Below are 230,686 nucleotides of genomic sequence, written 5' to 3'. Positions count from 1 at the left end.
TTTTCCCCGTACTGATTTCGACGCTGAAGAACACCAGGGCCATCACGCTGACGCTCTACCAGACGTTCAAGGCGATGATCGACCAGATGGAGGCGATGAGCAACACCGCGATCGTCATGGGCCAGAGCTTCGATGCGTCGAAGAACGACGACTTCTTCTATCTGCCGCCGGAGGCCTTCGACAACCCCGACTTCCAGACCGGCCTGCGGATGTTCCTGTCGCCGGACGGGAAATCGGCGCGGTTCTTCATCACCCACCAGGGCGATCCGATGACACCGGAAGGCATTTCGCGAGTCGACGCCGAGCGCACGGCCGCGCAGGAGGCCCTCAAGCAGTCCTCCCTGTCCGACGCGAGGGTCTATCTCGGGGGCACCGCCGCCACCTTCCGGGACATGGCCGACGGCGAGAAATACGACCTCATGATCGCCGTGGTGTCGGCCCTGACGCTGATCTTCATGATCATGTTGCTGCTGACCCGCAGCGTGGTCGCCGCGCTGGTGATCGTGGGCACTGCGGCGAGCTCGATCGCGGCGTCGTTCGGGCTGTCCGTGCTGATTTGGCAGGACCTGTTCGGCATCAAGATCCACTGGATCGTGGCCGCGCTGTCGGTCATCATTTTGCTGGCGGTCGGCTCCGACTACAACCTGCTGCTGGTGTCCCGGTTCCGGGAAGAGATCCACGCCGGGCTCAAGACGGGCATCATCCGGTCGATGGCCGGCACCGGCGGGGTGGTGACGGCGGCGGGCTTGGTGTTCGCGTTCACGATGGCGTCCATGCTCGGCAGCGACCTGCGCGTGCTCGGCCAGTTCGGGTCGACCGTGTGCATCGGTCTGCTGCTCGACACCCTGATCGTGCGAACGTTGTTGATGCCGTCCATCGCCGTCCTGCTGGGCCGCTGGTTCTGGTGGCCGCAGGTGGTGCACCCGCGCGGCGACAACGCTCTGCCGGCGCGGCGCGCCGCGGCGGCGTCAGGGTAGCTGCAGGCACACCGCGACGGCTCCGGGCCCGACGTGCAGCGCGAGCACGGGTCCCAGCTCCGTGACGATCGCCGGCTCGCAGGCCGGTAACCGCCGCGCGAGGGCGGCGGCCACGTCCTTCGCGCCGTCGGGGTTGGCGACGTGGTGCACCGCCAACGCCGCCGGCCCCTCCCCGACGACCTCGCAGACGCGGTCGACCATCGTCTCGGTCGCGTGGGTCGCGGTCCGGACCCGTTGCGCCAGAACGAGTTTGCCGTCGTCGATGCGCAGCAGCGGCTTGAGCGACAGCGCCGTGCCCAGCCAGGCCTTGGCGCCGCCGATCCGCCCGCTGCGCCGCAGGTTCTCCAGGCGATGCACCACCACGAACGCGTGGGTGCGGGGCACGGCGGACCGCGCGGCATCCGCGACGGCCTCGAGGTCGCCGCCGCCGGCGGCGTCCCGCGCGGCGGCGAGCGCTACGAACCCGATGCCCATCGCGGCCGACCTGGAGTCGACCACGCGGATGTGCGGGTCGAGGTCCGCGGCGGTGCGTTCCGCCGCCCCGCAGGTGCCCGACAACGCCGAGGAGATGTGCACCGCCACCACACCGTCGCCGCCGCTCTCGGCCAGCGCCTGCTGATAGACGTTGGCCAGCTCGGCGGGAGTGGCCGCCGCGGTGGTGGCGTGCTGGGAGTAGATGTCCTCGGGGATGTCGTCGACGCCGTCGCGCAGGTCGCGGCCGTCGAGCAGGATGTGCAGCGGAACGACTCGTATCGCCCACTTTTCGAGGAGGTCGGCGGGTAGGCGCGCGGACGCATCGGTCACGACGACGACGGGCATGATCAGCCGCGCGGTTTCTCGTTGCCCACTTCGGCCTTCTGTAAGGCCTCGGCCAGCGCCTTGAGCATCAGCTCGGCGACCGCGCGGTGGGCCTCGAAGTTCCAGTGGATGCCGTCGGGATTGCCTCGCCCGCTCAGGATCTCGTCGGCCACGGCGGCTTCGAGGTCGACCAGCGGAACGTCGTGGCGCTCGGCCCATTCCGCGATCGCGGCCGCGGTGCCCGGGCGGCCGTGGTGCGCTTTGCCATAGGTCTCGGCGACGTGCACCGACGGCAGTGACGCCACGATGGGGATCCCGGGGCGGTTGAAATCGATTGCTCCCCTTGTCTGTTCCAGGTATTCGGCACTCAGGTGCGGCGGCAGGGCGGAACGGGCCACCGGGGACAGCCGCGGCTGCAGCCAGCCGTAGCCGTCGCGGATCCAGCGGCGCAGCCAGGGTGGCCGCACGTAGCGGATCAGCTCACGCACTGCAGTCGGCAGCACCGAGGGCAGCGAGTCCATCCCGCCCGTCGCGAAGATCACCGCACCCGCCCGGGGCAGCGCTGCCCAGGCCCGCGGGTCCTGCGTCGCCGCCCACCAGATGTCCCGGCACGTCCAGCCGATGCGCCCGATCAACTCGACATCCCAGCCAAGTTGTGCCGCAACGAGATTCGGCCAGATCCGCGGATCGTCGGCGGGCAACCCGCCCTCGGGCCCGTAATAGGCCAGCGAGTCGGCGAACACGAGCAGGGTCGGGCGGCCGTCAGAGGACATCGCCGGACACCTGCGCCGAGGCGTTCCACACGTCGAGGCGCCACCGGATGCCCTCGAAATCGCCGCCGCCCTCGTGGGAATGGCCGGACAGCTGGACCCAGCTGGCGTTGCCCAGGCCGCCCAGCACCGGCCAGTTGTCGACGGGCAGCTTCAACAGGGCGGCCGACAGCGCCGCGATGAGGCCGCCGTGGGCCACCAGCACCACCGGCCGATCGGGATGGTTGGGGTGGCCCCACTCGGCGTCGCGGGAAACCAGCTCGGAGATCAGGGGCAGGCTGCGGGCGGCGACGTCGACCCGGCTCTCCCCGCCGTGGGGCGCCCACCTCGCGTCGTCCCGCCAGGCGAGGCGCGCGCCGGGCGCCTCGCCGTCGATGTCCGCGTGGGTCAGGCCTTGCCAGTCGCCGAGGTGCGTTTCGCGCAGCCGGTCGTCCACCCAGACCTTCAGGCCGGTCCGCTCCCCCAGCTTGATCGCCGTGTCGTAGGCCCGCCGCAGGTCCGACGACACGATCAACAACGGCTGCAGCTTGCCCAGCGCCTCGGCCGCGGCGACTGCCTGGGCGCGGCCTAGCTCGCTGAGCTCCGTGTCGAGCTGGCCCTGCATGCGGCTGCCGAGGTTGAAGTCGGTCTGCCCATGCCGCAGCATGACCAGCCGGCGCACCCTCACGGCGCGGCCCGGGTGTCGTCGCTGTCGTCGCTGTCGCCGCTGAGGTCCACCGGCACCACCGGGCAGTCGCTCCACAGCCGGTCCAGCGCGTAGAAGTTGCGGTCGTCCTGGTGCTGAACGTGCACGACGATGTCGCGGTAGTCCAGGAGGGTCCAGCGGCCCTCCCGGGCGCCCTCGCGGCGGGCCGGCTTGTAGCCCGCCTTGCGCATCTTCTCCTCGACCTCGTCGACGATCGCGTTGACCTGGCGCTCGTTGGACGCCGAGGCGATGACGAAGCAGTCGGTGATCACCAGCTGGCCCGACACGTCGATGACGACGACGTCGTCGGCCAGCTTGGCGGCGGCCGCGTTCGCGGCCACGGTGGCCATGTCGATGGCCTCCTGGGTGGCCGTCATGGCGTGTTCCCGCTGGCCAGCTTCGGGTGGGTGATGTCCCGCGCGGATTCGCCGCCGGGGCGGTACAACCGGCGCTTGGAGACGTACTGCACGACGCCGTCGGGCATCAGGTACCACAGCGGCCGGTCCTCCTCGGCGCGGCGGCGGCAATCGGTGGACGAGATCGCCAGCGCGGGGATCTCGACCAGCGTGAGCACGTCGTCGGGCAGCTCTCCCAGCACGCCGGTGATGTGCTCGCGCCGCAGCTCGTAGCCGGGGCGGCTCACGCCGACGAAGTGCGCCAGTGAGAACAGCTCCTCCCAGCCCTGCCACGACAGGATGGAGGCCAGCGCGTCGGCGCCGGTGATGAAGTACAGCTGCGACCCGGGATTCAGCGCGTGCAGGTCGCGCAGCGTGTCACGGGTATAGGTGGGTCCGGCGCGGTCGATGTCCACGCGGCTCACCGAGAACCGCGGATTGGACGCGGTGGCGATCACCGTCATCAGGTACCGGTCCTCGGCGGCCGACACGCGCCGCGCCTTCTGCCAGGGCTGACCGCTGGGCACGAACACCACCTCGTCCAGGTCGAACAGGTCGGCGACCTCGCTGCCGGCGACCAGGTGGCCGTAATGGATGGGATCGAACGTCCCACCCATCACTCCGAGCCTGCGCAGGTGCTTTTGCACGATTTGCCAGCTTACTTGAGCGGATCGGCACGCCCGATTCCCCAGCGTGCGCGTGGGCGAGCGTGCACGTTTGTACGGTGATCGCGGCGTGTCGGCGTGCAGACACGCACGCTCGCCGGACTCAGACCGGCAACAGTTGGTCGATCACCGCCGCCAGCTGCTTGGCGGACCGGCATTCGTGCATCGTGATGACTTCGGAGTAGCGCGGCACCGCCGAGTCGCCGCTGCCCCACAGATGCTTCGGCTCGGGATTCAGCCAGTGCGCGTGCCGGCTCGCGGTAACCATGTGGGTGAGCAGCTCGGTCTCGGGGTTGCGGTAGTTGGTGCGCCCGTCGCCGAGCACCAGCAGCGAGCTGCGCGGCGACAGCACGTTCGGGAAGTTCTGCACGAAGGACGCGAACGCGTTGCCGTAGTCCGAGTGCCCGTCGCGGCTGTACACCCCGGCCTCCCGCGTGATCCGCTGGATGGCCACGGCCAGGTCGGCCTCCGGCCCGAACATGTGGGTGACCTCGTCGGTGGTGTCGATGAAGGCGAACACCCGCACGCGCGAAAACTGTTGGCGCAGCGCGTGCACCAGCAACAGGGTGAAGTGGCTGAACCCGGCGACCGACCCCGACACGTCGCACAGCACCACCAGTTCGGGGCGCGCCGGGCGGGGCTTGGCCAGCACCACGTCGATCGGCACGCCGCCGGTGGACATCGACTTGCGAAGCGTCTTGCGCAGGTCGATGGTCCCGGCCCGGGCGCGCCGCCGGCGGCCGCCCAGCCGGGTCGCCAGCGTGCGGGCCAGCGGGGCCACGACCCGGCGCATCTGGCGCAGCTGGTCGCCGGACGCGCGCAGGAACTCGACGTTCTCCGACAGTTGCGGGATGCCGTACATCTGGACGTGGTCGCGGCCCAGCTGCTCGGCGGTGCGCCGCTTGGTCTCGGAGTCGACGAGCTTGCGCAGCTGCGAGATGCGCTGCGCGGCAAGGGCCTTGGCGATCTGCTCCTGGCTCGGCGTGGGTTCGTCGCCGTACGGCGCGAGCAGGCCGGCCAACAGCTTGCCCTCCAGCTCGTCCAGCGCCATCGCCTTGAGCGCCTGGTACGACGAGAACGACGGGCCCCGGCTGGAGCTGTACTTGCCGTAGGCCTCCACGATCCGCGCGATCATGGCGACCAGGCGCTCGTCCATCTCCGCGAGGTCGGGGTTCTCGGTGAGCAGGTCCAGCAGCATCTGGCGCATCGCCTCGATGTCCTCGGGCGGCAGCGAGCCGTCACCCTCCTCGTCCCCGGCCTCCTCGTCGAGCACCACCGCACGGGCGCCCAGCGCGGCGGGGAACCACAGGTCGAACATGGCGTCGTAGGTCTCGCGGTGGTCGGCACGGCGCAGCACGGCGCACGCGATGCCCTCGCGCAGCACCTCGCGGTCGCCCAGCCCCAGGGTGGCCATCACCCGGCCGGCGTCCACGGTCTCCGACGGGCCCACCGAAATGCCCGCGCCGCGAAGCGCTTCCACGAACCCCACCAGGTGGCCGGGCAGCCCGTGCGGGGCCAGGGGGCGGCTGGGTCGGATGCGGCGGGCGGCCATGGCGAGCCCTAGTTCAGCCGGAGCTCGCCGATGGCGCGCTGCTGGTCGGATTGGTGTTTGAGGACCACGCCGAGAGTGGCGGCGACGACCGCGTCGTCGATCGTGTCCATGCCCAGCGCGAGCAGGGTGCGGCCCCAGTCGATCGTCTCGGCGACCGACGGGAGTTTCTTGAGCTGCATCCCGCGCAGCACGCCGATGATCCGCACGAGCTCCTCGGCCAGGTGGCCGGGCAGCTCGGGCACGCGGGACAACAGGATGCGGCGCTCGAGGTCCGGGCTCGGGAAGTCGATGTGCAGGAACAGGCAGCGACGCTTGAGCGCCTCGGACAGCTCGCGGGTGGCGTTGGAGGTCAGCACGACGAACGGCGGCCGCTCGGCGGTGAGCGTACCGAGCTCGGGAACGGTCACTGCGAAGTCGGACAGCACCTCGAGCAGCAGGCCCTCGATCTCGATGTCCGCCTTGTCCGTTTCGTCGATCAACAGGACCGTGGGCTCGGTGCGCCGGATGGCGGTGAGCAGTGGGCGCTGCAGCAGGAACTCCTCGCTGAAGACGTCCATCTTGGTGGCGTCCCAGTCGCCGGATCCCGCCTGGATGCGCAAGATCTGCTTGGCGTGGTTCCACTCGTACAGGGCGCGCGCCTCGTCGACGCCCTCGTAGCACTGCAGCCGGACCAGGCCGGAGTCCGTGGCCTGGGCGACGGCCCGGGCGAGCTCGGTCTTGCCGACCCCGGCGGGGCCCTCGACCAGCAGCGGCTTGCCCAGCCGGTCGGCCAGGAACACCGCGGTCGCGGTCGCGGTGTCCGGCAGGTAGCCGGTTTCGGCCAGCCGCCGCGACACGTCGTCGATGTCGGCGAACAACGGCCTGGGCTTTGCGGGCACGCTCACGATTTCAGTTTCTCCTCAGAGCTCTTCTCATGCCGGGCGGATCTGCCCGTCTCCCCACGCGATCCATTTGGTAGAGGTCAGTTCCGGCAGCCCCATCGGGCCGCGGGCGTGCAGCTTCTGGGTGGAGATGCCGATTTCGGCGCCGAACCCGAACTGCTCGCCGTCGGTGAACGCCGTCGAGGCGTTGATCATCACCGCCGCGGAGTCGACACCGTCCGAGAACCGTTGCGCCGCAGCCATGTTCGTGGTCACGATGGCCTCGGTGTGCCCGGTGCCGTACTCGTTGACATGGGCGATCGCGGCGTCGACACCGTCGACCACCGCCAGCGCGATGTCCAGGGACAGATATTCGCGGCGCAGGTCGTCCTCGCCCGGGTCGAGGTGCACGGTCACGCCGGCGTCCTGCAGGGCGGCCACCAGGCGGGGCACCGCCTCGTCGGCGATCGCCGCGTCGACCAGCAGGGTCTCGGCGGCGTTGCAGACGCTGGGCCGGCGCGTCTTGGAGTTCAGCACGATGCGTTCGGCCATGTCGAGGTCGGCGCCCTCGTGGACATAGACGTGGCAGTTGCCGACGCCGGTCTCGATGGTGGGCACCTGGGCGTCGCGGACCACCGCGTTGATCAGGCTGGCGCCGCCGCGCGGGATCACCACGTCGACCAGGCCGCGGGCCTGGATGAGGTGCGTCACCGTGGAGCGGTCGGCCGAGGAGAGCAGTTGGACGGAGTCGGCGGGCAGGTCCTCGCTGACCAGTGCGGCGCGCAGCACCTGCACCAGCGCCGAGTTGGACCGCGCCGCCGACGAGCTGCCCCGCAGGAGCACGGCATTGCCGGACTTGAGCGACAGCCCGAAGGCGTCGACGGTGACGTTGGGCCGGCCCTCGTAGATCATGCCGATCACGCCGAGCGGCACCCGCTGCTGACGCAGCTGCAGGCCGTTGGGCAGGGTGTAGCCGCGCAGCACCTCGCCGACCGGGTCGGGCAGCCCGGCGACCTGCCGCAGGCCGGCGGCGATGTCGTCGACGCGCTTGGCGTCCAGCGCGAGCCGGTCGAGCATGGCCACCGGCGTGCCGGCTGCCCGGGCGGCGTCCAGGTCCTCGGCGTTGGCGGCGAGGATCAGCGCGACGTTGCCGGCTACCGCGTCCGCGGCGGAGCGCAGCGCCTGATCCTTCGCGACCGTCGGCAGCAGGGCCAGCGCGCGCGACGCGACGCGGGCGCGGCGCGCGGCGTCGTGGACCTCGCGGCGCAGATCGGACTCGGGCTGATGGGTCGCGCCGCTGCGAGACGGTGCTTGCACACTCATTTATCCAGGGTAACGGGCGTTATCCGGCCCGGTCAGGCTGCCCCTCGCACCCGCGGCTCAGCCGACCCGCTCACCGCGCCCGAGCCGACGCACCATGGTGCGGCGCTCCTCGAGGATGCGGCCAAAGTTCTGCAGCAGCAACGGCTCCCGCATGACCAGGGGCTCCAGGTGCTCCCGGTCGATCACCAGGGCCGTCACCTCCTCCAGCGCGTAGGCGCTCGCCAGGTTCGGCTGCCGGGTCAACGCGGTCAGGCCCAGGAAGGAGCCCTCGGCCAGGGTGCTGATGGGCACGACGGACCCGTCGTCGTCAGTGGCCGCCAGCTGCACCCGGCCGCGGACCAGGAACGTCATGCCGGGAGGCACCTGACCGGAGTACTCGACCACCTCGTCGGCGCCGTACCGGACCAGCTTCGCGCGCGAATACAGCGACCGCTCCTCGTCGGCGCTGAGCCGCAGGGCGGGCGCCACGACGGTGCGCAGCGCCTGCTCCACCCGCTCGGGCGTCGTGTAATCGTCGTCGATGCCGTCGAGGTGCAGTTCTTCGCGGCGGGCGGCGTACCAGACCCAGCGCAGAAAGGTCGATCGCGCGGCCCCGTCGTCGGCGGGCGAGTTGAGCCCGATGCTGGTGCGGTATTCGCCGCCGCCGACGGGAACCGATCGCGGCACGCTGTCGAACCTGAGCTGGGGGAGGCCGGCGGCGACGCGCGAGAGCATCGCGCACACCCGGTCGGGCGGGTCGGAGGGGGAAAAGGTGGTCGTCATGCCCAGCTTGTAGACGCCGGGCGGACGGCTGAGATTGGTGAACGCCGTCGTGGCCAGCATCGAGTTCGGCATGACCCGCATCCCGCTGCCGGTGTCGATGTGCACGGAGCGCCAGTTCACCTCGACGACGCGGCCCCGGGCCGTCGAGGTGTCCAGCCAGTCGTCGATCCGGAACGGCTGCTCGAACAGCATGAACAGGCCCGAGACGATCTGGCCGACCGAGTTCTGCAGCATCAGGCCGATGACGACCGACGTGATGCCCAGCGCGGTGAACACGCCCCCCACGCGAACGCCCCAGATGTAGGACAGCATGATGGCCAGCCCCACGCCGATCAGGGCGAAGCGGCCGACGTCGAGGAAGATGGTGGGCAGCCGCTTGCGCCAGCTGTCCTCGGGCGCGGATTCGAACACCGTGGCATTGAGACCCGAGAGCAGCGCAAACAGCACCAGGACGCCGAACACCGTGGTGAGCATCCGCACGGGCACGTCGCGGGCCGGTACCTGCGAGGCCTTGACGAGCAGGAGCAGGAGCGCACCCAGCGGTAGCAGGTAGTTGCGCAGCAGGCCCACCTGCCGGGCCAGCCGGCTGCCCCTGCGAACGAGCACGCTGTGCAGTTCGGTGAGCAGGATCAGGCTGAGGGGGAATCCGACCGCCACCCCGATCGCCCAGTAGAACCAGGGGGCGTCCCACGCGTGGGTCACCGCTCCACCAGCCGGTAGATCGCCTGTTCGCTGCCGCCCACCGAAATCGTTCCCGCCCGCGCGAACTGGCGCACGTCGCGCAGCGCCTCGTACACCTGCGCGCTGACGTAGATGCCGGGTTGCGCCGCGCCGCTTTGCATCTGGAAGGCCAGGCTCACCGCGCCACCCCACATGTCGTAGGCCAGGCCCGATCGGCCCACCAGCCCGCTGACGACGTTGCCGGTGTTCACCCCGACCCGCAGACCGAGCTGGTGACCGGTCTGGCGGTTCACCCGGTCGATGATGTGGCGCATCTCGAGGGCGAAGTCGACGCTTCGGTGGGTGCTGTCGAGCCTCGGCGTGACGACCCCGCAGCTGGCGAGGTAGGCGTTGTGGAAGGTGCGGATCCGTTCGACGCCAAGCGATTCCGCAGCCGAGTCGAACTGCCGGAAGATGTCGTCGACCATTCCCACCAACTCGTCGCCCGGCAGCTCGTTGGAGATCTCGTCGAGGCCGACGATGTCGGCGAAGATGATCGTGACGTCCTGGTGCTTCTGCGCGATGGTCTCCTCGCCGCCGCGGTACCGCTGCACCACCGACTCGGGCATCAACGCCAACAGCAGCCGCTCGTTCTCCCGGCGCTGCTCGTTGAGCAGCTCGTCCTTGATCGCCAGGTTGCGGCTCATCTCATTGAATGCCGCTGTCAGGTCGCCGATCTCGTCACGCGAGCGCACCGGGATGTTGACCTCGTAATCACCCGAGCTGATCTTGCGCGTGCCGGCCTCGAGGCGCCGGATCGGCCGCATCGCCAACTGCGCGACGATCATCGACACCACGCAGATCGCAAAGATCATGGCCGTCACCGCGATCGCGAGCGTCTTGCTGAAGCGACTCAGCCGGGCGAAGGCATCCGAGTCGTCGCGCGTCGCGAGGATCGACCAGTGCAGGTCCGAATTAGCCACGTTCAGTGGCGCATACGCTTCGAGCTCCCTGTTGCCCGTGTAGTCCGTGCCGGTGACGACCCCCGTCTCGCCTCGCTGGGCCGCACGCAGACCGGCGCTCGGGACCGGCTGCACCAGCGTCGTGCCGCCCAGCCGGATCGCGCGGTCGACGATGTCGGGCGGGGTGCCGGCGTCGATCGCCTCGCGCCGGTATTCCTGCGGGTTCTCGATGAATTCCCGTGAATCCGACCGCATCAGGGTGTCCGAACCCGCCAGGTAGGTCTCGGTCGCGGCGCCCATGCCCGCGGCTTTCCAGTGTTTGTCGGCGGTCATGATCTTGTTGATCTTCGCGGCCGGCACGGGCAGGGCCATGACGCCGTCGATCTTGCCGTTCTGTCCGACCGGGGAGACCACCCACGCGGTCGGGGCGTTGAGGTGTGGCTGATAGAACTGGAAGTCGGTAATCCAGACGAAGTCAGTGTCGTTGGAGCGCAGGGCTTTCTGATACGCGTCCCGCAGATTCGACTCGCGGTACGGCCCGGTGAGGATGTTGGTACCGAAGTCGACGCCCCGCTTCACGCTGTAGACGACGTTGCCCTGCAGGTCGAGCAGCAGCGCGTCCTGGTAGTTGAACCGGGTGACGATGTCGCGAAGGACGAAGTCGTAGCGGGCATTCGCCGCCGACCATGCGCCGCCGGCGGCATCCTGGGGAGTGAACTCGGTTGGCGGAGAAGAAGTGACGGTGTAGTTGGCCTGGAGATATTTCTGCGCATTGGAGGTCGGCAGAACAGCGTTGAGGTCGACCGCATCACCTGTCGCCTGTTTGATCGGCTTGATCATGTTGTTCTCGTAGTAGTCCACGAGCGCCTGCTGCTGTGCCGGAGTGATCGTCGCGTTGTTCAGTTGAGTGAAGCTCGCCGAGAGCGCCGCGGTGGCCTCGACGACGGTGTACGACTCGCTGTAGATGATCAGCGAATTCGTCACCTCCCGAAACAGCGCCTCCACCGCCCGCTTCTGTGACTCCCGCAGTTCGATGAGCCGCTCGGACTCGACCTCACGCAGCGCGGTGCGCCCGGACAGGGCGCCGATGAGGCCGATCACCGCGACACCGAGGATGCTCGACAGCAGCAGCGCGACCATGATCTTGGATTGGATGCCGAATCGGATGCGGGGCCAGGACAGCACGCGCCGCCGGCCTTTCTTCGCCGTCGGCGCCGGGGCGGCTTCCGGTGATCGTTCGGCGGCGGTTTCCGCGGGCCTTTCGGGGGCCGGTTCGGCGGCTTTGACGTCGGTCGCTGTCAATCGCCTTCCCGCCTTTCTTCGCAAAAGAATCGGCATCGCTAACGGAGCACACTAGCGCGCCGACCTCACAAAAAGGGGGATTGCCGCAAAGCGGCCGGACCGAGGGTGGTACCGCGTTGCGGCGGGCGCGGTTAACGTTGGCCCGAAGGCGCGGGTCTGCGTGGTCGGCAGCGTGAACATGGACATGACCTTCGCCGTCGATGCCATTCCGCGCCCCGGTCAGACCGTGCTGGCCTCCTCGTTGAGCTACGCGCCCGGCGGCAAGGGCGGCAACCAGGCGGTGGCGGCGGCCCGCGCGGGGGCGCACGTCGAATTCGCCGGCGCGGTCGGTGACGACGTCGTCGCCGAACGGCTGCGAGCCCACCTGCGGGCCAACGGCGTTGGGCTGCGCGGGACCGTGTCGGTGTCCGGACCGAGCGGAGCGGCGGTGATCGTGGTGGACGCCCGCGGCGAGAACACCATCGTGGTGTCGCCGGGAGCCAACGGGCGGTTCTCGGCGGAATCGGCCGCCGTGCGCGCGGCCGTGACCGACTGCGACGTGTTGTTGACGCAGTTGGAGATTCCGGTGGCGACGGCGTTGGCGGCGGCGCGGGCCGCGCGGTCGGCCGGAGCGGTCGTCATGACGAACGCCTCACCGGCGAGTCGGGACGACTCGCTGGCCGATTTGGCGGCGCTGTCCGACGTGGTGATCGCGAACGAGGCCGAGGCCGACGAATGGCCCTGGAGGCCAGCCCATTTCGTGGTGACCCGAGGCGCGCGGGGCGCCCGCTACGCCGGGCCCGACGGCGAGTTCACCGTGCCCGCTCCGTCGGTCGACGCGGTCGACACGACCGGCGCCGGTGACGTGTTCGCGGGCGTGCTCGCGGCGAATTGGCCGGCCGACCCCGGGTCGCCCGGGGAGCGGCTGCGGGCACTGCGGCGGGCATGCGCCGCGGGCGCGCTCGCAACGCGGGTGCGTGGCGCGGGTGACTGTGCGCCCGACGCGCAGGCGATCGAGGCGGCGGCGGCGACGCTCGGCGGGTGACGCACCCGCGGTTTCGAGCGCCGCCAAGCCGGATTGCCGTATGATGCGTCCACTGCCTTGACGGCAGCGGGGGTGTGCCGGTCTCGCATGGAGGTGCCATGGACGCCCAGCTCGTCACACGAGCGCCCGCGCCCTCCCCTGCGTTCACCCCCGCCGATTACCTGCATGGCATGGAGCGCCTGGTGCAGGCCGTCCAGGAGCTGTCCCTGGCCCGCAGTCTCCGGGACATCCAGCGCATCGTCCGCACGGCGGCGCGCGAGCTCACCGGGTGCGACGGCGCCACGCTGGTGCTCCGCGACAAGGACGAGTGCTATTACGCCGACGAAGACGCGATCGCCCCGCTGTGGAAGGGCAGCCGATTCCCCATCGAGGCGTGCATCAGCGGCTGGGCGATGCTCAACCGTGAGGCGGCGGTGATCCCGGACATCTACCGAGACCCGCGCATCCCACACGCGATCTACCGCCCCACGTTCGTCAAGAGCCTGGTGATGGTCCCGATCCGCAGGCTGGAGCCCGTCGGAGCGATCGGCAACTACTGGGCATCCGCGCATCAACCGTCCGAGCGCGAGGTCTCGCTGCTACAGGCGCTGGCCGATTCCACGTCGGTCGCCATCGAGCACGTTCGCGTGTACGCCGAACTCGAGCAGCGGGTGCGCGATCGGACCGCCGCCCTCGAGAAGGCCAACGACGAAATCCGCCAGCTCTCCGTCACCGACGAACTGACCGGACTCAACAACCGCCGCGGCTTCTACCTGCACGCCGGGCAAGCGCTGCGGGCCGCGCGCAGGCAGGGCGGCGACCTGGTACTCGCCTACCTCGACGTCGACGGCCTCAAACACGTCAACGACGAGCACGGGCACGACGTCGGCGACCTGCTGCTCGCCGACGTCGCCGCGGTACTGAGGGGGACCCTGCGCGACTCCGACATCCTCGCCCGCATCGGGGGTGACGAGTTCTGCGTGCTGGTCATCGGCAACGATCCGGTGTCGCTGAAAAGGCGGCTCGTCGAGGCGTTCCGGTGTGTCAATGCGGCGGGCGACCGGCCGTACCGGCTTTCCGCCAGCATTGGCATCGTGCAGGCGCATTCCACGGACTCCACCACGGTCGACGAATTGCTCGCCCGCGCGGACGCGCAGATGTACCAGGAGAAGAAGGCCCGGCCGACTGCCCGGCCGACGGATTGATCTTTTTCAGTAGTCGTCAGACGGTGTATCCGCCGTCGACGTTCCAGTTCGCTCCCGTCACGAACCCCGACTCGGGCCCGGCCAGGAAACTCACCACGGCGGCGGTGTCATTGGTGTTTCCGTAGTGGTCCAGCGCCATGACTTCCCGCATGGCGTCGGCAAACTCGCCCGAGGCGGGATTCATGTCGGTGTCGATCGGGCCGGGCTGCACATTATTCACGGTGATCCCGCGCGGCCCGAGCTCGCGGGCCAGACCACGGGTCAGCGATGCGACCGCGCCCTTCGTCATCGCGTATACGGCCAAGCCGGCCACCGGGACGCGGTCGGCGTTGATGCTGCCGATGTTGATGATCCGCGAGCCCTCGCCGAGGTGACCGACCGCGCTGCGGATCGCCGAGTAGACGCCGCCGATGTTGATCGCTATCAATCGGTCGAACTGCTCCCGCGGGAATTCGTCGATCGGCGCGATGTACGCGGTCCCGGCGTTGTTGACCAAGATGTCCAAGCCGCCGAGTGCGGCGACGGCCCGCTCCACCGCGGCACTCACCTGTTCCGGATCGGCGCTATCGGCCTGGATGGCGACCGCCTTGCCCGACCCGGCGGTCACCTCGGCGACCAGTTTGTCGGCGTCGGCGGCCGATGACGCGTAGGTGAATGCCACCGCGGCGCCGTCGGCGGCGAGGCGGCGCACGATTCCCGCACCGATTCCTCGCGAACCTCCGGTGACCAGCGCTCGGCGTCCGGCTAGGGGTGCTGGGCTCATGTCGACTGCCTCCCGACGTGGTTCAGATCCGATTGGTGTGACCACGACAAGGCCGTTGCCGAACGGGAGATTCCCGATGTGACCGCAATCACGAAGCCCAACCGCGCGCCCAGGGGCTCTACGCCCAAACGGCTAGCCCTCGGGAATCTCGCGCTCGATCTCGTCGAGCCAGATGCGCGCGGACATGTCCGAGGGGGCCCGCCAGTCCCCGCGCGGGGACAGCGCGCCGCCGTGCGACACCTTGGGGCCGTTGGGCAGTGCGGAGCGCTTGAACTGGCTGAACGAGTAGAAGCGCTGGGCGAACACGCCGAGCCAGTGCCGAATCTCCTTCAGCGAGTACGAAGGCCGCTTGTCCTCGGGGAAGCCCGGCGGCCAGTTGCCCTGCTCTGGGTCGCTCCACGCGTGCCAGGCCAAGAAGGCGATCTTCGACGGCCGGAACCCGAAGCGCAGCACGTGGAAGAGCGAGAAGTCTTGCAGCGCATAGGGTCCGACCTTGTCCTCGCTGCTCTGCAGCTCCTCCTCCTCGCCGCTGGGGACGAGCTCCGGGGAGATCTCGGTGTCCACCACGGACTGCAGCACGTCGGTGACGTCCGACTCGAACTGCCCGGAACCGATGACCCAGCGGATCAGGTGCTGGATCAGCGTCTTGGGCACACCGCCGTTGACGTTGTAGTGCGACATCTGGTCGCCCACCCCGTATGTCGACCAGCCGAGCCCGATCTCGGAGAGATCCCCCGTGCCCAGCACGATGCCGCCGCGCTGGTTGGCGAGCCGGAAGAGGTAGTCGGTGCGCAGCCCGGCCTGGACGTTCTCGAAGGTGACGTCGTAGACCTTCTCGCCCCGCGCGAACGGATGACCGATCTCGGCGAACATCAGCTTCGCGCTCTCGGTGATGTCGATCTCTTCGAACGTGACACCCAGCGCGCGGCAGAGTTCGATCGCGTTGCGCTTGGTGCGGTCCCCCGTCGCGAACCCCGGCAGCGTGAACGCGAGGATGTCGCTGCGCGGCCGCTTTTCGCGGTCCATCGCGAGCGCCGCGACGATCAGCGCGTGGGTCGAGTCGAGCCCGCCGGAAATCCCGATGACGATCTTCGGGAAGTCCAGTGCGCGCAGCCGCTGCTCGAGCCCGGCGACCTGGATGTTGTAGGCCTCGTAGCAATCCTGTTCCAGCCGTTCGACGTTGGCCGGGACGAACGGGAAGCGCTCGACCTCGCGGCGCAAACCGATGTCGCCGCCGGGCGGGTCGAGCCGAAACTCGATGCGGCGGAACGACTCCGACGTGCCGTGGTGGCGCCGGTTGTCGTCGAAGGTGCCCATGCGCATTCGTTCGGACCGAATCAGGTCGGTGTCGACGTCGGCGACGCTGCGGCGCTCCTCTTTGGGAAAGCGCTCGGACTGGGCGAGCATCACGCCGTTCTCGTAGACCATGGTCTGCCCGTCCCAGGCCAGGTCGGTGGTGGACTCGCCCGCCCCCGCGGCGGCGTAGACGTAAGCGGCCAGGCAACGCGCGGACGCCGAGCGGGCCAGCAGGCAACGGTCCTCGGCGCGCCCGATCGTGATCGGGCTGCCGGACAGGTTGGCCAGCACCGTCGCTCCCGCCAGGGCGGCCTCGGCGCTGGGCGGAATCGGCACGAACATGTCCTCGCAGATCTCGACGTGCAGGACGAATCCCGGCAGGTCGGAGGCGGCGAACAGCAGGTCCGGACCGAACGGCGCCTCGAAAGAGTCGCCGATGCGGATGACGCCGCGCTCGTCGTCTCCCGGCGCGATCTGGCGGCGCTCGTAGAACTCGCGGTAGGTCGGCAGGTAGGACTTGGGCGCGACGCCCAGGACCGTGCCGCGGTGGATGATGACGGCGGTGTTGTAGATGCGGTGCCGGTAGCGGAGGGGGGCGCCGACCACCAGCACCGGCAGGAGATCCGCGGAGGCCGCGACGATGTCGGCGACGGCGCGTTCGACGTCGTCGAGCAGCACGTCCTGCAGCAGGATGTCCTCGATCGAGTACCCGGAGAGCGTCAGCTCGGGGAACACGGCCACCGCGACGGCCTCGTCGTGGCAGTCGCGGGCGATCCGCAGAACGGCCTCGGCGTTGGCCGCCGGATCACCGATCGCCGTGTGATGGGTGCACGCGGCGACTCGGACAAACCCCTGGCTGTAGGCGTTGTAAAAGTCCTTCACGGAATCCATGGCCCTCCCATTCTCGCCCCCCGGGTGTCAACCAGTGCCCGCCGGGTATCCCGGAAGACATGAGCGACACGGCAGTCCTGGTGGTCGACATGATGAACACCTATCAGCATCCGGACGCTGAGGAACTAGTACCCAATGTCGCCGCCATCATCGACCCCCTCGCCGACCTCGTCCGGCGCGCACGGGAATCCGGGGACGTCGACCTGGTCTACGTCAACGACAACTACGGCGACTTCAGCGCCCAGTTCTCCGACATCGTTGCCGCCGCGCTCGACGGCGCCCGGCCCGACCTGGTGAAGCCGATCGTCCCGTCCGACGAGTTCCGGGTGATGACCAAGGTGCGCCACAGCGCGTTCTACGCGACGGCGCTGGCCTATCTGCTCAACCGCCTGGAGACCAAGCGGTTGATCATCACCGGCCAGGTCACCGAGCAGTGCATCCTCTACACCGCCCTGGACGCCTACGTCCGCCACTTCCCGGTCGTCATACCCACCGACGCGGTTGCCCACATCGATGCCGAACTGGGCCAGGCGGCGCTGAAGATGATGGAGCAGAACATGTCCGCCGAACTCACGACGGCCGCGGACTGCCTCGGTTAGTCGCGCGAGCGTGCGCAGAGTGACGGCGTCAACGGCGTGTCGGCGCGCAGACACGCACGCTCGCGCACAGCGGTTACCCTCGATGAGGTGACCGCGCGCCACCCCGAAGCCCCGGAACTGGTGGCGCTATTGACCGGCCGACGGGTCGCCGTGCTCACCGGCGCCGGGCTCTCCACCGACTCGGGCATCCCGGACTACCGGGGACCGGACTCGCCGCCGAGCAACCCGATGACCATCCGACAGTTCACCTCCGATCCGGCGTTCCGCCGGCGGTACTGGGCCCGCAACCACGTGGGATGGCGGCACATGGCCGATACCCGGCCCAACGCCGGGCACCGCGCCCTGGCCGCGCTCGAGCGCGCCGGCGTGGTGACCGGGGTGATCACCCAGAACGTCGACCTGCTGCACACCAAGGCAGGCAGCCGCAACGTCGTCAACCTGCACGGCACCTACGCGCGGGTGGTCTGCCTGGGGTGCGGCGACACGATGAGCCGCGCCGCGCTGGCCGAACGGCTCGAGGCCCTGAACCCGGGCTTCACCGAGCGGGCCGCCGAACAAGCGCGAGCGGTAGGCGGCCTGGCCGTGGCGCCCGACGCGGACGCCGTCGTCGGCGACACGACGTCCTTCGAGTACCTCGACTGCGCCCGCTGCGGCGGCATGCTCAAGCCCGACATCGTGTATTTCGGCGAGAGCGTCCCCAAAGACGTTGTGACGCGGGCATATTCGCTGATCGAGGAGGCGGACGCGCTGTTGGCCGCGGGCTCGTCGCTGACCGTCTTCTCCGGTTACCGGTTCGTGCGCCACGCCGCCGCCCGGGGCATCCCGATCGGGATCGTCAACCGGGGCCGCACCCGCGGTGACGACCTCGCCACCATCAAGGTCGACGGCGGGTGTTCGGAGCTGCTGGTGCTGTTGTCCACCGAACTGGGGGCGCTGGCGCGGGTGGCCCCGCGCTAGTTGATCACGACGAGGTCGTCGGCGTGGACGGCCGGCCGGCGCAGCTCCGCCGGCAGCTCGGAGGTCGATCGGCCCATCATGGTGGCGAGTTCGGCTGCGTCGTAGGCGACCACGCCGCGCGCGACCATGGTCGTGTCCGGTGCGCGCAGCTCGACGACGTCGCCGGCGTAGAACCGGCCCGAAACCGCGGTGATGCCCGCCGGCAGCAGGGAGCGCCGCTGGTGCGACACCGCGCGCACCGCGCCGTCGTCGAGGGTCAACGAACCGGCCGATTCGGCGGCGTAGCGCACCCAGAATCGGCGCGCCGACATCCGGTCGGGCCGCGCGGCGAACACCGTCCCGGACGACGCGTCGGTGAGCGCGGTCGCCGCGTCGGCCGCGGCCGCCAGCAGGACCGGCACCCCGGCGTCGGCGGCCAGCAGCGCCGACGACATCTTCGACGCCATCCCGCCGGTCCCCAGCGCGCTGCCCGGCCCCGCGACCACACCGTCGAGGTCGGCCGCCCCGGACACCTCCGCAATGAACCTCGCGCCCTTGAACTTTCGGGGATCGGCGTCGTAGAGACCGTCGATGTCGGAGAGCAGGACCAGCGCCTCGGCGCCCACCAGGTGGGCCACCAGCGCCGACAGCCGGTCGTTGTCGCCGAACCGAATCTCGTTAGTGGCCACCGTGTCGTTCTCGTTGACGATCGCCACCGCATGCAGCGCCCGCAGCCGGTCCAGCGTGCGCTGGGCGTTGGTGTGCTGGGCACGCATGGAGATGTCGTGCGCGGTCAGCAGGACCTGCCCGACCGTGCGCCCGTACCGGGCGAACGCCGCGCTCCAGGAGTTCACCAACGCCACCTGCCCGACGCTGGCGGCGGCCTGCTTGGTCGCCAAATCCTTTGGCCGGCGGGTCAATCCGAGCGGCTCGATGCCGGCGGCGATGGCGCCGGACGAGACGATGACCACGTCGGTGCCCGCCTTCATCCGCGCCTCGATCGCGTCGGCCAGCCCGGCCAGCCGGCCCGCGTCGAACACACCCGACGGGGTGGTCAGCGCGTTGGTGCCGACCTTGACGACCAGGCTGCGGGCGGTACGGATCGCGTCGCGATGCTCACTCAACGGCGCCGCTCCTCCTCATCGCTTCGCTCTGCATCGTCGCCGGCGCGCTCACGACTGCTCACCCGGTTCCTCACCTCGTTCCCGGCGCTGACGCCGGGCGGCCTTGCGCTCGGCGGCCCCGACCCGCTCGCTCTGTTCCAGCCGCGCATCGGTGCCCCGGCCCGACATCGCGACGTGGTGTCCCGCGGGCGTTTGCGGCTCCCAGTCGAACGTCATGTCGCCGATGGTGACCGCGCAGCCAGGTTCGGCGCCCAGCCGCAGCAGCTCGTCCTCCACGCCGAGGCGGGCGAGCCGGTCGGCCAGATAGCCGACCGCCTCGTCGTTGTCGAAATTGGTCTGCCGGACCCAACGCTCGGGGCGCGCGCCGCTGACCACGAACCCGCCGTGCCCGTCGGCCTCGACCGAGAACCCGCTGTCGTCGACCGGCACGGGGCGGATCACCGGCCGTCGCGGCACGACCGGCGGCTGGGCGGCCCGATAGTCCGACACCATTCGCCACAGCCCGAAGATCAAGGGCTGCAACCCTTCCCGGGAGACCGTCGACACCAGGTACACCGGCCACCCGCGCTCGGCGATCTCGTCGCGGACGAACTCCGCGAGCTCGCGCGCCTCGGGCACGTCAATCTTGTTGAGCACCACCGCCCGCGGCCGCTCGGCGAGGTCGCCCAGCGTCGTGTCCCCTTGCAGGGTGGGCGTGTACGCGGCGAGCTCGGCCTCCAGCGCGTCGATATCCGAGATCGGGTCGCGGCCCGGGTCGTTCGTCGCGCAGTCGACGACGTGCGCGAGCACGGCGCAGCGCTCGATGTGCCGCAGGAAGTCCAGGCCCAGGCCGCGGCCTTGGGACGCACCGGGGATCAGCCCGGGGACGTCGGCGACGGTGAACGTCTGCTCGCCCGCGGAGACCACGCCGAGGTTCGGGACCAGCGTCGTGAACGGGTAGTCGGCGATCTTGGGCTTGGCGGCCGAGATCGCCGACACCAGCGACGACTTGCCGGCGGACGGGAACCCGATCAGCCCGACGTCGGCCACGGTCTTGAGTTCGAGCGTCAGGTCGCGGGATTCGCCCTCCTCGCCGAGGAGCGCGAATCCGGGCGCCTTGCGGGCCCGGGACGCCAGCGCGGCGTTGCCCAGGCCGCCGCGGCCGCCGGCGGCGGCCTCGAAGCGGGTGCCGACGCCCACCAGGTCGGCCAGCAGCCGACCGTTGGAGTCCAGGACGACGGTGCCGTCGGGAACCTTCACCTCCAGGTCCGCGCCGGCGGCGCCGTCGCGGTTGTTGCCCATCCCCTGCTTGCCCGACGGCGCGGTGATGTGCGGACGGAAGTGGAAGTCCAGCAGCGTGTGGACCTGGGGGTCCACGACCAGGACGACGCTGCCGCCGCGGCCGCCGTTGCCGCCGTCGGGGCCGCCGAGCGGCTTGAACTTCTCGCGGTGGACCGAGGCGCAGCCGTTACCGCCGGAACCCGCCCGCGCGTGAATGACGACTCGATCGACGAACCGGGGCATCGTGGGTCCTTCCCCACGCCGAACGTGCGACTACTGGTGCACGCTCGCGATGGTCAGTCGGTGGTCTGGCCGGCCGCGACGATGTTGACGGTCTTGCGGCCGCGCTTGATGCCGAACTCGACGGCCCCGGACGCCTTGGCGAACAGGGTGTCGTCGCCGCCGCGCCCGACGTTGACACCGGGATGGAACTTGGTGCCGCGCTGCCGCACGATGATCTCGCCGGCCTGGACGACCTGGCCGCCGAACCGCTTGACGCCCAGCCGCTGCGCGGCTGAATCGCGGCCGTTGCGCGAGCTGGACGCGCCCTTCTTGTGTGCCATGTCTGTCGCCTTCTACTTGATCCCGGTGACCTTCAGGACCGTCAGCTGCTGACGGTGCCCTTGGCGCTTGTGGTAGCCGGTCTTGTTGCGGAACTTGTGGATGCGGATCTTGGGGCCCTTGGTGTGCTCGAGGACCTCGCCGGTGACCGCGACGTTCGCCAGCGCGGAGGCGTCGCTGGTGACGTTCGCGCCGTCCACGACCAGCGCGACGGGCAGGGAGACGCTCGCACCGGGCTCGGAGTCGATCTTCTCGACCTTGACGACGTCCCCGACGGCGACCTTGTACTGCTTGCCGCCGGTCTTGACGATTGCGTAGGTCGCCATCGGTGCTCCTGCTCCTCTTCGCCGCTCGCTCGGCGCTTCGCGCGCCAACCACCGGCGATGGTCTTGGTGGGTCTTCGTGCGGGTCGTGCCGGTGTCCGGGAGGCCCCGCCCGTCGCCGGCCGTGTTGCTATCCGGCCTGGCGACAACTGTCCAAGGGTACTTGACCAGCGGCTAGAGGGTCAAACCGCCGGGTCAGTCCCGGTCAGTCCGCATGGATCGGCGGCCCGGCCGGGCGGCCCGCCGCGCGGCGCCGGCGCGGACGGCCGAACGTCGAGCCCAGCTCGACGCCTCCGGAGGGCTCGCCATCGTCGTCGCCGTTGTCGTCGTCGTCGTCCGAGTCGTCGCCGTCATCGCTGTCGTCGTCGTCGGAGTCGAGCTCGTCGTCGTCGAGCTCGAGGTCCTCGTCGTCGTCGCCGAGGTCTTCCTCGTCGTCCAGGTCCTCGTCGTCGTCGAGCTCGTCCTCGTCGGTGTCCTCGAAGTCCTCCCGGTCGGTGGAGTCGCCGACCGCGGTGCTCACCGGTTCCTCGGGGCGCTCGTCGGTTTCGGCGGCCTCGCCGGCCTCGCCGGATTCCTCGTCGTCACGAGCGGAACCGGCGGCCATCGCCTTGAACATGGGGTGTTCGCCGGGGGCGTGGGCGGGCACCTTGGCCACGGTGGGCTGATCGGCGGGCTCGTCGGCCTTGCCCTTCTTCGACCGCCGGCCGCGGCGGCCGCCGGACTCGGACTTGCGGCCGTTGGTGGGGGCCGAGTCGACCGGGTCGGCGTGCAGCAGGATCCCGCGGCCGCCGCAGTTCGGGCAGGACGTCGAGAACGCCTCGATCAGCCCGGTGCCCAGGCGCTTGCGGGTCAGCTGCACGAGCCCGAGCGACGTCACCTCCGACACCTGGTGGCGGGTGCGGTCGCGGGCCAGCGCCTCGGTGAGGCGGCGCAACACCAGGTCGCGGTTGGACTCCAGCACCATGTCGATGAAGTCGATGACGACGATGCCGCCGATGTCCCGCAGCCGCAGCTGACGGACGATCTCCTCGGCGGCCTCGAGGTTGTTCTTCGTGACCGTCTGCTCGAGGTTGCCCCCGGAGCCGGTGAACTTGCCGGTGTTGACGTCGATGACGGTCATCGCCTCGGTCCGGTCGATCACCAGCGTGCCGCCCGAGGGCAGCCACACCTTGCGGTCCATCGCTTTGGCCAGTTGCTCGTCGATGCGGTGCACCGCGAACACGTCGGGAGGCGCCACCCCGTCGGTGGACTCGGCCTTGTCGTACTTCGTCAGCTTCGGAACGAGTTCGGGCGCAACGGAACTGACGTACTCGTTGATCGTGTTCCAGGCGTCGTCGCCGGAGACGATCAGGCCGGCGAAGTCCTCGTTGAACAAGTCGCGGATGACCTTGACCAGGACGTCGGGCTCCTCGTAGAGCGCCACGGCGGCGCCGGCGGCCTTCTGCTTCACCTCGGCGGCCTTGGCCTCGATCTGCTTCCAGCGCTCCTGCAGGCGGGTGACGTCGTCGCGGATGCCCTCCTCTTTGACGCCCTCGGAGGCGGTGCGGATGATCACCCCGGCGTCGGAGGGGACGACCTCGCGCAGGATCTCCTTCAGGCGCTGGCGCTCGGTGTCGGGCAGCTTGCGGCTGATCCCCGTCGACGATGCCCCCGGCACGTAGACCAGGTAGCGGCCCGCCAGCGACACCTGCGTGGTGAGCCGCGCGCCCTTGTGTCCGACCGGGTCCTTGCTGACCTGGACCACCACGTAGTCGCCGGGCTTGAGCGCCTGCTCGATCTTGCGGTCGGAGCCGCCCAGGCCGGCCGCCTCCCAGTTCACTTCGCCGGCATAGAGGACGCCGTTGCGGCCGCGGCCGATGTCGACGAACGCCGCCTCCATCGACGGCAGCACGTTCTGCACGATGCCCAGGTAGATGTTGCCGACCAGCGACGCGGACGCCGCGGACGTCACGAAATGCTCGACGATGATGCCGTCTTCGAGCACCGCGATCTGGGTGTAGCGCGCGCCCGGGTGCGGCGGTTCGGTGCGGACGCGGTCGCGGACCACCATCACGCGCTCGACGGCCTCGCGGCGCGCCAGGAACTCCGCCTCGGTGAGGACGGGCGGGCGGCGCCGTCCGGCGTCGCGTCCGTCGCGCCGCCTCTGCCGCTTGGCCTCGAGCCGGGTGGACCCGTCGATGCCCTTGATCTCCGAGGTGGACGTGCCACCGCCGGAGTCGCCGCCCTTGCCCGAGCGCGAGGGTCGCTCGTGCACCACCGTGTTCGGCGGGTCGTCGGTTGAACCGTTCTCGTCGCTGTCGTCGCCCGACCCGGACTTGCGCCGCCGGCGGCGACGGCGCCGGCGATTGCCCGCCTCGGAGCCGCCGCCCTCGTCATCGCCGTCGTCAGTGTCGGAGTCCTCGCCGTCGTCGTCCTCGGAGTCCCGATCCTCGTCCTCGTCACCCGAGTCGGGGCCGCCCTGTTCACCGCGCCCGCGGCCGCGGCCCCGGCGGCCCCGGCGGCGGCGCTTGCCGGCCGGCCGGTCGCCCTGGTCTTCGTCGTCGGTGTCCGGCTCGTCGCCGTCGTCGGAGTCCTCGGCGGCGTCGTCGTCGCTGTACTGGGGCCGCGCCGTCTCGACCGGCTGCGGCGCGACGAACAGCGGCATGTCCTGCGGATCGGTCGCGCTCCCCGACGATTGCGGCCGCGGCTGTGCGGGCCGCGAGACCGGAACCGGAGCATGGCTGAATCCGGGGATGTTCTCTAAAGGCTTGGCGAACAACAAGTCTCGGACCCGCAGCGCATCCTCGCGGCTCACCCCGGAGTGCACGCTGCGCGTCTGTCCGTCGAGCGTGGTGAGCGCATCGAGCACCTCGGTGTTGGTGCTGCCGAGCGCCCGCGCCAGCTGGTGAACCCTCAGGCGGTCGGGCAGGTCCTCGTGCTGGGCCCGGTCCTCTGCTGGCTCTCTGGGTGGTGCACCGTCTACCACGTATTCTCCTTTAGCCCCCGGGCGCGTCGTGTCGACGCGGCCACGCGAGGGCTTCGTTATGGGCCCGGGTCACTTCTCCCGGGCTTGTGATGGTCTCGCCCCGGGCGGCTCGGAAGAGCTCACTCGGCGCCTGTGCTGAATGTCGGCCTGACATGCCGCGCAACACCGCGGGTGGCAATGGTCGCGCTTGTCGAAGTCTTCATTCGGGTGTCCGAAGCCGGTCCGGCGACGTTCACCCGCAGTCAGTATCCCATATCACTTCGCGGACCCTCTCGCACCTCGGCCGGGAGGGTCGCTCGAGGCGGCTACGCGCCGGGGAACCAGAGCGCGATTTCGCGTTTCGCGGAGTCGGCCGAATCGGAGCCGTGAACCAGGTTGAACTGGGTTTCCAGGCCGTAGTCGCCCCGAATGGTACCGGGAACGGCCTTCTCGACGGGGTCGGTACCCCCGGCGAGCTGCCGAAACGCCGCGATCGCCCGCGGGCCCTCGACAATGGCGGCCACCACCGGCGCCGAGGTGATGAATTCCAGTAACGAACCGAAGAAGGGCTTCCCTTCATGCTCCGCGTAGTGCTGGGCGGCCAGGTCCTCGGTGACGTGGCGCAACTCCAGCGCCGCGATCGTCAGGCCCTTTTGCTCGATGCGGCTGATGATCTCCCCGATCAGGCGCCGTTGCACGCCGTCCGGCTTGATGAGTACCAGGGTCCGTTCGGTCACGGCGCACAGCGTACAGAAATACGAGGGGGTCGCCACCGGTGCGACTAGTCGGGATCGCGAGCGCGGCATCGCCGGGCGAAGCGGGTCGCGACCATCGGGCTAGTCGGGCGGCCGCGTATTGCCGAGTTCGCCCTGGTCACGTCGCCGCACCTCGGCGCGGAAGTAGGCGATCAACGCCCACAGGCCGGCGAACAGCACACCCACGAATCCCACGCCCGGGTACACAGCGAACCCCGCCAGCAGCAGAGCCTGGACGCCCAGGTTGACCCAGATCGCCCACGGCCTGCGCTGCACCCCGGCGAGCAGGACCAGCAGCACGGCCAGGCCGATCAGGTAGGTCAGCGAGACCGACGTGAGGCCGCCGCCGACCGCGGAGACCACCGGTATCGCCAACAACACCACGATCGCCTCGAGGATCAGGGTCAGGGCCATCACGGCGGCGAAGCTCTTCCAGGGATCCGGCCGCTGTTCGTCGATGGGCTCGCTCATTGCGGGTCACGACCGAACAGCGTCCGCGCCGCCCCCGCGGTGACGACCGAACCGGTGATGACGATCCCGGTGCCGGAGAACGCGTCGGCTTCACCGTCCGCGCCCGCGTCCCGGATGGAGTCGTCAACGAGGGCCGTCGCGACGTCGATCGCGTCGCGCAGGGTCTCGGCGGTCGTCACCCGGTCGGGCCCGAACCGCTCCCGCGCGGCGGCGGCGAGCGCATCGACGTCCAGCGCCCGCGGCGACCCGTTGTGGGTCACGACGAGCTGGTCGAACACCGGCTCCAGCGCGGCCAGGATGCCGTCGGCGTCCTTGTCCGCCAGCACGCCCACGACGCCGACCAGGAAGCGGAAGTCGAACTCGCCGTCGAGGGTCTGGGCGAGCGCGGCCGCGCCGGCCGGGTTGTGCGCGGCGTCGATGAACACCGTTGGCGCGCTGCGCATGCGCTCGAGCCGCCCCGGGCTCGTCACGGCGGCGAAGCCGGCTCGCACGGCGTCCACGTCGAGCTGCCGCTGCGCGCCGGCGCCGAAGAAGGCCTCGACCGCCGCCAGCGCCACCGCGGCGTTGTGTGCCTGGTGTTCACCGTGCAGCGGCAGGTAGACGTCGGAGTACACGCCGCCCAGGCCCTGCAGTTGCAGCACCTGCCCACCGATCGCGACCTGGCGGCCGAGGACCGCGAACTCGGAATCCTCGCGTGCCACCGCGGCGTCGGCCCGAACCGTCTGCGCGAGAAGCACTTCCATCGCCTCCGGCGCCTGCCGGCCGATCACCGCGACGGTGTCCGGGGCGCCCTCGGGAGCCCGGGTGATGATGCCGGCCTTCTCCCCCGCGATCGTGGCGATGTCGTCGCCGAGGTAGTCGACGTGGTCGACGGCGATCGGCGTGACGACGGCGACCGGCGCGTCGATGACATTGGTGGCATCCCAGCGCCCGCCCATCCCCACCTCGACGACGGCGACGTCGACGGGCGCGTCGGCGAACGCGGCGAACGCCATCGCGGTGAGCACCTCGAACTTGCTCATCGCCGGACCCCCGGCGGCGCGGGACTGTTCGTCGACCATGAGCACGAACGGTTCGATCTCGCGGTAGGTCTCGACGTACCGGGCGGGGCTGATCGGGCGGCCGTCGATCGCGATGCGCTCCACGGCCGACTGCAGGTGCGGGCTGGTGGTTCGACCGGTGCGCCGGCCCAGCGCGGTCACCAGCGCGTCGACCATCCGGGCCACCGAGGTCTTCCCGTTGGTGCCGGCGATGTGGATCGACGGGTACCCGAGTTGCGGCGAGCCCAGCAGGTCCATCAACGCGCTGATCCGGGTGAGGCTGGGCTCGATCTTGGTTTCGGGCCAGCGCTGGTCCAGCAGGTGCTCGACCTGCCACAGGGACGCGATCTCGTCGGGGGTGGGGGCGGTGTCGGTGCCCGACCCGAACTCGGGCGGCTCTGAAGTCATTGCAGCGCAGCCAGCTTGGCCGTGATGCGGTCGGTTTCCTCCTGGGCGAGCCGCTGCCGGTCGCGGATCTTGGCGACGACCTGTTCGGGGGCCTTGGCGAGGAATTCCGCGTTACCCAGCTTGGCGGCCGTCGACGCCAGCTCCTTCTGCGCTGCGGCCAAGTCCTTTTCGAGGCGGCGGCGTTCGGCGGCGACGTCGATGGTGCCCGAGGTGTCGAGTTCGACGACGACGGTGCCGCCGCTCAGCCGGACCTCCAAGGAGGCCGACGGCCGGAATCCCTCACCCGGCGCGGTGAGCCACGCCAGCGACGTGACGGCGGAGACCTGGCCGCTCAGGTCCGCGTCCTCCACGCCGACCAGCCGGGCCGGCACCTTCTGCCGGTCGGCCAGGCCCTGATCGCTGCGGAACCGGCGGACCTCGGTGACCAGCCGCTGCATGTCACCGATGCGTTGCGCCGCAACGGGATCCAGCGCGAAACCCGACGGCGCCGGCCACTCGGCGATCACCAGCGACTCCTGATCGGTCAACCCCAGCCACAGCGCCTCGGTGATGAAGGGGATGACCGGATGCAGCAGGCGCAGGAGCGTGTCCAGCACCGCGGCCAGCACGGCGGTGGTGTGGGTGATGCCCTCGGCGAGCTGCGTCTTGGCCAATTCCACGTACCAGTCGCAGAATTCGTCCCAGGCGAAGTGGTAGAGCGCCTCGCAGGCCCGGCCGAACTCGTAACCGTCGAACGCCGAATCCGCTTCGGCGCGGACCTCTTCCAAACGTCCGAGGATCCAGCGGTCGGCGTCGGTGAGATCGCCGGGCGGCGGCAACGGTTGGAGCGCGGCGCCGTTGAGGAGCGCGTACCGGGTGGCGTTGAACAGCTTGGTGCAGAAGTTGCGCGACGCGCGGACGTGGTCCTCCCCGATGGCCAGGTCGCCACCGGGACTGGCGCCGCGGGCCAGCGTGAACCGCAGGGCGTCGGCCCCGAACTCCTCCACCCAGTCCAGCGGGTCGATGACGTTGCCCTTGGACTTGCTCATCTTGCGGCCGGACTCGTCACGGATCAGCCCGTGCAGGAAGACGTCGGTGAACGGCACCTGGGGGCCACGGCGTCCGCCGAGCGTGATCGCGTCGTCGCCGCCGACGAAGGTGCCGAACATCATCATCCGCGCCACCCAGAAGAACAGGATGTCGTATCCGGTGACCAGAACGCTTGTCGGATAAAACTTTTCGAGCTCCGGGGTGCTGTCCGGCCAGCCCAGCGTGGAGAACGGCCACAGGGCCGACGAGAACCAGGTGTCCAGCACGTCGGGGTCCTGCTCCCAACCCTCCGGCGGCGCCTCGTCGGGCCCCGGGCACACCTGTTGGCCGTCGGGTCCGTACCAGATCGGGATGCGGTGACCCCACCACAACTGCCGCGAGATGCACCAGTCGTGCATGTCGTCGACCCAGGCGAACCAGCGCGGCTCCATGCTGGCCGGGTGAATCACGGTGTCGCCGTTGCGAACCGCGTCGCCGGCGGCCTTGGCGAGCGACTCCACGCGGACCCACCACTGTAGCGAGAGCCGCGGCTCGATCGGCTCGCCGCTACGCTCGGAATGCCCGACGCTGTGCAGGTAGGGGCGCTTCTCGTCGACGACCCGCCCTTGCGCGGCAAGCGCTTCGCGCACCGCGACCCGGGCCTCGATGCGGTCCATGCCGTCGAACGGCGTTCCGGTGCCGGTGATCCGGGCCTTGGTGTCCAGGATCGAGATCATCGGCAGGCCGTGCCGCAGCCCGATCTCGAAGTCGTTGGGGTCGTGGGCGGGCGTGACTTTGACCGCGCCCGTGCCGAATTCGGGGTCGACGTGCTCGTCGGCGACGATGACGAGCCGCCGGTCGAGGAACGGGTGCGGCAGCGTCGTGCCCACGAGGTGGCGGTAGCGCTCGTCATCGGGGTGAACCGCCACGGCGGTGTCACCGAGCATCGTCTCGATACGGGTGGTGGCTACCACGATGTGCGGTTGGGCGTCGTCCAGCGAGCCGTACCGGAAGGAGACGAGCTCGCCCTCGACCTCTTCGTAGTTGACTTCGATGTCCGAGAGCGCGGTTTCGAGCACGGGCGACCAGTTGACCAGCCGCTCGGCGCGGTAGATCAGCCCGGCGTCGTAGAGCCGCTTGAAGATGGTGCGGACCGCGCGCGACAGGCCCTCGTCCATGGTGAACCGGTCGCGGCTCCAGTCGACGCCGTCGCCGAGCCGTCGCATCTGGCCGCTGATCGCCCCGCCGGATTCACGCTTCCAGTCCCAGACCTTGTCGACGAACAGCTCGCGACCGAAGTCCTCCTTGGTCTTGCCGTCCACCGCGAGCTGCTTTTCCACCACGCTCTGCGTCGCGATGCCGGCATGGTCCATGCCGGGCTGCCAGAGCACCTCGTACCCCTGCATGCGCTTGCGGCGGGTCAGGGCGTCCATCATGGTGTGCTCCAGCGCGTGACCCATGTGCAGGCTGCCCGTGACGTTCGGCGGCGGCAGGACGATCGAGTAGGCGGGCTTGGGGCTGTGCGGGTCCGCCGCGAAGTAGCCCGCGTCGACCCACCTCTGGTAGATCGCGCCCTCCATGGCGCCGGGGTCCCACGACTTGGGCAGGTCGGCGGCGGGTCGGCTGACGGTCACCGGTCAATTCTAGGGAGCGGCGACCGCAGGCCGGAAAGCGCCACCCGGGCCCACAACGCGTGTCGGGCCGCGGCGTTTCGCCGCCGGGTTCAGGGAATGGTGAGCACTTGGCCCGGCTGGATCAGGTCCGGGTTGGAGACGCCGCTGGCGTCGGCGATCACCTGGTACTTGCTGCCGTCGCCGTAGAAACGCTCCGCGATGGCCCACAGCGTGTCGCCCGACTCGACGGTATAGGTCCTCGCGGCCGGTTCCGGTTCCGGTGCGGCAACCGGTTCCGCCGCCGGCTCCGGTTGCGGTTCCGGGCTCGATTCCACGGCCGGCTCCGGCACCGACTCCGCCTCGGGTGCGGCCTCGGGGGCCGGCGGCGGGGGCTCGCTGGTCTCGGTTTTGGTCGACCATGCCGCTCCCCCGTCGGCATACAGCACCAGGTTGCGGTCGTCCTGGAGCACCAGTTTGGGGTTCTTGCTGCCCTGAGTGTTGCTGTGCCACACCGGTTTATCGGCGGTGTAGACGACGAAGTTGCCGTCGGCCTGCACCTCGGCGCGCACCACACCCTGGCCGTCGGTTCCGGTGGCCCAGATGGCCTGGCCGCGGGACGCCAGCACCATGTTGCCGTCCTCCTGCAGCGTCAGGGTGTAGGCCCCGTTGTTGGAGACGAGCGATTCGCCCCGCTCGAGCTTCTCTCCTTGGTTGAGCGTGTCTGACATCACATTCCTCTCGTGAGTGTCCGGCCCATGGGACCGGGGTCGTGGTTCGCTTGCGCGGGCCCAGGGTGTGTCTCGGATGAGCGAGGGTTACCCGCCGGGCGGGATTACTACTTCTTCTTCTTCCCGCAGAGCAGGCCGCCGAGGATGTCGCCCAGCGGTCCCTCCATCGGGATGTCGCGGTGCGCGTTTGACGCAGTTGGACAGTAGTGCAATAGCACCGCGGGCGCGGGCCGTGAATGGTCCGATTAGTTCAACGACTGAACTTCCAGCGACACCCCGGCGGCCGGCAACCGCTCCAACAACGCGTCGCCCATGGCGGCCGCGGGCGTCAGCACGCCACGCAGCTCGGACAGCTTGTCGCGGTCGAGCGCGAGGGTCAGACCCGACTCGCCGAGCAGCACCGACGTGGCCTTGTAACCCGGGTCACCGCGCTGATCCATCCGCGCGACATAGCGGGCGCCGGTGGTCGTGGTGGTGTAGGTCTCGACGCGGTAGTAGCCGCGCTCGCGGGTCCGCTCACCGGGGCCGGTGCCGGGTTTGGGCAGCGCCCGCTCCACCAGGCGGCGCGGCAGCAACCGGAAGAAGCGGCTTCCCAACTCGAACATCGCGTTGCCGACGCCGGTGCCGACGGCCGCCGCCACGGGGGCGACGGCCGACGAGCCCACACTCATGGTCTCGTCGTACCGGAACTGCCGGCCGTAGGCCCAGCCCAGCAAGGCGTTGCTGCGCCGCACGATTCGCGTGTTCGCTGGCGCCATCAGGAACCCCGCGGTCCATATCCCGGCCAGCTCGGGCGCGATCCGGCTTCCGCGCCGCCACGCCAGGTCCGGCTGCGAGCCGAGTTCGGGTTCGGCGCCGCGGTCGGTGCTCAGTGAGTACGGATCGGCGAGCAGTTCGCGTACCTCGGATTCCTTCGAGGCGGCGTCCATGATCTCCACCAACGAAGCGACCGTGCCGCCCGACATCCCGCCGCGCATGGACCGCACCACGAAGTGGGTGTCCCCCAACTCGCCGGCGCCGTCGCGCAGCGCCGCCCGATACAGCGCGTACACCGTCAGATCGGAGGGTATCGAGTCGAACCCGCAGGCGTGCACGATCCGCGCGCCGGTGTCGGCGGCCTGCTTGTGATAGGTGTCGATGCTTTCCCGCATGAACGGCGGCTCACCGGTCAGGTCCGCGTAGTCGGTGCCCGCCGCGGCGCACGCGGCCACGAGCGGCAGCCCGTAGCGGGCATAAGGGCCGACGGTGGTGACGACGACCCGGGTGCGGGCGGCCATCTCGTCGAGGGTCGTCGGTGACGCCGCGTCCGCGGCGATGAGCGGCCAGGACTGCGCCGCCTCGCCCAGGCCGTCACGGATGGCGCGTAGGCGTTCGGTGGACCTGCCGGCCAGCGCGATCCGCGCGTCGCCGGCGGACCTGGCCAGGTACTCGGCGGTGAGCTTGCCGACGAAGCCGGTCGCCCCGTAGAGCACGATGTCGAATTCACGCGGGGTTTCGGTCACCGGCCCGACGCTACAGACAAGTAGTGCCGGGCCAGAGCCCGGCACTACTTGTCACTGCTTCGAAGATCGCGGATCAGCCGCGGCGTCCGCAGACCGGCCACGCGCCGATGCCCTGGGAGTGCAGGACGTTCTCGGCCACGCGGATCTGCTCCTCGCGGCTGGCGCTGGCCGGCGAGCCGGAGCCGCCATTGGCGTGCCACGTGCTCGACGTGAACTGCAGGCCGCCGGAGAAGCCGTTACCGGTGCTGATGCCCCAGTTTCCGCCCGACTCGCACTGCGCGATGGCGTCCCAGTTGACGCTGTACGCCTTGTGCGCCGGAGGCGGCGGCGGGGCGTCCGGCGCCGGGGGCGGCGGCACGTTCGGGTCGAACCCAGCGGGAGCCGGCGGCATGTCGACCGGCGCCAGGGCCTCGGAGACCGCGGGCGGCGGGGGGACGTTGGGGTCGAAGCCCACCGGCGCCGGTGCCGGTGCGTCCGGAGCGGGCGGTGCCGGCGCGTCCGGAGCGGGAGGCGCGGGGGCGTCCGGTGCCCCGGCGGGGGGAACGTTCGGGTCAAGGCCCATCGGCTGCGCGTTCGCGCCGGCGGACGGCACCGTCACCAGCGCGCCCGTGATCGCGGCGAGGATGAGCGTCTTACGGACGTTCTTCAAATCATTTCCTTTCGCGGTGCGCGCGCCAAAGCAAGCCCACGAAAGTGGGCCTTGAGTTCGTGGATGATGCGGAATAGGTGCTTTGGGACGTGCCGTCTCGTTCGGGCACGACAGCGGGGCTTGATCTGCCCGGCGGGGTTCTCCCCGACCGGCCGCGGACGGGTTCGTCGCCGTCCGCAGCGCCGCTCACACGCGGGTCCGTGGATTCAATTTTTTCAACTGTGGGTAACCCGTTGCGGGCTAACAGGGACCGTACGAGACGGGGCAGCGTTCGTCATCTTCGGAATTCGGATGTCTCGGTTCGGTCACGGGCGGATCACGGAGCGGCACAGGAATCGTTCCCGCAGGTCAGTTGCGGGTTTCCGGCGCGAACCCGAAGGCGGCCATCCCAATCGGATCGTGAGCCGAATCACGCCCATTTTGTGAGCTGGCACACGGCTTTTGGAATAGCGGGCGGCCAATATTTCTTCGCTTCCCGCGAGGGTGGCGCGGGGCCAACGGGTTTGGCCCGCGACCAGCTCAGCGGGTGATAACCCGGCCTGTGGCGCAACGTGTCTCGATGTCGGCGATCCGACAACTCGGCGGAGTGCCATGCGGCGCAAGCATGTTGGGGCTGTCCGCCTCGACGGTCACATCGGCCACACGAGCACCAGCGGGGGAAACCACCTCACAGCGACAGCGCCTTGCGACGTGACGCCATGTGGGCGCAACTTTGTGAGCTGCCGACTGGCGCACATCGTCGACGACGTAATGGCGATCCTGCCCGTGCGTCACATGCTCTGTATTGCAACCTCTTTCGCAGATCCGCCGGAAGGATGAAGCCTCGGTGAAATCGAATCGTCAGTGTTGACAACAAATTCGATGAAGAAGCATTGCAGAGCGACAGCTTTGGAACTCAAAGCAGCGAAAACAGTTGTAGGATAACCAGATTCGCAAATAGAGAAGCAGGATTACGCGAGCGCCCGCAGGTCCGCGTCGCTGTTGACGTTGGTGAGGAACCTGGAATCCGAGATCACGATGCGCTGGGCGTCCGAACTGTCGGCCAGCGCGCGCATGCTGCGCTGGCCGGCAGCCACCAGGGCGTCGGCGCGGTCGGCCAGGTCGGTCCGGTAGATCCCCGCCAGGTAGTGGTCCTGCCCGTCCCACGGCAGCACCACCTCGGCGCCCGTTTCCAGGGCCATCCGCATCAGTTCGTCGATGAGCTCGGGCGCCAGGAACGGCATGTCGACCGCGGAGATGAACGCGAAGCGCGCACCGGCCTCACCGGCCGCCCGCAAACCGCGTGCGGTCGCCGGCAGCGGGCCGAGCCCGCGCGACTCGTCACGCACGATCTGAGCCTGCACCGCGGGAAGCGGCTGCCCCTGGGCGGCCATGACCAGAACCGGGTCGCAGCGCTCGGCGAGAACGCCGACCACATGCTCGAGCATGGTGCGGCCATCGGCGGAGCCGGGCACCGGCATGCTTGCCTTGTCGCGACCCATGCGCCGGGAGGCGCCGCCTGCGAGGACGATTCCGGCCAGCGACCCGGCCTCCACTGTGTCGGGCATCAGCTCAGCAACCTCTTAGTCGACGGTCCAGGTATCGCGGCCACGCAACAATGATTGCAGGGCGGCGGTGTCGAAGGCACTCGAGGCCTGCGCGGCGCGGACCTGCGAGCGGGCCGCATCGTCGTAGGTCGGGCGGCTGACGTTGCGGAAGATGCCCAGCACGGTGTGGTCGAGGTTCTGATCGGACAGCCGCGACAGTGCGAAGGCATAGGCGGAGTCGTCGGCGTGCGCGTCGTGGACCACGATCTCGTCGACGGCCACGTCGGCGGTCTTGGCCACGTCCAGGCCGAACCCGGACCGCACCACGCAGTATTCGCCGTTGGCGCCGAAGACGATCGGCTCGCCGTGCCGGACGTTGATCACCCGCTCCTCGGCGCCCTCCTTGCGCAGCGCGTCGAATGACCCGTCGTTGAAAATCGGGCAGTCCTGCAGGATTTCGACGACCGCGGCGCCGCGGTGCTCGGCGGCGGCGCGCAACACCTCGGACAGCCCGTTGCGGTCGGAGTCCAGCGCGCGGCCGACGAACGTCGCCTCCGCGCCCAGCGCCAGGGAGACGGGGTTGAACGGCTGGTCGAGCGAACCCATCGGCGTCGACTTGGTGACCTTGCCGACCTCCGAGGTGGGCGAGTACTGGCCCTTGGTGAGGCCGTAGATCCGGTTGTTGAACAGCAGGATCGTGATGTTGACGTTGCGGCGCAGCGCGTGGATCAGGTGGTTGCCGCCGATCGACAGCGCGTCGCCGTCACCCGTGACCACCCACACCGACAGGTCCTCGCGGGCGAGCGCCAGGCCCGTCGCGATGGCCGGCGCGCGACCGTGGATGGAGTGGAACCCGTAGGTTTCCAAGTAGTACGGGAACCGGCTCGAGCATCCGATGCCGCTGATGAACACGATGTTCTCGCGGCGCAGCCCAAGCTCGGGCAGGAAGTTGCGAATGGTGTTGAGGATGACGTAGTCACCGCAGCCCGGGCACCATCGCACCTCCTGGTCGCTGGTGAAGTCCTTGGCCTTCTGCGGCTGGTCGGTCGTGGGCACACCGTCGTTCTTGTGCAGTTTCGGTGTCAGCCCGAGGTCCGTTCCCGGCAGGCTGCCGATCAGGTCCGTCATTCGATAGCTCCCGCTCCAACCGTTGCCGCCGACATCCGGGCGACCATTGTCTTGTCTTGTTCGATCTCGGCCAGGGTCCCGGCAAGGGCCGCCCGGATGACGCGTCCGATCTCGTCGGCCAGGAACGCAACGCCCTGAACCTTGCTCACCGATTGCACGTCGACCAGGTACTTGCCCCGAAGCAGCAACGCGAGCTGACCCAGATTCATTTCCGGGCAGACCACCTTCGGGTAGCGCCGCAACACGTCGCCCAGGTTCGCCGGGAAGGGGCTCAGGTGGCGCAGGTGGGCGTGCGCCACCTTGATGCCCTTGCGCCGCGCGCGCCGGCAGGCCTCACCGATCGGCCCGTACGAACTCCCCCACCCGATGATGAGCAGCTCGGCGTCACCGGTCGGGTCGTCGACTTCCAGGTCGGGGACGTCGATGCCCTCGATCTTGGCCTGGCGCAACCGCACCATCAGGTCGTGGTTGACCGGCTCGTAGGAGATGTTGCCCGACCCGTTCGCCGCCTCCAGGCCGCCGATGCGGTGTTCGAGGCCGGGCGTGCCCGGAACCGCGAACTGGCGGGCCAGCGTCTCCGGGTCCCGGTTGTACGGCTGGAACGGCTCGTCGGGCCGCGCGAAGTTGTGCTTGATCGGCGGGAGCGTGCTGATGTCCGGAATGCGCCACGGCTCAGAGCCGTTCGCGATCGCGCCGTCGGACAACAGGATCACCGGCGTGTGGTACGACACCGCGATGCGCACGGCTTCGATCGCGGTCTCGAAGCAGTCCGACGGCGACCGCGGCGCCAGCACCGCCACCGGCGACTCGCCGTTGCGGCCGTAGAGCGCCTGCAGCAGGTCGGCCTGCTCGGTCTTGGTGGGCAGGCCCGTCGAGGGGCCGCCCCGCTGCACGTCGATCACCAGCAGCGGCAGCTCGGTCATCACGGCGAGTCCCATCGCTTCGGACTTGAGCGAGACGCCCGGCCCGGACGTGCTGGTGACCCCGAGCGCGCCGCCGTAGGAGGCGCCGATGGCCGCGCAGATGCCGCCGATCTCGTCCTCGGCCTGGAAGGTGATGACGTTGAACTTCTTGTGTTTGGACAGCTCGTGCAGGATGTCCGACGCCGGGGTGATCGGGTAGCTGCCGAGCACCACCTGGATGCCGGCCAGCTGACCCGCGGCCACGATCCCGTAGGCGAGCGCGGTGTTGCCCGAGACCTGCCGGTACTCGCCGGCCGGCAGGCTGGCCCGCGACACCTCGAAGGTGGTGCCGAAGGCCTCGGTCGTCTCGCCGTAGTTCCAGCCCGCCTTGAGCGCCAGCACGTTGGCCTCGGCGACGTCGGGCTTGCGGGCGAACTTCTCCCGGATGAACCGCTCGCTCATCTCGATCGGCCGCCCGTACATCCACGACAGAAGGCCAAGGGCGAACATGTTTTTCGCGCGCTGACCGTCCTTTTTCGATGCGCCGATGGCCTCGACGGCGCCCAGTGTCAGCGTGGTCATCGCGACCGAGTGCACGACGTATTCCTCGAGTTCGTCGGACTCGAGCGGGTTGGTGACGTAGCCGACCTTGGTCAGGTTGCGCTTGGTGAACTCGTCGGAGTTGACGATGACCATCCCGCCGCGCGGCAAATCGCCGATGTTGGCCTTGAGCGCGGCCGGGTTCATCGCGACGAGGACGTCGGGCCGGTCGCCCGCGGTCAGAATGTCGTAGTCGGCGATCTGAATCTGGAAGGACGAGACGCCGGGCAGTGTGCCTGCGGGCGCCCGGATTTCGGCCGGGTAGTTCGGTTGGGTGGCCAGGTCGTTGCCGAAAAGTGCTGCCTCGGAGGTGAACCGGTCGCCCGTGAGCTGCATGCCGTCACCGGAGTCGCCGGCGAAGCGGATGACGACTTGTTCCAGGCGCCGGCGCTCGGACCCGTTGGAAGGAGCGCCGTTACGAGACTTCGACTCGTGAGATTTCGCCCCGGCGCCACTGCCGTTCGGATCCACGTCTTCAGCCCTCCACTGGTTTAACCGGACAGGCACTCCGCGTAGCTCCAGGTTACGCGCCGGCGAAGTAACTTCCCGGGCATCACGATTGATGTCACTGGCGGTATCGAGTATGGCACTGATTGTTAGCGTGCATAGGCATCTCCACGGCCCCGGCCGTGGTGTTGTTGCCCACAAATGCCGACGTCAGCGATGGGCTACTGACGAGTACCCACAAAAACTGTGGCGTTGGTCACGTTCGCGGGCGTGAAGCCGTCCCCGCCGTTTCGGGCATGGCGAACAGATAGAGCAGGAGGCCGGCGGCGGCGATCGCGCCGAGCGACGCGAAGGCCGCGTTGTACCCGGCCGCGACGACGATCCGGCCCGCCACCAGGTTCGACACCGCCGCCCCGATGCCGGTGGCGGCCGTCACCGCGCCGAGGCTGACGTTGAAACGGCCGGTCCCGTGCGTGACGTCCTGGACGACGAGGGGGAACAGCGCACCGACCACGCCCGCGCCGACACCGTCCAGCAACTGGACGCCGACCAGCCAGTAGGAGTTGCCGGACACCGTGTAGAGGAAGCCGCGGGCGGCCAGCACGGCGAACGCGGCCAGAAAGATCGGCTTGCGGCCCCACGTGTCCGCCTTGGCCCCGGCGAGGTAGGCCACGGGAACCATCACCACCTGCGCGGCGACGATGCAGCCGGACATCAGCGCCGTCCCGACGTCCTTGTTGTGCAGCGCCAGGAGCTGGCCGACCAGCGGCAGCATCGCGGCGTTGGCGACGTGGAACGCGACGACGGTGGCGGCGAAGATCATCAGTCGCCGGTTGTGCAGCAGCACCGCCAGCCGCGACGGCTGCTGGTGCGGTTCCCCCCGCTCGTGATCCATGCCGCAGGCGACGTCGTGGTCGATCGCGCCGCCCGGAATTCGGAGCGTCGCAATCACGCTGCCGGCGGCCATGACCGCCAGCACCCAGAACACCACCGCGGGCCCGCAGAAGTAGGCCAGCCCGCCGGTGAGGGCCGCGGCCGACGCGTTGCCGGCGTGGTTGAACGACTCGTTGCGCCCGATGCGGCGGGAGAACAGGCGGGGGCCGACGACCCCCAGCGTGATCGCGGCCAGCGCCGGCGCGAACAGTGAACCCGCGATCCCGGTGAGCGCCTGCAACACCGAGATCGCACGAAAGCCTGGGAACAACGGCATGGCCAAGGAACCGGCCGTGACGGTCAGGGCGGCGACCACAACGAGCGCCCGCTTGGCCGTCGTCCTGTCCACCAGCGCGCCGGCCGGGGCCTGGGCGACGATCGCCCCGATCCCGCCGACCGCCATGACGAAGCCGATCGAGGCCTGGTCCCAGTGATGCGACAGCAGGAGGTAGATGGACAGGTACGGGCCGAGCCCGTCGCGGACGTCGGCGAGCAGAAAGTTGACCGCGTCCAGCGCGCGCGTCAGTCGGGGTGAGACCGCGGTTGGGCGGTCGACGGTCCCGGTCACGCGGGGTCTATACCCTCACGCGACTGGTGAGTAAAAGTGGAGCGCTAGGCGGTCTTGTCGCGCCGCTCGGCGCGCGACGGCTTGCGCGGCACGATCGTCGGAAGCACGTTGTCCTGCACGGTCTCCTTGGTGACGACAACCTTGGCGACGTCGTCGCGGCTCGGGATGTCGTACATGACCGGAAGCAGCACTTCTTCCATGATTGCGCGCAGCCCGCGGGCGCCCGTGCCGCGGTGGATCGCCTGGTCGGCGATTGCCTCGAGGGCGTCGTCGCTGAACTCGAGCTCGACGCCGTCCATCTCGAAGAGGCGGGTGTACTGCTTGACCAGGGCGTTCTTGGGCTCGGACAGGATCTTGACCAGCGACTCCTTGTCCAGGTTGGTCACCGAGGCGACCACCGGGAGCCGGCCGATGAACTCGGGGATCAGCCCGAACTTGATCAGGTCCTCGGGCATGACCTCGGCGAAGTGGTCGGTGGTGTCGATCTCGGCCTTGGACCGCACCTCGGCGCCGAAGCCCAGGCCGCGCTTGCCGACCCGCTCGTAGATGATCTTCTCGAGGCCGGCGAACGCACCCGCGACGATGAACAGCACGTTGGTGGTGTCGATCTGGATGAATTCCTGATGCGGGTGCTTACGGCCGCCCTGCGGGGGAACCGACGCCTGGGTGCCCTCGAGGATCTTCAGCAGGGCCTGCTGGACGCCCTCACCGGAGACGTCGCGCGTGATCGACGGGTTCTCGCTCTTGCGGGCGATCTTGTCGACCTCGTCGATGTAGATAATGCCGGTCTCGGCGCGCTTGACGTCGTAATCGGCGGCCTGGATCAGCTTGAGCAGAATGTTCTCGACGTCCTCGCCGACGTAGCCCGCCTCGGTGAGCGCGGTGGCGTCGGCGATGGCGAACGGCACGTTGAGCATCTTGGCCAGCGTCTGGGCCAGGTAGGTCTTGCCGCAGCCGGTCGGCCCGAGCATCAGGATGTTGGACTTGGTCAGCTCGACCGGCTCGTGCCGGGAGTCGCGGCTCTTCTCGCCGGCCTGAATTCGCTTGTAGTGGTTGTAGACCGCGACTGCCAGCGTCCGCTTGGCGGTGTCCTGCCCGATGACGTAGCCCTCGAGGAACTCCCGGATCTCGACGGGCTTGGGCAGCTCGTCGAGCTTGACGTCGTCGGCGTCGGCCAGCTCCTCTTCGATGATCTCGTTGCAGAGGTCGATGCACTCATCGCAGATGTACACACCGGGGCCAGCAATGAGTTTCTTGACCTGCTTCTGGCTCTTCCCGCAGAACGAGCATTTCAGCAGGTCACCGCCGTCTCCGATGCGCGCCATGGTGCGTAGGGCCTACTTCCTGTTCGCCGTTCGTCGTGCTGATCCCCGCATGTATCCCCCGACGCTACCCGCTGGATCGGGCCGGACGCGACCATTAACACCGAATCGCGCCGTTGATATTCACTGCTGGTCGCGGGACTTCATGCCTCTTCCGTGTGAAACATATAGCCATACGGCGCCCGGCACTCGCGTTCGACGCGCATTGCGTGTCTCTGGCGTGTCGCGGTCGTTACCCGACCGAGGCCGGTGCGCCCCTCGAATCCCGGCCGCAAGGCCCCGGGCCGGCACCCTCAATCACCCTACAGTGGCGGCATGAGGTCGGCTTTCCCCGAAGATTCGGTGGTCGTCAGCGACGGCGGGCTGGCCAGCGAGCTGGAGGCCCGCGGCCACGACCTTTCCGACCCGCTGTGGTCGGCGAGGCTCCTCGTGGACGCGCCGCGGGAGATCGTCGCGGTGCATGCCGCGTACTTCCGCGCGGGGGCCGCGATCGCCACGACGGCGAGCTACCAGGCCTCGTTCGACGGTTTCGCCGCCCGCGGAATCGACCGGACCGGAGCCGCCACGCTGCTGCGCCGCAGCGTCGAGCTGGCGAAGACGGCGCGCGAGGAGGTGGGTGGGGCGGGCCTGAGCGTCGCCGCGTCGGTCGGACCGTACGGCGCGGCGCTGGCCGACGGGTCGGAGTACCGCGGGCGCTACGGCCTGTCCGTCGCCGCCCTGGAGTGCTGGCACCGGCCCCGTCTCGAGATCCTGGCCGACGCCGGCGCCGACGTCCTCGCCATCGAGACGGTCCCCGACGTCAACGAGGCCGAGGCGCTCGTCGGCGTGGTCCGCTCGGTGGGCGTGCCGGCGTGGCTGAGCTACACGATCGAGGGAGGCCGTACACGCACCGGGCACGCGCTCGCCGACGCGTTCGCCGTGGCGGCCGGGGTGCCCGAGATCGTCGCCGTCGGGGTCAACTGCTGCGCCCCCGAGGACGTGCTGCCCGCCATCGAGCTCGCAGCGGCCGCCGGGAAGCCGGTGATCGTCTATCCGAACAGCGGTGAGCGCTGGGCTGGGGGCGGCTGGGTCGGCCCGCGGCGGTTCTCCCCCGACCTCGCCGTGCAGTGGGCGGCGGCGGGGGCCCGGATCATCGGCGGGTGCTGCCGGGTGGGACCGGCCGACATCGCGGCGATTCGCCGAGTGTGTAGTGACGGCGAGAAATCAACCGAAAACTCGCACTGAGTGCACTCTCGGCGACGGGGTCACACCGTCTGCGCGGACAGCTTCCGGTATTCGAGGACGGTGTCGATGATCCCGTAGTCCTTGGCGTCCTCGGCGGTCAGGATCTTGTCGCGGTCGGTGTCCTTGCGGATCGTCGCCGCGTCCTTGCCGGTGTGGCGGGCCAGCGTGGTCTCCATCAGCGTGCGCATGCGCTCGATCTCGGCGGCCTGGATCTCCAGGTCGGAGAACTGGCCCTGGATGACGCCCGACAGCGACGGCTGGTGAATGAGCACGCGCGCGTTGGGCAGCGCCATCCGCTTGCCCGGCGTGCCGGCGGCCAGCAGCACGGCCGCCGCCGAGGCGGCCTGGCCGAGGCAGACGGTCTGGATGTCGGCGCGCACGTATTGCATGGTGTCGTAGATCGCCATCAGCGAGGTGAACCCGCCGCCCGGGGAGTTGATGTACATGGTGATGTCGCGGTCGGGGTCCAGCGACTCCAGCACCAGCAGCTGGGCCATGATGTCGTTCGCCGACGCGTCGTCCACCTGCACGCCGAGGAAGATGATGCGCTCCTCGAACAGCTTGTTGTAGGGGTTGGATTCCTTGACGCCGAAGCTGGAGTGCTCGATGAACGACGGCAGGATGTAGCGCGCCTGGGGCTGGAGTCGGGGGTCGAGAGGGTTCACTGTGCTTCTCCGTTGGTGATGGTGGCGGCGCGGGTGATGATGTGGTCGACGAACCCGTATTCCAGGGCCTCCTGGGCGGTGAACCAGCGGTCGCGGTCGGAGTCGGCCTCGATGCGCTCGATCGATTGCCCGGTGAACTCGGCGTTGAGCCGGAACATCTCCTTCTTGATGACGTGGAACTGCTCGGCCTGGATCGCGATGTCGGCCGCGCTGCCGGTGACCCCGCCCAGCGGCTGGTGCATCAGGATGCGGGCGTGCGGCAGCGCGTAGCGCTTCCCCTTGGTGCCCGCCGCCAGGAGGAACTCGCCCATCGAGGCGGCCATGCCCATCGCGTAGGTGGCGATGTCGCACGGCGCCAGCACCATGGTGTCGTAGATCGCCATGCCGGCGCTGATCGAGCCACCCGGCGAATTGATGTAGAGCGAGATGTCCTTATCGGCGTCCTCGGCGGCCAGCAGCAGAATCTGCGCGCACAGCCGATTGGCGACGTCGTCGTTGACCTCCGAACCCAGGAAGATGATGCGCTCGGAGAGCAAGCGCTCATAGACCGAGTCCGTGAGGGTGAGACCCTGCGAGGGCGAACGCATGTCAGTCACGACTGGGTTACCTGCTTTCTCGAGTTCCTATGGTCCGACCCTAGCCAACGGCCGGGGGTTTGGCGGTCCGCGCTCCCCCCGAAACGGCCCCGTTCGCTGAGAGCGTTAGCTGGCCGTCACTCGGCCGCGCCCGATGCCTCTGTCTCTGCGGGAGCCTCTTCGGAGGCGTCCTCGGCCGCTTCGTCCTCGTCTTCGGCGGCCTCGTCATCGGTCTCCTGGGCGGCCTCCTCGTCGATGCCGCCGCGCCTGCCGAAGAACTCGCTCGTGTCGACGGTGTTGCCCTCGGCGTCGGTGACCGTCGCCGATTCGACGGCCGCGGCGATGGCCAGGCCGCGCCGCACGTCGGCGACCATGGCCGGCAACTGGTTGTTCTCCTGCAGATAGCCGAACAGCTGTTGCGGCTCGATCCCGTACTGCCGCGACGTCATCAGCAACCGCTCGGTCAGGTCCTCCTGGCCCACCTGGACCTGCAGCTCGTCGGCCAGCGCGTCGAGAAGCAGCTGCCTGCGGACGTCGGTCTCCGCCGCCTCGCGGGTCTCGGTCTCGAACTCCTCGCGCGACTTGCCCTGCCCGGCGAGCGCCTCTTCCAGCTTGGCCTCGTCGTGGTTCACGCTGTGCAGCGCGTTGTGCAGGGCGCTGTCGACCTGGGCGTCGACGATGGCCTCCGGCAGCGGCACCTCGACCCGCTCGAGCAGGGCATCGATGGTGGCGTCGCGAATCTGCTCGGCCTGCTGGCCGCGCTTGACGCGCGCCACCTGCTCGCGCAGGTTCGACCGCAGCTCGTCGATCGTGTCGAATTCGCTTGCCAGTTGCGCGAACTCGTCGTCGGCTTCCGGCAGTTCGCGCTCCTTGACCGATCGGACCGTGACGGTCACCTGGGCGTCGCGCCCGGCGTGCTCACCGGTCGCCAGCTTCGCGGTGAACTCGCGCGACTCGTCGACGGAGAGCCCGATCAGCGCCTCGTCGAGGCCCTCGATGAGCCGCCCGGAGCCGACCTCGTGGGACAGTCCCTGCGCGGCCGCGCCCGGCACCTCCTCGCCGTCGACGGTGGCCGACAGGTCGATCGAGACGAAGTCGCCGTCGGCCACCGCCCGGTCGACTCCGGTGAGGGTCCCGAACCGCTCGCGCAGGGAGCGCAGCTCGGCCTCGACGTCGTCGTCGCCGACCTCGATCGGGTCGACGGTGACCTTCAGCTCGCTCAGCGGCGGGAAGACGATCTTGGGGCGGACGTCGACCTCGGCGGTGAAGGCCAGTTCCTGCCCGTACTCCTTCTTGGTGACCTCGATGTCGGGCTGGCCGATCGGATGGACCGCCGTTTGGGCCACCGCCTGCCCGTACCGGGCGGGCAGGGCCTCGTTGACGACCTGGTCGAGCATCGCCTCCTTGCCGATGCGGGCCTCCAGCAACTTCGCCGGCGCCTTGCCGGGCCGGAACCCGGGCAGCCGCACCTGCTTGGCCAGCTCCTTGTAGGCGCGCTGGAAATCGGGTTCGAGTTCGGTGAACGGCACCTCCACGTTGATCCGCACCCGGGTGGGGCTCAACTGCTCGACGCTGCTCTTCACGGGTGGCTCCTCGATCGTCGGTTCTCGTGTCTGCGGCGCGGGCCGCGCTGTCCTGGTCGGGGTGACAGGATTTGAACCTGCGGCCTTCCGCTCCCAAAGCGGATGCGCTACCAAGCTGCGCTACACCCCGCACTGACCTCGCGATCCTACGGCGCGCGATCATCGCGTCGGCCACCGGCTTGGCGCCGACGCCGGCCGCTCGTGCCCGCTCACGGGGCGATCACAGGACCGCGTCGATTAGATTTGATCTGAGTCGCCAGCTACAGTCACGCTCGACTAATACATGCGGGCGTAGCTCAATGGTAGAGCCCTAGTCTTCCAAACTAGCTACGCGGGTTCGATTCCCGTCGCCCGCTCGCGCTACGTGTCTGCTCGATAGAAAGGCGCCATGAGCGACGTCCCGATACACGGCTCATGCGCGTCCGACTTCGCCGGGGTGCGCGAGGCTTTCGCCCGCAATTTCGAGCTGCGCCGCGAGGTCGGCGCCGCCGTGGCGGTGTGGGTGGACGGGTCCCTGGTGGTCAATCTGTGGGGCGGCTCGGCCGACGCGGCCGGGCGGCGGCCGTGGCGCCAGGACACGCTCACCACCGTCCTGTCGGGCAGCAAGGCCCTGACGGCCACCTGCATCCACCAACTGGCCGACCGCGGCGAGCTCGACCTGCACGCGCCGGTGGCCCGCTACTGGCCCGAGTTCGGTCAGGCGGGCAAGGACGCGATCACGCTGGCCATGGTGATGGGCCACCGCTCGGGCGTGATCGGGCCGCGAACGCGGCTGCGCTGGGAGGACGTCGCCGACTGGGACTTCGTCTGCGAACGGCTGGCCGCCGCCGAACCGTGGTGGGAGCCCGGCACCGCCCAGGGCTATCACATGACGACGTTCGGGTTCATCCTCGGCGAGGTGTTCCGCCGCGTCACGGGCCGGACGATCGGCCACTACCTGCGCACCGAGATCGCCGAACCGATCGGCGCCGACGTTCACATCGGGCTGTCCGCCGCCGAACAGCGCCGCTGCGCCGACCGGGTCAACAAGCCGCACGCGCGCGACCTCCTCGCCGAAGCGCAGGCGCCCGACTACCCGACCAGCCTGGCCGAACACCCCAAGGCGGCGCTGTCGATCTCGATGGGCTTCGCCGGCGACGACGAGCTCAGCTCGCACGACCTGGAGCTGTGGCGCCGGCTCGAGTTCCCCGGCACCAACGCCCAGGTCTCCGCGCTCGGACTGGCGACGTTCTACAACGCCCTGGCGCAGGAGAAGCTGCTCAGCCGCGAGCACATGGACCTGGTCCGCGTTTCCCAGGGCGGATTCGAACCCGACCTGGTCCTGGGTCCCCGGGTCGCCGACCACGGCTGGGGCCTCGGCTACATGCTCAACCAGCGCTGCGTCAACGGCCCGAACCCGCGGATCTTCGGCCACGGCGGCCTGGGCGGCTCGTTCGGGTTCGTCGACCTCGAGCACCGCATCGCCTACGCCTACGTGATGAACCGCTTCGACGCCACCAAGGCCAACGCCGACCCGCGCAGCGTCGCGCTCAGCAGCGAGGTGTACGCGGCGCTCGGCGTGCCCCTCGACTCCCAGAACTGATCCGCGCCCTGCCGTGAGGCCGGCAGGGCGCGGTTGTTCGGATGGATAGCGACGACGGGCGGGGCCTACCTGGGTCCTGGTCCCCCCGGGCCGGGACCCCCTGGTCCGCCGGGTCCGGGTCCGGGTCCGCCCGGTCCGGGGCCACCCGGTCCGCCCGGTCCCCCGGGACCCCCGGGCCCACCGGGGCCTCCCGGTCCACCGTGGCAATGGAACATGTCCCAGTTGTTGCCCCAACCGGGCTCCCAGAAGTCACCGGGACACCACCTGGGGAAGGGTCCCGGCTGCGCCTGCGCCTGCGCTGCGGCACCCAGGCCGGCCGTTCCCAGACCGATCATCATTGCGAAACCCGTTGCAATCATTCGCTTTTTCACGGACCAAGTTCTAGCCGGGGAATCTGAAGCGAGGCTGAAGCGTGAGGCGGCTCACGTCTGGCAGGTCGGGCACCAGAACACGTTGCGGCCCTCCAGCACCGCCGTGCGGATCGGCGTCCCGCACACCCGGCACGGCTCGCCGGCGCGCCGGTACACGTACGTTCGGGGCCGCCCCGGCCGGTACGAGGGCGGACCGTGGTCGTGCTCGGGTCGCACCACGATGATCTTGCCGCGGCGCAGGCCCACCTTCATCAACGCCACCAGGTCGTCCCACGCCGCGTCGAACTCCGCCCCGGTCACGCTCAGTCCGGGGCGGTACGGGTCGATGCCGTGGCGGAAGAGCAACTCGCTGCGGTAGACGTTGCCGACGCCGGCCATGACCGTCTGGTCCATCAGAAGGGCACCAATGGGCCTGCGCGACTTCGCAATCCGCTTCCACGCCCAGGCCGGATCAGCGTCGGCGCGCAGCGGGTCGGGACCCAGCCGGGCCAGGACGTCACTGACGCCGCCCTCGTCGATCACCTCGCACACCGTCGGGCCGCGCAGGTCGGCGCCGTACTCGGCGCCCACCAGCCGCATCCGGACCTGCCCGACCGGCTCCGGTATCAGGCCGTAGTCCGGGAGCTTCCACTCCGTGAAGGCGCCGTAGAGGCCGAGATGCACGTGGACGATCGGACCGCCCCGAAAAGGCTCGTAGTGGTGGAACAGGTGCTTACCCCAGGCGCTGGTGCGCAGCAGCACCCGGCCGTCCACCGCGGAACTGCTGAACCGGCCCTGCGGGCTGGACACTGCGACCGGGGCGCCAGCGAACCGGCGTCGGTGCAGCCGGGCCAGCCGGTGCAGCGTGTGCCCTTCGGGCATCCCCTAGGCCGGGGCGCCGGGCACCGGCGGCGCCTGGTGCGTGCGTTCGTATTCGGCGAGGATGTCGATACGCCGTTGGTGGCGTTCGGCTTTCGACCACGGCGTGGAAAGGAACGCGTCGACGAACGACAGCGCCTCCTCGACGGTGTGCATGCGACCGCCGATGCCGATCAACTGCGCGTTGTTGTGCTCGCGGGCCAGCGTCGCCGTCTCGACGCTCCACGCCAAGGCGCAGCGGGCGCCCGGAACCTTGTTCGCCGCGATCTGCTCGCCGTTGCCCGATCCGCCCAGCACGATGCCCAGGCTGTCCGGGTCCGCCACCGTGCGCGTCGCGGCGGCGATGCAGAACGCCGGGTAGTCGTCCTCGGCGTCGTACGCGAACGCGCCGCAATCGATGGGCTCGTGCCCGGTCCGCTTCAGGTGCTCGATGATCTGCTGCTTGAGCTCGAATCCGGCGTGGTCGGAACCCAGGTAGACGCGCATGCCCGACATCTTTGCATGCGGGCGTGGAGTGACGGCGCCGAGCGTGAAACGGTGGACGCGACACGCCGGGTGCGGCCGCCGCCAGTTCACATTGAAAGCCGTGATTTCACACTGAATTCGCCCGCGGGGCCGTTCGGCGTTTACGAGATGCACCGCGCCCGAGGAGTCAGTCGAACTGCGGCGGCTCCGTGCGGGTGCGCTTGAGCTCGAAGAAGTGCGGGTAGGAGGCGAATGCCACCGACGCGTCCCACAGCTTGCCCGCGTCCTCGCCCCGCGGGATCTTCGAGAGCACGGGCCCGAAGAACGCCACCCCGTTGACGTGGATGGTCGGGGTGCCGACGTCGTCGCCGACCGCGTCCATCCCGGCGTGGTGGCTCTTGCGCAGCGCGTCGTCGTAGGCCTCGCTCTTCGCCGCCTCGGCCAGCTCGGCGGGCAGGCCGGCGTCGGCGAGCGACAGCTTGATGACCTCCTCGAGGTTCTTGTTGTCCTCGTTGTGGATCCGGGTGCCCATCGCGGTGTACAGCGGGTCCAGGACCTTCTCGCCGTGCGCCTGCTCGGCAGCGATCGCCACCCGCACCGGGCCCCAGGCGTGCTTCATCATCTCGCGGTACTTGTCGGGCAGGCCCTCGCGGTTCTCGTTGAGGATCGCCAGGCTCATCACGTGAAAGTGCACCTCGATGTCGCGCACCTTCTCGACCTCGAGAATCCAGCGCGAGGTGATCCAGCACCACGGACACAGCGGGTCGAACCAGAAGTCGGCTCGGTTTTTCTCGGCGGTCTGCTCGGGCATAGCGCGATCCTCTCGTCGGTCGGGACACCGTCCAACACAACCGTAGGCGCCGCGCCGGTGTTCCCGCCGCGACGTAAGTTGGACGCGTGGCTCTTCCAAACCTCACGCGGGACCAGGCCGTCGAACGCGCCGCCCTGATCACCGTCGCCGGCTACCGGATCGACCTCGACGTCACCGACGGTGCCGGCGCCCCCGGCGAGCGCACATTCCGCTCGAAGACCACGGTCACGTTTGAGGCGCTCCCCGGCGCCGGCGCGGTCATCGACATCGCCGCCGACCGAATTCGCGGCGCGTCGCTGAACGGTCGCGAACTCGACGTGTCCGGCTACGACGAGTCGGTCGGCATCCCACTGGCCGGCCTCGAGGCGCACAACGTCGTCGTCGTCGACGCCGACTGCCTCTACTCCAACACCGGCGAGGGCTTGCACCGGTTCGTCGACCCCGTGGACGGCGAGACCTACCTGTACTCGCAGTTCGAAACCGCGGACGCCAAGCGGATGTTCGCCTGCTTCGACCAGCCCGACCTCAAGGCCACGTTCGACGTCACGGTGACCGCGCCCGCGCACTGGAAGGTGGTGTCGAACGGCGCGACGAGTGACGTCGACGACGTCGGAAAAAGCAGGGTGCACACGTTCGCCACCACCCCGCGGATGAGCACCTACCTGGTGGCCCTGATCGCCGGCCCGTACGCCGAGTGGACCGACACCTATGCCGACGAACACGGCGAGATCCCGCTCGGCATCTACTGCCGGGCGTCGCTGGCGCCGTTCATGGACGCCGACCGCTTGTTCACCCAGACCAAGCAGGGATTTGCGTTCTACCACAAGAACTTTGGGATGCCCTACGCGTTCGGCAAGTACGACCAGCTGTTCGTGCCCGAGTTCAACGCCGGCGCAATGGAGAACGCCGGCGCCGTGACGTTCCTCGAGGACTACGTGTTCCGCAGCAAAGTCACCCGCGCGTCCTACGAGCGGCGCGCCGAGACGGTGCTGCACGAGATGGCGCACATGTGGTTCGGCGACCTGGTCACCATGCGGTGGTGGGACGACCTGTGGCTCAACGAGTCGTTCGCGACGTTCGCCTCCGTGCTCTGTCAGGCCGAGGCCACCGAATTCACCGAGGCGTGGACGACGTTCGCGACGGTCGAGAAGTCGTGGGCCTACCGCCAGGACCAGCTGCCGTCGACGCACCCGATCGCGGCCGACATCCCGGACCTGGCCGCGGTCGAGGTCAACTTCGACGGCATCACCTACGCCAAGGGCGCATCGGTGCTCAAGCAGCTGGTGGCCTACGTCGGGCTCGAGCACTTCCTGGCGGGGTTGCGCGACTACTTCCGCGCCCACGCCTTCGACAACGCCACGTTCGCCGACCTGGTCGCCGCATTGGAGAAGGCGTCCGGCCGGGACCTGTCCGATTGGGGACGGCAGTGGCTGAAGACGACCGGGCTGAACACGCTGCGGGCAGATTTCGACGTCGACTCCGACGGCCGGTTCACGCGGTTCGCCGTGACGCAGGGCGGGGCCGCGCCGGGGGCGGGCGAGACGCGCGTGCACCGGCTGGCGGTCGGCATCTACGACGACTCCGACGGCTCGGGGAAGCTGGTGCGGGTGCACCGCCAGGAGCTCGACGTCGAAGGCCCCGTCACGGAAGTGCCTGAGCTGGTGGGGGTTTCGCGCGGTCAGCTGGTGCTGGTCAACGACGACGACCTCACCTACTGCTCGCTGCGGCTGGACGAGGAGTCACTGCAGACGGCGCTGCGGCGCATCGCCGACATCGCCGAGCCGCTGCCGCGGTCGCTGGTGTGGTCGGCGGCCTGGGAGATGACCCGCGAGGCCGAACTGCGGGCCCGTGACTTCGTGGCGCTGGTGTCGGGTGGGGTGCACGCCGAGACCGAGGTGGGCGTGCTGCAGCGGCTGCTGCTGCAGGCGCAGACCGCGCTCGGCTCCTACGCCGAGCCGGGCTGGGCGCGCGCGCACGGCTGGCCGCAATTTGCTGACCGTGTGCTCGAACTCGCGCGCGGCGGGCAACCCGGGTCCGATCACCAGCTGGCGTTCGTCAACACGCTGTGCTCGTCGGTGCTGTCGACCCGCCACGTCGTGACGCTGGCGGACCTGCTCGATCACGACCCGGCCGACCTCGGCCTGGCCGGGCTCGAGGTCGACACGGACCTGCGCTGGCGGATCGTCACCGCGCTGGCCACCGCCGGCGAGATCGACGCCGACGGGACCGCGACGCCGTTCATCGACGCCGAGGTACAGCGCGACCCCACCGCGGCCGGTAAGCGACACGGCGCCCAGGCCGCGGCGGCCCGGCCGCAGCCGCGGGTGAAGGAGGAGGCCTGGACCACGGTGGTCGAGGACGACACTCTGGCCAACATCACCGCCCGATCGATCATCGCGGGCATCGCGCCTCCCGGCCAGGCCGAACTGCTGCGGCCGTTCACCGCCCGCTACTTCCAGGCGATTCTGGGCGTGTGGGCCCGGCGGTCCAGTGAGGTCGCCCAGACGGTGGTGATCGGCCTGTACCCGCACTGGGACATCACCGAGGAGGGCGTCGCGGCAGCCGACAAGTTCCTGTCGGATCCGGAGATCCCGCCGGCTTTGCGGAGGCTGGTGCTGGAGGGGCAGGCCGGGGTGAAGCGGTCGCTGCGGGCCCGCACGTTCGACGCCGGCTGATCGAGTCTGCAATGGGTGCGGCGAGCCTGCGGTGAGCGCGAGGAATCGCGGAAAAAGGCGCCGTCACCGCGGGCTCGACGCCGAGCGCCCGCTACGAAAACCTACGCCGGTGAGATCGCGGCGCTCATCACGCGCACCGCGCTGACCAGTCCGTCGACCAGGTCACCGCGCTCGAACGACGACTTGGCGGCGGCCACCCCGAGGGGCGCGGCCGACTCGGCGCCGCGGCCCCGGACGGCCGACCCGTAGACCACCTCGATGGCGCGCTGGTTGGGCGAGACGGCGAGCAGGACCGCGTCGTCGGGCGTCGGCACCCTGGCCAGCAGCTCGCGTGCCCGCGCGGCCGTGTCGGCGCCCAGGTCGCCGAGGTAGATCGCGAACCGCGCGCCCGACGCCCGCGAGCCGTACTTCAGCGCGTCGTCGATGGCCACCAGGTCCTTTGTCGGGAACGGGTAGTGCACCGACAGCTCGCCGGGCTCGGTGACCGCCGAGATCCGCCCGCTGCTCGTGATCGCCGCGCCGTATGGCAGTTCGCCGGGCTCGACCGTCGCTACCTCACCACTTGCCACTGGCGCCACCTCCCACAGTGAACCCGTGCCCGCCGTGCGCGTGGCCGACGTGCTCGTCGGTCGCGGCCCACAGGATCGGCGGATGCGTCCATTCCTCGCCCAGCTTGTAGGTCGCGGGGTGCGGCCCCTTGCGGGACCAGATCAGCACCGAAAGCACGACCACCAGCAGCAACGGTATGCCGATGAAGTACAGGTGGATCTCCAGCATGCTCACGACGCAAACCGTATCCCACGGCGTCGGCTACCGACACACGTGGCGCGCGAACCGGGTTACGCCGCGCCCTCTCCCAGGTACCGGGCCCAGGCGGGATCCAGCTCCTTGACCGTGGAGAGCAGCCGCCAGTGCTGCCCCGTCGGCGGCAGCGGCGCCCGGCGCAACGACCACCCGAGTTCGGCGAGCAGTTTGTCACCCTTGCGGTGGTTGCAGGTCGAGCAGCAGGCGACGCAGTTCTCCCAGGAGTGGTCGCCGCCGCGGCTGCGGGGCACCACGTGGTCGACCGTGTCGGCCTTCGCGCCGCAGTACGCGCAGCAGAACCGGTCGCGGTGCATCAGCGCGGCGCGGGTCATCGGGACGCGGGCCCGGTACGGGACCCGCACGTAGGTGCGCAGCTGGATCACCGACGGCACCGCGATCGACCGGGTGGCCGAATGGATCACCGGCCCGGTCGGGTCGTCGTGCACCACGTCGGCCTTGCCGCAGATCACCATCACGATCGCCCGCCGCATCGGCAACGCGGTCAGCGGCTCGTAGGTCGAGTTGAGCAGCAGCACCCGACGGCGGCTCCAGATCGACGCTGTGTCGTGACGGTTGGGGGGATGGGTCTCGAGGCTGTGCAGGGACGACGCGGTCGGGGGCCCGGTTAACCCTGCCGCGGCACCGGAACTGCGGTGGTTGCGGCGTCTCTTGCCCTGCGCCATAGATCCTCCGCGGATAGTCCACCATGATTCGCCGTCAAACGCACCCTCATTGCAGCTGCGTGCCGTGTCCTGAGGGTGAACAGACGGGTACGGGCGCGGCCGGCCACCGCGCCGATGCACCACAATGGAGGGGATGGATCAGCAGACCTTTTACGACGCCGTCGGCGGCGCCGAGACCTTCACCGCGATCGTGGCGCGGTTCTACGCGCAGGTCGCCGAGGACGAGATCCTGCGTCCGCTGTACCCCGAGGAGGACCTCTCGGGCGCCGAGGAACGGCTGCGCATGTTCCTCGAGCAGTACTGGGGCGGGCCGCGGACGTATTCCGAGCGGCGCGGACACCCGCGGCTGCGGATGCGGCACATGCCGTTTCGGATCACCCCGCTCGAGCGGGACGCCTGGCTGCGGTGCATGCACACCGCCGTCGCCTGCATCGACTCGGACACCCTCGACGACGCGCACCGCCGCGAGTTGCTCGATTACCTTGAGATGGCCGCACATTCACTGGTCAATGCGTCCTTGTAGCGCCAATCAACCGAACGGAGCAGCATGAGCCCCGAGCCGAGTGAGATGGGCCCCGGCTCTCCTCGCGCAAGCGCTCGTCGACCGGAGCCATGGTGGTCGAGCGCGGTCTTCTACCAGGTCTATCCGCGGTCGTTCGCCGACAGCAACGGCGACGGGGTCGGTGACATAGACGGGCTGACGGCGCATCTCGATCACCTCGTGAACCTCGGCGTCGACGCGATCTGGCTCAGTCCGGTCACCGTCTCGCCGATGGCGGACCACGGCTACGACGTCGCCGACCCGCGTGACATCGACCCGCTGTTCGGCGGGATGGCCGCGATCGAACGGCTGATCGCGGCCGCGCACGAGCGGGGAATCAAGATCACCATGGACGTGGTGCCCAACCACACCAGTTCGGCGCATCCGTGGTTCCAGGCGGCGCTGGCCGCGGGCCCGGGCAGCGACGCCCGCGGGCGTTACCACTTCCGCGACGGCCGCGGCCCCGACGGGGCGCTGCCGCCGAACAACTGGACGTCGGTGTTCGGCGGGTCCGCCTGGACCCGGGTGCTCGAGCCGGACGGCAACCCCGGCCAGTGGTACCTCCACCTCTTCGACGCCGAGCAGCCGGATCTGAACTGGGATAACCCAGAAGTGTTCGACGACTTCGAGAAGACGCTGCGCTTCTGGCTGGAGCGCGGCGTCGACGGCTTCCGCATCGACGTGGCGCACGGCATGGCCAAGCCGCCCGGGCTCCCCGACGCGAAGGACGACGTCAAGGTGTTGTCCCACAGCGACGACGATCCGCGGTTCAACAATCCGAGCGTGCATGACATCCACCGCGGCATCCGCACGGTCGTCGACGAATACGCCGGGGCGGTGACGATCGGCGAGGTGTGGGTCCTAGATAACCGCCTCTGGGCGGAATATCTGCGGCCCGACGAGCTGCACCTCGGGTTCAACTTCCGGCTGACCAAGATCGACTTCGACGCCACCCAGATTCACGACGCGATCCAGAACTCCCTCGCGGCCACCGCGCTCGAGAACGCCACGCCGACGTGGACGCTGTCCAACCACGACGTCGGCCGGGAGGTCACCCGCTACGGCGGCGGCGAGATCGGGCTGCGCCGGGCGCACGCGATGGCGATGGTGATGCTCGCCCTGCCCGGCGCGGTGTTCATCTACAACGGGGAGGAGCTGGGCCTGCCCGACGTCGACCTGCCCGACGAGGTCCTGCAGGACCCCACGTGGGAACGCTCGGGACACACCGAACGCGGCCGCGACAGGTGCCGGGTGCCGATCCCGTGGTCGGGCGAGAAGCCGCCGTTCGGGTTCTCCGACAACCCCGACACGTGGCTGCCCATGCCGGCCGAATGGGCGGCGCTGACCGTCGAGAAGCAGCGCGCCGACGCCGACTCGACGCTGTCGTTCTTCCGGCGCATCATCGAAACCCGGGAGATGCGAAGCGAATTCGCGGGTGACGTCGAGTGGTTGGCGACGCCGCCCGACGCGCTGGCGTTCCGCAGGCGCGGCGGTGGCCTGGTGTGCGCACTGAACGCCGGGACCGAGCCCATCGCGCTGCCGCCGGGGCAGCCGATCCTGGCCAGCGCGCCGCTCGTCGACGGCGAATTGCCGCCCGATGCGGCCGCGTGGCTGGTGTAGCCCTCAGCGCAGCACCAGCGCCGGGTCGCCGCGCCGGCGGTATACCGAGCCGAACCGCGCGTCCAGGCGCAACCACGTCGGCAGCACCCGGACCCGGATCAGGTCGCCGGTGCCGTCGGCCGGGAGGAAACCCATTGCCGTCAGGGCGAATACGCACCGCATCGGCAGCCCCACCGTCTCGCCGGCGGAGCTCACCCGAATGACCTCCTGATCCAGCAGCGAGGCGGGCGGGCCGTGAGAGCTGCTGTGCTCCTTGGCAAGTCGGGTACCCCGCTGCGCCAGGTCGGCCATCACCTCGGCGGGCACGTCGTCCAGGTGAACGAAACCCGATTCCGGGGGCAGCACGCCGCGCCACGCGGAATCCATCGCAAACCCCAGATCGACGTAGCCGGCCTCGTCCATCGCGGCCAGGCCGCGCCCCAGCGCGTCGGCGGCCACCGACGTGTCGCCGGGCCGCAACGAACCGGCGACCACCCGGCTGGCCAGCGCGTCGAATCCCGTTGCCACCCAGGCGGTGACGAGCTCGTCGGAGCGGGCACGGAGGCGGACCACGGCGGCGTCGTCGAGCCGCAGCGCGCGGTCGACGAACGCCGCGAGGTCGGCGCGGTGGGCGGCCCGCGATTCCGGGCCCAGCCACAACCCGCGCTCGCCTACCGGAGCCACCGTTGCAGATATTCCCGGTGGACGGGCGAAAGCCGCACCAGCCGTTGCTCTTCGATGTGGACGGCGGCCAGTTGTGACTCCGCGATGACGGCGGGCTTCGATTGCGGATCGGCGTTGATCGAACGCACCTCGTAGCCCAGGGTGAAGTCGACCGCGCGCAGCCGCTTGGTCCAGATGGTCACCTGCAGCGGCGAATCGGCAAGGCGCAGTTGGTCTTTGTACGTGACGCGGACGTCGGCGATCAGCAGGCCGATGGTGGTGATGTCGGCGGCGAACGGTTCGGAGAGGAACGGCACCCGCGCCTCTTCGAGGATGGTGACCATGGTGGCGTGGTTGACGTGCTGGTACATGTCGATGTCCGACCAGCGCACGGGCACGGACGCGACGAAGCCGGTGCTCAACTCGACGATCCCCGTCCGCTGGTGCGGGTCATGCGGCGGATCTGCCGGGCGGCCACCGACAGCGTCGCGAGGTCCTTCTCGCCGCTCTCCTGGATCTCCATCAGGGTGCGGCGGGCGCGTTCCACCCGGGAGGCCGACAGGTGCTCCCACTCGGCGATCTTCTCCTCGCCGCTCTCGTCGGGCTCCCCCACCGCGAGCACGTCGAAGCACAGCGACCGCAGCGAGGCGTAGATGTCGTCACGAATCGCTAACCGCGCCAACGAATGCCAGCGATCGTTGCGCGGGAGCTCGGAGACCGCCGTCAGCAGGCTGTCGGTGCCGAGCCGGTCCATCAGCGCGAAATAGGTGTCCGCCACCTCGGCCGCGTCGATCTCGGTGATGTCGCCGACGTCGATGATGTCGAGCAGGCTGAAGCGGTACAGGCCCGCGGCGACCCGGTAGGCCAGGTCCGCGGGCGCCCCCTGCTCGACGAACTCGGCGGCCTCCTTCTCGACGATGGCCTTGTCGTCGCCGCGCAGCCACTCCGACATGCGGGGCGTCAGGTGCCTGACCTTGGCGGCGAACCGGTTGATCTCGGCGCCGACGGCCAGCGGCTGCGGGCGGTAGTTCAGCAGCCAGCGCCCGGCGCGGTCGATCAGCCGCCGGGTGTCCAGCGTGAGCCGGTCCGACAGCGCGACCGGGAGGTTCGCCGCGCGGATGCGCCGCCAGATGTGGCCCACCCCGAAGATCGCATCGGTGGCGACGTAGGTGCGCACCGCGTCGACGGGGTTCACGCCGACGTCCTCGGCGACGCGGAACGCGTAGCTGATGCCCGCGGTGTCCACGAGGTCGTTGATCAGCATCGTGGTGACGATCTCGCGGCGCAGTTGGTGCGTGCGGATCTCGGGGGTGAACCGCTCCCGCAGCGGTGTCGGGAAGTACAGGGGCAGCCGGGAGGCGAACACGTCCTGTTCGGGCAGCTCGGTGCGCAGCATCTCCTCCTTGAGGCCGAGCTTGACGTGCGCCATCAGCGTCGAGAGCTCGGGCGAGGTGAGGCCGATGCCCGCCTCGGAGCGCCGGTGGATCTCCTTCTCCGACGGCAACGCCTCGAGTTCGCGGTTCAGCCCGCGCTCGTCGACCAGGTACTGGATCTGGCGGGCGTGCACCGGAAGCATGCTGGCGGCGTTGGCGCGGCTGGTGCCGATCAGGTCGTTCTGGTCCTCGTTGTCGGTGAGCACCAGCGTGGCGACCTCGTCGGTCATCGACTCGAGCAGGTCCTTGCGCTCCTCGGGCCGGACCTTGCCGGCGCTGACCAGCCTGTCGATGAGGATCTTGATGTTCACCTCGTGGTCGGAACAGTCGACGCCGGCCGAGTTGTCCATCGCGTCGGTGTTGATCCGCCCGCCCGACAGGTCGAACTCGACGCGGCCCAGGGCCGTCACGCCGAGGTTGCCGCCCTCGCCGATCACCTTGGCGCGCACCTGGTGTGCGTTGACGCGCACGGGGTCGTTGGCGCGGTCGCCGACGTCGGCGTCGGATTCCGATTCGGCCTTGATGTAGGTGCCGATGCCGCCGTTGAACAGCAGGTCGACGGGCGCCTGCAGGATCGCCTTGATCAGGGCGGGCGGCGACATGTCGCCGACGTCCGCGTCGATGCCCAGGGCGTCGCGCACCTGCGGGCTGATCGGGATGGCCTTGTGTTCGCGGCTGTAGACGCCGCCACCCTCGCTGATCAGCGACTTGTCGTAGTCGTCCCAGCTGGACCGCGGCAGGTCGAACATGCGCCGGCGTTCCGCCCACGACGTGGCCGCGTCGGGGTCGGGGTCGAGGAAGATGTGCCGGTGGTCGAAGGCGGCGATCAGCCGGATGTGTTTGGAGAGCAGCATGCCGTTGCCGAACACGTCCCCGCTCATGTCGCCGACGCCCACGACGGTGAAGTCCTCGGTCTGGGTGTCGACGCCCATCTCCTTGAAGTGGCGCTTGACGGCCTCCCACGCGCCCTTGGCCGTGATCCCCATCGCCTTGTGGTCGTAACCCACCGAACCGCCGGACGCGAACGCGTCGCCCAGCCAGAACCCGTAGGACTTGGCGACGTCGTTGGCGATGTCGGAGAACGTGGCGGTGCCCTTGTCGGCGGCCACGACCAGGTACGCGTCGTCGCCGTCGCGCCGCACCACCTCGGGCGGGGGGCTGACCTTCCCGGTCACGTGGTCGACGTTGTCGGTGACGTCGAGCAATCCGGAAATGAAGAGCTGGTAGCAGGCGACGCCCTCGGTGCGGATGGCGTCGCGGTCGGCGGCGGCGTCGCCGGTGGCCATGGGCGGCCGCTTCACGACGAATCCGCCCTTGGCGCCGACGGGCACGATGACGGCGTTCTTCACCGCCTGCGCCTTGACCAGTCCCAGGATTTCGGTGCGGAAGTCGTCGCGGCGGTCCGACCAGCGCAGGCCGCCGCGCGCGACCGGGCCGAACCGCAGGTGCACGCCCTCCACCCGCGGGGAGTAGACGAAGATCTCGAACTTGGGCCGCGGCAGCGGAAGCTCGTCGATCAGCTGGGCGTCCAGCTTGATCGCCAGCACGTCGCGGCTGCGCGCCGAACCCTCGCGCGTCACAAAGTAATTCGTGCGCAGCGTGGCCTGCACCAGGGAGGCGAACGCGCGCAGGATGCGGTCGGTGTCGAGGCTTACCAACGCGTCGATGTCGGCCGCGACCCGCGCGGCGGCCGCCTGGGCGTTCCGGCTGGCCTGCGAGCGGTCGGGCCCGGGATCAAAGAGCGCCTCGAACAGCGTGACCAGTGACCGTGCGGTCGAGGGGTGTTCGTTGAGCACCGACTCGATGTAGGACTGGCTGTACGGAAAGCCGGCTTGCCGAAGGTATTTCGCGTAGGCGCGCAGCAGGACCACCTGCTGCCAGGTCAGCCGCGCGCGCATGACCAGCTCGTTGAACCGGTCGACCTCGACGCGGCCCTGCCAGATCGCAGTCACCGCCTCGGCGAATCGCTGCGCGGTGGCCTCGCGCTCGTCGGTCGTCGCCGCGGCCGGAATGGTCGGGTGCGGTTGGATCTTGAACTGGTAGATCCACACCGGCAGCCCGTCGGGCCGCGTCACCGTGAACGGTCGCTCCTCGAGCACCACGACGCCCATGCTCTGCAGCATGGGCAGCAGCTGGCTCAGCGAGGCGGTTCGCCCGCCGAGGAACCAGGTCAGCTGCGCGGCGCCCTCACCACCGCGGTCGGCGAACACCAGCTTGACCGAATCGTCTTGCAGCCCTTCGATGATCGCGATGTGGTCGATGGCCTCGTCGGGGGTGACGGCCTGCTTGTAGACCTCGGAGAAGGCGCCGGCGTAGTGCTCGGCCTCGGCGTGGGACACCGCGCCTTTCGAAAGGTGGGCGGCGGCGCTGATGAGCCGGTCGGTCCAGGTGCGCGCGGCCTCGGTCAGCAGCCCCTGGATGCGGGCGCGGTTCTCCTCCGAGACGTCGACGGGCGCCGCGTCTTCCGGCAGCCGGACCATGAAATGCATGAGGGCCCAGGGCGATTCGGTGACGCGGGCGGTGAATTCCAGCCGGGTGCCGCCGAATTCGCGGACGAGGATGTCCTCGATCTGCAGCCGCACCTGGGTGGTGTAGCGGTCGCGGGGCAGGTAGACGAGGCAGGACACGAAGTACTGCAGCCGGTCGGCGCGCAGGAATAGCAGCGCGCGCCGCTGGGACCCCAGGTCCACGACGGCCTTGGCCATCGCCAGGAGCCGTTCGGCGCTGAGCGTGAACAGCTCCGAGCGCGGAACGGTCTGGATGACGTCGAGCAGCAGCTGGCCGGGGTGAATGGGGTCGCTGTCGGCCATCGCGAGCGCCTCGCGCACCCGCCGCGAGATCATCGGGATCTCGAGGACGTCGGCGTTCATCGCCGCGACCGTGAACAGGCCGACGAACCGGTGCTCGACCACGCCGCCGTCACCCTCGTTCTCCCGGACGGCGATCGCGTACGGGTAGGCGCCGTAGCGCAGGTAGCTGCCCACCACCGACTGGGCCAGCACCAACAGCCGGTCGTCGTCGGTCAACCGGGGACGCGAGCCGGTGCGGGTGCGCAGCACCCCCAGGCCGGGGGAACCGTCACCGGACACGACGCCGCCGTGCACAACGCACCGCTGGTAGCCCAGCAGCAGGAAGTTTCCGTCGGCCAGCCAGCGCAGCAGCGCGGCGACGTCGTCACGGTCGGGCGCCGCGAAGCGATCGCCGTCGTTCGCGTCGACCTCGGTGGCGAGGTCGCAGAGGGAGGAGATCAGCGCCGAGGCGTCGCTGGCGACCTGTTGCACGTCGGCCAGCACCTTGGGCAGCAGGCGTTCGATTTCCGTCAGCCCTTTGCCGTCGACCGAGGGCGACAGCTGCACGTGGATCCACGCCTCGCCCGCGTACTGCGACGCGCCCGACGGCTTGGGCTCGACGCTGACCAGCTCACCGGTCTCGCCGCGGTGCACCTCGAACACCGGGGTCATGATGGCCGTGTAGGGGACGCCGAGCCGGTGCAGCAGCACGGTGACCGAGTCCATCAGCATGCCGCCGTGCTCGGTGACGACCTGCAGGGCCGGCCCGAAGCCGGCGGGATCGTCAGCGGGATAGACGGCGACGCGGCTCTCGCCTCCCGGCCGGTGCTCGCCGAGCAGGTAGTGGGCGCTCAGCATGCCGGGGCTGACGATCGCGGTGGGGACGGTCAGGTCGATCGGCCCGGTGGCAGCCCCGGGTTCGTTGGTGTGCGGGCCGCGGTAGCTCTCGACGTAGGCGTTGACGATCCAGTCGGGAATGTCCTGCTGCCGGATGAAGGCGGTCCACGGCTTGAGATCCTGTCTAGCCCCCGGATCGATCGTCATGCCGATGCTCCCAACTCACGACGGTGCCACGCTGCTCAGTCGGCCACTCCCTTCGCCGGGCGCGGCACAGCTGACCTTAGTCGCGCGTCAGCTTGCGGTGGGTCACTCGGTGCGGACGGGCGGCTTCCGCTCCGAGCCGTTCGACCTTGTTCTCCTCGTACGCCCCGAAGTTGCCCTCGAACCAGAACCACTTGGCCTCGTTGTCCTCGTCGCCCTCCCACGCCAGGATGTGCGTGCACGTGCGGTCGAGGAACCAGCGGTCGTGCGAGATGACCACCGCGCAGCCCGGGAAGTTCACCAGCGCGTTCTCCAGCGAGCTCAGGGTTTCGACGTCGAGGTCGTTGGTCGGCTCGTCGAGCAGGATGAGGTTTCCGCCCTGCTTGAGGGTGAGCGCCAGGTTCAGCCGGTTGCGCTCGCCACCCGACAGCACGCCCGCCGGCTTCTGCTGGTCGGGGCCCTTGAACCCGAACGCCGAGACGTAGGCGCGGGACGGCACCTCGGTGTGGCCCACCTCGATGTAGTCCAGCCCGTCCGAGACGACCTCCCACACGGTCTTCTTGGGGTCGATGCCGGCACGGGCCTGGTCGACGTAGCTGAGCTTCACGGTCTCCCCGACCTTGACCGTGCCGCTGTCCGGCTGCTCGAGCCCGACGATCGTCTTGAACAGCGTCGTCTTGCCGACCCCGTTGGGGCCGATGACACCGACGATGCCGTTGCGCGGCAGGGTGAACGACAGGTCCTTGATCAGGGTGCGCCCGCCGAACCCCTTGTCCAGGTGTTCGACCTCGACCACCACGTTGCCCAGCCGCGGGCCGACCGGGATCTGGATCTCCTCAAAGTCGAGCTTGCGCGTCTTCTCCGCCTCGGCGACCATCTCCTCGTAGCGCTGCAGGCGCGCCTTGCTCTTGGCCTGGCGCGCCTTGGCCCCCGACCGGACCCAGGCCAATTCCTCGGTCAGCCGCTTCTGCAGCTTGGCGTCCTTGCGGCCCTGCACCGACAGCCGCTCGGCCTTCTTCTCCAGATAGGTCGAGTAGTTGCCCTCGTAGGGATACGCCCGGCCGCGGTCCAGTTCGAGGATCCACTGGGCGACGTTGTCCAGGAAGTACCGGTCGTGGGTGACCGCCAGCACCGCGCCCGCGTAGGCGGCCAGGTGCTGCTCGAGCCACTGCACGCTCTCGGCATCCAGGTGGTTGGTCGGCTCGTCGAGCAGCAGAAGGTCGGGCTTGGAGAGCAGCAGCTTGCACAGCGCGACGCGGCGGCGCTCACCACCGGACAGGTTCTTCACGGGCTCGTCCGGCGGCGGGCAGCGCAGCGCGTCCATGGCCTGCTCGAGCTGCGAGTCGAGGTCCCACGCGTCGGCGTGGTCGAGGTCCTCCTGGAGCCGGCCCATCTCCTCCATCAGCTCGTCGGAGTAGTCGGTGGCCATCAGCTCGGCGACCTCGTTGAACCGGTCGAGCTTGACCTTGATCTCGCCCAGCCCCTCTTCGACGTTGCCGCGGACGGTCTTCTCCTCGTTGAGCGGGGGCTCCTGCTGGAGGATGCCGACCGTCGCGCCCGTCGCCAGGAACGCCTCGCCGTTGTTCGGCTTGTCCAGACCGGCCATGATCCGCAAGACGCTCGACTTGCCGGCGCCGTTGGGGCCGACGACACCGATCTTGGCTCCCGGATAGAAACTCAACGTGACGTCGTCCAGGATCACCTTGTCGCCGTGCGCCTTGCGGACCTTCTTCATCGTGTAGATGAACTCAGCCATGCCGCGGTATCGCCTTTCTGGTCAGGTGATCTCGTTTAGTGATCTCGCGAACCATCCTAGGCACCGCCGCGAAGCGGCTAGGCCGACAGTGGCAGCCGGTCGCCCTGAGCAGGGTCGGCATCGGCGGCCGGCTCGTCGTCGGTAGCGGCCTGAGGCGTGTCGGCGGCCGGCGGCGCGGGGGTCTCGTCCGGACCCGTGTATCCGGGCTTTTCTATCCTCACGATCGCGCGCGACACGTCCGGTCCCACCGCTGTCGCCCGCATCTCCAGCGACGAGCGGCGGTTCCCGTCGCGGTCCTCGTACTCGCTGGTGTAGACGTGGCCCACCACGATCACCGGGGCGCCCTTGCCCATCGCGGCGCCGACTCCGGTGACGAGCTTTCCCCAGCAGTTCACGTTGATGAACAGCGAGTTGCCCGGCTCCCAGCCGCCGTCGGCGGTGCGCCGCCGGGAGTTGCTGGCCACCCGGAACTTCATGACCTGCTGGCTGCCGACCTGACGGCGCTCTGGGTTGTTGACGATGTGGCCGACCACGGTAAGCGGTGTTTCGAACATGGGCTGATCCCTCTTTTCTCTTTTTCTCTGTCATGGCTCGGTGAACACGTCACCGCCCTGTCGACCGCCATTCAGCTCCCCACCACCGACGGAATGCGGATGAAGCCGAGACCGGGCGCTAAGCCTGTGGACGAAGCGGTGACTGTGGATCGGGCCCGCTTTCCATGCGCACTTTCAAGCAGCCCAAAGCCTTGGGCTTACGCCTCGGGCCGGGCCAAGTGGTACCGTATCTTGTACCACTAGCAAGGAGGTCCTCGGTGGCGATCACGGCAAGCGAGGCGCGCAGGAACCTGTTCCCCCTGATCGAGAAGGTGAACGCCGACCGGACGCCCGTCGAGATCACCTCAAAGGCCGGCCGCGCAGTGCTGATGGCCGCCGAGGACTGGGAAGCCTGGCAGGAGACGGCGTACCTGTTCAGCTCCCCGGCGAACGCCCGCCGGCTCCTCGACGCCGCCGAGGCCTTGGACAAGGGCCACGGAATCCGGGCCGAACTCGCCGAGTGAACATCGTCTTCTCGCCTCAGGCGTGGGAGGACTACCAGCACTGGCAAACCGCTGACCGCGCGGTGCTCAAGCGGATCAACAGGCTCATCGCGGACGCATGCCGGTCGCCGCAGGAGGGCATCGGCAAGCCGGAGCCGTTGAAGTACGGGCTGGTCGGCGCCTGGTCTCGGCGGATCACCCAGGAGCACCGACTCGTCTACCGCGTCGTCGGAAATGACCTGCAGATCCTCCAGGCCAGGTATCACTACACCTAACCGGACGCGGTCTGCTCGTCCTGTTCACGCCGCGCTTCGCCCCGCGCCAGGTGGGCCAGCATCGCGTTGTACGCGGCCAGTTCGGCGTCGTCGTCGCGGTCGGCGGCGCGGTCCAGCCGCCGGGCGGTCCGATTGTCGCTGCGGGCCCACTGCACCAGCAGCGCGAGCATGACGATGACCAGCGGCACCTCGCCCGCCGCCCACGCGATCCCCCCGCCCAGGCGCTGGTCGCCGAGCAGGTCGGTGTGCCAGCTCAGGCCAAGCGATCGGTAATAGGCCGCCCCGAGCACCGTCCGGGTGCCCATCAGGACCACCCCGAAGAACGCGTGCAGGGGCAGCGACGCGAACACGACGCCCACCTTGGCCAGCGGCGGGATCGGACGCGGCGTGGGGTCGACGCCGATGACGATCCAATAGAACACGTACCCGCTGAGCAGGAAGTGGATGTTCATCGCCAGGTGCCCGGCGTGGCTGCTGACCGCGGTGTCGAACAGGTTCGACAGGTAGAGCCCGTAGAAGCCGGCGATGAACAGCACGGTGGCGACCACCGGGTTGGTGATGAACCGCGAGTAGCGGCTGTGCAGCGCGGCCAGCAGCCACTCCCGCATGCCGGGCGGATCGTCGCGACCCGCCGCGGGCAGTGCCCGCAGCGCCAGGCTGACCGGGGCGCCGAGCACCAACAGGATCGGGGCCAGCATCGACAGCCCCATGTGGGCGATCATGTGCACGCTGAACATCGCCGGCATGTAGCGCCCGACGCCCGACGACGTCACGAACAGCAGCGTCAGGCAGCCGAGCAGCCAGGCCGCGGTCCGGCCGGGCGGCCAGCTGTCGCCGCGGCGGCGCAGCCGCACCACGCCGGCCACGTAGAGCGCGGCGAGCACGATGGCGGCCGTCCCGAAGATGAGGTCGAAGCGCCAGTCGAACAGGATGCGCGCGACGGTCGGCGGTCCGTCGAAGTCGTAGCCGATCTCGGCCTCCGGGATGGACGGCAGCCGGTTCGGCGGCGGCGGCGGCGGGGTGCGGCCGAGGCCGACCGCGACGCCGAAGGTGATCCCGAAGATCGCCGCCTCGACCGCGGCGAGCCGGATCAGGACCCGGCGGCCGCCGGCCCCGTCCGATCCCAGGGCGGCGACCGCCGAGCGCCGCTGGCGCCAGCCGAGGACGCCCAGCGCGGACAGCGCGACGATCTTGGCCACCACCAGGCGCCCGTAGGCGGTGGTCAGCAGGTCGGACGGGAAGACGCGCACCAGCGCGTTCACCACGCCGCTGAGCGCCATCGCGACCCAGCACCACAGCGCGAGGGCGGAGAAGCGCCGCGTCGCCAGGCCGAGGTGGTCGCCGGCCCGCAGCGCGTGGGCGAGCAGCGCGAGCAGCCCGCCGGCCCACAGGCTCGCGGCGACGAGGTGGATCAGCAGGGCGTTGGTGCCCAGGTCGTGGGAGCCGCCGGCCGACGAGTGGCCGGTCAGCCCGAGCGGAACCAGCGTGACGATCGACCCGAGCAGCAGCAGGGGCGTCCAGGACCAGCGCAGCACCGGCCTGCTGGCGACCGCGACGACCGCGGCAAGCGCGGCGGTCCAGCGCCACGCCGAGGCCGTGTTGACCAGGCCGGCGAGCGACCAGAGCTGCGCCGGATTGAGGTGGTCGACCAGTCGCTGACCGGAGACGTCGGAGATGGTCAGGGGGACCAGCAGGGCGGCGCACACGGCCCACGCCCCCGACGCCACCGTGCCCAGCCGCAGCGCGCGGTAGCCGCCCGCGTCGAGGATTCCGTTGCGTTGCGGGGGCACCAGGAAGGCCGCGAAGAGGAACGACCCCACCGCCAGCACCGCGGCGATCTCCCCGGCGGCGCGGACGAACGGCAGCCCCAGCGTGGTGACCGGCCCCGGGTTGGGCAGGCCGGTGGCGGTCAGCGCGTCGGCCAGGGACAGCGAACCCAGGCCGGCCGCGGTGCAGCCGGCCAGCACGGCGACGCCGGTGAGCAGCGGCCACACGGGCGCGCGGCGCGCGGCCGGCGCGGTTCGCGCGGCCTCGCCGACATCCGCGGGGCGGGCAACGGTCATGTACCCAGGGTATTGATGGTGGCCGGCGGCTACCGCGCCTGGCCGTCGAGGCGGCGCTGACGTGCCTGCATGTCGCGGCTGACGAACTGCTTGCGGGCGATCCGGCCGATGTAGTCGCAGTCGCGAAGGACGTCCCGCAGCTCCCGCTTGAAGGCGTCCCGCCGTTCGGCGAGGTCGTCGGCGGGCGCGATCAGGTCCTGGTCGGCGACCACCTGGTAGGCGGTGGCGAACAGCAGCGTGGAGACCGACTCGCTGCTGCGGACCCGGGTCTGCGCCACGTACTGGCGGCCGACCCCGAGCGCCGACTTCGTCAGCTCCTTCTGGCCGACGTCCGGCGGGGCGTCGCGCAGCACGTCGGCGACGATCTCGTACGCCTCGAAGAACACGCGCAGCATGGCGTCGGACATCAGCGGGCGCTTGGCGAACAGCAACTCGTCGATCTCGGCGCCACCGGCGGCCACGTGGGTTTCCCAGTCGTCGTGCCACGCCATCTCCTCGGCGATGTTCTCGCGGAACGAGGCCGAGTCGGCGAAGTAGAAGTCGAACTTGAGCAGGTCGCGCAGGCGCATGGCCTGGGCCCAGAACGCCTCCATGCGGTCGCCCTCGGCGTCCCGGGCGTGCGCGAGCGCCAGTTCGACGATCGAGGTCTCCAGGAACGCGTGGATCACCGAATTGCGGTAGAAGGCCGCCGCGTGCTGCTCCTCCGGGGCGATGAGCCACACCGGTTCGCGGCCGCCGTCCACCCGGGTGATCGGGTGGCCGTTGGACAGCGCGTCGACCGCGGCGCGCACGCCGTCGCGCGTGCGCAGCCGCAGCGCGCTCGTCGACATCGGGATCTGCTTGCGCTCGAGGTAGTCCAGCGAGTCCTGCAGGGTGTGGTGCAGCTGGTCGAGCGTCAGCGCCGCACCCCGCGTCGTCAGCAACAGCGCGCACACCAGACCCGTCGCCGTCACCGGCGTCGACTGCAGGATGCGCCACGCGACCTCGAACGACATCTTCTGCAGCGCAAGACGTTTCGCGTCCGGGTCCTGGGCGAGCGATCCGTGCGGCGGGCCGAGGTACTGGCGCATCGACACGGCCTCGGGGAAGCGGACGTAGATCTTGCCGTAGTTGCGCTCCCCCTGCGCCCTGATGAAGTTGTACAGCCAACCCAGGCCCTCGGGCGTCTTCTCGCCGCCGCGGGCGTAGGCGGCGTACTCGGCGGTCTCGTGCAGCTGGTCGAAGCTGATCGACACCGGCTGCAGCAGGATGTCCTCGCTGCGCGCGTCCAGGTAGGCGTCCGCCACGTAGGCCAGCAGACCGAGCTTGGGCGGCAGCATCTTTCCGGTGCGCGACCGCGTCCCCTCGATGGACCAGCTGAGGTTGAACCGCTTCTCGACGATGTAGCCGACGTATTCGCGCAGCACGTACTTGTAGAGCGCGTTGTCGCCGATGTTGCGGCGGATGAAGATGGTGCCGGCACGGCGCAGCAGCGGTCCCATCACACCGAACGACAGGTTGATGCCGGCGAAGACGTGCACGGGGGGCAGGCGGTTCTCCTGCATCGCGACCGGCACCACCGCGCCGTCGATGTAGGAGCGGTGCGAGAACAGCAGCACGGCCGGGTGGGATTCGAGGGCGGCCCGCAACGCCGCGACCTGGTACTCGTCGTAGTCGATCTCCGGGTCGAAGCCGCGGCTGAGCGCCCGGCCGAGCACGCCGACCAGGTCGACGGACACGCGGCTCCAGCCGGTGGAGAGCTCGTCGAGCATCTTGCCGGCTTCCTCGACCGTGGCGCCGGGGATCTTCCTCAGGCCGGCCCGAAACCGCGCGGACGCCAGGATCTCCGGCTTGACCAGCCGCGGCGACTTGTACTGCGGCCCGAGGATGCGGTACTCCACCCGCTCCATCGCGAGGATGGCGCGCCGGATGACGAACTGCGCGAAGTCGCTCTTGTCCTGGCCGACGGTAAGGTCGCGCCACTGCTGGCGCAGTTCGGACACCTTGGCCGGCTCCCCGGCGACCACGCGGGCGCGCTCGGGGGCGCTGCGCACGATCTGCCGCTGCTGCCGCTCGTTGGGGTTGTAGGGATCGCGGCCGGGCAGCAGGCCGGCGACCTTGGCGACCCGGCCGCGGTCCGGGGCCGGCAGCCAGAACACCCGGACGGGGACGATCGAGCGGTCCTCCCCGTGTTCGGCGTCGCACACCAGCCGCGCCGCGAGGGCGGTCAGCGCCTCCGGCGGCGCGTCGGGCGGCGGGAGCTCGAGCACCTCGAACGTCGCGTCCGGGTGGGCGACGCGCTGCCGGTCCAGCCACGCCAGGACGAGCTCCCTTTCGACCGGCGAGGTCATCGACGCCAGCACCAGCGAGTCCTGCGCGGTGAGGACTGCGCTGGCGTCCGCGGCGAGCGTCACGGCCGCCCTTGGGGGCCGGCCCCGTCGGTGTCCGGCTTCGGCTTGGCCGGCGCCTTCTTGGCCGCCGTCTTCTTGGCGGGCGCCTTCTTGGCCGCCGTCTTCTTGGCGGGGGCCTTCTTGGCGGCGGCCTTGGCCGGCGCCTTCCGCGCGGCCGCCTTGGCGCTGCCCGCCGCCTTCTTCTCGGCGTACAGGTCCACCTCGGGCAGCTCGTCGACCGGCCAGTTGGCCAGCGTGTCCAGGTAGAGCTGGCGGATCTCGGCGATGCGGTCCGACAGCGTGTCCAGCGTCCAGTCCCGCACCGAGATGGGCGGGAACACGGCGACGTCGACGGTGCCCGGGTTGATCGTGCTGGAGTTGCGGGCGGCGACGATCTCCGCGTTGCGGATGACGATCGGCACGATGGGGATGCCCACGGCCATCGCGATCCGGAACGCGCCCTTCTTGAACGGCCCGACCTCGGTGGTGTCCACCCGGGTGCCCTCGGGGGCGATCACGATGGAAAGCCCCTTGCGGGCGAGCTCCTCCACCTGGTGCAGCGACTCCACGGCGGAGGCCGGGTCGTCGCGGTCGATGAACGCGGCGTCCATCGCCCTGCCGATGGTCCCCATGATCGGGTCCTTGGCGAGTTCCTTCTTGCCGACGGCGGTCCAGTTGTCGCGCACCAGGGCGCCGGTGATGATCGGGTCGACCTGGTTGCGGTGGTTGAAGATGAACACCGCCGGGCGCTGCGCCGTCAGGTTCTCCTCGCCGATGACGTTCAGCTGCACGCCGGTGATCGCCAGCGACAGCTGGGAGAACGTCGAGGTGAAGAAGTTGACGCCGCGCCGCCGGCTGCGCGTCAGCACGCCGATGCCCAGCGCGCCGGCCGCGACCGGGAACATCGAGCCCAGGCCGGCCACTGTCCGGATCTGCCGGCGCAGGCCGACCGGGCCGCGGCTGTTGAACCGCAGGATCGGCCAGCCGCGGCGCTTGGCTACGGCGGCCATCTTGCCCTCGGGGTTCGTCGGGCGCGGGTTCCCGACCAGGTACATCAGGGCGACGTCCTCGTCGCCGTCGGCGTAGAAGTAGCTGTCCTTGAGGTCGATGTCGTGCTCGGCCGCAAACCGTTGCACCGCAGCCGCTTTCCCGGGCCCCCACAGGATCGGCTTCTCCACGCCGCCGGTCAGCAGGCCGTCCTCGGTGGTCTCGAACTTGTTGGTGAGCATGTTGGAGATGCCGAGGAAGCGCGCCACCGGGTTGACCTGGATCGTCAGCGCCGACGAGCTGAGCACGACGGTGTGGCCCCGCGCGACGTGGGCGCGCACCAGCTCGCGCATCTCCGGATAGATGCGCGACTCGATGCGCTGCACGAACAGCCGCTCCCCGATCTCCTCCAGGTCGTCGATCAACCGCCCGGCCAGCGCCGCGGCGGCCTTGCCGATCAGGTCCTCGAACTCGATGCGCCCCAGGGTGTGGCTGAGGCCGGCCTGGATCATGCTGAGCAGCTCGCCGACGCCCATGTCGCGGCGCCGCAGGCGCTCCTGGGTGAGGATGACGGCGGTGAAGCCGGCCACCAGCGTCCCGTCGAGGTCGAAGAACGCGCCGATCTTGGGTCCCGGCGGGCTGGCCATGATCTCGGCGACCGAGCCCGGCAGCCGCATGTCGGTGGGCTGCGGTTCGCCGGAGGCGGTCATGAGCTTGCCGCCGACCGTGCAGAGGGGGCCGGTTCGGCGAACGACGCGGGCACCGCGCGGGGCGGCGGGTCGCCGGCGAGCGCCAGGATTTCGTTGAAGCCGTCCAGCAGGCACTGGGCGAACAGCGGTTCGTTGCGCACCGACGCCCGGTCGTAGCGAACCGTGATGGTGCACCAGCCGCCGCGGGAGATCAGCACCACCATCATCGCCACCCCCGGCAGCGGGCCGATGCCGTACTGCCGCAGCACTTTGGCGCCGGCGATGTACGTGTCGCCCGGGTAGACGGGGACGTTGCTGGCCTGCACGTCCGAACCGATCACCGACCCGGTGATCCCTTCCAGGATCGCGGTCGGCAACACGCTGAGCACCGGTGCGATCGATCCGATGATGTTCATCGCCGGCTCGTCGCGGCGCTGCGTCATCTGGGCCCGGATCTTCTTCATCCGGGAGACCGGGTCGTTCGTGCCGATCGGCGCCGCCAGGTTGACGCCGGTGAACCTGTTGCCGCCGGCCGTGTCGGCGTCGGCGCGCAGGTTGACCGGGACGGCCATCGGCAGCGTGCTGATCGGCACGCCCAGCGCGTCGTGGTAGCGGCGCAGCGCACCGCACAGGCCCGCGAGGTAGGCGTCGTTGATCGATCCGCCGCCGGCTTTCGCGGCCTTGTGCAGGTCGGAAAGCTTGATGTCGATCGCCTCGGTCCGGGTCGCGAGGCTGCGCCGGCGCAGCAGCGGGGACGGCTCGGCCGCCCGGTTCATGACCCGCATCCCCGACATGGCGTAGCCGACGATCCCCGACACCGTCGACGCCGGTTCGAGGACAGCGCGCCCGGCCACGGACACCGCTCCCGCCAACGCGCCGGCGGCGGTGTTGACGACGGCGATGGGAAGGCGGTTGATGCCCTGCCGCATCAGGTCGTTGGGCGTCAGGTCCTGCGGGATCGGCAGGGGCGGCGCCGGTTTGGCGGGCGGATCGCGCTCCAAGTCGTAGATCTCGGCGAACATCTCGACACCGCCGACGCCGTCGGTCACCGCATGGCTGACGTGGAGCAGCGTGGCGGCCTTGCCGTCGGCAAGACCTTCGACGAGAGTGGCCGTCCACAGCGGCCGGGAGATGTCCATCGGCGACTGCAGGATCACCTCGGCGAGGTCGAACACCTCGCGCAAGGTGCCGGGTTCGGCGACGCGCACGCGGCGCACGTGGAAGTCCAGGTTGAAGTCGGGGTCGACCACCCAGCGGGGCGACGCCGTGGGCAGCGTCGGAACGACGACCTTCTGCCGCAGCCGCAGCACCTTGCGGCTGGCGTTCTCGAACCGGGCCCGGAAGCGGTCCCAGTCCGGCGTGGTGTCGAGCACCTCGAGCGCCATGATCCCCGAGCGAGTGCGCGGGTTCGCCTCGCCGCGGTGCATCAGGTAGTCGACGGGTCCGAGTTCGTCGGACAACGTGATGGCGTCCTCAGTCATGGTGGTCGTTTCGACGCGCCAACCTTGTCACCGTCGCTCACGCCTCCTGCCTCCGGGCCGCCCAATCCAGTCGCCTCCACAACGCTAGTCGGGATGCCGCGTCGGTGAAAGCAGTGGTCGGCTGGGGACCCCCGGCTCAGCTGGCCGAGGTCGCCGGCATCGGCAGCGCGTCCATCAACGAGTAAGTGCGGCGCCCGTAGACGACCCCCAGGAAGTCGGAGACGGCATCGGCGGCCAGGCGGGAACGGACCGTCGGCGTGATGTCGAAAGCGTGGTGAGCGTTGGCCAACTCGGCGTACCCGACCGTGGCGGCGCCGGCCGCGCTCAGCGCCACGCAGAAGGCCCGGCCCTGGCCGCTGGGCACCAATTCGTCCTTGTCACCGTGCAGGACGAAAAACGGCGGGGCATCGCGGTGGACGTAGGTGATGGGCGACGCGGCCCGGAACCGCTCGGGGTGGCGGGCGTAGCGGGCCTTCAGCACGAAGTGCTCGAGGAACGGCAGCATCAGCTCGTGCATGTTGTCGAAGTCGGTGAAGTCGTAGACGCCGTAGTAGGGCACGGCGGCCTGCACCGTCGTGTCGGACCGCTCGAATCCCGGCTGGAACTGCGGGTCGTTCGGGGTGAGCGCGGCCAGCGCGGCCAGGTGCCCGCCCGCGGACCCGCCGGTGATCGCGATGAAGTCCGGGTCGCCGCCGTAGTCGGCGATGTTCTCGCGGACCCATGCGATGGCCCGCTTGACGTCGATGAGATGGGCGGGGAACGCGCATTTCGGGCTCTTGCTGTAGTTGATCGAGACGCAGATCCAGCCGAGCTCGACCATCCGGCTCATCAGCGTGTAGCCTTGGGGCCGTTTGTCGTTGACGGCCCACGCGCCGCCGGGAACCTGGATCAGCACGGGCGCGCGCCGGCCCGGGGCGAGATCGTGGCGCCGCCAGATGTCGAGCAGGTGCTCACGCCCGCCGGGGCCGTAGGAGATGTCCGACGTCTGCGCCGCGTAGCGGCGCCGCGGCCCGGGCCGGTTGAGCAGCCCGCTGCGCGGGGCGCAACCGGACGGGGCGCAGGCCGGGTGGCGCACCTGCTCCCGGAACTCCGGCCCGAGCGACTCCTCGAGGGCGGCGGTGAGCGCGCGGTCCGCCCGCTGGGCGGCCCAGGTCGAGGCGATCCGCCCGATGGACGGGTGCGACACCCGCGCCAGCGCGTGTCCCGTGATGACGTGCGGGGGGAACTCGGTGAGCAGCCAGCCGGCCACCCAGCCGGCGGCGAACGGCGAGCCGCGCAGCAGCAGCGCGCCGGCCCGGTAGGTAGCTCTCGCATCCGAGAGCAAGCGCTGTGCCTCGGTACCCGCTCGCGAGCAGCGCGAAGTCAGGTCAATGGCCACGCTCATAGGTACGCCACCCCTCGACGTCAGGCACACGCTTCGTTGCGGTTAACGGCTAACGTACAGCCGGTGTTCTTGTACGTGTGTCGAGGCTCACACCATAGCCGATAATTGCGGCGGGGGAACACTTTTCGCGCGTGTCGTGTCCGTCGACCCTGAGCACGAGACGGCGTTGGATAGACTGACCAGCGCATTGCCTCCGTAGCTCAGGTGGATAGAGCAAGGGCCTTCTAATCCCTAGGTCGCACGTTCGAGTCGTGCCGGGGGCACTGACCGCATGTGTGACTTCGGCTGATCCGTGACACTCCAGGATGAGGGAGTCGAGCTGTCGGCCACCGCCAGCGTCGGCTTGTCACCGCCGGCGCGCACATGTCAATCGACCCGCAGGCCACCCCGGGGCTAAAGGGCGTTTGGGGCCGTATCGCCCCGCCTGGGTAGACCGCCGTTCCGGCATCCCTCTAGTTTTCGTAATTGAAGCGTGTCAACAGGTCTGCTGCGGAAAGATGCTGACTGAAAAAACGGGCCATCCCGGCCTCGGCTCCCGATCAAGCGTGACGGTACGAGTGATGCAGACGAGCGATGAGACCCCGGCCCAAGAGCGGAGCCTGGGCGGCGGTGATCGGTGGCGCTGGGCGATACCGCTGTGCCTGGCAGCCTTGCTCGGTTTGCTCGTGCTGCTCTGGCTACGCGCACAGCCGCTCAGCAGCCGCGTGGTCGACCTACCGACCGCGCTCAGCGCGCTGGGCTCGCTGGCCGGACTCGCCGGCACGGTACTGCTCGCAGCCGCGATCGTCTTATCCGCCCGCCTGCGCCTGATCGAATCGGCCGCCGGAGGCCTAGACCGGGCCTACCGCCTGCACCACCGCATCGGCAGCCTTGCGTTCGCGCTTGTTGCGCTCCATCCCACGCTGCTGGCGTGGGGCTATGCCCAGTTCTCGTGGAAGCGGGCCGCCCGACTGTGGTCGCCCTTCAACGTCCCCGCGACGCTGATCGCCGGGCAGGTCGCGCTGACCCTCCTGACGGTGGCGATCGTGATCACCCTGTACGTCCGAGTGCGCCATCAGGTGCTGATCTGGCTGCAACGGCTGCTCGGGCTGGCCTTTCTGCCCGCGGCCTACCACGCGCTCTACGTCGGCGGGGATGTGTCCACCAACCCGGCGCTGTGCCGCTTCATGCAGCTGGTCATCGGCGTGGGACTGGCCGCGCTGGTTGTGCACTCCCTGCTCGGGCGTTGGCTGGCCCGGCACTACACCTTCGAAGTCAGCCAGATCACCATGCTGACCGGCAACATCACCGAGGTGCTGCTGCGCCCCGTCCGACGGCCGATGCCGTTTGTTCCGGGCCAGTTTGGCTACCTGCGATTCACGCACCAACCGATCGGCGGCGAGCCCCACCCGTTTTCGATCGCCTCGGCCCCGACGGCGCCGCAGCTCCGGTTCGTGATCAAGGACGTCGGCGACTACACGCACCAGATCGGGGGCGAGGTTCGGCTTGGCGCCCGGGCCGTGGTCGAAGGCGCCTACGGACGCTTCTCGCACCGATTCGTGCGCGGACATCGGCAAGTTTGGATCGCCGGCGGTATCGGCGTCGCGCCGTTTCTGTCCATGGCCGCCTCGCTGCGCGGTGGCGGCTATGACGTCGACCTGTTCTACTGCTACCCCACCCAGGGGCAAGCCCCCTTCCTGGACGAGTTGCTCGCCCGGGCGGCAACGACCCCCGGACTGCGGGTGCATGCCGTCGAAGAGGACCGTGAAGGCTTGCTGACGGCCAAGCAGATCGCCGCCCGCATCGGCTCCTTGCAGGGGCGGGAGTTCTTGCTGTGCGGGCCGGTGGCAATGATGGAAGCCCTGCGCCAGCAGCTGCACCACGAAGGTGTAACGCATGCCCGGATCCATGTGGAGGAGCTGGCCTACCGATGAAATGGCTCGTCGGACTGGTCCTGGGCGCGTTGCTGGCCACGATTGCGGTGACCACAGTGGGCAACACGCGCAATCCTGGGGAGTTTTCGGCGGCCGAGATCGCCACGCATTCCTCGACGACCAGCTGCTGGCTGCTGATCAGCAATCGGGTCTATGACGTCACGACGTATCTGAGACGCCACCCGGGCGGCATCGCGACCGTCACGCCCTGGTGCGGCAAGGAGGCGAGCCAGGCCTTTGCCACTGAGGCGGGCCGCGGCGAGCACTCACCGGCGGCTCATGACCTGTTGCGGGCCTACTGGATCGGAGTACTGGCCAGCCGGTGAGAAGCAACGGTGCGCCGGATGGAGCCGCCGCGAACCGGTGCGGCGCCGCGCCGACGCCGACCCGCTGAAATGCGACCGTTTGGATGCGTCCGCGGCGGGCTACCTATGGCATGACAACTATCGGCAGCCCCTCGCGTCCGGCCGGCGCGGCGGGTGAGCATTGCGGGAGCCAGACGAAGCGATGACTGCCACCCAACCGCTCTCTCCTGACATGCCGACGACCAACCTGCCGCGGTACTGGGCAGAACCGCACGCCCCGAGCGAGGAAAGAACTCCGCTGGTCGCCGGGTCGACGCTCGCCGGCGGCCGGATCCGGCTGATGGTGTTCCATGGCGACGCCCCGCATCTCGAGTTCTGGCAGGCGCTGGACACGGTGACGGGCCAGCACTTGGCCGTCACGGTGGTGGACGCCGCGAACGCCCTCCCGCCCGCAACCGTCAACGTGATTCATTCGCGCACCGCAAGCCTGCGGGGCATCAACTCCCCCGGCCTGGCGCGAGTGCTCGACGTGGGGCGCGACCAATGCGGCCTCGTCGTCGTCGCCGACTGGACCCGTGGCGCCTCGCTGAAAGAAGTGGCCGATACGGCGCCGTCACCCCTCGGGGTCGCGGACGCCGTGTTGCCGCTGGCCGAGACGGCTGACGTGGTGCACGGGGCGGGGTTGGCGTTGTCGATCGACCATCCGAACCGCATCCGGGTCAGTGCCGACGGACGCGTGGTGCTTGCGTTCCCGGCGACGATGCCGAATACGGCACCGCGGGACGACCTTCGAGGCATCGGCGCGGTCATGTACGCGTTGCTGGTCAACCGCTGGCCCGGCAGAGGCGCGACGACGGAGTGGAGGCCGGTCGAGGTTGACGCCGAGGGCCGGATCCGGGAACCGGCGGCCCTCAACCCCCGGGTCCCGTTCCTCATTTCCTCGACGGCGGCAGGCCTGGTGCGCGACGGCGACGGAATCCGCAGCGCCAAGACGGTTTCGACGCTGCTGCGCGAGGCCGCCGACGATGCCAAGAACCAGGCGGGACCCTCGACCACGCGCAGATTGCTGGCACCTGTACCGCCCGGGTCCTACGCCGGCTTCCGGGATTTCGGCCCGGCGGAAAAAGCCCAGCTCGCGCGGCGCGCCCTGTTGAAGACATTCCTCGGGGCCTCGGCGGTGGTCGTCCTCGTGATGCTGCTGACCTTCGTCGACACCATCGGCCGCATCATGGGCACCGTGGACAACCACGCCACCATGAACCCGAACAAGCTTGGCCTGCATACGGAGTCGACGAAACCCGTTCCGTCGCCGACGCTCGTGGCGGCGCCACCGGCCACCGGCAACGGCACGATCAAGCCGCTCAGCGCGTCGGTCTTTTCGCCGGGTGGCTCACCGGACAGCCCGAAGTCGGCGGGGTTGGCAATCGACGGCGACCCGGCAACCGCGTGGTCGACCGACAATTACTTTGACGCTCAACCCTTCCCGAAGTTGAAGGAAGGGGTGGGCCTGTTGCTGCAACTTCCCGGACCCACCGTGCTGAGCGCCGTCACGGTCGACCTGGACAGCACCGGCACCGTCGCGCAGATTCGCTCAGCTCCGAACGCGACGCCCGCCAAGCTCGCTGACACCGCCGAGTTGAGCCCGCCCACGCCGATGCAGCCCGGGCACAACGTCATCCCGGTGAAGGCGGCCGCACCGGCCACCTTCGTCGTGGTGTGGATCAGCACCCTCGGCACCACCCACGGCAAGAACCATTCCGACATTTCCGAGATCACGCTGCAGGGCACCGTCGGGCGATGAGCGTGGCGGCTGGAAACGCCGCCCGAAAAACTGTCCGTATTCGCCCCCTCTGACGCTCCTACCTGGTGAGCGCGGCCGCCCAGGTCCCGCGCCACGAGGAAACGGAGCACAGCATGGACACCAATCCCTGCCTCGACGTGATTGCCGCGGGGCCGGCCAAGCGCAGGGCGACCGGACGGTGGGCGCTGGCTGAGCACCTGCGCCGGGCGCACGAGAACGCCGACCTCTTCGTGCGCTTGGCGCGAGAGGCGGGCATCGGCACCGACGACGGCGCGCACGCCCCGATGATCCCCTGCGTCATCGGCAGCGCGCAGAAGGCGCGGCAATTGTCCGACTCCTTGGCGCGGCGCGGCGTCATCGCCGACGCGATCGTCTTTCCCGCCGCCCCGGAAGACCAAGCGCGCCTGCGCTTCTTCGTCACCAGTTGCCATTCCCCGGCAGCGGTCCGGTTCATGGTCGCGGCGCTGGCCGAAGAACTGAACCGGCTGGGCATCTAGGGCGGCACGGACACGAAAGGCGGCCGAAGCAATGCGGTTGTTCTGCTTCCACCACGCCGGGGGCGGCGGGCTGGCGTTCAATGCCTGGGACAAGGCCCTGAGGCCGGCCGTCGAGGTGATCCCGGTCGAGGTCGCGAACCGGGAGCGCTTCGGCACGCTGCGGCAGCTCGTCGACGAGGTGAACGATCAGCTGCGACCAGCCCTCGACGAGCCCCACATGTTCTTCGGCCACAGTTTCGGCGCCCTGCTGGCATACCGGGTGGCGTGTGCGCGCGCCGCACAGGGCGCCGCCCTGCCGCGGGCGGTGTTCCTCTCGGCCTATGGCCCGCCGCACCTTCGTCCCCCGCTGCATGCCGTCGACCTGCTCGACGACGGCCAGCTGGCGGCTCTGCTGTCCGATCTGGGCGGACTGCCGTCGCAACTCACCCGATGGCCCACCCTGCATGCCCGGGCGATCGCCGTCACCCGCCACGATTTGAGGCTGTGCACGACCGACGAGGAGGAGGACACCGCGGAACTGCCGAGCCCAATCCACGTCTTCGGCGGCAGCGAGGACCCGCTCGTCAGCGAATCCGACTTGCGCGAATGGCGCTGGCGCACAACGGCCGAATTCTCCGTCCAGATCCTTCGGGGCGGCCACTTCTATCTGCGTGACCGGCCGCGCCTGTTCAACACGCTGCGGCCCCTGATGGCGACGGCCGCGGCGGCGTGACGGGCCGGTAGCGGCCGTGCTCGGTGACGACGGCGGTGATCAGCTCGGCCGGCGTCACGTCGAAGGCGGGGTTGAACACGTCGGCGCCCGGCGGGGCGATCGTGGCGCCCGCGAAGGTCCTGACCTCGTCGGGCGCGCGTTCCTCGATGGCGATCTCGGTGCCGGTGGCCAGGGACTCGTCGACGGTCGATGACGGCGCGACCACGATCAGCGGCACGTCGTGATGCCGGGCGGCGATCGCCAGGCCGTAGGTGCCGATCTTGTTGGCGACGTCGCCGTTCGCCGCGATCCGGTCGGCGCCGACCAGCACGCAGTCGACGAGGCCCCGCGCCATCGCCGCGGCGGCGGCGCCGTCCGGCTGCACCCGGTAGGGCACTTTCGCCTGCGCCAGCTCCCAGGCGGTGAGCCGGGCGCCCTGCAGCAGTGGACGCGTCTCGTCGACGAGCACCTCCTCGACCAGTCCGCGCTCGTGCAGGTGCCAGACGACGCCCAGCGCACTCCCCCAGGCCACGGTGGCGAGATGTCCGGCGTTGCAATGACTCAGCAGCCGCAGCGGGCGGCGACCGCAGAGCCCGAGGACGATGTCGGCGGCGTGGGCGGACGCGGCGCGGTTGAGCCGTTCGTCCTCGTCGAGAATCTCGAGCGCTTCGGCGAGCACGGCTTCGGCGCCCTCGTCGAGCCGCGCGAGCGCACGCGCGACTCCCCAACCGAGGTTGACGGCGGTCGGTCGCGCGGTCGCGACCCGCGCCGCCGCGGCACGGGCGTCGCCGTTTTCGCGGGCGGCCAGCACGACGCCCAGGGCGCCCGCGGCCCCGAGCGCCGGGGCACCGCGCACGGCGAGCCGGCGGATCGCGTCGATCAGCTCGTCAACGGTTCGCAGACGCAAGATCCGGTACTCGCCGGGCAGCGCCGTCTGGTCGATGATCGTGACCGCGTCGCCGTCCCAATCGATGGTCCTGCGCACCGGGCCGACCCTAGCCGGTCAGATCTTGCCGGCGGCGAAGCCGGCAGCCTGATCGACCAGTCCGGACCCGATGTACGAAGGCTGCAGGTGCGACGGCCAATTCGTGCCCCTGCCGCAGATGGGATCGCCGGGCGCGCACTGGTCGATGGTTCGGGCGGCGAACGTGGGGGCGAACCCCCGCGTGCCGTTGCCGAACAGCACCACGGCCGCGACGTGCTGATCCGCATCCCGGGGCAGTCCGCCGACGAGGGCGCGGTCGACCACCTCGGCGCCGAGCGAATAGCCGCCGAGCACGATCCGGGCGTTCGGGCAGCTCTTGGCCATCGATTGAATGTGGTCGGTGATGTCGCTCGCGCCACTGCCGGTGGTGATGTTGGCGGGGTAGTTGACCCCGTACACCCCGACCGACTTCGGCGTCTGCGCGCGCAGGGCATTGACGAACGCGTCGCCGACCGCGCCGACGCCGGGTGGCTCCTCCCGGCCGCGCGCGAACACCACTTCGGCGTCGGGGCACGCCGCCGACGCGACGGGTGCGGGCGTGACCGCCGAGCCAAACGCGAGTGCGGAGGCGAGGAAGGCGATGAGCCTCATGACGCGATGTTACGGCGTTTCGTCGACGCCGAGATTGCCGTTGATCACTTCGCTCAGGTGACGGCCGACGTCGTCGAGCGGGGCGATGGACTGCGTCGCGAGCGCGAGGATGACGGCGCCCTCGATGGCCGCGACGATCAGCGTCGCCAGCGACGACGCGCGGTCCCGGTCGATGCCATGCGCGGCGAGTCGATCGGCGAGGACGGCCCGCCACTCGACGAACGCGTCGGCGGCCGCCCGCGCGGCGTCCGGCGCTTCCGAGCGACCAAGGACCGCGGCGACGATCGGGCAGCCGGCCTCCATCTCGGTCGCGCTCAGTTGGCCCTTCCATTCGTCGATGAAGGTTTGGACCGCGACGGCGGGATCGCCGTCCCCGGCCGACCGGATGACCGCGGTCAACGACTCACCGGCAAGGCGGGTGGCCTCGGCGACGAGTTCGGCCTTGCCGCCGGGGAAGTTCAGGTAGACCGTCCTGCGGGCGACGCCGCTGTCCTCCAGCAGCGCGTTGAGGCCGGTGCCGGCGACACCGTGCCGTCGGACCAGTCCCGTCGCGCTCGCGATCAAGGCGTCTCGCGCTGACATATTCGGCATCCTTCCGTGAAAACTTCTTGCAGTATACCGATCGGTCTACTAGCCTCAATCGCATCGGGCTACTTTTCGACCCAGGAGGCGCCATGACCACCGTCGGCCACGACAAGACGCTGCGAAAGTTCCGCCGGGAACGCGCGCTCGGACGCTACGTGCTCAACCCGACGGTGAAGGCGCTGAGCAGGATCGGCGTGCGCACCAGCCTGGCCACCGAACTGGAAACCATCGGTCGCAAGACCGGCCAGATCCGCCGCGTGCCCGTGTCGGTCCAATTCGACGACCGTGGGGCCTGGCTGATCTGCCAGCACGGGGCCCGCTCCGGTTGGGGCAGGAACATCGCCGACAACCCGAACGTGCGTGTCCGACAGGGAAATCGGTGGCGCACCGGTGTAGCGACATTCAGGCCCGACGACGATGTGGTCGCGCGCGGCCGCAAGTTCGGCCGGTTAGGCGCCAAGGTGGTCAAGGCTTTGGAGACGACTCCCGTATCGGTGCGGATCGACTTCACCGACTAAACACGATCGAGGAGCAGGCGCCCCAAGCCTCGCCGGGGTTGCCGGCACGCCGCGGCAATGTCGGCGCGCAACCGCTAGCTGTCGATCTCCGCGTCCAGGGCGAATTCGGTAAACGTATGGAACACCATGTCGCGCAACTCTTCCCGGGTGTTCGGCTGGCCGGGGAGGTACGCGGAGATCCTGAGCGACATCTTGCCGCTTCCCCGCCCGGAACCCAGGAACAATTGGCCACCCATCGCCTCGAGCGTGCTCTTGCGGGCGTCGGGTTCGATCAGCCTCAGGTAGGCGCGGTCGGCGTCCGTGCCGTCGGGCCGGTTCGCCGCCGGGGACAGGTCACCGACGTTCGAGCAGGTGACCGGCAGCGCGGAACCGCCCACCGCCATGCCCGCGACTTTCCTGGCCACCCACGCCGGTGTCAGCGCCGCCAGCGGCAGCGGGGCCGACCACTCGTTGTCGGGATCCTCCATCGTCGCGAGGATCTCCCGCGTGATGGTGGCCTGGATTGCCCTGAGGTCCGTGGTGGCGTGGGCCGGATCGACGGGGACGTCGACGCTCGTGAGCGCGTTGCCACGGGTGTCGCCTTCGGTGCGCAGCGACACCATGAACCGCAGGGTGACCGTTCCGTCGTCCTGTACGCGGCCCATCCGCACCGCGAGCCGGCACGCGATCCCCGCGACTAGCGAGTTACTGCTTGCGCCAAGGCTTTTCGCGCGGGCGTCCCATGCCCCGAGGTCGACGTACGCGGTGACGCCGGGGACCTCCACCACCGGGTCGCCGCCGGAGCGTGCCGGGGCGGACGGCGCCGCTTTGACCGACGACCTGAGTTCGGCGCGTTCGTGCCGGGCCCGCCGCGCCACGGCGGCCAGCGCGTGCCCGATGTCGGGCAGGTCCCTGACGGTCTGCCGGAGGTCTTCACGCAGCGCCCGCCCGAGGGGGCGCGACCCGGCCGGGGGGTAGCCCAGATCGAGGGTCCTGCCCTCGGCGGCATCGGAGATCGCCTGACCGAACGCGATCGCGTCGACGATCGTGTGCGACGCCACGAGGCTGACCGCGGTCCCGCCGTCCGCGAGCGGGAGCACGCCGAGATGCCAGGCGGGTCCCCGCTCCGGATCGATGGGCAGGCGCGCCCGCTCGTCGGCCCACGCGCTCACCGCGTCGCGCGGCCGCGGCGTCGCGGCGATGTCGATGTCCTTCGACTCCGGGGCAGCGACCCAGCGGTCGCGCGCGAACGGCAACGCCGCCCGCTCGATCCTGCGCCCCAGCAGCCCCCGGCCGAGGTTGCGGTGGAAGCGCCGCAACCCGTCGAGGTCGACGGCCCGGTCGTAGATCCAGGTGACCTGGATCAGCGCACCGTGCACCGCGCGGGTCGCGAGGAAGGCCGCCTGATCGAGGTAGGCGAGCCGGTTGTCCACCGGCTCGGCGCCGGGCTCGCCGCCGCGTACTACCGGGACGGCGGGCGCCACGGCGTCGCTCAACCGGTCGGCCAGGTAGCCGGCCAGCGCCGACGGCGTCGGGTGGTCGAGGGCCACGGTCGCGGGCAGGGCCAGGCCGGTGGACTGATTGAGCGTGTTCCGCAGTTCCAGGGCCGTCAGCGAGTCGATGCCGAGGTCCTTGAAGGGACGGTGGGCATCGAGGGCGGCCGGATCGGGGTGGGCCAGCACCGCGGCCGTGGTCGCGGCGACCATCGCGGTGAGGGTGTCGAGCCGTTGCTGGGGTGTCTGGGCCGCCAACTGTGCGGACAGCGTGCGCGGGCTGGCCGAGGCGGCCTGGGGCCGGCTGGTGGTCAGCGCGGACAGAATCGGGTTCAGCGTGCCGCGACGGGCCTGCCGGCTCAGCGCGCCGGTATTGACCGGGCTGGCAAGCACATTGGAGCGCTGACTGGCGAGCACCGCGTCGAAGAGGGCCAGCCCGTGCTCGCTCGTGATCGGGGTCAGCCCGGTGCTCGTCAGCCGGGTCAGGTCGGCGGTCGTCAGGTGGCCGGTCATCCCCGAGGGGGTTTGCCAGTAGCCCCACGCCACGCTGGTCGCCTGACGTTGGCCGTGTTCGCGGTGGCGCGCCAGGGCGTCGAGGAAGGCGTTGGCGGCCGCGTAATTGGCCTGCCCGGGGCTGCCCAGAATGCCTGCGGCCGAAGAGAACAGGACGAAGGCGGCCAGGTCGCGACCGGCGGTGAGGCGATGCAGATGCCAGGCCGCGTCGGCCTTGGCGGTCACGACCGCGTCGAGTTGCTGAGGGCTGAGTTCGGTGACCACCGCGTCGTCCAGGAGGCCGGCGGCGTGGATGACCGCGGTCAGCGGGTGCTCGGCGTCGATGGTGTCCAGGGCCGCGGACAGGGCGGCCGGGTCGCTGGAGTCGCAGGCGGTGATGGCGACGTCGGCGCCCAGCCCCATCAAGCGCGTCCGCAGTTCCTCGGCGCCGGGAGCGTCGGGCCCGCTGCGCGACAGCAGCAGCAGGTGCTTGACGCCGTGCCGGGTGACGAGGTGCTCGGCGAAGATGCCGCCCAGCATCCCGGTGCCGCCGGTGATCAGCACCGTCCCCGCGGGGTCGAGCAGCGCGGGCGGGACGAGCACGATTTTTCCGGTGTGGCGGGCCTGGCTCATGTCGCGGAAGGCCTGCGGGGCGTTCAGCAGGCCGTAGCTCGTGGTGGGCAGCGGCTTAAGGACACCGGCGGCGAACATCTCGGTCAGCGCCGCCCATGCCGGACGCAGCGTTTGCGCCGGCGCGCTGGACAGGTCGTAGACCCGGTAGTCGACCCCCGGATGGGACGCGGCGACGTCGCCGGGCCGCCGGATGTCCGTCTTGCCGATTTCGACGAAGCTGCCCCCGCGCGGCAACAGCCGAAGCGACGCGTCGACGAAGTCTCCGGCGAGGCTGTTGAGCACGACGTCCATGCCCTGCCCGCCGGTGGCCTGCCGGAAGGCGTCGACGAAGTCCAGCGTGCGCGACGAGGCGATGTGGCCGGGATCGACGCCGAGCCCGGTGAGCACGTGCTGCTTGTCGGGGTGGGCGGTGGCGAAGACCTCGGCACCGATGTGGCGCGCGATCTGGATGGCGGCCTGACCGACGCCTCCCGCGCCGGCGTGGATGAGGACCCGCTGCCCGGCCGAGAGCCCGGCGATCTCGACCAGCGCCACGTAGGCGGTCAGGAACACGATCGGCGCCGACGCGGCCTGGGTGAACGACCAGCCCTCGGGAACGGGCACGACCATCTGCTCGTCGGTGATGGCGGTGGGCGCGAACGCGTTGTGCGGGAAGAGCCCCATCACCGCGTCGCCGGGCCGCACCGATGACCCGTCGGCGGCGTCGAGGACCACCCCGGCGCCCTCGCTTCCCAGGCCGTCGTCCGCGATGGCGCCCAGCGCCACGACCACGTCGCGGAAGTTCAGCCCGGCGGCGCGCACCTGAACGCGGATCTGCCCCGGGGCCAGCGTCGCGGACGGGTCGCTGGGCAGCAGCGCGAGGTGGGACAGGTCGCCCTTGCCGGTGGTGCCCAGCTGCCAGGATGGCGCGTCCGGCGGCGTCAGGGTCGGGACGCGGGCCAGCCGCGGGTGGTGGGCGACGCCGTGGCGCAGCGCCAGCTCGGGCTCGCCTGGCGGGGCCGCGGCGGCGAGGGCCGCGATCGCGTCGCCGCTCGCGGGGGTGTCATCGGTGTCGAGCAGGACGATGCGGTCGGGGTTTTCGTTCTGGGCGGTGTGGATCAGCGCCCAGGCGGCGGCGTGCGCCAGGTCGGGGACCCGGTCGTAGGCGCCGACGCTGACGGCCCGGTGGGTGACGACCATCAGCTGGGACTTGGCGGCCTCGGGCCGGGCCAGCCAGCCCTGCAGCTGGGCCAGGACGTCGCGGGTCAGGCCGTGCACGCGCCGCAGCGGATCGGACTCCTCCTCGCTTCGCGGCAGGTACCAGACCAGCACGTCCGGGACGGGGTTCACCGCGGCCGGATCGGCGTGGACGGTGCCGGCCGCGAGGGCGGGCGGAAGGATTTCGGGCTCCTCGGTGCGCACCGCCCACGCCGCCGGGGTCGCCGGCGAGTCGGGCAGGTCGGGCACCGGCGGCCACGTCAGCTCGAACAGGCTGTCAGCTACACCGGCCACCGACGGGCGCCCGATGTCGCCGGAGACGGCGCGCAGGGTCAGCGCGCCGATGGTGATCACCGGCGCCCCGGCGGGGTCGGTCGCGTGCAGCGCGAACGTGTCGTCGCCGGTGCGGGTGAGATGCACGTGCAGCTGGGTGGCCGCGGTGGCGTACAGGGCCACATCGCTCAGCGCGTACGGGAGCCGCAGGGACGCCGCGTCCGACACCGCGGCCAGGGGGTGCAGGGCGGCGTCGAGGAGCGCGGGGTGGATGCCGTAGCCGGCGACCTCGGCGCCTGACGGCAGCGCGACCTCGGCGTAGACGGCCTCGGGCCGAGCGGGATCGGTGCCGACGGCCCGTAGCGAGCGGAACAGCCCGTCGTAGCGGTAACCGCGCTGCGCCAGCTCGTCGTAGAAGTCGTCCGGGTCGACGGCCCGGGCGCCCGGCGCCGGCATCGGCGGTGGGCCGGCGGCGGGTTGGTGGGCGCTCAGCGTGCCGGAGGCGTGCAGCGTCCACGCGGCCTGCTGGTGGTCGCCGGAACGCGAGTGCACCGTGAACGGGCGCCGCCCGTGCGGGTCGAGCGGTTGCACCATGATCTGCAGATCGGTCGGCGCCTGCTCCGACAGGGGCAGGGCGTGGTGCAGGACCAGCTCGTCGATCGCCGGGCAGCCGGTCAGCTCGCCGGCCCGCAGCAACACCTCGACGAAGCCAGTCGCCGGGAACACCACCGTGTCGTTGACCCGGTGCCCGGCCAGCCAACCCTGGGTGCCTGGCGAGAGCCGCCCGGTGATCATCACCTGGTCCTCGTCGGCAAGTTCGGCGACGGCGCCCAGCAGCGGATGCTCGGCACGCTCCAGGCCGAGCCCGTCCGCGTCGCCGGTCGAGGACGGCACCAGCCAGTAGCGGCGGTGCTCGAAGGGGTAGGTGGGCAGGTCCACGGCGCGGGCGTGGGGGTACAGGGCCGACCACGACGGGCTGTGGCCGTGGTTGTGCAGCTGGGCGAACGCGGTGGCCAGGCTGTCGTGGTCGGGCCGGTCGCGGTGCAACGTGATGACCACCGACGACTGGGTGCGCCCCGCGGCCTGGGCCAGGGTGTCGGTGAGCGCCGGCGCCAGCACCGGATGCGGCGACAACTCCACGAACGTGTGCTCACCGGCGGCCAGGCGCTCGACGACGCGGTCATAGAAGCGGACCGGCTCGCGCAGGTTGCGGTACCAGTAGTCGGCGTCCATGGTGGTCGTGTCCAGCGGCTCGGCCGAAACCGCTTCTCCCACCGTCGAATACAGCGGGATGCGCGCGTGCGCCGGCTTGAGGTCGGCCAGCTCGGCGAGCAGGTTCTCCCGGACGGCTTCGACCTGGGCGGAGTGCGACGCGTAGTCGACGGCGATGGTCCGGATGTGCAATCCGTCGCGGTCGCAGGCCGCGGTGAACTGCTCCAGCGCGGTGGGGTCGCCGCTGATGATCGTGTGCGAGGGGCCGTTGACCGCGGCGATGCTCAACGCGTCGCCCCACGGTTGCAGGCGGGGCTGCAGTTCGTCGGCCGCCAGCAGCACCGACGCCATGCCCCCGGTGCCGCGCAGGGCGCTCAGCGCCTGGCTGCGACGGGCCACCACCTTGGCGGCCTCGGGCAGGGAGAGCACGCCGGCGATGTAGGCCGCGGCGATCTCCCCCTGGGAGTGGCCGATGACGGCGTCGGGTTCAATTCCGTAGTAGCTCAACACTTCTGCCAGCGAGACCATCATGGTGAACAGCACCGGCTGGATCACGTCGACGCGATCCAAAGAGGGTGCCGCCGGGTCCTCACGAAGGACTTCGCGCACCGACCAGCCCGTGAACGGGCGCAGCGCCTCGTCGCAGTCCTCGACGATGTCGGCGAAGATGCGGTTGTGGTCCAAGAGGTTTCGGCCCATGCCCGGGTATTGGGCGCCCTGACCGGGTAGGACGAAGACGGTCTTGCCGCCCAGGTGCGGCAGGTGGTGATGGCCGGTCAGCTGCGGGTGGGCCTCGCCCGTGCGCAGGGCGTGCAGCGCGTCCAGGAAAGCGTCACGCTGATCGGTCGCGGCGACCGACCCGGTGATGACCGCCCGATAGGGGTGGTGGGTGCGGGTGGCGCCCAGGCTGTAGGCCACATCGGTGAGGTCCAGGCCGGGATGGCCGACCAGGTGTTCATGCAGGCGGTCGGCCTGGGCGCACAGCGCCGCGGGGGTGCGCGCCGACACGGCCCACAACGGCAGGCCGAATTCGACGCCGTGCTGGGTGTCCGCGGGTTGCCCGTCGGCGTGCGGGGCCTGCTGCAGGATGACGTGCGCGTTGGTGCCGCTGATCCCGAACGAGGACACCGCCGCGGTGCGTGGATGGTCGGTCACCGGCCACGGCACCGGCTCGGTCAGGAGGCGCACGGTGCCCGCCGACCAGTCGATGTGCGGGCTGGGGTGCTCGACGTACAGGGTCGGGGGCAGGCTGGCGTGGTTGAGCGCCTCGATCATCTTGATCAGTCCGGCGGCGCCGGCGGCGGCCTGCGTGTGGCCGATGTTGGACTTGATCGATCCCAGCCACAACGGGTGGTCGGCAGCGCGGGCGGCGCCGTAGGTGGCGATCAGGGCGCCGGCCTCGATCGGGTCGCCGAGCGTGGTGCCCGTCCCGTGCGCCTCGACGACGTCGACCTCGTCGAGCCCGATGCCGGCGTTGGCCGCCGCCTGGGCGATGACGCGTTGTTGGGCGGGCCCGTTGGGCGCCGTCAAGCCGTTTGAGGCCCCGTCCTGATTGATCGCCGAGCCGGTGATGACGGCCAGCACCGGGTGGTTGTTGCGCTGGGCGTCGCTGAGCCGCTCGAGGACCAGCACGGCGGCCCCTTCTCCCCAGCCCGTGCCATCGGCGTTGGCGGAAAACGCTTTACACCGCCCGTCGGCGGCCAGCCCGCGTTGCCGGGCGAACTCGGTGAACACCGACGGCGTGGTCATCACCGTCACACCGCCGGCGAGGGCGAGCGCCGACTCGCCCTCGCGCAGCGACTGACACGCCAGATGCGTGGCCACAAGGGAGGAGGAGCAGGCCGTGTCGACGGTGAGGGCGGGCCCCTGCAGGCCCAGCGCGTAGGCGATCCGTCCGGAGGCCACGCTCGTGGACAGACCGGTGAGGGCATACCCCTCCACGCCGTCCGAGCCGCCCGCGCCGTACTGCTGCGACCACGCACCCACGAACACCCCGGTCTCAGAACCCAGCAGGGAAGTCGGGTCGATGCGGGCCGTTTCCAACGCTTCCCAGCACACCTCCAGCAGCTGGCGCTGCTGGGGGTCCATGGTTTGGGCCTCCCGCGCCGAGATCCCGAAGAAGTCCGCGTCGAATTCGGCCGCGCCGGAGAGGAACCCGCCGAAGCGGGTGTACGTCTTGCCCACCGCGTCGGGGTCGGGATCGAACAGGTCCGCCAGGTTCCAGCCGCGGTCTTCGGGGAAGGCGCTCAGCGCGTCTGTGCCGCTGACCACCAGATCCCACAGCGCCGCCGGCGAATCGACCCCACCCGGGAACCGGCACGCCATCCCGACCACCGCGACCGGCTCGTCCGTGGCCACCCGCGCCTCCGCCGCCGGGCCCGCCGCGATCGACCCGCCGAGCCGCTGGCCGAGGTGGGTGGCCAGGGCGGCCGGGGTGGGATAGTCGAACGCCAGGGTGGGCGGCAAGTCGAGTTCGGTGACGGTCTTGAGCCGGTCCAGCAACTCGGTGGCCTTCACCGAGTCGAATCCCATTTCCTGGAAGGCTAATTCGGGGTCGATGTCGTCGATTGCGCTCTGCCCCAGCACCGTTGCCGCCTGCTCGCACACCATGCCGACCAGGAGGTCGTGCTGCTGCCGTCGGAGCGTGCGCAGGCGCTGGGCCCAACCCGCGTCGGGCCCGGCGGGCGTCGCGGCGTCCTCGACGAGAGGGGCCGGCTTGGGCCGGCGGATCGGTACGTCCAGGCGGGTGAACTCGTCGTGCAGATACAGCTGCAGCGTGTCCCTGCGCCGGACCTTGCCGCTGGTGGTGAGGGGAATCGAATGGGGCGGCACCAGAACGAGATCCGCGACACCCAGGCCGTGCGTCTTGGATATCGCCGAGGTGATCTGACGCCGGACGGCGCCCAGCTTCTGGGCCACGGCCTCTTCGGAATCCCCGCTGGCCTTGAATTCGACCACGGTGACCAGCTTTTCGGCGCCCTCGTCGTCCGGCACCGCGACGGCCACGCAGCGGCCGGCGGTGATCGCCTGGATGGTCGCCTCGATGTCGTCGGGAGAATAGTTGCGCCCGTAGACGATCAGAAGATCCTTGATCCGGCCGACGATGTACAGCTCGTTGTCGGAGACGAACCCCAGGTCCCCGGTTCTCAGCCAGGGCCCCTCGGGTGTGCCGGCCGACGGGCCGACAATCGTTGCCCCGAAGGTGCGTTCGCTCTCTTCGGGCTTCTGCCAGTAGCCCTCACAGACGTTCTCCCCGAACACCCAGATCTCGCCGACCGTTCCCGGCCCGCACTCGATGCTGGTCTCGGGATCGACCACACGCACCGTCGGCGAGTCCGGCATGCCGTAGCTGACCAGCGGCGTGCCGTCCTCGTCGTCGCACGGCTCCGCTTGCCCGCCAGTCAGTTTCCCGGAATCGAAGAAGACGGTTTTCGGCCCTTCGCCCAACCCGCGACTGGCGACGTACAGTGTGGCCTCGGCCAAACCGTACGACGGCCGCAGCGCCTCGGGCCGAAGGTTGAACCGCGCGAACCGCTCGGCGAAGCGCCGCAGCGTCGGCGGGTTCACCCGTTCGGATCCGTTCAAAATGTTGCGCACGCCGCCGAGGTCAAGCCCCGCCAGGTCGTCGTCGGTGGTCTTGCGCGTTGCCAATTCGAACGCGATGTTGGGCGCCGCCGTGAACGCGTGGGGGTGGGTCGCCAGGCCCTGCACCCAGCGCGCCGGTCGTTGCAGGAACGACGCCGGGCTCGAGAGGACGGCGCGGAATCCGCCCAGAACCGGCAGGATGATCCCGAACACCAGACCCATGTCGTGAAAGAGGGGCAGCCAGGACACCACGGTGGTGTCGGGCGGGGGGACGCCGCCGTCCTGCTGGTAGTAGGCCGCCATGATCTGTTCGGTGTTGACCTGAATGTTCCTGTGCGACACGACGACTCCGGCGGGCGTGCGCGTCGAGCCGGAGGTGTACTGCAGGTGGGCGGCGCTCGGCGGGTCGACGGGATCGCCGGCCGGGACGCTGTCGGAGTCGAGGTCGAGCGAGTCGACTTCGACGATCGACGGAGCGCGCTCGCCGGGCTTCAACGTGACGTATTCGGCGATGTTGGCCGCGTACGGGGACGTCGTGAGGATCGAGGTGGCCGAGGCGTCGTGCAGGACGGCGTTGACCCGCTCATCGCTGGCGCCGCCGACCGGAAGCGAAAGCGGCACCGCGATCTGCCCGGCCTGCAATGCGCCGAGGAACCCGAGCACATACTCGAGGCCTTGCGGCGCAAGTATCACGGCGCGGTCGCCGGTCGACCCGCAGCGCTTAAGGTGCTCAGCGACGTTCAGCGTCCGCCGGTACAGCTGCGACCACGTCAGGCTCTCGGCGATTCCCACCGGGTCCTGGTCGTAATCCACGTATGTAAAAGCCGTATCACCGGGCCGCGAACTGGCTAGCTCCCGCAGCACAGCGGGTATGGATGACCCAACCACGGCTCGACCCTATACGGACGATCAGACACGGGGTCGAGAAAAGGGTGAAAGTGTTGCTTGACAAGTCGTTATCGACGTGCTTCGTGGTGCGTCGTCGCTAACGATCCGGTGACGGCGCGTGTGGCGGAGCGCCCGTCGGCGCGCCGTCGCCGACAATTCGGGGCATGACGGTACCGCGGGAGATCTCGCGGCAGACGTTCCTGCGGGCCGCCGCCGGGGCGTTGGCCGCGGGCACGATGGTCGGGTCCCCCCGCGCCACCGCCGAGCCCGCCCCGTCGGGCTGGGGCGCGCTCGCCACCGCCATCAACGGGCAGGTGATCACGCCCGATAACGGCCAGTTCGGCGCGGCGAAGCAGGTCTTCAACACCATCTACAACGACTCGGCGCCCGCGGCCGTCGTCGTTCCCACGTCGACGGCGGACGTGCAGAAGGCGATGGCCTTCGCCGCCGCGCACAACCTCAAGGTGGCCCCGCGCAGCGGCGGCCACTCCTACGTCGGGGCGTCCACACCCAACGGCGCGATGGTGCTCGACCTCCGGCAGCTGCCCGGGGCGATCAACTACGACGCCGCCAGCGGGTCCGTCACGGCGACGCCCGCGACCAGCCTGTATGCGTTGCACCAGGCGCTGGCGGCGGCCGGCCGGGGCATCCCGACGGGTACCTGCCCGTCGGTGGGAAGCGGCGGCCACGCCCTGGGCGGCGGGCTGGGCGCGCAGTCCCGCCACGCGGGCCTGCTGTGCGACCAGTTGACGTCGGCGACGGTGGTGCTGCCCGGCGGGCAGGCCGTGACCGCGTCGGCCAACAGCCGGCCCGACCTGTTCTGGGCGCTGCGGGGCGGCGGGGGCGGCAACTTCGGGGTGACGACCGCGATGACGTTCGCCACCTTCCCGACCACCGACGTCGACGTTGTCAACCTCAACTTCCCGCCGCAGTCGTTCGCGCAGGTCCTCGTCGGCTGGCAGACCTGGTTGCGCTCCGTCGACCAGAGCAACTGGGCGCTCGCCGACGCCACCGTCGACGGCCTGGGCACGCACTGCCGCATCATGGCGACGTGCCCCGCCGGGTCGGGCAACAGCGCGGCGGCCGCCATCGTCAAGGCCGTCGGGCTGCAACCGACCGGGACCGAGAACCACACGTTCAACTACCTGGACCTGGTGCGTTATCTCGCGGTCGGGAACCTCAACCCGTCGCCGCTGGGCTATGTCGGCGGCTCCGACGTCCTGCCGACGATCAGCCCGGCCGCCGCGCAGGCGATCGCCGCGGCGGTCGACGCCTTCCCGCGCGGCGCGGGCCGCATGCTGGCGATCATGCACGCCCTCGACGGTGCCCTGGCCACCGTGGCCCCGGGGGCGACGGCCTTTCCGTGGCGCCGCGAGTCCGCCCTGGTGCAGTGGTACGTCGAAACGGGCGACCCGGCGGCGGCCCGGAATTGGCTCAGCGCCGCTCACCAAGCGGTGCAACCGTATTCGGCCGGCGGCTACGTGAACTATCTCGAGCCGAACCAAGCCGCTTCGCGGTACTTCGGCGCCAACCTGTCCCGGCTGGCGGCGGTGCGGCAGAAATACGACCCGGGCCGGGTCATGTTCTCGAGTTTGAACTACTGATCCCCGGCACTACGGCGCCGGCGCGTACTGCCACACCAGCAGGTGCGCGCCGGTCATGGTCGGGCTGCACCACATCATGTGCCCGCTCGCATCGCGCATAGTGGCATTGCGCACCGAGCACGCGTCGCCGGGCGACGGCGTGGCGGCGTGGGCGATCACGATGCCGAGCGCGAACAGGAACGGGACCGGGAGTAGGGCCAGCGCCAACCGGAAGTAGCCGAGCTTCCTGTCGGAACGGGTGTTCTGTGCCGCGGCGACCATGTGGGGCTCCTCGAGTCGAGTCGGTGTTGTGCTGAGCTGACTCGAGCTTCGGCGGCCGGCCTCAAGGCATCCTTGGAGCATTCTTGGCGTCCGCAGTAGCGTCTGAACCGGACCCGGCAGCAGAACAAAACCGCGGAGGTGCCCATGGCCGAAACCGATCCGGTGTTGTACACCGCCGCCGATCGCGTCGCCGTCATCACCGTCAACGACCCCGATCGGCGCAACGCGCTCACCGACGAGATCTCGGGACTCTTGCGCGCGGCCGTCGACCGGGCCGAGGCGGATCCCGACGTGCACGCCGTGGTGGTGACCGGGGCGGGCAAGGCCTTCTGCGCGGGCGCCGACCTGGCGGCCCTCGGCGCCGCGGGCAGCGGGGCGGCCGAGGCGGGCTTGCAGAGGATCTACGACGGCTTCATGGCCGTCGGCAACTGCCGGCTGCCCACCGTCGCCGCCGTCAACGGCGCGGCGGTCGGCGCGGGCCTGAACCTCGCGCTGGCGGCCGACGTGCGCATCGCCGGGCCCGGCGCGGTGTTCGACGCCCGCTTCCAGAAGCTGGGGCTGCATCCCGGCGGCGGCGCCACCTGGATGTTGCAGCGGGCGGTGGGCCCGCAGGTCGCGCGGGCGGCCCTGCTGTTCGGCATGCGCTTTGACGCGGAATCCGCTGTGCGCCATGGGTTGGCGCTGACGGTCGCCGACGATCCCCTCGCCGCCGCCCTCGACCTCGCCGCGGGGCCCGCGGCGGCGCCGCGCGCGGTGGTGCTGGCGACCAAGGCGACGATGCGGGCCACCTCGAGCCCGGGATCGGTGGACAACGACCATCACGAGTTCGCCATGCGCACCGAGCTTGGCCCGCAGGTGTTTTCGCTGCAGTCACCGGAATTCGCGAGCAGGCTGGCCGCCGCGCAACGCCGGTAGCGGGGTCAGCGCGTAAAGGCCGCCGCGACAGCGACATCGGGCACACGACGCGCCGAACCGCGTGGCCCTGGTGCACGTCTCGGCGTGCGCGTCAGGCCTCCCCCGCCCGGCGGAGCATCGCTTCGGCGTGCTTGAGCACCGGCGAGTCGACCATCTGCCCCTCGAACGCGAACACACCGCGCTCGGTTCGCGCCGCGGCCAACACCCGGCGCGCCCAGTCGAGTTTCTCCTCGCCGGGGCGGTAGGCCTCCCGGACCACCGCAACCTGGCTCGGGTGGATGCACACGGTCGCGTCGAAACCCACCGCGACCGCGTCGTCGGCCTCTTCGCGCAGGCCCTCGAGGTCGCGGATGTCGAGGTGCACCGCGTCCAGGGCGAGACGGCCGAACGTGGACGCCGCCAGCAGGACCGTCGAGCGCGCGTGGCGGGCGACGTCTCGGTAGGTGCCGTCGGGAAGGCGACTGGAGCTCCCGCCGAGCGTGGCGACGAGGTCCTCGGCGCCCCACATCATCGCGACGGTGCCTGCGGCGGAAGCGATTTCGGTCGCGAAGACGGCCCCGCGCGGGGTCTCGATCAGCGCGACGACGTCACGTGGCGCGAGGGCGGACACCTGTTCGGCCGACTCCGTCTTCGACAGCATCACCGTGGTGTACGCGGTGGCGGCCAGCGCGTCCAGGTCGCGCGCCTGCTCCTCGGTGCCCGCGGCGTTGATCCGCACGACCGTGCGACCGGGATCCAGCGGTGTCTCCCGCAGCGCCTGGCGGGCGGCTTCCTTGTCCGACGGTGCCACACCGTCTTCCAGGTCGAGGATGACCACGTCGGCCGCCGCGGCGGCCTTGCCGAAACGCTCGGGGCGGTCGGCCGGGCAGAACAACCAGCCGGGGCCGGCGGCGCGCAGGTCCATCAGGACTCCTCGCCCGACGGCCGCTTCTGCACCAGCGTGGTCCGCACCGCGCGCGCGACGATCTCCCCGTCCTGGTTTCGGCCGACGTGCTCGAGCGTGACGATGCCCTCCCCCGGACGGCTCTTCGACTCGCGTTTGCCGGTGCACACCGTCTCCGCGTAGAGGGTGTCGCCGTGGAAAACCGGCTTGGGGAACGACACCTCGGAGAACCCGAGGTTGGCGACGATGGTGCCCAGCGTCAGCTGCGACACCGACAGCCCCACCAGCGTGGAGAGGGTGAACATCGAGTTCACCAGCCGCTCACCGCGAAACCCCGGCTGCTCGGCGGCCCACGCCGCGTCGAGATGCAGCGACTGGGTGTTCATGGTCAGGGTGGTGAACAACACGTTGTCGGCCTCGGTGACGGTGCGGCCCGGCCGGTGCAGGTACTTCGTCCCGATCTCGAACTCTTCGAACCACAAGCCGCGCTGGACGATTGACTTCGGGGAACTCATCGCAGCCCCAGCGAACGCGCGATGAGCATCAACTGCACCTCCGTGGTGCCCTCGCCGATCTCGAGGATCTTGCTGTCGCGGTAGTGACGCGCCACCGGGTATTCGTTCATGAAGCCATACCCGCCGTGGATCTGGGTGGCGTCGCGGGCGTTGTCCATGGCCGCCTCCGACGAGATCATCTTCGCGATCGCCGCCTCCTTCTTGAATGGCTTGCCCGCCAACATCTTCGCGGCGGCGTCGTAGTAGGCGGTGCGGGCCACGTGCGCGCGGGCCTCCATGCGGGCGATCTTGAAGCTGATCGCCTGGTACGAGCCGATGGGCTGCCCGAACGACTGGCGTTGCGTGGCGTACTTCACGCTTTCGTCGACGCAACCCTGCGCGACGCCGGTCGCGAGCGCGGCGATCGCGATGCGGCCCTCGTCGAGGATGGACAGGAAGTTGGCATAGCCCGTGCCCCGGGGCCCCAGCAGGTTCTCCTGCGGCACGCGAGCGTCGTCGAAGCTCAGCGGGTGGGTGTCCGACGCGTTCCAGCCGACCTTGTTGTAGGTCGGCTCGACCGTGAATCCCGGTGTGCCGTTGGGCACGATGATCGTCGAGATCTCCTTCTTGTCGCCGGCCACGCTTCCGGTGACCGCGGTGACGGTGACCAGCGAGGTGATGTCGGTGCCCGAGTTGGTGATGAACTGCTTGCTGCCGTTGATCACCCACTCGTCGCCGTCGAGCCGGGCGGTGGTGCGGGTGGCGCCCGCGTCGGAACCGGCGCCCGGCTCGGTGAGCCCGAAGCCGGCCAGCGCACGGCCCGCCGTCAGGTCCGGCAGCCACTTCTGCTTCTGCTCGTCGGTGCCGAAGCGGTAGATCGGCATAGCGCCGAGGCCGACGCCGGCCTCCAGCGTGATGGCAACCGACTGGTCGACCTTGCCGAGTTCCTCGAGCGCCAGCGACAGCGCGAAGTAGTCGCCGCCCATGCCGCCGTACTCCTCGGGGAACGGCAGGCCGAACAGCCCCATCTCGCCCATCTTGGCGACGACATCGTACGGAAAGCTGTGTTCCTCATCGTGTTTGGCGGACACGGGCGCGACGACCGTGCGCGCGAACTCGGCCACCGTGTCGCGGAGGTCCTCGTATTCCTTGGGCAGGGTATCGATGGATGTGGTCATGCTTCTGGATCCTTCGTCGTTGAATCGGGCACAAGCCGCGCCAGTACTTGATCGACTTTGACTTGGTCACCGACGGACACCAACACCTCCACCCGGCCGCCGGCCGGTGCGGACAGCGAGTGTTCCATCTTCATCGCCTCCACGACCACCACCACGTCACCCTCGGAAACCTCGGCGCCCGAGGCGGTTTGGACGGCGATCACGCTGCCGGGCATGGGGCTTAGGATCTCGGCCTGCCGCTCCCCCGCCGCGCGATGGATCTTGTGTTCCTCCGCCTCACGCACGTGCCAGGTCCCGCGCTCGTCGGCGATCCACAGATGGCGGTCGGCCTCGGCGCACCGGTATTCGCGGCGCAGCCCGTCGAGCACCACGCTCATGGCACACCCGTCGACGGCGGCGCTCGCCGGCCGGGCCGCGCCGTCGCCGACCTGAACCCGCGCGGCGTCCGTTGTGCCCCAAACCGATACGGTCTCGTTGCGCAGCGGCGTCTGCATCTCCGTGCGGACGGGCGCGCCCGCCCCGCCGAGCCGCCAGCCCGTCGGCGCCGCCCACGGGTTGCCTCCGGCGCGCCGGGACAAAGCCCACTGGCGGTACAGCCCAGCGGCGGCGAGCACGTCGTCGGGCGCCGCGAGCGGCGCGAAGTCCGCCAGCCGTTCGTCGAGCAGCGCGGTGTCGAGATCGCCGGCCCGCACCCGCTCGTCGGCCAACAGGAATCGCAGAAATTCGATGTTGGTCTGCACGCCCAGGACCGCCGTTGCGGCCAGGGCGCGATCGAGTTTCGCGAGCGCCTCGGCGCGGTCGCTCCCGTGGGCGATCACCTTGCTGAGCATCGGGTCGTAGTCGCTGCCGACCACCGTGCCGGCCAGCAGCGACGAGTCCACCCGCACCCCGGCGCCGGAGGGTTCGGCCACCTGCAGCACCCGGCCACCGGTGGGCAGAAACCCGCGCGCGGGGTCTTCGGCGTACACCCGCGCCTCGATCGCGTGCCCGTCCAACTCGACGTCGTCCTGGGCGAACCCCAGCTTCTCGCCGGCGGCCACCCGCAGCTGCCACTCCACCAGGTCGAACCCGGTCACCGCCTCGGTCACCGGATGTTCCACCTGCAGGCGGGTATTCATCTCCATGAAGAAGAACTCGTCGGGACGATCGGCGGAGACGATGAACTCGACCGTGCCCGCGCCGACGTAGTCGACGCTGCGGGCGGTGCTGCAGGCGGCCGCCCCGATGCGCGCCCGGGTCTGCGGGTCGAGCAGCGGTGACGGCGCCTCCTCGATGACCTTCTGATGGCGCCGCTGCAGGCTGCACTCCCGCTCACCCAGGTGCACGACGTTGCCGTGCGTGTCCGCCAGCACCTGCACCTCGATGTGCCGGGGCCGCAACACGAATCGCTCGAGGAACAGGGTGTCGTCGCCGAATGCGGAGGCGGCCTCCCGGCGGGCGCTGACCAGCGCCTCGCGCAGGCGGGCCGGGTCTTCGACCAGCCGCATGCCCTTGCCGCCCCCGCCCGCCGACGGCTTGATCAGCACCGGGTAGCCAACCTCTTCGGCCGCGGCGACGAGTTCGTCATCGGCCAGGCCGGGCCTGGCCACGCCGGGCACCACCGGGACGTCGAAGGCGGCGACGGCGTTCTTGGCGGTGATCTTGTCGCCCATCACCTCGATGGCCCGCGCCGGCGGCCCGAGGAACACCACCCCGGCTCCCTCGCAGGCGGCGGCGAAAGCCGCGTTCTCGGAGAGGAATCCGTAGCCGGGGTGGATCGCCTGTGCCCCGGTGCGCGCCGCCGCGTCGAGCACCTTGGCGATGTCGAGGTAGCTTTCCCGGGCCGCGGCCGGCCCGAGCCGGACGGCCTCGTCGGCCTCCAGCACGTGCCGCGCGCCGGCGTCGGGGTCGCTGTAGACGGCGACCGATCGGATGCCCAGCCGGCGCAGGGTGCGGATGACCCGGACGGCGATCTCGCCGCGGTTGGCCACTAAGACGGTGTCGAACATTTCCCTCACATCCGGAAGACGCCGTAGGAAACCGGTTCCAGCGGAGCGTGCGCGCACACCGAAAGGGCAAGGCCCACAACCATCCTGGTGTCGGCGGGATCGATGATGCCGTCGTCCCAGAGCCGAGCCGTCGAATAGTACGGGTTGCCCTGCTCCTCGTACTGCGCGCGGATCGGTGCCTTGAACGCCTCCTCGTCCTCGCCCGTCCACGGCTTGCCCGACGCCGTCAGCTGCTCGCCGCGCACGGTGGCCAGCACCGACGCGGCCTGCTCACCGCCCATCACCGAGATCCGGGCGTTGGGCCACATCCACAGGAAGCGCGGGGAATACGCCCGGCCGCACATCGAATAATTGCCCGCGCCATAGGAACCGCCGATCACGACCGTCAGCTTCGGGACGCGGGCGCAGGCGACGGCGGTCACCATCTTGGCGCCGTGCTTGGCGATGCCGCCGGCCTCGTAATCGCGGCCGACCATGAACCCGGCGATGTTCTGCAGGAACAGCAGCGGCACCTTGCGCTTGTCGCACAGCTCGATGAAATGTGCGCCCTTCAAGGCGGATTCGCCGAACAGGACGCCGTTGTTGGCGACGATGCCGACGGGGTGGCCGTGGATGTGGGCGAATGCGGTCACCAGCGTCTTGCCGTAATTGGTCTTGAACTCGCTGTATTCGCCGCCGTCGACGAGCCGCACGATGACCTCGTGAACGTCGTAGGGCACGCGCGGGTCCGGCGGCACGACGTCGTAGAGCTCGGTCTGCGCGTGCACGGCCTCCACCGGCGCCCGCGTCTCCCACTGGGCGGGGTCGCGGGGGGCGAAGGTCGCGGCGATCGAGCGGACGATCCGCAGGGCGTGCTCGTCGTCGTCGGCGAGGTGGTCGGTGACGCCGGAGACCCGCGAGTGCAGGTCGCCGCCACCCAGCTCCTCGGCCGAGACGACCTCTCCGGTGGCGGCTTTCACCAGCGGCGGACCGCCGAGGAAGATCGTGCCCTGCTCGCGGACGATGACGGCCTCGTCGCTCATCGCCGGCACGTAGGCGCCGCCGGCGGTGCAGGACCCCAGCACCGCGGCCACCTGAGGAATTCCCTTGGCGCTCATGGTCGCCTGGTTGTAGAAGATGCGCCCGAAGTGCTCGCGGTCGGGAAACACCTCGTCCTGGCGCGGCAGGAAGGCGCCCCCGGAGTCGACCAGGTAGATGCACGGCAACCGGTTCTGCAGCGCGACTTCCTGCGCCCGCAGGTGTTTCTTGACCGTCATCGGGTAATAGGTGCCGCCCTTGACCGTCGCGTCGTTGGCCACGATCACGCATTCGCGTTCCGACACCCGGCCGATCCCGGTGATGATGCCCGCCCCCGGGGATTCGTCGCCGTACATGCCGTCGGCCGCCAGCGGTGACAGCTCGAGGAACGGGGTGCCGGGATCGAGCAGGCGATCCACCCGTTCGCGGGGCAGCAGCTTGCCGCGGCTGACGTGGCGCTCCCGCGCGCGCTCGTTGCCGCCCAGCGCCGCGGCCGCCAGCCGGGCGTTCAGGTCGGCGACCAGGCGGCGGTGCTCGTCGGCGAAGGTTGGCGCGGTGGCGACGGATGAGCTCACGGGTTCCTCACAAGCGGCGGTTCGGTTTTGGCGCACACCTCGTCGATACTGACGCCCGGCGCCGTCTCGACCAGGTGCAGGCCGTCGTCACACACGTCGATGACGGCGAGGTCGGTGATGATGCGGTTCACGCAGGCCACGCCCGTCAATGGAAGGCTGCACCGCGCAACGACTTTCGGGCTGCCGTCGCGGGCGGTGTGCTCCATCATCACGATCACCTTGCGGGCGCCGTGCACCAGGTCCATGGCGCCGCCCATCCCCTTGACCATTGTGCCAGGGATCATCCAGTTGGCGAGGTCGCCGGCGGCCGAGACCTGCATGGCGCCCAGCACCGCGACGTCGACGTGGCCGCCGCGGATCATGCCGAACGAGTCGGACGACCCGAAGAACGCGGCGCCGGGCAGCGTCGTGACCGTCTCCTTGCCCGCGTTGATGAGGTCCGGGTCGACGTGTGCGGCGTCGGGATACGGCCCCACGCCGAGGATTCCGTTCTCCGAGTGGACGACCACGGACACACCGTCGGGAATGTGGTTGGGCACCAGCGTGGGCATGCCGATGCCGAGGTTGACGTACTGGCCGTCGGAGAATTCGGCGGCCACCCGCGCGGCGAGACCCTGCCGATTCCATGCCATATGGCGCCGCTCCTCCCCGTCTCTTGCGTTCCGCATCGTCGCCGGCGCGCTCACGACCGCACCGTCACCTTCTCGATCCGCTTGACCGAGTCGGGCGCGTGCACGACCCGCTGCACGAAGATGCCGGGGGTGTGCACCGCCGCCGGGTCGATCTCGCCGGGCTCGACGAGGTGTTCGACCTCGGCGATCGTGATCCTGCCGGCTCGCGCGCAGTCCGGGTTGAAGTTGGCGGCGGCCCCGCGGTAGACGAGGTTGCCGAGCCGGTCGCCCTTCCAGGCGTGCACCAGCGCGAAGTCCGCCCGGATCGCGCGCTCCAAAACGTATGTGATGCCGTCGAACTCGCGGAACTCCTTGGGCGGCGACATCACCGCCACCGCCCCCGATCCGTCGTACCGCCACGGCAACCCGCCGTCGGCGAACGGCGTGCCGACGCCCGCGGGCGTGTAGAAGGCCGGAATGCCCATGCCGCCGGCGCGCAGCCGCTCGGCCAGCGTTCCCTGGGGGGTCAGTTCCACCTCGAGTTCCCCGGCGAGGAACTGGCGCGCGAATTCCTTGTTGTCGCCCACATAGGACGCGATGGTTCGGCGAATCCTTTTGTGCCGCAGCAGCGGACCGAGCCCGACGCCCTCGCCGCCGAGATTGTTCGACACGACCTCCAGATCGCCGACCCCGGTGGCGACCAGCGCCGCGATCAACGTCTCGGGAACGCCGCAGAACCCGAATCCCCCGACCGCCAGGCAGGACCCGTCGGTGATGTCGGCGACCGCGTCGGCGGCCGCTGAAGGTCCGGCCACGACCTTGTCCATCGCCGCAGCAGCCTCCTTGCCGTCGGGGCGGAAATTGAGTTAATGTCGATTAACTCGAGTGACATTACCATCGCCCGAGCCGCCGCGTCCACACCGCTACGTCGATCGCGATTGACTTCAATGACCACACCCGCGCCCGATTGCCGCCCGGATCCCGATGTCCCCAGCCGACGGAGCCGGCTCAAGTCCGACCGGCGCCTGCAGCTGCTGGCCGCGGCCGAGCGCCTGTTCGCCGAGCGGGGCTTCCTCGCCGTGCGACTCGAGGACATCGGCGCGGCGGCCGGTGTGAGCGGCCCGGCCATCTACCGGCACTTCCCGAACAAGGAGTCGCTGCTCGTCGAGCTGCTGGTGGGCATCAGCACCCGGCTGCTCGCCGGCGCCCGCGAGGTGCGTTCCCGCGGTTCGGATGCCGCCGGCGCACTCGACGGCCTGATCGACTTCCACCTCGACTTCGCGTTGAGCGAACCGGACCTCATCCGCATCCAGGACCGCGACCTCGCGTACCTGCCCGAGGCGGCCGAGAAGCAGGTGCGCAAGGCGCAGCGCCAATACGTCGAGGTCTGGGTGGGCGTCCTGCGCGAGCTCAACCCCGCGCTGGCCGAGGCCGACGCCCGGCTGACCGCGCATGCGGTGTTCGGCCTGCTCAATTCGACCCCGCACAGCATGAAGTCGATCGACAAGCCCGTGCGCGCCGCGCGGGCACGCGCCGTCATGCGGGCGATGACCGTTGCCGCGCTGACCGCCGGCAATCGCTGCCACTGATCACGAGCGCCGCCGCCGGGACGCGCTGCTTAGGTACCCTGCAAGCCATGAGGTGGACATGAACGATCCACGTCGATCCGGGTCCCGGGAAACCCCCTGGTACCCGCCGACCGTCGACCCGGCGTACGCCGAGCAGGCGCCGTATTCGCCGACCTACAGCGGGTACATGCCGCAGTGGGCGCCCGGCCCCCAGGACACCAGGCAGCTGCCGCCCTATTGGCAGCAGGATGGCCCGCCGCCGGGCGGGCCGCCGCCGGAGGAGCCGAGCCCCGCGCCGGGTGGCCGCAAGTCGCCGCGGGGGCTCTGGATCGGCGTCGGCGTCGCCGTGTTTCTCGTTGTCGCCCTGGTCATCGCGTTGGTGCTGGCGAACGACGCGATCAAGACCCAGACCGCCGTCCCGCCGTTGCCCGAGATGCCCGGGTCGAGTTCGGAGTCACCAACGCCACCCCCGTCGACGCGGTTGACACCTCCGTCGCGCACGCGCCTGCCGGCGCCGCCACCCAGCGCATCCCAGACGCCCACCGAAACCGCGGCGCCCGGCACGATGCAGGACGTGGTCTATACGGTCAACGGGGACGGCCGGGCGATCAGCATCATGTACATCGCCACCGGCGACGTCATCCAGACGGAGTTCAACGTCGCGCTGCCGTGGAGCAAAGAGGTCAGCCTCGCCAAGTCGGCCGTGCACCCGGCCAACGTCACGATCGTGAACTTCGGTCACAACGTCACCTGCTCGGTCACCGTGGGTGGGGTTCAGGTGAGCCAGCGCGTCGGCGTCGGCCTGACGATCTGCGACGCCCGGGGCTGAGGCTACGACGGTTCGGCCGCGGGGACGCGGACGCCGAGCATCCCGAGCACCCCGGCGATCAGCACGAGGGATATCCCCCCGAGGCCGGCGCGCACGGCGCCGAACGCGTCGACGAAGACGGAGAACATCCACGGTGCGAGGAACGAGACCGCCCGGCCCGTCATGGTGAAGAGGCCGAACGCCACGCCTTCCCTGCCGTGCTTGGCCATGTGCAGGAGCAGGGTGCGGGCCGACGCCTGCGACGGCCCGATGAACAGGGCCAGCAGCAGCCCGCATACCCAGAACACGACCGATCCCGACAGCACCATGAGGGTGAGCTCGACCAGGATGATCGCGCCCAACGACCCGACGATCACCCGCTTGGATCCGATCCGGTGGTCGACGAACCCGCCCAGCACCGCCCCCGACGCGGCCACCACGCTGGCCGCCACGCCGAAGACCAGCACGTCGCCCTGCGAGATGCCGTACACGCTGACGCCCAGGACGGCGCCGAACGCGAGGATGGCCGCCAGGCCGTCGCGAAACAGGGCGCTGGCCAGGAGGTAGTAGACCAGGTTGCGGTCGCGCCGCCATTCGGCGGTCACCTCGGACCACAGCTTGCGATAACCGCCGAGCATGCTCGTCGGCTGATACTCCTCGTCGGCGCTGCGAAGCCGGTGCGCCACGAGCAGGAGCGGCAGCCCCAGGACCGCGAACCACGCCGCCGCCAGCAGCATCGCCTCCCGGACGTAGAGGCCGTCGGCGGCGGGCACCTGCAGTAGTCCCCGTTCGGGCCCGCTGCCCGAGATGAACAGGGCATAGATGAGCACCAACAGCAGGACGCTGCCCAGGAATCCGGCCGCCGCGCCCAGGCCGGAGACCCGGCCCGCCGTCTGCGGCGTGGAGACCTGGCGCAGCATCGCGTTGTACGGGACGCTGGCCAAGTCGGCGCATGCCCCGGTCGCCGCGAGCAGCACCAGCCCGGCCGCGAGGTATCCCGGGCTCTCGTGAATGAAGAACATCGCGCACGTGAGCGTCGCCGCGAGGGCGGTCAGCGTGCTCAGCACCACCCGCCGGCGGTGTGGCGACTCAACCCAGACGCCGACGAGCGGCGCCAGCAGCGCGACGGTCACGCCGGCAATGGCGGCGGCCCGGCCGAGCCAGCTCGCCGGCGTCGCGCCGCCGTGCATGCCCTTGCCCACGCTGCTGGTCAGGTACACCGAGAACACGAACGTGCCGACGATCGCGATCATCCCGATCGCACCGCAATCCCACAGGGCCCAGGCAATGACCCTCGACAGCACAGGCGTGGGCGCGACCGGACGAGGCTGCGGCTGACCCATGACCCGCACTCTATTTGCTGGGGCAGCGACCCGCCGCGCCCGGCTTCGCCGCGCTCGCGATCGCCGCCATTTGCTGGGGCAGCGACCCGCCGCGCCCGGCTTCGCCGCGCTCGCGATCGCCGCCATTTGCTGGGACAGCGACCCGCCGCGCCCGGCTTCGCCGCGCTCGCGATCGCCGCCTGGGGGGTGTCTAGCATGGGGCACATGCCGATACCCGCTCCCAGCCCGGACGCGCGCGCCGTCGTCACCGGAGCTTCGCAGAACATCGGCGAAGCGCTGGCCACCGAACTCGCCGCGCGCGGGCACAACCTGATCGTCACGGCCCGTCGCGAAGACCTGCTGAACGACCTGGCCGCCCGGCTGTCGGACAAGTACCGCGTCGCAGTGGACGTGCGCCCCGCCGACCTGGCCGACCCGGGCGAACGCGGAAAACTGTGCGACGAGCTGGCCTCGCGACCGATCTCCATCCTCTGCGCCAACGCGGGCACCGCGACGTTCGGTCCCGTCTCGGGCCTCGACCCGGCCGGCGAGAAAGCCCAGGTGCAGCTGAATGTGCTTGGCGTGCACGACCTTACGCTGGCCGTGCTGCCCGGGATGGTCAAGCGGGGCGCCGGCGGGATTCTGATTTCCGGCTCCGCCGCGGGCAATTCGCCCATTCCCTACAACGCGACCTATGCCGCCAGCAAGGCGTTCGCCAACACCTTCAGCGAGTCGCTGCGCGGTGAGCTACGCGCCTCCGGCGTGCACGTCACCTTGCTCGCCCCCGGCCCGGTGCGAACGGACCTGCCCGACGAGTCCGAAGCGACACTGGTCGAACGCCTGGTGCCCGACTTCCTGTGGATCTCCACCGAGCACACCGCCAAGGTTTCGCTGGATGCGTTGGAGCGCAACAAGATGCGCATCGTCCCGGGCCTGACGTCCAAGGCCATGTCCGTGGCCAGCGGCTACGCCCCCCGCGCGATCGTCGCGCCGATCGTCGGCAGCTTCTACAAGAAGCTCGGCGGCGGCTAGGGTTCGTTGCGACGAACCCATCCGCCGAGTCTGGGCGTCACGTACGAAACTCGTTCAGCGGACGGATATAACGGCCAAGTCACTTCCGGCCGCGGCGCCCGCCGGTGCCGAATATCCCTTTCACCGCTTCGCGTATCGCCGTATTGAGGCCGCTCTTGACGGTCGGGTTGTTCAGCACTTCCTCCCACATGGCGGGACCCTTCGGCTCCACCGGCTCCGGCATCGGCGGAACCGGCTCGTTGGCCGGGACGGGCGGGTAGGGGGACTGATCTTGCGGCGCGGGCGACGGCGCCCGGGACGCGGACGGCTCCGCCGGCTGTTCGACCGTCGTGCCGTATTTCCCTTGCAGTTCACTGTCTTTCGCCGCAGCGGAGATCGCCTCGTCACCGATCGAAGCCATCAGCGACCGGGGCACCCGCATCCGTGTCCACGCGACGGGCGTCGGCGCACCCTTCTCGGACAGCACGGTGACGACGGCCTCACCTATCCCCAGCGACGTCAACGCCGACTCCAGGTCGTAGACATCGGTTTTCGGATAAGTCCGGACGGTCTTGCTCAACGCCTGCTGGTCGTCGGGGGTGAACGCCCGAAGCGCGTGCTGAATGCGCGCGCCGAGCTGAGACAGCACGTCGTTGGGGATGTCTGTGGGCAACTGGGTGCAGAAGAAGACCCCGACGCCCTTCGATCGGATCAGCTTGACGGTCTGTTCGACCTGCTCGAGAAAGGCCTTGGAGGCGTCGCTGAAAAGCAGGTGGGCTTCGTCGAAGAAGAACACCAGCTTCGGCTTACCCACGTCGCCGACCTCGGGCAGCATCTTGAAGAGGTCGGCCAGCACCCACATCAGGAACGTCGAGAAGATCACCGGCCGCAACGACTGCCCGCTGAACTCGAGCAGCGAAATGACGCCCTGGCCTTGGTCATTCACACGCAGCAGATCGTTCGGGTCGAGCTTCGGTTCGCCGAAGAACGTGTCCCCGCCCTCGCCGGCGAGGTTCACCAGCGCCCGCAGGATGACGCCCGCGGTCGTCGACGACACCCCGCCGAGGTCTTTCAGGTCGGCTTTGCCCTCGTCACTTGCGAGGTGGCTGATGACACCGCGCAGATCGTTCAGGGTGACCAGGCGGCGGTTGTTCTCCTTGGCCCAGTGGAAGATGAGGCCGAGGGTCGACTCCTGGGTCGCGTTGAGCCCCAACACCTTCGACAGGAGGACCGGGCCGAAGCTCTCGACTGTCGCACGCACCGGCACCCCGAGACCTCCGGTGCCCAGCGACAGGAATTCCACCGGGAAGGCCGTCGGCGCCCAGTCGTCTCCGGTGTCCTTCGCGCGGGCGGCGGTCCTGTCGTTACCCTCCCCCGGGCGGGCCAGACCCGACAGGTCGCCCTTCATGTCCGCCATGAGCACGGCCACTCCGGCCGCGCTGAGTTGCTCGGCGATCAGCTGCAGGGTCTTCGTCTTACCGGTTCCGGTGGCCCCGGCCACCAGTCCGTGCCTGTTGACGGTGGCGAGCGGGATGCGCACCTGCGCGGTCGGATCGGCGACGCCGTCGACCACGACCGTGCCCAGCTCCAGAGCCTGGCCGTCAACCGCATAGCCGTTGGCGATCCGCTGCGCGGGGCCGCCCTGGCCTTCGGTGGCCGATTCGGTGCTCATTCGCTGCGCCCCTTCTCCCGTCCTGCGGTTAGGCACCGCTCACGATACTGGCAAGGGGGCGGCGAGGTGATCCGCCAAATGGGCCTAGTCTGAGCCCTGTGCGGGACGAACTGGTGTGGATCGACTGCGAGATGACGGGCCTCGACCTCGGATCGGACAAGCTGATCGAGATTGCGGCCCTGGTCACCGACGCGGAGTTGAACATCCTCGGCGACGGGGTCGACGTGGTGATCCACACCGACGACGGCGCGCTTTCGTCGATGATCGACGTTGTCGCCGAAATGCATTCGCGCTCGGGGCTGATCGACGAGGTCAAAGCGTCCACCGTCGACCTGGCGACTGCCGAGGCCATGGTGATGGACTACATCGGCGCACACGTCAAGCAGCCCAAGACGGCGCCGCTGGCAGGCAATTCGATAGCGACCGACCGGTCCTTCATCGCCCGTGACATGCCAACCCTGGACACGTTCCTGCACTACCGGATGATCGACGTCAGCTCGATCAAGGAACTCTGCCGGCGCTGGTACCCGCGCATCTACTTCGGCCAACCCGCCAAAGGCCTCGCCCACCGCGCGCTGGCCGACATCCACGAATCCATCCGCGAGCTGCAGTTCTACCGGCGGACCGCGTTCGTTTCCCCACCCGGGCCGTCTACCAGCGAGATCGAGGCGGTGGTCGCCGAACTCGGCGGCACGGCGGGCGCCCCCGACGTCATCGATTCGGCCGCCGACCCATCGACCGGCTAGTATCGACGTCGCCGCTCGTTCGACTCCCGTTTCAGGAGCCCGGCTGCGGCAATGGTGGCTGTAGTTCAGCTGGTAGAGCACCAGGTTGTGATCCTGGGTGTCGCGGGTTCGAGTCCCGTCAGCCACCCCGCAGGTCAGAGGTGGTAATCAACCCCTCTGACCTTTTCTTTCGCCACTCTCAACTAAACGACACATAGCCGCTGATCTGTGCACCAGGAATCAGCAGCGCGCCGAGGGTGAGAACCGCGGCGACGAACACGCTGAAAAATATGATGAGGGCGGCGATGCCGAGGAAACCCAGGAAGAAAACTGCATTAGTAAAAAGGTTCCCGATTTCAGATAGCAGGCTCAGCACCCCGCCGAAAGGGTCACTGGCAGCAGCCGCTGCTATCGACCGCAGCGACGCGGCGCTGGTGGCCTCGGTCGCCGCGTAGGAGGCCCCACCGCTCTTGAGCGTCTGCACAAACTGGTCGCTGAAGGCCGCTGCCTGACCGGCGAGGCCCTGAAACGCCTGGGCTCGATCGGCGAACACGGAGGCGATTGCCGCTGAGACCTCATCGGCGGCGGCGGGTATCACCGCGACGGTCGGAGCCGCCGCTCTTAAGTGCGCCGCGTTGAGGTTCGACCCGATAGAGGCCAGATCCGTCGCTGCTGCAGCAATTAATTCCGGATCAGCGATCAAATACGCCATCTCCGCACCTCCTACCAGCAGGATCGAGCCTCTGGCGGAGATCGGCTTAAGTAGACGACTACTTCCTTTTCAGTGCCTTCCCGGACCTTGACGCCGAGTCCCTTCGCCTACCCCCCGGTGAGAACCGCCGGGATTCGACGGGCCGCCCGGTGGGCGACCCGTCGACTAGGTCAGCGGCAATCAGTGGCGGCCGCCGGGGCCACCCTGCCAGTGATCACGGTCCCCTGGACCGCCCTGCCAGTGGTCACGGTCTCCCGGGCCGCCCTGCCAGTGATCACGGTCGCCGCCGCCGCGGTAGTGCCATTGATCGTGGGCGTCACCGTCGCGGTAGAAGTCGTCGTGGCAGCGGCCGCCGTCCCAGTTGAAGCCCCAGCCCGGGTCCCACCACTCACCGGGGCACCAGTGGTAGACGGGTGCGGGGGCGATGGGCTGCGCGTCGGCGACGGCCGCCGCCCCGAGGCCCGCGAGTCCCAGGCCGCCGGCCAGCGCCAAGGATGATGTTGCGATGCGAATCGTTTTCCTCATGCGTGTTGGGTACCCGGCCCGGAATAAGGGGTACCTCAGTGCAACCTATGAATGACTTATGTGCCTGACAGCAGCACCATTTGACGCTGCGGCCGAAGCGGCCACTAGGTGTTGGCGTTACCGGCTTTCCACACCGGCCACGGGACGTTCCAGTCGCCCAGCCCCTCGGTTCCCGGCAGCGTTCCGCCCACGGTGTTGATCACCTCGACGATGTCGCCGCTCTTGCTGTGGTCGTAGAACCACTCGGCGTTGCTCGGACTCACGTTCAGGCACCCGTGGCTGGTGTTGGTGTGCCCCTGTGCGCCCACGGACCATGGCGCCGAGTGCACGAACACGCCGCTGTACGACATCTGGGTGGCCCAGTCGACTTCGGTGCGATATCCGTTGGGCGAGTTGACGGGAACGCCGTAGGTCGACGAGTCCATGATGATGTGCTTGAACCGTCCGCCGATGATGTAGAAGCCGTTGGCCGTCGGGGTGCTGTCCTTGCCCATGGAGGTGGGCATGGTCTTGACGACTTCGCCGTTCACCCGAACGGTCACCATCTTGGTCGTGTCGTCGGCCGTGGAAATGACCTCGTCGCCGATGGTGAAGTGGGTCTTGACGTTGTCCTCACCGAACATGCCGTCGCCCAGGTCGACGCCGTAGGTGTTGACCGCCACATCGATCGATGTCCCGGACTTCCAGAAATGCTCTGGGCGCCAACGCACTTCGCGGTTGTTCAGCCAGTAGAACGCGCCTTCGACGGGCGGATTGGTGGTGATGACGATGGCCTTCTGGGCCGCCGCGCGGTCGGCGATGTTCTCGTCGAAGCGGATGGCCACCGGCTCACCGATGCCCACCACGTCGCCCTCGGCCGGGCTGACGTAGGGCATGGTCAGGTGCGCCGGCGAACTGGTCTGGAAGGTCATCTGCCGGCTCGCCGAGCCCCCGAGCCCCAGCGCCTTCACGCTCAGCGTGTAGCGCCTGTTGTAGCCGAGCTGCTCGGTGGTCTGCCACCGCAGCCCGTCGGGGCTGAGCTGCCCGCTGATGGACCGACCGTTGGAGTTGACCATCGTCACCGACTTGAGGACGCCGTAGGACACGCTCACCGTCACCGGTGAGTCCACCGTCACGCCGACGGCGCCGTCGCTCACCGAGGCGGTCAGCTTGGGGACCAGCAGGTCCGCGAACGGCGTGCCCTTGTTGAAGATCACCTTCGTCGGCGCGGCCTGCTGACCGCCGCCGCAGGCAGCGCCGAACACGGCGACCGTGGCCAGTGCCACAGCCAGCCACGACCGGCGTACACGCGAACCCGACACCCGGTGACCTTCCATCTGATTTCCGCGAACTGGTCGCCGCTGACCATGAATCGGAAGAATTGTAATGGTTTCCGGGCGCCCCGCGGCGCCAGTCGAAATGTCGCGCCCAGGGTGTTGCCAATTCGGGATCCGGCGTGCGGAAATTCCTGTTCCGGCGGGTGCCGGCCCGGCTACGAAAGTTGGCCGACGGTGTCCTGGAGGTGTGACTCGACCCTGTCGGCGATGGCGACGGCATCGACGCGCGCGAGTTTGACGATCGCCGCCGTCATCACCACCACCGCGACCGCGAGGACGACCAGCCCGGCGCCGCTCGCGTTGAGCGTCTCGTCCAGGACGACGACGCCCAGCGCCGCCCCGACGACCGGCTGGGACATCTCCAGCGTGGGCATCGAGGCCGTCAGGGGGCCGGCCTGAAACGCCGACTGGCTCCACACGAGGCCGCCCAGCGCCACCAGGACGCAGGCGTAGAGCTCGGGCGTTCTGGCGACCGCCCATGGCCCGTCGCCGAGTCGGGCGACGACCTCCTTGGTCAGCACCGCAAAAACCCCCCACAGCGATCCCGACACGAACGCAAACAGCACGGCGGCCACCACGCCACCGCGAGTCCGGCCGACCACGACGCATGCGACCAACAGCGGACCCAAAACCGCCACCACCGCGGCCCAGGTTCCCAGCGGTGCGTCAGAACGACCGGCACCCGGGTTGCCCACCGTGACGACCACGATCACGGCCACCGTGAGCAGTCCGGCCCAAACCCACTCGCGGCCGGTGACGGTGCGATGCCACAGCCGGGCGTTGATCGGCAGCGCGAACAGCACCGACAGCGTGAGCAGCGCCTGCACGAGCAGCACCGACCCCTCCCCCAACGCCGCCGCCTGCAACGCGATGCTCACCACGAGCAGCAGGGAGCCCCACCACCACCGCCGATTGCGAAGCAGGCCCGTCATCAGCTCCACGTGACCCACCGATCGGTCGGTGATGCAGTGCGCCGCGCGTTGCTGGAGCACGTCGCCGAGCGCGATGCACAGCGCGGAACCCAACGCCAGCAGTGCGGCGACGTCCGTCTTATCCATCGGGGATCTTCCTGCCGGCTCGACGCCTCATGGGATGTGAACGTCGTTGCGCGCCAACTCATGACGGCCCTCGTCCGGCACTTCCGCGGTGGGCCACCTTCTGATCACGTGCGCCGCAACGTCGGCCTCGTCCGGGCCACGCCCTGCCGCGGCACCGGCTTCACCGGTCGACAACCGACCGCGCAGCGCTGCCAGCGGCCCGGGCGCCCACCAGGTCCAGCGGCCGAGCAGGTGGAGGAAGGCGGGGACGAGGACCATCCGCACCAGGGTGGCGTCGGCGAACACGGCCAGCGTGAGGCCGAGGCCGAGCATCCGCATGAAGGACACGTGGGCGGGGATCAGCGCGGCGAACGAGATCGACATCACCAGCGCGGCCGTGGTGACCACCCGGCCGATGCCCGCGATGCCCAGCGCCGTGCTCTCGTCGGTGGCGGCGCGGGCCTCGGCGGGAATCGGCCGCTTCTCGTGAGCCGCCGGACAGGCGAGCCAGTACTCGTGGATCCGGGAGACCAGGAACACCTCGTAGTCCATGGCCAGCCCGAAGGCGATGCAGAACAGCAGCACCGGGATGTTCGCGTTGAGCGTGCCGTTGGCGGTCGTCCCCAGCGCGCCGAGGTGCCCGTCCTGGAAGATCCACACCATCGCCCCGAACGCGGCGGTCAGCGACAACACGTTGCACACCAGCGCCTGCAGAGGCAGCACCGCGCTGCCGGTGAGCAGGAACAACAGCACGAACGTGACAACGGCGATCAGCGCCAGCACGAGCGGCAGGCGGTGGGTGATGGCGTCGACGCTGTCCCGGTTGATCTGCGCCAGCCCCGTCATCTCGACCGAGCGCCCCGCCGGGCCCGCGACGCGGTGTAGCCGGTCGAGTTGGGTGGCGGAGGCCTTCGAGTAGAGCGGCGCGGTGCTTGCGACGGTGAAGAACGCGCTGTCGTCGGCTACGCCGGCGGGCGCGGCGGGCGGTCCGACCAGGTTTCCGGCGACGAAGGTGCCGGTTGGGGCGGTGACCGCGGACACGTCGGGGACGCGGGAGAGCGCGGCGGCGTAGCGCTCCAGATCGACGGGGGTCACGCCGCGCGCGTCCGGCACCACAACCGAGAGCCCGTTGCCCAAGGCGTTGGCGAAGTCGTTGTCCAACATGTCGGCGACCTGGCGCGACGACGCCGAGCGGGGCAGCACGCGCTCGTCGGGAAAACCCCACTTCACGCCCAGGAACGGGACGCCGAGCAGCAGCAACAGCGCGACGACGCTCAGCCCGACCGGCAGGGAGTGGTGCAGCACGAACTTCGTCGAGCGGTACCAGAACTGCCCGGTCGTCGGCGTGTGCGCGTGGTCGCGCCACGATCTGGCGCGCGGCACCGAACGGTGCAGCAACCGGCGGGCGTCGAGCGCGTCCAGGCGCGGGCCCAGCAGCGCAATGGCGGCGGGCGTGACCACGACCGCAGCGAGCGCGACGATCACCGCGGTCGCCACGATGGTGTAGGCCGACGACTTCAGGAAGTACATCGGGAACAGCGCCATGACGGCCATCGACAAGCCGACGGTGGTGGCGGAGAACAGCACGGTCCGCCCGGCGGTGGCCATCGTGCGGTACAGCGCGCGCTCCCGGTCGCCGCACCGTGCCAGTTCTTCGCGGTAGCGGCTGATGATCAGCAGGTTGTAGTCGATCGCCAGGGCCAGGCCCATCGCGATGCTCAGGTCCAGTGCGTAGGTCGACACGTCGGTGGCGACACTGATCAGCCGCAGGACCGACATGGTGCAGACGATGGCCAGCGCGCCCACGACGATGGGCAGCGCCGCCGCCACCACGCCACCGAGCACCCAGACCAGAACCGCGAAGCTCAGCGGTATCGCGATGGCCTCCATGAGGACGAGGTCGCGCTCGTTCTGATCGTTGATCTGCGCATACGCGACGGCCATGCCGCCCGCGCGCATGGTGACCCCATCACGATCGTGCACGAGTTGGCGGGTCAGGGTGCTGGCGTATTCCTGCGCCGCGTTCTCCCCGCCCTTGAGGTCGGCCACGACCATCCCGGACTTGCCGTCCTTGCTGACGAGTTGGGCGGCGACCTGCGGCGGGGACGTCCACGCCGAGGACACGTCCAGCACCCAGGGGGACCGTCGCAGGTTGTCGACGAGGTCGGTGGCGACCCGCCGCGCCTGGTCGCCGCGAGGCCCGCCGGGTGCGGTCAGCACGATCAGCATTTTCTGATCGGTCTGGCCGAACTTGTCTTTGAGAATGTCTGTCGCGCGGGACGATTCCGCGGTCGGGTCCTGAAAACCGCCGCCCGACAGCTTGTTCACCACCGGCAGCCCGAAGACGGCGGCGCCCACCAGCGCCAGGACGGCGACCGCAATGATGCGTCGGGGGGCGGCGATGGCAAGTCGGGTCGTCGCTTGCAGCATCCGCCTTCCCCCTCCGATCCTCACCCCTGTACCCAATTCCCGGCGTATGACTCTTGAAGCCGGCACCGCGAAGCGATGTGCTTGTGCGCAACTGTGATACGCACCGCTCACAGCGCCCGGACGTTTGGCGGTCAAGGTCCGGGGTACTGCACGAAACGGCGACCCGGGAAATAGCCTCTGGCGCGTGCATCAGGCCCGGTTGCGTTCAGCCGGTTATGGATTGGACGAGCGAATGACCACAGCGGACGACGCCCTCGACATCAGGCACCCGACCGACGACGACTGGCAGGCGCTTTACGCGAACCAGGCCCGCACCTTCGGTGATCCGGTGGACGAGCGGACGGTCGAAGCCTGGCGACGGCGGGTCGAACTGGAAAACATTCTCCTCGCTGAGGACACCTCGGATCCGCAGCACCCTTTCGTGGTCGGGACGTCGATCATCTATCCCGTCGAGCTGACGGTCCCCCGAAACACCAGCCTGCGGTCGGCGTGGCTGACCATGATCGCGGTGGCGTCGACGCATCAGGGAGAAGGCATTTGGGCGCAGCTCAGTGCGCAAGGCCTACAAATCCTGCTCGACCGCGGCTATCCGATCGTCTTCGGCGTTCCCACGCAGACCTCGATGTATGACAACTTCGGCGCCGGCGTGGCGAGCTACAGCCAGACCTATTCCATCGACCGTCGCCTGGCCAAACTCCGCGACCGGCCGGGCAGTAGCCGGGCCCGCGAGATCGCCGCCGCCGAGGCCAGGAACAGCCTGCCCGCGATCTACGACCGGTGGCGCGCGGTGACGACTGGGGCGGTGAGTCGCAGCGACGCGTGGTGGGCGGACTTCTTGGAAGACCGGGCGACGCAACGGGGCAACAGGTCCGCGCTGTACCACACCGTTCATCCGGACGGCTTCCTGACGTACCGGATCGTCGACCAGAAATATCACGCGTTCCGGCCGCCGTTCGGCACGGTGGTGGTCGAGGACTTCTGCGCGATCACCGAGGAAGCCCACACCGCCCTGCTCCAGGCTCTCCTGGCCCTGGAGATGTTCGACGAGATACGGATCGAACTGCCCGTCGACGACCCGCTGCCCCTCAAGCTGAAAGACCAGCGCGCCGCCGCGACCGCGGGCATGACCGACTTCCTGTGGGTGCGGATCAACGATGTCCCGGAGGTGCTCGGCGCCCGGGCCTACAACGCGGATGTCGACCTCGTTCTCGACGTCAACGACCCGCTTGGCCTCAACGGGGGACGATTCCTGCTGCAGACCCGCGACGGCGTCGGAAAATGCACCCCTCACGACGGGGGGAAGCCCGATGTCGAGATGGGTTTGGGCGAACTGGCGACGATCTACATGGGTGCGCACCGGGCGTCCGACGTCCTGCGGGCCGGCCGCCTCACCGAGCTCCGTCCCGGGGTGGCCCGCGAGATGGATGCGGCCTTCGTCACCGACCGGGCGCCGTACTGCGGGACGCTCTTCTGATTGCGTTGTGCCACGCACGGTTTCGTTAGCACACCCGCGGCGGCGCGCCCGCGTCCGCCGCGGGCCCGCTAAGCGGCCGGCCAGGCGCACCGGCTCGCCAGCTATCCTGGGTCCAATCGGGGATTTCGCGCAGCGGCAGGAAGCCTGTTATTGTCGCCTACGCGGTCTCGGCCGACCAAGCGCCGTTAGCTCAGTTGGTAGAGCAGCTGACTCTTAATCAGCGGGTCCGGGGTTCGAAACCCTGACGGCGCACCTCAGAGCGTATTTCGGGGCGTTGACGCGCCCCGACCCTCGCGGCACGCGCAGACGGTCCTCCCTCGATCGCGGTACACCTCACCGAACGTGGGTATGGGTTCACCCATCAATCGAGGAAGGACACCAGCGATGAACCGACACCGCGAGGACGACGCGTCCGACGACACCACCGGCGACGCCGAGTCCAACCCCGAACCGGTGGTGCCCGAAGAGGGCGAGGGCCCGTTCCCCCCGGTGGCCGGCCAGCCGCGGCCACCCATCGGCAATTGACACATCGGCACGGCCTGATACGCGACCGCACAATCGCCCCTTAGAGGTAGCTTCTCCCCAGACACAGCTGCGACGAAGGAGCTGCCATGGGGTTCATCCAGCCCAACCTGCCCGTCGTCGACCCGGTCGACTGGAGCGCACGCACCCGCGCCGAGCGGATCATTCCGATGGCGCGCCACATCGCGGAAAACGGCTTCGGCACCCCGCTGGTGATGCACCTGATGTACGGCGTCAAGATCGCCCTCTACATCCTGGGCGGCTGGCTCTTCGCGTGGACCACAAGGGGCATCGGCGGCTTCATCGACGTGGGCTCGTGGTGGTCGGAGCCGATCGTGTTCCAGAAGGCCGTCCTCTACACGATGCTGTTCGAAGTCGTCGGCCTCGGTTGCTGTTTCGGCCCGCTGGCCGGGCGTTACTTCCCGCCGATGGGCTCGATCCTGTACTGGTTGCGCCCCGGCACGATTCGGCTGCCCCCGTGGCCGAATCGGGTGCCGCTGACCAAGGGCAACGACAGAACCGCCGTCGACGCGCTGCTCTACGGCGCCCTGCTCGCCTTGCTCGTGACGGCGCTCGTGTCCGACGGAACCGGGCCAATTCCCGCCCTGGGCACCATGATCGGCGTGTTGCCGCGGTGGGAGACCGTCGCCGTCCTCGCGGTCCTCGCGGCAATCAGTTTGCGCGACAAGGTGATATTCCTCGCGGCGCGTGGCGAGGTGTACGGCCCGCTGGCGCTGGTGTTCCTGTTCTCCGGGGCCGACATCGTGGTCGGGGCCAAGGTGGTCTTCATGGTCATCTGGCTCGGCGCCGCGACCTCCAAGCTCACCCGGCACTTCCCGTTCGTCATCTCGACGATGCTGGCCAACAACCCCTTCATCCCCAGCGGCATCCTCAAGCGATCGCTGTTCAAGGACTACCCGGACGACCTGCGGCCCAGCGCGTTGTCCGGCATCATCGCCCACTTCTCCACGGCGGTGGAAGGGCTGGTACCCCTGGTGCTGTTCTTCTCCCACGGTGGCTGGCCGACGGCGATCGCCGCGTTCGTGATGATCGTGTTCCACCTCAACATCCTGCTGGCCTTCCCGATGGGTGTGCCGCTGGAGTGGAACGTGTTCATGATCTTCGGGGTGCTGTCGCTGTTCGTGGCGCACGCGAACCTGGGGCTGGCCAACGTCACGCACCCATGGGCGATCGCCATCCTGTTCGCGGTGATCGCCGGCACCGTCATCATCGGAAATCTGTACCCGCGCAAGGTGTCTTTCCTGCCAGGAATGCGGTACTACGCCGGCAACTGGGACACCACGCTGTGGTGCGTCAAGCCGTCGGCCGACGAGAAGTTCCGCGTCGGTTCCCGCGCGCTCGGCCCGATGCAACACCTGCAGCTCGAGCGGCTCTACGGCTCCAGGGAGGCGACCCTGGTGCCGCTCCACCTGGCCATGGCGTTCCGCGGGATGAACACCCACGGGCGGGGGCTGTTCACGCTGGCGCACCGGGCGATGGCCGGCTGCGACGAGGGCGAATACAACCTGTGCGAGGGCGAGATCCTCTGCGCGATGGTGCTGGGCTGGAACTTCGGCGACGGCCACCTGCACAACGAGTGCCTCGTCGAGGCGCTGCAGCAGCGGTGCGGGTTCGACCCGGGCGAGGTGCGCGTGGTGATCCTCGACGCCCAGCCCATCCACCGGCAGCGGCAGGAGTACCGGCTCGTCGACGCGGCGACGGGCGAGTTCGAGCGGGGCTACATCAACGTCGATGACATGGTGATCACCCAGCCGTGGGCCGACGACCTACCGGTGCACGTGCAGAGCGCCGCCGGTGCCGGCGTCAGCGATCCCTGACCCGGCGCACCACGACAATCACCACGACGGACGAGATGCCGACGAGGGTGGCGATCACCGCCGGTTTGCTGACGAACTCGACGGCCCGGGCCTTGAGGTCGTCGGCGAGGCGACGGGGATTCGCCCGCTCGGCAAGCGAGTCGACGGTGGCCGCCAGCTGGTCGCGGGCTTGGTCGATCTCCTGCTTGATGACCTCGGGATCGCGATCCGCCACGTCTCTGTCCTCCAACTCCACCTGATGCACCTGCCCGCACTACCCTAGATCAGCTGGCATTACCCCCAACGCTCCGGTGAAGAGAAAGGCAGAACGTTGACCGAACCCACTCGGCTGGCTCCGGGCGACAAGGCCCCCACCTTCAGCCTCCCCGACGCCGACGGCAACACGGTGAAGCTGTCCGACTACAAGGGACGACGGGTCATCGTCTACTTCTACCCGGCCGCCTCCACGCCGGGCTGCACCAAGCAAGCGTGCGACTTCCGCGACAACCTGCGCGAGCTCAACGACGCCGGCATCGACGTCGTCGGCATCTCCCCGGACAAGCCGGAGAAGCTCGCCAAGTTCCGCGACGCCGAGAAGCTGACGTTCCCACTGCTGTCCGATCCCGAGCGCAAGGTGCTGACGGCCTGGGGCACCTACGGCGAGAAGAAGATGTACGGCAAGACCGTCAAGGGCGTCATCCGGTCGACGTTCGTGGTCGACGAGAAGGGCAAGATCGCCGTCGCGCAGTACAACGTGAAGGCCACGGGGCACGTGGACAAGCTGCGAAAAGACTTAGAGGTCTGAGCAAATCGGGAGCACGGAGCCTCGGCACCCGACTTGAGATCGGTAGGCGCGAACGGCCGCAAGAATTTCGCATGTGGTTCGCCGTAGCGTACGGCGCGACCGGCAACGAAAGGACCTGCGATGAAGTCACCCCGCGCGTTGGGTCGGATCCTCGGTGCGTCGCTGATCTCCGGCGGCGTGGCGGCGGCCGCTCTGGGCTTGGCCGCACCCGCCGAGGCCGGCGCGTCCTACTGGCATTACTGCCCGGGACAGAAGTGGCAGTACACCGTTCCCATCCCGCCCGGGTTCGACCTGAGCGTTTGTCACTGGTTCGCCGTGACGGCCGAGAGCACCCCGTCGGGTCCGGTGTATCACTTCAGAGAAGCCGACCCGGCCGAAGTGCCCGCGCCGTCACCGGGGTTCCCGTGGCCGTGAACCTCGCCCTGAAAGGGACCGTTGCACGATGACCCCCGACGACCCCGAGGACTACATCCGCAGGCTCGAACGCGGCGTCGGCGATACGCCGGAAGCCGCGCCGCAGCCGTCGCGCAGCGGAGAGACCCTGCAGCAGCGGTTAATTCGACTCGCGAAGTTCGCGAACACGACATGGGGACGGGTCATCCTGATCGGCGCGATCCCCGCGGCGTTCGCGCTGTTGTTCTTTGTGGCTCACAACGCCGGCACCACGGTGCACGGGAACCTGATCATGATCAACAGCGGCGCCAAGGACAAGATCGACTGCAACAACGGCAATGTGAAGCTGGACGGCGACAACAACACGTACACGATCACCGGCCACTGCCGCAGGCTGGAGATCTCCGGCGGCGCCAACCACGTCGCCGTGGACGGCGTCGACACCATCAGCATCCTCGGCGACGACAACGTCGTCATCTACCGCTTCGGTTCGCCGACGATCAACAAGACCGGGAACAACAACATCGTCACTCAGCGCCTCGAAAGGCCCTGATCAGGCCAGGTTGGCCAGCAGCAGCGCCTCGCTGATCGCCGCGCGTTCGAGCACGCCGAGGTGCAGGCTCTCGTTGACGCTGTGCGCCTGTGTCGCAGGGTCCTCCACACCGGTGACCAGGATCTTGGCGTCCGGGAACGCCCGGGCGAACTCCGCGATGAACGGGATCGAGCCACCCATGCCCATGTCGATGGGCTCGACGCCCCAGCCCTGCCGAAACGCCGCCCGCGCGGCGTCGTAGACGGGGCCGCTGGCCTCGATCGCGTAGGGCTCGCCCTTGTCGCCGGGCGTGACGCTGACGTGCGCGCCCCACGGCGCGTGCTTGCGCAGGTGCGCGGTGAGCGCGTCCAGATGCGCGGCGGCGTCGCCGCCGGGCGCGACCCGCATGCTGACCTTGGCCCGCGCCCGCGGAATCAACGTGTTGGACGCGGCGGCCACCGGGGTGGTGTCGATGCCGATCACCGTGATCGCCGGCTTGGCCCAAAGCCGTCGTGGTACCGAGCCGGTACCGATCTCGGACACGCCGTCGAGCAGGCCGGAATCGGCCCGCACCCGCTCGGCGGGGTACCCCGGGTAGTTCAGCGACGCGGTGTCGGTTTCGTGCAACCCGGCGACGGCGACGTTGCCGTCGTCGTCGTGCAGGCTGGCCAGCAACCGCACCAGCACGCTCAGCGCGTCGGGCACCACGCCGCCCCAGATCCCCGAATGCAGGCCGTGGTCGAGCGTGGCGACCTCCACCACGCAATCGACCAGACCGCGCAGCGAGACGGTCAGCGCGGGGGTGTCGGCGCCCCAGTTGTCCGAGTCGGCGATGACGATCACGTCGGCGGCCAGGGCGTCGCGGTGCGCGGCGAGCAGGCGGCCCAGCGACGGCGATCCCGACTCCTCCTCGCCCTCGACGAACACCGTCACGCCGACCGGCGGACGCCCGCCGTGCGCGCGGAACGCCGCCAAATGCGTTGCGATGCCGGCCTTGTCGTCCGCGCTGCCGCGGGCGTACAGGCGGCCGTCGCGCTCGGTCGGCTCGAACGGCGGCGACTTCCACTGGCCGATGTCGCCCTCGGGCTGCACGTCGTGGTGGGCGTAGAGCAACACGGTGGGCGCGCCGGGCGGCGCGGGGTGCCGGGCGATGACCGCGGGCGCGCCGCCCTCGCTGACGATCCGCACGTCGCGAAAACCGGCCTGCAACAACAGGTCCGACACGGCCTGCGCGCTGCGGTGCACCTCGGGGCGCCGGGCGGGGTCGGCCCACACCGACGCGATCCGCACCAGGTCCTCGAGGTCGCGCCGCACCGACGGCAACACCTCGCGGACACGTTCGACAAGATCGCTCATGTTCCCGAGGCTAGCGAAGGCGCCGGATCCACCGCGAACGTGCGCAGAATGCCATCAGCAAGCGGCGTGTCGCGTGCAAACACGCACGCTCGCGGATCTACGGAGCTTCCAGGATCGCGACCGCGGCCGCGGTGTCGCCCTCGTGCGTCAGCGACACATGGATGGTCACGTCGGCCAGGTGCTCGGCGACGGCCCCGGTCAGCCGCACGCGAGGGCGTCCCCACATGTCGGTGACCACCTCGATGTCGCGGTGAATGGCCTCGGGCAGCACCGGCCGCTGGGCGAACCGGGATCCCGACCAGGCCTTGATCACCGCCTCCTTCGCGGCCCAGCGGGCCGCCAGGTGTCGGGCCGCCGACGAGCTCTTGTCCGAGGCGTCGCGGCGTTCACCCGGGGTGAACGTCTCGGAGAACACCGTTCCCGGCTTGTCGACCTGTTCGGCGAAATCCGAGATGGAGACGAGGTCGATCCCCACTCCGACGATGCCCATGGCTGGCCAGGCTATCGGATTGGCCGCGTCAGTCCGCGGACACGTCGTAGGCGTCCGCCTCGCCGAGCCGGGCGGCCGGATTCAGCAGCATCGCCGCCTCCTGCCGCTTCTCCGACTCGTCGTGGCCGAAGCGGCGGTCGGGCGGCCGCTGGTACATCGGCTCACCGCCGGCGATCGCCTTCACCAGCCGGCGCTGCCCCGCCAGCAGCCGGGCGTCCGCGCGCCGCTGGTAGTCGGCCCGCTGCTGCGGATTCAGCGCGGCGATGAACGCCTGCGGGTGCACCAGCGCGATGAGCCCCGACACGTGGCCGAAACCGAGGCTGGTCAGCATCCCCGCTTTCAGCGGGAACCTGTCCCCGAGCCGCAGGGTGTCCCGTACCCAGACGAAGTGCCCGGAGCCGGCCAGCTCGTCGTCGACGCAGTCGAGGCTGCGGTTGGGCGGGATCACGCCGTCGCGCAGCATCTGGCACATTCCCATCATCTGGAAGACCGCCGCGCCGCCCTTGGCGTGTCCCGTCAGGCTCTTCTGCGAGACCACGAACAGCGGCGCACCCGGCGACCGCCCCAGCGCGTCGGCGAGCCGCTCGTGCAGCTCGGTCTCGTTGGGGTCGTTCGCCAGCGTCGAGGTGTCGTGCTTGGAGATCACGGCCACGTCGTCGGCGCCGACGCCGAGCTTGGCCAGCGCACGCGCCAACGCGGAGTCCGTGCCGCCGCGCCCGGCGCCCAGCGCGCCGAGCCCCGGCGCCGGGATCGAGGTGTGCACCCCGTCGCCGAACGACTGCGCGTAAGCCACCACCGCCAGCACGGGCAGGCCCATCCTGAGCGCGAGGTCGCCGCGGGCCAGCAGGATCGTGCCGCCGCCCTGGGCCTCGACGAAGCCCAGCCGGCGCCGGTCGTTCGGCCGGGAGAACTTCGAGTCCTGGATGCCGCGGCCGCGCATCATCGCGGTGTCGGCGGTGGCCGCCATGTCGCCGAAGCCGATGATGGCCTCCAGCGTCAGGTCGTCCAGGCCGCCGGTCACCACCAGCTCGGCCTTGCCCAGCCGGATCTTGTCGACACCCTCCTCGACCGACACCGCCGCGGTCGCGCATGCGGCGACGGGGTGAATCATCGCGCCGTAGCTGCCGACGTAGGACTGAACCACATGCGCCGCAACGACATTCGGGAGCACTTCCTGCAGGATGTCGTTGGGCTTGTTACGGCCCAGCAGGTTGCCGTGGTACATGGTCTGCATCGACGTCATGCCGCCCATCCCGGTGCCCTGCGTGCTGGCCACCAGGCTCGGGTGCACGTGGCGCATGACCTCGGCCGGGCTGAACCCGGCGGACAGGAATGCGTCGACCGTCGCGACGATGTTCCACAGCGCTACCCGGTCGATCGAGCTCGCCATGTCCGGGCTGATGCCCCACACCGTGGGGTCGAACCCGGTGGGGATCTGGGCGCCGACGGTCCGCGTCAGCTTCGTCTTGCGCGGCACCCGGATCTCGGTGCCGGCCTTGCGGATCACCTGCCAGTCGGTGGAGTCGGGTACCGGCCGGATCACGGTGTGCTCGGGGTCGAATTCGACGAACGCGCGCGCGTCGGCCTCGCTGGACACCACGAACGCGAAGTCCTTGTCGAGGAACACGCTGACCAGGAGCGGCGAGGCGTGGTCGGGGTCGATCGCCCCGTCGTCGACGAACTCACGGATGCCGCAGCGCTGCACCACCGCATCGTGGTAGCGCTCGACCAGCTCGGCCTCGTCGATGAGTTCGCCCGACTCGGTGTCGTACCAACCGGGTTGGGGGTCGTCCTCCCAGCGGATCAGCCCGGTCGTCCAGGCCAGTTCTAGCACGCCCGACGCCGACAGCTCGCCCTCGACCTCCATCTCGAAGCGGGTGCGCGACGAGCCGTACGGCCCGAGCTCAGCTCCGCCCACGATCACCACCAGGTCGGCCGGGTCGACGTCGAGGTCGGCCCATTCCGGCGGGGGCGCCGGGGTGAAGCCGCGCGGCGGGGACGGCAGGGCGGCGATGGTCGTCTCACTCCCGGCGTCCTCGGCGGCCGCCTCGGTCGCCATCTCCTCACGGGCCTTGGCGGCCAGCTCGGCCATGTCGAGGTCGGCGTCGGCGAGGCCACCGGTGAAGTCCGCCTTGATCGGGGCCGCGGCCGCGGCCACCTTGGACTCGATATCGCACAGGCCCAGCAGCATCGCGGCCATCTCGTCGGTGGAATACGTTGTCACCCCGGCCTGTTCGACGGCTTCGACGATGGCGTCGTTGTGGCCCATCAGCCCGGTGCCCCGCGTCCAGCCGATCAGCGCGTGCGCCAGGCTCACCCGCGACGCCCACGACGACTCGGCGTGCCAGCGGCTCACCAGGGCGTCCAGCGCCGACTTCGACTCACCGTAAGCGCCGTCGCCGCCGAACATCCCGCGGTTGGGCGACCCCGGCAGCACCACGTGCAGCCGCGAGGCGATGTCGCGCTCGGAACCGATCTTCGACAGGCCGCCGACCAGCCGCTGCACCGCCCACAGCAGCACCTTCATCTCCATCTCCGAGCGCGCGCCGGCCTCGGAGAGGTCCCCGGCGACCCGGGGCGCCGCGAACGGGAACAGCAGCGTCGGGGTCTGCGCGTCCTTGATGTGGATGGACTGCGGCCCAAGGCTTTCGGTCTGCTCGCTGCCGACCCACTCGACCAGGGCGTCGATGTCGGAGCACGACGCCATGTTGGCCGGCACCACCCACAGAGCCGCGCCGAAGCGGGCGTGGTCGCGATACAGGTTGCGGTAGAACGCCAGCCGCTCGTCGTCGAGCCGGGAGGTCGTCGCGATCACCGTGGCGCCGCCGTCGAGCAGCCGCGCGACGACGGAGGCCGCGATCGACCCCTTGGACGCGCCGGTGACCACGGCCACCTCGTTGCTGTGCGGACCGGGGTCCGGGTTCTCGGCGCCCGCCGCGATGCGGCCATACAGCGACGCGTGAATCTGACGGCCCGCGGCCAGCGCCTTGCCCTGCCACCAGGTGGCCTGAGTGGCGACGACGTGACCGGCGCCCTCGAAGCGCTCCGACAGGCGCGGCCAGTCGGTGTCGATGTCGCCGTCGTCGGCCAGCCACAGCCGCACCAGATCCTCACGGGCACTGGCCCACCGGTCGTCGAACAGGACGGCTTTGCGGCCGTCGAACACCGGCGCCACCAGGCGCGGCCAGTCGGCGCCGAGTTCGGCGGTGACCAGGTCGATCAGCTCCGCATCGGCCGCACCCGGCGCCTCGTCCGCCGCGCTCACCGGCTCGTCCAGCCCCAGCTGTCCCAGCACCAGCCGGGCCGCCGACGCCAGCACGCCGTCGCGCCCCGTGATCTGCTCGGTGAACTCGCCCAGCGCGGCGGCGTCCACGGTCGCGCCGCCACCGCCGCCCGAGGACGGCAGGGCCACGGACACACCGCGGCGCGCGGCCACCGCGGCGACGGCGGCGTCGATCACCTTGTCGACCGACGCGGCGTCGGCCAGGGCGCCCTCGTGCAGGTGGCCCATCGCTCCCCCACGGACGCTGGTGCCCTCCCGCGTGCCGAGCGCGACCTCGACGGTGACGTGCTTGACCCAGCCGTCGCCGAGCTCCCACACCTTCTTGACGCGTTCCGCGACGGCGGCGGGCCGCTTGCCCGACGGGCCGAGGACCGTGCGCAGCTGGTCGTTGATTGCGTCGGAAAGCACTGGGCCGTAAGGCTTGTAGGTGCGGGCCAGCTTGGTGACCTGAGCCCGCAGCCCGGCCAGGTCGGCCTCGGCCGCACCGTCGATCGCGCCGAGGTTCAGCTCCGAGCCGAGGTCGACCAGCAGCTGATTGCGGCGCGACGACGCCCCGTCGGTGATCGACTCGATCGAGTCCAGCTGCTCGATCTGGTCGATGCGCATCTTGGCCGACAGCGCGATCAGCGCGAGCGTCGCGTCGGCGGCGTCGAAGGTGTTGTCGTCCGGTCGCACGCCACCGCTGGGAGCGGCCGGCGCCGGCGCCGGCGCGACCGCCTCGGCCGAGGCCGCCTCGGCGACGGGCTCCGGCGTTTCCTCGGGCTCGGGGTCGGTGTCGGTGGCGAACAGCACCGCCGCGTCGCGCTCGGCGTTGAGCACTTCGACTGTGCTGTGGGCGTATTCGGGCAGCTTGAGGGTGTTGGTGGCCAGGCCCGCGACGGTCGGCGCCGACTTCACACCGATCTCGACGAACCGCTCGACGCCCAGGCCGCCCGCCGCCTCCTCGGTGAACAGCAGGTCCTGCGTCTCGATCCACCGGACCGGGCTGGCGAACTGCCAGGCCAGCAGCTCGATCAACACCTTGCGGGCGAGCTCGCGGGGCTGTTCGTCGCGCCAGGTGTCGTAGTCGGCGAGGATCTCGTCGAGCGGCTCGGCGGGCACCAGGTCCCGGATTTCCTGGATGAAGTCGCGGTCCAGCGTGAACGGCCGGGGAACCAGGTTGGGGATGTAGCGCCCGATGATCAGATCGGGATCCTTGTCCCGGGGCATGAGGCGCTCCAGGGCCCGCCGGAATTCGGCTACGCCGACGCGCAGCACCCGCGAGTGGAACGGCACGTCGATGCCGGGTACCAGGATGAACGACCGCTTGCCGCCGGTGATTTCGCGGCGGCGCTCCACCTCGGCCTCCAGCGCCTCCAGCCCGCGCACCGTGCCGGCGATGGCGTACTGCGAGCCGCGCAGGTTGAAGTTGACGATCTCGAGGAACTCCCCGGTGCGCTCGGCGATGGCGGCGACGAAGTCGGTGACGTCGGCGTCGGGCAGGTCGATCTGCGACGGCCGAATGGCGGCCAGCCGGTAGTTGGAGCGGCCCAGCTCGTCACGCGGAACGATGTCGTGCATCTTCGAACCGCGGTGAAACACGGCCTCCAGCAGGGCTTCCAGTTCGAACACGCCGCTGACGCAGGCCAGCGCGGTGTATTCGCCCACGGAGTGGCCACAGGTGATCGCGTCCTCGACGAAGGCGCCCTGCTCGCGCATCTCGGCGACCTGCGCGGCGGCCACCGTCGCCATCGCGACCTGGGTGAACTGGGTCAGGTAGAGCACACCCTCGGGGTGGTTGTAGTGCACGCCGCTGGCGATGATGCTCGTCGGGTTGTCGCGCACGACGTGCAGCACGGAGAAGCCCAGCGTCTCGCGCGTGAATTTGTCGGCGCTGTCCCACACCTTGCGGGCCGCCTTGGAACGGGCCCGGACGTCCATGCCCATGCCCTTGTGCTGGATGCCCTGCCCGGGGAACGCGTAGACCGTCTTCGGCGAGGCGAGCCGGGCCGTCGCCGACATCACCAAGTCGGAGCCGACGCGCGCGGCCACCTCCAAAACCTCTGCGCCGCGGTCGATTCCGACGCGGTCGACCCGGAAGTCGACCTCGTCGCCCGGGCGTACCATGCCCAGGAACCGCGCGGTCCAGCCGATCAGCCGCGCCGGCGGGCGCGCCTGGCCGTCGGTGGCGGTGACCGCGTGCTGCGCGGCGGCCGACAGCCACATCCCGTGCACGATCGGCGATTCCAGGCCGGCCAGCAGCGCGGCCGCCCGGTCGGTGTGGATCGGATTGTGGTCGCCGGACACCACGGCGAACGGCCGCATGTCGACCGGCGCGGTCAGCCGGACGTCGCGGCGGCGGCGGCGCGGCGTGTCGGTGGCGTTCTCCGACACCGCGCCGCCGGCGCGCAGCGGATCGGTGAGCTCGGCGCCGCCGGTGCGGCCGAGAATCGCGAAACGCTCGCTGAGCCTGGCGATCACCGCGCCGTCGGCGTCCGACACGGTCACCGAGACCGGCACCACCCGGCCCATGTCCGTGTCTACGGCGGCCGAAGCCGTTGCGGCGATGGTCAATTCGGCCCGGCTCGCCGGCAGCGTACCGGTCACGCGGGCGGCGTGGTCGAGGTGCACCAGGCTCAGCAGGCCCTCCACGACGGGAACCCCGGCGCCGGTGACCGCCGAGCCGATGGCCGCGAAAACGGCGGGCCAGCAGGGGCCGACGAGGGCGTCGGGCACGGTGGTGAGGCTGGGCGCCAGCGGCTCCCCGAAGGTGGCGGTGACGCCGGTGTGGTCGGCGACCCGCTCAGGGTCCCAGTCCACGGTCACGGTGGCGGTGCCGTCGGTGACGGCCGGCAGGTGCTCCGGTCCGTCGACGCCCGCGGCGATCGCCAGGACCGCGCGCATGGCGCGCCCGGCGTCGTCGAGGGAGACCACCGGCGTGCCGCCGTCAACGGTGTTGGGCGGCAAGGTGAACGGGATGTCGACCCAGACGCCGGAGAGCGGGACGCAGAGGACGACGCGGTCGCCGTCGACCTCGAGCCGCGCTCCGGTCGACGAGTGCGTGGCGCGCCGGCTCGCGGGCCCGTCATGCACCAGCCAGTCGGCCGGGTCGGCGATCCGGTGCACCGGGTTGGTCACCGTGCGGCCGGCCCATTGCACGTCCGGCGCGTCCAGCACGACTGCCAGCGGCCCGGTGACGTCGGGCCGGCCCGTCCGCCGCGACGCGACGGGTGTGGGCCCGCCGTCGGCGGCCAGCACCTCGTCGATCGCGGCCTGTTCGAAACGGTCGAGCAGCTCGCCGACGGGTTCGTCCATCAGGGTGATGCCGGCGACCGCGGCGGTGCCCGGGATGATGCACACCTCGTCCGCGTCGTAACGCGCGTCGTGCGCCTGCCACAACGAGTCGCTGCGCCACCAGCGCCGCACGTCCTTGTCGATCACCGGGACGAAGTTGACCGGCTTGCCCGGCGTCTTGCACAGCGTGACGAAGAACGGCACGTCGGCCGGATGCAACAGCACGGACTCCGCGTCGGGGTAGTGGGCCAGCAGCGCGTCGATGGCACGTTGCGGGGCCTCCAGCAACGCGGAGTCGGCGAACAACGTCTCGATGGGACCGGAATCGCTTGCGTGCAAACGGGCTTCGGCGCGCTGCAGCATCTGCTGGAAGCGGTCGCGCCACGTGTCGGCCAGCCACGGGCTGCCCGGTGACGCGGTGTCGGCGGTCGAGTCGCCGTCGCCGATGGCGAGCTCGACGTAGCGGCGCAGCCACTGCAGATAGGTCATCTCGGCGACGTCGCCGAAGTACGGCTTGGCGGTGCGCGCCATCGCGGCGATGATCTCGTCGCGGCGCTCGGCGACCGCGTCGGCGTCACCGGCGACCTCGTCGAGCAGCCGGCCGCACCGCGAGGCGCTGTTGTCGATCTCGTGGATGTCGGCGCCCAGCTGGCTTCGGCTGGAAGCCATGCCGCCCTGGGCCTTTCCGGCGCCGACCCACTGGTCGGTGCCCTGCGTCTCGACCAGCATCCGCTTGACCGACGGCGACGTGGTGGCCTCCAGCGTGGCCATCGCCGCGGTGCCGACGAGGATGCCGTCGATCGGCATCAGCGGGAATCCGTGGGCCTGCGCCCAGCGCCCGGACAGGTATTCGGCCGCGCGATCGGGGGTGCCGATGCCGCCGCCGACGCACACCGTGATGTTGGGCCGCGACCGCAGCTCCGAGTAGGTGGCCAGCAGCAGGTCGTCGAGGTCCTCCCACGAGTGGTGGCCGCCGGCGCGCCCGCCCTCGATGTGGGCGATCACCGGCTTGTTCGCGACCTCGGTCGCGATGCGGATCACCGAGCGGATCTGCTCGACCGTGCCGGGCTTGAACACGACGTGGCTGATGCCGGCGTCGCCCAGTTCGTGGATGAGCTCGACGGCTTCCTCGAGTTCCGGGATGCCGGCGCTGATCACCAGGCCGTCGATCGCCGCGCCCGACTGCCGCGCCTTCTGCACCAGGCGCTTGCCGCCGACCTGCAGCTTCCACAGGTAGGGGTCGAGGAACAGCGCGTTGAACTGATAGGTGCGGCCCGGCTCGAGGAGGCCCGACAGCTCCTCGACGCGCCGGGCGAAGATCTCTTCGGTGACCTGCCCGCCGCCGGCCAGCTCGGCCCAGTGCCCGGCGTTGGCGGCCGCGGCGACGATCTTGGCGTCCACCGTGGTCGGGGTCATGCCCGCGAGCAGGATCGGCGAGCGCCCGGTCAGCCGGGTGAACTTCGTGGAAAGCTTGACCCTGCCGTCGGGCAGGCGCACCACCGTCGGGGCGTAGCTGGACCAGGCGCGCGCCACCTCGGGGACGGCGCCGACGGTGAACAGGTTTCGCTGGCCGCCGCGGGTGGCCGCGGGCACGATGCCCACGCCGAGGCCGCGGATCACGGGGGCGGTCAACCGGGTCAGGATGTCCCCGGGACCCAGGTCAAGGATCCACCGGGCGCCGGCCTCGTTGACCCGGGTGATCTCCTCGACCCAGTCGACCCGGCGCACCAGGATGGCCTCGGCCAGCTCCCGGGCCAGGGCGACGTCCAGGCCGACCTGTTCGGCCCAGCCGCCGACGATGTCGATGCCGTCGGCCAGGCGGGGCGTGTGGAAGCCCACCTCGACCTGCACGGGGTCGAACACGGGCGCGAAGACGTCGCCGCCGCGCAGCTTGTTCTTGCGGTCGGCCTCCTCCTTCTCCGAGATCTGCCGGCAGTAGAGCTCGAAGCGCGAGAGTTGCTCGGGGGTTCCGGTGATGACGACGGAGCGCCGGCCGTTGCGGATCGACAGCACCGGCGGCAGCACGGTACGGACGTCCTGCGCGAACTCGTCGAGCAACCTTCCGATGCGTTCGGGGTCGGCGTTGGTCACCGAGACCATCGGCGGGCGGTCGCCCAGCACCGAGATGCCGCGGCGACGGGCCACCAGGGTCCCGGCGGCGCCGATCAGCTGGGCCATCGCCAGCAGTTCGACGTCGCGGGCGCCGCCGGCCTTCAGCGCCTCGACGGCGAGCACCCCCTGCGAGTGCCCCGCGACGGCCACCGGCGGGGCCGCGGCCCAGTCCATGCCCTGGCGCGCCAGGGCGCGCACGGCCGCGATCTGGGTGAGCAGCACCCCGGGTATCGACACGGCGGCCGACGTCAGGTGCTTGTCGGACGGGATGGGGTCCTCGGCGGCCAGCGCGCGCACCCATGCGAGCGGCTCGAAGCCGATGGGACGGACCACGACCAGCTCTTTTTCCACCGGTTCCAGCAGCAGCTCGGTCTCCCCGACCAGGGTCGCCAGGTCGGACTCGATCCCGGCCGACGAGACCAGCTCCTCGAGGGTCTCCAGCCAGGCGCTGCCCTGGCCGCCGAAGGCGACGGCGTACGGCTCGCCGGCGGTCAGGCGGTCGACCAGAGCATGGGTGATGTGCGCGCCGTTTCCGTCGCGGTCAGCGGACACCCGGTCATGCTCGTGGATCGTCACCTTCGATATCTCCCTGTATGCGTCTTTGTGTTCGTGCGGCCGATCCGGACGGCCAGGGCCTGCATGCCTCGCGCGATTCCCCGTCGAATCACTTGCCTGGGCCGGCTCACCGCGGGTAGTCGGCGGGCCTCTCTGGCGGGTCGAGCGGCGCCCTGGACTGCATCGGCTGTAATAAGAGTGTCATAAGGATCAGTGCCCTTTTTGTGTGGTGAATGGTTACTGGTGAGTTCTACGCACGGGTAACCGTGTCCTGGGTAACACCCGGTTCGATCACCGGCGCGGGCGTCCCGATCAAACGCGCTGCGTGCAGGTGGTTACGGTCGAGTAGCTATAACTGCGCTGTTCAAGGCCGTATTGTTATCGAATCGTTATGTAAAAAATTTCGGGTCGTGAGAATCGCTGACGCGACGTCAGCGCGGGCCGGCCGGGCCGGGCAAACGACTCCGGGTGCGGGAGATCAGCGAACGAGTGTTTGCTGGGACGCCCGACGCCACGCCGGCGCCGGCGCCGCGACGTCTCCGGGCGCCGGCCGCCGAGGTTGCCATGCCGGTCGCGCCGCGCCGCGCGATCACTATCCCCGCGCCAACCCGGGCTCGACGCGCGGGGCCGGCGCTACACCCACTGGCCGAACTGCGGCTTGAGGATTTCGTTGACATCCACCCCGATGCCGCCGACGCTGCGCTTGTCGATCTCGACCTGGTGCAGGTGCGCGGCGGGGTGGGTGAAGCCCTTTGGCGAGCCCCAGTTGTGCTGCCAGAAGTAGGAGCCCAGCCCGTCCTGCAGCGCCCAGTCGATGGTTTTGGAATTCGCGTACACACCTGTGCGCTGGTGCCCGATGACCGACTCCCACGACCTCAGGTACGGGACGATCTGCTGTTTGTACTGCTCATAGGACGGGTCGTCATCGATGGAGGCGTAGATCGGGGCCGAGGCCGGGCCGCCGGCGGCGTCGTGCAACTGCATCCCGCGCTGCGCGTGCTGGATGCCCGCGCCGGCGCCGCCCAGCCAGTCGGCGCTGGAACCCTTGCCGAACTGGTAGCAGGAGACGATCTTGAGGCCGTTGCTGTTCAGGTCGCGCGCCTCGGCCATCTGGATCGGCTTGCCCAGCATCCAGTTGCCGCCGGGCCGCCGGTCGGAGACGTACCGGATGGACCCGACGGCGCCGGCGGCCCGAATCTGACTCGCCGGAATCACCCCGGCCGCGTAGTCGAGCAGCGTCCCCAGCGACGCCGAGGCCCGCGGGGCGCCCAGAGACGCGCCCGCGACACCCAGGCCGACCACCGCGGGCGTCGCGGCCGCGAGTTTGAGCAGATCGCGCCGGGAAACCGATGACACAGCCACAGGGTACGACAGCTACACCATCAGACCCTGGCACCTCACCGGTCACATCTGTATCACGGTGTCGCATCGTCGGTTTCGGCTTCCCCGCTCGCGGGCAGGACGATGACGCTCACGGCGTCCAGGCCGCGGCGCGCGGTCTGCGCGGCGACCTCGTCGAGAAACCGCGCGGCGCCCGGGTTGATCGATCCCGCCCAGGCCCGAAACCCCTGCACGATCACCGGATCGCGCTCCAGCAGCGGTCGCACGCCGCGCAACACGCGCACCACGTCGTCCGGCAGCGGGGCGGCCACCTGGCAGTCGATCCAGGTACGCGCGAGTTCGATTGCCGCGGAATCGCTTTCGCCAATGTTGATCACGTCGGCGGCCAGCCGGCGCAACCGGTCGAACAGTACCTCGCGTCCCGGCGTCTCGGCCAGCAGCGCCAGCAGGGTGCTCGCGGCCGGCGGCAGCAGCATCTGCCCGAACAGCGCCGGAACCGGTAGTTCCCATTCGTTGAACAGGTCGGCGTACATGGCGGCGACGGGTGCGGGCAGCGGGGCGCTGAGCCGCCCGACGACGCCGATGCTGTCGCGGTGGGTCGTCGCCAGCTTGCGCAGGACGGGTTCGTCGACGTCGGCCTCGCGGCAGCCGGTGGCCGCATCGATGGCGGCGATCAGCTGGTCGAGCCGGTCGCGCTGACGGACCAGCAACGCCCGATGCTCGCCGAGCAGGCCGGCCAGCGCCGTGTGCCCGCCCTCGGTAAACCGCGCGATGTCGTTGATGCCGACGCCAAGGCTTCTCAGCAGGTCGATGCGCAACAGGTCCAGAACCTGCTCGACGTCGAAGACCCGATATCCGTTGCTGAGGTAGTTGGCGCGCAGCAGCCCGATCTTCTCGTAGTGGCGGATGCGGCCGGGGGCGATCCCGGTCAAGGCCGTGACGTCGCCGATCAGCAACTGCTCAGCCACTTCTTGACCTTACAACCGTCGCAAGGTCTTTACTGAAGCGATGGAACGCGATCAGCTGATCGACCTGACCCGCCGCGCGCTGAAGTTGGCCCGGGACAACACCACCGACCTCGCCCCCGCGCCGCACCGGATCGACGCGCGCGAGTACACCTCGGCCGAGCGGCACGACCGCGACAGGGCGCTCGTGCTGGCCAGCCCGCAACTCGTCGGCTACGCCTCGGAACTGCCCGCGCCCGGCACGTTCTGCACCAAGACGGTGATGGGCCGGTCGGTCCTACTGACCAGGACGGCGGACGGGTTGGTCCGGGCGTTCGACAACGTCTGCCTGCACCGCCAGTCCCAGGTGGCCTCCGGTTGCGGCTCCGCCCGGCGCTTCACCTGCCCTTATCACGCGTGGACCTACGACAACACCGGGAAGCTCATCGGAGTCCCCGGCCGCGAGGGATTTCCGGACGTCAACCTAAAGGCGGACGGCCTCACCGAACTCCCGTCCGAGGAGTTCGCCGGATTTCTTTGGATCGCTTTGGATCCCGGCGCGGCGCTCGACGTCGCCACACACCTCGGGCCGCTGGCCGGCGAGCTCGACTCCTGGGGCATCGGCCGGTGGTCGCCCCTTGGCGAGAAGGTGCTCGACTGCCCGATCAACTGGAAGTTGGCAATCGACACGTTCGCGGAGAACTATCATTTCGCCACCGTGCACCGGCAGACCTTCGCCACCATCGCCCGCAGCAACTGCACGGTGTTCGACGCCTACGGGCCCCACCACCGGCTCATCTTCCCGCTGAACACGATCCTGGAGCTCGACCAGGTTCCCGAGGACCGGTGGGACCCCTTCCACAACATGGTCGTCATCTACGCCCTGTTCCCCAACATCGTGCTGTCGGTGACGATCGCCAATGGCGAGCTGTTCCGGGTCTACCCGGGCGACCGGCCGGGCCGGTCGATCACGGTGCATCAGAACTCGACACCGCTGGACGTCTCGGACGAATCGGTGGCCGCGGGCGCGCAGGCCGTCTTCGAATACGCGCACGCCACCGTGCGCGACGAGGACTACCGGCTGGTCGAGAGCCTGCAGGCCAACCTCGAGTCCGGCGCCCGGGACCACCTGCTGTTCGGGCGCAACGAGCCGGGGCTGCAGCACCGCCACCAGGCGTGGGAGCGGGCGCTCTCGGCGGCGCCGTCAGTCTGACAGAACGGCGATGAGGTCGTCGAAAACGGTTGCCAGAAAACCCTCTTGGGCCGGGCGAACCGTGTTCAACAACTCCACCGCTTCCCCCCGCCGGCCGGCGGGCAGCAGTTGGTTCAGCAGGCGCACCATCGTCTCGAGATCCCGGTCGGCCGTGTCGAGGTTCGCGACGCTGGTGGCCAGCACCTCGAGCAACTCCCAATCGCGGTAGAGGGCCAGCGAGCGCTCGTTGAACGCGAACGCCGTCACCGGTTGGCCCCCGAGCGTGCCGCGGTATCGGTAGGGCCCCTCCATGTACTCGATGGGCAGCCCGTGTGCCGGCACCGGCACCAGCGGCTCGCCGACGATGTCGAGTCGCAGCGTGGCGCAGGTGATCCGGTGACGATCCGGCAGGTATCGGGCGGGGGCGGGCGGCCGCACCAGCGGCCTCACCGTGTCCGGCCACCGGACATAGCTGGTGATCGTGACCTCGACGTCCTCCGCGCACAGCGGCGGGGTGGCGGCGTCGGGATAGCTGGCCGTCACGCCCGTAAAGGGTTGCAGCGCATTGCCGTTGACCCGGTCGAACTGGCGCCACATGCTCAGGTCCACGCCGTTGTCGAAGCTGATGGTGCGCCATTCGTGCGAGCGCGACCGCGGATCGCCGCCGGACCCGCCGCCGCCGGCGTACTTCGGGAACCACTGCCGATCGACGTGTCCGCCGCTGCCGGAGACCTGCTCGACGACGTCGCCCCAGCGCAGGGTCCCGGTCATCGCCATGCCGGTCTGGAAGTACGAATATGTGTCGCTCTGGCCGAAGCAGACGATCTTCCCGTTGTAGGTCGAGGCGCCCACGGGTGTCGGTGGGCGCGTCGGCGTGACGGCGAGGTCAAGCCGCATGCGCCGGCCGTCCTGGTCCTCCCCGACCAGGCTGACGCGGTAGGTATAGGGCAGCAACGCCCCGTCGGCGTCGCGGCAGGTGGTCCACGACGCGGTGCCGGCGCCGCTGCGGAAGCCGAGGTCGAGATAACCTGTGGCCATCGAAAGCTTCTGCTGCGCACCGGGTTCGAGGTTGGCCGGGGGCATGTCGTAGTCGGTGTAGGTGCCATAGTCGCCGGTGTCCAGGTCGAACAGCGCCAGCGTGTAGAAGTCCGCGACCAGGGTGCCGCCGGGCCGGTTCTTGTTGAAGATGGTCAGAAACGCGAACGAGCGGCCCGATTGCACGGCGTCGAGCTGACCGGCGATGAACCACGTGTCCGACTCCTGGCCGGGGTGCTCGCCCTCGGCGGCCGGGAAGTCCAGCTGGCTGTCGCCGGGCACCAGCCGGAACGGATACCTGCGCCAGTCGTCACCCACGCCAGACCCCGCTGACGCCGTTACCAGGACTTCGTCGGCCACGTGTCGGCTTCCCGTCTTTTTGCTATGTTTGCACTATTAGCGATAATACGACCGCTTCCTTCCCTGCCCCGAGGTAGGTGCCTGATGTCGCAGAACTCCGACCACCGCTCGTACGACGAAATTTTCGTCGGCGGCGAATGGCGCAAGCCGGCCGAACCGCGCCCCCTCGCCGTGATCTCCCCCCATTCCGAGGAGCCCGTCGGGCATGCACAGGCGGCCGGCCCCGAAGATGTCGACGCGGCCGTCGCCGCCGCGCGGCACGCGTTCGACCACGGCCCCTGGCCCCGCATGACCCACGCCGAGCGGATGGCCAAGGTCGAGCAGCTCGCCGCCATCTACGGCGGCCACGCCGACGAGATGGCCGACCTGATCACCGACGAGATGGGGTCGCCACGCAGCTTCAGCCGCATGGGCCAGGGCGCGGCCGCGGTGGGGCTCATGCACCTTTCGCTGGCCGCCGCGCGTGACTTCCCGTGGACCGAACGCCGCCAGGGTGTGCTCGGCGAGGTGCACCTGCACCGGGCCCCGGTCGGGGTCGTCGCCGCGATCGTGCCGTGGAACGTGCCGCAGTTCCTGATCATGCCCAAGCTGATCCCGGCCCTGATCGCGGGCTGCACGGTCATCGTCAAGCCCGCACCCGAAACCCCTTTGGACGCTTTGTGGTTGGCGGAGATGATCGAGCAGATCGGTCTGCCCGAGGGCGTGGTGTCCGTGCTTCCCGGCGGCACCGACGTCGGCGAGGCGCTGGTCCGTCATCCCGGCGTGGACAAGGTCGCCTTCACCGGCTCCAGCGCCGTCGGCCGCCGGATCGCCTCGCTGTGCGGCGAGCAGCTGAAGCGCTTCAGCCTGGAACTCGGCGGCAAGTCGGCGGCGATCGTGCTCGACGACGCCGACATCGAGAAGACCGCGGCGGGCCTGAAGAGCGCCGCCCTGATGAACAACGGCCAGGCCTGCGTCGCCCAGACCCGCATCCTGGTCAGCGACCGCCGCCACGACGAGGTCGTCGACGCCCTGGCGGCCATGATGTCGGGATTGCAGGTGGGGGACCCCGCCGACGAGGCGACCGACGTGGGACCGCTTGTGGCACAACGGCAACAGCGCCGCGTCCAGGACTACATCCGCTCCGGCCAATCCGAAGGCGCCCGCCTGGTGCTCGGCGGTGAGGACAGCCCGGCCGACCGCGGGTGGTACGTGCGGCCGACGCTGTTCACCGACGCCACCAACGACATGCGGATCGCCCGCGAGGAGATCTTCGGCCCGGTGTTGACCGTGCTGCGCTACGCCGACGAGCAGGACGCGATCCGCATCGCCAACGAGAGCGACTACGGCCTGGCCGGTTCGGTGTGGACCGCCGACGTCGCCCACGGACTGGAGATCGCCGCCGGTGTCCGCACCGGCACCTACGGCATCAACATGTACACCCTCGACATCGGCGCCCCGTTCGGCGGTTTCAAGCAGTCCGGCATCGGGCGCGAGTTCGGGCCGGAGGGCCTGCACGAGTACGTCGAGCTGCAGACCCTGGTGTGCAAGGGGAAGTTGCCGCCGCTCGACGCCGGCTGATCACGCGTCTTCGCGCACCTGCAGGGTCAGCTCGACCGGGCAGCACAGCGCGCCATGCTGGTTGGTCACCTGGATCTCGATGTCGACCAGGCAGCGCGGCGGGTCCACCGACGTGTCGCGCCGTTTGGCCACCACCCGGCCCCGCCCGATCATCGTGTCGCCCGCGTACACCGACCCGGCCAGCCGCAGGGAGCGGCGCACCACGCGGCTGCTCGGGCCGGCCCACTCCGTGGCCACCCGGTCGGCGAATCCGGCCAGGTGCATGGTGTTGACGTAGATGGTCGGATTCCCTTGGCCGCGGGCGTATTCGGGGTCGAAGTGGCCCGGGAAGTAATCCCATGTGGCGCCGGCGTTCTCCACCACCCGCTGGTAGCTGATGTGGTCGACCACCTCCGGCAGCTCGGCGGGAACGACGATCTCGCCCCAAAGCCGGTCGGTCACGATTCCCCCTCGGGGGTGAAGCGGAACAGGGTGTTCCGGCTCCTGGCGACCACCGCCCCGTCCTGGCGGCTGTACGTCTCCAGCGTCTCGACGAAATGGCCGGTGCCCAGGCGCGTCCGCTTCTCGGGCGACACCGACACCAACTCCTCGACGACGTTGAGGACGTCCCCCTCGAGGATCGGCTCGAGGAACTCGACGTCGTTGGCCGCGTTGATGAAGGTGGTGCCCGGCAGCGGGACTCGCAACACCATCGAGGCGGCCGGTCGGCCGCCGTCCCCGGGTTCCCAGGGCGGCGGGATCAGCCAACCCATGAGCAGGGCGGGCGGCGCCGGCATCGCCCCCCAGGTCCGCCGCGCGAACTCGGCATCCCAGTACGAGCGGTTACTGTCGTGGACCATGGCGGCGAACAACTGAATGCGCGCGCCGCTGACCGCCGTTGCCGCCGTGCGGGGTTCACCTTTCGCGCCGACCATCCGCAGCGCGTCTTCATACGTGCCGAAGGCGAGCTGGTAGCTCACCTTGCCCGTTGGGTCGGAATCCACGTACCGGGCACGCTCACATGACGAGCGGGTGGCGGCTGGGCACCGAGTCCCACGTCAGCTCGCGCGACGTGAAGTACCAGCCGCCGCGCTCGTAGATCAGGGCATCGCGGAACACGCCCGTGGCACGCAGCGTCGTGTCGCCGTACATGCTCGCGAAAAGAACCGCGACGCAACGCTGCACGGCATGGACGCCGTCGATGCGGATCTCGTGATCCAGCGTGACCAGGCGCTGCCCGTCGCCGCCGTCGAAGGCGGAGCGCACGTCGTGGAAGGTCTCGCCGTCGCGCGCGAAGGTCGCGCCGGAGTGCCGGAAGGTGGCGAGCCAGCGGTCGCGGTCGCCGTCCGAGTAGGCCCGATTGTGGCGGGCGCACAGGTCCAGGATCGCCCCGCGGCCCGTGGCGGCCTGGAGCATCTGCTGCTCCTGATAGGTCATGGTCATGTCTGCTCTCCAGCCTCTCTCGGGCGGTCGATCTGGAAATTGGCGTAACACTAGCGTAACTTTTCGACGTTTACGTAACGTTAACGTAACTTAACGGCGAACGATATACCCCTGCCTCTCGCGATCCCACGCGTCCGGGGATACGCCCCTGGCCCGCAACAGGTCTTTGCGCACCCGCCCGATGACGTTCTTAGGCAGCTCGTCAACCGTCTCGACGTAGCGGGGCACGCAGAAGTACGGCATCCGGGCCGCGCAGAAGTCCAGCAGCTCAACGCAATCCAGCGTCGCACCCGGCCGCAAGGCCACCACCACGCAGACGTCGTCCTCCCCCAGCTCGCTGGGCACGCCGATCACCGCGGCGTCGGCCACCGCCGGATGGCGACGGACGACGCTCTCCACCTCCACCGAAGAGATGTTCTCGCCGCGCCGGCGCAACGAGTCCTTCACCCGGTCGACGTAGGTCAGGTATCCCCCGTCGTCCAGCCGGCCGAGGTCGCCGGTGCGAAACCACTCCGGGTGTCGTTCGACGCGGCCCCCCTCGCCGAGGTATCCCTCGCTCATCACGTGCGGGCGCCGGGCGCGGCAGGCGATCTCCCCGACGGCGCCGGCGGGCAGCGGGTCTCCGCGCTCGTCGACTATGCGCACCTCGAAATCGGGATTCGGCCGGCCCGACGTCCCGGGCACCCCTGTGTCGGACACGCCCTGGACCGCGATGGGGAACGCCTCGGTCATGCCGTACATCGTCACGATGCGGCAGCCGTAACGCTTTTCGATGGCGTCATAGGAGTCGGCGTCGATCGGGGCGGCCGAGATGAACCGCAGCGGCAACTGCCCGTCGCGCGGATCGGGCGGCAGGGCGTTCAGCATCGACACCATCGCGCCGGCCCCGGCGAACCCGATGGCGCCGTGCGCGCGGACGTCATCCCACACCGCGGTCGGGTGAAAAGCCTTCGCCAACACGGTCGTTCCGCCGACGAGCATTGGGGCGAGAACGCTGGGCGCCGCGCTCAGGTGAAACAGCGGCATGGCCGTCCAGAGGACGTCACCGGCGCGCAGCTCCCAGGCGGATGCGACGGTCGCGGCCACGGTGAAGAGGTAGTGCCACGTCGTGGCCACCGCCTTCGACGGCCCGGTGGTGCCCGACGTGAAGAACAGCGAGCCCACCTCGCCCTCGCCGGCGCGATGGTCGGGAGGCCGCACCGTCGGCAGCAGATCCCAATCCTCGCGCATCACAATGTTTTTCAACGTCTCGAGCCCGGCGGCAATCTCGTCGACGCGGGGCCGTCGCTCGGCGTCGGTGAGGATCACGTTCGTGCCGGCGAGCCGAAGGGAGTGCAGCAGGAAGTCGCCCTTGCTGGCGGCGTTGACCGCCGCGCTCACCGCGCCGATGCGCGCCGCGCCCAGCCAGAAGTACACCCATTCCGGGCACGTGCCCGTGAACAGCGCCACGCGGTCGCCGGGCGCGACGCCCAGCCCCGTCAACGCGCCGGCCGCGGCGAGCGACCGCAGCCGCATCTGCTCGAACGTCACGTCCTCACCGGCGATCGTCATCATGACCCGGTCGGGATGCTGTTCGGCCCGCCGATCCAGGACGGCCGACACGGTGAAACCGTCGACGCCGAAGTCGGCGGGTCCGGGCATCAGGCTTCGGCGGCCGCCGGGTCCGGCTGTCCGTCGGCGGTGTAGCCGAAGTCGGCGGGCGAGGGCTGCGGGCCCGGATAGAAGCGGTGTGCCCAACGCCGAAGGGCGGCATAGTCGTGCGCCTCTTCGGGGGCGAGGTTGGGCTTCTCGAGGTACTTCATGTTCTCCCAGGTGAAGAAGTCCTGCTTGATGACCTCTTGCTGTAGGGCGAGGAACCGGGCGGCGCGCCCGGTCGGGACGTCGCCACTGTCGCCGGGCTCACGGACGGAGGCCTGGGTGTAGAAGTAGTCGGTGTAATCCTCGTCGACGGGCGTCTGCCCGGTGACCTGGACCGTCGCCACCAGCTCGCTGGGGAAACGCACCACGCCCAGCCCCAGCGAGTAGTTGTCGTAGATGATCTTCGCGTCCACCGGCCCGTTCGGGGTCAGCCACGTCTGCGCGCGCCCGCCGCCGAAATGGGCGTTGACGGTGGCGTGCAGGTGGTAGCCCGACACCTCGAACGACGCGGTGGTCGCGGGGTTGGCGGCCTTGTGCACGTACTGGACGTGGTAGGGGTCCGCCGCGTTCTCGATGATCATCTGCGGATGCACCTTGACCCGGTTGAGCATCTGGGTGTGCGGGTGCAGCGGGTAGTACTCGTTGGTCTCGAGCTCGGGGAGCACCGGCGGCCGCCAGTAGGGCGCGCGGCCGTGCCGCTCGTGCCAGGCCAGGACGAAGCCGTACCACTCCATGCTCGGGTAGGTGCGGACGCGGACGTTGTTCTTGCAGCCGATCTTGCTGTAGGGAATCAGCGCGTTGGTGCCGTCGCCGCGCCACTGCCAGCCGTGCCATGGGCACACGATGTTCTCGCCCTCGACGGTGCCGCCGACGCCCATGTTGGCGCCGAGATGCTGGCAATAGGCGTCCATGACGTGGACGCGGCCGGACGCGGTGCGGAACAGCACCAGTTCCTCGCCGAAGTAGTGCGCCCGCTTGACCTGACCGGGGGCCAGGTCCGAGGCGAAGGCGACGATGAACCAGCCCGTCGGGAACCGATAGGTGGACAGCGCAATTCCGGCCTGCCCGAACTCTCGCTCCGATGGATCCCCTGCCGGATCCGGCGCCGAGTCCGAAATCATCTGCGTCACGAGCACTCCGTATCCCGACCGACGGTTCGGCGACTACTGTCTATTTTTACTATCTTAAGCATTGAACGTCAACGCGTGGAGTTCCGGCGCCCGGGCAGGTTGCATCCGCACCACGCACACGACGCGCCGAGAACGCTCGCCATGACACACGTTTCGCGGCCGGGCGCCGCACCTTCATGCGGACCGTCTAGTCCAGTAGCCGCAGCGCGGCCTTCGGGCACTGATCCACCGCGGCGCGCACGTCGATTTCCAGCCGCGGCGGCACGGGGCCGTCCGCGATCTGCACGACGTCCTCGTCGCCGAGCTCGAAGACGTCCGGGACCAGCGATTCGCAGAACCCGTTGGCCTCGCACATGTTTCCGTCGACCACCACCCGCATGGCTAGCCCTCCCTTTCTCACAGGCCCTTGGGCCGGGTCCCGATCACGCCCCCGGCCGCGAGGCGCGTGAGCTCCTCGTCGGTCAGGCCGCACCGGTCGCGCAACACCTCTTCATTGTGCTCGCCCAGCCGCGGCGGCGGGCGCAGCAACCACCTGTCGTGGCCCGTGAGGGCGGCGAACGGCGGCGAGGGGTAGAGGTTGGTCCCGGTGCTCGCGTGGTGCAGCGATTCGAAGAAGCCCCGCTCGCGCAGCTGCGGGTTCTCGGTGACCAGCGACGGCGACACCACCGGCGCGGCGGGGACGCCGGCGTCGGCCAACCGTTCGACGGTGGGCCGCAGCGGCTGCCCGGCGAACCAGTCCGCGAGCCGGCGGTCGACGTCGTCGGCGCGCTCCCGCCGCCCGGCGACGCCGGCCAGCCTGTCGTCGCACCAGTCGGGCCTGCCCATCAGCTCGACCAGCGCGCCCCACTCCCGGTCGTCGCGGACGGTGACCGCGATCCAATCGTCGTCCCCGGCGCACCGGTACAGGTTCTGGATGAGGTCGCGGTGGCCGCGGTTGCCGCGCCGTCCCAGCGTCACGCCGAACACCTCGTTCTCGATCGCCTGGACGGCGGTGGCGTTCAGCACGGTCTCCAGCATCGGCAGCTCGACCTGCTGGCCCGTGCCGGTGCGTTCGGCGTAGCTGAGCGCAGCCAGGACGGCGAACGCGGCGTGGACCCCGGCCAGCGGGTCGCAGGCCCCCCGCGGCGTCACCGGCGGCGCGTCTGGAAGCCCGGTCACCCAGGCCAGGCCGGCGATCTGCTCCATCGTGGGGGCGAAGCCCACCCGCTCGCGCCACGGCCCGTCCAGTCCGAACGCCGGCATGCGCGCGACGACCAGCCTGGGGTTGACCTCGAGGAGCACGTCGGCGGTGAGGCCGAACTGGTCCATCACCCGTGGCGAGAAGTTTTCGATCACGACGTCGGCGCCCGCGGCCAGCTTCAGGAACAGCTCGCGGCCTTCGTTGGAACCCAAATCGACTGTCACGGAACGCTTGTTGGTGTTCATCGCGTGGAACACCCACCCGTACTCCCACCAGTCGTCGACGTCCGTGCGCATCCCGCCCGAATAGCGGATGCCGTCCGGCCGCTGGATCGACTCGACCTTCACCACGTCGGCGCCGAAGGCGGCCAGCAGGTGGGTGGCGGCGGGACCCGCCCAGAAGGCGGTCAGGTCGACGATGCGCACGCCCGCCAGCGGCAGGTCCCGCCGCGCCGGGCCCGGCGCCGGTTCGCCTGTCGGACAGTCCGATTCACCGTTGTCCGCGCCGACCGCGGCCGTGGCCGCCGGCGACGGCGGCGCGCACACCGACATCAGCCACGGCGGCCGGGGCTGGCGGAATCCGGCGGGGTTGGCCACGAACACACCCCGAGCGGTGGCGTACTCGGTGTCGCGGATCGTCGAGCCGTTGCCCAGCGCCGCGATCGGCAGCCTGAACAGCTGGCCGAGTTCGACGATCTCGTCGACGGTCCGCTCGGCCAGCCACGGCCGAATCTGCTCGCGGATCAGGTCGCGGTAGGCCCAGCGGCCGATCTGAAACCGCAGCTGTTCGATCTCCTCCAGCTGCGGGCACTCGACCATCGCGCAGAAATCGAGCCATTGCTGGCCCGTGACCATGGTGATCCCGACGTAGCCGTCCTTGGCCGGTTCGATCGAGGGCACCTCCAGCGTGCGGCTGATCGGCGGAACCCGCAGCAGCGCCGAGTGCAGCCACTCGCTGCTCTGCATCGCGGTGATCGCCTCGAGCACCGACAGGTCGAGATGTTCGCCCGGTCCGCCGTTCTCGACCCGCCGGCGCACGGCCAGGGCGCCGAACGCGGCGTACACGCCACCCATGTACTCCCCCAGCTCGCCGCCGATCGTGATCGGGGGGCCGGCGGGGTCGCCGCGAAAGCCCGGTGAGCCGGACCACGCCTGGAGCGTGAACTCGCTGGCCGCGCGGTCGGCGTACGGCCCGGTCCACCCGAAGTCGGAGATCGTCACGACGACGGTCCGTGGCGAGTCGGCCAGCAGCTCCCGGGGATCGACGCCCAGCTCGGCCGCGCGCAACGGGCCCGCGGCGACGATGACGACGTCGGCGGCGGCCAATTCGGCGCGGTAGCGATCCGAATGCCCGGCGACCGTCAGGCTGCGCTTGCCCGCGTTGAGGTAGTCGTACAGCGGCGCATCGGCTCCCGGCGGCACCGCCGAACCGGTTGCCGAGTACCGCCGCAACCAATCCCCTTGCGGCGGCTCGATTTTGCGGACCTGCGCCCCCGCGTCGACCAGCAGCTTGCCGCAGTAGCTTCCCGCTATCCGCTCGCCGATCTCGACGACGCGCAAGTCGTCCAGCGGTGTCGGCCGGCTGTCGGGCTCGCGCCTCACCCGGCTATTTATATCATTACTGCTAAAATAGCTAAGCCAGCGCACCGTACGAGGATCGGATGACCGCCTTGGGGATCGGCCCGGACGCCCGCCGCCGGTTGTCGGCGCCGCGGATCGCCGAAATAGTAGCCGACGAGTTGCGCCGCCAGATCATCGATGGCGAGCTTGCGGACGGTGACCTGCTGCCGCGCCAGGAAGTGCTCGTCGAGCAGTTCAACGTCAGCCTGGTGTCCCTGCGCGAGGCGCTGCGCATCCTGGAAACCGAGGGGCTGGTCTCGGTCCGGCGCGGCAACCGCGGCGGCGCGGTGGTTCACGCGCCGGCGAAGACGAGCGCGGCCTACATGCTCGGCCTGTTGCTGCAGAGCGAGTCGGTTGCGGTCGCCGACCTTGGCATGGCGCTGCAGGAACTCGAGCCCGCATGCGCGGCGCTGGCGGCCCAGCGGCCCGACCGGGCCGACACGCTGGTGCCGGAACTCAAGCGGGTCAACGACTCGATGGCCGAGCAGATCGACGACGGCCGGGCGTTCACCGAAATCGGCCGGGAATTCCACGATCTCATCGTCCGGGGCTGCGGTAACCACACCATCATCGCGGTCGTCGGCAGCCTGGAGACGCTGTGGACCAGCCACGAGCGGCAGTGGGCCGACGAGAGCGCCGCGCGCGGCACCTACCCGTCGCTGGCCAAGCGCCGGGCCGTGCTGAGCACGCACGTCAAGCTGGCCGAGACCATCGCCGAGGGTGACGTCGACCGCGCCCGCCGCATCGCCGGACGTCACCTGGCCGACACCCAGACCTACGTGCTCTCGGGGCGTCCCGACCAACGCATCTACGCCTTTTCGCCCCAGGCATTATCGCGACCGCGGGATCTCCGGAACTCTTGACCGCCAACAGGACCGCACTCGTCACCGGCGGCAGTGGCGGCATCGGCAAGGGATGTGGCCGCAAGCTCCGCGAACTCGGGTACGACGTGGTCCTGGTGGCGCGGCGGGAGGGACCGCTGCGCGCGGCCGCCGAGGAGGTCGGCGCGCGTCACATCGTGGCCGACGCCTCCGACGCCGACGGATTCGCCGCTGCCATAAGCGCATTGGAGAGCATCGACCTGGTCGTGCATGCGGCCGGGACGCTGGGCGGGACGTACGCCCGCAAGCAGACGTTCGGCCAGTGGCGGGAGATCATCGCGGCCAACCTGGATTCATGTTTCGTGGTGACCGCCGCCGCCCTGCCGCGGATGCGGGCGGGCTCGCGGTTCGTGTTCGTCTCGTCGTCCGCCGCCCACGAGCCGATGCCGGCCCGCACGGCCTATTCCGCCTCCAAGGCGGGCATGAACGCGTTCGCCCGCGCGCTGGCGCTCGAGGTCGACCGCGACGGCATCGCCGTGCACATCGTCACCCCCGGCCCGGTGGAAACCGAGATGCTGCAGGATGTGCCGTTCGAGATGTACGCCATCAGGGTCTCCGACGTCGCCGACGCCGTCGCCTGGCTGGACACCGTCGACCCGTCGGTCGACCTGCCGGAGATCCGCCTGTCCGCCGTACAGCGCGGCCCGTTCGCCCGGCCGCCGGTGGTGCCTATCGAGGCGCGGCGCCGCCGCCAGGGAAAGCCTTGATCACCGACTCGCCGAACTCGCGCAGGGTGTCCGGCAGGGCGAAATCGGCGAACCACACGTAGAACCGCCCCACGCCGTGGGCGGCCAGGGCGGTCAAGCGCCCGGTCAGTTCGTCGGCGTCGCCGCACATCAGGCCGGACCCCAGGTGGCCGAAGCGCCGCGTGCTCACCTCGCGCACCTTGTCCGGATCGCCGCCGGCCCCGACAAATCCCACCATGAGCTGGACGGACACCCGGGCGCTTCCCGCCGACGGCGCGAGCGCGGGCAGCCTGTCCAAGTGGTTGACCGGCAGGTTCCACCAATCCGCATACCGGCGAACGACTCCCATCATCCGGCGCCCCGTTCCGCCCAGGACCAGCGGTATCGGGTGCGACCGCCGCGGTGCCTGGGGCGCCGCGCCGTCCCCCGGCCCGTCGCCCCAGTACTGCCGGATCAGCCCGAGGTGACGCTCAAGTTGCTCGACGCGGGCCACCGGATCCTCCTGCCCGACATCGAATCTGGCGAACTCCGCCGGCCATGACCCCGCCCCCAGCCCGAGGTCGAACCTGCCGCCGGACGCCTCCGACAGCGTGACGGCCTGCTTGGCCAGCACGGCGGGGTGGCGAAAGGCGTCGCAGAGCACGAGGTGGCCGACACGCAGCCGCTCGGTCCGGGCGGCGACCCAGGTGGCGATCGCCATTGCCTCCCAGATGGTTTCGCTCGCCTGACCGGGCGCCTCCAGGTGGTCGATGAACGCCACGCCGTCGAATCCGCTCGCCTCCGCGCGCCGCGCCCGGTCCGTGATGTCGGCCGCGGACAGCCGCACCTGCGGCAGGAACAGATACCACTCGACCATGCGCCACCTATCGATTGCAACGGCCCCGCTAGTTTACTATCTTTATTATGTTAGGGGTCTTATGGTTGCGGGTCTGACTTCGGAGCAGTTGTCGCTGCGCGACGCCGTGCGCGACATCCTGCGCGTCGAGTCCCCTCCGGACGCGGCGAGGCAGGCGATGACCGACCCCGAGCGGTGGCGCGCGGTGTGGAAGACCGTGGTCGGCCTGGGCTGGACCGAACTCGCGACGCCCGGCGGCGAGTACGGACCCCTCGAATTGGCCGCGGTGCTCGAGGAATGCGGCACCGCGATCGCCCCGATCCCGCTGCTGAGCAGCGTCGGCCTGGCCGCCGGCGCGTTGCGTGGCACCGGGCTGGACGCGGCGCTCGCCGAGATCGCCGCCGGCGCCGTCGCGACCCTGGCGGTCCACGCGCCCGGATCGCGGCTGCCCGGCGCCCCGGCGACCCTGCGCGACGGCCGGTTGCGCGGGCGCGCGGTCGCCGTTCCGCATGCCACGCGCGCGGAACTGATCGTGACGCTGGCCCGCACCGACGGCGCCGTCGTGGCCGCGGTCGCGCGGTGCGGCGACGGGGTGAGCGCGACGGCCGGCGAGTCCACCGATCCCGCGCAGCCGCTGGCCGACGTGGAGTTCGACGTCGAGCCGCTGGCAACGGCGCCCGTCGACGCGGAATTCGCGCTGGCGGCGCCGCTGGCCGCCGCGGCCGCCGACCTGGTCGGTGTGGCCGGCGCCGCGCTGCATCGCTCGGTCGAACACGCCAAGGCCCGCCACCAATTCGGCAAGCCGATCGGTGCCTTCCAGGGAATCAAGCACGCGCTGGCCGACAATTACGTTGCGCTGGAGCGCGCCCGCAGCCTGACGTACGCGGCGGCGGCGCGGCTGGCCGATCCCGGCACCACGTCCGCCGAGGCGTGGACCGCCGCGGCGCTCGCCAAGGCGGCCGCGGGCGACGCGGCGACGACGTGCGCGCGCACGGCCGTGCAGGTGCACGGCGCGGTCGGCCAGACCTGGGAGCACGACGTGCACCTCTACGTGCGCCACGCCTGGCAGGGCGCGGCGCAGCTCGGCGACAGCCGCGCGCTCTATCGCGACGTCGGCCGCCGCTTCGCCGGGAGCGCGGCATGACGTCAGTGGTCGCCGAATTCGCCGACTGGCTAAGCGATTTCCTGCCGCGCGACTACTACGAGAACTACCCGCGGTATCGCTGGGACCTGGGGCTGCGCCGCGACTACCAGCGGGCCCTCTTCGAGGCCGGCTGGATTCAGCCGACCTGGCCGCGCGAGCACGGCGGCCGGTCGCTCGGCCTGCGCGACGCGATGGAAATCCGGCTCGAGGCCGCGATGCGATCCGCGCCCAAGCTGCCCAACATTCAAGGCCCGGGCGTCGCCGCCCCCGGCATCCGCCAGTTCGGCACACAAGCGCAGGTCAAGCGGCTGCTCGTCCCGCTGCTGCGCGGCGACGAGTGGTGGGCGCTGGGCATGTCGGAGCCGGAGGCCGGGTCCGACTTCGCCGGACTGCGCACCCGCGCGGTGCGGGACGGCGACGTCTTCCGCGTCAACGGCCACAAGATCTGGACCACCCAGGCCCACGAGTCGCGCTGGTGCACCCTGTACGCGCGCACCGATCCCGAAGCGCCGAAGCATCGCGGCATCTCGTGCCTCATCCTCGACCTGCACTCGCCCGGGGTGCGCATCGAACCCATTCGGATGGCGTCGATCTCGGACGAGACGTTCTGCGAGGTCTTCCTCGACGACGTCGAGGTGCCGGCCGAAAACCTGCTCGGGCCGCTGAACGGCGGCTGGAACGTCGCGATGGCGTCGCTGCACCACGAACGCCAGATGATCTGGGTCATGAACTGGGTGGAGATCGAGCGCGGGCTCGACGCCGCCCGTCGGGCGGGCCCGGGTGACGACATGCACACCGAACTCGGCTCACTGCTGGCGGACGCCGAGGCGCTGCGCACGACGGGCTATCGCGCCCTGGGCAACGACCTCGCGGGCCGGCCCAGCCCCGAAGCGGACATTCTCAAGCTCCTGGGATCGGTTACCCTGCAACGCGTTTGGGAGCTCGCGGCGGCCGCCCAGGGCCCGGCGTCGGCGGACAACCCCGACCTGCTGTTCGAACGACAGGACGCCCTGGCCGCCACGATCTACGGCGGGACGTCGGAGGTGCAGCGCAACATCATCGCCGAGCGGCTGCTCGGGCTGCCGAAGGGATGACCACAATGGACGACGACCATGGACTATGACCTCGGCGACGACGCCGCGGAGCTGCGAAACCGCCTGCGGCAGCTCATCGCCGATCACATACCCGCCGGCTTCCTGGGCGCCTGCACCGACGACCCGCGCGACCTGGCCACCACCGAGACGTTCTGCAAGCTGTTGGCCACGGAGGGGCTGCTGGCGCTGGCCTGGCCGAAAGAGCATGGCGGGGGCGGCGGTTCGGTGTGGCAACAGACCGTGCTGCGCGAGGAGATGTGGGCCCAGCACGAACCGCGCGGTCCCCAGTACATGGGCATCAACTGGGTCGGGCCGGCGCTGATGCGTTACGGCACGGCCGAGCAGAAGGCCAAACACCTGGCGGCCATCGCCTCCGGCGACGTGATCTGGTGCCAGGGATTCTCCGAGCCCGAAGCCGGGACCGACCTCGCGTCGCTGCGCACCCGCGCCGTCCCCGACGGTGACGGCTGGCGCATCACCGGACAGAAGGTGTGGACCTCGTACGCCCTGATGGCCTCGTGGTGCGTGCTGGCCGCCTGCACCGACCCCGACGCCCCGAAACCCAAGCGGCTCACGCTTTTTCTCATCCCGATGGACCGGCCCGGGTTCACCGTCCGGCCCATCGGATCCATGCTCGGGCCGCACCACCTCAACGAGATGTTCCTCGACGACGTGCAGGCCTTCCCCGGCGACGTCCTCGGCGAGGTCGGCGACGGCTGGCGGGTGATGCGGGAGGCGCTCGCCTTCGAGCGGGTGGGCATCGCGCGCTACGCACGCTGTGAATCGCTGCTCGACCGGATGCTCGCCGAGCTGGGCGACGACTGGGACCGCCTGCCCGAATCGCTGCGCACCCGCTGGGTCAAGGCACTCGTCGAACTGCGGGTGGCCCGGCTGCTGGCCTACCGGGCGGTGTCGCTGCAGGACGACCCGTCCGCCGGGGCCGCGGCCAGCGCGGCGCGCATCGCGACCACCACCTGCGACCAGCAGGTGGCCGAGCTGCTGTTCGACGTGCTGGGCCCCGCCGCGCTGGACAGCGGCACGTCGGCACCGCTGCACGGGGCGGTCGAAGACCATTGGCGCTACGCACAAGCCGCGACCGTGGCGTCGGGCACCATCGAGGTGCAGCGGATGCTCGTGGCAAGGGACGTCCTGGGAGAGCACCGGTGAAAACCGAACTGCCGCAAGATATCAGCGATTTCGCCGCCGTCGCCGCCAAGCGGCTCGCCCGGCTGGGCGGCCCCCCGGCGGCGCCCCCCGCCGAGACCGACGACACCGTCCGCGACGGGGCGCGCGCCGCGCTGGCGGACGTCGGCGCGTTCGACCTCGACGTGCGGTCCGGCGGTGACGAGGTGCTGGCCGCCGCGGTGCTCTGCCGGGCCGCCGGCGCGACGGCGCTGCCCTACCCGCTCGTCGAGGACCTGCTGGCGATCGACGGCGCGCGCCTGGCCCTGGTGAATCCCGAAGCGCCGCGCATCGACCACGGCGACCTGCCGGGCGACTGGGTCGCCGCCGACCTGGACGGCAACCGATACCGCCCCCGACCCGCGTCCCGGACCACCGCGAAACTGGGCCCGTTCCTGGTGCCCGCGTCGCTGGGCACACCCGACGGTACCGTTCCCGCCCGCGACGTTAACCTTCATCTCGTGCTGGGGTCATGGCGGATTCTGGGAGCGGTGGAGCAGTCGGTGCGGATCGTCACCGACCACGTGCGAGCCCGGGTCCAGTTCGGCAAGCCCCTCGCCGACTTCCAGGCCGTCCGGTTCGCCGTCGCCGATGCGGCCGTCGCCGTCCGGGGCCTGCACGAGCTGGCCAAGTTCACCATCGCCCGCCCCGAAAGCACGCCCACACAGGTTGTTTCGGCCGACGCCCTGGTCCTTCGGCTCAAGGCCTGCGACACCGCCCGGCAGGTGCTGCGCACCTCGCACCAGCTGCTCGGCGCCCTCGGTTTCTGCGACGAGTCCGACGTGAGCGTGCTCGACCGGCACACCCAGCCGCTGATCCGGTTGCCGCTCGGGGCCGAGGCGCTTGCGCTGCGGCTGGTCCCCGACGTACCGAACGGGGCCTTTGAGACGCTGTTTCGGGGGCCGGTACCGGCGTGAGCACAACCGAGCCCCTCGCACCACGGGCGACCCCCGATCCGCTGGCCGACGGGATACCGTTCGGAACCAAGCTGCAGGAGCTTGCCGAACAGCGTCCCGACGCCACGGCCGTGACCGTCGTCGCTCTTGACGGCTCCGCGCAGAGCATGACCTTCGGTGAGCTCGACGCGCGCGCCAACCAGTGGGGCCGGGCACTGGCCGCGCGCGGGGCCGGTAGCGGTTCGCTTGTGGCGCTTGCCATTCCGAATTCTCAGCACCTCGTGCTGGCCATCCTCGGATGCTGGAAGATCGGCGCGGTCCCCGTCCCCATGCACTGGGATCTGCCCGAATGGGAGCGTACCCGGGTGCGCGAGGTGATCGACCCCGCGGTGGTCGTCGACGAGACGACCCGCTGGGAGCTGGACGCGAGCGCGGCCGCCGAGTCCGCGGAACCCCTTCCGCCCGCCGTCTCCCCGCACGTCAACGGCATCTGCAGCAGCGGGTCGACGGGCGTCCCCAAGGTGATCCTCAGCCTTGCGCCGTCGCTCTTCACGCCCCAGCACGGCGAGCCGTTCCTGGCCAACTGGACGCCGGTGGCCCAGCCGCAAATCATCATGGTGCCCGCGCCGATCTACCACACCAACGGCTTCGCCACGTTCTTCTTCCTGCTGGCCGGCGACCATCTGGTCATCCTCGAAAAGTTCGACGCCGCACTGGTTCTGGACGTCATCGAACGCTTCCGCATCACCAACTTCACGGCAACGCCGACGATGCTCGCGCGCATCGCGGCGCGCCCCGACGCCCGCCAGCGCGACCTGTCCAGCATCGTCTTCATCCTGCAGGGCGCCGCGGTCATGCCGCCGTCGCTCATGCGGACCTGGTTCGAGCTACTCAGCCCCGAACAGATCGTGTCGGCATACGGGATGACCGAAAACCTGGGGCTCACCGCACTGCGCGGCGACGAGTGGCTGGCCCACCCGGGCAGTGTGGGACGCGGTTTCCGGGAGACCGAGGTCCGCATCCTCGATGCCGGCACCCGGCAGCTCGGCCCCGGCGAATTCGGCGAAATCTATCTGCGCGCACCGATGAGCGCGGGCTCCCGCTACCTGGGCGGCGCGCCGCCCCTGCCGTCCACCGAGGACGGGTTCCGGTCCGCGGGCGACATCGGCTACCTCGACGAGGACGGCTATCTCTACATCGTCGATCGCCGGGTCGACATGATCGTCACCGGCGGCGCGAATGTGTTTCCGGCAGAGGTGGAGTCGGCGCTGGCCGGCCACCCGGGCATCGCCGACGTCGTGGTCATCGGGCTCTCCGACGCGCAGTGGGGACGCCGCGTGCACGCGGTGGTCCAGCGGGCCGCGGGCGCAACGCTCAGCGAAGACGACGTCATCGCCTACGCCAAGGGCCGGCTTGCGCACTACAAGGCGCCCAAGACCGTCGAGTTCGTCGACGCGATCCCCCGCACCGCCGCCACCAAGGTGAACCGCTCGGCGATGATCGAGGCCCGGGGCGGTTAGGACTCCGGAGGGTGTCCGTTGCTGCCGTTGGTGCTGACGCCGTCCTGGCGGTCGCGTAACGCGGTCAGGGCCAGCTGTTCGCCGGCGTGAGCCGCCCGGCGCAGCGCGGCGTCCTCCGACGCGGGATCGGCGGACAGGAAGCTGCCCGAGCCCGGCCGGCCGCCCGCGCCAAGCTTGTTGAGCCGCTTGGGAACCGGTGCCCCCTGGTAGCTCAGCGGTATCGGGTGGCCGTGGTCGTCGACGGGGCCCAGGGGCTGGTGCACCTCGACGTACGCACCGTGCGGCAGACGTTTGATGATGCCCGTCTCGATGCCGTGCTCGAGCACCGCGCGGTCGCTGCGCTGCAGGGCGACACACCAGCGGTAGGTGACGAAGTAGACGATCGGGGGCAGCACCACCATCCCGATGCGCCCGATCCAGGTCATCGCGTTGAGCGAGATGTCGAACTTCAGCGCGATGATGTCGTTGAACGAGGAGAATGTCAGGACGATGTAGAACGCGATCGCCATCGCCCCGATCGAGGTGCGCACCGGGACGTCACGGGGACGCTGCAGCAGGTTGTGATGGGCGCGATCGCCGGTGAACCGCTTTTCCAGGAACGGATACACGACGAGGAGAACGAAGATCACTCCCATCAGCACCGCGACGGCGACGGCGGCCGGGATCGTGTGGTGGCCGAAGTAGAACTCCCACGCCGGCCACAGGCGCACAAGCCCGTCGGTCCACATGAGATAGAAGTCCGGCTGGGAACCCGCTGAGACCTGAGATGGCTTGTAGGGACCGAGGTTCCAGATGGGGTTGATCTGCAGCAGTCCGCCCATCAGGCCCAGCACCCCGACGATCGCCGCGAAGAAGGCCCCGGACTTCACGGCGAACACCGGCATCACCCGCACGCCCACCACGTTGCGCTCGGTGCGGCCCGGGCCCGGGAACTGCGTGTGCTTCTGGAACCACACCAGCGCCAGGTGCAAACCGATGAGCGCGAGCATGATGCCCGGGAAGATCAGGATGTGCACGGCGTAGAGGCGCGGGATGATCTGGTCGCCCGGAAAGTCGCCGCCGAACAGCGCCCAGTGCAGCCAGGTGCCGATCACCGGCATTCCCAACGTGATCGAGGAGAACGCCGCGCGCAGGCCCGTTCCCGACAGCAGGTCGTCGGGCAGCGAGTAGCCGAAGAAACCCTCGAACATGGCCAGGATCAACAACAGCGAGCCGATCACCCAGTTGGCCTCGCGGGGCCGGCGGAACGCGCCGGTGAAGAACACGCGGGCCATGTGCACCATGATCGCGGCGGCGAAGATCAATGCGGCCCAGTGATGCAACTGCCGGACGAACAGCCCGCCGCGCACCTCGAAGGAGATGTCGAGCGCCGACGCGTACGCCTTCGACATCTCAACGCCCCGCAGCGGTTGGTAGACGCCGTTGTAGGTGACCTCGGTCATGGAGGGGTCGAAGAACAGGGTGAGGTACACGCCGGTGAGGAGCAGCACGATGAAGCTGTACAGCGCGATCTCGCCGAGCAGGAACGACCAGTGCGTCGGGAAGACCTTGTTCAGTTGCCGCCGCAGCGCCGCCGACGGGTGGTAGCGGGTGTCGATCTCGTCGGCCTGGCGCGCGAGCGCCGCCGCAACGTTGACTCTCGGACTCATCGGTGCGCCCCCATAACGACGGAATCGGCTCTCAAACGGATAGTACATTAGTGGACGTTTAGTTCACTAATGATCGTTCAATTTTCTAATGATCGAGCCGTTCATCGGCTAGTTTTCTCACAGCGCACGCACGAGAAGGGACGCCCGATGACGCCGAGCCAGGGCCGCGACGCGGACGAGACGGGCGAGGACGCCCGCATCGCCCGGACGCGGGCCGACGTCGCGCGCACGGCGCTCGACGTGCTGGTCCATGAGGGCGCGGACGCCCTCACGCACGCTCACGTCGCCGACCGGGCCGGCTATTCGAAGACCACCCTCTACAAGCACTGGCCGTCGCGGTTCGACCTGGCCGCCATGGCGCTCGACGCCCTCGGCGATGTCGCACACCACGAGAGGACCGGTGAGCTGCGCGCCGACCTGATCGGCGAGCTGACGGCGTTCCGTCAGGCCGTGGTCGACCGCCGGCTCGACCGCGTGCTGTCCGCGATGGCCCAGTGGGCCACGGTGGAAACGATGAGCGACATCAGGAACCGGATCAACGCCGAGGGGCAGCGGCCGATCCGGGCGATGCTCGGCGAGGCCTTCGACGGTGCGGAACTCGAGGCGGCGATCTCCATGCTCAGCGGCGTCGTCGCGTGCCCGTCGCTGATGTTCGGGACGGTGCCCGACGACGACGTCATCGCGGCGGCGGTCGACATCGTCCTGGCGGCCCGGAGGCGCGCCCGCTGAGCGCGTGACGCGCCACGCGGTAATCTCATTCTCACGGCGCACACTCCACGCGCGGCGGGAAGGGACTCCAGCGCTCATGGCCAACGCGAGCGACGAAGCCGTCGACGAAGCCCGCGACGGGGCGGAGGTGACGCGCGGCGACCGCTTCATCAAGACCGCCGTCGAGATCCTCGGCGAGACCGGGCGCACCGACTTCACCGTGCAGGAGGTGGTGGCGCGCTCGAAGACCTCCCTGCGCGCCTTCTACCAGCATTTCAGCAGCAAAGACGAACTGCTGATGGCGCTGTTCGACCGGACCATCGCCCAGTCGGCGAAGACGTGGCGCGCCCAGACCGCGGGACTGGACAGCACCGCCGCCCTCAAGCTGGTGATCGACCGCGTCAGCCAGCAGCCGGCATCGAGCACCCAGGACAGCCTCAATCGGGCGCTGACCCTCTACAACCAGCACCTGGCCGAAACCCGGCCCCGCGAGTACGCGCGGGTGCTGTCCCCCTTGCACCAACTGATTCGCGACATCGTCGGGCAGGGCATCACCGAGGGCGTGTTCGACCCGGGACTCGACGTGGGCGCGGCGGCCGCCATCGTCATGCAGACCGTGATGGGCGCGCAGCGACTGCACTGGCTGGGCGCCGAATTGAACGGGACGCCGCTCGACGCCGGCCAGCTCTACGACTTCTGCAGCCGCGCGCTGGGCATCCGCGACACCCGCGACAAGGACGAGGAGTCGGCGGCCCCGTCGCTGAGCGAGCTGTTCGCTCAGATCGGCATGCGACCGGGCACTCGCGACGGCGAGTTCGCGATGACGATGCCGGTCAGCCCCCAGGTGGTCAACACCTCCGGCGCGCTGCAGGGTGGCTTGATCGCCACGCTCGTCGACGTCGCGGGCGGCCAGTTCGGGTTGGAGCATCTGCGGCCCGGCACGACGATGACGACCGCGGACCTGTTCATCCGGTACCTGCGGCCGATCCGGCAGGGGGCGGCGTTCGCGGTCCCCCGCATGCTGAGGGCCGGGCGGCGGGCGATGGTCATGCAGGTGGACATCTACGGCGACGGCGACGACGAGCTGCTCGCGACCGCGACCGTGAACTTCGCCATCATCAACGGAAAGACGCCGGAGCTGCCCAGTTGGCCCGGGGCTTAGCCGCCGAGCGTCACGCCAGCGTGGCAGTCGCCGTCGAGCGTCACGCGAGCGTGACGATCGAGCCGGCTGGCCGGTACACCTCGCCCCGCGTCAGTGGTAACGTCATTACCACAGACTGAGATCGACACTTTTCCCAAGGAGATCGCCATGCCGTCTCGCGAACTTTCCTTCCCCGTCTTCGACGCCGACAACCACATGTACGAGCCGCAGGAGGCGCTGACCAAGTACCTCCCGGAGAACCGCAAGCGTGTCATCGACTACGTGCAGGTCCGCGGTCGCACCAAGATCGTCGTGCGCGGCCACATCAGCGAGTACATCCCCAACCCGACCTTCGAGGTGGTCGCGCGGCCCGGTGCCCAGGAGGACTACTTCCGCAACGGCGCGCAGGGGAAGACCTACCGCGAGATCCTCGGCGAGCCGATGAAGGCCATCCCGGCCTTCCGCGAACCGGCCGCGCGGCTGGAGGTCATGGACGAGCTCGGCATCGACTACGCCCTGATGTTCCCGACGCTGGCCAGCCTGGTCGAGGAGCGGATGAAGGACGACCCGGAGATGACCCACGACGTCATCCACGCGCTCAACCAGTGGATGCACGAGCAGTGGTCGTTCAATTACCAGGACCGCATCTTCGCCACCCCGGTGATCACGCTGCCCATCGTCGAGCGCGCGCTCGAGGAACTCGAGTGGTGCCTGGAGCGCGGCGCGCGCACCGTGCTCGTCCGCCCGGCTCCGGTGCCGGGCTACAAGGGCAGCCGGTCGTTCGGCCTCGAGGAGTTCGACCCGTTCTGGCAGGCCTGCGTGAAAGCCGGGATTCCGGTCTCGATGCACGCCTCCGACAGCGGCTACTCCGAGTTCGCCAACGTGTGGGAACCCGGCGACGAGTTCTTGCCGTTCAAGCCCACGCCGTTCCGCAGCTTCGCGATGGGCCACCGGCCGATCCTGGACGCCATGGGCGCGCTGGTGTGCCACGGCGCGCTCTCCCGCAACCCCGAGCTGCGGATCCTGTCGATTGAAAACGGCGCCGACTGGGTGCCGGACCTGTTCAAGGGCCTGAAGGGCGTCTACAAGAAGATGCCGCAGTCGTTCAGCGAGGACCCCATCGAGGCGTTCAAGCGGTGCGTCTACATCACCCCGTTCTGGGAGGACCGGTTCACCGAGATCGTCAACATGGTGGGCACCGACCGGGTGCTCTTCGGCTCCGACTGGCCGCACCCCGAAGGGCTCAAGGACCCGATCTCCTTCGTCGACGAGCTCACTGACTTCGACGAGGCGGACATCGCCAAGATCATGGGCGGCAACCTGATGAAGCTGATGAAGGTGTCCGCGCCCGCGAAGAAGCCGGTGTCAGCCTGACGGCGGCTCGTCCTCGCTTTCGCCGAGAACCGAGACCACGCCTTTGGTTTCGAACACGGCCAGCCGTATCCCGGCGACACTCCGGTGCCCGTGCTGACGTAAAACTGCGTCCAAGTCGTCACGAGTCAGCCTGCAGCGCTTGAGGTTGCGGTCGTCGACCTCGCCGTCGCGGATCAGCACCCGCACCGGTGGGTCGACGAGCCGGTGCACCCAGGGGAGGAAGCGCAGCCGGGCGACGGTGTCGTGCGCGACGATCAGGGTGAGCAGGGCGGCGGCCCCGGTCAACCATGACGTGTCGCCGGCGGTGGCCGTACGCCCCACGATCGCGCCCACCGCGACCGCGGTCACCCAGTCGAACGGGGTGAACTCCGCGATGGTGCGGCGCAGCGTCAGCCGGAAAGCCGTTACGGCCGTGGCGAACAGCGCGAGCGCCTTGAGCGCCGCATAGGCGGCCGGCCGCCAGCCGTTGAAGAATTGCAGCACCAGGTCATGCATCTTCAGAGCATCGATCGGCTAGGCGAGACCGCGGCAGCGGGCAATGGGCGTGCCGACGAGTCGGTACCCCTCGGCGGTGTCGACCTGAGGGTCGACGCCCGGCTGGAACAGGACGATGATGTCGGAACCGCCGAATTGGAAGTAGCCGAACTCCTCTCCCTTGGCCATGTGCCGCCCCGGGACCGCGGTCAGCATCACCGACGACACGTGCGCCATCCCCACCGGGATGACGCCGACGATGCCGATGTCGTCCGCGCCCGACGCCGAGGTGTCCACGGTGACCACCCCGCGATTCTGGGTGAACTCGTAGCCGCTGGTGGCGCTGTCGCTCGACTCGAACTCGCCGCCGGCCAGACCGACTTGCATGAACACCTTCCCGCCGAGCCGGAACGACTCGCAGACGCGCCCCGACACCGGAAGGTGGTACCGGTGATACGCCGACGGCGGCAGCATGTAGTGGACGAACGTCCCGCCCGCGAAGGTGTCGGCGTAGGCGCTGCCCTCGATGAGGTGCTTGATGTTGCCGTACTTGTGGGTGTTCTTGATCGGGGTGGCGGGGATGTTCGAGTCGGCGTCGATGTCGTAGGCGTGCTGGAAGATGCAGTCGGCGGGTGAGGTGGCGACGAGGTTGCTCGCGGGCTCGGCTATCGGGCGCAGTCCCCCGTTGAGTTCACGGGCGATGAACTGGTTGAACGTCAGCCAGCCGCTGGGCATGTTGGGGACGCCGTCGATCAGCGACTCCTCGATGCGGTATTCCGGCGCGTTGTCGATGAACGACTGGAGGACCTCGGGGCCGAACGACTCGGGTGTGTCCAGGAAAGCGCCCCACTGCCGGGCGAATTCGGTCATCCAGCCACGGAACGCGTCCGACCCCTGCGGCGAGACGCCGTCGACCTCCTGGTTGACCAGGTAGAAGAAATGGGCCGTCCGGTCGTTGACCTCCTTGGCGTGGGTCTGCTTGCCGTCCTGTTCCTGCCATGCCGGGGCGCCCGATTGCCGCGGCACCCAGCGCAGGAAGCGCGTCACGAAGCCCTCGTACTGGTCGACGTCCGTCGGCCATTCCAGCGCGTCGAACAGTTCCGGCTTCAACTCGGCCTCGGCAAGCTTCCGGGCCGTCCGCAGCGACTGTTCGAGGCGATTCGCAAGCCCCGCGTCCTCGTCCAGGGCGGCCCGCAGTCCGCGGATGATCGCATCGGGGCTGCTCATGGCATTGTTCCTCGCTCCATTACAGTTCGGGCGCATGTTTTCACGGCATACCCGCGGACACCGCCGCTAACCCGATGGCGGCGGCGCCGACCGGCCTGCGGCAACTGATGCGTGAGGCGCGGGTAATGCGTTGATAATCTGGGCTTTGGCGTGTGCAGTTGTGCATCGGATCTGAGCCGGCGTTGATTCGGCTTTCGGCGAGGATCTCTAGGAGGGACGGCCGGATGGTGGCCGAGGGCGATCGGGGCGGCAATCGGGATAGGGCCGTGGGCGCGGCCGAAGACGTGCGCCGTGTCTTCGATGAGGTCCCGTCGATGCTGGTCGGCCTCGCGGGTCCCGACCACCGTTTCGTCGCGGCCAACGCGGCGTACCGCGCGCTCCGGCCGGGATTCGACCCCATCGGCAGGCCGGCCCGCGAGGTGTATCCCGAGCTGGAGAGCCAGCAGATCTACGAGATGTTCGACCGGGTGTATCAAACCGGCGAGCCGCAGTCCGCGACCGAGTGGCGGGTGCACGCCAACTACCACGGCACGGGAATCGAGGAGAGGTTCTTCAACTTCCTCGTCACGGCCCGGCGCGGCGACGACGGAGCGATCGAGGGTGTCCAGCTGATCATGGACGACGTCACCGACGACGTCCTGGCGCGGCGGGCCGCCGAAGCCCGGATGGCGGAGCTCTCGGAGCGCTACCGCCACGTCCGCGATTCGGCCATCGTCATGCAGCAGGCGCTGCTGGCGGCGACGGTGCCCGTCGTCCCCGGCGCCGACATCGCCGCCGAGTACCTGGTCGCCGCGGAGGACACCGCGGCCGGCGGCGACTGGTTCGACGCCGTCGCCATGGGCGATCGACTGGTGCTGGTCGTCGGCGACGTCGTCGGGCACGGGGTCGAGGCCGCCGCGGTGATGTCGCAGTTGCGCACCGCGCTACGGATGCAGATCCTGTCGGGGAGTTCGATCGAGGAGGCCGTCGCGGCGGTGGATCGTTTCCACAACCACGTGCCCGGCTCCCATTCGGCCACCCTGTGCGTCGCCTCGCTCAATACGGAAACCGGCGAATTCCGGTACTGCACCGCGGGGCACCCGCCGCCGCTGCTGATATGCGCCGACGGCACCTCCCGCTACGCCGAACCGTCGGGCGGGTGCCCGCTCGGCGGCGGCACCGGCTTCCCGGTGCGCACCGAAGTGCTCGACGTGGGCGACTCGGTCCTGCTCTACACCGACGGCCTCATCGAACGCCCCGGCCGTCCACTCGTCGCCAGCACCGCCGAATTCGCCGAAGTCGCCGGGCATATCGCCGCCGGCCAGGGCTTCGTGATCGAGTCCCCGGCGCGGACCATCGACCGGATCTGTTCGGAGACACTGGAATTGCTGTTACGGTCGACCGGCTACAGCGACGACGTGACCCTGCTCGCGGTCCAGCGGCGCACACCGCCGCCGCCCCTGACCATGACACTGGACGCGACGATCCACGCGGCCCGCAAGGTGCGCACGCGCCTTCGGGAATGGCTGTCCCTCGTCGGCGCGGACGACGGCGACATCTCGGACATCGTCCACGCGGTCTCGGAGTTCGTCGAGAACGCCGTCGAGCACGGTTACGGCTCTGAGGTGGTTCCCGACGGCGTCGTCGTCGAGGCGTCGCTGAGCGGCGACGGCAACCTGCACGCCTCAGTGCGCGATCGCGGGCGGTGGAAGGACCACCGCGACGGCGAGAAGGGCCGGGGACGCGGGCTCGCGATGGCGGAGGCACTGGTATCCCACGCGCATGTCACACACGGCCCGGGCGGGACGACGGCGAGCCTGACGCACCGCCTCTGCCGGGAGGCCGTCTTCGTGACCGACACCGTGGTCGGCCGGGCGAGCCGGCCGCGTCAGGCCGGCGCCGAGTTCGAGTCCGTGGTTACCGGGCCTGGTCGCATCGTCGTCAAAGGCGAGGTCGACTCGACCACCGCGCCCACCCTCGACCGCCAGATCGCGGTCGAAAGCCGTTCGGGCATCGCGCCTTTGACAATCGACCTGACCGACGTCACGCACCTGGGATCGTCGGCCGTCAGCGCGCTGAACGCCGCCCGCGACCGCGCGCGCATGCACGGCACCGAGTGCACGGTCGTCGCGCCCCCCGGAAGCCCGGCACATCACGTGCTGTCGCTGGTTCAGATACCCGTCTCGACCGAGGTGACACCCAACGTCCTCACCCAGGAGGGTGAGTCCGACAGCGGTCAGCTCGTCTGACCGTGCCGCACCTGGTTGAACGGCACCCCGCGGTCGGCCGCGTACTCGCGCGGAAACCCCAGCACCCGCTCACCGATCACGTTGCGCGCCATCTCCGTTGTGCCGCCGCCGATCGCGACATTCTGCCGCGACAGGTACCGCAGGCCCGTCTCCAGGCCTTCACCGGGCTCGCCCACCACGCCGGCGCTTCCGGCGATCGCCAATGAGGTGTCCATGTCAAGGGTCACCGTCTCGGCGTGGAAGAGCCTGATCAGCGTTCCCGCGGCCGGCGGCAGGACGCCGTCCTTGACGCTGCGGAACACGTGGTCGATCAACTGCTCGCCGACCGCCCGCTGCACCAGCACGCGGCCGGCCATCTCGCGGACCCGCGGATCGTCGGATTGGCCGGTCTTCTCCGCAAGGGCAACGTAGTCAACGGGATTCGCGGTTCCACCTTCGCTGCCACTGCCGCTGGCGAACTCCGATCCCTGGCCGACCGCCCGCCGTTCGTGGTAGAGCTGCCGCGAGGCCACCGCCCACCCGCCGTTGACGTCGCCGACCACGGCATCGTCGCCGACGTCGACGTCGTCGAGGAATTCCTCACAAAACTCCGTCGAGCCGCTCAGCATGGTGATGCGCCGCAACGTGATTCCCGGGTGATCGATGGGCACCAAAAACATGGTGAGCCCCTCGTGCTTCGGCAAATCCCAGTCGGTCCGGGCCAGGCACAGCCCGTAGTCGGCGGCGAATGCACTGGTGCTCCACGTCTTGGCGCCGTTGATCACCCACCGGCCGTCGCGGCGCTCGGCCCGGGTGATCACCCCGGCAAGGTCCGAACCGCCGCTGGGCTCGCTCAGCAGCTGCACCAGTACCTCGTCGCCACGCAGGGCGGCCGCGATGTGCCGTCTCTTCAGCTCCTCGCCGCCCGCGTCGAGCAGCGTGGCGCAGCAGATCGTGAACGTGGGGATATTCAGGATCAACGGCATCTCGTAGGTGCGCGTCTCGGCGTCGAAGGCCTTCTGATACTCGTAGTCCAGGCCGAGGCCGCCGTATTCGCGGGGGAAGCAGATCCCGGCGAATCCCCCTTCGTAGAGCCGCTTCTGGAGCTCCCGTGCACGCTGCCAGGAGCGTTCGTCGTCGCGCGGGGCAGCCGGCGGGAAATTCGGGTCGATCGCCGGCATGTTGTCGGCGAGCCACGCCCTTGCGCGGGCGGCGAACTCGCTCACGGACTCGGTCGCCGTCATCGCTTCGCCCTCATCTCGCGGACCGCCCCGGCCTTCTCCGCTTCGTACACGCGCAGATTGTGTTCCTCCGGGGTCCCGAACATGGCCCTGTACAACGTGATTCGGCGGAGGTAGAGGTGCAGGTCGTGTTCCCACGTCACGCCGATGCCGCCATGCATCTGGACGCAGTCCTGGACGATCCTGCCGGCCATGTCGCCGACGTAGGACTTGGCGATGCTGGCCGTCAGCCCGGCCCCCGGCGCGCGGGCGGCGACATCGGCGACGGCCGCGGCGGTGGTGGCGCGGCACGCTTCCAGCCACAGCTTCATATCGGCGAACCGGTGTTTCAGCGCCTGGTAGGACGCCAGGGGCCGACCGAACGTGTGCCGGTCGAGCGCCCACTGGACGGTGAGGTCGAAAACCGTCTGCAGGATGCCGACCGACTCCGCGCACTGCAGCACCTGGGCGACTTGGCTCTGCCGGTCGACCAGGGCGGCGGTCTCTTCCGGATCCCCCACGGCCGCCGACGACGGCACGGCGACACCCTCGAAATGAACCCGGGCGTACTGCTTGACCAAATCGACGGATTGCTGCGGGGCGATCCGCACGCCCGGCGCGTCCGTGGGGACCAGGAACTGGCGAATCCCGTTGCCGCACCGTGCCACGACGAGCAGCAACCCGCTTTGGGCGGCCGCCTCGACGCGGTCCTTGGTGCCATCGATCCGGTAGCCCGAGTCGGTCGGTGTGGCGATGACGGACGGGTCGGCCGGATCCCATCCGCGGCCGGGTTCGGACACGGCCCAGGACGCGACGAGGTCACCGGAGACCAGCGCCTCGATGGTGGACGCGTGCGCACGCGGGTCCGCGCACTCGGCGAGGGCGGCGAGCACGGTGCTGACCGGGTAGAGCGGGCCCGGCGCCACCGTGTGGCCGAGTTGCTCGGCGACGGCGGCCAGGTCCGCGAAGCCGCTCTCCGAGACACTGCCGCCGCCGAGCTCCTCCGGGACGAGCAGGCCCGCCCAGCCCAGCTCGGCCGCGCGGCGCCACCACGCCGGGTCGAAGGACTCACCCGCCGCGTGCAACTCCCGGACGCGGCGCAGGGGCGCTTCTTTGTTGAGAAACGCTTGGGTGGTGGAGGCGAAGAGTATCTTTTCGGGAGAGTCGACAGCGGTCATGATGCCGGCGGGGTCGATGGCGGCAGTCCATCGCTGCCGCGAAAGACGCAAGGGAGAAGGTTGGGGTGGTTGAACATCCGCCTGATCGGTCCTGGTTGTCGCGGTTCGCTGGCGACTCCGATGTTAGCAATGAGCGATACGGTAAGAGGTACCGGAGTCCAGTCGATATGACCCAGACAAGCGATGAGCGCGATGGCTGACATGGACGACCAGGATGAGTCGGTCACCTCGAAGGCCGACGCGCTGGCGTTGATCGAGGAGGCCGAGGCGGAGGCCGCCGAGGCCGAAGCGCTGGCCGCCGCGGCCCGCGCCCGCGCCCGCGCCGCGCGACTGCGGCGCGAGGCGCTCGCGCTGGCCGAGGACCCCGCCGACTACGCCGACGCCGCCGCAGCGGCCGCCGACGCGGAAGCCGTCGACGAGTACGCCGAGGCCGACGAGGAGTACTACGACGAGGCGGCCGAGGACTATGACGACGAGACCCCCGCCGGTGAGTCGGCCGCGCGCCCTCGGGCCTCAGCGGCGAACCGGGCGGGGCGGCGGAGCCGGGGGCCGGCGGTGACCGCGGCCGCCGTCCTCGTCGCGGTGATGCTCATCGCCGGCTTCGCCGCGGCGAGCCTCTACATGGTGCAGCACCATCGCGACGCGATCGCGCACCAGAAGCGCGAGGCCGCTTTCGTCGCCGGGGCCAAGAAGGGCGTGGTGAACATGATCTCCCTGGACTTCACCAAGGCCAAGGCGGACGTTCAGCGGGTGATCGACAGCTCCACGGGCCAGTTCCGGGACGAATTCCAGCAGCGGGCCGACGATTTCATCGCGGTGGTCGAGCAATCGAAGGCGATCACCGACGGAAAGGTGACGGCGGCGGGCGTCGAGTCGATCGCGGACAATTCGGCGGTGGTGTTGGTGGCGGCGACGTCTCACGTCACCAATTCGCCGCCCGGCAAGGACGAACCGCCCAAGATCTGGCGGTTGCGGGTGACAGTCGACGACGCCGGCGGACAGTACAAGATGTCGAAAGTTGAGTACGTACCGTGACCAACGATGTGCGCGACACGGCTGCGGAGCCCGCCGAACCGGGTTATGCCACAACCGAAGCCGACGATCCCGATGAACACGAGTACGACGCCGCCCCCGAGGAGGCCGACGCCGAAGAGCCGGCACCCCCCAAACGTCGGCGACGGCGGATACCGCCCGCCGCCCGGGGGGCCTTCTACGCGTTTCTGGTCGTGCTCCTGGTGGCGTCCGGCGGTATGGCCACCTGGTTGTACTTCAAGCAGTACCGGCCCGATCAGCAGACCGATTTCGGGGTCAAGCAGGAGGTCGCCAACTCGGCCTCGGACGCCACCAGCGCGCTGTTGTCCTACTCGTCGGACACTCTCGACCAGGATTTCGCGAACGCCAGGAGGTACCTTGCCGGTGACTTCCTGAAGTACTACAACGACTTCACCCAGCAGGTCATCACCCCGGCGGCCAAACAGAGGTCAGTCAAGACGACGGCTCACGTGACGGGCGCCGCGGTCACGGAACTGCAGCCCGACTCGGCCGTCGTGCTGGTGTTCGTGGACCAGACCACCACCACCAAGGACAGTCCCCAGCCCGCGGTGGCGGTCACCAGCCTGGTGGTGCACATGAGCCGCGCCAACGGAAAGTGGCTGATCACCAAGTTCAATCCGGTTTAGTGGCGATCGCGAGCGCGGCCGCGGCGATCGCGAGCGCGGCGCAGCCGGGCGAAGCGGGTCGTCGCCGAACATGCAGCCGGGCGAAGCGGGTCGCCACCAGGAAGCGTCGCGATCGCGTTCCTACATCGCGAACACGCGGCGCAGGGTCTGGGCGTGCAGCGCCCGATTCTCCCGCGACACAACCCATTCCGGGACCAGCGAATCAAAGCCGTTGAACGTGGCGGCGATCACGTGCAGTTCGGTGTGGACGTAGGCGTGCAGCAGCCGGTTGGCATAGTCGATGGCTTCGTCCCGGCACGGGTCGATCTCAGAGCAGCTGATGAAGGTCGGCGGCAGTCCCTCCAGGTTCGCACGATGCGCGGGGACGTGCTGACCGTCGGCGCTGCCGTGGCCCAGGTAGTGGCCCCACGCCCGGCTCACGGCGGGCCCGTTGAGGCCGGGTGTGCGCTGGAATTCGCGTCGCGACGGCGTGGCATCGGAATCGAGCATCGGCTGGTGTAGCAGCTGCACGAGGATCGGCGGCCCTTCCGCATCGAACATGCGCTGGGCCAGACCGGCGACCAGCGCAGCGCCGGCATCCCTCCCCATGACCGCGACGCGTCCGGCGTCCGCGGCCAGCTCGGCGGCGTTGTCGACGGCATAGCAGAATGCCGCCTCGACGTCGCCGAGCGCCGCCGGACACGGGTGTTCGGGAGCGAGCCGGTAGTCGACCGACACCACCAGGCAGCCGCCCTCGCGCGCCAACTCCACGCACTGCGCATGATCGGTGTCGAGGTTTCCGGTCACGAAACCGCCGCCGTGGGCGTACACGAGGACCGGCGCCGGTGCGGGAACCGACCCGCGGTACAGGCGTATCCCGAGGGGACCCCCGGGACCGGCGATCGATCGCGATTCGACGGTGACGCCGGCCGTGTCGGCCGCCGCGGCGCGCCTCGCGGCCCGGATCCCGGCGCGTTCCCGCTCGGCGGGCAGGGTCTCCGCGCGGAACTCGACGACGCCCAGTTCGGTCGCCGCCTCCCGAAGCACCGGATCGATGCGGTTGAGCCCTTGCGGCCGTTGGTGATTCCCTGGCGTCATGCCCCCTCGTCCCCCGCGGGCGCCGCGCTGGGGGCCGTCTCACCCGGAAGGGCCTTGACCGTCGCCGGCAGCCCGTAGAGGGCGGTCGCGTTACCGCGCATGATCCGCTCACGCTGGTTGGCGGGGAACCGGTTGATCGCGTAGGCCGGGGAGTCGTAACTCCAGTGCGGGTAGTCGGTGGAGAACATCAGGTTGTCGCCGAGGTCCATCATCTCGAGGTACTCGCGGAACCGGACGGTGTCGGCGTCCTCGAGCGGCTGGGTGGTGAACCGGACGTGTTCGCGCACATAGTCCGATGGACGACGGCGCACGTGCGGCAGGTCGCCTCGGCGCGCCTCCCAGATGCGGTCCATCCGCGACATCACCGGCATCGCCCAGGTGAAGCCCCCCTCGACGAACACCACCCGCAGCCCGGGGTGCCGGTCGAACGCGCCGTCGAACACCAGGCTCATCAGGTGCGAGACATACAGCAGCGGCCAGGACGCGAAGAAGTCGTGCCAGTGCGCCGGATTGCCGACCGGGTAGAGCGGGATCAGTTCGAACGGCGTCTGACCCATCAGGTGGGTGGCGATCGGCAGCCCGTGCCGGGCGGCGGCCTCGTAAAGGGGATCGAAATGCGGGTTACCGAAAGGGATTCCGCGGGTCTGCGGGGTCATGAGGACCTGTGACATGTACGGATGACCCGCCCAGCGTTCGACTTCGCGGGCGGCCCGCTCGGGGGTCTGGGCGCTGACGCTGATCGACCCGCGCCAGCGGCCGTGCGCGTTGTGCCGGTCGAGCCAGACGTCGGCGAGCCAGTCGTTGTAGGTGGACTTCAGGACGTGCTCGGCCTCGGGTAGTTGCGCGTCGCACATCGGCTCGAGCGAGGCGATGCTGACACCGGCGTCCACCAGCAGTTGCTTGGCGGCGAAGTCCGGGTCGCTGCCGGCGAACCCGCCGCCGGGCGGGGCGGCGTCCAGCCGCAATGACATCGTCTTGTACGAGTCGGGGGTGTCATAGAAGTGCGGCACCGGCGTGACGGCGTTGCCGGTCGGCCAGATCTTGTCCACCCACTCGGCGGGCGCGTAGGACTTGAGCACGTCCGCCGAGACCGGCAGCGGGTGCACGTCGGTATCGACGATGCTGACCGCGATCTCGTCGGGTTGACTGGGTGCGTCGACGCGCTCCATTGTGGTCATCGGACACGCTCCTTCAGTCCGTAGAGTTCACTGGCGTTGCGCCACAACACCTTTTCGCGCTGGTCGGCGTCGAGCCCCGCCGCGGCGGACTCCGGCGCGGCGGTGGACCAGTGCGGGTAGCCCGACCCGTACATCACGAGGTCCGCCTTGTCCGAGAAGTCCATCCAACGTTGCATCTTCTCCACCTCCGTCGGCCCGTCGAACGCCGACGAGCAGAACCGCACGTGGCCGGGCAGGTATTCGCTCGGATAGCGGTCGACCCAGGGCGTCTGGTCGCGCATCGACAACCAGAAGGTGTCCAGCCGCCACATCAACGGCGTCAGGATGTCGTAGCCGCCGTCGGCGAACACGAATTTCAGGCCGGGCAGGCGGCCGAACACGCCCTCCACGATGAGCGTGGCCAGGTGCACGAAGTAGTTAAGGGGCATGAACGCGGCGTATCCGGGGTAGGTGTGCGCATGACCGGCGAAGGTGGGCGCATAGTCGACGCCGTTGCCGCCATTGATGTGCACCACGACCGGAAGTCCTTGCGCGGCCGCGGCTTCCCAGATCGGCTCGAACATCGGCTTGCCGTACGGTTCCCGTGACTGCATCGGGACGCCGACCTGCACCAGCTTGGGATGCCCGGCCAGGCGCTCGATCTCGGCGACCGCCCCCTTGGGATCCTCCGGGTTGACGCGGATGGTGCCCAGAAAGCGGTTGGCGGCGTCCGGCTCCAGCCAGCGCTCGAGTAGCCAGTCGTTGACGGCGGCGCAGATCCTGCTGTTGAGCAGGTAGTCGGCGATGTTGCCGCGGGTCAGCGGGTTGAGGATGGCGTAGTGGACGCCGGCCTCCTCGAACAGGTGCCGGGCCACGGTCTCGGGGTCCGATCCGGGGTAGTGCTCGCCGTAGAGATCTGCGCGGTAGTCCCCGCCCGGTGCCTGGTACCACTGTTGCTCGACGTCCGGAATCGACCGCAGCTTGTGCGCGGCGGGCAGGTAGCGCCGGATCTCCGCGTTGTAGCGGAAGTGCGGCTGCACGTTGGTGTCGATGATGTGGGGGCTCATGCTGTGAGATACACCTGCCCGTCGGTGACGTCCACCGGGTAGGTGCGGACCCGCCGTCGCGGGTCGGCGACGTTCTGACCGGTGGTGACGTCGAATTCCCAATTGTGCCAAGGACACCGGACGATCTGCCCGTCGCGCACGCGGCGCAGCCCGCCCGGCTCGTCGGGGGCCGACTCGTTGGTGCCGCCGATGAGGCCCTCGCAGAGCGGCGCGCCCTCGTGCGAGCAGTAGTTGACGATCGCGTAGAACTCCCCGCGCACGTTGTACACGCCGACCCCGAACTTCCCCGCGTCGACCAGTTTCATCCGGCCGGGGGGCAGGTCGTCGATCTTGCACACGAATCGCCGCTCGGGCACCTGGCAACTCACCGTCCTTTTGACAACGCGATTCCATACTGTGCGCGTTACGGTAACCAGCACAAGCCGTTGGGCTTCGTTGCTATTTATACTATGATAGCGACAATCCGGCCGGCACACTCGCCCACGGCCGCTCAGGAGGAACGCTGAATGACGCTCAGCACCGACAACGACGATCAGCCCGTCACCCTCGACCTGACCGGAGAGACCAGCCCGTACCCGTTCTTCGAGTACATGCGGCGCACCGACCCGGTGTGGCACGGCGGGCTCGGCGACCCCGAACAGATGCCCGAGGAGCTGCGGCCGAGCGACGAATGGGTTCTCTTCAGCTACGACGCGGTGTTCCAGGGCTTCCGCGACGATCGCATCTTCACGTCCGCGGCCTACGACAAGACCATCGGCCTGGTCATGGGTCACACCATCCTCGCGATGGGCGGCAAGGAGCACCATGACCACCGCAGCCTGGTGGCCAAGGCGTTCCGCGCCACCGCGCTGGAGCGCTGGGAGCCGTCGGTCATCGGGCCGGTGTGCGACCAGCTGATCGACGAGATCAAGAACGACGGCCAGGCCGACCTGGTCAAGGCGCTGACGTTCGAATTTCCCACCCGGATCATCTCGACGCTGCTCGGACTTCCCCCCGAGGATCTCGACCTGTTCCGGCGCTTGTCGATGGACCTGATCTCCATCCAGACCGACATCATGGCCGGCCTCACCGCGGCTGCAGAGCTGCACGGCTACTTCCTCGACCAAGTCGAACAGCGGCGCAGCAAGCTCACCGACGACATCATCGGTGATCTCGTCGCCGCCGAGATCGACGGCCAGAAGCTCAGCGACGACGCGATCATCGCCTTCCTGCGTTTGCTGCTGCCCGCGGGCCTGGAAACGACCTATCGATCCTCGGGAAACCTGTTGTATCTGTTGCTTACCCACCCCGAGCAGCTGGCGATGGTGCAACGCGACCGGTCGCTCATCCCGGCCGCGATCGAAGAGGGGCTGCGCTACGAGACGCCGCTGACCATGGTCATGCGTACCACCACGGAAGAGGTCGAGATCGGCGGCAAGACCGTCCCGGCCGACGCGCAGATCGACATGTGCATGGGTTCGGCCAACCGCGACGAGACCCGCTGGCCCGACGCGAACACGTTCGACATCACCCGGCCGCGGCACGCCCACATCGCGTTCGCCGGCGGCATCCACATGTGCCTCGGCATGCACCTGGCCCGGCTGGAGACGCGCGTCATGCTCAACAGCCTGCTGGACCGCGTCACCGACCTGGCCCTGCTGCCGGACGACGGCACCGGCGTGGACCCGAGGATCGTCGGGCTCACTTTCCGGTCCCCCAACAAGCTTCCGGTGTCCTTCTCGCCGGCCGCATGAAACGCTGGGCCGCATGAAAAGCCGGGCCGCGATCCTGCACGACGTCGGCGGGCCGTGGTCGGTTGAAGAGTTCGAGCTCGACCCGCCCCGCGCCGGCGAGGTCCTCGTCGAGATGGCCGCCGCCGGACTGTGCCACTCCGACGACCACATCCTCAAGGGCGACATGTCGGCGCCCAACGAGGTGATGCGGTCCATGGGCCTCCCGACGATGTTCCCGACCATCGGCGGTCACGAGGGCTCCGGGATCGTGCGCGAGGTGGGCGACGGGGTCACCGATTTCGCCGTAGGTGACCACGTGGTGATGTGTTTCGTCGCGGTGTGCGGGCAGTGCCGCTGGTGCGCGACGGGCATGGAGTATCTCTGCGACGTCGGCATCGGCACGATGGTCCCGGGGATGCCCACCGACGGGACGTTCCGCCATCACACCGCGGACGGCCGCTCGCTGGGTCACATCGCCAAGGTCGGCGCGTTCGCCGAACACACTGTGGTGTCGGTGAATTCACTGGTGAAGATCGAGCCGCACCTGCCGCTGGCGCCGAGCGCGCTGCTGTCGTGCGCGATCCCGACCGGATACGGCTCGGCCGCGAACCGGGCCGGCGTGCGCGGCGGTGACACCGTCGTGGTCGTCGGCGTGGGCGGGATCGGGACGGGCGCGATCCAGGGCGCCCGGATCAACGGCGCCGCCCACATCGTCGCGGTCGACCCGGTCGAGTTCAAGCAGAAGTCGGCGCTGCAGTTCGGCGCGACCCACAGCGCGGCCAGCGCCGCCGAGGCGCACGAATTGGTGCGGGACCTCACCTACGGCGTGATGGCCGACGCCGTCGTGGTCTCCCCCTCGTTGATCACCGCCGAGGACGTCCGCGACGCCGTGAAGCTGACGCGCAAGGGTGGCACCTGCGTGCTGACCGGCATGACGTCGCAGCTGACCCGGTCGGTGAAGATCGACCTGCAGGACTTCATCCTGATGAACAAGACCCTGGCGGGAACGATCTTCGGCTCCTGTAACCCCAAGGCGGACATCGCCCGCCTGGCGCGGCTGTATCAGACCGGGCAACTGCTCCTCGACGAGATGATCACCAAGCGTTACCGCCTCGACGACGTCAATCAGGCGTACGCCGACCTTCTCGACGGCAAGATCGTCAGGGGCATCATCGATTTCGGAATCAGCTAGGCGTTGTTGGCCTTTTCCTTCTGATCCTTCAATTCTCGCAGCCGTTTCAGACGCATCAGCTTCTCCAGCTGTCCGTACGCGTCGATCGGGCTGTGCAGGGCCAGGCCGCCGTCCGCGTGCACCACCTGCCCGGTCACCCAGGGCAGTTCGAGCACACCGACAATGGCGCCGGCCACGTCGATGGCCTCGCCGACTCGACCGAGCGCTGTCCGCTTGGCGATGCCGTCCACCCACCCGGGCCATACCCCCGGATCCGGCAGCATCGGCGTCAGCGTCACGCCCGGACCCACGGCGTTGACGCGGATGCCGTAGGTGCCCCACTCGGCCGCGGCGACCTTGACGAGCATGTCGACGCCGGCCTTGGACACGCAGTAGGCGCCCATGTCGCGGTCGGCCACCGTGCCGCTGATGCTGGAGACGGCGACGATCGACCCCTCCACCTCGGCGTCCACCATCGCCTGCGCGGCCGCGCGCAGGGTCAGCCACGTGCCGGTGAGGTTGATGTTGAGCACCCGCTGCCAATCCGCGGGCGCCTGTTTGAGGATGAGCCCCGACGTTCCCGACGACCCGATCGCGGCGGAGGTCACCACTCGTGTCGGCACCCCGTGCTCGCGCACGGTCTGTTCCATGGCCGCCGACACCGCGTCGGGATCGCTGACGTCGCAGACGATGTCGGCGTCCGCGAGGTCCCAGACGACGACGTCATGCCCGGCGTCGCGCAGCAGTCCGACGACCTCGCGCCCGATGCCGGAGGCGCCGCCGGTCACCAGAGCCGTCATCGGGCCGGACCGATCAGCTCGACCAGCACCCCGTCTGGCGCGGTGATGACCGCCATCGCGACCGCCTTTCCGTTCGGGGCCGCCACGCTGATGCGGCGGACACCATCGGTGAAGCCCAAACTCTGCAGCGCCGAGAGCGTTTCGTCGACATCGCGCTGCAGCGACAGCAAGAAGAATCCGTGCCGGGGTTCGGCCGGCGCGGGCGGCGCATCGGCCGCGCCCGGCAACTCGACCAGCTCGACGATCCCGGCGTCCGGCGTCTGCGGGTCGCCCAGGAAGACCGAGCGCAACCGGTCGGTGCGCGCGCCGAACAGCTCGGGCCAGTCACCGGTGAAGTGATGATCGAACAACTGGCTGAGGCCGAGGCCGTCGCGCCAGAACCGCAGCGATCGCTCGACGTCGCTCGTGCAGATCGCCGAATGGTGAACACCTAGCACGAGTTGCAATGTTAGTCCCCGTGCTTTAGTGCGAGCCCGGCGGCCGTGCGGAATGGCGTCAGGCGTTGATCCGCCCCAGCGCGGTCAGTCGCCCGGCGAGGTCCGACAGCGCGCGCGCCGTCGCCCTCTCCTGACCGGTTCTGCGGGTCAGGCAATCGGAGGGGTGTTGGTACGCGACGCCGGTCCCGGCGACATGCTCACCGCTCCAGCGCAACTCGGCGGTGGCGTACGTGCGTCCGTCGCGCTCGTCGATCGCCACGGTGACCCTCGGGCGCGCGAAGGGGATCGTGCGAGTGTTCTGGTGCATGCGCCACGTCTTTCGAATCATGCTGCGGGACAGTGTTACTTGCAATGGTTCTGCGGCCGGCACGGCCTTCCTAGGGCCTTTGGTCCCCGCCGCCCTGCCGATGGCCACCTCTCCCGGTACGCCCGGCGTCAACCAACCTTGTTCGCGGTGCGATCCCATAGCGCGCGGGCAAGCTCGGGACGGTAGGCCGCGCGGTTCGCCCTGGCGATCCTCCCCTTGGAGTAGTACTCCCCCGACGTCCACTCGACGCCCGGCGCGGTCGACGCCAGCCACACCAGCTGGTCGGCACCCTCGTCGGCGCTCGCGGTGAAACGGGCGGTGATCGGCACGCGGTTCTTCATGAACAGCAGCACCCGCGAGCCGGAGGCGTCGCCGAAATTGGAGTTGACGTATCCGGGGTGAAACGTTGCCGCCGAGAGCCCCTGGCCGTGGTACCGGCGATGCAGTTCGCGCGTGAAGAGCACGATCGCCAGCTTCGTCAGCGCATACGCGACGCTGGGCCGGCGCCGCGCCGTGTCCTCGAAGTCGGCGACGGTCACCCGGGGTATCAGCCGCTGCGACGAGCTGGTGGTGTTCACCACCGCGGCGCGGGAATCGACGAGCACGTCCAGCAGATGCGTCGTCAGCAGGAAGGGCGCCAAAAAGTTGACCTGATAGGTCTTTTCGTATCCGTCGGGGGTGAAGCTGACCTCCCGGCACATCCCGCCGGCGTTGTTGGCCAAGACGTCGATCCTCGGGTACTCCGAGCGGATCTTGTCGGCGAGGGCCCGCACCTGGGCGAGGTCGGCGAAGTCGGCGACGAAGTAGTCGGCGTCGAGCTCCGCGGCCACCGCCCTGGTCTTGCTCTCCGACCGGCCGACCACCACGACGCGCTGCCCGCCGCGGCTCAACCGGCGCGCCGCCGCGGCGCCGATGCCGTCGCTCGCGCCGGTGATCACGATCGTCTTCTGCGTCATTGCAGTCCTCCACCGGGGAGTGTATTCGGGCCGGTCACTTCAGTGAATAGCGAACCGGCAGGTGTTTGAGGCCGCCCACGAAAGTGGTCGCCACGAGCTCCGGATCGCCGGTCAGCTCGATGGATTCCAGCCGCGGCAGCAACTCGGCGAAGAAGCTGCTCACCTCCATGCGGGCCAGGGCCGCGCCCATGCAGAAGTGCACGCCGTAGCCGAAGGCCAGGTGCTTGTTGGGGTCGCGCGCGACGTCGAAGCTGAACGGCCGGTCGAAGACGTCCTCGTCGCGATTGCCCGAAGCGTAGGACAGCAACACCGATTCGCCCGCCGCGATGGGCACCCCGCGAATCGCGGTGTCCCGGGCGGCGGTGCGCATGAACGCCTTGACCGGCGTGACCCAGCGGATCATCTCCTCGGTGGCCAGGGGCGTCAGCCGGGGGTCGTCGCGCAGCCGTGCGAGCTGCTCCGGATTCTCCGTCAGCGCCTGCAGTCCACCGGAGATCGTTGCGCTCGTGGTGTCGTGACCCGCGGTGGCGACGATGAGGTAGTAGGACACCGTGTCGATGTCGGACAGCGGTTCGCCGTCGACGCGGGCGTTGGCGATCGCGGATGCGAGGTCGTCGGTGGGATGCTCGCGACGCGACGCGGTCACCGCGTTGAAGTACGCGAACATGTCGAGCAGCGCCGGCAGCTGGTCGGAGTTGGTGGTGCCGCGCTTGAATTCGGCGTCGTCGCTTCCGAACAGCTCCTGGGTGAGCTTGAGCATGCGCGGGAAGTCGGCCTCCGGCAGGCCGAGCAGCGACATGATCACGTAGAGGGGGTAATTGACCGCGACCTGCTGGACGAAGTCGCACTCGGGGCCGGCCGCCGCCATCGTGTCGACGTAGTTTCTGGCCAGTTCGTCGACCCGAAGCTTCAACGCGCGCATGGCCTTTGGCCGGAACCAGTCCGACCCGATCGCGCGCACGACGCGGTGCTGAGGGTCGTCCATGTGGATCAGGGTGCGGACGCCCGCCGCGGCCTGCATCTCGTCGCCCTCCGCCGTCGTCAGCACCGGGCGCGGCCAGTTGGTGAACAACGCGTTGTCGCGTTCGATGTCCATGATGTCGGCGTGCTTGGTGATCGCCCAGAACGGCCGATAGTTGGGGACGTCCACCCACGACACCGGCGCCGCGGCACGCAGGTGGGTCAGGGCCTCGTGCAGGCGCCGATCGTCGGTGTAGGCGAGCGGGTCGGCCAGCAGGTTGGCGGCCCCGTCCGTGGTGGGTGCGCTCATTCCCGAAACCCCTTGAGTGCGGCGGCAACACACGAGCGCGAAGCGGTGTAGAAGATCGGCAGCACCCGGTCGACCAAGCCATCGCAGCGACTGCGCAGGCCGTCCGCCACGGTGCCAACCGGACCTACGACCGCGAACGCTGCCAGCATCTCGTCGTCGACGAGCGCCCCCATCGCGTCCCACTCGCCCTGAAGGGACAGGCGGTGCAGTTCGGGCTGCAGGTCGCCCCAGCCATGCACCTCGAGGACCCGGCGATACGCCGGCGTAGACCCGTAAAACGCGATCTGCTTGCGCACGGCGGCCGTGGCGGCCGCCAGTTCGGCATCGGTCTCGCCCGTCGCGACCATCACCTCGGCCGACACCTGGAAGTCAGCGCGCGACCGCCCGGTGCGCTGCATGCCCCGCGCCAGCGCGGGCAGCGTCACCTCCTCGAGGTAGCGCTTCGAGACCATCGGGTGGCCGAGGTGGCCGTCGGCCACCTCGCCGCACATTTCGGTCATAGCCTCCCCCACCGCCGCGATGAACACCTTCGGCGGCGGATGCGGATGCGACTCGGGGGTGAACATCGGGGTCATGATTTTGTGGGTGTAGAAGTCGCCCTCAAAACGGAGTTTCGTCCCGTCGGACCAGGCCGACCAGATCGCGTGGAGGGCGGCGACGAATTCGCGCATCCGGCGCGCCGGGTGGCTCCACGGCATGCTGAACCGCTTCTCGATGTGGGGCTGGATCTGGGTGCCCAGGCCGAGGATGAACCGGCCATTGGAGTACGCCTGCAGGTCCCAACCGATGTTGGCGACGATCATCGGGTTGCGCGCGAACGCCACCGCGATGTTGGTGCCGATCTCGAGGCGCGACGTGTGCTCGGCGGCCAGCAGCAGCGGCAGGAAGGGGTCGTGACTGGTCTCGGCCGTCCACCCGCCGTCATACCCCTGGCTTTCCAGGTCACCGGCCGCGTCGGCCGCGTCGGCGAGGCGATTGGGGATGCCCCCGTCCAGCTTGAGGCGGGGGGCGCTACCCATGCGGGCAACTTTACAGTAAGCAATCCAGTATGTGACCCTAAGGCATGGCCAGAGCGCAGGACTGGGGTGAGACGCTCGACGATCTCGACCGTCGCCGCCGGCACGCGCGCGGCATGGGCGGCCCGGAGCGCCTCGACAAGCACCGCGGCAAGGGCAAGCTCGACGCCCGCGAGCGGATCGAGCGCCTGCTCGACCCGGGCACCTTCCGCGAGTTCGGCACCCTCGTGGGCGGCGACGTCGCGGCCGACGGGCTGGTGGTCGGCTCGGGGAAGATCAACGGGTCGCCGGTGATGCTCGGCGCCGAGGACTTCACCACCATGGCCGGAAGCATCGGGCCGGGCGGCAACTCCAAGCGCTACCGGCTCGCCGAATTGGCGCTGCGGGACAAGATTCCGTTGGTGATGCTGCTGGAGGGCGCCGGTTTTCGCCCCACCGGTGGGCATTACGGGCGCAGCCCGACGGACCTGCTCGCCCAGACGCAGTGCTCCGGCCGGGTCCCGACGGTGGCCGCGGTGCTCGGCCCCTCGGCCGGGCACGGCGCGCTGGTGGCGCCCGTCTGCGACTTCCGCATCATGAGCGCCCAGGGCGCGATCTTCACCGCCGGGCCGCCGGTCGTGAAAGAGTCCACGGGAGAGGATATTTCGAAGGAAGACCTCGGCGGCCCGGACGTCGCGCTGCCCAGCGGGGTGATCCACAACGTGGGCGAGGACGACGAAGCGGTGCTCGACGACGTCCGGCGCTACCTGTCCTACTTCCCGCCGAGCGCGTGGTCGTATCCCCCGGCGCTGCCTCTCTCCGAGACGGCGGCGCCGCGACCCACGCCCGAATTGCTCGACATCGTCTCGCGCGACAACCGTCGCGTCTACGACATGCGCGCCGTGCTCGACGTGGTGTTCGACGGCCCCGACTGGTTCGAGGTGCAACCGCGCTTCGGCAGGGCGATCATTTGTGCGCTGGCCCATCTCGGCGGTCATCCGGTGGCCGTGGTCGCCAACCAGCCCCAGGTGCTGGCCGGCTCGATCGACGCCGACGCGGCCGACAAGGCGGCCCACTTCATCATGGTCGCCGACTCGTTTCACCTGCCGATCGTCTTCCTCGCCGACAACCCGGGCATGTTGCCCGGCAGCCGATCCGAGCGCAGCGGGGTGCTGCGCGCCGGCGCCCGAATGTTCGCGGCGCAGACCGCGGCCACCACCCTGAAGCTGCACCTGACCCTGCGGAAGGCCTACGGGTTCGGCTCGATGGTCATGTCGCTGCTGGGTTTCGACCACCAGGTGGCCACCTTCGCCTATCCGGGCGCCACCATGGGCGCGATGAGCGCCGCGGCCCTGAGCCGCGCGTCGCACGCGGGCGAGGACCTGTCGGCCAAGCTGCGCGACGCGGAGTTGCAGGCGTCCTATCGGTCGGCCGAACACATGGGATTCGACGAGCTCATCGATCCCCGGGAGACGCGCGACGCGCTGCTCGCCGCCCTGCAGCGGGGCCTGTCCAGCCGTCAGGCCGCCGCCGAGCCGGTGGCCCGCACCGTGATCATGCCGTGACGTCTCCTCGGCGAGCGTGCGTGTTTGCACGCGACACGCCGGTCGAGCGTGTACGTTTGCGCACGCTCGCGGGTGGCTAGCCGGCGCGGTAGGCCGCGACGACCGGCTCGAGCTCGTCGGGCGTGGCGCCGTGCATGATCACCGAGTCGGCGCCGTAGTCGAACTCCCTGCGGATGCGGTCGGCGCACTGGCGCGCCGAACCGGTCGCCGAGGGCTCGAGCCATTCGTCCGGGATCAGTGTCGCGATGTGCTCGATCTGCTCGGCGGTGGCCTTGTGGTCGATGCCACCCGCGATGGACGTCACCACCGGATCCTCCCGAAACCGTTGCAGCACAGCGGGATCCCAGTCATTCGTCCGGACCATGAGGTCGCCGTAGCCCTGCAGGTAGGTGGCCAGGCGCGCGACGGTCTTCTTCAGCCGCAACGGTTCCGGCAGATGGTCACCGACCGTGGCGAAGCACGACCACACCCGCACGCTGTCGGGGTCGCGGCCGGCCCTCTCGGCCGCCGTCTTCACGGTTTCGACGCAGCGCCGCAGGGTGTCCGGGGTGAAGTAGGTGTGCAGGATGACGTCGTCGAACACGCGGCCGCCCAGGGCGAGGGTGTTCGGGCCGAAGGCGACCAGCGCCAACCGGATGTCCTCGTCGAAGTCCGGGTCGAGGAACAGGATCGGGTACTTGCCCATCGGGCCGTCGTGATTGAAGATCGCCTCGCCGCGCCACAGGCGCCGCATCACGCGTGCCCAGTCCTCCATCTGCGCCGTGGTGACCGCGGGTATGCCGAAGGCCCCGTAGATGGCGGCGATGCCGCGCCCGATGCCCAGCGTGAACCGCCCGCGAGAGAGCCGGTGCATGGTCGTGGCCCACGACGCGGTGATCAGCGGGTGACGCGTGTTGTGGTTCGTTGCGGCCGTAGCGATCTGCATGCGGCTGGTGACCGCGCACGCGGCCCCGGTGAGCGACGACGCTTCCTTGACGTTCCAGCGCTCGGAGATGAACGCGGTGCCGAAGCCCAACTCCTCGCCGCGCCGGGCCTCGTCCATCAACGTCGCCGGTCCGTCGCCGCCCGCCCCGGCCAGCAGGTAGTAGCCCAATTCGTCGAGGGTGCGCTCGGTCAACTCCAAACTCCTTGCTGTTAGCCGCAATTCCACACCTCGGTGATCCTGCCCGCGACGACGCGGAACACCTCGATGCCGGCGACGTTGGTGTGGGTTCCGTCGCCGGTCGTCATGGTGGAGTCGTAGACGATGGCGACGTGCTCGCCGTCCGCGCCGTCCACCACCACGCGCAAGTCGAAGCGCAACGCGTCGACGAGCTGCCATACCTGCGCCACCCGCTGGACCGCCTCCGCGTGGGTCAACGTGTGCACTTGGCCCACCTCGTGACGAATCACGGTGTCGCCCAGCAACTCCTCGGCCAGCTCGAGGTCGCACTCGTTCCACACCACCAGGTTGTAGAGCTCGACGACCTCGCGGGCGGCGCGGGTCATCCGTCGGCCACCTCGCGCAGGAACCGCTCGGTGACCGACAGAACCCGCCGGGAGAAGATGTGGCCCACATGGCTGCCGTCGTACCAGTACAGCTCGCCGCCCCACCGCTCCTGCAGCGCGAGGGCGGGCTCGCGCATCGCCATTCGGTCGTGCCACGCCCCCACGATCAGCCGCCGATGCGGCGGCGGGGCGGGATTGACCGCCAGGGGGTCGATCACCGACGTCAGCTTGGCCACCTCCGGCGACGCCAGGAGGTCCCGGAAGTCGTCCCGGGATTGGCCCCAGCGCCCCAAGTGCCGCGCGATCATCGCGTTGAGCCCGAGGATGGGCGTGTACAGCGCGACCGCGTCGACGTCGCGCTCGAGGTGCGACACCAGCGCGGCCACCGGAGTACCCATCGAGATCCCGGCCACCACAACGGCTTTTGCCTGCGGCTGCGCCCACCGCACCACGGCCCGGACCTCCGAAACGGCGCGCATCATGCCCGCGACGTTGCCCAGGGGATCCATGTCGGGGTAAGCCGGCCACTCGCGGCGCCGGCTGCCGTGGCCCGGTTGCACCGGCAGCGCGACGTTGAACCCCAGCTTGTAGTGAATCCGCCCGATCCGCGAGAGCAGCATGTCCTCGGTGCCGCCCTGGCCGGCGCCGTGCACCCAGATCAACCACGGCCTGGGACCACCGGGGTGCCGGCACACGTGCACCACCGCCCGCGCCGGGCCCCCGAACTCGCTCAGCGAACTCGGCAGCGCGGGGTCGTGCTCGAAGGTCGCCCGCTCATACCTCAGCCCCGGCAGGCGTTGGCGGCGCGTCGACGTCACCCGCAGCGGCCTTGGCTCTGCGTGCGCCCCGTCTATGCCCAGCGCCGCCAACTCGTCGGCCGCCGCGGTGCAGCCGTCCAGCGGGCGCAGCGCCCCCGGGCTCCCGCCCAGGAGCGAAAACCCGCTCAGCGCAAGTTCGTCCAGCAAGACCTCACCGAACTGCCGGACGCCGCGCGGTGAGATCGGGGCCCACCCCGTGGACTCGTTCAGCCCGGCCACCGTGCGCGGCACGAGCATGCGCAGCTCCCGCGCCGCGTCCCTGGCCACGCCCAGCCCGGATGTCACCCTCGGCATGCCTGGCAACCGACCCGCGACCTCGCCTCAGCGGCGCCGACGCGCGCGTCGGCGCAGGGCGCCTCAGTCATCTGTCTCCTTGCCGCGCGCTGACCGACCTGCTGAAATCTATACTGTAACGCGCTTAGTATCAACGATCGAAAGGGCCGCGGGCGTGAAAGTTCTCCTCCCCCGGGACGTCACCGGGTGTTGCCGCGGCACCGTTTCGTGTCCACCCGTGTCGCGGTGGGGAACCGGAGGGCGGCCATGACCGACACCGCGCCCGGGACACACCGGTTTCCCGTCGTCACACCCCTCGGCGACACACCCCCCGAACTGGACCGCTTCGTCACGGCCCTGCGCCGCCTGCACGATCTCACCGTGTCCACCGACCCCACGCCATCGGCATGGGCGACCGCGGCGCGGCACGTCGAGGACGCCTGCGCGATGCTGGACGGCCCGCGCGTGCCGGAGGGGCGGGCCCCCGCGGGTCGCGCCGTCGACCTGCCCGGACTGGGTCATCCGCTGCTGCCGCCGTGGACCATGACCGACGCCGCGGCGGACGGGGTGACGATGCGCGGGCACTTCAGCCGCTCCCACGTGGGCGGCAACAACGCCGTGCACGGCGGCATGATCCCGTTGTTCTACGACTGGCTGCTCGGAATGGTGGTGTCCACCGCAGGCATTCACCCGACTCGCACCGCCTACCTGCACGTGGACTACCGCAGCGTCACCCCGATCGACGAGCCGCTGATGGCGCAGGGCCGCATCAGTCGCGTCGAGGGCAGGAAGGTGTTCATCTCGGCTACGATGACGGCCGCCGACGGCACGCTGCTCAGCGAGGCCGACGGCCTGATGGTCCGCCTGCTGCCCCACCAGCCCTGAGAGGCAAGATGCCCGAGAGCGCAACGCAATTCACGGTGCCCGCGGTCGCCCGCGCTGTCGCCGAGGCGATCGGGGACCGCGATCTGCTGGTCCAGGGCGAGCGCCGGTTCAGCTACGCGGAGGTCGTCGAGCGGTCGACCCGGCTCGCTTCCTATCTGCACTCGCGCGGACTGGGCTGCCACGCCGAACGCCCCGCCCTCGCCGGCCACGAGGCAGGCCAGGACCTGGTCGGCATCTACGCCTACAACGGCAACGAGTACGTCGAGGCGCTGCTCGGCGCCTTCGGCGCCCGCGTCGCCCCGTTCAACGTCAACTTCCGCTACGTCAAGGCCGAGCTGCACTATCTCCTCGCCGACTCCGGGGCGACCGCGCTGATCTACCACGCCGCGTTCGCGCCGCGCGTCGCCGAGATCCGCGCCGACCTGCCGCGGCTGCGCGTGCTGATCCAGATCGCCGACGAGTCGGGCAACGAGCTGCTCGACGGCGCAGTCGATTACGAGAGCGTCATCGCCTCGACGCCGCCGGAGCCCCCGCCGGTGCAACACTCGCCCGACGACCTGTACGTCCTCTACACCGGCGGCACCACCGGCATGCCCAAGGGCGTGCTGTGGCGCCAGCACGACATCTTCATGACGTCCTTCGGTGGGCGCAACCTGGTCACCGGCGAGCCCGCGGCGTCCGTCGACGAAATCGCGGCGGCCGCGGCCGCCGGACCGGGGACCAAGCTGATGGTGCTGCCGCCGCTGATGCACGGCGCCGCGCAGTGGACGGTGATGACCGCCCTCACCACCGGCCAGTCCGTCGTCTTCCCTTCGGTCGTCGATCATTTGGACGCCGAGGACGTCGTCCGCACCATCGAGCGCGAACGTGTCTCGGTGGTGACCGTGGTCGGCGACGCGATGGCTCGTCCCTTGGTCGCCGCCATCGAGCAAGGGGCGGCGGACGTGTCGTCGTTGGCCGTCGTCGCCAACGGGGGCGCCCTGCTGACGCCCTTCGTCAAGCAGCGCCTGATCGAAGCCTTGCCGAACGCGATCGTCGTCGACGGCGTCGGGTCCTCGGAGACCGGCGCGCAGATGCACCACATGTCGATGCGCGGTGCGGTGTCCACCGGCACGTTCAACGCCGGGCCCGACACGTTCGTGGCGGCCGAGGACCTGACCGCCATACTGCCGCCTGGTCATGACGGCATGGGCTGGCTGGCGCAACGCGGGCACGTCCCGCTGGGGTACAAGGGCGACGCCGCCAAGACGGCGGCGACGTTCCCGGTGATAGGGGGCGTCCGCTACGCGGTTCCCGGCGACCGCGCGCGCCACCGCGAGGACGGCACCATCGAACTGCTCGGCCGCGACTCGGTGACGATCAACTCCGGCGGCGAGAAGATCTTCGCCGAGGAGGTCGAGACGGCCATCGCGTCCCATCCCGCGGTTGCCGACGTGGTGGTGGCCGGCCGGCCCAGCGAACGCTGGGGTCAGGAGGTGGTCGCGGTCGTCGCGCTCGCCGAGGGCGCGGCCGCCGACGCCGACGAGTTGGTGGCACACGCCGGTCGGTCACTGGCCCGGTACAAGCTTCCCAAGGCCGTCGTGTTCCGACCGCACGTCGAGCGCAGCCCGTCGGGCAAGGCGGATTACCGGTGGGCCCGCGAGCAGGCGGTCAACGGCTGACGGGATCCGCCCTTCCGCGGCAATGACTTTCGCAACGCGTTCCCGGCACTCGCGTCGTGATCCTTGGCCATGTTGTCTACTGTAAGAATTACAGTAGCATCATACGATGGACGTCCGCGCCGACGATGAGACGGTCAGCCTCCGGGATCCCTACCCGTTCTTCGCTTGCAAGCGCCGGCAGGCCGGGGCTTTCCGCGGGACGGTGATGGACTATTCCAGGACGCCCGCGGCGCTGCGGCCCGCGCACGAGTATTCGGTGATGTCGTTCGACGCGGTGAACAGGGTCTTCCGCGACGGGCGGACCTTCACGTCCAGGCCCTACGACAAGACGATCGGCCTCTTCATGGGGCCGACCATCCTGGCGATGGAGGGGAAGAAGCACCGCGACCATCGCAACCTGGTGTCGGCGGCATTCAAGTCCCGGGCGCTCGCCCGGTGGGAGCCAACGGTCGTGCGGCCGGTGTGCGACGGACTGATCGACGATTTCCTCGACGCCGGCGAGGCCGACCTGGTGCGCCAATTCACCCTCGAATTTCCCACCCGCGTCATCGCGCGGCTGCTCGGGTTGCCGGCCGAAGACCTGCCGATGTTCCGCAAGCGCGCCGTGGAACTGATCAGCTACCACGTCGACTACGAGCGGGCGTTCGAAGCGTCGGCGGCGCTAAAGGACTACTTCTCGGAACAGATCGAGCGGCGCAAGTCCAGGCCCACCGACGACATCATCGGCGACCTGGTCAGCGCCGAGGTCGACGGCGAAAAGCTGAGCGACGAAGCCATCTACTCCTTCCTGCGGCTGCTGCTGCCCGCCGGTCTCGAGACCACCTACCGGTCGTCGGGAAACCTCCTGTACCTCTTGCTCACTCACGCCGACCAGTTCGCGGCGGTGCAGGCGAACCGCGAGCTGATCGGCCGGGCCATCGAGGAGGGCCTGCGCTACGAGACGCCCCTGACCACCGTGCAGCGGTTCACCACGGAGGACACCGAGCTCGAGGGCGTCCGGCTTCCGGCGCGGGCCGTGGTCGGCGTGTGCATCGGCTCGGCGAACCGGGACGAGCGGCGCTGGGAGCACGCGGAGAAATTCGACATCTTCCGCAAGCACCTGCCGCACATCTCGTTCGCCGCCGGCGAGCACACGTGTCTCGGGTTGCACCTGGCGCGCCTAGAAACCCGCGTCGCGCTGGAGTGCCTGTTGAATCGGCTGACCAACGTCACCCTGTTGACCGAGGACAACCCGCACATCCACGGGCAGCCGTTTCGTTCCCCGACGGCCCTTCCTGTCACCTTCGAAGCAAAGTAGGGTCCCCACAATGGTGAAGGTCATGGCGGGATTCCGGGTGCTGGAACTCGCGCAGTTCACGTTCGTGCCCGCGGCGGGCGCCATCCTCGCCGACTGGGGTGCGGACGTCATCAAGGTCGAGCACCCGCTGCGCGGCGACACCCAGCGTGGCTTCCTCAACATGGGTGGGATCCAGGTCGACCCGGAGCGGCATCCACTGATGGAGCATCCCAATCGCGGCAAGCGCAGCGTCGGGATCGACGTATCCACGCCGGGCGGCCAGGAAGTGATCTACGAGCTGGCCAAGACCTCCGACGTGTTCCTCACCAATTACATGCCCGCGCAGCGGCAGAAGCACAAGTTCGACGTCGAGCACATCCGCGCCGCGAACCCGAACATCATCTACGCTCGCGGTTCGGCGCACGGCGACAAGGGACCCGAGCGCGAGGTCGGCGGCTACGACGGGACGGTGTTCTGGACGCGCAGCGGCATCGGCTACGCGCTTACCCCCGAGGAGCTCGGCGGCGCACTGGGACAGGGCATTCCGGCGTTCGGCGATTCCATCGGCGGCATGTTCATCGCCGGCGGCATCTCGGCGGCGTTGTTGCACCGCGAGCGCACCGGCGAGGCCGTGGAGCTCGACGTGTCGTTGCTCAGCACGGCATGGTGGGCGGCCGGGGCCAGCCTGACGCAGGGCATGGAGACCGGCCAGGTCATGCGCACGCCCATGCCGGGCACCGGGGCGTCGGTGAACCCCTTCATGGGCAACTATCTGACCTCCGACGGAGGCACCATCAACCTGTGCATCATCAGCCCCACCGGCCTGATCCGTGACACCTTCGAACACCTGGGCATCCCGGAGGCCGCCGACGATCCGCGCTTCTCCGATGTGCTCCCGCTGATCCAGAACGCCGACGCGGCCACCGAATTGATCGCGAAGGCGTTCGCCGCCAAGCCCTTTGACTACTGGCGTCGGCACCTCAAGACGATGAAGGGCCAATGGGCGCCGTTCCAGAGCCTCCTCGATCTCGTCGAGGACGAGCAGGCCATCGCCAACGACATGATCGCCGAGGTCGAACTCGCCGCGGGCGGCGCGCCGTTCAAGGTCGTGCGCGGTCCGGTCCAGTTTAACCACGAACCGCTCGAGACGACGAGGGCGCCGCAGGCGTCGGAGCACACCGAGTTGGTGCTGATGGAAATGGGCATGGACTGGGATCGGATCGCCGAACTGAAGGAGTCGGGCGCGATCGCCTGACCCATCGCGCATTCCGCCGGTCACGTCAGCTCCCTCAACGTCACGGTTCAACCTCGCGGCGCGCTGTCCGATCCCTCTATCGCGGCCGAAGAGGCTACTGTCGAGCACCAGTCGAACGTTGGCCGCAACCCTTCAGCGGTCGGGCGTACGCAGCCACCCGACCGCTGCGCTGATCCGGTCCGGTGGCGCGCCCGCGTCGGCGCACAGCCGCGCGACCGCGTCCGCCGATTCGGCCGCGAAAACGCCGAAGGCGTAGTCGTCCGTCGGGATGGCCAGCGCCACCAGGAGCCGAATCCGGACACCGTCGGCCAAGACCGAGGCCGCTCCGTCGTTGATACGGCCGGCCGTCTCACCGATGGAACCGGCGCCCGCCGCGTGGCCATACCACTCGACAAGGAATGGCGCCATACCGAGCTCACCGCTTCCCATGCGCCCGAACGCTACTGCCCCGGGGCCACGGATTTCATCGGGGATATCCCTACTATTTGGGAGGGTCGAACCCCTCCGGGGACGCGAACTTTCGATGCAGCTCGATCCGGGAATGAACGCCGAGCTTGCGATAGATGTGGGTGATATTGACCTCGACGGTTTTCGGACTGATGAACAGCGCAGCGGCGATGTCGCGGTTGCTCATTCCTTTGGCGACCAGCTCGGCCACTCGATGCTGCGACGGGGTCAATCCCTGGCCGCGGCGGCCGCCCGACACCCCGCGGGCGAGTTCGGTCCGAACGCGGTTGGCCCACAACGGGGTGCCGAGCCGCTCGAACTCGGCCAGCGCCTCGCTCAAGCTCACGGCCGCGGCGTCGCGGCGGCGTTGCCTACGCATCAGCTGACCCCACAGCATCAGGGTGCGGGCCCGTTCGAACGGCATGTCCAGGTTTTCCTGCTCGGTCATCGCAAGCTCAGCCGCGGCAGTCGCGGCGCCGGAATCACCATGCGCGGCGAACAACATCGCACGGCACCGCGCGCCGACGGCCAACATCCAGGGCCTGCTCAGTCGACGACCGTTGCGCTCTAGCCGCTCCACCAGTGGCTCGGCGTCGGCCAGCCGGCCCAGGGCGATCAGCGCTTCGACGGCATCGGGGACGAAGGAAGCGACGCTTATCTCGGCCGCGTCCGGGTTCTGGTCCAGGCTCGACAGGAGGGGTTGCAGGATGCCAACCGCCGATTCGTAATTCCCCAGCGAAACCTCCAGGAACACCAACGCGGTCAGCGGCCAGAGTCCCAGCAGGCGGGCGCCGCACCCGCCGCTCGCCGCCAGCGCCGCGGCGGCATCGGCCCGCGCTTCGGCCTCGCGGCCGGCGTAGGCCATGAGCGTGGCCCGCATCGTGAAGGCCGTGCCGTTGGCGAGTTCGCTGTCGAGCTGCATGGCACGTTCGATGGCGTCTTCGGCGATCACGGTGGCGTTGGGGAAATTTCCCCGCCACGTCTCGATCTGAAAGGTGTTGAAGGCCACATGGATCAGCTCATTGTCTTCGCCACGTTCGGTACACCGCTGGCCGAGACGCACCAATTGCTCGTAGGCGGTGTCGAACTGGCCGCTCCAACCGAGCAGCAGCGCCTTCTGCACACTCGGGCGCAATGCTGCAGGCATCTGCGCGTCGCGGTCCTCCAACTGCATCGCATGTTCGAGGCTGACCTCGTCGAGGCCCTCTCCGTTCCGGAAGCGCAGGTGGACAAGGAGACTCAACGCCTGACTCAGCAGCGGCGGGTACCCCAGCTGCTTGGCGTAGGTCACCGCGTCCTCGCCGACAGCCAACGCCGCAGCGAGATGACCGGTGTTCAGCAAGGTGAACGACAGGCTGACCAGGATCTGTACCCGCAACGGCATGTGGTCGCCGACCTCACCGAGGGCGCGCTCCAAGAAGTCGGTGGCCTCGAGGAAGCTGTCGCCGTAGAGACCCACCACGGCCAGCGTGCTCAGCGCCTCGGCCCGCAGCGTGCCGCGGTTCAGCGTCTCGATCGTCTCCTCGAGGAGGGCACGTGCCCGCGCGGGGTTTCCGGCGTCCAATTGGTGGCGCGCCAATCGAATCCGGCGCTTCGGTGTGTCCGCCCCTAGGCCGAGCGCCAATTCCAGTAGTTCGGCGGCGGCCAGCGGCGCCCCGCGCATGCGGGCCTTTTTCGCGGCCATGTCGAGTGCCTGCAGGGTGTCGGGATCCGCGGTGGTGGCGGACAGGGCGAGATGGCGCGCGCGGACCTCGGGTTCGGTGAGCAACTCGGCAAGCCGCCGGTGCATCGCACGGCGCCGCCGTGGTGCGGCAGCGCTGTAGACGCCGTGCGCCAGGAGGGGGTGGGTGAAACGGACCCGGTTTCCCGTAATCGCCACCACCTCTTGGGCTTCGGCCTTTTCGAGCAACTGCACAACTCGATCGGGGGTCGTGTCGACGGCCTCGGCCACCAGTTGCAGTGTCGGGTCGGGCAGGCTGGCGATCGCCAACAGCACCCCTTCGACCTGGTCGCCCAGGCGGCCGATCCTGGTGCGGACCAGCTCGCCGAGGCCGCTCGACATACCCAGTTCCGTGTTGCCCTCCGACGTGCCGAGCTCACGCGCCAATTCCAAGGCGTAAAAAGCGTTTCCACCACATATCTCGTGTATGCGCAGCAACGCCGACCGTGGCACCTGATGTCCCAATCGAACGGTCAACACCTTGTGCAACTCACCAATCTTGAGCGGTTGCACCTTGACCCGACGCACAGCGTCGGGGGTAGGTAGCTGCAACCACGAGGCCTCACTGCGCGTCGTGCACAGCAACGCCGCCCCCGCGGGGAGCCGCCGCGCCGCAAACGCCACCACGTTCGCGCTGGACGCATCCAGCCACTGCAGGTCGTCGATCGCTACCAGTACGGGACTCCGCGCGGCCATCCGGTTGATGACGGCCAGGAATCCCGCCGCCACCGCCCTGGAATCGGCGTCGGGCACGTCGCCCTGGCAGCGCAGTAACGCCGCGTCCAAGCCATGGCGCTGCGGCGCCGGCAGGTCGGCCCACACGTCCTCGTCGACCGCCCGCATCAGATCCGCCAACGCGGTGTAAGCCAGTACCGACTCGGCCGCCGCGGCGCGCGCCGACAACACCCGAAACTCCCGGCCGCGCGCCTCCTCGCAGGCCCAAAGCCACAACGTGGTCTTGCCGATCCCCGGCTCACCTTCGATCACGAGCGCGGTGGGCGCGTCAAGCGCGGTGTCGAGAACCTCACTCACCGCTCGGGCTTCCGCCCGCCGGGTGACCACGTGCTGGGAGACCGTCGACAAAGCGTCAACCGCCGGGTGGAAGCACCAAAACGATCGGCGACCTACCTGCGTGCGCACTGCGCCGACACCGCGTACCCCCACCCATGTCGACGCCCTTCGATGTTTGCTGTGGCCCGAGGAGAGCCTATCAGCGAAGCAGCGGCGACGCAGTGGCGATCGACACCCGGAAAGCTGATTCAGCGGCGTCGGCGCCGTGGAGCCGAGCGGCGACTCAGGACGTCGGCTTCGCCGGGGCGGAGTAATTCGGCTTGCCGAGTCCGAGCACGTACTGCGCGATCATGTTGCGGAACACCTCGAGCGTGCCGCCGTAGATGCCCACCAGCGGTGCGAAACGGTAGGCGTATTCGGCGCTGCCGTCGTCGGCGGCGCCGTCGGTCCCGAAAGGTAGCGCGGCCGCCGCGCCGTGGATGTCCATCAGGTCCGGCGAGATGTCGCGCATCGTCTGGGCGATGGCGACCCGGCCGAAGATGCTGGGCGCCGACAGCGCGACCTCGAGGCGGGCGATGCTGCGGCCGAGCCGATACGCCACCGACCCGTCGTCGATGAGCCTGCGGCCGCCCGGATCGGCCAAGACCACCCCCGACACCGCCCTGTCGACCGCGGCGGCCAGGGACATGGCCTGGTGCATCATGATCGAGGTGTCCTGCAGCCCGTCCGGCGCCGCCGCGACGGCACCGTGTTCGACGTTCAGCGGCTCCCGCAGCACGGTCCAGCCCGCGTTCACGTCACCCAACCGATACTTGTCGTCGACGCGGACGTCGCTGTAGTAGACGATGTTGGTGCGGTCGCCGTCGACCGTTCGGATGCCCTGGATGGCGATGCCCGGCGTATCGAGCGGAACCAGGAACATGGTGAGGCTCTTGTGTTTCGGTGCGTCGGGTGCGGTGTTGGTGATCAGGAAGACGTACTGGCAGTTGTGCGCTCCGGTGGTGAACATCTTGGAGCCGTTGATCACCCAGCTCGACCCGTCCCGCACCGCGCGCGTCTTGCACGTGGCGATGTCGGAGCCCCCTTCGGGCTCCGTATAGCCCAGGCAGAGGCGAACCTCGCCACTGAAGACCCTGGGGAGCACCTCGTCGCGCAGTTCCGGCGATCCGAACCGGGCGACCGAGCGCGCCACCATGGCGGTGGTCCCCCACGTCACCCACGGCACATGCGCCCGCCGTTTCTCCAGTTCCCAGATGCGGCGCCGCACCCGGCTGAACCCGCCCTCGGACTCCGGCTTCCACTCCGCCTCGAGATACCCGGCGGCGCCGAACTTCAGATGCAGGCCCTCGTCGAAGTTGTCGCCCGTCTCGCGGTCTCGTCGCCTGACTTCCTCGGTGACATGGGTGCCGAGAAAGTCACGCACTTCGTCGCGGAAGGCCCGATCCTCGTCGGACAGCTCGACCCGGGAGAAATCCATGGTGGCTCCTGTCCTACGCCGTCTGCGCTGCGCTCTCGCGGGCGGTCACGATCCCGGCGACCCGCCGCGCGGCGAGGCCGGGGTCGCCGCCGGCCAGCGGCCATCCGCGGGCGCGAACCAGGTATGCCGTCGCCGCCGCTTCGGACGAAACACCAAGGCCGCCTTGAATATGCACCGCCATGGTCGCCGCCTTGGCGGCCTCCTCGGCCATGAACACGAAGGCCGACGGTGCCAACTCGGGCCGTTCATCCGGTTCGTTGTCGAGGAACCACGCGGCCCGGCGGGCGAGGTTGCGACCGCCCTCCACGGTGATCGCCATGTTGGCGAGGGGGTGTGAGATGGCCTGCAGCGTCGAGATGGGAACGCCCAACGTGTACCGGCTCTTGGCGAATTCGGACGCGATGGTCATCGTCTCCTCGACCAGACCTACCAGCGCGGCGGCGGTCAACAAACGCCACTCGTCCACCGCCCGCTCGTAATTCGCGACCGCATCGGGACCTTGGGCAACCACCGTGCGGGCGTCCGCGGTGGCGGGGTCCACCCACGCCATCGGCAGCCGGCCGATGTTGTCCACCCGGTCCGGGCGGGCAGCGAAGGTCAGTCGGATCACCTGGTCACCCTCGAGGATCACGATGTGGTCGGCGATCGCCCCCGTCGGGACCAGCCGGCTGCCGGCCGGATCGTCGAGCCGCGCGTCGAGGCCGGCGATCTGCTCTCCGGCGAGGACGCCGGCCGTCTCGCCGCCCAGCGCCCCCAGGCGGCCGAGCAACCGCGCGGCGCATACGTGGTCGATCCATGGAACCGGTGCCAGCGAACGCCCGATCTCTTCGGCCACCAGGGTGAGGTCGACCAGCGTCGCACCGTCGCCGCCGCACGACTCCGGTAGCGCCATGGTGGTGGCGCCCATCGCGCACAACCGCTCCCAGAGGCTCTTGTCGAATCCGGATCGCTCTGCGGCCCTTACGGTTTCGATCGGGCAGTGCGTCTTGAAGAACTGTTTGTAGGCGTTCTGCAGATCCACGTGATCGTCGGACAAACTGTAGTCCAGCCGGCGCAGCTCGAAGCGGTCCATGTCAGCGGTCCTTCCCGAAGAAGAATTCCTGGGCGTTGTTGTACAGGTAGTTGTCGAGGGCCTCGGCGGGCAGGTCCAGCGCACGGGCCTCGGGAATCACCCGGTTCATGCGGAGCACGGGCCAGTCCGACGCGTAGATCACCTTGTCCCGGCCGCGCGTCCGCATGTAGTGCAGCAGGCTCTCGGGCAGCCGCTTGGGTGACCAGGCCGACGTCATCAGGCGCAGGTTGGCGTATTTGAGCAACAAGCGGATCGCGACGTCCCACCACGGGTCGGCCCCGTGAATCATGCAGAGCTTCAGCTCGGGGAAACGCACGCACACCCGGTCCAGGTGCATGGGATGTTGCACCTCCCCCGGGATCGGCGGTCCCGGGATGCCGGTATTGACGCACAGCGGCAACCCGAGTTCGGCGCACTTGGCGTAGAGCGGGTAGTAGACCGCGTCGCTGGGCGGATACTGCCCGTCTCCCCAAAAGCTCGGCCCCACAACCGCGTAAGCGACCGGTAGGCCGGACGCCGTGGCGCTCAGCTCGCGCAGCGACGGCACCGGCCGGAGCAGGTTGACGCCCCCCATCGCGAGCGCGAACCGGTCCGGGTGCGCGTCGACGAACTTGCGGGCGGTGGTGGACGGCTTGGCCAACGAGTCCATCAGGATCGCCCTCTGCACACCGTGGGCGTCCATCTCGTCCAGCAGTGCCGCGAGATCAACCGGCGCGAACATCGACTCGGGCCCTTTGAAGTAGTCGTCCCTGACCTTGAGCATCCACTGCGGCTGGGACTCGGCCTCGCCGAAGTGCACGTTGACCAGGCAGTCGATCACCTTCGAGGTCATGACGAAACCTGCTGTGTGGCCTGCTCCCTGGCCCACCGGTAGTTCGGCTTGCCGTTGCCCAGGCGGCGGACCTCGGGAACGAAGAGGAATGCCTTGGGCGCCTTGAAGTGAGCCAGCCGCTCGGTGCACAGGCGGTAGAGGTCGTCATCGGTGACGCGGGCGGCCGGGTGGGTCGCGATCAGGGCCACCACCTCCTGGCCCCACCGCTCGCTCGGCCTTCCGACCACCAGGGCGTCGGCGACGCCGGGATGCGCGCGCAGCACCTCCTCGACCTCTTCGACGAACACCTTCTCGCCACCGGTGTTGACCACCAGCGAATCGCGACCGAAAAGCCTTATGGTGCCGTCGCTCTCGATCGAGGCGCGGTCGCCGGGGATCACCACCCGCCGCCCGTCGATCTCGGGAAAGGTCCAGCGGGTGGCCTCGGCGTCGCCGAAGTACCCGAGGGGGATGCGGCCCGTCCGCGCGGCCCAGCCGATCTCGTTCTCGCCGGGCCGCAGGAACCGGCTGCGGTCGGCGGAGACGACGGACGCGCCGGCCCGGGGCTCGAACGTTTCGCTCGCGTGGCCGCCGCGGCTGTGCCCGAAGGCCATGTTGCCGCTCTCCGAGGACCCGTAGCCCTCGATGATGGTCACGTGGGGCAGGCACTCCATCAGCGCCCGTTTGTATTTCGCGTGGGTGGCGGCCCCGCCCGTGCCGATCGCGTTCAGCGAAGACAACTCGTAGTCGCCGGCGCGCAGCTCGGCGACCAGCGGACCGGCGTACGCGTCGCCGACCATCGTCATCATGCCGACCCTCTCGCGTGCGGCCGTCTCCCAGACCGACCTCACGTCAAGCTTGCTGCGATCGTCGTAGAGCACCACCGGCAGGCCGGCGCACAACGCCGCGAACGCCGTCCACATGCCGGCCGCGTGCATCAGCGGCGAGACCGCGAACCACGGCGGACCGCCGTTGCGCACCTTGTCGTGGATCTCGGTGACGCTGTCGTGATCGGCGCCCACCATCGACGACACGTACATGTCGCTCTGACGCCACAGCACTCCCTTCGGGCGTCCTGTCGTTCCGCCCGTACACATCATGATCAGGTCGTCGGGGGATCCGACCGGGTGCGAATCGGGGTCGCCAGCGGCCATCGCCTCGTCCAGTGAAACCGAGCCGGCAAGTGGCGCCGCGCCGCTTCCGTCGTCGACCGACACCATCAACTCCGTTCCGCCCGGCGGCAGCACGTCGGCGAACCGGGCGCCGAGCGAGCGGTGATAGACGATGGCACGCGGCCGGACGTAGTCGAGCAGGTCGCGGATCTCCCCCGGCGCGTAGTGGTGGTTGACATTGACGGGGACCGTGCGCGCCTTGAGGCAGCCGATCACCATGTCGGGGTAGAGGTCGTTGTACATGATGAGCGCGACGCGGTCCTGGCCGCATTCCCACGGTTCGAGCCTTTCGCGTTCGGCGTACACGCCAAAGCCACGGCCACTGAGGAAGTTTGCGAACCTGTTGGTCCTGCTCGCGGACTCGGCGAAGGTGCTCCGCCGGTCCCCGCACACCGTCATCAGGCGGTCCGGGACGGCGTCGGCGATGGCGTCGAACACGGCGCCGACCGTCCACTCGCTCACGCGCCGAGCCTCCTAGGCCGCAACCGTCGCTTCGATCCCGAGTAGGTCCAAAGCATTGTCCCGCATGATCTTTCGGACGTCAGCCGCGCCGAACTGGGTGAGCTCCCCGGTGAATGAAATCGGTGACTCGAGGCCTTCGCCGTGCGGCCAGTCGGATCCGAACAGGATCTTGTCGACACCGATCAGGTCGGCCAGCTCCGTCAGGTCGTCCTCGTAGTAGGGCGCGACCCATACGTTGTTGCGCAACTGCTCCACCGGGTCCTCGGGGAAATGCCGCGGGTAGTTGTTGGCCGCCTTCTTCAGCCGTTTGATCAGCCGGTGCACGAAGTACGAGCCGTTCTCGATGCTGACCGCCCGCAGAGTGGGGTGCCGGGTGAACACGCCGTGCACGATCATCGAGGCCATCGTGTCGTGGATGGCGCGGTCGTCGAGGAGCACCGTGTCCAGCGGGTCCTTCTCGCCGAATCCCTCGAAGGTCGCCTTGCCGCCCCACTGGGCCGCGATGTGCAGGTAGCCGCTGTCGCTCAGGTGGAACCCGACCGGCACCCCCGCCTCGGCCAGCCGCGCCCACACCGGGTCGTGGCTGGGATCTCCCAGCGACCTCGGCTTGACGACGCCGGGCACCGGCGCCGGCCGCACCAGCACCAGCCGGGCGCCGCGGGCCAGGACGAACTCCACCTCTTCCAGCGCGGCCGCCGGGTCGGCCAGCGAGATGATCGGCGCGGCGATGATGCGGTGGTCGGGCCGGTCGAAGCCCCAGTCCTCGTCGAGCCACAGGTTGAAGGCGTGCACCGACGCCATCGTCGCCTCGATGTCGCCCTTGAGCGCCTCTTCAACGCCGCACGCGAAAGTCGGCAACATGAAAGCCGTTTCGATGTCCTGGCTATCGAGCACCGCGACCCGTGCTTCGCGGTTCTGGTACTCCGGGTGGTCGGCCAGCCGCTCGACCTTCATCAGCGAGGCCGGGTCGACCCCCTCGGGGATCTCGCCGCGGAACAGCAGGTCCAGGCAACCCGGCACGATGATCGGGTCGAATGTGGGATTCGGAACGAAGTGGTTGACACGGTCCCCGATCACGGCCCAGGTGCGCTTGCCGTCGCCGAGCATCTGCACGCCACGGCGTTTGAACCTCTTGTCCAGATGCCGGGTGAAGGCGTCCAGTGGCTCGTAGTAGTGGTTGTCGACGTCGATCGCCTTGTACGCCAATTGCCCCATGCTCATCCTCTCCGGTGGCTCACGCGTCGGTCTGGCTCAGCGACGGGAACTGCGGCGGCCGCTTCTCGAGAAAGCTGGTGATTCCCTCGATGACGTCCGGCCGCGGCATGGCCTCGCGGAGCAGCACCTCGGCGTGCGAAGTTGCCTCTGCGACATCGCGATTGGTGTCGGCATACACCTGGCGTTTGATCACCGCCATGGAAGCCGGCGAGCAGTTCCGCGCCAAGTCTTCGGCGTAGTCCAGCGCGCGCGTCATCAGTTCCTCCGGCGCGACAACCTCTTTGACAAGGCCCAGATTGGCCGCTTCCTCGGCGAGGAACGTCCGACCGCTCAACAGCAGGTCCAGGGCGACGCCCCAGTTGGTGAGGCGGGGCAGGATCCAGGAGATGCCGAATTCGGCGATGAGACCGCGACGTGCGAAGACCGCGGCGAACTTGGCGCCGGCGGCCGCGAACCGGACGTCACACATCAGCGCCTGGGTGAGGCCGATCCCGACGCAGGACCCGTTGATGGCGGCGATGACGGGCTTGCGCAGCGTGGTGACGAAATGCGGTGGGCGTTCGCCGACGAGGTCGGCGAGGTCGGTCTGGGCCGCCCGGTCCATCCGCTCACCGTAACTGGGCGCCGATTCCGCCGTGCCGAGATAGGCGCCCGCGCAGAAGCCCCGGCCCCGGCCGGTCAGCACGATGGCCCGGATGGCGGGATCGTGTTCGGCGCGGTCGATCGCCGCGTAGAAGGCGGCGGCGATGTCGGGACCCCAGGCGTTCAGGCGCTCGGGACGGTTGAACGTCAGTATGGCGACGCCGGTCGGCGTGGCCTCGTAGAGGACCGCGTCGTCCGAAGCGCGGTCGCTGGCCGACATCTGCCGCGGCACCTCCTCGCGCGCATACCGAATCCGCCTCAGTTAATACGCATACTGTATACCTATCGGTACCGCGTTCCACAACGGCTTTCGGGCTACCTGGCGACCCTGCCGCGCGTGATGAGTTTGACGATTCCGAGCAAGATCACGGCCCCCAGCAGACACGTCAGGAAGGAGAACAGCAGCCCCCCGCCGGCAACGTCGACACCGAAACCACGCAGCAGGAATCCGCCGATGAGGCCACCGATGATGCCGACGACGATGTTGAGCAGGATTCCCATTTGAGCGTCGGTTTTCATGATCTTGCTGCCGACCCAGCCGGCCAGGCCACCGATGATGATCCAGCCGATGACACCCAGAGTGAGCATGTAAATCTCCTTTTGTAGCGACCGCCGCTATCGGTCTTACATTGTGCGCGGGCGGAGCCGAACCAGCCGACTTTTCGTGGGCATGCCCGGTGATCGGTGTGCCGAATCAGCGCCCTGCCAACTGGGGGCCCGACCCGCGAGGCAAAGATGTGGCGAGCGCCACCTCGCGGATACGTTTGCGCTGATCGGGCCAACGGGAAGCCGACAGATATTCCGTCGAGCTGGGGAGGAACGACAAATGGTTGACATCAAGAGCGGGCCGGTCGAGGCGATCAGGGGCATCATCGAAGGCGTTTTCGGTAAGGCCAAAGAGCTCATCGGCACGGTCATCGGCCGCAACGACCTGGTCAGGGAGGGCGAGGCGCAGCAGGACAAGGCGGACGCTCAGCGCACTGCCGCCAGGAAGGAAGCGGCCGCCGAGAAATCCCGCGCCAAAGCCAAAGCGGAAGAAGCACGTCAGAAGGCCGAGCAGTAGGCGGCCATAGTGGGGCGGGAGGCCCGGTCACGAAGGTGACCGGGCTTCTTGCCGTTCCTACGCCAACCGAAGGGATTTCGCCACAACCGTTTTGACGATGTCGATCCGCCGGGCGGCTAACCGATCAACCCGACCCCGCGATAGGCCTTTTCGATTTGCGCCTTCGCTTCCGGAGGCAGCTCGGCCTGCGGCGGCCGCGAATGCGGGTACGCGCCGATCGGCAGACCCAGGAGCGACGCGCAGTACTTGAACGCCCCGCCCCAATGCGTGAAGTAGTCCGGTCGCCCCGGGTAGCACGTCCACCACGACCCGAGGTCGATGTCGAACTGGTCCAGGCCCGAGTCTCGCCCGTAGTCCATGGCCTCGACGAGCCTGCCGCTCCACACGAGCTCCCAGTACTCGGACAGCAACCGCCTCTGCGGCGTTTCGTAGAGATAGCCGCACGTTCCGAGTTGCGCCGCGGAGACGATCCCGTCCCGCAGCCACCCGGCGCGGTACACGGTCTTGTCGCATTCCCAGACAACCAAATCCGGCGCCAGCTGGTGCAGCAACCGGCTGTTGGCCGGCCGGAAGGCGCCCTCCTTGGTGGCGCACACCGCCGGCACCTCGTGATAGATGCGCGCGCTCTCGGCCGCGGTGAGCACGTAGCCGGACGACGGGGAGTTGAACATGCCCAGCGCGATGTCGGTGCGCGACGCGATGTAGGAGAAGAACCGCAGCACGCCTTCACCGCCGTGCGTTTCCATCATCGGCGTTTGGAGGTACGCGATGTCGGCGCCCGCATGTTGGGCGTGCAGCGTCAGCTCCAGGCAGTCCTTGGCGGTCATGGCGGAGGTACACGCCTGCACCACGACGTCGGGGTTGGCCGCGCGCCCCTCCTCGATTGCCACCTCCAGCAACCGCTTTCGCTCGTCGATGGTCAGCGACCAGAACTCGGCGATACCGCTCGTGCACCACAGCATCGGGTGCCCGAGATCGGCGACGCAGTAGCGAACCAGCGTCCGGTAGGCGTCCCAGTCGATGTCGTCACCGTCCGTTCCGCAGAACGGGGTGTAGAGGGAGTCGCCGATCCCCCGTAATGCGGCGCGGGCCCACCCGCGCGCCTCGCCGGCAGTCGCCATAATGCGCTCCTTCTGTGTGGCAAGCGTTTTCAGGTAAGGGTCAGGTGAAGTCGGACCCGCCGTCGACGTTGATGTTGGCGCCGGTCATGTAGGAGTTGCGCCGTGAGGCCAGGAAGGCGGCGACCGGGCCGATCTCCTCGGGAAGTCCCGCGCGCGGCATGTGCGCCGGGTGGCCGAAGTGCTCGGCGATGGCGTCCATGAGGCGATACGGATCGTCGCCGTCGACACCGACCGACTTCGCCCAGCCGACCAGGGACTCGGAAGCGATGCTGCCCGGGGAGATCACGTTGACCAGTATCTCGTCCTTGGCAAGCAGCAGGGACAGGTTCTTGGAGACGCTGGTCAGCATCGCCTTGGCCCCCGTGTAGGCGGGCAGCATGACGCTCTGCCGCTGCGTGGAGTGCGCCGAGAAGTTGACGATGCGCGCCCATTCGGCCTTGCGCAGCAACGGAAGTGCGGAGCGGACACAGCGGACCATGCCCATCACGCCGTCCTCGACGGATTGCCGCCACTGGTCGTCGGTCAACTGCTCGAACGTTCCGGGCGCTCCCGGCCCCACCGTGTTGACGAGCGCGTTCAGTTCACCGTCCCACCGCTCGGCGAGTTCTGCGAACGCATTGTCGACCGCGGCGGCGTCACCGATGTCGGCAACGAGGCCGAGCGCGTCCGGGCTGCCGCGGCCGGTCAATTCGATGACCGCCGCGTCGAGCGCTCCGCGGCTGCGCCCGATCACCGCGACGCGGGCGCCCTCCTCGGCGAGGCAACGGGCCGCGGCGAAACCCATGCCCCGACTGCCGCCGACGACCACCGCGGTGGCATCAGCAAGGCCTAGATCCATGGCACGCGCGCCTAGCCTTCTTTACCAAAAAGCCTACGATAGGTATTACAGTAGCAGACGGACAAACGCTGGAACGCTGTCGTCGGAAGGTCACCGGTAGCGTCGACGTCGGAGGGAGGTGCCCACAGTGGCGAAGCAGGCAACCGCGGACAAGCGTCAACGGCGCGAACGCGGATCCATCAATCCCGACGACATCATCAGCGGCGCATTCGAACTCGCGGAACAGGTGTCGATCGACAACCTGAGCATGCCGTTGCTCGGAAAGCACCTCGGAGTCGGCGTCACCAGCATCTACTGGTACTTCCGCAAGAAGGACGATCTGCTCAACGCCATGACCGACCGCGCGTTGAGCAAGTACGTGTTCGCCACGCCCTACGTCGAAGCCAGCGACTGGCGCGAGACGCTGCGCAACCATGCGCGCCTGATGCGGAAGACGTTCATGGGCAACCCGATTCTGTGCGACCTGATCCTGATCCGCGCGGCGCTCAGCCCCAAGGCCGCGCGACTGGGCGCCCAGGAGATGGAACGCGCGATCGCCAACCTCGTCGAGGCCGGCCTGTCACCGGAGGACGCGTTCGACACCTACTCGGCGATGTCGTTGCACGTGCGCGGATCGGTGGTGCTGCACCGACTTTCGGAGAAGAATCAGTCGGCGGACAGCGACTCCCGCAGCTTCGAGGACACGATGGCCATCGATCCGGGAACCACGCCCCTGCTGGCCAAGGTGAGCGCGCAGGGTCACCGGATCGGGGCTCCGGACGACACCAACTTCGAGTACGGGCTCGCTTGCATCCTCGACCACGCCAGCCGTCTCATCGAACAGGCCGCGAAGGCGTCGACGTCGGCACGCCAACGCAAGGCGACGGCCAAGTCACCCACTCCGCGCGCACGGGGCCGGGCGTCCGCAACAAAGTGACGTTGGCGACAGGAGCATTCGCCCCGACGTCTCTGCGCGAGACGCCATGCTGTTGCCGACCACCTGCAGCAGCGCCGGTTTGACAGAAGCGACTTAACCGTTCGGGTCCCGGTAAGTGAAACTTGGTGGCGCGCAAGCGGAAAGGCGCCTAAGGCACCCGCGTCCAGGGCTGGCAGTTCTGCGACTCGAAGGCCTTGACCGACGTGTTGATGTTCGCGTACATCGGACCGATCGAGGTGTTCGTCTGCAGCACGTGCTCCTTGTTCGCGTCGGGCGTGCTGTAGGTGAACCACGAGCACATCGATCCCTGGGTCGGCACGTCGTTGATCCACACGCCGAAGGCCGAGCCCGACCCGCCCGTGTGGTAGAGGCCGGGTGCGATGTCGGTCCCCACCACAAAGATTCCGTTGCCGGGGATCGGGTCCAGGAGGTCGGCGACCGCGGGGGGTGCGACGGCAACCGTGACCGCGGCTGCAACGAAGGCCGCTGATGCGCGAAGCAGTTGGGACATGGTTCTCTCCAATTGTCATCCCCCGCGAGAGCAGCCTAGCTCAGGGCGACGTCGGGGGGACCCGATCCACGACCACGCCCCGTGCGGTGAGGTGATCGATCAGCGGAACGGCGCCGGCGGCGAGATGTTCGGACATCGCCGCGCGCGCCAGCCCCTCGTCGCGCCGCTTCAGCGCCGACAGGATTCGCCGATGATGTCTGATCGACTGCTCCGGCCAGCCCTCGATGGCGGGAAACACCGATTCCGGTGCGTACCGGGTGATTTGCGACATCAGCTGCGCGAGCTTGGGTGAATCGGCGGCGACGTTGATGGCCCGGTGAAACTCATGGTTCAGACGTACCGTCCGCTCGTGGTCGTCACCGGCGTAGGCCTCCTCCAGCCGGGCCTGAATCTCCTTCAGCTCCGCCAACTGCTCGTCGGTGACGTTTTGCGCCGCCCGTGCGGCCAGCTCACCCCCGACGTGGGCCTGCACGTCGGCCACATCGGTGACGTCGCGCCCGGTCACCGGCAACACCACGAAGCCGCGACGCGGCTGCTGGGTTATCAGACCCTCCGCGCGCAGCGCGAAAAGCGCTTCCCGCACGGGCGTGACACTGATCCCCAGCTCCGCGGCCAACTGGTCGAGGCGGATGAATGTTCCGGCGACGTAGGTGCCGTCGAAGATCCGGGCGCGGATCACGCGGGCGACGTCGTCGGAAAGCTGCGGCCGCACGGCGAAATCGGGGGCGCTCATCGCGTCACACCTGATACTCGGCGAGCAATCGCTTGCTGATGATCGACTTCTGGATCTCGCTGGTGCCCTCGCCGATGAGCAGGAACGGCGCGTCGCGCATCAACCGTTCGATCTCATACTCCTTGGAGTAGCCGTAGCCGCCGTGGATCCGGAAGCTCTGCTGGGTGACCTCCGAGCAGAACTCGCTGGCAAGGTACTTCGCCATGCCGGCGGCGACGTCGTTACGCTCCCCCGAATCCTTTAGCCGCGCCGCGTTGACCATCATCAGGTGGGCCGCTTCCACTTTGGTCGCCATCTCCGCGAGCTGGAACGCGATCGCCTGGTGGTCGGCGATCGGCTTGCCGAAGGTGTGGCGCTGCTGTGCGTAGCGGACCGCGAGCTCGAAGGCGCGGATGCCGACACCGCAGGCCCGCGCCGACACGTTGACCCGGCCCACCTCGATGCCGTCCATCATTTGGAAGAAGCCCTGGCCCGGTGTGCCGCCCAGCACGTCCGCGGGGCTCGCCTGGTAGCCGTCGAATACGAGCTCGGTGGTGTCGATGCCCTTGTAGCCCAGCTTGTCGATCTTGCCCGGGATGACCAGCCCCGGCAGGACTTCGCCGAAGCCCGTTGGCTTTTCGACGAGGAAGGCGGTCAGGTTGCGGTGCGGCTTGTCGGCGCCTTCGTCGGTGCGGACCAGCACGGCGATCAGCGTGGAGCTGGCGCCGTTGGTCAGCCACATCTTCTGGCCGGTGATGGTGTAGCCGCCCTCCGGATTGCGCTTCGCCCGCGTGCGGATCGCGGCCACGTCGGACCCCAGCTCCGGCTCCGACATGGAGAAGGCCCCGCGCGTCTCGCCGGTCGCCATGCGCGGCAGGAAACGTTGCTTCTGCGCGTCCGTGCCGTGCTGGCGCAGCATGTAGGCGACGATGAAGTGGGTGTTGAGCACGCCGGACACGCTCATCCAGCCGCGCGCCAGCTCCTCGACGCACAGGGCGTACGTGAGCAGCGACTCCCCCAGCCCGCCGTACTCCTCCGGGATCATCAGGCCGAACAGGCCCATGTCACGCATCCGGTCGACGAGGTGCTGCGGGTAGGTGTCGCCGCGCTCGAGGTCCGCGGCGTTAGGGATCACTTCCTTTTCGACGAATTGCCGCACCGTGGCGATGATCTCGTTCTGCAACTCCGTCAGGCCGAGGGTCTGTGCCAGCTTGGTCATGGGCTCCCGTCTCCTATCGTTCCCGCGCTCGTCAGGCGAGCGATGTCGGCGTCGGTCAGCCCCAGGGAGTCGGCGAGGACGTCGGCCGTGTCGTGGCCGAGGGTCGGCGCGGCGGCGCAGGCGGGGTGGTGACCGTCGAGCGCGACCGGCGACCCGGGGGCGAGATAAGTGCCGACGCCCGGTTGGTCCAGCAGCGAAAAAAGTGGATTAGCGGTCACTTTCGGCCCCGAGGCCGCCTCGGCGAAGGTGTGGTACCGCTCGAACAGCACCGTGGTGCCCGACAGCGCGGCGGTGATCTCCTCGGCCGTGTGCTCGGCAAACCAGGTGCCGAACAGGCCCGACAGCACGTCGCGGTACCGGTAGCGGTCGCCCTCGGACCCGAAGTCGACGCCGAGGGCGTCTGCGAGCGCCGACACCGCGGCCCCCGTGCCCGTGACCTCGACGAGGTCGCGAAAGTGCCGACCCGTCAGCGTCACCACCATGAATTCGGCGCCGTCCCGGCCGCTGAAGTTCTGGCCGTACTGGCCGTAGATGGCGTTGCCCAGACGTTCCCGTTGCGTCCCGTTGACCTGCGGCTCGGTCAGCAGCCCCAGGTTGCCCGCGGTGGCCAGCGCGACGTCCTCGAGCGCGAGGCTGACCCGCGCGCCCTGCCCGCACCGGTCCCGCCGGCGCACGGCCGTGACGACCGCCAGCGCGGCGTAGAGGCCGCAGCACACGTCCCAGGCCGGGAGCACGTGATTGATCGGACCGCCATGGTCGGCCGGCCCGGTGACGAGCGGAAAGCCGACGCCCGCGTTCACCGTGTAGTCCACGCCGGTCGAGCCGTCGCCGCGGCCCAGCAGCTGCACGTGGATGACGTCGGAGCGCTGGGCCTCGAGCCGCTCGTGGCTGAGCCACGACAGGCCGGCGGCGTTGGTCACCACGATGCCGTCGCCCTCGACGATGAGTCGCTGCACCAATTCCTGGCCGTCCGCCGACCGCAGATCGACGGTGACCGAGCGCTTGCCCTTGTTCAGGCCGGTCCAGTAAATCGACGTGCCGTCCTGAGCGAGCGGCCAGCGACGGAAGTCCGAGGCGCCGCCGATCGGGTCGATTCGAATCACTTGCGCGCCAAGCTGAGCCAACGTCATGCCGCACAGTGGCGCGGCGACGAAGCTCGACACCTCCACCACCGTGAGCCCGCTCAGCGGCAGCGCCGCGGTCATGTCGAGCCGACCCGTTCGAAGACCGCGGCCAGTCCCTGGCCGCCGCCGATGCACATGGTCTCCAGCCCGTACCGGGCCCCGCGGCGGTTGAGCTCGCGCGCGAGCGTGGCCAGCATCCGCCCGCCCGTCGCGCCGACCGGATGCCCGAGCGAGATGCCGGACCCGTGCACGTTGGTGCGGTCGTGGTCGGCGGGCCCGAAGTTCCATTCCCGCATCACGGCGAGCGCCTGCGCCGCGAAGGCTTCGTTGAGTTCGATGAGGTCGATGTCGCTCAGGCGCAGGCCGGCCCTGGCGAGCGCCGCCTCGGTCGCCGGCACCGGACCGATGCCCATGACATTGGGCGCCACGCCGGCCAGCCCCCACGACACCAGCCGCACCAAGGGCGTCAGGCCGTGCTCCTCGGCCTTCTCGGGCGTCGTCACGACGCACATCGACGCCGCGTCGTTCTGGCCGCTGGCGTTGCCCGCCGTCACCGTCGCCTCCGGATCATCCTTCAGCAGAACGGGTTTCAGCTTGCTCAACGACTCCACCGTGGTGTCGGCGCGGGGGTGTTCGTCGGTGTCGATCGTTTCCTCGCCGTGTCGGCCGCGCACCGTGACCGCGATGATCTCCTCGGCCAGGATGCCGTTCTTCTGCGCGGCCACGGCGCGCTGGTGCGAGCGCACGGCGAGCTCGTCCTGCTCCTCACGCGAAATGCCGTACTGGCGGCGCAGGTTCTCGGCGGTCTCCAGCATGCCTCCGGGCACCGGATAGTTGCGGCCGCCTGCGGTGGTGCGGCCTCGGGCCAGCCCGTCGTGCACGTTGATGCCGCTGCGCGCTCCGCCCCAGCGCATGTCGGTGGAGTAGAAGGCGACGTTGCTCATGCTTTCGCAGCCGCCGGCGATGACGAGATCGTGGTCCCCGTTGCCGACCTGCAGGCAGGCCTGGATCACCGCTTGCAGCCCAGAACCGCAGCGCCGGTCGACCTGCATGCCCGGAACCGTCACGGGCAGGCCGGAATCCAGCGCCACCACGCGACCGATCGCCGGCGCCTCGCTGCTGGGATAGCAGTGCCCGAGGACGACGTCGTGCACCGCCTCGGGCGCGAGGCGCGTCCGGGCCAGCAGACCCGTCAGCGCGGCGACACCCAGGTCGACGGCGGTGAGCGCCTTGAACATCCCGCCGTACCGGCCGATCGGCGTGCGCAGCGGTTCGCAGATGACTGTTTCACGCATCCCGGGCCCCTAGATGTGCCGGCCGCCGGTGACTTCCATGACGGTGCCCGTCATGTACGAGGAGAGGTCGGAGGCCAGGAACAAGGCGACGCCGGCGACTTCGCTGGGCTCACCGGCGCGGCCCATCGGGATCTCGGCGACCTTCTGGTCCCAGATGCGTTGCGGCATGGCCTCGGTCATGGCCGAGCGGATCAAACCGGGCGCGATGGCGTTCACGCGCACCCCGAGGTAGGCCAACTCCTTGGCCGCCGCCTTGGTCATCCCGACGATGCCGGCCTTGGCCGCCGAATAGTTGGTCTGGCCCACCATGCCGACCTTGCCCGACACCGACGACATGTTCACGATCGCGCCGCGCTTCTGTTCGCGCATGACGGCGGCGGCCAGCCGGATGCCGTTCCACGTGCCCTTCAGATGGACGTCGATCACCTGGTCGAACTGCTCTTCGGTCATCTTGCGCATCGTCGCGTCCCGGGTGATGCCGGCGTTGTTCACCATGACGTCCAGCCCGCCGAAGCGGTCGACCGAGGCGCGGATCAACGCGTCCACCTCGTCGGCGCGAGTCACGTTGCACTGCAATGCGATCGCGGTGTCGTCGCCGCCCAGTCTCTTGGCCGCGGCTTCGGCCGCCTCCAGGTTGAGGTCACCGAGCACGACGCGCGCGCCTTCGGCCACGAACCGTTCCGCGATGGCCAATCCCAGGCCCTGCGCACCGCCCGTGATCACTGCGGCCTGTCCGTTGAGCAACGACACCGTGACCAGCCTCCCTTGGCTCCCGGAGTGGGCGGACCCCCACACCGGGGCAATATCGTATTTCATATAGGATCCGTTTGGGAGCCGGGGTGCCCGTCCCCGGCGCATGAGGAGCGCCTGTCACATGTCCACCGCCGAAGCCAACGAAGTCCCCGACGACGATTTCGCGGAGATCCTTGCCCAGACCCGCCACTTCGTCCGCACCGCGGTGGTGCCCCGCGAGCAAGAGATCATGGCCGACGATCGCGTGCCCGACGATCTGCGTGAACAAGCAAAGAAGATGGGCCTGTTCGGATACGCGATACCGCAGCGGTGGGGCGGCCTCGGGCTGAACCTGGTCCAGGATGTCGAACTGGCCATGGAACTCGGCTATACGTCGTTGGCGGTGCGCTCGATGTTCGGCACCAACAACGGCATCGCGGGCCAAGTCCTCGTCGGCTTCGGCACCGACGAGCAGAAGAACCGCTGGCTCGAACCGATGGCGTCGGGAGACGTCGTCGCCTCGTTCGCGTTGACCGAACCCGGCGCCGGATCGAACCCGGCGGGCCTGCGCACCAAGGCCGTTCGGGACGGGGACGACTGGGTGATCTCCGGGCAGAAGCGGTTCATCACCAACGCCCCCACGGCCGACCTGTTCGTGGTCTTCGCCCGCACCCGGCCTGCCGACGACCGCGAAGCGGGGATCGCCGTCTTCCTCGTCCCGGCGGATGCCACCGGCGTCGAGGTCGGCGCGAAGGACGCCAAGATGGGCCAGGAGGGCGCCTGGACGGCGGACGTCAGCTTCGACGACGTCCGCGTCGGCGGGGACGCGTTGATCGGCGGGGCGGAAGACATCGGCTATCGCGCCGCACTGACCTCGCTGGCGCGCGGGCGCGTGCACATCGCCGCGCTCGCCGTGGGTGCCGCACAGCGGGCACTCGACGAGTCGGTGTCTTATGCGGCCACCGCGACGCAGGGCGGGGCCCCGATCGGAAGTTTCCAGTTGGTGCAGGCGATGCTCGCCGATCAGCAGACCGGGGTGATGGCGGGGCGCGCGCTCGTCCGCGACGCCGCACAGCAGTGGGTGACCAACTCCGACCGGCGAGTGGCGCCGTCGGCCGCCAAGGTCTTCTGCACCGAAATGGCCGGGAAGGTTGCGGATCTCGCGGTGCAGATCCACGGCGGCAGCGGTTACATGCACGGCGTCCCGGTCGAACGGATTTACCGCGACGTGCGGCTGCTGCGGCTCTACGAGGGCACCAGCGAAATCCAGCGTCTGATCATCGGTTCAAGCCTGGTCAAGGCGGCCCGGCAATAAGCGGGCCCGTCCGGGAATAGCCTCGGCGAACCGGCGTTCCTAGTCCGCATGAGAAGTTTCAGCGAAGCCGAACGCCAGGAATTCCTTGCCGACAAGCATGTCGCGGTGCTGTCCGTCGCCGCAGACGGGCGTCCGCCCGCCAGCGTCCCGATCTGGTACGACTACACCCCCGGCGGCAACATCCGGATCGGTACCGGCGCCGCGAGCCGCAAGGCCCGGCTCATCGAGCGCGCCGGTGCGGTGACGCTGGTGGTGCAGCGCGAGGAGCCTCCGTATCAGTACGTGGTGGTGGAGGGCACCGTCGTGCAGACGGACAACCCCGCCCCGGCGGACGTGCAGGAGGCCATCGCCATCCGCTACCTCGGTGAGGAGGGCGGCCGCGCCTTCGTCCAAAGCATGGAGGGCGTCGAGGAGGTCATGTTCACCATCCGCCCCGACCGCTGGCTGAGCGCGGACTTCACCGGCGACCTGTAGGCCGGAGCGCTTTCCGGGCGGAAATCTACGCGCATCCGCTGATGTTTTTGGCGCTGCGCCGGTCGCATGCTGGCTACCATGAGCGGGATCGAGTGGAGCGACCTGGGCGTAGACGACGCGATGAACCAGCCCGTGCCGACCGGCACCGTGACGCTGTTGCTGGCCGACGTCCAAGGGTCGACTCAGCTGTGGCAGTCCCAGCCCGACGAGATGACCGCGGCGATCACCCATCTCGATCGGACGCTGGCCGAACTCGTGGTGGAACACCGCGGCGTCCGCCCGGTCGAGCAGGGTGAGGGCGACAGTTTCGTCATCGCGTTCAGTCGCGCGTCCGACGCGGTGTGTTGCGCGCTTGCGCTGCAGCGGGCTCCCCTGGCGCCGTTGCGTCTGCGCATCGGCGTCCACACCGGCGAGGTGCAGCTGCGCGACGAGAACAACTACGTCGGGCCGGCCATCAACCGGACCGCGCGTCTGCGCGAACTCGCGCACGGCGGGCAAACGGTGCTGTCAGGGACCACCGGCGACATCATCGCCGACACGCTCCCCCGGGACGCCTGGCTCGCCGACCTCGGCACTCACGCGTTGCGCGACCTGCCCCGGCCCGAGCGGGTGGTGCAGCTCTGCCATCCCGACCTGTGCAACGATTTCCCCCCGCTCCGGATCCGCGAAAATGTTTCGGCGCAACACCTTCCGCTGCAGCTGACCAGTTTCGTGGGCCGCGAGAACGAAATGGCCGAGGTGCGGGAAGTGCTTGCGAACAACAGGCTGGTGACGTTGACGGGCGCCGGTGGCGTCGGCAAGACCCGGCTGGCGACACAGGTAGCGTCCTCGGTGGCAGACGCGTACGAGGACGGTGCCTGGTACGTGGACCTCGCCCCGATCACCGACCCGGGACTGGTTCCTCTCACGGTGGCTCGGGCACTGGGATTGCCGGACCAGCCCGGGCGCTCCGCTGAGAAGAGCGTGCTGCAGTTCATCGGCGGCCGGCACATGCTGGTTGTCGTCGACAACTGCGAGCACCTGCTGGACGCCAGCGCGACGCTGATCACCGCGTTGCTGGAAGCCTGCCCGCGGCTGACGGTCCTGACGACCAGCCGCGAGCCGATCGGGATGCCCGGTGAGGTGACGTGGCGGGTGCCGTCGTTGTCCCTGGACGCAGATGCCGTCCAGTTATTCGGCGAGCGTGCCGCGCATGCCCGGACCGGCTTCACCGTCGACGATCACACCGCGCCCATAGTGGGCGAGATATGCCGACGCCTCGACGGCATGCCCCTGGCGATCGAATTGGCGGCCGCACGGGTCCGCGCGTTGTCGCCCAACGAGATTCTGGCCGGCCTCCAGGATCGGTTCCGCTTGCTGACCGGCGGGTCACGCACGGCGGTACGCCGCCAGCAGACGTTGCGGGCCTCGGTGGACTGGTCGCACGCGCTGTTGACCGACCCCGAGCGGATCCTGTTCCGCCGGCTTGGGGTGTTCATGAGCGGGTTCGACCTTGAAGCGTGCCGCGAAGTCGCGTGTGACAGCGATTTGGCGGCACATCAGGTGCTGGATGTGCTGGCACTCCTGGTCGACAAGTCACTGGTTATCGCCGAGTCCGCCGGCGGTGCAACGCGGTACCGACTGCTCGAGACGATCCGCCAGTACGCGCAGGAGAAACTCGGTGAGTCCCCCGAGTCCGTGGCCGTTCGGGACCGGCATCGCGATCACTACACCGCATTGGCGGCCGCCCTCGACGCACCGGAGAACAGCGGCATGGAGCGTCTGCTCGACCGGGTGGAATTCGAACTCGACAATCTCCGCGGCGCGTTCGGGTGGAGCCGTGAATGCGCGGACACTTCGAGCGCTCTGCAACTCGCGGCATATCTGTGGCCTTACTGGCTGACGCGGGGCCGCCTCAAGGAAGGATCCGACTGGCTTGACGCAGCCCTGGCCGATGCGGACATCGAGGGCGCAGCGGTGGCCCCCGCGGCGATGGCCCGAGCCATGGCAGACAAGGCTTTTCTCGACAACATGCGCGACGGGACTAGCCTCGCACGGGCTCAGGATTCGCTGGCGATAGCCCGACGGTTGGACGATCCCGCGCTTGTCCTGCGAGCTCTCGCCGCGTGCGGTCGTGTGGCGGCTAACAACTCCGGCCTCGCCGGCAAATACCTCTCCGAGGCGGAAGAGTTGGCCCGCGCCATCGGCGATCGATGGCGGCTGACCCTCGTCCTCTACAGCAAGGCGTTGACGGCAATGCTGGGTGCGGGTGATCTCGATGCTGCAGATGCGGCCGCGAAAGCGGGCCGGGCGCTCGCCGACGAGATCGGAGACCGGGGCTATTCGCGGGGCTGCCGGTGGTGCCTGAACGGGGTGCGGTGGGTGCGCGGGGACATCGCTCGCGCCGAGGCCCAGCACCGCGAGTTGGTGAACGAAGCCGACGCGGCGCACGCGCTGATCTGGCAGGTCTCCGCCCGCGGGGGACTCTGTCATGTCCTGACTCATAGCGGGCGTGCAGACGAAGGACGCGCTTTTGCGCTCGAGGCGTTGGAGGGTGCCGCCGAGATCGGCAGGTACATGGAGGGCACCGTGTATGCGGCACTGTCCTTCGCGGCGCTGGCGAGTGGCGACGTCGATGCGGCGACCGATGCCGGCGAGGCCGTGCGCGAACTATTCGGTGACTCGGGGTTGCAACAGCTTGCGACCACAACGGTCAAGCCCGGGGCCCAGGTCGCCCTTGCCCGCGCGGATTTGGCGTCCGCCCGTCGCCTGGCCGACGAGGACGTCGCCGTCGCGCGCGGCTGGTTCATGGTGCAGGCCTTACTCACCAGAGCGCGCGTGGCGCTAGCGGAGCATCAAGCGGGTCAGGCCGAACGCGATCTACACGATGCACTGGCCGGTGCCGCCGAGACACGGGCCCACCTCTTCACTGCCGATCTTCTGGAGTGCCTCGCCACTGTGGCCCTCGGCGCCGGCAATACTCTCGAAGCAGCAAGGCTTCTCGGTGCCGCGGACGCGACCCGCCGACGCACGGGCATCGTCCGCTTCCGGATCTACGACGCCGAGTACGAGGCCTGCGTGGAGGCGACCCGTGATGCATTGTCAGATTCCGACTTCCGCACCGCCTGGGACGCGGGCGCAGCCATGTCCACCGAGGACGGGATCTCCTACGCCCGCCGTGGGCGCGGCGAGCGCAAACGGCCGCCCAGCGGTTGGGACTCGCTGACCCCGACCGAACACGACGTCGTCCGGCTCGTCCGGGAAGGACTGGGCAACAAAGACATCGGCGATCGGCTCTTCATCTCGCCGCGGACCGTGCAGACGCATCTCACGCACGTCTACGCCAAATTGGGGCTGTCATCGCGGATGCAGTTGGCCCAGGAGGCGGCGCGCCGGTCAACCGGCGATTAGCTCGAGCGTTCCGAGGTCACGGATGGCCTGGCAGCCCCGCCGCAGCATGGTGAGCACCATGTCGTCGCCGCGCTCGGTGGCGGCGGCGAAGGCGAACCCCAGCGCGGAGATGAGCGGCGCCTGCAGCACCCCGAGACGATAATCGCGCCAGCATGTTTCACGGTCGTAGCCGCTCACCCCATACCGCGTCAGCGCGTCGTGATAGTCGGCGACGAGACGTCCCTCGATGCCTTTGCGCACATCCGGGCTCAGGCTCGTCGCAATGAAGTAGGCGAGGTCCCTGGCCGGCAGACCCACCCCCAGCGTCTGCCAGTCGACGATGCTCACCCGCGTGCGATCAGGGTCGAACAGCATGTTGTCGAGGCGGTAGTCACCGTGCAGTAAGGCAAACCGGTCATACTCGGCCAGCAGCCACGGCTCCACCAATCCCATTGCCGAACCCAAAGTTTCGCGATCCTCCGGGCTCAGTCGATCACCGAGTTTGTCGAGCGTGATCTCGGCGCTCATCCGCGCGACCTCGCCCATTCCCGCCGCACCCGCTTCGTCCGGGCGCGCGAACGCGATACCGGGAAAGTCAAGCCAGCGAGGATCACACCAACTCGGCGCATGCAGGCCGGCCAGGGCGCCGACCGCCAGGCGCGCCTCCTGTTCGCCGCAGCCCTGGAGTTGGTCGCCCTGCACCGCCGGCGCCTGATCGGCCAGCAGCAGAGCGAAATCCATTGCGTCGTCGCTGATCTCGCAGTAGAAGCACTGCGGCGTCGACACCCGGACCCGGTCGGCCACGGACCGGTAGAAGGCGCACTCGCTGCGATAGCCGATCACCACCCGGTCGCGCACGGTGTCGTCCTGGGCCGGCAGCTTGATGACGAACGTGCCGGGCAGCTCCCCCGGGTCCGTCGCGTAACGCGCGGTCACCCGGTAGGTCGCCCCGGTCTGCCCCGTGCCGATGGCGACCACGTCCACCCCGGAGACGTCGACGGGGGCGCCGTGTTGGCTGAGCGCCGCCGAGAGCCATTGCGGCGTCACATCGCCGGGATACCGCGGAATGGACACCACAGCACTCACCACACGCCTCCAGCCTCCGGACGGCTGCGTCCGACCGACATACTGTAAGGCATACGGCAGGGGACCCAGGGCGTGGTCAGTCGGTGGCGTTACCCATCGCGCGGCCGGCCCTCCAGTACGCGCGCGCATGAACGGCCGACTTCGGCAGGCGGAACTCTCCCCGCAGCCGCGATTTCACGTGCTTGAGCGCCGTCGCCTCCGGCGTCGCCCACGCGTACCAGCCCGACCAGTCACGGTCCTCGATCGCCGCGGCCAACGACTTCTCGTCGCGGCGATCCACCCACTGCACTCGCAGCCGGGGATGCTCCGCCACCGGGATCAAGGTGTCGTCGTCGTCGTGCCGTTCGAGGTACATCGCGATGGGCACCTCGTCGGGCACGATGCCGACAATGCCGTTCATCGCCGGGATCGACGCCGAGTCGCCGATCAGCAGATAGCCGGCCGGTTGCTCGGTCGGCACTTCGAACCGGGAGGAGCCCATGAGCGACGTGACCGCGATGGTCGTGGCGGGTTCCACCGTCCGCGCCCACCGCGACGCCGGACCCGCCGGTTCGTGCAGCACCACGTCGACCGCGAAGCGGCCGGCGGCGACATCCGACTCGGAGATCGTGTAGGCGCGCTGGAATTCGGTGCTGGACCCGTCGGGGTCCGGGAACCAAAACCGCAGCCACGCCGCGGGTTCGGCCTTCACGTCGTCGAACAGCGTCGACGACTCCATGCGCACCCGGACGAAGTGCGGGGCAATGCGTATCGTCTCGAGAACCGTCGCCTTGTGGTCGCGAGCGCCCAGACCCCGCAACACCACGCCCTGCAAGCCCCGCGCCATCGGCACTCCCTTTCGTCGCCTACAAACTAAGGGTTGCCTAACCTTTGGTCAACTTGGATCCCCGGCTCAGTACCCTGGCCGTATGAAAGCGCAGGCGGTGCCACCGGTGTTGCTCTACGACGGCGTCTGCGGGATCTGCAACTGGGCGGTGCGCACCGTGCTGCGGTTCGATCGGGATGGCACCCTGCGGTTCGCGCCCCTCGACAGCGACTTCGCCCGAGCGATCATCGATCGGCACCCGGAGATCGAGGGCGTCGATTCCGTGGTGTTCGTGGACGGCCCCGGGGGCGCCGCCGAGCGGGTGGCGGTGCGGTCGGAAGCAGCGCTGCGGGTGGTCGATTATCTCGGCGGCCGGTGGAAGCTGTTGGGCGCCGCCCGCCTGCTGCCGGCGCCCCTGCGCGACCGGCTCTACGACGGGCTCGCCCACATCCGCTACCGCGTGTTCGGCCGGTACGACAGCTGCCCTCTGCCGCCGCCGGAGGTCCGCGCCCGGTTCGTGGGATAACTAGTCAGAGTCGATGGCGAGGTCCGCCGCCGATTCCTTCCGCTTCAGCTCGGCCAGCTCATAGTCCTCCGCGGCCGCCTTGCGATGGAACATCGCGGACTCGCGGTGCGCCTCGGTGTGCGAGACGCCTTGACGCACGGTTCGCTCTTGGACCGCGGCCAGTCGCTCGTGGCTGCGCGCGGATTCCTCGAAGCTGGCCGCGGCTAAAAACCCCGCCAGGGCGGCGCGTTCGCGGGCCTGTGCCACGTTCCGTTCCGCCCGCTCCACCTCGTCGGCTGTGAACACTTCCTCGTCTTCCATTGCCATGGACATTCCCCTTCGTCCCGTGCAATTGCGGGTACCCGGGACGCGGCGAATGACTCACCTCGTCGGCGACGCGTTTAGCCGGTCGCCATGGGGGTAATTGGAGTGCATTGCACAAGCGTCAGTTGACTTCCCAAGGAGGTGCGGGCCGATGAGCGTCGACGTCTGCGCCGCATGTGGCTATCCCACTATCGGCCCCGAGCTCTGTGCGTTCTGCCGTCCGGTGGAGATGCTGCGCGGAGACCAGACCTTCGGTCCTATTCCTTTCGCCGCCCCCTTTGCCTCGCCGACCTGGCTGGGTCCGGACGCGGCCCTCTCGGCTTAAGCTGTAGCGCAAGCAAACCCGCACGCAAGCGCGTGCGTAGGGCGCCGGTGATCCAGTTGTGCGGGCGGAGGGACTCGAACCCTCAAGCTCTTTCGAGCAATGGCACCTAAAGCCATCATGTTTGCCAATTTCATCACGCCCGCGGCGGAGCCGATCGTACCGCCCGGCCGTGCTACGTAGCCGGGCAACGCTGTGGCGAGGGGATCGAGCGGTACCGTCAAAGGGTGTCCACCACCCGCCGTCACCGGCCCGCGCTGATCGCTCTGGTGATCGTCGCCGCCTGCGGTTGCCTGGCGTTGGGGTGGTGGCAGTGGAGCCGGTTCCAATCGGTGTCGGGCACATTCCAGAACCTCGGTTATGCCCTGCAATGGCCGCTGTTCGCCTGGTTCTGCGTCTACGCCTACCGCAAGTACGTCCGTTACGAAGAGCAGCCACCCGAACCGCACACGAGCGGAACGATCACCGAGATTCCCGCCGGGCTGCTGCCGGAGCGCCCGAAGGCTACGGGGTCGGAGCCCGAGGATCCGGCCTTGCGGGAGTACAACGCTTACCTTGCCGAACTCGCGAAGCAGGATGACGCCGAACGGCAGAACAGGACGACCGCATGACGACCCCCGACACTTCCGGAGCCGCGGCCGCAGCGCCCGCCGAGAAGATTCGCGGCCCGCTGCTCGCCTACCGCGTCATGGCGTGGGCGACGGGACTCTGGCTCATCGCCCTGTGCTACGAAATCGTGTCGCACTTGGCTTTCCACCACGAGATCCGCTGGATCGAGGTGGTGCACGGCTGGGTGTACTTCGTCTACGTGTTGGCGGCCTTCAACCTCGCGGTGAAAGTCCGTTGGCCAATTGCCAAAACGATCGGCGTGCTGCTCGCCGGCACCATCCCGCTGCTGGGCATCATCGTCGAGCACTTCCAGACTAAGGACGTCAAGGCCCGCTTCGGGCTGTAGCGCCAGAGCGTGCGGCTGGCCTCACGCTCGCTCCCCTAGGCCAGGTCGCGAAGCGCGGGCAGCAGCAACGCCAGCGCGCCGCCGCGATGCGACACCGCGTCCTTCTCCTCCGGGCTGAGCTGCGCCGCGGTGCGGTCGTCACCGTCGGGAACGAAGACCGGGTCGTAGCCGAACCCGCCGGAGCCGCGGGGCTCGCGCGCGATGTGACCACGCCACTCCCCGCGCACGACGACCTCGCCGGACGCAGAGACGAGCGCGCAGGCCGAGACGAACGCCGCGCCGCGCCGCTCGTCTGGCACGTCGCGCAACTGCGCCAGCAGCAGCTCGGTGTTGGCCGCGTCATCGCCGTGCCTGCCCGACCACCGCGCCGACAGCACGCCGGGCATTCCGCGCAGGGCCGCCACTTCAAGTCCAGAGTCGTCGGCCACCGACGCGAGGCCGGTCGCGGCGAACGCGTCACGCGCCTTGGCGAGGGCGTTGTCCTCGAAGGTCGCGCCCGTCTCGGGTGCCTCGTCGAACGGCGTCACGTCATCGAGCGACAGCAGGGTGAAACCGGGCAGGCCGGCGCGGTCGAGCACCCGGCGCAGCTCGGCCAGCTTCTTGGGGTTGCGGCTGGCAACCAGCAGGCGTGATGATCGCAAGCGCGGCGAAGCCGGGCGCGGCGGGTCATCACCATCGTGCATGCTCAGGTGCCGAACGCCTTCGGCGGCGGCGGTCCCTCGGGCAGGACGCCCGGGTAAGGCAGCGCCAGCGCCTCCCGCTGGGCGACGAACAACTGCTCGCAGGCGCCGAGGGCGGCGTCGAGCAGCTTGTCCAACGTCGAGCGCGGGAACGTCGCCCCCTCGCCGGTGCCCTGCACCTCCACGAGCGTCCCGGTGTCCGTGGCGACGACGTTCATGTCGACCTCGGCGCGCGAGTCCTCCTCGTAGGGCAGGTCCACCCGGATCCGGCCGTCGACCACGCCGACGCTCACGGCCGCGATCGCGCACGACAGCGGCCGCGGGTCGGACAGCTTGCCCGCCGCCGCCAGGTAGGTCACCGCGTCGGCCAACGCCACGAAGGCGCCCGTGATCGCGGCGGTGCGGGTGCCGCCGTCGGCCTGCAGCACGTCGCAGTCGACGGCGATCGTGTTCTCCCCCAGCGCCCGCAGGTCGATGCACGCGCGCAGCGACCGGCCGATCAGCCGGCTGATCTCCTGGGTGCGCCCGGACAGGCGGCCTTTGACGGCCTCGCGGTCGGAGCGCGTGTGCGTGGCCGAGGGCAGCATCGCGTACTCCGCGGTGAGCCAGCCCAGGCCCGAACCCTTGCGCCAGCGCGGGACCCCCTCGGTCACGCTGGCCGTGCACATCACCTTGGTGTGCCCGAATTCGATCAGCACGGATCCCGCCGGGTGATCGGTGAACCCGCGGGTGATGACAACGGGGCGAAGCTCGTCGTCAAGGCGGCCGTCTTCTCGTCTGGTCACGACGCCAACCCTAACCGCTCGGCTCAGACCCTCTCGGAGTGGCGGACATCGAACGTCTCGCCGCAGACCACCGCGTGCACGGGACCGTCGAACTCGGCCTTGGCTTCGCTGATCACGTCCTCACGCGACGTCCACGGCGGGATGTGCGTCAGCAACAACTCCCGAACACCGGCCTCGGCCGCGGCCCGCCCGGCCTCGGTTCCCGACAGGTGCAGGGCGGGCGGACGATCCGCGGCGTGCGTCCAGGAGGCCTCGCAGAGGAAGACGTCGGCGTCGCGCGCCAGCTCGACCAACTGGTCGCAGACACCGGTGTCGCCGCTGTAGACGAACGAGGCGCCGCTGGGGTCGGTGATCCTCATGCCGTAGGACTCGGTCGGGTGGGCCACTATGCGCGGCAACACCGTCAGCGCCCCGAACTGCACCGGCTCGTTGTCCACCCAGTGCCGGACGTCGAAGATGTCCGAGCAGTCGTCGATCTCGCCGCCGTACGGTGACGACGCCGCGCCTAGGCGCGACCAGGTGTCGCTGGGTCCGTACAGCATCGCCTTGCCGGCGGGCTTGGCCGGGTGGTAGCGCCGCCACACGAACAGCCCCGGGAGGTCAAGGCAGTGGTCGGCGTGCAGGTGCGTGAGAAGAACGTTGACGGAACTGGGGTCGGCGTAGCGCTGCAGCGCGCCCAGCACGCCGCCGCCGAAATCAAGGACGAGCGGCGGGGTGTCCGGCGCGCGGAGCAGGTAACCCGACGCAGGCGAATCCGGCCCCACCACGCTGCCCGAGCAGCCGAGCACGGTTATTCGCACGGACACTACTGTGCCATGCCCGATAGCACGATGACGAAAACATCGCCGCATTGATGTGATCAGAATCTCGCTCGCCCTCGCGGGCGCGGGCGGACCGCGCGACGCGGGCCGGCACCGAGTACTAGCGCGCGCCGAACTGGTGTACCGGCTGCACGCCGGTCACCGCCGGACCGAGGAATCGCGCCGCCAATTTGGTGAACGCCTCGGGGTCGCCGGTGGCCTCGAATACCCGCGCCGCCGGGGGCGCGTCATGGGGTCGCAGCAGGTCGCGCTTGGTGAGCACGCGCAGCACTTCCTTGGCGGTCTCCTCGGCGCTGGACACCAGCGTGACGGTGTCGCCCATCGCGAGTTGGATGATTCCGGAGAGCAGCGGGTAATGCGTGCAGCCGAGCACCAGGGTGTCGACCTGTGCGCGCTGCAGCGGCTCGAGATAGCCCTCGGCCAGTCCCAGCACCTGACGCCCGCTGGTCACGCCGCGCTCGACGAAGTCCACGAATCGGGGGCAGGCCACCGCGGTGATCTCGGTGTCGCGGGCGGCCGCGAACGCGTCCTGGTAGGCGTGCGAGTCGATGGTCGCCCGGGTGCCGATGACCCCGATGCGGTTGTTGCGCGTGGCGGCGACCGCGCGGCGCACGGCCGGGAGGATCACCTCGACGACGGGGACGTCATAGCGCTCGCGCGCATCGCGCAGGCATGCGGCGGACGCGGTGTTGCACGCGATCACGAGCGCCTTCACGCCCCGCCCGACGAGGTCGTCGGCGATGGCGAGCGCGTGCGCGCGGATCTCCGGGATGGTCAGCGGGCCGTACGGACCGTTGCGGGTGTCACCGACGTAGATCAGGTTCTCGTCGGGCAGCTGGTCGATGATGGCCCGGGCGACGGTCAGCCCGCCCACGCCGGAGTCGAAGATCCCGACGGGCGCCTCGGATGAGCTCATGTCTTCGGACGCCCGCTGCCCGCTTTGCGCGCCGCCCGCGCTTTGCGTTCCGGCGCCGACAACATGTACGCGGCGACGACGCCGGCGATCGCCCCCGACAGATGGCCCTGCCACGAGACGCCGCCGCACTGGTGCAGCACGGGCATCGCCCCGAGCAGGACACCACCGTAGGCGAACAGGACCACCAGCCCGATGACGATGTTCGACACCCGGCGCACGAAGAGTCCGAATACCAACAGGAAGGCCAGATAGCCGAAGATCAGGCCGGACGCCCCGATGTGGTCCGTCGGGCCGCAGGAGCTGCCCACGTTCCCGATGAGCCACGTGCCGAAGCCGCCCAGAACCCAGATAATCACGGTGGCCCAGACGAACCGGGACAGGCCCGCCAGCGTCATGAGGAACCCGAGCACCAGGAGCGGGACGGTGTTGGCCGCGAGGTGCTGCCAGTTCGCGTGCAACACCGGCGCGAAGATGATGCCCCACAGGCCGTCGGCGGTCAGCGGCCTGATCCCGTTGGAGTCGAGCCTGCCGCCGTCGAGCTGGTCGATCAGCTCGACGAGGTACAGCAACGCCACGAAGGTGAGGATCGTGGCCCCGCCGACCACCCACTCCGGCCGCTTGCCCTGGGTCGACGGCGCGCCGGAACGTCGCGTGCTCCTACCCATAGCTGACCTTTCAGAGCGTCCCCCGGCGCCCTTCAGGCTACCGTCGGCCGGCGAATGCCCCCGGCACCACGTCGCGGTAGGTCGGTATTCCGGCCACCGACTGCGCGGCGAGCACCCCGCCCACGACCGCGCGCGCGAGGCAGTCGGCCGCCGCGATGCCCACCTCGGTGACCAGTGGCGTGTCCGGCGCGAAGGCGGCCGGCAGCGGCTTGGCGCCGGCCGGCGGCGCCGCCTCGACCGCCCCGGTCGCCAGGACGAACACCGCGTCACCGTCGACCGGGGTGTGCGCCGGCCGGACCGCGCGCGCCAGCCCGTCGTGGGCGGCGACCGCGATGCGCCGGCATGCGGCGGCGCTCACGGCCGCGTCGGTGGCCACCACCGCGATGGTGGTGTTCAGGGGGCTCTGGGGGTTCGAGCGTGAAGGCAGCTGTGCCAACGCCTCGATCTGCTCGGCCGGCGGTGCGGTGAGCCCGAATTCCTCAGCCAGGTCCGCCATCCACGGCAGGCCGGTGGCCGGGTCGACGACGTCGCCGGCGGAATTCACCGCGACGACCGCGCCGACCGTGACACCCGACGGCAGCGTCGTCGAGGCCGTCCCGATGCCGCCCTTGAGCGCCCCGGCCCGGGCGCCCACGCCGGCGCCGACCGTCCCGACGCTCACGTCGCCGTCGCCCGCGCCCGCGCACGCCCGGTATCCGAAGTCGGCCGTCGGGCGGCGGTCCCAGCCGCCGACGGGCAGGTCGAAGATCACCGCCCCCGGAACGATCGGCACGACGCCACCCTCCATCGCGATGCCGCGCCCCTGTTCCTCGAGCCAGCGCATGACGCCGTCGGCGGCCGCCAGACCGTAGGCGCTCCCGCCCGCGAGCAACACCGCGTCGATGTACCGCACGGTGTTCGCCGGATCCAGCAGATCGGTCTCGCGGGTGCCGGGCGCACCCCCGCGGCAGTCCACCGCGCCGACGGTTCCCGGGGGCGTGAGGACGACGGTGACGCCGCAGGCCCACCCCTCGCCCAGTGACGCATCGGGATCCAGGCGGTGATAGTGGCCGACGCGGATGCCCCCGACGTCGGTGATCATCGCGAGCCCATCAAGACCAGGACGAGGTACTCCTGCAGGACGGTCAGCCACTGGTAGACGTCGAAGTGCACGGCCAGCGGATGATCGGCCGGCAGGCGTTCCGGCCCCTCCGGGCCGACCTCGAGCATGACCCCCAACGACAGGCGGATGTCGTTGACGGCCGCGACCCAGGCCTCGGCGTCCGTCTCGTCCAGCTCGAAGCGTCCGCCGTTGTCGGGAACGGTGTCCAGCAATCGCTGCGCCGCAACGCGTTTCGCTTCGATGATCTCCGGCTCGTGCAGGCTGCGCAGTGCGGGGTTCAGGCTCTCGGCGACCTCGGGCACCGGGCCGTCGTCGTCGGGCTTGACGAAGTCGGGCAGCAGCCGGCGCAGGGTGGGATCCCTCGGCGGATCGGCGTTACCGGTCTTGATGCCGGTGATCTCCTCGAGTTCGTCTGCGGGCGAGGATGATTCGCGCTCGTCGAGCAGTCCGATCATCGCACCGGCGAGGTTTCTGAGCAGGGCCGCCTCATGGGAGGCCAGGGAGGACCGAAAACGGGGACCGTTCGCGGTCTCGACGCGCTTCCATTTGCGCACAGGCTATCGCCGATACCCTCGTCGCTCAGCGGTCCTGCTGCATCGTCGCCCACAGTCCGGCGGCGTGCAGCTTGGAGACGTCGACCTCCATGCTTTCCCGGCTGCCCGCCGACACCACGGCCTTGCCCTCGTTGTGCACCTGCAGCATCAACTTCGTGGCGTGCGGCTCGCTGTAGCCGAACAGCTTTTGGAACACGTAGGTCACATAGGTCATCAGGTTGACGGGGTCGTCCCACACGATCGTGACCCAAGGGCTTGCCGTGGCGTCTACCGGAGTGGACTCGCGTTGTCCGGTAGTGCCCGGTTTAGTGGGCGCTGACGAAACAACCATGCCGTACACGATACCGAGCACCCGGATTGAATACCGAGCAGCGCACGGCAGCCGATACCGTGATGGCATGGATGACCCGGTCTCAGCTGGGCTGCTCACCGACAAGTACGAGTTGACGATGCTGGCGGCTGCGCTGCGCGACGGCACCGCCGACCGCCGGACCACCTTCGAGCTGTTCGCTCGGCGACTCCCCGACGGCCGTCGCTACGGGGTGGTCGCCGGAACGGGCCGGCTGTTGGAGGCGTTGCCGCACTTCAGGTTCGACGACGACGCGTGCGCGGTGCTGGCGCAGTTCCTCGACGAAAACTGCCTGCGGTACCTTCGCGATTTTCGGTTCGGCGGCGACATCAGCGGCTACGCCGAGGGTGAGTTGTACTTCCCGGGTTCGCCCGTGCTGTCGGTGACCGGCACCTTCGCCGAATGCGTGGTGCTGGAAACGCTGGCGCTGTCGATCTTCAACCACGACACGGCGATCGCGTCGGCGGCCGCGCGCATGGTCAGCGCCGCGCGGGAGCGTCCGCTCATGGAGATGGGATCCCGGCGGACGCACGAGCGGGCGGCGGTCGCCGCGGCCCGCGCGGCCTACATCGCCGGCTTCGCCGCGACCTCCAACCTTGAGGCTCAGCGGCAGTACGGGATACCGGCGGAGGGCACGTCGGCGCACGCGTTCACCATGCTGCACACCAGCAAGGACGGCCCGGACGAACTGGCGGCGTTCAGGGCCCAGGTCGATGCGCTGGGAGTCGGCACGACACTGCTGGTGGACACCTACGACGTCACGGCCGGCGTCGACAACGCGGTGGCCGCCGCCGGCACGGGCCTGGGTGCGGTCCGCATCGATTCCGGCGAGCTGGGGGTGCTGGCCCGCCAGGTCCGGGAGCAGCTCGACAACCTGGGGGCCACGTCGACCCGCATCGTGGTGTCCGGCGACCTCGACGAGTTCTCCATCGCCGCGCTGGGCGCCGAGCCGGTGGACAGCTACGGGGTCGGGACGTCGCTGGTCACCGGGTCCGGCGCCCCGACCGCGAGCATGGTCTACAAGCTCGTCGAGGTGGACGGCATGCCCGTGCAGAAGCGCAGCAGCCATAAGGAATCCCACGGCGGTCACAAGGAGGCGCTCCGCCTGTCGCGCCCGACCGGCACGGTCGTCGAGGAGGTGGTGCATCCGGCGGGCCGGCCACCGAAAACCGCCGACCCGTACCGGGTGCTGACCGTCCCGCTGGTGCGCGGCGGCGAGGTGGTCGCCAAGCCCGATCTCGCCGCGGCCCGCGAGCTCGTGGCGTCCGGCCTGCGCAGCCTGCCCTGGGAGGGCCTTAACCTCTCGCACGGCGACCCGGCGATACCGACCACGCAGGTCCGGGCCTGACCAAGGAAGTGACCGCGTCCGACGTGTCCGAGTTGCTGGCCCGCGCCGTGGCCGCGCTCGGCGGCAGCGAGCGCGCCGGCCAGGTGGAGATGGCCGCCGCCGTGGCGCGGTCGTTCGAGACCGGTGAGCATCTCGTGGTGCAGGCCGGCACCGGCACCGGCAAGTCGCTGGCGTACCTGGTGCCCGCGCTCGTTCGCGCGATCGGCGACGACTCGCCCGTCGTCGTGTCGACGGCCACGATCGCGCTGCAGCGCCAGCTCGTCGAGCGCGACCTCCCCCGGCTGGCCGACGCACTGGCCGACGCCCTGCCCCGGCCCGCACGGTTCGCGCTGCTCAAGGGCCGGCGAAACTATCTGTGCCTGAACAAGATTCACAATGGCTCGGCGGGTGCCGACGACGACGCGGGTGACGTCCCTCAGGAGGAACTGTTCAACCCCATGGCCGTCAGCGCTCTGGGACGCGACGTGCAGCGGCTCACCGCGTGGGCGTCGGACACCGAGACCGGCGACCGCGATGACCTGAAGCCGGGCGTGCCGGACCGATCGTGGGCGCAGGTGAGCGTGTCCGCGCGGGAATGCCTCGGGCCCGCGCGCTGCCCGTTCGGGACCGAGTGCTTCTCCGAGCGGGCGCGCGGGCGGGCCGGCGCGGCGGACGTCGTCGTCACCAACCACGCGCTGCTGGCGATCGACGCGGTGGCCGAATCCGCGGTGCTGCCGGAACACGCGCTGCTGGTGGTCGACGAGGCGCACGAACTCGTCGACCGGGTGACGTCGGTGGCCGCCGCCGAGTTGACGTCGGCCGCCCTCGGCGTCGCCTCGCGGCGCATCGCCCGCCTGGTCGGGCCGGAACTCAACCAGCGACTCGAGGCCGCGTCGGCCAACTTTTCCGCGGCCATCCACGACGCGACGCCGGGCCGCCTCGACCGCCTGGACGAGGAGCTGGCCACCTACCTGACGGCCCTGCGGGACGCGGCGACCGCGGCGCGGACGGCGATCGACACCACGAGCGACGCGAAGGCGGCGGCCGCGAGGGCCGAAGCGGTGGCGGCGCTGAGCGAGATCTCCGACACCGCGTCACGGATCCTGGCGTCGTTCGGCCCCCCCATCCCGGACCGCACCGACATCGTCTGGCTCGACCACGAGGACAACCGCGGCTCGCCGCGCTCGGTGTTGCGGGTGGCGCCGCTGTCGGTCGCCGATCTGTTGCGCACCCGGGTGTTCTCCCGCTCGACCACGGTGCTGACCTCGGCGACGCTGACGATCGGCGGAACCTTCGACGCGATGGCCGAGGCGTGGGGGCTGGCGGAGCCCGGGTTGAGCTGGCAAGGACTCGACGTCGGGTCGCCGTTTCACCACGCCAAGGCCGGCATCCTCTACGTCGCCGCCCACCTGCCCCCGCCCGGTCGCGACGGCACCGGCTCGGCCGAGCAGCTCGCCGAGATCGCCGAGCTCATCACCGCCGCCGGCGGCCGCACCCTGGGCCTGTTCTCGTCGATGCGGGCCGCCCGCGCGGCCGCCGAGGCCATGCGCGAACGCCTGTCCACGCCGGTGCTGTGTCAGGGCGACGACAGCACCTCGGCGCTGGTCGAGCGGTTCAGCGCGGAGCCCGAGACTTCGCTGTTCGGCACCCTGTCGCTGTGGCAGGGCGTCGACGTTCCGGGTCCGTCACTGTCGTTGGTGCTCATCGACCGCATCCCGTTCCCCCGGCCCGACGACCCGCTGCTGGGCGCGCGGCAGCGGGCGGCCGCCGCGCGCGGCGGCAACGGCTTCATGGCCGTCGCCGCCAACCACGCGGCCCTGCTGTTGGCCCAAGGGTCGGGCCGGCTGCTGCGTCGCGTGAGCGACCGCGGGGTGGTCGCCGTCCTCGACTCGCGGATGGTCACCGCCGGCTACGGCCGCTACTTACGGGCGTCGCTGCCCCCGTTCTGGCAGACCACCAACTCGGCACAGGTGCGCGCGGCGCTGGAGCGGCTTCGGGAGAGTGGCTAACGAGCCAGCGCGACCAGGCCGAGCTCCCTGCTGGCGGCAAGCAACGGGTGGTGCGGCAGCACGCGCACGGTATACCCCACCGCGCCCGCCAGCGGCAGCGGCGTCGTCGTCGAGAAGATCTCGGTGCCGCCGTCGGCGCTTCCCGTGTGCGACATGTCCACGCACACCGGTTCGAGCAACACGTCGCCGGCGTCCACCCGGCCCAGCACCGCCTGCACCTGGACTTCGTCCGGCCGTAGACCGGCGAGCTGGACGGTCGCGGTCAGGGTCAGCTTGGAGCCCAGCTGCGGACTGTCCGGCAGGCCCGTGCTGTCGACGTCGGTGACGTCGATCTTCGGCCATGCCTGCTCGACCCGCCGCCGGTACGCGGCCAGCTCGCGCGCGGCACCGAACTCGCCCTCACTCGCGTCGGTCGGCGCGATCGTCTTGCGCAGCGACTCGGCCGCCGGCGTGTAGTACCGCTCCACGTAGTCGCGAACCATGCGCGAGGCCAACACCTTGGGCCCGAGGGTCTGCAGGGTGTGGCGCACCATCTCCATCCAGCGCGGCGGCACACCCCGCTCGTCGCGCTCGTAGAACTTCGGCGCCACCGCCTGCTCCAGGAGGGTGTAGAGCGCGCTGGACTCCAGGTCGTCGCGCCGCGTCTCGTCGGCGATCCCGTCGGCGGACGGTATCTCCCAACCGTTCTCGCCGTCGTACCACTCGTCCCACCATCCGTCCCGGATGGACAGGTTGAGCCCGCCGTTGAGCGCGCTCTTCATTCCCGAGGTGCCGCACGCCTCGAGCGGGCGCAACGGGTTGTTGAGCCAGACGTCACACCCCCAATACAGCAGCCGCGCCATCGACATGTCGTAGTCGGGCAGGAAGGCGATGCGGTGCCGCACCTCGGGCCGGTCGGCGAAGCGCACCACCTGCTGGATGAGGGCCTTTCCCCCGTCGTCGGCCGGGTGCGACTTCCCCGCGACGATGAGCTGGACGGGCCGCTCGGAGTTGAGCAGCAGCTTCTCCAGCCGATCGGGGTCGCGCAGCATCAGCGTCAGCCGCTTGTATGTCGGTACCCGCCGGGCGAATCCGATCGTCAACACGTCCGGATCGAAAGCCGTTGCGATCCAGCCCAATTCGGCCTCCGACGCGCCCCGCTCCTGCCACGAGTTCCGCAGCCGGCGGCGCACGTCCTCGACCAACAGCGACCGCAACTGCGAGCGGATCCACCACAGATGGCCCGGGTCGACCTGCTGCAACCTCAGCCACACACCGGGGTCGGCGAAGGAGTCGGAGCCGGCCAGCTCGCGCCCCAGCTGCAGCCATTGCGGCGCGGCCCACGTGCGCGCGTGCACCCCGTTGGTGATCGACCCGATCGGCACCTCGTCGGGGTCGAACCCGGGCCACAGCTCGTTGAACATGCTCCTGCTGACCCGCCCGTGCAGCAGCGAGACGCCGTTGGCGCGCTGCGCCAACCGCAGGCCCATGTGCGCCATGTTGAACTTGGAAGGGTCGTCCTCGGCGCCGAGCGCCAGGATCCGCGCGGTCGGCACGCCGGGCAGCAGCGTGGAATCGCCGTCCGCGCCGGGCTTGCTGCCGAGGTAGCGCTGCACCATGTCGAGCGGGAAGCGGTCGATGCCGGCGGGCACCGGGGTGTGGGTGGTGAACACGGTGCTGGAACGCACGACGGCCAGCGCCGTGTCGAAGTCCAATCCCGCATCGGCGATGAGCTCGCGAATGCGTTCGACGCCGAGGAAGCCGGCGTGGCCCTCGTTCATGTGGAAGACCTCGGGCGCAGGCAGCCCTTCGATCGCGGTGAACGCCCGGATCGCCCGCACCCCGCCGATGCCGGCGAGGATCTCCTGCACCATCCGGTGTTCCTGGTCACCGCCGTAGAGGCGGTCGGTGACGCTGCGCAGGTCGTGCTCGTTCTCCGGAACGTCGGAATCCAGCAGCAGCAGCGGGACGCGACCGACCTGCGCGACCCACACCCGGGCATACAGGAGCGCGAAGTCGGGCAGCGTCAGCGCGACCAGGACCGGCTCGCCGCCGGGTTCGGTGAGCAGCCGCAGCGGCAGCCCCTGCGGGTCCAGCGAGGGATAGGTCTCGTGCTGCCAGCCGTCGGCGGTCAGCGACTGCCGGAAGTACCCGGAACGGTAGTAGAGGCCCACCGCGATGAGCGGCACGCCGAGATCGGACGCGGATTTGAGATGGTCGCCGGCGAGGATCCCGAGGCCGCCCGAGTAATTGGGCAACACCTCGGCGACGCCGAATTCCATGGAGAAGTAGGCGATGCCGGTGGGCATAGGCACGCCCTCCTCGCACCGCTGCTGGTACCACAGCGGGCGGGTGAGGTAGTCGTTGAGGTCGGCCGACAACTCGTCGAGCCGGCCGAGGAAGTTCTCGTCGAGCGCGAGTTCGTCGAGCCGGGCCGGATTCACCGCGCCGAGCATCGCCACCGGGTCGCTGCCGCAGCGCTCCCACAGCGTCGGGTCGATGGTCGCGAAGAGGTCCTGCGTCGGTTTGTCCCATGACCAGCGCAGGTTGGTCGACAGCTGATCCAGCGCGACGAGACGCTCCGGAAGATGCGCGCGAACGGTGAACCGGCGAAGGGCTTTCACGCGTCCTTACCTTACTGAGGATTTCGGCGCTCGCACGGCGATGCCGTCGACGTTTTCCGCCGGGGGTGTGACCGGCCACTAGGGTGGGTAGAGGTTAGGTGTTGGGGCGGCGACGGTGCTTCCCCGCGCAGAAATTTCACGACAGAATTTCGCCAGACGAGAGGCATTCCGCGACGGAGCACACCGCGGTTTGGCCGCACACGCAATCGGAAGACGCCCGGCGAGGACGCGGGCCGCGAAGCGGGCCGAGGAGAATCCGGGCAATGAACGGAGTGGTTGTGCCCGGTCGTGTCGAGATCGATAACGTCCAGCCAGTCGTTTCCTGCGGCGCATATCCGGCCAAGGCCGTGGTCGGCGAGGTGGTACCCGTGAGCGCCGCGGTGTGGCGTGAGGGCCACGACGCGGTGGCGGCGACGCTTGTCGTCCGCTACCTCGGACCGCGCTACCCGCAGGTGAACGAAACCCGCAGGATCAAGGCGGTTCAGGCCCCCGAAAAGCCGCTTGCGGCGAAGGCCGCCGATGGCGCCGACCAGCAGCGGATCAAGCCCCTGCTGTTTCCCATGACGCTTGGCGGCGAACCCTACGTTTTCAACGGCCAGTTCACCCCCGACCGGGTCGGGCTGTGGACGTTTCGGGTCGACGGGTGGGGTGACCCCATCGAAACGTGGCGGCACGGTCTGACCGCCAAGCTCGAGGCGGGCCAGGGCGAAACGGAGTTGTCCAACGACCTGCTGGTCGGCGCGTCGCTGTTCGAGCGGGCCGCCACCGGTGTCCCGCGCGCGCTGCGGGATCCCTTGCTGGAGGCGGCCGCGGCGTTGCGGCAACCAGGAGACCCGCTCGGCCGCACCGCGTTGGCCCTGTCGCCGCAGGTGGAGGAGCTTCTCGCGAGCTACCCGCTGCGCGACCTGCTGACTCGCGGCGAAACGTACGGCGTGTGGGTGGACCGGCCGCTGGCCCGCTTCGGTTCGTGGTACGAGATGTTCCCTCGCTCCACCGGCGGATGGGACGCCGAGGGCAACCCCGTGCACGGGACCTTCGCCACGGCGGCCCAACAGCTGCCCCGCATCGCGAGGATGGGCTTCGACGTCGTCTACCTACCGCCGATCCACCCGATCGGCAAGGTACATCGCAAGGGGCGCAACAACTCTCCGACCGCAGCGCCGGGAGACGTGGGCTCGCCCTGGGCGATCGGCAGCGACGAGGGCGGCCACGACGCGATCCACCCGCAGCTGGGCACCATCGAGGACTTCGACCAATTCGTCGCCGCCGCAAGGGATCTGGGCATGGAGGTGTCCCTGGACCTGGCGCTGCAGTGCGCGCCGGATCATCCGTGGGCACGCGATCACCGGCACTGGTTCACCGAATTGCCCGACGGCACCATCGCCTATGCGGAGAACCCGCCCAAGAAGTATCAGGACATCTACCCGCTCAACTTCGACAACGACCCCGCGGGCCTGTACGACGAGGTGCTGCGGGTCGTCCGGCACTGGATGGACCACGGCGTCAAGTTCTTTCGGGTCGACAATCCCCACACCAAGCCACCGAACTTCTGGGCGTGGCTGATCGGGCAGGTCAAGGCGATCGACCCCGACGTGCTCTTCCTTTCCGAGGCGTTCACGCCGCCGGCCCGACAGTACGGCCTCGCCAAGATCGGTTTCACGCAGTCCTACAGCTACTTCACCTGGCGCACGTCCAAGCGAGAACTCACCGAGTTCGGCGAGGCGATCGCCGCCGCGGCGGACTTCCGGCGCCCCAACCTGTTCGTGAACACCCCCGACATCCTGCACGCGTCCCTGCAGCACAACGGCCCCGGCATGTTCGCGATCCGCGCGGTGCTGGCGGCGACCATGGGACCCGCGTGGGGCGTGTATTCGGGTTACGAGCTGTTCGAGCACCGCGCGGTGCGCGAGGGCAGCGAGGAGTACCTGGACTCGGAGAAGTACGAGCTGCGCCCCCGCGATTTCGAGGGCGCGCTGGCACAGGGTCGCTCGCTGGAGCCGTTCATCACGCGGCTCAACGAGATTCGCCGTCTGCACCCCGCCCTGCAGCAGCTGCGGACCATTCATTTCCACAGCGTGGACAACGACGCCCTGCTGGCCTACAGCAAGTTCGATCCCACTACCGGCGACTGCGTGTTGGTGGTGGTGACGCTCAACGCCTTCGGCGCCGAGGAAGCCACGCTGTTTTTGGATATGGCGGCATTGGGTATGGAGCCCTACGAGCGATTTTGGGTACGTGACGAAATCACCGGCCAGGAATTCCAATGGGGGCAAGCAAACTACGTTCGCATCGACCCTGCTCGGGCGGTCGCGCATGTGATCAACATGCCGGTCATCCCGCAGGAGTCCCGAATGACGCTGCTCCGTAGGCCGCCACACGGACCGGAGGGATTGTGACATGAGCCAAGCCGATCAACTCGCCAAGACGCACCTGGCGCCCGACCCCGAGGACCTCTCGCTCCTGCTGGCCGGCGCGCACTACAACCCGCACGGCATCCTGGGGGCCCACGAGTACGGCGACCACACCGTCATCCGGGCGTTTCGTCCGCACGCGGAAGAGGTCGTCGCGCTGGTGGGCCAGGACCGCTTCCCGCTGCAGCACGTCGAGGCCGGCCTGTTCGCCGTCGCCCTGCCGTTCGTCAACCTGATCGACTACCGGCTGGAGATCACCTACCCCGGTGGTGAGCCCTACGTCGTCGCGGACGCCTACCGCTTCCTGCCCACGCTCGGCGAGGTCGACCTGCACCTGTTCGGTGAGGGCCGCCACGAGCGGCTGTGGGAAGTGCTTGGCGCGCATCCTCGTTCGTTCACCACGGCCGACGGGGTGGTCAACGGCGTCTCGTTCGCGGTGTGGGCGCCCAACGCCAAGGGCGTCAACCTGATCGGCGAGTTCAACGGCTGGACCGGCAACGACGCCCCGATGCGAGTGCTGGGCTCGTCCGGCGTCTGGGAGCTGTTCTGGCCCGACTTTCCGCAGGAGGGCCTGTACAAGTTCCGGGTGCACGGCGCCGACGGGGCCGTGACCGAGCGCGCCGACCCCATGGCCTTCGCCACCGAGGTGCCGCCGCACACCGCCTCGCGGGTGACGCGCAGCCGGTACGAGTGGAGCGACGCCGACTGGATGACGCGGCGCGCCGAGCGCAATCCGGTGTTCGAGCCGATGAGCACCTACGAGGTTCACCTGGGCTCCTGGCGCCCGGGGCTGAGCTACCGCGACCTCGCCCACCAGCTGACCGCGTACGTGGTCGACCACGGGTTCACCCACGTGGAATTGCTGCCGGTGGCCGAGCACCCGTTCGCCGGATCCTGGGGCTACCAGGTGACGTCGTACTACGCACCGACGTCGCGGTTCGGCACGCCCGACGACTTCCGCGTCCTGGTGGACTCGCTGCACCAGGCGGGCATCGGCGTCATCGTGGACTGGGTGCCCGCTCACTTCCCGAAGGACGCGTGGGCGCTGGGGCGGTTCGACGGCACCCCGCTCTACGAGCACTCCGACCCCAAGCGCGGCGAGCAACTCGACTGGGGCACCTACGTCTTCGACTTCGGGCGCGCGGAGGTGCGCAACTTCCTGGTGGCCAACGCGCTGTATTGGCTCGAGGAGTTCCACATCGACGGGCTTCGGGTGGACGCCGTCGCGTCGATGCTCTACCTGGACTACTCGCGGCCCGTGGGCGGCTGGACCCCGAACGTCTACGGCGGCCGCGAGAACCTCGAGGCCGTGCAGTTCCTGCAGGAGATGAACGCCACCGCGCACAAGCATTCGCCGGGCATCGTCACCATCGCCGAGGAATCCACCTCATGGCCGGGCGTCACCCGCCCGACAAGCCTTGGTGGACTTGGCTTTTCGATGAAGTGGAACATGGGCTGGATGCACGACACGCTCGACTACATCAGCCGCGACCCGATCCACCGCAGCTACCACCACGGCGAGATCACGTTCTCGATGCTCTACGCCTACAGCGAGAACTTCGTCTTGCCGATCAGCCACGACGAGGTGGTGCACGGCAAGGGCACGCTGTGGGGCCGGATGCCGGGCAACAACCACACCAAGGCCGCCGGGCTGCGCAGCCTGCTGGCCTACCAGTGGGCCCACCCGGGCAAGCAATTGCTGTTCATGGGGCAGGAATTCGGGCAGCGCGCCGAATGGTCGGAGCAGAACGGCCTGGACTGGTGGCAGCTTGACGAGCAGGGCTTCTCCAACGGCGTCCTGCGCCTGGTGCAGGACATCAACGCGATCTACCAGAGCCGTCCCGCGCTGTGGAGCCAGGACACCGTTCCCGACGGCTATTCGTGGATCGACGCCAACGACTCGGCCAACAACGTCCTGAGCTTCCTGCGGTACGGCAGCGACGGTTCGGTGATGGCCTGCGTGTTCAACTTCGCGGGCAGCGAGCACAGCGGCTACCGGCTGGGGTTGCCGTTGGCCGGGCGTTGGCGCGAGGTGCTCAACACCGACGCGACCGTCTACAACGGTTCGGGCATCGGCAACATGGGCGGCGTCGACGCCACCGAAGACCCCTGGCACGGCCGCCCGGCCTCGGCGGTGATGGTGCTGCCGCCCACGTCGGCGTTGTGGTTCGAGCCCGAGTAGCGGTGTTTTGGGGCCGAGCGTCGACTTGTTGACACGGTTCGGCCGGATCGGCGCAAACAACTCGACGTTCGCGCGCGCGCTCAGTACAGCGCGTTGGCCAGGTTGCGCCGGCCCGCGACCACCTCGGGGTCTGCGGGGTCGAACAGCTCGAACAGTTCGACCAGCCGGGTGCGCACCCGGGTCCGCTCGTCGCCGGATGTGCTGCGCACCAACGCGATAAGCCGGGCGAACGCGGCGCTCACGTCCTGGTTGAGGATCTGCACGTCGGCGGCGTCGAAGGCGGCGTCGATGTCGCCCGGCGCCGCGTCGGCGACGGACACCGCGTCTGGGCGGTGCCCCGTTGCGCGTGTGAGGAAATCGATCTGGCGGATCGCTGCCTTCGCCTCGGCGCTCGCGGGGTCGGCGTCGAGGATCGCCTTATACGCCTGCCTGGCGGCGTCGAAATCGCCCTCGTCGAGGTGTTGACGCGCAGCCGCCAGCTGCGGGTCCACCGCCTCGACTTCCTCCGAACCGCTTGCGCCCCTGAGCTTTCCGGCCGTCGCCTGCAGCAGTGAGTCCACCCAGCGGCGCAACTGCTCGGGGGGTTGCATGCCCTGAAAGCTGGACAGCGGCTGCCCGGCGGCCAGCGCCACCACGGTGGGGACGGCGTCGATGCCGAAGATCTGGGCCACCCTGGGCGCCACGTCGACGTTGACCGTCGCCAGCGCCCACGTTCCGTTGTCCTCGGTGGCGAGGGCGGACAGCATGTCCAGCATCTCGATGCAGGCGTCGCTGCGCGGGGACCACAGCAGCACCACCACGGGCACTTCCTCGGACCGAAGCAGGACCTCGGCTTCGAAGTTGGCCTCGGTGATCTCGGTGGCACCGGGGGGCGTCGGGGCGCCGCCTCCGGGACCGCCTGCCGAGGCCTTCTGCTGTGCCCGCTGTTTGAGGCCGGACAGGTCGACCGCACCAGCCATCGCGGGCCCGATTGAGGATCGCGGACGCGTCACGCGGTCAAGTCTGGCATGCGGAACGACCCGCGAGCCACCCGGTGCGGCGGCCGCTCACGCACAGCGAAATCCGCGCCGCGGGCCGCGTCACCAGCCGGTATGACGAAAATCACACAGTCTGGCCGCCAGCAACGCCTTCCGACTGCGGGCAAATTATCCGGCCCGCAAGATCAGGGCGTCGCCCTGCCCGCCGGCCCCACACAGGGCCGCGACGCCGTAACCGGAGCCGCGGCGCTTGAGTTCCAGCGCCGCGTGCAGGGCGATGCGCGCCCCGGACATGCCGATCGGGTGTCCCACCGCGATCGCGCCGCCGTTGACGTTGACGATCTCGGGGTCCACACCGAGTTCGCGGGTCGAGGCCAGGGCCAC

Annotated in this window: 195 protein-coding genes, 6 tRNA genes and 1 pseudogene (2 of these 202 running past the window's edge); 69 read left to right on the top strand and 133 right to left on the bottom strand. The window is 69.5% G+C overall.

Going from position 1 to position 230,686, the window contains the following annotated elements:
• Nucleotides 1–977, top strand: the end of a protein-coding gene (locus GPY60_RS02615) for an MMPL/RND family transporter (protein WP_156686003.1). It extends 1,948 nt beyond the left edge of the window; the window shows 977 of its 2,925 coding nt (coding positions 1,949–2,925); its start codon lies off the left edge, out of view; it ends in the stop codon at nt 975–977.
• On the opposite strand, the gene GPY60_RS02610 is transcribed toward GPY60_RS02615, so the two are convergent.
• The 10 genes from GPY60_RS02610 to GPY60_RS02565 form a co-directional block, all read right to left on the bottom strand.
• The gene (locus GPY60_RS02610; protein ID WP_156686002.1) at nt 969–1,796 is read right to left on the bottom strand and encodes a DegV family protein; all 828 of its coding nucleotides are present in this window, start codon (nt 1,794–1,796) and stop codon (nt 969–971) included. The two genes, GPY60_RS02615 and GPY60_RS02610, sit on opposite strands and share 9 nt — an antisense overlap.
• 2 nt (nt 1,797–1,798) lie before the next feature.
• On the bottom strand, nt 1,799–2,548 hold the full coding sequence (octT, locus tag GPY60_RS02605) for a diglucosylglycerate octanoyltransferase (protein ID WP_156686001.1): 750 nt from the start codon (nt 2,546–2,548) through the stop codon (nt 1,799–1,801).
• Nucleotides 2,538–3,212: a glucosyl-3-phosphoglycerate phosphatase gene (gene gpgP / locus GPY60_RS02600; RefSeq protein ID WP_156686000.1), complete on the bottom strand. Its 675-nt coding sequence runs from the start codon at nt 3,210–3,212 to the stop codon at nt 2,538–2,540. The genes octT and gpgP overlap by 11 nt, the downstream gene beginning before the upstream one ends.
• The gene (gene rsfS / locus GPY60_RS02595; RefSeq protein WP_156685999.1) at nt 3,209–3,607 is read right to left on the bottom strand and encodes a ribosome silencing factor; all 399 of its coding nucleotides are present in this window, start codon (nt 3,605–3,607) and stop codon (nt 3,209–3,211) included. Before rsfS ends, gpgP begins: the two co-directional genes overlap by 4 nt.
• Entirely contained in the window at nt 3,604–4,260 is a 657-nt protein-coding gene (nadD, locus tag GPY60_RS02590; RefSeq protein WP_255457205.1) for a nicotinate-nucleotide adenylyltransferase, read from the bottom strand. Before nadD ends, rsfS begins: the two co-directional genes overlap by 4 nt.
• Nucleotides 4,261–4,393: 133 nt before the next feature.
• Entirely contained in the window at nt 4,394–5,842 is a 1,449-nt protein-coding gene (locus tag GPY60_RS02585) for a vWA domain-containing protein (protein ID WP_156685997.1), read from the bottom strand.
• Nucleotides 5,843–5,850: 8 nt separating this feature from the next.
• Entirely contained in the window at nt 5,851–6,726 is an 876-nt protein-coding gene (locus GPY60_RS02580; protein WP_156685996.1) for an AAA family ATPase, read from the bottom strand.
• Between the two features lie 27 nt (nt 6,727–6,753).
• The gene (locus GPY60_RS02575; protein WP_156685995.1) at nt 6,754–8,025 is read right to left on the bottom strand and encodes a glutamate-5-semialdehyde dehydrogenase; all 1,272 of its coding nucleotides are present in this window, start codon (nt 8,023–8,025) and stop codon (nt 6,754–6,756) included.
• A gap of 57 nt (nt 8,026–8,082) precedes the next feature.
• Nucleotides 8,083–9,489, bottom strand: a complete 1,407-nt coding sequence (locus GPY60_RS02570; protein WP_156685994.1) for a mechanosensitive ion channel domain-containing protein — start codon at nt 9,487–9,489, stop codon at nt 8,083–8,085.
• Nucleotides 9,486–11,549 (bottom strand): adenylate/guanylate cyclase domain-containing protein, encoded by a 2,064-nt coding sequence (locus GPY60_RS02565; RefSeq protein WP_231639251.1) that lies wholly within the window; start codon nt 11,547–11,549, stop codon nt 9,486–9,488. The genes GPY60_RS02570 and GPY60_RS02565 overlap by 4 nt, the downstream gene beginning before the upstream one ends.
• 322 nt (nt 11,550–11,871) lie before the next feature.
• On the opposite strand from GPY60_RS02565, the gene GPY60_RS02560 reads away from it, so the two are divergent.
• Together GPY60_RS02560 and GPY60_RS02555 are read left to right on the top strand one after the other, a co-directional pair.
• Nucleotides 11,872–12,735 carry a ribokinase gene (locus GPY60_RS02560; protein ID WP_255457202.1) on the top strand — a complete coding sequence of 288 codons (864 nt, stop codon included), beginning with the start codon at nt 11,872–11,874 and terminating at the stop codon, nt 12,733–12,735.
• Between the two features lie 98 nt (nt 12,736–12,833).
• Complete coding sequence (locus GPY60_RS02555) at nt 12,834–13,919, top strand: GGDEF domain-containing protein (protein WP_156685992.1); 1,086 nt, start codon at nt 12,834–12,836, stop codon at nt 13,917–13,919.
• A gap of 16 nt (nt 13,920–13,935) precedes the next feature.
• On the opposite strand, the gene GPY60_RS02550 is transcribed toward GPY60_RS02555, so the two are convergent.
• Nucleotides 13,936–14,682: a 3-oxoacyl-ACP reductase family protein gene (locus tag GPY60_RS02550; RefSeq protein WP_156685991.1), complete on the bottom strand. Its 747-nt coding sequence runs from the start codon at nt 14,680–14,682 to the stop codon at nt 13,936–13,938.
• Nucleotides 14,683–14,814: 132 nt separating this feature from the next.
• Nucleotides 14,815–16,869, bottom strand: coding sequence for an NAD(+) synthase (locus tag GPY60_RS02545; protein ID WP_156685990.1), 2,055 nt, complete (start codon nt 16,867–16,869; stop codon nt 14,815–14,817).
• Nucleotides 16,870–16,928: 59 nt separating this feature from the next.
• Here GPY60_RS02545 and GPY60_RS02540 point away from each other — a divergent pair, with 59 nt between their 5' ends.
• The gene (locus tag GPY60_RS02540) at nt 16,929–17,468 is read left to right on the top strand and encodes a cysteine hydrolase family protein (RefSeq protein WP_156685989.1); all 540 of its coding nucleotides are present in this window, start codon (nt 16,929–16,931) and stop codon (nt 17,466–17,468) included.
• 87 nt (nt 17,469–17,555) lie between these two features.
• Nucleotides 17,556–18,425: an SIR2 family NAD-dependent protein deacylase gene (locus GPY60_RS02535; RefSeq protein WP_156685988.1), complete on the top strand. Its 870-nt coding sequence runs from the start codon at nt 17,556–17,558 to the stop codon at nt 18,423–18,425.
• Here the strand turns inward: GPY60_RS02535 and proB are convergent.
• The 17 genes from proB to clpX all read right to left on the bottom strand — a co-directional run bounded on the left by proB (nt 18,422) and on the right by clpX (nt 40,219).
• Nucleotides 18,422–19,528: a glutamate 5-kinase gene (gene proB, locus GPY60_RS02530; protein ID WP_156685987.1), complete on the bottom strand. Its 1,107-nt coding sequence runs from the start codon at nt 19,526–19,528 to the stop codon at nt 18,422–18,424. The two genes, GPY60_RS02535 and proB, sit on opposite strands and share 4 nt — an antisense overlap.
• Before the next feature lie 48 nt (nt 19,529–19,576).
• Entirely contained in the window at nt 19,577–21,031 is a 1,455-nt protein-coding gene (obgE, locus tag GPY60_RS02525) for a GTPase ObgE (RefSeq protein ID WP_156685986.1), read from the bottom strand.
• A gap of 53 nt (nt 21,032–21,084) precedes the next feature.
• On the bottom strand, nt 21,085–21,351 hold the full coding sequence (gene rpmA / locus GPY60_RS02520; protein ID WP_156685985.1) for a 50S ribosomal protein L27: 267 nt from the start codon (nt 21,349–21,351) through the stop codon (nt 21,085–21,087).
• Between the two features lie 12 nt (nt 21,352–21,363).
• Entirely contained in the window at nt 21,364–21,675 is a 312-nt protein-coding gene (gene rplU, locus GPY60_RS02515) for a 50S ribosomal protein L21 (RefSeq protein ID WP_156685984.1), read from the bottom strand.
• A gap of 202 nt (nt 21,676–21,877) precedes the next feature.
• Nucleotides 21,878–24,637 (bottom strand): Rne/Rng family ribonuclease, encoded by a 2,760-nt coding sequence (locus tag GPY60_RS02510; RefSeq protein ID WP_156685983.1) that lies wholly within the window; start codon nt 24,635–24,637, stop codon nt 21,878–21,880.
• A gap of 305 nt (nt 24,638–24,942) precedes the next feature.
• Nucleotides 24,943–25,353 (bottom strand): nucleoside-diphosphate kinase, encoded by a 411-nt coding sequence (ndk, locus tag GPY60_RS02505; protein ID WP_156685982.1) that lies wholly within the window; start codon nt 25,351–25,353, stop codon nt 24,943–24,945.
• A 99-nt stretch (nt 25,354–25,452) separates the two neighbouring features.
• Nucleotides 25,453–25,842: a DUF4233 domain-containing protein gene (locus GPY60_RS02500; RefSeq protein ID WP_156685981.1), complete on the bottom strand. Its 390-nt coding sequence runs from the start codon at nt 25,840–25,842 to the stop codon at nt 25,453–25,455.
• Nucleotides 25,839–27,290 (bottom strand): bifunctional tetrahydrofolate synthase/dihydrofolate synthase, encoded by a 1,452-nt coding sequence (gene folC, locus GPY60_RS02495; RefSeq protein WP_156685980.1) that lies wholly within the window; start codon nt 27,288–27,290, stop codon nt 25,839–25,841. The genes GPY60_RS02500 and folC overlap by 4 nt, the downstream gene beginning before the upstream one ends.
• Nucleotides 27,287–29,932: a valine--tRNA ligase gene (locus GPY60_RS02490; RefSeq protein WP_156685979.1), complete on the bottom strand. Its 2,646-nt coding sequence runs from the start codon at nt 29,930–29,932 to the stop codon at nt 27,287–27,289. The genes folC and GPY60_RS02490 overlap by 4 nt, the downstream gene beginning before the upstream one ends.
• An 89-nt stretch (nt 29,933–30,021) precedes the next feature.
• Nucleotides 30,022–30,639, bottom strand: a complete 618-nt coding sequence (locus GPY60_RS02485; protein WP_156685978.1) for a LysM peptidoglycan-binding domain-containing protein — start codon at nt 30,637–30,639, stop codon at nt 30,022–30,024.
• 245 nt (nt 30,640–30,884) lie between these two features.
• Nucleotides 30,885–32,141 (bottom strand): saccharopine dehydrogenase family protein, encoded by a 1,257-nt coding sequence (locus GPY60_RS02480; RefSeq protein WP_156685977.1) that lies wholly within the window; start codon nt 32,139–32,141, stop codon nt 30,885–30,887.
• A gap of 73 nt (nt 32,142–32,214) precedes the next feature.
• Nucleotides 32,215–32,790 (bottom strand): transglycosylase family protein, encoded by a 576-nt coding sequence (locus GPY60_RS02475; RefSeq protein WP_156685976.1) that lies wholly within the window; start codon nt 32,788–32,790, stop codon nt 32,215–32,217.
• A gap of 950 nt (nt 32,791–33,740) precedes the next feature.
• Nucleotides 33,741–34,337: a molybdenum cofactor guanylyltransferase gene (gene mobA, locus GPY60_RS02470; RefSeq protein WP_156685975.1), complete on the bottom strand. Its 597-nt coding sequence runs from the start codon at nt 34,335–34,337 to the stop codon at nt 33,741–33,743.
• Between the two features lie 15 nt (nt 34,338–34,352).
• Nucleotides 34,353–35,444 (bottom strand): 2-oxoacid:ferredoxin oxidoreductase subunit beta, encoded by a 1,092-nt coding sequence (locus GPY60_RS02465; RefSeq protein ID WP_156685974.1) that lies wholly within the window; start codon nt 35,442–35,444, stop codon nt 34,353–34,355.
• A complete protein-coding gene (locus GPY60_RS02460) occupies nt 35,441–37,417 on the bottom strand; it encodes a 2-oxoacid:acceptor oxidoreductase subunit alpha (protein ID WP_156685973.1) in 1,977 nt (658 codons plus the stop codon). Before GPY60_RS02460 ends, GPY60_RS02465 begins: the two co-directional genes overlap by 4 nt.
• Nucleotides 37,418–37,649: 232 nt before the next feature.
• The gene (locus tag GPY60_RS02455) at nt 37,650–38,894 is read right to left on the bottom strand and encodes an MFS transporter (RefSeq protein ID WP_156685972.1); all 1,245 of its coding nucleotides are present in this window, start codon (nt 38,892–38,894) and stop codon (nt 37,650–37,652) included.
• A gap of 44 nt (nt 38,895–38,938) precedes the next feature.
• Nucleotides 38,939–40,219 carry an ATP-dependent Clp protease ATP-binding subunit ClpX gene (gene clpX / locus GPY60_RS02450; protein ID WP_156685971.1) on the bottom strand — a complete coding sequence of 427 codons (1,281 nt, stop codon included), beginning with the start codon at nt 40,217–40,219 and terminating at the stop codon, nt 38,939–38,941.
• A 312-nt stretch (nt 40,220–40,531) separates the two neighbouring features.
• Here clpX and mmuM point away from each other — a divergent pair, with 312 nt between their 5' ends.
• Nucleotides 40,532–41,440, top strand: a complete 909-nt coding sequence (gene mmuM, locus GPY60_RS02445; RefSeq protein ID WP_156685970.1) for a homocysteine S-methyltransferase — start codon at nt 40,532–40,534, stop codon at nt 41,438–41,440.
• Between the two features lie 20 nt (nt 41,441–41,460).
• Here mmuM and clpP2 read toward each other — a convergent pair whose 3' ends face one another.
• The 4 genes from clpP2 to GPY60_RS02425 all read right to left on the bottom strand — a co-directional run bounded on the left by clpP2 (nt 41,461) and on the right by GPY60_RS02425 (nt 44,393).
• Entirely contained in the window at nt 41,461–42,105 is a 645-nt protein-coding gene (clpP2, locus tag GPY60_RS02440; RefSeq protein ID WP_156685969.1) for an ATP-dependent CLP protease proteolytic subunit ClpP2, read from the bottom strand.
• Nucleotides 42,102–42,692 (bottom strand): ATP-dependent Clp protease proteolytic subunit, encoded by a 591-nt coding sequence (locus GPY60_RS02435; RefSeq protein WP_156686032.1) that lies wholly within the window; start codon nt 42,690–42,692, stop codon nt 42,102–42,104. Before GPY60_RS02435 ends, clpP2 begins: the two co-directional genes overlap by 4 nt.
• A 125-nt stretch (nt 42,693–42,817) precedes the next feature.
• Entirely contained in the window at nt 42,818–44,263 is a 1,446-nt protein-coding gene (gene tig, locus GPY60_RS02430; protein WP_156685968.1) for a trigger factor, read from the bottom strand.
• 53 nt (nt 44,264–44,316) lie between these two features.
• A tRNA-Pro gene (locus GPY60_RS02425) sits at nt 44,317–44,393 on the bottom strand.
• Between the two features lie 155 nt (nt 44,394–44,548).
• On the opposite strand from GPY60_RS02425, the gene GPY60_RS02420 reads away from it, so the two are divergent.
• Nucleotides 44,549–44,619 (top strand) — tRNA-Gly (locus GPY60_RS02420).
• A 32-nt stretch (nt 44,620–44,651) separates the two neighbouring features.
• The gene (locus GPY60_RS02415; protein WP_156685967.1) at nt 44,652–45,845 is read left to right on the top strand and encodes a serine hydrolase domain-containing protein; all 1,194 of its coding nucleotides are present in this window, start codon (nt 44,652–44,654) and stop codon (nt 45,843–45,845) included.
• Between the two features lie 422 nt (nt 45,846–46,267).
• On the opposite strand, the gene GPY60_RS02405 is transcribed toward GPY60_RS02415, so the two are convergent.
• The 3 genes from GPY60_RS02405 to GPY60_RS02395 all read right to left on the bottom strand — a co-directional run bounded on the left by GPY60_RS02405 (nt 46,268) and on the right by GPY60_RS02395 (nt 48,350).
• A complete protein-coding gene (locus GPY60_RS02405; RefSeq protein WP_156685966.1) occupies nt 46,268–47,077 on the bottom strand; it encodes an Fpg/Nei family DNA glycosylase in 810 nt (269 codons plus the stop codon).
• 3 nt (nt 47,078–47,080) lie between these two features.
• Nucleotides 47,081–47,560 (bottom strand): ribose-5-phosphate isomerase, encoded by a 480-nt coding sequence (locus GPY60_RS02400; protein WP_197283510.1) that lies wholly within the window; start codon nt 47,558–47,560, stop codon nt 47,081–47,083.
• A gap of 166 nt (nt 47,561–47,726) precedes the next feature.
• Complete coding sequence (locus GPY60_RS02395; protein ID WP_156685964.1) at nt 47,727–48,350, bottom strand: mycothiol-dependent nitroreductase Rv2466c family protein; 624 nt, start codon at nt 48,348–48,350, stop codon at nt 47,727–47,729.
• An 86-nt stretch (nt 48,351–48,436) separates the two neighbouring features.
• Between GPY60_RS02395 and pepN the strand changes: the two genes are divergently transcribed.
• The gene (gene pepN / locus GPY60_RS02390; protein ID WP_156685963.1) at nt 48,437–51,025 is read left to right on the top strand and encodes an aminopeptidase N; all 2,589 of its coding nucleotides are present in this window, start codon (nt 48,437–48,439) and stop codon (nt 51,023–51,025) included.
• A gap of 101 nt (nt 51,026–51,126) precedes the next feature.
• On the opposite strand, the gene GPY60_RS02385 is transcribed toward pepN, so the two are convergent.
• The 3 genes from GPY60_RS02385 to GPY60_RS02375 form a co-directional block, all read right to left on the bottom strand.
• Nucleotides 51,127–51,594 (bottom strand): DUF5130 domain-containing protein, encoded by a 468-nt coding sequence (locus GPY60_RS02385; protein WP_156685962.1) that lies wholly within the window; start codon nt 51,592–51,594, stop codon nt 51,127–51,129.
• Nucleotides 51,581–51,799 carry an aa3-type cytochrome oxidase subunit CtaJ gene (ctaJ, locus tag GPY60_RS02380; RefSeq protein WP_156686030.1) on the bottom strand — a complete coding sequence of 73 codons (219 nt, stop codon included), beginning with the start codon at nt 51,797–51,799 and terminating at the stop codon, nt 51,581–51,583. The genes GPY60_RS02385 and ctaJ overlap by 14 nt, the downstream gene beginning before the upstream one ends.
• A gap of 65 nt (nt 51,800–51,864) precedes the next feature.
• A complete protein-coding gene (locus GPY60_RS02375) occupies nt 51,865–52,512 on the bottom strand; it encodes an HNH endonuclease (RefSeq protein WP_156685961.1) in 648 nt (215 codons plus the stop codon).
• Between the two features lie 133 nt (nt 52,513–52,645).
• On the opposite strand from GPY60_RS02375, the gene GPY60_RS02370 reads away from it, so the two are divergent.
• Both GPY60_RS02370 and GPY60_RS02365 read left to right on the top strand, forming a co-directional pair.
• The gene (locus GPY60_RS02370; protein WP_156685960.1) at nt 52,646–53,035 is read left to right on the top strand and encodes a globin; all 390 of its coding nucleotides are present in this window, start codon (nt 52,646–52,648) and stop codon (nt 53,033–53,035) included.
• A 24-nt stretch (nt 53,036–53,059) separates the two neighbouring features.
• Nucleotides 53,060–54,673, top strand: a complete 1,614-nt coding sequence (locus GPY60_RS02365; RefSeq protein WP_156685959.1) for a glycoside hydrolase family 13 protein — start codon at nt 53,060–53,062, stop codon at nt 54,671–54,673.
• Nucleotides 54,674–54,676: 3 nt separating this feature from the next.
• Here GPY60_RS02365 and GPY60_RS02360 read toward each other — a convergent pair whose 3' ends face one another.
• From GPY60_RS02360 to GPY60_RS02340, 5 genes are all read right to left on the bottom strand, one after another.
• Nucleotides 54,677–55,336, bottom strand: coding sequence for a hypothetical protein (locus GPY60_RS02360; RefSeq protein WP_156685958.1), 660 nt, complete (start codon nt 55,334–55,336; stop codon nt 54,677–54,679).
• Entirely contained in the window at nt 55,324–55,737 is a 414-nt protein-coding gene (locus tag GPY60_RS02355) for an acyl-CoA thioesterase (protein WP_156685957.1), read from the bottom strand. Before GPY60_RS02355 ends, GPY60_RS02360 begins: the two co-directional genes overlap by 13 nt.
• Nucleotides 55,734–60,581: an NAD-glutamate dehydrogenase gene (locus GPY60_RS02350; RefSeq protein ID WP_156685956.1), complete on the bottom strand. Its 4,848-nt coding sequence runs from the start codon at nt 60,579–60,581 to the stop codon at nt 55,734–55,736. The genes GPY60_RS02355 and GPY60_RS02350 overlap by 4 nt, the downstream gene beginning before the upstream one ends.
• Nucleotides 60,582–60,657: 76 nt before the next feature.
• A complete protein-coding gene (gene ettA / locus GPY60_RS02345; protein WP_156685955.1) occupies nt 60,658–62,334 on the bottom strand; it encodes an energy-dependent translational throttle protein EttA in 1,677 nt (558 codons plus the stop codon).
• 77 nt (nt 62,335–62,411) lie between these two features.
• A complete protein-coding gene (locus tag GPY60_RS02340; RefSeq protein WP_156685954.1) occupies nt 62,412–62,888 on the bottom strand; it encodes a single-stranded DNA-binding protein in 477 nt (158 codons plus the stop codon).
• 257 nt (nt 62,889–63,145) lie between these two features.
• Between GPY60_RS02340 and GPY60_RS02335 the strand changes: the two genes are divergently transcribed.
• A complete protein-coding gene (locus GPY60_RS02335; protein WP_156685953.1) occupies nt 63,146–63,391 on the top strand; it encodes a type II toxin-antitoxin system Phd/YefM family antitoxin in 246 nt (81 codons plus the stop codon).
• Nucleotides 63,388–63,645: a Txe/YoeB family addiction module toxin gene (locus GPY60_RS02330; protein WP_156685952.1), complete on the top strand. Its 258-nt coding sequence runs from the start codon at nt 63,388–63,390 to the stop codon at nt 63,643–63,645. The genes GPY60_RS02335 and GPY60_RS02330 overlap by 4 nt, the downstream gene beginning before the upstream one ends.
• On the opposite strand, the gene GPY60_RS02325 is transcribed toward GPY60_RS02330, so the two are convergent.
• From GPY60_RS02325 to GPY60_RS02305, 5 genes are all read right to left on the bottom strand, one after another.
• Nucleotides 63,642–65,708, bottom strand: a complete 2,067-nt coding sequence (locus tag GPY60_RS02325) for a cytochrome c oxidase assembly protein (RefSeq protein WP_156685951.1) — start codon at nt 65,706–65,708, stop codon at nt 63,642–63,644. The genes GPY60_RS02330 and GPY60_RS02325 overlap by 4 nt on opposite strands.
• Before the next feature lie 29 nt (nt 65,709–65,737).
• Nucleotides 65,738–68,101 carry a glycerol-3-phosphate 1-O-acyltransferase gene (locus GPY60_RS02320; protein WP_156685950.1) on the bottom strand — a complete coding sequence of 788 codons (2,364 nt, stop codon included), beginning with the start codon at nt 68,099–68,101 and terminating at the stop codon, nt 65,738–65,740.
• Nucleotides 68,098–69,774, bottom strand: coding sequence for an HAD-IB family hydrolase/lysophospholipid acyltransferase family protein (locus tag GPY60_RS02315; protein ID WP_156685949.1), 1,677 nt, complete (start codon nt 69,772–69,774; stop codon nt 68,098–68,100). The genes GPY60_RS02320 and GPY60_RS02315 overlap by 4 nt, the downstream gene beginning before the upstream one ends.
• A complete protein-coding gene (locus GPY60_RS02310) occupies nt 69,771–71,234 on the bottom strand; it encodes a WS/DGAT/MGAT family O-acyltransferase (RefSeq protein WP_156685948.1) in 1,464 nt (487 codons plus the stop codon). Before GPY60_RS02310 ends, GPY60_RS02315 begins: the two co-directional genes overlap by 4 nt.
• Nucleotides 71,235–71,370: 136 nt before the next feature.
• Nucleotides 71,371–72,618, bottom strand: a complete 1,248-nt coding sequence (locus GPY60_RS02305; RefSeq protein ID WP_156685947.1) for an alpha/beta hydrolase — start codon at nt 72,616–72,618, stop codon at nt 71,371–71,373.
• A gap of 189 nt (nt 72,619–72,807) precedes the next feature.
• On the opposite strand from GPY60_RS02305, the gene GPY60_RS02300 reads away from it, so the two are divergent.
• The 6 genes from GPY60_RS02300 to GPY60_RS02275 all read left to right on the top strand — a co-directional run bounded on the left by GPY60_RS02300 (nt 72,808) and on the right by GPY60_RS02275 (nt 77,846).
• Nucleotides 72,808–72,881: transfer RNA gene (locus GPY60_RS02300), tRNA-Arg, on the top strand.
• Nucleotides 72,882–73,178: 297 nt separating this feature from the next.
• The gene (locus tag GPY60_RS02295) at nt 73,179–74,531 is read left to right on the top strand and encodes a ferredoxin reductase family protein (RefSeq protein WP_197283509.1); all 1,353 of its coding nucleotides are present in this window, start codon (nt 73,179–73,181) and stop codon (nt 74,529–74,531) included.
• Nucleotides 74,528–74,857, top strand: coding sequence for a cytochrome b5-like heme/steroid binding domain-containing protein (locus tag GPY60_RS02290; protein ID WP_156685945.1), 330 nt, complete (start codon nt 74,528–74,530; stop codon nt 74,855–74,857). Before GPY60_RS02295 ends, GPY60_RS02290 begins: the two co-directional genes overlap by 4 nt.
• A gap of 211 nt (nt 74,858–75,068) precedes the next feature.
• Complete coding sequence (locus tag GPY60_RS02285) at nt 75,069–76,637, top strand: protein kinase family protein (RefSeq protein WP_156685944.1); 1,569 nt, start codon at nt 75,069–75,071, stop codon at nt 76,635–76,637.
• 65 nt (nt 76,638–76,702) lie between these two features.
• Nucleotides 76,703–77,134, top strand: coding sequence for a hypothetical protein (locus GPY60_RS02280; RefSeq protein WP_156685943.1), 432 nt, complete (start codon nt 76,703–76,705; stop codon nt 77,132–77,134).
• A 31-nt stretch (nt 77,135–77,165) separates the two neighbouring features.
• On the top strand, nt 77,166–77,846 hold the full coding sequence (locus tag GPY60_RS02275) for a thioesterase II family protein (RefSeq protein WP_156685942.1): 681 nt from the start codon (nt 77,166–77,168) through the stop codon (nt 77,844–77,846).
• Here the strand turns inward: GPY60_RS02275 and mtnA are convergent.
• The 3 genes from mtnA to GPY60_RS02260 are packed head-to-tail and all read right to left on the bottom strand — an operon-like array spanning nt 77,803 to nt 79,983.
• On the bottom strand, nt 77,803–78,810 hold the full coding sequence (gene mtnA, locus GPY60_RS02270) for an S-methyl-5-thioribose-1-phosphate isomerase (protein ID WP_156685941.1): 1,008 nt from the start codon (nt 78,808–78,810) through the stop codon (nt 77,803–77,805). The two genes, GPY60_RS02275 and mtnA, sit on opposite strands and share 44 nt — an antisense overlap.
• A gap of 18 nt (nt 78,811–78,828) precedes the next feature.
• Complete coding sequence (locus tag GPY60_RS02265) at nt 78,829–79,401, bottom strand: cutinase family protein (RefSeq protein WP_156685940.1); 573 nt, start codon at nt 79,399–79,401, stop codon at nt 78,829–78,831.
• Nucleotides 79,402–79,410: 9 nt separating this feature from the next.
• On the bottom strand, nt 79,411–79,983 hold the full coding sequence (locus GPY60_RS02260; RefSeq protein WP_156685939.1) for a TetR/AcrR family transcriptional regulator: 573 nt from the start codon (nt 79,981–79,983) through the stop codon (nt 79,411–79,413).
• A 92-nt stretch (nt 79,984–80,075) separates the two neighbouring features.
• Between GPY60_RS02260 and GPY60_RS02255 the strand changes: the two genes are divergently transcribed.
• On the top strand, nt 80,076–80,504 hold the full coding sequence (locus GPY60_RS02255; RefSeq protein WP_156685938.1) for a nitroreductase/quinone reductase family protein: 429 nt from the start codon (nt 80,076–80,078) through the stop codon (nt 80,502–80,504).
• Between the two features lie 74 nt (nt 80,505–80,578).
• On the opposite strand, the gene GPY60_RS02250 is transcribed toward GPY60_RS02255, so the two are convergent.
• Nucleotides 80,579–90,256 carry a type I polyketide synthase gene (locus GPY60_RS02250; protein WP_156685937.1) on the bottom strand — a complete coding sequence of 3,226 codons (9,678 nt, stop codon included), beginning with the start codon at nt 90,254–90,256 and terminating at the stop codon, nt 80,579–80,581.
• A 164-nt stretch (nt 90,257–90,420) separates the two neighbouring features.
• On the opposite strand from GPY60_RS02250, the gene GPY60_RS02245 reads away from it, so the two are divergent.
• Nucleotides 90,421–91,860 carry an FAD-dependent oxidoreductase gene (locus GPY60_RS02245; RefSeq protein WP_156685936.1) on the top strand — a complete coding sequence of 480 codons (1,440 nt, stop codon included), beginning with the start codon at nt 90,421–90,423 and terminating at the stop codon, nt 91,858–91,860.
• 9 nt (nt 91,861–91,869) lie between these two features.
• Here the strand turns inward: GPY60_RS02245 and GPY60_RS02240 are convergent, their stop codons facing one another.
• Complete coding sequence (locus GPY60_RS02240) at nt 91,870–92,121, bottom strand: hypothetical protein (RefSeq protein ID WP_156685935.1); 252 nt, start codon at nt 92,119–92,121, stop codon at nt 91,870–91,872.
• Between the two features lie 144 nt (nt 92,122–92,265).
• Between GPY60_RS02240 and GPY60_RS02235 the strand changes: the two genes are divergently transcribed.
• Complete coding sequence (locus GPY60_RS02235) at nt 92,266–93,036, top strand: enoyl-CoA hydratase (RefSeq protein WP_156685934.1); 771 nt, start codon at nt 92,266–92,268, stop codon at nt 93,034–93,036.
• 91 nt (nt 93,037–93,127) lie between these two features.
• Here GPY60_RS02235 and GPY60_RS02230 read toward each other — a convergent pair whose 3' ends face one another.
• From GPY60_RS02230 to GPY60_RS02200, 7 genes are read right to left on the bottom strand one after another with little or no spacing between them, the layout of a single operon-like run.
• On the bottom strand, nt 93,128–93,940 hold the full coding sequence (locus GPY60_RS02230) for an HpcH/HpaI aldolase/citrate lyase family protein (RefSeq protein WP_156685933.1): 813 nt from the start codon (nt 93,938–93,940) through the stop codon (nt 93,128–93,130).
• Nucleotides 93,940–94,434 (bottom strand): MaoC family dehydratase, encoded by a 495-nt coding sequence (locus tag GPY60_RS02225; RefSeq protein WP_156685932.1) that lies wholly within the window; start codon nt 94,432–94,434, stop codon nt 93,940–93,942. The genes GPY60_RS02230 and GPY60_RS02225 overlap by 1 nt, the downstream gene beginning before the upstream one ends.
• Nucleotides 94,431–95,591 (bottom strand): acyl-CoA dehydrogenase family protein, encoded by a 1,161-nt coding sequence (locus GPY60_RS02220; protein ID WP_156685931.1) that lies wholly within the window; start codon nt 95,589–95,591, stop codon nt 94,431–94,433. Before GPY60_RS02220 ends, GPY60_RS02225 begins: the two co-directional genes overlap by 4 nt.
• A complete protein-coding gene (locus tag GPY60_RS02215) occupies nt 95,588–97,579 on the bottom strand; it encodes an acetyl-CoA carboxylase biotin carboxylase subunit (protein WP_156685930.1) in 1,992 nt (663 codons plus the stop codon). Before GPY60_RS02215 ends, GPY60_RS02220 begins: the two co-directional genes overlap by 4 nt.
• A gap of 5 nt (nt 97,580–97,584) precedes the next feature.
• Nucleotides 97,585–99,171 carry a carboxyl transferase domain-containing protein gene (locus tag GPY60_RS02210; protein ID WP_156685929.1) on the bottom strand — a complete coding sequence of 529 codons (1,587 nt, stop codon included), beginning with the start codon at nt 99,169–99,171 and terminating at the stop codon, nt 97,585–97,587.
• Nucleotides 99,168–99,803, bottom strand: coding sequence for a CoA transferase subunit B (locus GPY60_RS02205; protein WP_156685928.1), 636 nt, complete (start codon nt 99,801–99,803; stop codon nt 99,168–99,170). Before GPY60_RS02205 ends, GPY60_RS02210 begins: the two co-directional genes overlap by 4 nt.
• 50 nt (nt 99,804–99,853) lie before the next feature.
• The gene (locus GPY60_RS02200; RefSeq protein ID WP_156685927.1) at nt 99,854–100,609 is read right to left on the bottom strand and encodes a CoA transferase subunit A; all 756 of its coding nucleotides are present in this window, start codon (nt 100,607–100,609) and stop codon (nt 99,854–99,856) included.
• 120 nt (nt 100,610–100,729) lie between these two features.
• Between GPY60_RS02200 and GPY60_RS02195 the strand changes: the two genes are divergently transcribed.
• Nucleotides 100,730–101,371 (top strand): SACE_7040 family transcriptional regulator, encoded by a 642-nt coding sequence (locus GPY60_RS02195; protein ID WP_156685926.1) that lies wholly within the window; start codon nt 100,730–100,732, stop codon nt 101,369–101,371.
• A 58-nt stretch (nt 101,372–101,429) separates the two neighbouring features.
• Nucleotides 101,430–102,179, top strand: a complete 750-nt coding sequence (locus tag GPY60_RS02190) for an MmpS family transport accessory protein (protein ID WP_156685925.1) — start codon at nt 101,430–101,432, stop codon at nt 102,177–102,179.
• A gap of 2 nt (nt 102,180–102,181) precedes the next feature.
• On the opposite strand, the gene GPY60_RS02185 is transcribed toward GPY60_RS02190, so the two are convergent.
• Nucleotides 102,182–103,501, bottom strand: a complete 1,320-nt coding sequence (locus GPY60_RS02185) for an MFS transporter (protein WP_156685924.1) — start codon at nt 103,499–103,501, stop codon at nt 102,182–102,184.
• 204 nt (nt 103,502–103,705) lie between these two features.
• Here GPY60_RS02185 and cmrA point away from each other — a divergent pair, with 204 nt between their 5' ends.
• A complete protein-coding gene (cmrA, locus tag GPY60_RS02180; RefSeq protein ID WP_156685923.1) occupies nt 103,706–104,512 on the top strand; it encodes a mycolate reductase in 807 nt (268 codons plus the stop codon).
• A gap of 79 nt (nt 104,513–104,591) precedes the next feature.
• On the opposite strand, the gene GPY60_RS02175 is transcribed toward cmrA, so the two are convergent.
• Nucleotides 104,592–106,163 (bottom strand): helicase HerA-like domain-containing protein, encoded by a 1,572-nt coding sequence (locus GPY60_RS02175; protein ID WP_156685922.1) that lies wholly within the window; start codon nt 106,161–106,163, stop codon nt 104,592–104,594.
• 98 nt (nt 106,164–106,261) lie between these two features.
• Here GPY60_RS02175 and orn point away from each other — a divergent pair, with 98 nt between their 5' ends.
• Nucleotides 106,262–106,909, top strand: a complete 648-nt coding sequence (gene orn, locus GPY60_RS02170) for an oligoribonuclease (protein ID WP_156685921.1) — start codon at nt 106,262–106,264, stop codon at nt 106,907–106,909.
• Between the two features lie 54 nt (nt 106,910–106,963).
• Nucleotides 106,964–107,036: transfer RNA gene (locus tag GPY60_RS02165), tRNA-His, on the top strand.
• A 51-nt stretch (nt 107,037–107,087) separates the two neighbouring features.
• On the opposite strand, the gene GPY60_RS27465 is transcribed toward GPY60_RS02165, so the two are convergent.
• The 5 genes from GPY60_RS27465 to GPY60_RS02140 form a co-directional block, all read right to left on the bottom strand.
• On the bottom strand, nt 107,088–107,600 hold the full coding sequence (locus GPY60_RS27465) for a PE family protein (RefSeq protein ID WP_156685920.1): 513 nt from the start codon (nt 107,598–107,600) through the stop codon (nt 107,088–107,090).
• 180 nt (nt 107,601–107,780) lie between these two features.
• Nucleotides 107,781–108,125: a hypothetical protein gene (locus GPY60_RS27660; protein WP_370462637.1), complete on the bottom strand. Its 345-nt coding sequence runs from the start codon at nt 108,123–108,125 to the stop codon at nt 107,781–107,783.
• Nucleotides 108,126–108,229: 104 nt separating this feature from the next.
• Entirely contained in the window at nt 108,230–109,441 is a 1,212-nt protein-coding gene (locus tag GPY60_RS02150) for a L,D-transpeptidase (protein ID WP_156685919.1), read from the bottom strand.
• Between the two features lie 155 nt (nt 109,442–109,596).
• A complete protein-coding gene (locus GPY60_RS02145) occupies nt 109,597–110,499 on the bottom strand; it encodes a DMT family transporter (RefSeq protein WP_156685918.1) in 903 nt (300 codons plus the stop codon).
• A gap of 27 nt (nt 110,500–110,526) precedes the next feature.
• Entirely contained in the window at nt 110,527–112,908 is a 2,382-nt protein-coding gene (locus GPY60_RS02140) for an MMPL family transporter (RefSeq protein WP_156685917.1), read from the bottom strand.
• 232 nt (nt 112,909–113,140) lie between these two features.
• On the opposite strand from GPY60_RS02140, the gene GPY60_RS02135 reads away from it, so the two are divergent.
• The 4 genes from GPY60_RS02135 to GPY60_RS02120 all read left to right on the top strand — a co-directional run bounded on the left by GPY60_RS02135 (nt 113,141) and on the right by GPY60_RS02120 (nt 116,742).
• Nucleotides 113,141–114,382, top strand: a complete 1,242-nt coding sequence (locus tag GPY60_RS02135) for a GNAT family N-acetyltransferase (RefSeq protein WP_156685916.1) — start codon at nt 113,141–113,143, stop codon at nt 114,380–114,382.
• A gap of 179 nt (nt 114,383–114,561) precedes the next feature.
• Nucleotides 114,562–114,634 (top strand) — tRNA-Lys (locus GPY60_RS02130).
• 132 nt (nt 114,635–114,766) lie between these two features.
• The gene (locus tag GPY60_RS02125; protein ID WP_156685915.1) at nt 114,767–114,907 is read left to right on the top strand and encodes a hypothetical protein; all 141 of its coding nucleotides are present in this window, start codon (nt 114,767–114,769) and stop codon (nt 114,905–114,907) included.
• A gap of 86 nt (nt 114,908–114,993) precedes the next feature.
• Nucleotides 114,994–116,742: a DUF3556 domain-containing protein gene (locus GPY60_RS02120; protein WP_156685914.1), complete on the top strand. Its 1,749-nt coding sequence runs from the start codon at nt 114,994–114,996 to the stop codon at nt 116,740–116,742.
• Here GPY60_RS02120 and GPY60_RS02115 read toward each other — a convergent pair.
• Entirely contained in the window at nt 116,729–116,956 is a 228-nt protein-coding gene (locus GPY60_RS02115) for a DUF3618 domain-containing protein (protein ID WP_156685913.1), read from the bottom strand. The two genes, GPY60_RS02120 and GPY60_RS02115, sit on opposite strands and share 14 nt — an antisense overlap.
• A 96-nt stretch (nt 116,957–117,052) precedes the next feature.
• On the opposite strand from GPY60_RS02115, the gene bcp reads away from it, so the two are divergent.
• From bcp to GPY60_RS02100, 3 genes are all read left to right on the top strand, one after another.
• The gene (gene bcp / locus GPY60_RS02110; protein WP_156685912.1) at nt 117,053–117,526 is read left to right on the top strand and encodes a thioredoxin-dependent thiol peroxidase; all 474 of its coding nucleotides are present in this window, start codon (nt 117,053–117,055) and stop codon (nt 117,524–117,526) included.
• A gap of 120 nt (nt 117,527–117,646) precedes the next feature.
• Complete coding sequence (locus GPY60_RS02105; RefSeq protein ID WP_156685911.1) at nt 117,647–117,940, top strand: hypothetical protein; 294 nt, start codon at nt 117,647–117,649, stop codon at nt 117,938–117,940.
• 28 nt (nt 117,941–117,968) lie between these two features.
• Nucleotides 117,969–118,472, top strand: a complete 504-nt coding sequence (locus GPY60_RS02100) for a DUF3060 domain-containing protein (RefSeq protein WP_156685910.1) — start codon at nt 117,969–117,971, stop codon at nt 118,470–118,472.
• Here GPY60_RS02100 and GPY60_RS02095 read toward each other — a convergent pair whose 3' ends face one another.
• From GPY60_RS02095 to GPY60_RS02075, 5 genes are all read right to left on the bottom strand, one after another.
• Complete coding sequence (locus GPY60_RS02095; protein ID WP_156685909.1) at nt 118,473–119,807, bottom strand: dipeptidase; 1,335 nt, start codon at nt 119,805–119,807, stop codon at nt 118,473–118,475. It abuts the gene before it with no gap.
• A 97-nt stretch (nt 119,808–119,904) separates the two neighbouring features.
• On the bottom strand, nt 119,905–120,297 hold the full coding sequence (gene acpS / locus GPY60_RS02090) for a holo-ACP synthase AcpS (RefSeq protein ID WP_156685908.1): 393 nt from the start codon (nt 120,295–120,297) through the stop codon (nt 119,905–119,907).
• Between the two features lie 28 nt (nt 120,298–120,325).
• Entirely contained in the window at nt 120,326–129,541 is a 9,216-nt protein-coding gene (locus tag GPY60_RS02085; protein WP_156685907.1) for a type I polyketide synthase, read from the bottom strand.
• Nucleotides 129,542–130,153: 612 nt separating this feature from the next.
• Nucleotides 130,154–130,876 (bottom strand): DUF1906 domain-containing protein, encoded by a 723-nt coding sequence (locus GPY60_RS02080; protein ID WP_156685906.1) that lies wholly within the window; start codon nt 130,874–130,876, stop codon nt 130,154–130,156.
• Between the two features lie 59 nt (nt 130,877–130,935).
• Nucleotides 130,936–131,829, bottom strand: a complete 894-nt coding sequence (locus GPY60_RS02075) for a MerR family transcriptional regulator (RefSeq protein WP_156685905.1) — start codon at nt 131,827–131,829, stop codon at nt 130,936–130,938.
• Nucleotides 131,830–131,869: 40 nt separating this feature from the next.
• On the opposite strand from GPY60_RS02075, the gene GPY60_RS02070 reads away from it, so the two are divergent.
• On the top strand, nt 131,870–133,018 hold the full coding sequence (locus GPY60_RS02070) for an aromatic ring-hydroxylating oxygenase subunit alpha (RefSeq protein WP_156685904.1): 1,149 nt from the start codon (nt 131,870–131,872) through the stop codon (nt 133,016–133,018).
• On the opposite strand, the gene GPY60_RS02065 is transcribed toward GPY60_RS02070, so the two are convergent.
• The gene (locus GPY60_RS02065; protein ID WP_156685903.1) at nt 133,010–134,350 is read right to left on the bottom strand and encodes a secreted hydrolase; all 1,341 of its coding nucleotides are present in this window, start codon (nt 134,348–134,350) and stop codon (nt 133,010–133,012) included. The two genes, GPY60_RS02070 and GPY60_RS02065, sit on opposite strands and share 9 nt — an antisense overlap.
• A 126-nt stretch (nt 134,351–134,476) precedes the next feature.
• Here GPY60_RS02065 and GPY60_RS02060 point away from each other — a divergent pair, with 126 nt between their 5' ends.
• Entirely contained in the window at nt 134,477–135,952 is a 1,476-nt protein-coding gene (locus GPY60_RS02060) for an aldehyde dehydrogenase (protein ID WP_156685902.1), read from the top strand.
• Here GPY60_RS02060 and GPY60_RS02055 read toward each other — a convergent pair whose 3' ends face one another.
• The 7 genes from GPY60_RS02055 to GPY60_RS02025 all read right to left on the bottom strand — a co-directional run bounded on the left by GPY60_RS02055 (nt 135,953) and on the right by GPY60_RS02025 (nt 142,923).
• The gene (locus GPY60_RS02055) at nt 135,953–136,393 is read right to left on the bottom strand and encodes a MaoC family dehydratase (protein ID WP_370462636.1); all 441 of its coding nucleotides are present in this window, start codon (nt 136,391–136,393) and stop codon (nt 135,953–135,955) included.
• Entirely contained in the window at nt 136,390–136,866 is a 477-nt protein-coding gene (locus tag GPY60_RS02050; protein WP_156686028.1) for an FAS1-like dehydratase domain-containing protein, read from the bottom strand. The genes GPY60_RS02055 and GPY60_RS02050 overlap by 4 nt, the downstream gene beginning before the upstream one ends.
• Before the next feature lie 82 nt (nt 136,867–136,948).
• On the bottom strand, nt 136,949–137,374 hold the full coding sequence (locus GPY60_RS02045; protein WP_156685901.1) for a nuclear transport factor 2 family protein: 426 nt from the start codon (nt 137,372–137,374) through the stop codon (nt 136,949–136,951).
• A 90-nt stretch (nt 137,375–137,464) separates the two neighbouring features.
• On the bottom strand, nt 137,465–139,015 hold the full coding sequence (locus GPY60_RS02040; protein ID WP_156685900.1) for an AMP-binding protein: 1,551 nt from the start codon (nt 139,013–139,015) through the stop codon (nt 137,465–137,467).
• Entirely contained in the window at nt 139,015–140,133 is a 1,119-nt protein-coding gene (locus tag GPY60_RS02035; RefSeq protein ID WP_370462640.1) for an aromatic ring-hydroxylating oxygenase subunit alpha, read from the bottom strand. Before GPY60_RS02035 ends, GPY60_RS02040 begins: the two co-directional genes overlap by 1 nt.
• 196 nt (nt 140,134–140,329) lie before the next feature.
• Nucleotides 140,330–140,521 carry a ferredoxin gene (locus GPY60_RS02030; RefSeq protein WP_156685898.1) on the bottom strand — a complete coding sequence of 64 codons (192 nt, stop codon included), beginning with the start codon at nt 140,519–140,521 and terminating at the stop codon, nt 140,330–140,332.
• Nucleotides 140,522–140,538: 17 nt separating this feature from the next.
• Nucleotides 140,539–142,923, bottom strand: a complete 2,385-nt coding sequence (locus GPY60_RS02025) for a CaiB/BaiF CoA-transferase family protein (RefSeq protein ID WP_156685897.1) — start codon at nt 142,921–142,923, stop codon at nt 140,539–140,541.
• A 59-nt stretch (nt 142,924–142,982) separates the two neighbouring features.
• Here GPY60_RS02025 and GPY60_RS02020 point away from each other — a divergent pair, with 59 nt between their 5' ends.
• Nucleotides 142,983–143,804, top strand: a complete 822-nt coding sequence (locus GPY60_RS02020; protein ID WP_156685896.1) for a FadR/GntR family transcriptional regulator — start codon at nt 142,983–142,985, stop codon at nt 143,802–143,804.
• The gene (locus GPY60_RS02015; RefSeq protein WP_156685895.1) at nt 143,801–144,529 is read left to right on the top strand and encodes an SDR family oxidoreductase; all 729 of its coding nucleotides are present in this window, start codon (nt 143,801–143,803) and stop codon (nt 144,527–144,529) included. The genes GPY60_RS02020 and GPY60_RS02015 overlap by 4 nt, the downstream gene beginning before the upstream one ends.
• On the opposite strand, the gene GPY60_RS02010 is transcribed toward GPY60_RS02015, so the two are convergent.
• Nucleotides 144,492–145,364: an LLM class flavin-dependent oxidoreductase gene (locus GPY60_RS02010; RefSeq protein WP_156685894.1), complete on the bottom strand. Its 873-nt coding sequence runs from the start codon at nt 145,362–145,364 to the stop codon at nt 144,492–144,494. The two genes, GPY60_RS02015 and GPY60_RS02010, sit on opposite strands and share 38 nt — an antisense overlap.
• A gap of 61 nt (nt 145,365–145,425) precedes the next feature.
• Between GPY60_RS02010 and GPY60_RS02005 the strand changes: the two genes are divergently transcribed.
• The 5 genes from GPY60_RS02005 to GPY60_RS01985 are packed head-to-tail and all read left to right on the top strand — an operon-like array spanning nt 145,426 to nt 151,179.
• A complete protein-coding gene (locus GPY60_RS02005; protein ID WP_156685893.1) occupies nt 145,426–146,487 on the top strand; it encodes an acyl-CoA dehydrogenase family protein in 1,062 nt (353 codons plus the stop codon).
• Complete coding sequence (locus GPY60_RS02000) at nt 146,484–147,581, top strand: acyl-CoA dehydrogenase family protein (protein ID WP_156685892.1); 1,098 nt, start codon at nt 146,484–146,486, stop codon at nt 147,579–147,581. The genes GPY60_RS02005 and GPY60_RS02000 overlap by 4 nt, the downstream gene beginning before the upstream one ends.
• An 18-nt stretch (nt 147,582–147,599) precedes the next feature.
• Nucleotides 147,600–148,748: an acyl-CoA dehydrogenase family protein gene (locus tag GPY60_RS01995; protein WP_156685891.1), complete on the top strand. Its 1,149-nt coding sequence runs from the start codon at nt 147,600–147,602 to the stop codon at nt 148,746–148,748.
• Complete coding sequence (locus tag GPY60_RS01990; RefSeq protein WP_156685890.1) at nt 148,745–149,680, top strand: acyl-CoA dehydrogenase family protein; 936 nt, start codon at nt 148,745–148,747, stop codon at nt 149,678–149,680. Before GPY60_RS01995 ends, GPY60_RS01990 begins: the two co-directional genes overlap by 4 nt.
• On the top strand, nt 149,677–151,179 hold the full coding sequence (locus GPY60_RS01985; protein WP_156685889.1) for a class I adenylate-forming enzyme family protein: 1,503 nt from the start codon (nt 149,677–149,679) through the stop codon (nt 151,177–151,179). Before GPY60_RS01990 ends, GPY60_RS01985 begins: the two co-directional genes overlap by 4 nt.
• On the opposite strand, the gene qcrB is transcribed toward GPY60_RS01985, so the two are convergent.
• Complete coding sequence (gene qcrB / locus GPY60_RS01980) at nt 151,176–152,828, bottom strand: cytochrome bc1 complex cytochrome b subunit (protein ID WP_156685888.1); 1,653 nt, start codon at nt 152,826–152,828, stop codon at nt 151,176–151,178. The genes GPY60_RS01985 and qcrB overlap by 4 nt on opposite strands.
• 147 nt (nt 152,829–152,975) lie before the next feature.
• Here qcrB and GPY60_RS01975 point away from each other — a divergent pair, with 147 nt between their 5' ends.
• From GPY60_RS01975 to GPY60_RS01965, 3 genes are all read left to right on the top strand, one after another.
• A complete protein-coding gene (locus tag GPY60_RS01975; protein ID WP_197283507.1) occupies nt 152,976–153,557 on the top strand; it encodes a TetR/AcrR family transcriptional regulator in 582 nt (193 codons plus the stop codon).
• 76 nt (nt 153,558–153,633) lie between these two features.
• Nucleotides 153,634–154,698, top strand: coding sequence for a hotdog fold thioesterase (locus tag GPY60_RS01970; RefSeq protein ID WP_156685886.1), 1,065 nt, complete (start codon nt 153,634–153,636; stop codon nt 154,696–154,698).
• Between the two features lie 147 nt (nt 154,699–154,845).
• The gene (locus tag GPY60_RS01965) at nt 154,846–156,051 is read left to right on the top strand and encodes an amidohydrolase family protein (RefSeq protein ID WP_156685885.1); all 1,206 of its coding nucleotides are present in this window, start codon (nt 154,846–154,848) and stop codon (nt 156,049–156,051) included.
• On the opposite strand, the gene GPY60_RS01960 is transcribed toward GPY60_RS01965, so the two are convergent.
• Together GPY60_RS01960 and GPY60_RS01955 are read right to left on the bottom strand one after the other, a co-directional pair.
• Complete coding sequence (locus GPY60_RS01960; RefSeq protein WP_156685884.1) at nt 156,043–156,546, bottom strand: DUF421 domain-containing protein; 504 nt, start codon at nt 156,544–156,546, stop codon at nt 156,043–156,045. The genes GPY60_RS01965 and GPY60_RS01960 overlap by 9 nt on opposite strands.
• Before the next feature lie 18 nt (nt 156,547–156,564).
• Nucleotides 156,565–157,752: a phosphatidylserine decarboxylase gene (locus GPY60_RS01955; protein ID WP_156685883.1), complete on the bottom strand. Its 1,188-nt coding sequence runs from the start codon at nt 157,750–157,752 to the stop codon at nt 156,565–156,567.
• A gap of 224 nt (nt 157,753–157,976) precedes the next feature.
• On the opposite strand from GPY60_RS01955, the gene GPY60_RS01950 reads away from it, so the two are divergent.
• Entirely contained in the window at nt 157,977–159,980 is a 2,004-nt protein-coding gene (locus tag GPY60_RS01950; protein WP_156685882.1) for a SpoIIE family protein phosphatase, read from the top strand.
• On the opposite strand, the gene GPY60_RS01945 is transcribed toward GPY60_RS01950, so the two are convergent.
• Entirely contained in the window at nt 159,968–161,203 is a 1,236-nt protein-coding gene (locus GPY60_RS01945) for an acyl-CoA dehydrogenase family protein (protein ID WP_156685881.1), read from the bottom strand. The two genes, GPY60_RS01950 and GPY60_RS01945, sit on opposite strands and share 13 nt — an antisense overlap.
• On the bottom strand, nt 161,200–162,357 hold the full coding sequence (locus GPY60_RS01940) for an acyl-CoA dehydrogenase family protein (protein WP_156685880.1): 1,158 nt from the start codon (nt 162,355–162,357) through the stop codon (nt 161,200–161,202). The genes GPY60_RS01945 and GPY60_RS01940 overlap by 4 nt, the downstream gene beginning before the upstream one ends.
• Before the next feature lie 192 nt (nt 162,358–162,549).
• On the opposite strand from GPY60_RS01940, the gene GPY60_RS01935 reads away from it, so the two are divergent.
• Together GPY60_RS01935 and GPY60_RS01930 are read left to right on the top strand one after the other, a co-directional pair.
• Complete coding sequence (locus tag GPY60_RS01935; RefSeq protein WP_156685879.1) at nt 162,550–163,392, top strand: hypothetical protein; 843 nt, start codon at nt 162,550–162,552, stop codon at nt 163,390–163,392.
• A complete protein-coding gene (locus tag GPY60_RS01930) occupies nt 163,389–164,036 on the top strand; it encodes a hypothetical protein (RefSeq protein WP_197283506.1) in 648 nt (215 codons plus the stop codon). The genes GPY60_RS01935 and GPY60_RS01930 overlap by 4 nt, the downstream gene beginning before the upstream one ends.
• A 120-nt stretch (nt 164,037–164,156) precedes the next feature.
• Here the strand turns inward: GPY60_RS01930 and GPY60_RS01925 are convergent, their stop codons facing one another.
• The 4 genes from GPY60_RS01925 to GPY60_RS01910 are packed head-to-tail and all read right to left on the bottom strand — an operon-like array spanning nt 164,157 to nt 167,693.
• Nucleotides 164,157–165,113: an alpha/beta hydrolase gene (locus GPY60_RS01925; RefSeq protein WP_156685878.1), complete on the bottom strand. Its 957-nt coding sequence runs from the start codon at nt 165,111–165,113 to the stop codon at nt 164,157–164,159.
• On the bottom strand, nt 165,110–166,291 hold the full coding sequence (locus GPY60_RS01920; protein WP_156685877.1) for an amidohydrolase family protein: 1,182 nt from the start codon (nt 166,289–166,291) through the stop codon (nt 165,110–165,112). The genes GPY60_RS01925 and GPY60_RS01920 overlap by 4 nt, the downstream gene beginning before the upstream one ends.
• Nucleotides 166,288–167,337 (bottom strand): amidohydrolase family protein, encoded by a 1,050-nt coding sequence (locus GPY60_RS01915; protein WP_156685876.1) that lies wholly within the window; start codon nt 167,335–167,337, stop codon nt 166,288–166,290. Before GPY60_RS01915 ends, GPY60_RS01920 begins: the two co-directional genes overlap by 4 nt.
• The gene (locus GPY60_RS01910) at nt 167,334–167,693 is read right to left on the bottom strand and encodes a Rieske (2Fe-2S) protein (protein WP_156685875.1); all 360 of its coding nucleotides are present in this window, start codon (nt 167,691–167,693) and stop codon (nt 167,334–167,336) included. The genes GPY60_RS01915 and GPY60_RS01910 overlap by 4 nt, the downstream gene beginning before the upstream one ends.
• A 150-nt stretch (nt 167,694–167,843) precedes the next feature.
• Here GPY60_RS01910 and GPY60_RS01905 point away from each other — a divergent pair, with 150 nt between their 5' ends.
• Nucleotides 167,844–169,070: a cytochrome P450 gene (locus tag GPY60_RS01905; RefSeq protein WP_156685874.1), complete on the top strand. Its 1,227-nt coding sequence runs from the start codon at nt 167,844–167,846 to the stop codon at nt 169,068–169,070.
• 13 nt (nt 169,071–169,083) lie between these two features.
• Nucleotides 169,084–170,241: a Zn-dependent alcohol dehydrogenase gene (locus GPY60_RS01900; RefSeq protein ID WP_156685873.1), complete on the top strand. Its 1,158-nt coding sequence runs from the start codon at nt 169,084–169,086 to the stop codon at nt 170,239–170,241.
• Here the strand turns inward: GPY60_RS01900 and GPY60_RS01895 are convergent.
• The 6 genes from GPY60_RS01895 to GPY60_RS01870 all read right to left on the bottom strand — a co-directional run bounded on the left by GPY60_RS01895 (nt 170,238) and on the right by GPY60_RS01870 (nt 175,009).
• Nucleotides 170,238–171,020 carry an SDR family NAD(P)-dependent oxidoreductase gene (locus GPY60_RS01895; RefSeq protein WP_156685872.1) on the bottom strand — a complete coding sequence of 261 codons (783 nt, stop codon included), beginning with the start codon at nt 171,018–171,020 and terminating at the stop codon, nt 170,238–170,240. The two genes, GPY60_RS01900 and GPY60_RS01895, sit on opposite strands and share 4 nt — an antisense overlap.
• Entirely contained in the window at nt 171,017–171,457 is a 441-nt protein-coding gene (locus tag GPY60_RS01890) for a VOC family protein (protein WP_197283505.1), read from the bottom strand. The genes GPY60_RS01895 and GPY60_RS01890 overlap by 4 nt, the downstream gene beginning before the upstream one ends.
• Before the next feature lie 58 nt (nt 171,458–171,515).
• Nucleotides 171,516–171,764 (bottom strand): dsRBD fold-containing protein, encoded by a 249-nt coding sequence (locus GPY60_RS26510; RefSeq protein ID WP_197283504.1) that lies wholly within the window; start codon nt 171,762–171,764, stop codon nt 171,516–171,518.
• A gap of 128 nt (nt 171,765–171,892) precedes the next feature.
• Nucleotides 171,893–172,720, bottom strand: coding sequence for an SDR family NAD(P)-dependent oxidoreductase (locus tag GPY60_RS01880; protein WP_156685869.1), 828 nt, complete (start codon nt 172,718–172,720; stop codon nt 171,893–171,895).
• Between the two features lie 34 nt (nt 172,721–172,754).
• A complete protein-coding gene (locus tag GPY60_RS01875; RefSeq protein ID WP_156685868.1) occupies nt 172,755–173,990 on the bottom strand; it encodes a cytochrome P450 in 1,236 nt (411 codons plus the stop codon).
• Complete coding sequence (locus tag GPY60_RS01870; protein WP_156685867.1) at nt 173,987–175,009, bottom strand: LLM class F420-dependent oxidoreductase; 1,023 nt, start codon at nt 175,007–175,009, stop codon at nt 173,987–173,989. The genes GPY60_RS01875 and GPY60_RS01870 overlap by 4 nt, the downstream gene beginning before the upstream one ends.
• A 44-nt stretch (nt 175,010–175,053) precedes the next feature.
• Between GPY60_RS01870 and GPY60_RS01865 the strand changes: the two genes are divergently transcribed.
• Nucleotides 175,054–176,550, top strand: coding sequence for an acyl-CoA carboxylase subunit beta (locus GPY60_RS01865; RefSeq protein WP_156685866.1), 1,497 nt, complete (start codon nt 175,054–175,056; stop codon nt 176,548–176,550).
• A gap of 76 nt (nt 176,551–176,626) precedes the next feature.
• On the opposite strand, the gene GPY60_RS01860 is transcribed toward GPY60_RS01865, so the two are convergent.
• From GPY60_RS01860 to GPY60_RS01850, 3 genes are read right to left on the bottom strand one after another with little or no spacing between them, the layout of a single operon-like run.
• Nucleotides 176,627–177,667 carry a TIGR03857 family LLM class F420-dependent oxidoreductase gene (locus GPY60_RS01860; RefSeq protein WP_156685865.1) on the bottom strand — a complete coding sequence of 347 codons (1,041 nt, stop codon included), beginning with the start codon at nt 177,665–177,667 and terminating at the stop codon, nt 176,627–176,629.
• 17 nt (nt 177,668–177,684) lie between these two features.
• The gene (locus GPY60_RS01855; protein WP_156685864.1) at nt 177,685–178,038 is read right to left on the bottom strand and encodes a nuclear transport factor 2 family protein; all 354 of its coding nucleotides are present in this window, start codon (nt 178,036–178,038) and stop codon (nt 177,685–177,687) included.
• Nucleotides 178,035–179,150 carry a PHB depolymerase family esterase gene (locus tag GPY60_RS01850; RefSeq protein WP_156685863.1) on the bottom strand — a complete coding sequence of 372 codons (1,116 nt, stop codon included), beginning with the start codon at nt 179,148–179,150 and terminating at the stop codon, nt 178,035–178,037. Before GPY60_RS01850 ends, GPY60_RS01855 begins: the two co-directional genes overlap by 4 nt.
• A gap of 246 nt (nt 179,151–179,396) precedes the next feature.
• On the opposite strand from GPY60_RS01850, the gene GPY60_RS01845 reads away from it, so the two are divergent.
• The 4 genes from GPY60_RS01845 to GPY60_RS01830 all read left to right on the top strand — a co-directional run bounded on the left by GPY60_RS01845 (nt 179,397) and on the right by GPY60_RS01830 (nt 184,206).
• Nucleotides 179,397–180,014 (top strand): PaaI family thioesterase, encoded by a 618-nt coding sequence (locus tag GPY60_RS01845; RefSeq protein WP_156685862.1) that lies wholly within the window; start codon nt 179,397–179,399, stop codon nt 180,012–180,014.
• An 8-nt stretch (nt 180,015–180,022) separates the two neighbouring features.
• Nucleotides 180,023–181,675, top strand: a complete 1,653-nt coding sequence (locus GPY60_RS01840; RefSeq protein ID WP_156685861.1) for an acyl-CoA synthetase — start codon at nt 180,023–180,025, stop codon at nt 181,673–181,675.
• A 106-nt stretch (nt 181,676–181,781) separates the two neighbouring features.
• On the top strand, nt 181,782–182,972 hold the full coding sequence (locus GPY60_RS01835; RefSeq protein ID WP_156685860.1) for a cytochrome P450: 1,191 nt from the start codon (nt 181,782–181,784) through the stop codon (nt 182,970–182,972).
• A 22-nt stretch (nt 182,973–182,994) separates the two neighbouring features.
• Nucleotides 182,995–184,206 (top strand): CaiB/BaiF CoA transferase family protein, encoded by a 1,212-nt coding sequence (locus tag GPY60_RS01830; protein ID WP_156686026.1) that lies wholly within the window; start codon nt 182,995–182,997, stop codon nt 184,204–184,206.
• A gap of 132 nt (nt 184,207–184,338) precedes the next feature.
• On the opposite strand, the gene GPY60_RS01825 is transcribed toward GPY60_RS01830, so the two are convergent.
• From GPY60_RS01825 to GPY60_RS01785, 9 genes are all read right to left on the bottom strand, one after another.
• The gene (locus GPY60_RS01825) at nt 184,339–184,635 is read right to left on the bottom strand and encodes a hypothetical protein (protein ID WP_156685859.1); all 297 of its coding nucleotides are present in this window, start codon (nt 184,633–184,635) and stop codon (nt 184,339–184,341) included.
• Between the two features lie 52 nt (nt 184,636–184,687).
• Nucleotides 184,688–187,435 carry a helix-turn-helix transcriptional regulator gene (locus GPY60_RS01820; RefSeq protein WP_255457204.1) on the bottom strand — a complete coding sequence of 916 codons (2,748 nt, stop codon included), beginning with the start codon at nt 187,433–187,435 and terminating at the stop codon, nt 184,688–184,690.
• Nucleotides 187,436–187,667: 232 nt separating this feature from the next.
• Nucleotides 187,668–188,861: an acyl-CoA dehydrogenase family protein gene (locus GPY60_RS01815; RefSeq protein WP_156685857.1), complete on the bottom strand. Its 1,194-nt coding sequence runs from the start codon at nt 188,859–188,861 to the stop codon at nt 187,668–187,670.
• A 13-nt stretch (nt 188,862–188,874) separates the two neighbouring features.
• Nucleotides 188,875–189,933, bottom strand: coding sequence for an acyl-CoA dehydrogenase family protein (locus tag GPY60_RS01810; RefSeq protein ID WP_156685856.1), 1,059 nt, complete (start codon nt 189,931–189,933; stop codon nt 188,875–188,877).
• Between the two features lies 1 nt (nt 189,934).
• The gene (locus tag GPY60_RS01805) at nt 189,935–190,765 is read right to left on the bottom strand and encodes an amidohydrolase family protein (RefSeq protein WP_156685855.1); all 831 of its coding nucleotides are present in this window, start codon (nt 190,763–190,765) and stop codon (nt 189,935–189,937) included.
• Entirely contained in the window at nt 190,762–192,378 is a 1,617-nt protein-coding gene (locus GPY60_RS01800; RefSeq protein ID WP_156685854.1) for an acyl-CoA synthetase, read from the bottom strand. The genes GPY60_RS01805 and GPY60_RS01800 overlap by 4 nt, the downstream gene beginning before the upstream one ends.
• A gap of 12 nt (nt 192,379–192,390) precedes the next feature.
• Nucleotides 192,391–193,593 (bottom strand): amidohydrolase family protein, encoded by a 1,203-nt coding sequence (locus tag GPY60_RS01795; RefSeq protein ID WP_156685853.1) that lies wholly within the window; start codon nt 193,591–193,593, stop codon nt 192,391–192,393.
• 19 nt (nt 193,594–193,612) lie between these two features.
• The gene (locus tag GPY60_RS01790; RefSeq protein WP_156685852.1) at nt 193,613–194,455 is read right to left on the bottom strand and encodes an enoyl-CoA hydratase; all 843 of its coding nucleotides are present in this window, start codon (nt 194,453–194,455) and stop codon (nt 193,613–193,615) included.
• A gap of 95 nt (nt 194,456–194,550) precedes the next feature.
• On the bottom strand, nt 194,551–194,823 hold the full coding sequence (locus GPY60_RS01785; protein ID WP_156685851.1) for a GlsB/YeaQ/YmgE family stress response membrane protein: 273 nt from the start codon (nt 194,821–194,823) through the stop codon (nt 194,551–194,553).
• Between the two features lie 238 nt (nt 194,824–195,061).
• Between GPY60_RS01785 and mbp1 the strand changes: the two genes are divergently transcribed.
• Nucleotides 195,062–195,298 carry a microaggregate-binding protein 1 gene (mbp1, locus tag GPY60_RS01780; protein ID WP_156685850.1) on the top strand — a complete coding sequence of 79 codons (237 nt, stop codon included), beginning with the start codon at nt 195,062–195,064 and terminating at the stop codon, nt 195,296–195,298.
• Nucleotides 195,299–195,414: 116 nt separating this feature from the next.
• Here the strand turns inward: mbp1 and GPY60_RS01775 are convergent, their stop codons facing one another.
• Together GPY60_RS01775 and GPY60_RS01770 are read right to left on the bottom strand one after the other, a co-directional pair.
• Nucleotides 195,415–196,419: a dihydrodipicolinate synthase family protein gene (locus tag GPY60_RS01775; RefSeq protein ID WP_156685849.1), complete on the bottom strand. Its 1,005-nt coding sequence runs from the start codon at nt 196,417–196,419 to the stop codon at nt 195,415–195,417.
• Nucleotides 196,420–196,459: 40 nt separating this feature from the next.
• A complete protein-coding gene (locus GPY60_RS01770) occupies nt 196,460–197,257 on the bottom strand; it encodes an SDR family NAD(P)-dependent oxidoreductase (protein ID WP_156685848.1) in 798 nt (265 codons plus the stop codon).
• 127 nt (nt 197,258–197,384) lie between these two features.
• Between GPY60_RS01770 and GPY60_RS01765 the strand changes: the two genes are divergently transcribed.
• Entirely contained in the window at nt 197,385–198,173 is a 789-nt protein-coding gene (locus GPY60_RS01765) for a TetR/AcrR family transcriptional regulator (RefSeq protein ID WP_156685847.1), read from the top strand.
• Between the two features lie 148 nt (nt 198,174–198,321).
• Here GPY60_RS01765 and GPY60_RS01760 read toward each other — a convergent pair whose 3' ends face one another.
• Genes GPY60_RS01760 through fabG form a run of 6 tightly spaced genes read right to left on the bottom strand, consistent with a single transcriptional unit; the run spans nt 198,322 to nt 203,793 of the window.
• Nucleotides 198,322–198,684: a hypothetical protein gene (locus GPY60_RS01760; RefSeq protein WP_156685846.1), complete on the bottom strand. Its 363-nt coding sequence runs from the start codon at nt 198,682–198,684 to the stop codon at nt 198,322–198,324.
• A 40-nt stretch (nt 198,685–198,724) separates the two neighbouring features.
• On the bottom strand, nt 198,725–199,417 hold the full coding sequence (locus GPY60_RS01755) for a GntR family transcriptional regulator (protein ID WP_156685845.1): 693 nt from the start codon (nt 199,415–199,417) through the stop codon (nt 198,725–198,727).
• 4 nt (nt 199,418–199,421) lie between these two features.
• Nucleotides 199,422–200,615, bottom strand: coding sequence for an acyl-CoA dehydrogenase family protein (locus GPY60_RS01750; protein WP_156685844.1), 1,194 nt, complete (start codon nt 200,613–200,615; stop codon nt 199,422–199,424).
• Nucleotides 200,612–201,820, bottom strand: a complete 1,209-nt coding sequence (locus GPY60_RS01745; RefSeq protein ID WP_156685843.1) for a CoA transferase — start codon at nt 201,818–201,820, stop codon at nt 200,612–200,614. Before GPY60_RS01745 ends, GPY60_RS01750 begins: the two co-directional genes overlap by 4 nt.
• A complete protein-coding gene (locus GPY60_RS01740; protein ID WP_156685842.1) occupies nt 201,817–203,034 on the bottom strand; it encodes an acetyl-CoA C-acetyltransferase in 1,218 nt (405 codons plus the stop codon). Before GPY60_RS01740 ends, GPY60_RS01745 begins: the two co-directional genes overlap by 4 nt.
• A gap of 9 nt (nt 203,035–203,043) precedes the next feature.
• Nucleotides 203,044–203,793: a 3-oxoacyl-ACP reductase FabG gene (gene fabG / locus GPY60_RS01735; RefSeq protein WP_231639247.1), complete on the bottom strand. Its 750-nt coding sequence runs from the start codon at nt 203,791–203,793 to the stop codon at nt 203,044–203,046.
• Between the two features lie 115 nt (nt 203,794–203,908).
• Between fabG and GPY60_RS01730 the strand changes: the two genes are divergently transcribed.
• The 3 genes from GPY60_RS01730 (at nt 203,909) to GPY60_RS01720 (ending at nt 208,945) form a co-directional block, all read left to right on the top strand.
• Nucleotides 203,909–205,081, top strand: coding sequence for an acyl-CoA dehydrogenase family protein (locus GPY60_RS01730; protein ID WP_156685840.1), 1,173 nt, complete (start codon nt 203,909–203,911; stop codon nt 205,079–205,081).
• A gap of 48 nt (nt 205,082–205,129) precedes the next feature.
• Nucleotides 205,130–205,555, top strand: a complete 426-nt coding sequence (locus tag GPY60_RS01725; RefSeq protein WP_156685839.1) for a pyridoxamine 5'-phosphate oxidase family protein — start codon at nt 205,130–205,132, stop codon at nt 205,553–205,555.
• Nucleotides 205,556–205,621: 66 nt separating this feature from the next.
• A complete protein-coding gene (locus tag GPY60_RS01720; RefSeq protein ID WP_370462635.1) occupies nt 205,622–208,945 on the top strand; it encodes a helix-turn-helix transcriptional regulator in 3,324 nt (1,107 codons plus the stop codon).
• On the opposite strand, the gene GPY60_RS01715 is transcribed toward GPY60_RS01720, so the two are convergent.
• Both GPY60_RS01715 and GPY60_RS01710 read right to left on the bottom strand, forming a co-directional pair.
• A complete protein-coding gene (locus tag GPY60_RS01715; protein ID WP_231639245.1) occupies nt 208,931–210,001 on the bottom strand; it encodes a phosphotransferase family protein in 1,071 nt (356 codons plus the stop codon). The genes GPY60_RS01720 and GPY60_RS01715 overlap by 15 nt on opposite strands.
• A 100-nt stretch (nt 210,002–210,101) precedes the next feature.
• Nucleotides 210,102–210,836 (bottom strand): annotated as a pseudogene (locus GPY60_RS01710) (siderophore-interacting protein); the annotation flags it as partial.
• Between the two features lie 82 nt (nt 210,837–210,918).
• Between GPY60_RS01710 and GPY60_RS01705 the strand changes: the two are divergent.
• Nucleotides 210,919–211,341: a thiol-disulfide oxidoreductase DCC family protein gene (locus GPY60_RS01705; RefSeq protein WP_156685837.1), complete on the top strand. Its 423-nt coding sequence runs from the start codon at nt 210,919–210,921 to the stop codon at nt 211,339–211,341.
• Here the strand turns inward: GPY60_RS01705 and GPY60_RS01700 are convergent, their stop codons facing one another.
• Complete coding sequence (locus GPY60_RS01700; RefSeq protein ID WP_197283503.1) at nt 211,342–211,647, bottom strand: hypothetical protein; 306 nt, start codon at nt 211,645–211,647, stop codon at nt 211,342–211,344. It lies immediately after the preceding gene.
• 148 nt (nt 211,648–211,795) lie between these two features.
• Between GPY60_RS01700 and GPY60_RS01695 the strand changes: the two genes are divergently transcribed.
• Nucleotides 211,796–211,969 carry a hypothetical protein gene (locus GPY60_RS01695; protein WP_156685835.1) on the top strand — a complete coding sequence of 58 codons (174 nt, stop codon included), beginning with the start codon at nt 211,796–211,798 and terminating at the stop codon, nt 211,967–211,969.
• 59 nt (nt 211,970–212,028) lie between these two features.
• Here GPY60_RS01695 and GPY60_RS01690 read toward each other — a convergent pair.
• Nucleotides 212,029–212,112, bottom strand: a tRNA-Leu gene (locus tag GPY60_RS01690).
• An 81-nt stretch (nt 212,113–212,193) separates the two neighbouring features.
• On the opposite strand from GPY60_RS01690, the gene GPY60_RS01685 reads away from it, so the two are divergent.
• Nucleotides 212,194–212,577: a hypothetical protein gene (locus GPY60_RS01685; RefSeq protein ID WP_156685834.1), complete on the top strand. Its 384-nt coding sequence runs from the start codon at nt 212,194–212,196 to the stop codon at nt 212,575–212,577.
• A complete protein-coding gene (locus GPY60_RS01680; protein ID WP_156685833.1) occupies nt 212,574–212,921 on the top strand; it encodes a DUF3817 domain-containing protein in 348 nt (115 codons plus the stop codon). The genes GPY60_RS01685 and GPY60_RS01680 overlap by 4 nt, the downstream gene beginning before the upstream one ends.
• Nucleotides 212,922–212,956: 35 nt before the next feature.
• Here GPY60_RS01680 and rdgB read toward each other — a convergent pair whose 3' ends face one another.
• The 8 genes from rdgB to clpS all read right to left on the bottom strand — a co-directional run bounded on the left by rdgB (nt 212,957) and on the right by clpS (nt 218,775).
• Entirely contained in the window at nt 212,957–213,562 is a 606-nt protein-coding gene (gene rdgB, locus GPY60_RS01675; protein ID WP_231639229.1) for an RdgB/HAM1 family non-canonical purine NTP pyrophosphatase, read from the bottom strand.
• A 44-nt stretch (nt 213,563–213,606) separates the two neighbouring features.
• Nucleotides 213,607–214,386, bottom strand: coding sequence for a ribonuclease PH (rph, locus tag GPY60_RS01670; protein ID WP_156685831.1), 780 nt, complete (start codon nt 214,384–214,386; stop codon nt 213,607–213,609).
• 23 nt (nt 214,387–214,409) lie between these two features.
• The gene (locus GPY60_RS01665; RefSeq protein ID WP_197283502.1) at nt 214,410–215,192 is read right to left on the bottom strand and encodes a cyclic nucleotide-degrading phosphodiesterase; all 783 of its coding nucleotides are present in this window, start codon (nt 215,190–215,192) and stop codon (nt 214,410–214,412) included.
• Nucleotides 215,193–215,307: 115 nt separating this feature from the next.
• Nucleotides 215,308–216,123: a glutamate racemase gene (gene murI, locus GPY60_RS01660; protein ID WP_156685829.1), complete on the bottom strand. Its 816-nt coding sequence runs from the start codon at nt 216,121–216,123 to the stop codon at nt 215,308–215,310.
• Nucleotides 216,120–216,788, bottom strand: a complete 669-nt coding sequence (locus GPY60_RS01655) for a rhomboid family intramembrane serine protease (protein WP_156685828.1) — start codon at nt 216,786–216,788, stop codon at nt 216,120–216,122. The genes murI and GPY60_RS01655 overlap by 4 nt, the downstream gene beginning before the upstream one ends.
• Nucleotides 216,789–216,825: 37 nt before the next feature.
• Nucleotides 216,826–217,869, bottom strand: a complete 1,044-nt coding sequence (locus GPY60_RS01650; protein WP_156685827.1) for a P1 family peptidase — start codon at nt 217,867–217,869, stop codon at nt 216,826–216,828.
• Nucleotides 217,866–218,444, bottom strand: coding sequence for an oxidative stress transcriptional regulator AosR (gene aosR / locus GPY60_RS01645; RefSeq protein ID WP_156685826.1), 579 nt, complete (start codon nt 218,442–218,444; stop codon nt 217,866–217,868). Before aosR ends, GPY60_RS01650 begins: the two co-directional genes overlap by 4 nt.
• A gap of 25 nt (nt 218,445–218,469) precedes the next feature.
• The gene (clpS, locus tag GPY60_RS01640) at nt 218,470–218,775 is read right to left on the bottom strand and encodes an ATP-dependent Clp protease adapter ClpS (RefSeq protein ID WP_156685825.1); all 306 of its coding nucleotides are present in this window, start codon (nt 218,773–218,775) and stop codon (nt 218,470–218,472) included.
• A 67-nt stretch (nt 218,776–218,842) separates the two neighbouring features.
• Between clpS and GPY60_RS01635 the strand changes: the two genes are divergently transcribed.
• Nucleotides 218,843–220,141 (top strand): nicotinate phosphoribosyltransferase, encoded by a 1,299-nt coding sequence (locus tag GPY60_RS01635; protein ID WP_156685824.1) that lies wholly within the window; start codon nt 218,843–218,845, stop codon nt 220,139–220,141.
• A gap of 8 nt (nt 220,142–220,149) precedes the next feature.
• Complete coding sequence (locus tag GPY60_RS01630) at nt 220,150–222,129, top strand: ATP-dependent DNA helicase (RefSeq protein WP_231639226.1); 1,980 nt, start codon at nt 220,150–220,152, stop codon at nt 222,127–222,129.
• Here GPY60_RS01630 and GPY60_RS01625 read toward each other — a convergent pair.
• A complete protein-coding gene (locus GPY60_RS01625; RefSeq protein WP_156685823.1) occupies nt 222,126–224,732 on the bottom strand; it encodes a glycosyltransferase family 1 protein in 2,607 nt (868 codons plus the stop codon). The two genes, GPY60_RS01630 and GPY60_RS01625, sit on opposite strands and share 4 nt — an antisense overlap.
• Nucleotides 224,733–225,010: 278 nt before the next feature.
• On the opposite strand from GPY60_RS01625, the gene GPY60_RS01620 reads away from it, so the two are divergent.
• Both GPY60_RS01620 and glgB read left to right on the top strand, forming a co-directional pair.
• Nucleotides 225,011–227,128, top strand: a complete 2,118-nt coding sequence (locus GPY60_RS01620) for an alpha-1,4-glucan--maltose-1-phosphate maltosyltransferase (RefSeq protein WP_231639241.1) — start codon at nt 225,011–225,013, stop codon at nt 227,126–227,128.
• A gap of 1 nt (nt 227,129) precedes the next feature.
• On the top strand, nt 227,130–229,325 hold the full coding sequence (gene glgB / locus GPY60_RS01615) for a 1,4-alpha-glucan branching protein GlgB (RefSeq protein WP_156685821.1): 2,196 nt from the start codon (nt 227,130–227,132) through the stop codon (nt 229,323–229,325).
• Nucleotides 229,326–229,405: 80 nt separating this feature from the next.
• Here the strand turns inward: glgB and GPY60_RS01610 are convergent, their stop codons facing one another.
• Nucleotides 229,406–230,317, bottom strand: a complete 912-nt coding sequence (locus GPY60_RS01610) for a tetratricopeptide repeat protein (protein WP_156685820.1) — start codon at nt 230,315–230,317, stop codon at nt 229,406–229,408.
• 153 nt (nt 230,318–230,470) lie between these two features.
• Nucleotides 230,471–230,686: the 3' end of an acetyl-CoA C-acetyltransferase gene (locus tag GPY60_RS01605; protein ID WP_156685819.1), read on the bottom strand. Its footprint extends 966 nt past the window's final position; 216 of the gene's 1,182 nt are visible here — the last part of the coding sequence; its start codon lies off the right edge, out of view; the stop codon is at nt 230,471–230,473.

The sequence above is a fragment of the Mycobacterium sp. Marseille-P9652 genome (assembly GCF_902652685.1).
In the GTDB taxonomy this organism is placed as follows: Bacteria; Actinomycetota; Actinomycetes; order Mycobacteriales; family Mycobacteriaceae; genus Mycobacterium.
This window is presented reverse-complemented; position numbering and strand designations above follow the sequence as displayed.

Excerpts from the sequence above, each read along its gene's own strand:
- GPY60_RS27465 (WP_156685920.1), bottom strand. The coding sequence starts at position 107,600 with ATGGCGTATTTGATCGCTGATCCGGAATTAATTGCTGCAGCAGCGACG.
- acpS (WP_156685908.1), bottom strand. The coding sequence starts at position 120,297 with ATGGGCATCGTCGGAGTGGGGATCGACCTCGTCTCCATCTCGGATTTC.
- GPY60_RS02035 (WP_370462640.1), bottom strand. The coding sequence starts at position 140,133 with ATGATTTCGGACTCGGCGCCGGATCCGGCAGGGGATCCATCGGAGCGA.
- GPY60_RS02435 (WP_156686032.1), bottom strand. The coding sequence starts at position 42,692 with ATGCGTTCGCCCTCGCAGGGTCTCACCCTCACGGACTCGGTCTATGAG.
- GPY60_RS02395 (WP_156685964.1), bottom strand. The coding sequence starts at position 48,350 with ATGCCCGAGCAGACCGCCGAGAAAAACCGAGCCGACTTCTGGTTCGAC.
- GPY60_RS02610 (WP_156686002.1), bottom strand. The coding sequence starts at position 1,796 with ATGCCCGTCGTCGTCGTGACCGATGCGTCCGCGCGCCTACCCGCCGAC.
- GPY60_RS01730 (WP_156685840.1), top strand. The coding sequence starts at position 203,909 with ATGTCCACCGCCGAAGCCAACGAAGTCCCCGACGACGATTTCGCGGAG.
- GPY60_RS01850 (WP_156685863.1), bottom strand. The coding sequence starts at position 179,150 with ATGCCGAGGGTGACATCCGGGCTGGGCGTGGCCAGGGACGCGGCGCGG.
- GPY60_RS01955 (WP_156685883.1), bottom strand. The coding sequence starts at position 157,752 with ATGAGCAGCCCCGATGCGATCATCCGCGGACTGCGGGCCGCCCTGGAC.
- qcrB (WP_156685888.1), bottom strand. The coding sequence starts at position 152,828 with ATGAGTCCGAGAGTCAACGTTGCGGCGGCGCTCGCGCGCCAGGCCGAC.
- GPY60_RS01805 (WP_156685855.1), bottom strand. The coding sequence starts at position 190,765 with ATGACCTCGAAGGTGATCGACTGCCTGGTCAACGTGCACTTCGGCGAG.
- GPY60_RS01965 (WP_156685885.1), top strand. The coding sequence starts at position 154,846 with ATGCCGTCTCGCGAACTTTCCTTCCCCGTCTTCGACGCCGACAACCAC.
- clpX (WP_156685971.1), bottom strand. The coding sequence starts at position 40,219 with ATGGCGCGCATCGGAGACGGCGGTGACCTGCTGAAATGCTCGTTCTGC.
- GPY60_RS01700 (WP_197283503.1), bottom strand. The coding sequence starts at position 211,647 with ATGGCAATGGAAGACGAGGAAGTGTTCACAGCCGACGAGGTGGAGCGG.
- GPY60_RS01755 (WP_156685845.1), bottom strand. The coding sequence starts at position 199,417 with ATGAGCGCCCCCGATTTCGCCGTGCGGCCGCAGCTTTCCGACGACGTC.
- GPY60_RS02060 (WP_156685902.1), top strand. The coding sequence starts at position 134,477 with ATGTCGCAGAACTCCGACCACCGCTCGTACGACGAAATTTTCGTCGGC.
- GPY60_RS02325 (WP_156685951.1), bottom strand. The coding sequence starts at position 65,708 with ATGACCGTTGCCCGCCCCGCGGATGTCGGCGAGGCCGCGCGAACCGCG.
- GPY60_RS27660 (WP_370462637.1), bottom strand. The coding sequence starts at position 108,125 with ATGAGGAAAACGATTCGCATCGCAACATCATCCTTGGCGCTGGCCGGC.
- GPY60_RS02010 (WP_156685894.1), bottom strand. The coding sequence starts at position 145,364 with ATGGTCGAGTGGTATCTGTTCCTGCCGCAGGTGCGGCTGTCCGCGGCC.
- GPY60_RS02125 (WP_156685915.1), top strand. The coding sequence starts at position 114,767 with ATGAACCGACACCGCGAGGACGACGCGTCCGACGACACCACCGGCGAC.
- GPY60_RS02265 (WP_156685940.1), bottom strand. The coding sequence starts at position 79,401 with ATGAGGCTCATCGCCTTCCTCGCCTCCGCACTCGCGTTTGGCTCGGCG.
- GPY60_RS01840 (WP_156685861.1), top strand. The coding sequence starts at position 180,023 with ATGCCCGAGAGCGCAACGCAATTCACGGTGCCCGCGGTCGCCCGCGCT.
- mmuM (WP_156685970.1), top strand. The coding sequence starts at position 40,532 with ATGAGGTCGGCTTTCCCCGAAGATTCGGTGGTCGTCAGCGACGGCGGG.
- GPY60_RS01845 (WP_156685862.1), top strand. The coding sequence starts at position 179,397 with ATGACCGACACCGCGCCCGGGACACACCGGTTTCCCGTCGTCACACCC.
- GPY60_RS02585 (WP_156685997.1), bottom strand. The coding sequence starts at position 5,842 with ATGGCCGCCCGCCGCATCCGACCCAGCCGCCCCCTGGCCCCGCACGGG.
- GPY60_RS01635 (WP_156685824.1), top strand. The coding sequence starts at position 218,843 with ATGGATGACCCGGTCTCAGCTGGGCTGCTCACCGACAAGTACGAGTTG.
- GPY60_RS02070 (WP_156685904.1), top strand. The coding sequence starts at position 131,870 with ATGGAACGCGATCAGCTGATCGACCTGACCCGCCGCGCGCTGAAGTTG.
- GPY60_RS02365 (WP_156685959.1), top strand. The coding sequence starts at position 53,060 with ATGAGCCCCGAGCCGAGTGAGATGGGCCCCGGCTCTCCTCGCGCAAGC.
- GPY60_RS01960 (WP_156685884.1), bottom strand. The coding sequence starts at position 156,546 with ATGCATGACCTGGTGCTGCAATTCTTCAACGGCTGGCGGCCGGCCGCC.
- GPY60_RS02550 (WP_156685991.1), bottom strand. The coding sequence starts at position 14,682 with ATGAGCCCAGCACCCCTAGCCGGACGCCGAGCGCTGGTCACCGGAGGT.
- GPY60_RS02040 (WP_156685900.1), bottom strand. The coding sequence starts at position 139,015 with ATGCCCGGACCCGCCGACTTCGGCGTCGACGGTTTCACCGTGTCGGCC.
- GPY60_RS02105 (WP_156685911.1), top strand. The coding sequence starts at position 117,647 with ATGAAGTCACCCCGCGCGTTGGGTCGGATCCTCGGTGCGTCGCTGATC.
- GPY60_RS01815 (WP_156685857.1), bottom strand. The coding sequence starts at position 188,861 with ATGGATTTCTCCCGGGTCGAGCTGTCCGACGAGGATCGGGCCTTCCGC.
- GPY60_RS02400 (WP_197283510.1), bottom strand. The coding sequence starts at position 47,560 with ATGCGCGTCTACCTGGGTTCCGACCACGCCGGATTCGAGCTCAAGCAG.
- GPY60_RS02005 (WP_156685893.1), top strand. The coding sequence starts at position 145,426 with ATGGTTGCGGGTCTGACTTCGGAGCAGTTGTCGCTGCGCGACGCCGTG.
- GPY60_RS02230 (WP_156685933.1), bottom strand. The coding sequence starts at position 93,940 with ATGGACCTGCGCGCCGCCGGCCCCGGCTGGTTGTTCTGCCCGGCCGAC.
- mbp1 (WP_156685850.1), top strand. The coding sequence starts at position 195,062 with ATGGTTGACATCAAGAGCGGGCCGGTCGAGGCGATCAGGGGCATCATC.
- GPY60_RS01810 (WP_156685856.1), bottom strand. The coding sequence starts at position 189,933 with ATGGACCGCTTCGAGCTGCGCCGGCTGGACTACAGTTTGTCCGACGAT.
- GPY60_RS02545 (WP_156685990.1), bottom strand. The coding sequence starts at position 16,869 with ATGGATTCCGTGAAGGACTTTTACAACGCCTACAGCCAGGGGTTTGTC.
- GPY60_RS02285 (WP_156685944.1), top strand. The coding sequence starts at position 75,069 with ATGCCGACGACCAACCTGCCGCGGTACTGGGCAGAACCGCACGCCCCG.
- GPY60_RS01650 (WP_156685827.1), bottom strand. The coding sequence starts at position 217,869 with ATGATCACCGACGTCGGGGGCATCCGCGTCGGCCACTATCACCGCCTG.
- GPY60_RS01705 (WP_156685837.1), top strand. The coding sequence starts at position 210,919 with ATGAAAGCGCAGGCGGTGCCACCGGTGTTGCTCTACGACGGCGTCTGC.
- GPY60_RS02575 (WP_156685995.1), bottom strand. The coding sequence starts at position 8,025 with ATGAGTGTGCAAGCACCGTCTCGCAGCGGCGCGACCCATCAGCCCGAG.
- GPY60_RS01865 (WP_156685866.1), top strand. The coding sequence starts at position 175,054 with ATGGCCAGAGCGCAGGACTGGGGTGAGACGCTCGACGATCTCGACCGT.
- GPY60_RS02415 (WP_156685967.1), top strand. The coding sequence starts at position 44,652 with ATGAGCGACGTCCCGATACACGGCTCATGCGCGTCCGACTTCGCCGGG.
- glgB (WP_156685821.1), top strand. The coding sequence starts at position 227,130 with ATGAGCCAAGCCGATCAACTCGCCAAGACGCACCTGGCGCCCGACCCC.
- GPY60_RS02225 (WP_156685932.1), bottom strand. The coding sequence starts at position 94,434 with ATGAGTTCCCCGAAGTCAATCGTCCAGCGCGGCTTGTGGTTCGAAGAG.
- GPY60_RS01940 (WP_156685880.1), bottom strand. The coding sequence starts at position 162,357 with ATGACCGCTGTCGACTCTCCCGAAAAGATACTCTTCGCCTCCACCACC.
- GPY60_RS01970 (WP_156685886.1), top strand. The coding sequence starts at position 153,634 with ATGGCCAACGCGAGCGACGAAGCCGTCGACGAAGCCCGCGACGGGGCG.
- GPY60_RS02150 (WP_156685919.1), bottom strand. The coding sequence starts at position 109,441 with ATGGAAGGTCACCGGGTGTCGGGTTCGCGTGTACGCCGGTCGTGGCTG.
- GPY60_RS01745 (WP_156685843.1), bottom strand. The coding sequence starts at position 201,820 with ATGACCGCGGCGCTGCCGCTGAGCGGGCTCACGGTGGTGGAGGTGTCG.
- GPY60_RS01790 (WP_156685852.1), bottom strand. The coding sequence starts at position 194,455 with ATGTCGGCCAGCGACCGCGCTTCGGACGACGCGGTCCTCTACGAGGCC.
- GPY60_RS02315 (WP_156685949.1), bottom strand. The coding sequence starts at position 69,774 with ATGACCGCCTCCGGCGAACCGCAGCCCACCGACATGCGGCTGCCGGGC.
- rsfS (WP_156685999.1), bottom strand. The coding sequence starts at position 3,607 with ATGACGGCCACCCAGGAGGCCATCGACATGGCCACCGTGGCCGCGAAC.
- GPY60_RS01855 (WP_156685864.1), bottom strand. The coding sequence starts at position 178,038 with ATGACCCGCGCCGCCCGCGAGGTCGTCGAGCTCTACAACCTGGTGGTG.
- GPY60_RS01975 (WP_197283507.1), top strand. The coding sequence starts at position 152,976 with ATGACGCCGAGCCAGGGCCGCGACGCGGACGAGACGGGCGAGGACGCC.
- cmrA (WP_156685923.1), top strand. The coding sequence starts at position 103,706 with ATGCCGATACCCGCTCCCAGCCCGGACGCGCGCGCCGTCGTCACCGGA.
- GPY60_RS01875 (WP_156685868.1), bottom strand. The coding sequence starts at position 173,990 with ATGAGCGCACCCACCACGGACGGGGCCGCCAACCTGCTGGCCGACCCG.
- GPY60_RS02275 (WP_156685942.1), top strand. The coding sequence starts at position 77,166 with ATGCGGTTGTTCTGCTTCCACCACGCCGGGGGCGGCGGGCTGGCGTTC.
- GPY60_RS02350 (WP_156685956.1), bottom strand. The coding sequence starts at position 60,581 with ATGACGATCGATCCGGGGGCTAGACAGGATCTCAAGCCGTGGACCGCC.
- GPY60_RS01825 (WP_156685859.1), bottom strand. The coding sequence starts at position 184,635 with ATGGGAAGCGGTGAGCTCGGTATGGCGCCATTCCTTGTCGAGTGGTAT.
- GPY60_RS01680 (WP_156685833.1), top strand. The coding sequence starts at position 212,574 with ATGACGACCCCCGACACTTCCGGAGCCGCGGCCGCAGCGCCCGCCGAG.
- GPY60_RS01915 (WP_156685876.1), bottom strand. The coding sequence starts at position 167,337 with ATGAGCCCCCACATCATCGACACCAACGTGCAGCCGCACTTCCGCTAC.
- GPY60_RS01830 (WP_156686026.1), top strand. The coding sequence starts at position 182,995 with ATGGCGGGATTCCGGGTGCTGGAACTCGCGCAGTTCACGTTCGTGCCC.
- GPY60_RS01835 (WP_156685860.1), top strand. The coding sequence starts at position 181,782 with ATGGACGTCCGCGCCGACGATGAGACGGTCAGCCTCCGGGATCCCTAC.
- GPY60_RS26510 (WP_197283504.1), bottom strand. The coding sequence starts at position 171,764 with ATGCACCAGAACACTCGCACGATCCCCTTCGCGCGCCCGAGGGTCACC.
- GPY60_RS01900 (WP_156685873.1), top strand. The coding sequence starts at position 169,084 with ATGAAAAGCCGGGCCGCGATCCTGCACGACGTCGGCGGGCCGTGGTCG.
- GPY60_RS02465 (WP_156685974.1), bottom strand. The coding sequence starts at position 35,444 with ATGACGGACCTGATCGGCAGCCTGCCGGGAACGGACCTCGGGCTGACA.
- GPY60_RS01920 (WP_156685877.1), bottom strand. The coding sequence starts at position 166,291 with ATGACCACAATGGAGCGCGTCGACGCACCCAGTCAACCCGACGAGATC.
- GPY60_RS02000 (WP_156685892.1), top strand. The coding sequence starts at position 146,484 with ATGACGTCAGTGGTCGCCGAATTCGCCGACTGGCTAAGCGATTTCCTG.
- GPY60_RS02175 (WP_156685922.1), bottom strand. The coding sequence starts at position 106,163 with ATGAGCACCGAATCGGCCACCGAAGGCCAGGGCGGCCCCGCGCAGCGG.
- GPY60_RS02195 (WP_156685926.1), top strand. The coding sequence starts at position 100,730 with ATGACCACACCCGCGCCCGATTGCCGCCCGGATCCCGATGTCCCCAGC.
- GPY60_RS01785 (WP_156685851.1), bottom strand. The coding sequence starts at position 194,823 with ATGCTCACTCTGGGTGTCATCGGCTGGATCATCATCGGTGGCCTGGCC.
- GPY60_RS02305 (WP_156685947.1), bottom strand. The coding sequence starts at position 72,618 with ATGAGCGTGGCCATTGACCTGACTTCGCGCTGCTCGCGAGCGGGTACC.
- folC (WP_156685980.1), bottom strand. The coding sequence starts at position 27,290 with ATGACTTCAGAGCCGCCCGAGTTCGGGTCGGGCACCGACACCGCCCCC.
- GPY60_RS02145 (WP_156685918.1), bottom strand. The coding sequence starts at position 110,499 with ATGGATAAGACGGACGTCGCCGCACTGCTGGCGTTGGGTTCCGCGCTG.
- GPY60_RS02500 (WP_156685981.1), bottom strand. The coding sequence starts at position 25,842 with ATGAGCGAGCCCATCGACGAACAGCGGCCGGATCCCTGGAAGAGCTTC.
- GPY60_RS02555 (WP_156685992.1), top strand. The coding sequence starts at position 12,834 with ATGGACGCCCAGCTCGTCACACGAGCGCCCGCGCCCTCCCCTGCGTTC.
- rplU (WP_156685984.1), bottom strand. The coding sequence starts at position 21,675 with ATGGCGACCTACGCAATCGTCAAGACCGGCGGCAAGCAGTACAAGGTC.
- GPY60_RS02185 (WP_156685924.1), bottom strand. The coding sequence starts at position 103,501 with ATGGGTCAGCCGCAGCCTCGTCCGGTCGCGCCCACGCCTGTGCTGTCG.
- GPY60_RS02340 (WP_156685954.1), bottom strand. The coding sequence starts at position 62,888 with ATGTTCGAAACACCGCTTACCGTGGTCGGCCACATCGTCAACAACCCA.
- obgE (WP_156685986.1), bottom strand. The coding sequence starts at position 21,031 with ATGCCCCGGTTCGTCGATCGAGTCGTCATTCACGCGCGGGCGGGTTCC.
- murI (WP_156685829.1), bottom strand. The coding sequence starts at position 216,123 with ATGAGCTCATCCGAGGCGCCCGTCGGGATCTTCGACTCCGGCGTGGGC.
- GPY60_RS01770 (WP_156685848.1), bottom strand. The coding sequence starts at position 197,257 with ATGGATCTAGGCCTTGCTGATGCCACCGCGGTGGTCGTCGGCGGCAGT.
- GPY60_RS02255 (WP_156685938.1), top strand. The coding sequence starts at position 80,076 with ATGACCACCGTCGGCCACGACAAGACGCTGCGAAAGTTCCGCCGGGAA.
- GPY60_RS02120 (WP_156685914.1), top strand. The coding sequence starts at position 114,994 with ATGGGGTTCATCCAGCCCAACCTGCCCGTCGTCGACCCGGTCGACTGG.
- GPY60_RS02370 (WP_156685960.1), top strand. The coding sequence starts at position 52,646 with ATGGATCAGCAGACCTTTTACGACGCCGTCGGCGGCGCCGAGACCTTC.
- GPY60_RS02140 (WP_156685917.1), bottom strand. The coding sequence starts at position 112,908 with ATGCTGCAAGCGACGACCCGACTTGCCATCGCCGCCCCCCGACGCATC.
- octT (WP_156686001.1), bottom strand. The coding sequence starts at position 2,548 with ATGTCCTCTGACGGCCGCCCGACCCTGCTCGTGTTCGCCGACTCGCTG.
- GPY60_RS02020 (WP_156685896.1), top strand. The coding sequence starts at position 142,983 with ATGACCGCCTTGGGGATCGGCCCGGACGCCCGCCGCCGGTTGTCGGCG.
- GPY60_RS01950 (WP_156685882.1), top strand. The coding sequence starts at position 157,977 with ATGGTGGCCGAGGGCGATCGGGGCGGCAATCGGGATAGGGCCGTGGGC.
- GPY60_RS01725 (WP_156685839.1), top strand. The coding sequence starts at position 205,130 with ATGAGAAGTTTCAGCGAAGCCGAACGCCAGGAATTCCTTGCCGACAAG.
- GPY60_RS02135 (WP_156685916.1), top strand. The coding sequence starts at position 113,141 with ATGACCACAGCGGACGACGCCCTCGACATCAGGCACCCGACCGACGAC.
- GPY60_RS02100 (WP_156685910.1), top strand. The coding sequence starts at position 117,969 with ATGACCCCCGACGACCCCGAGGACTACATCCGCAGGCTCGAACGCGGC.
- GPY60_RS02405 (WP_156685966.1), bottom strand. The coding sequence starts at position 47,077 with ATGCCCGAAGGGCACACGCTGCACCGGCTGGCCCGGCTGCACCGACGC.
- rpmA (WP_156685985.1), bottom strand. The coding sequence starts at position 21,351 with ATGGCACACAAGAAGGGCGCGTCCAGCTCGCGCAACGGCCGCGATTCA.
- GPY60_RS02310 (WP_156685948.1), bottom strand. The coding sequence starts at position 71,234 with ATGACTGAGGACGCCATCACGTTGTCCGACGAACTCGGACCCGTCGAC.
- clpS (WP_156685825.1), bottom strand. The coding sequence starts at position 218,775 with ATGGTTGTTTCGTCAGCGCCCACTAAACCGGGCACTACCGGACAACGC.
- GPY60_RS02030 (WP_156685898.1), bottom strand. The coding sequence starts at position 140,521 with ATGCGGGTGGTGGTCGACGGAAACATGTGCGAGGCCAACGGGTTCTGC.
- GPY60_RS01740 (WP_156685842.1), bottom strand. The coding sequence starts at position 203,034 with ATGCGTGAAACAGTCATCTGCGAACCGCTGCGCACGCCGATCGGCCGG.
- GPY60_RS02240 (WP_156685935.1), bottom strand. The coding sequence starts at position 92,121 with ATGGTCGCCGCGGCACAGAACACCCGTTCCGACAGGAAGCTCGGCTAC.
- GPY60_RS02260 (WP_156685939.1), bottom strand. The coding sequence starts at position 79,983 with ATGTCAGCGCGAGACGCCTTGATCGCGAGCGCGACGGGACTGGTCCGA.
- GPY60_RS02485 (WP_156685978.1), bottom strand. The coding sequence starts at position 30,639 with ATGTCAGACACGCTCAACCAAGGAGAGAAGCTCGAGCGGGGCGAATCG.
- GPY60_RS02235 (WP_156685934.1), top strand. The coding sequence starts at position 92,266 with ATGGCCGAAACCGATCCGGTGTTGTACACCGCCGCCGATCGCGTCGCC.
- GPY60_RS02050 (WP_156686028.1), bottom strand. The coding sequence starts at position 136,866 with ATGGTCGGCGCGAAAGGTGAACCCCGCACGGCGGCAACGGCGGTCAGC.
- GPY60_RS02095 (WP_156685909.1), bottom strand. The coding sequence starts at position 119,807 with ATGAGCGATCTTGTCGAACGTGTCCGCGAGGTGTTGCCGTCGGTGCGG.
- GPY60_RS01655 (WP_156685828.1), bottom strand. The coding sequence starts at position 216,788 with ATGGGTAGGAGCACGCGACGTTCCGGCGCGCCGTCGACCCAGGGCAAG.
- GPY60_RS01695 (WP_156685835.1), top strand. The coding sequence starts at position 211,796 with ATGAGCGTCGACGTCTGCGCCGCATGTGGCTATCCCACTATCGGCCCC.
- GPY60_RS02540 (WP_156685989.1), top strand. The coding sequence starts at position 16,929 with ATGAGCGACACGGCAGTCCTGGTGGTCGACATGATGAACACCTATCAG.
- GPY60_RS02215 (WP_156685930.1), bottom strand. The coding sequence starts at position 97,579 with ATGTTCGACACCGTCTTAGTGGCCAACCGCGGCGAGATCGCCGTCCGG.
- GPY60_RS01905 (WP_156685874.1), top strand. The coding sequence starts at position 167,844 with ATGACGCTCAGCACCGACAACGACGATCAGCCCGTCACCCTCGACCTG.
- GPY60_RS02375 (WP_156685961.1), bottom strand. The coding sequence starts at position 52,512 with ATGGCGCAGGGCAAGAGACGCCGCAACCACCGCAGTTCCGGTGCCGCG.
- GPY60_RS01895 (WP_156685872.1), bottom strand. The coding sequence starts at position 171,020 with ATGACGGCTCTGGTGACCGGCGGCGCCTCCGGCATCGGGCGCGAGGTC.
- GPY60_RS02190 (WP_156685925.1), top strand. The coding sequence starts at position 101,430 with ATGAACGATCCACGTCGATCCGGGTCCCGGGAAACCCCCTGGTACCCG.
- GPY60_RS01720 (WP_370462635.1), top strand. The coding sequence starts at position 205,622 with ATGCTGGCTACCATGAGCGGGATCGAGTGGAGCGACCTGGGCGTAGAC.
- GPY60_RS02200 (WP_156685927.1), bottom strand. The coding sequence starts at position 100,609 with ATGGACAAGGTCGTGGCCGGACCTTCAGCGGCCGCCGACGCGGTCGCC.
- GPY60_RS02290 (WP_156685945.1), top strand. The coding sequence starts at position 74,528 with ATGAAATGGCTCGTCGGACTGGTCCTGGGCGCGTTGCTGGCCACGATT.
- GPY60_RS02245 (WP_156685936.1), top strand. The coding sequence starts at position 90,421 with ATGACGGTACCGCGGGAGATCTCGCGGCAGACGTTCCTGCGGGCCGCC.
- GPY60_RS01775 (WP_156685849.1), bottom strand. The coding sequence starts at position 196,419 with ATGGCGACTGCCGGCGAGGCGCGCGGGTGGGCCCGCGCCGCATTACGG.
- GPY60_RS01795 (WP_156685853.1), bottom strand. The coding sequence starts at position 193,593 with ATGGGGCAATTGGCGTACAAGGCGATCGACGTCGACAACCACTACTAC.
- mobA (WP_156685975.1), bottom strand. The coding sequence starts at position 34,337 with ATGCCCGACACAGTGGAGGCCGGGTCGCTGGCCGGAATCGTCCTCGCA.
- GPY60_RS01880 (WP_156685869.1), bottom strand. The coding sequence starts at position 172,720 with ATGACGCAGAAGACGATCGTGATCACCGGCGCGAGCGACGGCATCGGC.
- ettA (WP_156685955.1), bottom strand. The coding sequence starts at position 62,334 with ATGGCTGAGTTCATCTACACGATGAAGAAGGTCCGCAAGGCGCACGGC.
- GPY60_RS01925 (WP_156685878.1), bottom strand. The coding sequence starts at position 165,113 with ATGACGCCAGGGAATCACCAACGGCCGCAAGGGCTCAACCGCATCGAT.
- GPY60_RS02220 (WP_156685931.1), bottom strand. The coding sequence starts at position 95,591 with ATGACCACATCCATCGATACCCTGCCCAAGGAATACGAGGACCTCCGC.
- GPY60_RS01935 (WP_156685879.1), top strand. The coding sequence starts at position 162,550 with ATGGCTGACATGGACGACCAGGATGAGTCGGTCACCTCGAAGGCCGAC.
- GPY60_RS01945 (WP_156685881.1), bottom strand. The coding sequence starts at position 161,203 with ATGACGGCGACCGAGTCCGTGAGCGAGTTCGCCGCCCGCGCAAGGGCG.
- GPY60_RS02205 (WP_156685928.1), bottom strand. The coding sequence starts at position 99,803 with ATGGCATGGAATCGGCAGGGTCTCGCCGCGCGGGTGGCCGCCGAATTC.
- GPY60_RS01760 (WP_156685846.1), bottom strand. The coding sequence starts at position 198,684 with ATGTCCCAACTGCTTCGCGCATCAGCGGCCTTCGTTGCAGCCGCGGTC.
- GPY60_RS01995 (WP_156685891.1), top strand. The coding sequence starts at position 147,600 with ATGGACTATGACCTCGGCGACGACGCCGCGGAGCTGCGAAACCGCCTG.
- GPY60_RS02045 (WP_156685901.1), bottom strand. The coding sequence starts at position 137,374 with ATGACCATGACCTATCAGGAGCAGCAGATGCTCCAGGCCGCCACGGGC.
- GPY60_RS02295 (WP_197283509.1), top strand. The coding sequence starts at position 73,179 with ATGCAGACGAGCGATGAGACCCCGGCCCAAGAGCGGAGCCTGGGCGGC.
- GPY60_RS01870 (WP_156685867.1), bottom strand. The coding sequence starts at position 175,009 with ATGGGTAGCGCCCCCCGCCTCAAGCTGGACGGGGGCATCCCCAATCGC.
- GPY60_RS02565 (WP_231639251.1), bottom strand. The coding sequence starts at position 11,549 with ATGGTCGCGCTGCTGCTGTCGAGCATCCTCGGTGTCGCGGTGATCGGC.
- GPY60_RS01750 (WP_156685844.1), bottom strand. The coding sequence starts at position 200,615 with ATGACCAAGCTGGCACAGACCCTCGGCCTGACGGAGTTGCAGAACGAG.